At 54.7% G+C, this 193,704-nt stretch carries 129 protein-coding genes and 1 tRNA gene (1 of these 130 cut by a window edge); 42 read left to right on the top strand and 88 right to left on the bottom strand.

Annotated features, from left to right (window positions below):
* From G491_RS29860 to pseB, 17 genes are all read right to left on the bottom strand, one after another.
* The coding region (locus G491_RS29860; protein WP_487042735.1) for a flagellin N-terminal helical domain-containing protein at positions 1–684 on the bottom strand (684 nt) is incomplete at its 3' end.
* Between the two features lie 281 nt (positions 685–965).
* A complete protein-coding gene (locus G491_RS0107475; RefSeq protein WP_028314139.1) occupies positions 966–2,837 on the bottom strand; it encodes a motility associated factor glycosyltransferase family protein in 1,872 nt (623 codons plus the stop codon).
* Positions 2,834–5,230, bottom strand: a complete 2,397-nt coding sequence (locus tag G491_RS0107470) for a glycosyltransferase family 2 protein (protein ID WP_028314138.1) — start codon at positions 5,228–5,230, stop codon at positions 2,834–2,836. The genes G491_RS0107475 and G491_RS0107470 overlap by 4 nt, the downstream gene beginning before the upstream one ends.
* Positions 5,227–5,799, bottom strand: coding sequence for a GNAT family N-acetyltransferase (locus G491_RS0107465; protein WP_028314137.1), 573 nt, complete (start codon positions 5,797–5,799; stop codon positions 5,227–5,229). The genes G491_RS0107470 and G491_RS0107465 overlap by 4 nt, the downstream gene beginning before the upstream one ends.
* A complete protein-coding gene (locus tag G491_RS0107460) occupies positions 5,792–7,225 on the bottom strand; it encodes a DUF4910 domain-containing protein (protein WP_028314136.1) in 1,434 nt (477 codons plus the stop codon). Before G491_RS0107460 ends, G491_RS0107465 begins: the two co-directional genes overlap by 8 nt.
* Positions 7,218–7,799 (bottom strand): GNAT family N-acetyltransferase, encoded by a 582-nt coding sequence (locus tag G491_RS0107455; protein ID WP_028314135.1) that lies wholly within the window; start codon positions 7,797–7,799, stop codon positions 7,218–7,220. The genes G491_RS0107460 and G491_RS0107455 overlap by 8 nt, the downstream gene beginning before the upstream one ends.
* Positions 7,796–8,815 carry a hypothetical protein gene (locus G491_RS0107450; RefSeq protein WP_028314134.1) on the bottom strand — a complete coding sequence of 340 codons (1,020 nt, stop codon included), beginning with the start codon at positions 8,813–8,815 and terminating at the stop codon, positions 7,796–7,798. The genes G491_RS0107455 and G491_RS0107450 overlap by 4 nt, the downstream gene beginning before the upstream one ends.
* 7 nt (positions 8,816–8,822) lie before the next feature.
* Entirely contained in the window at positions 8,823–9,611 is a 789-nt protein-coding gene (hisF, locus tag G491_RS0107445) for an imidazole glycerol phosphate synthase subunit HisF (RefSeq protein ID WP_028314133.1), read from the bottom strand.
* A 44-nt stretch (positions 9,612–9,655) separates the two neighbouring features.
* On the bottom strand, positions 9,656–10,270 hold the full coding sequence (hisH, locus tag G491_RS0107440; protein WP_028314132.1) for an imidazole glycerol phosphate synthase subunit HisH: 615 nt from the start codon (positions 10,268–10,270) through the stop codon (positions 9,656–9,658).
* Positions 10,271–10,297: 27 nt separating this feature from the next.
* Positions 10,298–11,503, bottom strand: a complete 1,206-nt coding sequence (locus tag G491_RS0107435; RefSeq protein ID WP_028314131.1) for an N-acetyl sugar amidotransferase — start codon at positions 11,501–11,503, stop codon at positions 10,298–10,300.
* A gap of 25 nt (positions 11,504–11,528) precedes the next feature.
* Positions 11,529–12,584, bottom strand: a complete 1,056-nt coding sequence (gene pseI, locus G491_RS0107430) for a pseudaminic acid synthase (protein ID WP_028314130.1) — start codon at positions 12,582–12,584, stop codon at positions 11,529–11,531.
* Positions 12,571–13,344 (bottom strand): methionyl-tRNA formyltransferase, encoded by a 774-nt coding sequence (locus G491_RS29855; protein ID WP_051327102.1) that lies wholly within the window; start codon positions 13,342–13,344, stop codon positions 12,571–12,573. Before G491_RS29855 ends, pseI begins: the two co-directional genes overlap by 14 nt.
* A gap of 25 nt (positions 13,345–13,369) precedes the next feature.
* Positions 13,370–14,410 (bottom strand): UDP-2,4-diacetamido-2,4,6-trideoxy-beta-L-altropyranose hydrolase, encoded by a 1,041-nt coding sequence (gene pseG, locus G491_RS0107420; protein ID WP_028314129.1) that lies wholly within the window; start codon positions 14,408–14,410, stop codon positions 13,370–13,372.
* A gap of 21 nt (positions 14,411–14,431) precedes the next feature.
* Complete coding sequence (locus tag G491_RS34885; protein ID WP_035218049.1) at positions 14,432–16,477, bottom strand: aminotransferase class III-fold pyridoxal phosphate-dependent enzyme; 2,046 nt, start codon at positions 16,475–16,477, stop codon at positions 14,432–14,434.
* Complete coding sequence (locus G491_RS0107410) at positions 16,474–17,478, bottom strand: Gfo/Idh/MocA family protein (RefSeq protein WP_028314127.1); 1,005 nt, start codon at positions 17,476–17,478, stop codon at positions 16,474–16,476. Before G491_RS0107410 ends, G491_RS34885 begins: the two co-directional genes overlap by 4 nt.
* Positions 17,475–18,692, bottom strand: a complete 1,218-nt coding sequence (gene pseC / locus G491_RS0107405) for a UDP-4-amino-4,6-dideoxy-N-acetyl-beta-L-altrosamine transaminase (protein ID WP_035218125.1) — start codon at positions 18,690–18,692, stop codon at positions 17,475–17,477. The genes G491_RS0107410 and pseC overlap by 4 nt, the downstream gene beginning before the upstream one ends.
* Before the next feature lie 46 nt (positions 18,693–18,738).
* Positions 18,739–19,995 (bottom strand): UDP-N-acetylglucosamine 4,6-dehydratase (inverting), encoded by a 1,257-nt coding sequence (gene pseB, locus G491_RS29845; protein WP_084511392.1) that lies wholly within the window; start codon positions 19,993–19,995, stop codon positions 18,739–18,741.
* A 462-nt stretch (positions 19,996–20,457) separates the two neighbouring features.
* Between pseB and G491_RS0107395 the strand changes: the two genes are divergently transcribed.
* On the top strand, positions 20,458–20,877 hold the full coding sequence (locus G491_RS0107395) for a DVU0524 family FlgM-associated protein (protein ID WP_012609769.1): 420 nt from the start codon (positions 20,458–20,460) through the stop codon (positions 20,875–20,877).
* Between the two features lie 17 nt (positions 20,878–20,894).
* A complete protein-coding gene (gene flgM / locus G491_RS29840; protein WP_012609768.1) occupies positions 20,895–21,215 on the top strand; it encodes a flagellar biosynthesis anti-sigma factor FlgM in 321 nt (106 codons plus the stop codon).
* A 148-nt stretch (positions 21,216–21,363) separates the two neighbouring features.
* Here flgM and G491_RS0107385 read toward each other — a convergent pair whose 3' ends face one another.
* Both G491_RS0107385 and G491_RS33520 read right to left on the bottom strand, forming a co-directional pair.
* Positions 21,364–22,734 (bottom strand): RING finger protein, encoded by a 1,371-nt coding sequence (locus tag G491_RS0107385; protein ID WP_028314124.1) that lies wholly within the window; start codon positions 22,732–22,734, stop codon positions 21,364–21,366.
* Positions 22,735–22,812: 78 nt separating this feature from the next.
* Positions 22,813–23,646 carry a hypothetical protein gene (locus tag G491_RS33520; protein ID WP_051327100.1) on the bottom strand — a complete coding sequence of 278 codons (834 nt, stop codon included), beginning with the start codon at positions 23,644–23,646 and terminating at the stop codon, positions 22,813–22,815.
* Between the two features lie 168 nt (positions 23,647–23,814).
* Between G491_RS33520 and G491_RS33515 the strand changes: the two genes are divergently transcribed.
* Complete coding sequence (locus G491_RS33515; RefSeq protein ID WP_051327099.1) at positions 23,815–26,682, top strand: SUMF1/EgtB/PvdO family nonheme iron enzyme; 2,868 nt, start codon at positions 23,815–23,817, stop codon at positions 26,680–26,682.
* A gap of 6 nt (positions 26,683–26,688) precedes the next feature.
* Here the strand turns inward: G491_RS33515 and G491_RS0107370 are convergent, their stop codons facing one another.
* Both G491_RS0107370 and G491_RS0107365 read right to left on the bottom strand, forming a co-directional pair.
* Positions 26,689–27,201 (bottom strand): chemotaxis protein CheD, encoded by a 513-nt coding sequence (locus tag G491_RS0107370; protein ID WP_012609764.1) that lies wholly within the window; start codon positions 27,199–27,201, stop codon positions 26,689–26,691.
* A 73-nt stretch (positions 27,202–27,274) separates the two neighbouring features.
* Positions 27,275–28,099, bottom strand: coding sequence for an amidohydrolase family protein (locus G491_RS0107365; RefSeq protein ID WP_028314123.1), 825 nt, complete (start codon positions 28,097–28,099; stop codon positions 27,275–27,277).
* Positions 28,100–28,294: 195 nt separating this feature from the next.
* Here G491_RS0107365 and G491_RS0107360 point away from each other — a divergent pair, with 195 nt between their 5' ends.
* From G491_RS0107360 to G491_RS0107345, 4 genes are read left to right on the top strand one after another with little or no spacing between them, the layout of a single operon-like run.
* Positions 28,295–28,555 carry a hypothetical protein gene (locus G491_RS0107360; protein WP_012609762.1) on the top strand — a complete coding sequence of 87 codons (261 nt, stop codon included), beginning with the start codon at positions 28,295–28,297 and terminating at the stop codon, positions 28,553–28,555.
* A 27-nt stretch (positions 28,556–28,582) separates the two neighbouring features.
* On the top strand, positions 28,583–29,776 hold the full coding sequence (locus tag G491_RS0107355; RefSeq protein WP_012609761.1) for a phosphoglycerate kinase: 1,194 nt from the start codon (positions 28,583–28,585) through the stop codon (positions 29,774–29,776).
* A gap of 39 nt (positions 29,777–29,815) precedes the next feature.
* A complete protein-coding gene (locus G491_RS29825) occupies positions 29,816–30,520 on the top strand; it encodes a TVP38/TMEM64 family protein (RefSeq protein ID WP_084511390.1) in 705 nt (234 codons plus the stop codon).
* 45 nt (positions 30,521–30,565) lie between these two features.
* The gene (locus tag G491_RS0107345) at positions 30,566–31,594 is read left to right on the top strand and encodes a hypothetical protein (protein ID WP_226992332.1); all 1,029 of its coding nucleotides are present in this window, start codon (positions 30,566–30,568) and stop codon (positions 31,592–31,594) included.
* 9 nt (positions 31,595–31,603) lie between these two features.
* Here G491_RS0107345 and G491_RS0107340 read toward each other — a convergent pair whose 3' ends face one another.
* The 11 genes from G491_RS0107340 to G491_RS0107290 all read right to left on the bottom strand — a co-directional run bounded on the left by G491_RS0107340 (position 31,604) and on the right by G491_RS0107290 (position 44,349).
* Positions 31,604–32,053, bottom strand: a complete 450-nt coding sequence (locus G491_RS0107340) for an N-acetyltransferase (RefSeq protein WP_028314121.1) — start codon at positions 32,051–32,053, stop codon at positions 31,604–31,606.
* Position 32,054: 1 nt separating this feature from the next.
* Positions 32,055–34,034, bottom strand: a complete 1,980-nt coding sequence (locus G491_RS29820) for a penicillin-binding protein 1A (protein WP_051327097.1) — start codon at positions 34,032–34,034, stop codon at positions 32,055–32,057.
* Entirely contained in the window at positions 34,034–34,705 is a 672-nt protein-coding gene (locus G491_RS33510; protein WP_028314120.1) for a CPBP family intramembrane glutamic endopeptidase, read from the bottom strand. The genes G491_RS29820 and G491_RS33510 overlap by 1 nt, the downstream gene beginning before the upstream one ends.
* The gene (locus tag G491_RS0107325) at positions 34,687–36,213 is read right to left on the bottom strand and encodes a HEAT repeat domain-containing protein (protein ID WP_028314119.1); all 1,527 of its coding nucleotides are present in this window, start codon (positions 36,211–36,213) and stop codon (positions 34,687–34,689) included. Before G491_RS0107325 ends, G491_RS33510 begins: the two co-directional genes overlap by 19 nt.
* A 368-nt stretch (positions 36,214–36,581) precedes the next feature.
* Positions 36,582–38,411, bottom strand: a complete 1,830-nt coding sequence (locus G491_RS0107320; protein ID WP_028314118.1) for an NAD-dependent malic enzyme — start codon at positions 38,409–38,411, stop codon at positions 36,582–36,584.
* Between the two features lie 262 nt (positions 38,412–38,673).
* Entirely contained in the window at positions 38,674–39,840 is a 1,167-nt protein-coding gene (dsrP, locus tag G491_RS0107315) for a sulfate reduction electron transfer complex DsrMKJOP subunit DsrP (RefSeq protein WP_028314117.1), read from the bottom strand.
* Positions 39,841–39,847: 7 nt separating this feature from the next.
* On the bottom strand, positions 39,848–40,663 hold the full coding sequence (gene dsrO, locus G491_RS0107310; RefSeq protein ID WP_028314116.1) for a sulfate reduction electron transfer complex DsrMKJOP subunit DsrO: 816 nt from the start codon (positions 40,661–40,663) through the stop codon (positions 39,848–39,850).
* A gap of 5 nt (positions 40,664–40,668) precedes the next feature.
* Positions 40,669–41,061: a sulfate reduction electron transfer complex DsrMKJOP subunit DsrJ gene (dsrJ, locus tag G491_RS0107305; protein ID WP_028314115.1), complete on the bottom strand. Its 393-nt coding sequence runs from the start codon at positions 41,059–41,061 to the stop codon at positions 40,669–40,671.
* A gap of 1 nt (position 41,062) precedes the next feature.
* Positions 41,063–42,682, bottom strand: a complete 1,620-nt coding sequence (gene dsrK / locus G491_RS0107300) for a sulfate reduction electron transfer complex DsrMKJOP subunit DsrK (RefSeq protein WP_028314114.1) — start codon at positions 42,680–42,682, stop codon at positions 41,063–41,065.
* 1 nt (position 42,683) lies between these two features.
* Positions 42,684–43,769 (bottom strand): sulfate reduction electron transfer complex DsrMKJOP subunit DsrM, encoded by a 1,086-nt coding sequence (dsrM, locus tag G491_RS0107295; RefSeq protein WP_028314113.1) that lies wholly within the window; start codon positions 43,767–43,769, stop codon positions 42,684–42,686.
* Between the two features lie 31 nt (positions 43,770–43,800).
* Complete coding sequence (locus G491_RS0107290) at positions 43,801–44,349, bottom strand: RsbRD N-terminal domain-containing protein (protein ID WP_051327096.1); 549 nt, start codon at positions 44,347–44,349, stop codon at positions 43,801–43,803.
* Between the two features lie 1,293 nt (positions 44,350–45,642).
* Between G491_RS0107290 and G491_RS0107280 the strand changes: the two genes are divergently transcribed.
* Both G491_RS0107280 and G491_RS0107275 read left to right on the top strand, forming a co-directional pair.
* Positions 45,643–47,304, top strand: coding sequence for a long-chain-fatty-acid--CoA ligase (locus G491_RS0107280; protein ID WP_028314110.1), 1,662 nt, complete (start codon positions 45,643–45,645; stop codon positions 47,302–47,304).
* 113 nt (positions 47,305–47,417) lie between these two features.
* Positions 47,418–48,401, top strand: a complete 984-nt coding sequence (locus G491_RS0107275; protein ID WP_028314109.1) for a phosphotriesterase family protein — start codon at positions 47,418–47,420, stop codon at positions 48,399–48,401.
* A 214-nt stretch (positions 48,402–48,615) separates the two neighbouring features.
* On the opposite strand, the gene G491_RS0107270 is transcribed toward G491_RS0107275, so the two are convergent.
* Positions 48,616–48,936 carry a hypothetical protein gene (locus G491_RS0107270; RefSeq protein ID WP_028314108.1) on the bottom strand — a complete coding sequence of 107 codons (321 nt, stop codon included), beginning with the start codon at positions 48,934–48,936 and terminating at the stop codon, positions 48,616–48,618.
* A gap of 205 nt (positions 48,937–49,141) precedes the next feature.
* Here G491_RS0107270 and G491_RS0107265 point away from each other — a divergent pair, with 205 nt between their 5' ends.
* The 9 genes from G491_RS0107265 (at position 49,142) to G491_RS0107220 (ending at position 60,043) form a co-directional block, all read left to right on the top strand.
* Entirely contained in the window at positions 49,142–49,768 is a 627-nt protein-coding gene (locus tag G491_RS0107265) for a TetR/AcrR family transcriptional regulator (protein ID WP_028314107.1), read from the top strand.
* A 4-nt stretch (positions 49,769–49,772) separates the two neighbouring features.
* The gene (locus G491_RS0107260) at positions 49,773–50,531 is read left to right on the top strand and encodes an outer membrane lipoprotein-sorting protein (protein ID WP_028314106.1); all 759 of its coding nucleotides are present in this window, start codon (positions 49,773–49,775) and stop codon (positions 50,529–50,531) included.
* Between the two features lie 2 nt (positions 50,532–50,533).
* Positions 50,534–51,757 carry an ABC transporter permease gene (locus G491_RS0107255; RefSeq protein ID WP_012609740.1) on the top strand — a complete coding sequence of 408 codons (1,224 nt, stop codon included), beginning with the start codon at positions 50,534–50,536 and terminating at the stop codon, positions 51,755–51,757.
* Between the two features lie 13 nt (positions 51,758–51,770).
* Complete coding sequence (locus tag G491_RS0107250; protein ID WP_028314105.1) at positions 51,771–53,003, top strand: ABC transporter permease; 1,233 nt, start codon at positions 51,771–51,773, stop codon at positions 53,001–53,003.
* A gap of 342 nt (positions 53,004–53,345) precedes the next feature.
* Positions 53,346–54,029 (top strand): ABC transporter ATP-binding protein, encoded by a 684-nt coding sequence (locus tag G491_RS0107240; RefSeq protein ID WP_028314103.1) that lies wholly within the window; start codon positions 53,346–53,348, stop codon positions 54,027–54,029.
* Between the two features lie 80 nt (positions 54,030–54,109).
* The gene (locus G491_RS0107235; RefSeq protein WP_028314102.1) at positions 54,110–55,318 is read left to right on the top strand and encodes a hypothetical protein; all 1,209 of its coding nucleotides are present in this window, start codon (positions 54,110–54,112) and stop codon (positions 55,316–55,318) included.
* 390 nt (positions 55,319–55,708) lie between these two features.
* A complete protein-coding gene (locus G491_RS29810) occupies positions 55,709–57,169 on the top strand; it encodes an RCC1 domain-containing protein (protein ID WP_169829402.1) in 1,461 nt (486 codons plus the stop codon).
* Between the two features lie 73 nt (positions 57,170–57,242).
* A complete protein-coding gene (locus G491_RS0107225; protein ID WP_028314101.1) occupies positions 57,243–58,991 on the top strand; it encodes a YgiQ family radical SAM protein in 1,749 nt (582 codons plus the stop codon).
* A gap of 116 nt (positions 58,992–59,107) precedes the next feature.
* Positions 59,108–60,043, top strand: coding sequence for an HD-GYP domain-containing protein (locus G491_RS0107220; protein WP_028314100.1), 936 nt, complete (start codon positions 59,108–59,110; stop codon positions 60,041–60,043).
* Between the two features lie 1,165 nt (positions 60,044–61,208).
* On the opposite strand, the gene G491_RS0107215 is transcribed toward G491_RS0107220, so the two are convergent.
* The 13 genes from G491_RS0107215 to G491_RS0107155 all read right to left on the bottom strand — a co-directional run bounded on the left by G491_RS0107215 (position 61,209) and on the right by G491_RS0107155 (position 80,266).
* A complete protein-coding gene (locus G491_RS0107215) occupies positions 61,209–61,595 on the bottom strand; it encodes a hypothetical protein (RefSeq protein WP_028314099.1) in 387 nt (128 codons plus the stop codon).
* A gap of 4 nt (positions 61,596–61,599) precedes the next feature.
* Entirely contained in the window at positions 61,600–63,561 is a 1,962-nt protein-coding gene (locus G491_RS0107210) for a peptide transporter (RefSeq protein ID WP_028314098.1), read from the bottom strand.
* A gap of 12 nt (positions 63,562–63,573) precedes the next feature.
* Entirely contained in the window at positions 63,574–65,583 is a 2,010-nt protein-coding gene (locus G491_RS0107205; RefSeq protein WP_084511386.1) for a DUF6785 family protein, read from the bottom strand.
* Positions 65,583–70,331: a M28 family peptidase gene (locus G491_RS0107200; protein WP_248635336.1), complete on the bottom strand. Its 4,749-nt coding sequence runs from the start codon at positions 70,329–70,331 to the stop codon at positions 65,583–65,585. The genes G491_RS0107205 and G491_RS0107200 overlap by 1 nt, the downstream gene beginning before the upstream one ends.
* Positions 70,332–70,498: 167 nt before the next feature.
* Positions 70,499–71,251: an ABC transporter ATP-binding protein gene (locus tag G491_RS0107195; protein ID WP_028314095.1), complete on the bottom strand. Its 753-nt coding sequence runs from the start codon at positions 71,249–71,251 to the stop codon at positions 70,499–70,501.
* Complete coding sequence (locus G491_RS0107190) at positions 71,248–71,946, bottom strand: ABC transporter permease (protein ID WP_012609728.1); 699 nt, start codon at positions 71,944–71,946, stop codon at positions 71,248–71,250. The genes G491_RS0107195 and G491_RS0107190 overlap by 4 nt, the downstream gene beginning before the upstream one ends.
* A 192-nt stretch (positions 71,947–72,138) precedes the next feature.
* Positions 72,139–72,912, bottom strand: coding sequence for a polysaccharide deacetylase family protein (locus G491_RS29805; RefSeq protein ID WP_051327094.1), 774 nt, complete (start codon positions 72,910–72,912; stop codon positions 72,139–72,141).
* The gene (locus G491_RS0107180; RefSeq protein ID WP_028314094.1) at positions 72,906–74,078 is read right to left on the bottom strand and encodes a glycosyltransferase family protein; all 1,173 of its coding nucleotides are present in this window, start codon (positions 74,076–74,078) and stop codon (positions 72,906–72,908) included. The genes G491_RS29805 and G491_RS0107180 overlap by 7 nt, the downstream gene beginning before the upstream one ends.
* A 39-nt stretch (positions 74,079–74,117) precedes the next feature.
* Entirely contained in the window at positions 74,118–74,738 is a 621-nt protein-coding gene (locus tag G491_RS29800) for a histidine phosphatase family protein (RefSeq protein ID WP_035218041.1), read from the bottom strand.
* Positions 74,722–75,852 carry a glycosyltransferase family 4 protein gene (locus tag G491_RS0107170; protein ID WP_028314093.1) on the bottom strand — a complete coding sequence of 377 codons (1,131 nt, stop codon included), beginning with the start codon at positions 75,850–75,852 and terminating at the stop codon, positions 74,722–74,724. The genes G491_RS29800 and G491_RS0107170 overlap by 17 nt, the downstream gene beginning before the upstream one ends.
* 41 nt (positions 75,853–75,893) lie before the next feature.
* Entirely contained in the window at positions 75,894–77,138 is a 1,245-nt protein-coding gene (locus tag G491_RS0107165) for a glycosyltransferase family 4 protein (RefSeq protein WP_028314092.1), read from the bottom strand.
* A gap of 99 nt (positions 77,139–77,237) precedes the next feature.
* Positions 77,238–78,545, bottom strand: a complete 1,308-nt coding sequence (locus G491_RS0107160; protein WP_028314091.1) for a glycosyltransferase family protein — start codon at positions 78,543–78,545, stop codon at positions 77,238–77,240.
* A gap of 230 nt (positions 78,546–78,775) precedes the next feature.
* Positions 78,776–80,266, bottom strand: a complete 1,491-nt coding sequence (locus G491_RS0107155) for a 4-hydroxyphenylacetate 3-hydroxylase N-terminal domain-containing protein (protein WP_028314090.1) — start codon at positions 80,264–80,266, stop codon at positions 78,776–78,778.
* A gap of 241 nt (positions 80,267–80,507) precedes the next feature.
* Here G491_RS0107155 and G491_RS33505 point away from each other — a divergent pair, with 241 nt between their 5' ends.
* Positions 80,508–82,181 carry a LuxR C-terminal-related transcriptional regulator gene (locus G491_RS33505; protein WP_051327093.1) on the top strand — a complete coding sequence of 558 codons (1,674 nt, stop codon included), beginning with the start codon at positions 80,508–80,510 and terminating at the stop codon, positions 82,179–82,181.
* 76 nt (positions 82,182–82,257) lie between these two features.
* Here the strand turns inward: G491_RS33505 and G491_RS0107145 are convergent, their stop codons facing one another.
* From G491_RS0107145 to G491_RS36255, 4 genes are all read right to left on the bottom strand, one after another.
* Positions 82,258–84,615: a methyl-accepting chemotaxis protein gene (locus G491_RS0107145; RefSeq protein ID WP_028314088.1), complete on the bottom strand. Its 2,358-nt coding sequence runs from the start codon at positions 84,613–84,615 to the stop codon at positions 82,258–82,260.
* Between the two features lie 88 nt (positions 84,616–84,703).
* Positions 84,704–86,173, bottom strand: a complete 1,470-nt coding sequence (locus G491_RS0107140) for a cache domain-containing protein (RefSeq protein ID WP_157468072.1) — start codon at positions 86,171–86,173, stop codon at positions 84,704–84,706.
* Positions 86,174–86,526: 353 nt separating this feature from the next.
* Positions 86,527–90,324, bottom strand: a complete 3,798-nt coding sequence (locus G491_RS34880) for a hybrid sensor histidine kinase/response regulator (RefSeq protein WP_248635338.1) — start codon at positions 90,322–90,324, stop codon at positions 86,527–86,529.
* 406 nt (positions 90,325–90,730) lie between these two features.
* Positions 90,731–90,928, bottom strand: coding sequence for a hypothetical protein (locus G491_RS36255; protein ID WP_248635342.1), 198 nt, complete (start codon positions 90,926–90,928; stop codon positions 90,731–90,733).
* A gap of 259 nt (positions 90,929–91,187) precedes the next feature.
* Here G491_RS36255 and tgt point away from each other — a divergent pair, with 259 nt between their 5' ends.
* Positions 91,188–92,363, top strand: coding sequence for a tRNA guanosine(34) transglycosylase Tgt (tgt, locus tag G491_RS0107125; protein ID WP_012609716.1), 1,176 nt, complete (start codon positions 91,188–91,190; stop codon positions 92,361–92,363).
* Between the two features lie 108 nt (positions 92,364–92,471).
* Entirely contained in the window at positions 92,472–92,696 is a 225-nt protein-coding gene (locus G491_RS0107120; protein ID WP_012609715.1) for a NifU family protein, read from the top strand.
* A gap of 92 nt (positions 92,697–92,788) precedes the next feature.
* On the opposite strand, the gene G491_RS0107115 is transcribed toward G491_RS0107120, so the two are convergent.
* Positions 92,789–93,796 (bottom strand): beta-ketoacyl-ACP synthase III, encoded by a 1,008-nt coding sequence (locus G491_RS0107115; RefSeq protein WP_012609714.1) that lies wholly within the window; start codon positions 93,794–93,796, stop codon positions 92,789–92,791.
* 313 nt (positions 93,797–94,109) lie between these two features.
* Between G491_RS0107115 and G491_RS0107105 the strand changes: the two genes are divergently transcribed.
* Complete coding sequence (locus G491_RS0107105) at positions 94,110–95,291, top strand: pyridoxal phosphate-dependent aminotransferase (protein ID WP_012609713.1); 1,182 nt, start codon at positions 94,110–94,112, stop codon at positions 95,289–95,291.
* A gap of 254 nt (positions 95,292–95,545) precedes the next feature.
* On the opposite strand, the gene G491_RS33500 is transcribed toward G491_RS0107105, so the two are convergent.
* The 16 genes from G491_RS33500 to G491_RS0107010 all read right to left on the bottom strand — a co-directional run bounded on the left by G491_RS33500 (position 95,546) and on the right by G491_RS0107010 (position 114,336).
* Positions 95,546–96,301 (bottom strand): CPBP family intramembrane glutamic endopeptidase, encoded by a 756-nt coding sequence (locus tag G491_RS33500; RefSeq protein WP_012609712.1) that lies wholly within the window; start codon positions 96,299–96,301, stop codon positions 95,546–95,548.
* Positions 96,302–96,983: 682 nt separating this feature from the next.
* Positions 96,984–98,534, bottom strand: a complete 1,551-nt coding sequence (locus tag G491_RS0107090) for a 2-isopropylmalate synthase (RefSeq protein ID WP_028314083.1) — start codon at positions 98,532–98,534, stop codon at positions 96,984–96,986.
* A gap of 181 nt (positions 98,535–98,715) precedes the next feature.
* On the bottom strand, positions 98,716–100,329 hold the full coding sequence (cimA, locus tag G491_RS0107085; RefSeq protein WP_028314082.1) for a citramalate synthase: 1,614 nt from the start codon (positions 100,327–100,329) through the stop codon (positions 98,716–98,718).
* Between the two features lie 24 nt (positions 100,330–100,353).
* Positions 100,354–101,406, bottom strand: coding sequence for a ketol-acid reductoisomerase (gene ilvC, locus G491_RS0107080; RefSeq protein WP_028314081.1), 1,053 nt, complete (start codon positions 101,404–101,406; stop codon positions 100,354–100,356).
* Positions 101,407–101,997: 591 nt separating this feature from the next.
* Complete coding sequence (ilvN, locus tag G491_RS0107070) at positions 101,998–102,495, bottom strand: acetolactate synthase small subunit (protein ID WP_028314079.1); 498 nt, start codon at positions 102,493–102,495, stop codon at positions 101,998–102,000.
* Between the two features lie 37 nt (positions 102,496–102,532).
* Positions 102,533–104,221, bottom strand: coding sequence for a biosynthetic-type acetolactate synthase large subunit (gene ilvB, locus G491_RS0107065; protein ID WP_028314078.1), 1,689 nt, complete (start codon positions 104,219–104,221; stop codon positions 102,533–102,535).
* A gap of 35 nt (positions 104,222–104,256) precedes the next feature.
* A complete protein-coding gene (ilvD, locus tag G491_RS0107060; RefSeq protein WP_028314077.1) occupies positions 104,257–105,927 on the bottom strand; it encodes a dihydroxy-acid dehydratase in 1,671 nt (556 codons plus the stop codon).
* A gap of 322 nt (positions 105,928–106,249) precedes the next feature.
* Positions 106,250–106,825, bottom strand: a complete 576-nt coding sequence (locus G491_RS0107050; protein WP_028314076.1) for a hypothetical protein — start codon at positions 106,823–106,825, stop codon at positions 106,250–106,252.
* Between the two features lie 113 nt (positions 106,826–106,938).
* Positions 106,939–107,394: a type II 3-dehydroquinate dehydratase gene (gene aroQ / locus G491_RS0107045; RefSeq protein WP_028314075.1), complete on the bottom strand. Its 456-nt coding sequence runs from the start codon at positions 107,392–107,394 to the stop codon at positions 106,939–106,941.
* A 443-nt stretch (positions 107,395–107,837) separates the two neighbouring features.
* A complete protein-coding gene (gene rpe, locus G491_RS0107040) occupies positions 107,838–108,497 on the bottom strand; it encodes a ribulose-phosphate 3-epimerase (RefSeq protein ID WP_028314074.1) in 660 nt (219 codons plus the stop codon).
* On the bottom strand, positions 108,494–109,474 hold the full coding sequence (locus tag G491_RS0107035; protein WP_028314073.1) for a PASTA domain-containing protein: 981 nt from the start codon (positions 109,472–109,474) through the stop codon (positions 108,494–108,496). Before G491_RS0107035 ends, rpe begins: the two co-directional genes overlap by 4 nt.
* Entirely contained in the window at positions 109,471–110,838 is a 1,368-nt protein-coding gene (gene rsmB / locus G491_RS0107030) for a 16S rRNA (cytosine(967)-C(5))-methyltransferase RsmB (protein ID WP_028314072.1), read from the bottom strand. Before rsmB ends, G491_RS0107035 begins: the two co-directional genes overlap by 4 nt.
* Before the next feature lie 3 nt (positions 110,839–110,841).
* Complete coding sequence (fmt, locus tag G491_RS0107025) at positions 110,842–111,765, bottom strand: methionyl-tRNA formyltransferase (protein WP_028314071.1); 924 nt, start codon at positions 111,763–111,765, stop codon at positions 110,842–110,844.
* Between the two features lie 6 nt (positions 111,766–111,771).
* On the bottom strand, positions 111,772–112,290 hold the full coding sequence (def, locus tag G491_RS0107020; protein WP_028314070.1) for a peptide deformylase: 519 nt from the start codon (positions 112,288–112,290) through the stop codon (positions 111,772–111,774).
* 4 nt (positions 112,291–112,294) lie between these two features.
* Positions 112,295–113,404, bottom strand: a complete 1,110-nt coding sequence (locus G491_RS0107015; protein WP_028314069.1) for a lysylphosphatidylglycerol synthase transmembrane domain-containing protein — start codon at positions 113,402–113,404, stop codon at positions 112,295–112,297.
* Complete coding sequence (locus G491_RS0107010; RefSeq protein WP_028314068.1) at positions 113,401–114,336, bottom strand: bifunctional riboflavin kinase/FAD synthetase; 936 nt, start codon at positions 114,334–114,336, stop codon at positions 113,401–113,403. The genes G491_RS0107015 and G491_RS0107010 overlap by 4 nt, the downstream gene beginning before the upstream one ends.
* A gap of 169 nt (positions 114,337–114,505) precedes the next feature.
* On the opposite strand from G491_RS0107010, the gene G491_RS0107005 reads away from it, so the two are divergent.
* The 6 genes from G491_RS0107005 (at position 114,506) to G491_RS0106965 (ending at position 134,273) form a co-directional block, all read left to right on the top strand.
* Positions 114,506–114,592: transfer RNA gene (locus tag G491_RS0107005), tRNA-Leu, on the top strand.
* Positions 114,593–114,986: 394 nt separating this feature from the next.
* Positions 114,987–115,793: a type IV toxin-antitoxin system AbiEi family antitoxin domain-containing protein gene (locus G491_RS0106995; RefSeq protein ID WP_028314067.1), complete on the top strand. Its 807-nt coding sequence runs from the start codon at positions 114,987–114,989 to the stop codon at positions 115,791–115,793.
* Between the two features lie 141 nt (positions 115,794–115,934).
* Positions 115,935–116,651, top strand: a complete 717-nt coding sequence (locus G491_RS0106990; RefSeq protein WP_028314066.1) for a hypothetical protein — start codon at positions 115,935–115,937, stop codon at positions 116,649–116,651.
* A 768-nt stretch (positions 116,652–117,419) separates the two neighbouring features.
* Positions 117,420–118,334 carry a DUF1848 domain-containing protein gene (locus G491_RS0106980; RefSeq protein WP_028314064.1) on the top strand — a complete coding sequence of 305 codons (915 nt, stop codon included), beginning with the start codon at positions 117,420–117,422 and terminating at the stop codon, positions 118,332–118,334.
* 17 nt (positions 118,335–118,351) lie between these two features.
* Positions 118,352–118,828, top strand: a complete 477-nt coding sequence (locus G491_RS29780) for a 2-thiouracil desulfurase family protein (RefSeq protein WP_051327091.1) — start codon at positions 118,352–118,354, stop codon at positions 118,826–118,828.
* A gap of 1,072 nt (positions 118,829–119,900) precedes the next feature.
* On the top strand, positions 119,901–134,273 hold the full coding sequence (locus G491_RS0106965) for a cadherin domain-containing protein (RefSeq protein WP_028314062.1): 14,373 nt from the start codon (positions 119,901–119,903) through the stop codon (positions 134,271–134,273).
* Positions 134,274–134,290: 17 nt separating this feature from the next.
* On the opposite strand, the gene G491_RS0106960 is transcribed toward G491_RS0106965, so the two are convergent.
* From G491_RS0106960 to G491_RS0106905, 9 genes are all read right to left on the bottom strand, one after another.
* A complete protein-coding gene (locus tag G491_RS0106960) occupies positions 134,291–134,518 on the bottom strand; it encodes a hypothetical protein (RefSeq protein ID WP_028314061.1) in 228 nt (75 codons plus the stop codon).
* Positions 134,515–137,178 (bottom strand): hybrid sensor histidine kinase/response regulator, encoded by a 2,664-nt coding sequence (locus G491_RS33495; protein WP_169829401.1) that lies wholly within the window; start codon positions 137,176–137,178, stop codon positions 134,515–134,517. The genes G491_RS0106960 and G491_RS33495 overlap by 4 nt, the downstream gene beginning before the upstream one ends.
* Positions 137,179–137,240: 62 nt before the next feature.
* Positions 137,241–138,200: a diguanylate cyclase gene (locus tag G491_RS0106945; protein WP_028314060.1), complete on the bottom strand. Its 960-nt coding sequence runs from the start codon at positions 138,198–138,200 to the stop codon at positions 137,241–137,243.
* Entirely contained in the window at positions 138,193–141,597 is a 3,405-nt protein-coding gene (locus tag G491_RS29770; RefSeq protein WP_051327089.1) for a response regulator, read from the bottom strand. The genes G491_RS0106945 and G491_RS29770 overlap by 8 nt, the downstream gene beginning before the upstream one ends.
* A 91-nt stretch (positions 141,598–141,688) precedes the next feature.
* Positions 141,689–142,489, bottom strand: coding sequence for a substrate-binding periplasmic protein (locus G491_RS0106935; RefSeq protein WP_028314059.1), 801 nt, complete (start codon positions 142,487–142,489; stop codon positions 141,689–141,691).
* A 286-nt stretch (positions 142,490–142,775) separates the two neighbouring features.
* Positions 142,776–145,028 (bottom strand): PocR ligand-binding domain-containing protein, encoded by a 2,253-nt coding sequence (locus G491_RS33490; RefSeq protein WP_051327088.1) that lies wholly within the window; start codon positions 145,026–145,028, stop codon positions 142,776–142,778.
* 359 nt (positions 145,029–145,387) lie between these two features.
* Positions 145,388–146,053: a thermonuclease family protein gene (locus tag G491_RS0106915; protein ID WP_028314057.1), complete on the bottom strand. Its 666-nt coding sequence runs from the start codon at positions 146,051–146,053 to the stop codon at positions 145,388–145,390.
* Positions 146,054–146,398: 345 nt separating this feature from the next.
* On the bottom strand, positions 146,399–147,025 hold the full coding sequence (gene prfH / locus G491_RS29760; protein WP_051327087.1) for a peptide chain release factor H: 627 nt from the start codon (positions 147,023–147,025) through the stop codon (positions 146,399–146,401).
* Between the two features lie 29 nt (positions 147,026–147,054).
* Positions 147,055–148,200 carry an RNA ligase RtcB family protein gene (locus tag G491_RS0106905; protein ID WP_028314056.1) on the bottom strand — a complete coding sequence of 382 codons (1,146 nt, stop codon included), beginning with the start codon at positions 148,198–148,200 and terminating at the stop codon, positions 147,055–147,057.
* 508 nt (positions 148,201–148,708) lie between these two features.
* Here G491_RS0106905 and G491_RS0106895 point away from each other — a divergent pair.
* The gene (locus G491_RS0106895) at positions 148,709–152,032 is read left to right on the top strand and encodes a carboxyl transferase domain-containing protein (protein ID WP_028314054.1); all 3,324 of its coding nucleotides are present in this window, start codon (positions 148,709–148,711) and stop codon (positions 152,030–152,032) included.
* Positions 152,033–152,042: 10 nt separating this feature from the next.
* On the opposite strand, the gene G491_RS0106890 is transcribed toward G491_RS0106895, so the two are convergent.
* From G491_RS0106890 to G491_RS0106880, 3 genes are all read right to left on the bottom strand, one after another.
* Positions 152,043–152,690, bottom strand: a complete 648-nt coding sequence (locus G491_RS0106890; protein ID WP_028314053.1) for a DUF3786 domain-containing protein — start codon at positions 152,688–152,690, stop codon at positions 152,043–152,045.
* An 8-nt stretch (positions 152,691–152,698) separates the two neighbouring features.
* Positions 152,699–153,376, bottom strand: a complete 678-nt coding sequence (locus tag G491_RS0106885) for a flavodoxin family protein (protein WP_028314052.1) — start codon at positions 153,374–153,376, stop codon at positions 152,699–152,701.
* Positions 153,377–153,486: 110 nt separating this feature from the next.
* Positions 153,487–154,875, bottom strand: a complete 1,389-nt coding sequence (locus G491_RS0106880) for a DUF362 domain-containing protein (RefSeq protein WP_028314051.1) — start codon at positions 154,873–154,875, stop codon at positions 153,487–153,489.
* A gap of 477 nt (positions 154,876–155,352) precedes the next feature.
* On the opposite strand from G491_RS0106880, the gene G491_RS0106875 reads away from it, so the two are divergent.
* From G491_RS0106875 to G491_RS0106850, 6 genes are all read left to right on the top strand, one after another.
* Complete coding sequence (locus G491_RS0106875) at positions 155,353–156,669, top strand: aryl-sulfate sulfotransferase (RefSeq protein ID WP_028314050.1); 1,317 nt, start codon at positions 155,353–155,355, stop codon at positions 156,667–156,669.
* A gap of 307 nt (positions 156,670–156,976) precedes the next feature.
* Positions 156,977–158,290, top strand: a complete 1,314-nt coding sequence (locus G491_RS0106870) for an aryl-sulfate sulfotransferase (RefSeq protein ID WP_028314049.1) — start codon at positions 156,977–156,979, stop codon at positions 158,288–158,290.
* A gap of 17 nt (positions 158,291–158,307) precedes the next feature.
* Positions 158,308–158,517 (top strand): hypothetical protein, encoded by a 210-nt coding sequence (locus G491_RS0106865; protein WP_028314048.1) that lies wholly within the window; start codon positions 158,308–158,310, stop codon positions 158,515–158,517.
* Positions 158,514–159,944, top strand: a complete 1,431-nt coding sequence (locus tag G491_RS33485) for a sulfotransferase (RefSeq protein WP_051327086.1) — start codon at positions 158,514–158,516, stop codon at positions 159,942–159,944. Before G491_RS0106865 ends, G491_RS33485 begins: the two co-directional genes overlap by 4 nt.
* 297 nt (positions 159,945–160,241) lie before the next feature.
* Positions 160,242–162,581: a hybrid sensor histidine kinase/response regulator gene (locus tag G491_RS29750; protein WP_051327085.1), complete on the top strand. Its 2,340-nt coding sequence runs from the start codon at positions 160,242–160,244 to the stop codon at positions 162,579–162,581.
* 266 nt (positions 162,582–162,847) lie between these two features.
* Positions 162,848–169,579 carry an Ig-like domain-containing protein gene (locus G491_RS0106850; protein WP_028314047.1) on the top strand — a complete coding sequence of 2,244 codons (6,732 nt, stop codon included), beginning with the start codon at positions 162,848–162,850 and terminating at the stop codon, positions 169,577–169,579.
* 91 nt (positions 169,580–169,670) lie between these two features.
* Here G491_RS0106850 and G491_RS0106845 read toward each other — a convergent pair whose 3' ends face one another.
* From G491_RS0106845 to G491_RS0106810, 6 genes are all read right to left on the bottom strand, one after another.
* Complete coding sequence (locus G491_RS0106845) at positions 169,671–170,453, bottom strand: SDR family NAD(P)-dependent oxidoreductase (protein ID WP_028314046.1); 783 nt, start codon at positions 170,451–170,453, stop codon at positions 169,671–169,673.
* Positions 170,454–171,026: 573 nt separating this feature from the next.
* Positions 171,027–172,085, bottom strand: coding sequence for a prolipoprotein diacylglyceryl transferase family protein (locus G491_RS0106830; RefSeq protein ID WP_051327084.1), 1,059 nt, complete (start codon positions 172,083–172,085; stop codon positions 171,027–171,029).
* Positions 172,086–172,124: 39 nt separating this feature from the next.
* Positions 172,125–173,159 (bottom strand): phosphatidylserine decarboxylase, encoded by a 1,035-nt coding sequence (locus tag G491_RS0106825; RefSeq protein ID WP_051327083.1) that lies wholly within the window; start codon positions 173,157–173,159, stop codon positions 172,125–172,127.
* Positions 173,101–175,584, bottom strand: coding sequence for a hypothetical protein (locus G491_RS0106820; protein ID WP_028314043.1), 2,484 nt, complete (start codon positions 175,582–175,584; stop codon positions 173,101–173,103). The genes G491_RS0106825 and G491_RS0106820 overlap by 59 nt, the downstream gene beginning before the upstream one ends.
* A gap of 191 nt (positions 175,585–175,775) precedes the next feature.
* Positions 175,776–176,159, bottom strand: coding sequence for a hypothetical protein (locus G491_RS0106815; protein WP_028314042.1), 384 nt, complete (start codon positions 176,157–176,159; stop codon positions 175,776–175,778).
* Positions 176,160–176,186: 27 nt separating this feature from the next.
* Positions 176,187–176,903: a GAF domain-containing protein gene (locus G491_RS0106810; protein ID WP_028314041.1), complete on the bottom strand. Its 717-nt coding sequence runs from the start codon at positions 176,901–176,903 to the stop codon at positions 176,187–176,189.
* Positions 176,904–177,182: 279 nt separating this feature from the next.
* Here G491_RS0106810 and G491_RS0106805 point away from each other — a divergent pair, with 279 nt between their 5' ends.
* The 5 genes from G491_RS0106805 to G491_RS0106785 all read left to right on the top strand — a co-directional run bounded on the left by G491_RS0106805 (position 177,183) and on the right by G491_RS0106785 (position 184,825).
* Entirely contained in the window at positions 177,183–178,835 is a 1,653-nt protein-coding gene (locus G491_RS0106805) for a glutamate synthase-related protein (protein WP_012609668.1), read from the top strand.
* Positions 178,836–178,989: 154 nt separating this feature from the next.
* Positions 178,990–179,406, top strand: a complete 417-nt coding sequence (locus G491_RS0106800) for a hypothetical protein (protein WP_248635334.1) — start codon at positions 178,990–178,992, stop codon at positions 179,404–179,406.
* 315 nt (positions 179,407–179,721) lie between these two features.
* On the top strand, positions 179,722–180,858 hold the full coding sequence (locus G491_RS0106795; RefSeq protein ID WP_012609667.1) for a class II glutamine amidotransferase: 1,137 nt from the start codon (positions 179,722–179,724) through the stop codon (positions 180,856–180,858).
* Positions 180,816–182,450: a glutamate synthase-related protein gene (locus G491_RS0106790; RefSeq protein ID WP_028314039.1), complete on the top strand. Its 1,635-nt coding sequence runs from the start codon at positions 180,816–180,818 to the stop codon at positions 182,448–182,450. The genes G491_RS0106795 and G491_RS0106790 overlap by 43 nt, the downstream gene beginning before the upstream one ends.
* Before the next feature lie 50 nt (positions 182,451–182,500).
* On the top strand, positions 182,501–184,825 hold the full coding sequence (locus tag G491_RS0106785) for an FAD-dependent oxidoreductase (RefSeq protein ID WP_028314038.1): 2,325 nt from the start codon (positions 182,501–182,503) through the stop codon (positions 184,823–184,825).
* A 501-nt stretch (positions 184,826–185,326) separates the two neighbouring features.
* On the opposite strand, the gene G491_RS0106780 is transcribed toward G491_RS0106785, so the two are convergent.
* The 3 genes from G491_RS0106780 to G491_RS0106770 all read right to left on the bottom strand — a co-directional run bounded on the left by G491_RS0106780 (position 185,327) and on the right by G491_RS0106770 (position 188,545).
* The gene (locus G491_RS0106780; RefSeq protein ID WP_035218031.1) at positions 185,327–185,620 is read right to left on the bottom strand and encodes a type II toxin-antitoxin system RelB/DinJ family antitoxin; all 294 of its coding nucleotides are present in this window, start codon (positions 185,618–185,620) and stop codon (positions 185,327–185,329) included.
* Positions 185,621–185,877: 257 nt separating this feature from the next.
* Positions 185,878–186,858: a HEAT repeat domain-containing protein gene (locus G491_RS0106775; protein ID WP_028314036.1), complete on the bottom strand. Its 981-nt coding sequence runs from the start codon at positions 186,856–186,858 to the stop codon at positions 185,878–185,880.
* A 22-nt stretch (positions 186,859–186,880) separates the two neighbouring features.
* On the bottom strand, positions 186,881–188,545 hold the full coding sequence (locus tag G491_RS0106770; protein ID WP_028314035.1) for an adenosine deaminase family protein: 1,665 nt from the start codon (positions 188,543–188,545) through the stop codon (positions 186,881–186,883).
* 290 nt (positions 188,546–188,835) lie between these two features.
* Between G491_RS0106770 and G491_RS0106765 the strand changes: the two genes are divergently transcribed.
* Both G491_RS0106765 and G491_RS29745 read left to right on the top strand, forming a co-directional pair.
* The gene (locus G491_RS0106765) at positions 188,836–189,822 is read left to right on the top strand and encodes an NAD(P)H-dependent flavin oxidoreductase (RefSeq protein ID WP_028314034.1); all 987 of its coding nucleotides are present in this window, start codon (positions 188,836–188,838) and stop codon (positions 189,820–189,822) included.
* A gap of 957 nt (positions 189,823–190,779) precedes the next feature.
* Positions 190,780–193,704 carry the 5' portion of an MMPL family transporter gene (locus tag G491_RS29745; RefSeq protein ID WP_051327081.1) on the top strand. Its footprint extends 273 nt past the window's final position, so the window shows 2,925 of its 3,198 coding nt (coding positions 1–2,925); its start codon is at positions 190,780–190,782; the stop codon falls past the right edge of the window.

Below are 193,704 nucleotides of genomic sequence, written 5' to 3'. Positions count from 1 at the left end.
GGCGGCGGAATCGGCAGCCGTGGTGGTCTTGAAGGACACGCCGAAAGTGGTAAAATTGTATGTATCCCCGCCTGTTCCGACGGTCAGGGTCTGGGTTTCCACGGTGCCGCTGCCGGTGTACACCATGGTGATGACCGAAGCGCCCGCGGAAGTGAAATGAATGCTTTCCGCATCCTTCCCCTTGAAACCGCTGATGTCGAAATCATACATGTTGCTGACGGAACCCACGCTGGCGGCGTCCGCATTCACCAAACCCTTGGTGCCGTATCCGGTGAGCAGGGATGTCCCCTGGAAGGTGGTGGTGGTGGCGATGCGGTCCAATTCCTTAAGCAGTTGGCCAGCTTCCGCGTTGAGGTCGTTCAGATTTTTTTCGTTATTCTTGGATGAGGCCTGGGTGGCCAGTTCCTTCAAACGAACCAGAATGGCGTCGATCTGCTCTACGCCGCCTTCTGCGATCTGTAGCAGGGAATTTGCCTGCGTAGTGTTGTTGGCTGCAACAGCCTGGGAGCGAACCTGGGCGTCGAACTTACGGGCCATGGACAGGCCTGCAGCATCGTCTTTGGCGCGGTTGATCCGGAAGCCTGACGAAAGCCTTTCCAGTGATTTGGAAACTTTGCTGTCGGTGATGCCAAGTTGACGGTGAGCGTTTACTGCGGCGATGTTGTTAGCGACTCTGAGACCCATGATAAATCCTCCTTGATTTAAAGGGCCGGTATGTATCCGGCTTTTTCTTTTTGTATTCGGCTTCCGTGCCGAAGTTTTTTCTGAAAATTAAGTTTGGCGCTTGTTCAAGGTTAATCCGTTAGCCTTTGGAAGTATCACCTCCTTTATTTTCGTTTTCCCTATGTCTTAGTAACTGTATCGGTATTGGGTCCCAGAACTTTAAATAATTTTTTCACCCTAAAAGCAAAAACCTTCCCGAGCGGAAAGGTTTTTGCTAACACCTTATTATTAATAGACAAAAATCAATTCGCCTCCGTAAGAGCCTCTACGCCCATGTCCAGAGCCTCGTTTAAGGAAAGGCATAACTGCCCAAAAGCGCCCATAAAAAACTCGGCCAGCTTCAGGCGGTAGGCGTTGCCCCAGTCCTCGTCATCGAACCGGTCCTCAGCCACCTCCCACTCCATGACCAGGGGGACAATCTCCGTATGAAAAAGCTCCTGCAGGGAGAATATAAAAGGGGACATGGTCAACTGGGATATGATGGAATCCACGGACTCCATGGCGTGGCGTACGCTGGAGCGGAGGACAAAGTCCATGTCATCGTCCAGGGCTTCCAGGCGTCTAAGCAACGGGTTGACGATTTCAATGCCTTTTTTGCATTGGGCGATGGCCTCTTCGCTGTTTTGCTTCCAATCCTTGAGCACATGGATATTATCCTTGGCGGGGTTGGAGCCCTTTGCCTGGGATACAATGGACAGGGCTTTTTCCCTGGGGGCGAACTCCTCCTTGCAATAGGACTCTATGGCCTGGGAAAAAGGCATGATCTTGGTTCCCACAATCCGGGCGCCTCCCTCGGTGGCGTTGACCACGGTCCCGTCGTAGGTTGCAAAGCGGGTTTCGTAGTCCTTCATGCATTTGTACCAGATCTCGCAGGTGACCACATCCTCGCCCAGGTTGCCCGGAACCGTAAAGGTGTTGACGTTGAACGTGCTTTGCTTGACGCCGAATGCATTGCCCGCGGCGTGGGTGAGGCCTCCGGGAGCCTGGGCCAGGTCATTGCCTATCAATATAATAGGGTCGCATCCCATGAGGCGGGCCAATTCAAAGCCTGCGATGGCCGTGGAAAGCCCCATGTCGATCACGTCCTTTTCCATGCCAAGGTCCAGGAAGAACTTGTATCGCCTGGTCATGAAGAGCTTGGGCCCCTTGTGGGCGTGCACCGAACTGGGATGGGCGAAGGACGGAACCAGGTGGATGGTTTTCTCCATGTTGTTCAAGCCGACGAAAAACTTGTTGATGCCCGGCGTTCGCTCGATGGTCGTGGCGAAGTGGGGATAAATTCCCTGGTCCTGCAGAATCTTCAAGGAGGCGTCCACGCTGATGATGACCGCCTTGTTGTTAATCAGCTTAAGCTGGTGCACGTTTTTCTTGAGGGAGGGGCCGGTGGCGACGATAATCGCCGGCCTCTTTTCAAAGACGTTTTCCACGCACCGCAGATTGGGGGATTTGTCGTACAGATCCAGGTTGCGGAAAAAATTCTCATAGGAAGCCAGGGTGTCGTAAGGCTCGTTGCCTCTCAGGGAAATCCAGAGGTCTCCCATGTCGGCGATGGCCGTTCGGGCCGCGTCATAATAGTCCGGGTCGATTTCCAGGGAAGCGGGCCAGGGAACCCAGCGGAGGGCCTTGAAATACCTGTAGCACAGATTGTCCATGGCCGCCTTGACCTGGGTGAACAGGTCGTCCTCCGGGCTTTCGCACAGGATGCGAATGTCCGGGTTGGAAAAAGGTCCGGAAAGATCCGTAACCTCCATGGCCAGTTTCAGGCATTCCATGTCCTTTTCCACCACCAGGACCCTTTTCAAGCGGTCCGAATCCTTCATGAGCTGATCCAGAAACAAAAGCTGGTATCCAAGCCCCACGCCGAAAAGGACGACAAAGGGCGCCCTTTCCAGGGAGGCGCCTTTGAAAACCTCCTTAACATGAAGGAGCGGGTCCATGGAATCGTCGTAAAACATGACGTTTTTCTCCGGCGTGGACCAAGCCAAATTGGGAGGCCCGCTCCCTTTGGGAGAAATTAAATGATAGGCGCCCGAGCCGGCCCCTGCCAGGCGCTTGGCCATGTCGGGGTATCTTTCCCTGAGGATCTTCAGGTTTTTAACGAATGTAGGGTTCATGATTCCTCCTGACCGGAAACCAGGCAGACCGCGCCGTTCAGCAAAAGAAAGCGTTCCTCCAGTTGTCCCGTTTTTTCCATGGCTTGCGCCACGGTCTCCACCTTGGCCATAAAATCCATACCCGGTTCGAATGCGGCTTCCTTGTCGCCCTTGACCAGGTATCCCAGGTCCTCCAGGCACCCCAGGGCGCCGTGAACGACGCCCAAGGCCGATAAAATGAAAAACCGCGCCGCCTGGGCGAGCAAAAAGCTCATGTCCCGCTCCAGGACCTTTTGGAGCAGGTCCGCGGCTTCATCCACATCCTGGGCGCTCAAGCAAGCCAGGGCTTTGTGGACGAAGAACGCCTTTTCCTCCGCATCGTTTTCAAACCCTTCGTCCGAATCCAAATTCAATGCAGCCAGGGTTTCAAACTCATTGTTCCTTATTAAAAAGGATGCGTAGGCGTTCAACACCGCAGGAGCTTTGCAGCCGCGATCCAGCATTCCGGTATAATTTTTCCGGGCGAATTCCGGGTCCGTATCCTCCATCATCAAAGCCAGCCGCAGGACCAGCCGCCAGTTATCCGAATCGGTGGGATGCTGTTGATTAAGCATTTTAAGCCAATGCAGGCTTTTTTGTTCGTCTCCTATAGAGGAAAAATCCTGCACCGCCGTGGTGACCGTTGCCAGGGAGGGATTCTCTTCGGCCAGATAGGCGGCCTCTTTCCTCAGCACCCTGCGCTCCCGGCCGTATTCATCGTGGATGATGTCCAATTGCCCCGGCGGAACGCTTTTCACCTTAATCTGCAAGGCGTTCAATGAGTCGGCCACGGTCTCGGCCGCCCTGCCCCGGAACCGGATGTCCGGCGTGCGGGGAAAAATCCGGATGGCGGAGGTCTGGGGAATAAAGTTATCCGGCAGGCCGGAGATAATCAGCCAGTCGGTGGTCACATCGGTCCTGCCTATAGGCAGCTCGTAGGCCACGGGCGTCTTTTCGGACAAAAGGGCTTTCAGGAAAAGGAGATTGATCCTGTGAAACGGGGACAATTGCTCGTCGGCATCCAGAAAGAATACATAGTCCCCTGTCGCCTGATCCATGGCGAAATTCCGGGCCGCGGAAAAATCGTCCTTCCAGGCGAAATCGTAAACCCTGGCGCCCATGCCGGCGGCTGTTTCCTTGGTATTGTCCGTAGAGCCTGTGTCCACGACCACCACTTCATCAACAAGGCCGAAAACGGACTGCAAAGCCCTTGGCAGGGATTCCTCCTCGTCCCGGACGATCATGCACAGGCTGAGCGTGATGGGCTTCTCCTCCGTGGCTTCCATGCTCATGAGGAAAAAGTCGATGCCTGAGCGTACGTTGTCATCCAGATTTTTGGCCTTGAGGGCGTTGTCAAAGGATTCCCGGGCTCTTTCGCGCCGGCCGTTCACCAGATACATCTTGCCCAGGTTAAACAAAGCTTCGGCGTCGTCCTTATCCAGCTCCCTGGCCTTTTCATAGTACTCCATGGCCTCTTCCAGCCTGCCCCGCATGGTCAGAACGGCGCCGCACACCTGGGCCAGGCCCGGGCTTTGCACAAACCATTGCTCCGGCACAAGGGGAATCAGTTTTTCAGCCGTTTCGAAATCCCCCGTCAGAGTCAGGTAATTAAAGGCGTAGGAGAGGATTTCCGTATTGCCCAGGCCCTGTTTCATGCCTTCTATTATTCCGGGAATATGGGCCTTTCTGATTAACAGATACATGGAAGGCGGCCACACAAAACGGGGGCCAAAGCGGGTGTCGTCATAATACTTTTGATGCCCGTACTTGAACATGTCCAGGTACGAAGGCTTTTCCGGGGGATCGGGCCTTTCCTCAGGAGGAACGGAAAGCGCGACAGGCGCCAGTTTAAGTTTGATGGCCGGCGGCAAGCCCTGAATATGAAAAACATTTTCCATTGCGTCGGACGTCAAAAGGCTGAGTTTTTTCTTGGAGAACTCAGCCCTGGGAATCAGCCTGGGCTCTTGCGTGATAACCGTGGAAATGTGCTCGTCCGGATGATCGTATACATCCCGGGTTCCCGCCCATTCATATCGGCTTAAAATGCGGGCCGGCAGGCGTTTTTTTACGGTGGCCAGCAAGGGCGTCTTTTTGGCGGTCTTTAACAGGTCCACGGCCTTGTCCAGGCCTTGGAGATCCAGGATTTCCGACTTTCCGACGAATAAAATCCATTCCGCCCTGACATGCCTTAAATCAAACTTGATTCGATCCCCTTCCCGGATGGCGATAATCTTGCCAAGATTGACATCATGCCCGGGATCTCCCGGATGATGAAGCCTCAACTCCAGCACGGGCTCTCCCCATGAGGGAAAGTCGTACCTGTCCGGAACCGTGACCACGCTCAAAACCGTGGGATATTCGTGGGTGTTTTTCATGGCTGTCTCCAAAAATTCAGGGAGTCCCTATCGGATTTTAAAACCCCGAACCAGATTTCGTCCTGATACTCTCCATAAACCAGGGATTGCTCCCGCCAGCGGCCTTCCTCCTTCATCTGGAGGCGCCGGGCGCCCTCCAGGCATGCGATGTTGCCTTCCAAAACGCCCATGTACAAACGCCGAAGGCCCAAGACGTCAAAGGCGTAGGGCACAATAAGAGAAAGGACCGCGTGGGCGCAGGCGGGGCGGGCGTGCTTCTTGGAGCCGATCATCAGGCCGATGTCCGCCGTACCGCTGATCCAATTGATGGCGTTCAGGGTGACATTGCCGATGTGCTTGTTCCGATCTTCCTGATTAACAATGGCGAAGGCCGCGCCGGAAATGGAGCCATGGAAGCGGGAGACGTACTCGGACAAGTCCTCCAGAGTGCAGGGGAATTTACCCACCGTAAGAAAGGCGTTTACCTCGGGATCGGAAATCCATCCAAGATATCGTGCGTTGGCATCTTCCGGCATCAGTTTTCTCAGCCCATATCCGCCCAGGCGCATTATGACGGGTGCGTTATCCATTTTCCTCTCCTTGGGAGCCCTTGTCGCCGTTATGAAATATGCTTCCCCAATTTAATGCGGTTTTGGAAAGATCGCCGCAGCGACAGGCCTGTTCATCCCCATGGCCGTAATTTAGATCAACCAGCCCTTTTTCATGAAAACGGCGGGCGTGATCGGCCGTGCGGTCGAAACTCAGGCCCAGGTCCCGGCTGATCTCCAGGACTGTTTTATCGCCTTCGAAAGCCAGCAGAATCTGTTCGATGGTGTCGTCCTTGTTCAGGTCTTCGTACAAATCGTATTTTGATAAAAAGAGGTTGCCCGTGTACTTGCGCACGGGTCGCCAATTGGACTCCGTCATTTTGATGAAGCGTTTGCACACGTCCAGGGTTTCCTTGATCATCTCCATGCTGATGATGTCCGGCGAGTCGTCGCTGGTGTGATATTCCGGATACGGCCACCGGGTGAGGGAAATGCAGGGGATGTTTATGCCCGGACCGTTGATGTTTATTTCGTCATTGCAGATGACCTTGCGGAACGGCCCCACGCCGTAAGGCTTCCTGACCTCTACCACGGCCAGTTCCATGAGCTGGTCCACAAAGGAATCCCCCTGGCGGGAGCGCTGAATTTTAAAATGATTTTTGTTCCCCACCATTTCGAGAAAAACCGCCCCTTTGATGACGGGAATCAAAGCCGGGTTTTTGTAAAAATAGCACAGGGAGCCGATGTTCTCGGGATGGGCGATCAAACGGTACGTGTAATGGAGGTTGGGCTGTTGCGCCAGCCATTGCATGAGCACCAGGCCTAAGGCGACGCCCGCCAGCCCGTCGTTCACCTGACCGGGGTGGCATAGATGGGCTGAGAACAAAATGGAATCGGGGGAGTTTCCGGGAACAACCCATTCGCCAACCTTCATGGCGCCGAGCTCCAGAGCCGTATCCACAACCACTTCAAACGGACCCTCGCCCAGGTCCTTGACAACCTTATGAGGCAGGCAAAAGCTCCAGTCCGCCTTATAATAATGATACGCGTAAGGAATGGCTGCGGGACGATCCGGATTTGTCGTCACATGCTGAAGCAAATCCTCCTTGCTCAGGGTTCCTTTGAACGGCGCTGAATAGGAAGCCAGATGCAGGGGATGGCGGGAGAAGTCGGCGATTTTTTCGCCCGAAGCATCCTTTATATACGCCTCCCGCACCACCCATTTTTTGGGAATGGTCCAGGTGAAAACCTCGGTTCCGCTCTCTACGGCGTGGACCTTCATGGGCATGACATTCCCCAAGTAATCCAATGCCTTGTCGTAGTCGTCGGAAACAAGGGTTCGATCAAGCATATGGAGATCCCGGCAGATTTCCATGACCTTGCAAACCTCGGAGTCGTGGGACCAGTCCCCTCCCCTCATGGCCAAGTCAAAGGAAGGCTTAAAATCGAATTTATATTGATCAGACATGGCAGCAACCTGCATTGGGGTTTTGCATGGCTATCCAGTCCCGCACCCACAAGCCCAGAAGGATTTCGTCCTGAAACCCGCCTTCCATGCGCCATTGGCTTTTAAGAACGCCTTCGCGGGAGAACCCCGCCTTAATAAAGGCTTTTTCCGATCCTTTGTTGTCCGCGTAACAGCCTGCCTTGACCTTGTTCAGGTTCAGGACGTTGAAAGCGTAGGCGGAAACGAGTGAAATGGCTTCCGCGCCAATGCCTTTGCCCCAATAGCCTTTTTCGCCGATGACCAGGCTGATGTCGCCGAACCCGTGTATCCAGTTGATGGGCCCCAGCTTGATGTTGCCTATGTGACGGTCGTTCTCCTGGTCGCAAATGGCCAGGAAAATTTCATCCCGGTTGCCGTCCAGGGAGCGCACATAAGCCGCAATCTGCTCCAAGGAGTGAGGAACGTACCGAACCTCCAAAAACCGCGTGATCTCGTAGTCGTTCATCCACCTGTAATAGTTTTCGTTTACGTCCGACTCCCGGACTTCGCGCAGATAAATTTTGTTTCCTTTAACGAACTTGGGTATGCGGTTCATGCTTTTGCTCCCTTGGCGTCGTATTGGGCGTGAAAGGTCATGGCGGCTTCCAGCCTTGCCATGGGCGTAAAAAATCGTTGTCCGGTTTTTACGGCGGCGGTCATATCCTGGCCCGCTTCGTCCAGAACCCGGCCTACAATCAGGCTTCCCTGGGGCGTTGCAATGTACACCCCGGTGGAATTGATCCGATACACCAGCCCGGTCATAAACGGATGGAACGGGCCGTCCAGGGTTTCGACCCTGGCTTGTTTCAAGCGCACCAGTTGACCGTCCAGTTCGGTGGAGGCGCCGGCGTAGGGATCGTCAAAGGCGTTGATGAACAACTCCAGATCCTTTGTTCCCCAGGACCAGTCGACCCAGCCTTGTTTGATGGTGTTAAGCCTTGGGAAGTATATGGAATATTGTTCAGGAACCGGGGACAGAATAAAGTCCTCGCCCTGCTCCGCCCTGTCCATGAATTCTTTGAGAAAATCCACTTCTTGCTTATGGGCGGCGTCAAAATAATCCTGGGGAATGCGGGCGGAATCGGGAAACCGGTATTCCCGAGAAAAGACGATTTCGCCAGAGTCGAACTCCCCCTGGACCATGAATTCGTTGATCACCTGGATGTTGCACGCGCCCAGGCGGTTTTGCCGGAGTATCTGCCAGGTGTAATGGGCGCCGCCGCGATACCTTGGCAAGGGAATGCCCATGAAGTCGAACAATTTACCCTCAAAGCGGTCGATGGTTTTTCGGGCGAAGGTCCAAACCTCGCCAAAGCCTATGCCCATGGTCAGGCTGGTCGCGCCTTCCAGAAACACGGAGTCCGAATTGACGTCTTCGGGCATGCGCCAGGGGATTGCAGCGCCGTCCAGTTCCCTGGCCAGAGTAGCGCCGCCCGGCATGATTTCCGTGGAGTGCCGGGGGCTTGTAAAAACCACAACCTCATACTTTCGGGCTTGAAGCTCCTTGGCGAAGCCCAGCATGGTTCCGCCGCCGCCCATCAGGTAAACTGTTTTGATGTTATTCAGCTTCATGGCTTCCTCACGTATGCAGCCGGATGGGTATGCCGGCGTTGCTGATCCGGGAGCGGGTTTGCATGGGATTTTCGTCTTTAAAGCAAAAATACGTGCCTGCGGAAACCGCATGCGCCTTGCCCACAAGAAAGCCGTCCACAAAATGACTGGCAAGGCCGCAGCCGCCCGAGGTAATTACCGGAATGTCCACGGCCCCGGCGACTTTGGCCGTAAGTTCCAGGTCCAGGCCTTTGCGGGTTCCGTCCCTGTCGATGGACGTAAGCAAAATTTCGCCCGCTCCGCGGTGTTGAGCTTCAACCGCCCAGGCGACGGGATCCAGGCCCGTGGAAGACTTGCCGCCCCGGGTGAAAACCTCGTAAGCTCCGTTCGGATGCTTTTTATAATCAATGGAAACGACGGTGCACTGGGCGCCGAACATGTCCGAGCCCTGGTTGATAAGCTCGGGAATTTCCACGGCGCCGGTGTTGATGCTGACCTTGTCCGCGCCATGGTTGAGCAGCCTGCGGCAGTCTTCCACGGAGCGCACACCGCCGCCCACGGTGATGGGCATGAAGATTTCTTCGGCGGCCTTGGCGATGATGTCCGTAAGGGCGTCACGGTGTTCGATGGAAGCGTCAAGGTCCAGAAAGACGAGTTCGTCCGCCGCCTGAGCCTGATAGATCTTGGCCTGAGACACGGGATCGCCGATCTCCGTGCTGGGGCCGAACCCAACGGTCGTGACCAGCACCATACGCTTGGTCTTGCCAAAACTGGCCGCCCGCATTTGCAGCTTGGGTATGAGGCGTTTCTTGAGCATCCCTTCTCCTACCTCACAACGTGGGGGCTATCCCCCAATTTCCATCAATGCCAGGACAAAAAATTCTCGATGATTTTCAGCCCGAAATCCTGGCTTTTTTCCGGGTGAAACTGGGTTGCAAAAATATTGTCCCGCCGCACAGCGGCCGTCACCCTTCCGCCGTAATCGCACCACGCATCCACGTGGGCGGGATCGGTGCATTCCATATGAAAGCTGTGCACAAAGTAAAAATCGGGCGACTCGGGCAAACCTTTCAACAAGGGGCTATCGGCGGAATATTGGATGTTGTTCCATCCCACGTGCGGGACTTTCAGTCCGGGATCCTCCGGTTTAATCTTGACCACCCGGCCGGGGATCCAGCCCAAGCCTTGGTGTTCGCCGAACTCCTCCCCCCATTCCGCCATAACCTGCATGCCCAGGCAAATGCCCAAAACAGGCCTTTTTTCCTCCAAAACCAAGCGGTTAAGAACCTCCTGAAAACCCAGTTCCTTCAGGTTCTTCATGCAGTCGGGAAAAGCGCCCACGCCGGGCAGCACGATCTTGTCCGCGTCTTCCAGATCGCGAGGATCGCCGCACAACTCCACGTCCGCGCCCATGTATTCAAAGGCGTTATACACCGAGAGCAAATTGCCCATTCTATGGTCTACAATTCCGATCATTTAACGGCTGTTGCTTTCCCTTTTCATCTAAGGTTGATTCCTTCTCTTCCAACGATCCAACTGGCCCTGAGCCTCGTCCCGAGGCATGGCGCCGTCCCGACTCCAGACCTCATAATCATGGGACTTCCGGCCCTCGGGAGTCTCCGCCGGGTCAAACTCAAATGGCGACACCATGTGGCTCATGGCCACGTCCAGAAATTCTTCTTCTGTCAGGCCGATGTGCTCCAAAAACAGGTCCAGGCTGGGCGGCCGCTTGCCTTCGTATTCCTTGACGATTTCCATGGCTTTTTCCCGTTTCAGCCGATGGTTCCGAATATCGATGGAGCATAAATGGGAAGCCCTGGAATAGCCGCGCTTGATGTACTTGATGTAATCGCGCACGCCCTGAAGGTAACATTCGATCTTTTCGTATTCATAGCCAGGAGGAACGCCTTCCACCTGATCGCCTTTCCAGCCCAGTTCATTGGTGATGACGGCGGACTGGGTCTTGACGTCCCAGGGAACGAAAGAGCCCAGGCACACGGAGCGATAATTGATTTTCCGCAGCATTTTCAGGGGCGGATACTTGAAAGGGAGCAAGTCCCGTTCGTCCACGGCGCCTTCCAGGCGCACGAACATGTCTTCGGAGGTGACGCCCAGGTTAATGTATCGATTAAACCTTTTCTCATCCACTTCCTCAGGCTGATCATAGCTGTAATAGGCCGTATACTCCGCGGAAGGCTCGCCCCAAAAAACCAGAGGCACGTTGTGGCGGATGGCCACCCACATGGGATAGGCGAAAATGCCCGTGTGGCAGTGCCAGCAAAAATCGCCTTTTTCCAGAAAACTCTGGAGCATGAGCTTCTGCACCACCTTCCAATTGGGGGTGAAGACATGCATATCCACGCCCAGAATTCGGGAGATCCTCTGGCGGTTTTCCAGTAAATTGGGGCGGTAAAATCCGTGGTCAAAGCAGACCACCAGGGGCTTGAGGCCGTATTCCTTGACCAGGTAATACAAGGTCCAGGTGCTGTCCTTGCCGCCTGAGTACGGCACAATGCAGTCGTAATCGTATCGATCGCGATACTGATCCACCAGGGCGTCCAGTTCCTTTTTCTTTTCGTCCCAGTCTATGCTCTGCTGCTTGTACTCGTGGCCCCGGCACACGTTGCAGACCCCTTCGCCGTCAAAGACGATGGTCTCGTGGGTTTCGGGCAGTACGCATCTGCTGCATCGTTTTAAATTGTCTTTCACGATCAGTTCCTCTCTTGTCCGGAAATCATGCCGTCGCCAACTCCCACTGCATGGGCTCGCCCCGGGAGATATCCCTGGCCGCCTTTTTGCCTAAAATTTCGGGCAGATGCTTTGGCGGCAATCCGTAGCCCGGCCTGATGGAGCGTATATTTTTTTCGGTAAAAACCTCGCCGGCCTTTACATCCTCGACCACAAACAAAGAGCGCCTGAAAACCAGGCTGTTTTGCTCCTTGTCCGTTGGGCCGAAGCGGACTTGGCCTATCATTTTTTCCACGGCCCGAACCGCCTCCACCATGGCTTTGAATTCAGCAGGCTCCAGGGAGAAGCTGGAGTCCGGCCCGGGAACCGCCCGGCTCAGGGTGAAATGCTTTTCGATGATGCACGCGCCCAGGCTGACCGCCGCAACAGGGGCTGCAATGCCCAAAGTGTGATCGGACAATCCTACGGGCAGCCTAAAAACCCGCTCCATGGCCGGAATGGCCGCCAGGTTCATGTTTTCGGGCGGCGCCGGATAGGCGCTGGTGCATTTAAGCAGGGCGATTTCATCCGTCCCTCCCGCCCTGGCCGCGTTCACGGCCGCCTCGATCTCTCCCAAGGAGCTCATGCCCGTGGAAATGATCAAAGGCTTGCCTGTGGCGGCCATTTTTTGGATCAGGCCTATGTCTACAATTTCAAAGGACGCGGTCTTGTGTAGAATCACGCCCATGTCTTCCAGAAAATCCACCGCCGTGGAGTCAAAGGCTGTGGAAAAAAAATCCAGACCGAGCTCATCGCACAGCCTTTTGATTTTCGGCTGCCAATCCCATGGGGTGTATGCCTGGCCGTATAAGTCGTACAGGGTGGTTCCATCCCAGGGCGTTCCCTTGACCAAAAAATGCTCTTTGTCGCTTTGTATGGTCAGGGTGTCCGGGGTGTAGGTCTGGATCTTGAGGGCGTCGGCGCCGCATTCCTTGGCTGCGCGCACGATCCTTTCGGCCTCCTGGAAATCATGACCGTGATTGGCGGACATTTCGGCGATGATGTATACGGGACGCCCTTTGCCCACCAACCTGTCGCCTATTTGGATTTCAGTCCCCGCCATGATCCTCGTCCTCGTAATAAAGCTCCAGACGCATAAAGACCTTCTTCCCGTCCAACACCATGTAGGCGCCAGGATGGGGCTCGAAGGTGCGCGCCCGGATAACGTCCACCAGCTCCCTGGCCGTATAGAGTTTGTTGGGCTTGATTTCCTCAATGGTTTTCAGGTCCGCCGCTTTGTGAAAGGTTCCCGACCCGGCCACCACATGGTCGACTTCCACGTCACCGGCCAGGAATTTGGGCCACGTTTCCTCAAACAGGTCCAGACAGGCCTTTTCCAGTCTGCGGTACAGGGTTTTGCCGGTGTCTATGGGCCTGACTTCCACAAATCGCTGGGCGATGATGCGGCCTGTGTCCACGCCCTCGTCGATATAATGGACGGTGACGCCTGCGGGAGATCCCTCCACAATATTCCAGACATTGGGGTGAGCCCCGCGATTGAATGGCAGCAAGGCGGGGTGCACGTTGATGCAGCCCTCGGGAAAAATGTCCAGGAATTCTTTTTTGAGTATGGTTCCAAAATAGGCCGACACCCCCAGATCCGGACTTAAAGAGCGAATAGCGTCCAGGACCTCGGAATCGCGCAGCATGGAAGCGTCGAAAATCCGGCCTTGGTCCAGGCCGAGGGTTTCCAACAATTCCTTGCCGAACTTGCGCTCCTCGGGCTTATGAAGGACGGCGCCCACAATTTGAGCGCCGCTTTCCTTTAAAAACGCCGCTGTACGCCATCCCACCCAATTATTTCCTAAAAACAATATTTTCATATTCGGCTCCTGAACAGGCTCCCAATTATTTTTCCATCATGATGTTAACGGTTCTTTTGGCGCCAAGGCCGTCCGTAATGGCCGGTCCGGCTTTGCTCATTTTTTCCAGACGGTCCTTGGACTCCATAAGGTGCTTGATTGTGCCCCAAATGGTGAATTTGGTGACGCCGGCGCGCCAGCCCAGATTAACCCCCGCCCCTTTGTCGTGCAGTTCGGCGGCGATGTTTTTTTGGTTATCCGCCAGCACAATGTAAATTCCCGGGAGGCCGCTGGCGGCCATTTCCCAGCAGGTGCTTCCGGCGGCTGAAACGGCGAAATCCGCCCAGGCCATAAGCTCCGCCATGTTTTTTGCGTCCCGTATCAATTCCACGCCGGGGGCGTCTTTTACTTCCTCTTCAAGGCTTTGGATATGGGGATTGCTTTGTCCGACCAAAACCTTGGCGTGCAGGTTAAAGCCCGTGTTTAACTTTACGGCCCGAATCGCCTTTAACGTGGTGTTGTGCGGGTCGGCGCCTCCCAGGGTGATCAGCATATTGGCGGCCTTCTGCGGCGGCCTTCTTTGTATTTTCGAGCTTTCCCAAAACTCCTTGCGTAAAAAGGCGTATTTAGGGCCGAGCAACAGGCGCGTGTGCACCTCGCGGTCGCAAAACATCTTCTCCTTGGCGTGAAGATTGGGATTGACCACGATATTGGCATGGTAAAACCGGCAATCCCGGTTATCATCCACAACCAGCGTCTTGACGCCTTGATCCATCAAGAGCTTTTGAAACTCCGCCGTAAAATGATAACCGTCCAGAGCCGCCCAGACGGCTTGTTTGTTTTTTAGCAGCGCCGCAGTTTCGTGAGCGTCGTCCATGCTTCCCCTAAGGGAACGAATGGCGTTGACAGGCAAGCCTTCCTCTGCAAGACGCCCCAGAGGAGCTCCGGTGCAGGCAAATTCCGCCTTGCCGCCCATGGACTCCCACGCCTGGGCCAGTCCAATGCAACGCATGACGTGTCCTGTGCCCATGTTCGGGCCTGCATCGGCCCGGATAATGAGCAATGGTTGCATTTCGTTCAAGTTCACGTTTTTACAAATCCTTTGCGGCTACGCCTTACGAAAAACAGGCTCCACGGGTTTGCCTTCCAAACGCTCTTCCACATCGTTTTTGTCGATGGCTTTCGCCAGGATTTCCATGGCGGCTCTGTAAGCCCTCAAAGTGTGTTCTATATCCGCATGGGTGTGGGAGAAGCAGATGTTCTGCCCTCCGGAAAAGAGCACGCCCCGTTTGAGGCATTCCTGTTGGAAAAGGCTCTTTAACAACAGTGACTCCGCGCCGGTTTTTTCCTTGAAAGTCATAAGGCTTCGGGGCTCATAGCCAACGCAGTTTATATGATCCTCGAGGCCGAATTCCCGGGCGAGAACCGTGGCGCCGTCCATGAGAATTCCGCCCAGCTCCCACAAATGGGGAAAGATGTTCTTACTCCTGATAACCTCAATGGTTGCTTTGGCTGCGGCCAGAGAAACGGCCTCGCCCCCAAAGGTGAAGGAAAAGAATATCTCGTCAAAAAGCTCCATGACCGGCCTGCGGCCAACTACCGCGGAAATGGGAAAACCGTTGGCCATGGCCTTGCCCACGCACGCCATGTCGGGAGTCACCCCGAAGTATTCCTGGGCGCCGCCCAAAGCCAGGCGGAAACCGGTGATGACCTCGTCGAAGATCAACAAGGCTCCGTTTTCATGAGCCAGGTTTTTCACATCCTGCAAAAAACCCTCATAGGGGCGGACGACGCCCACAGGCTCCATGATGACGGCGGCTATCTTGCCGGGAAACTTCTCAAACAGGGATTTCAGGCTGTCCAAATCGTTGTATGCAAAGCCCTTGCTCAGAGCGGCCGTGGTTTCCGGCACGCCCCGATTGCGGGTGGTGGTCCCGATGTACCAGTCCTGCCAGCCGTGGTATCCGCAAAAGGCGATCATGTCGCGGTTGGTATAGGCCCTGGCCGCACGCACGGCGCCGGCCGTGACGTCCGAACCGTTTTTGCCGAACCGGACCATCTCCGCGCAAGGGATGATCTCGGTCAGCATTTGAGCGACTTCCACTTCCAGAGGATGAGGCAGGGAAAAGGCGATCCCCTGCCGGGCCTGGGCTGTTGCAGCTTCGGTGACTTCGGGATAGTTGTGCCCCAGGATAATCGGCCCCAACGCCATGGGAAAGTCGATGAACTCATTCCCGTCAACGTCCCAGACATGGCTGCCCTGCCCTTTTTGCAAAAACACGGGCGCCGCTCCCCTGACAAACTGGGTGGGGCATTTGGAAAAAGTCTGGCTGGCGGATGGTATGAGCTTTTTCGCCTGTTCCAGCATGGTTTCGGACTTATCCAGAACCAGCTTTTCGCCCGGCATGGGGTCTTCCTTGACCAGGGTTTTATAAAAACCCTCATTGCGTATTTTACCGGAGTTAATGTCTATCAATTGAGGCTCCTTTTGTAATAGATCCAAAACCTGTTCCAGGCCGAAGCCGGAGGCGCCCAACCTGGCGTACAGCTCCCGGACGAATTCCAGATCCTGGGGCTCGTCCACGGTCAGGCGCAAATCCTTAAAAACAAGCTCCGTCTCGTTCTCCACGTTAACGCGGGAGAAATCCGGAGAATTGCGGATGAAAGGCGTTACATGCTCTCTATCCCCCGGCAAGGTCGCGGTTTTCCAGGCCGTCTCCAGCGCTTCCATGGAGAAAACCTCCACGTCCAGGCCGTCGGGATAGGTGTAAACCAGAATGTTGGCCGCGTAATCGCATTTACTTTTTTGATAGGCGGCGACCACTTTGTCCACAACCGACGGGTCCAGGCAGGGGCAGTCGCCGGTCACCCTGACGACCACGGACGCCTGATGCTCCCTGGCGGTTTGATAAAACCTGTCCAGCACGTCGTTTTCGCTGCCCCGAAAGCACGGGACGTTTTCCCTGGCGCATAACTGGGCCACCGGGTCGTCCCCGGGCTTTGTTGATGTAGCGACAATGGTTTTGTCCACCAGCCGGGCGCTTTGCAGGCGGTTTACCACATGCAAAAGCATGGGCTTGCCGGCGATGTCTTCCAATACCTTGCCCGGCAGCCTTGTGGAGCCCATGCGGGCCTGTATTACGCCAAGAATCATGAGCCCGTTTCCTCCATGGGCCTGGCTATCCGCCCTTCCAGGGAGGAGCGTTTGGCAGCCAGGATGATTTGCAGGATGCGTCTCCCTTCCCTGAAATCCGTCGCGGCCGGGCTTCCGGTTTTAACGCTGGAAATGAAATGGCGCATTTGCTCCACATACATGAGGTTGATGTCGTAGTCCTTGGGCTGAGGGTACTCCCGCCATGAATTTTCAACGGCCAGAAACAACCGAATTTTTCCCTGGTTGAAATCCCAGGTCATGGTCCCTTTTTCTCCAAAGAACTCGTAAGTGCGCTGGTACGCCCTTTGGGTGTAGTCCAAATGAACTTCGGCCATGGCCCCGGAAGCAAACCGAATCAGCACCTCGGCCGTGTCCTCGGTCTGGATGTCCAGGCTGCTTATCTTGTCCGAAAAGCAAAACACATCAAGCGCCTCGCCTAAAAACCAGGCCATGTACCCCAGTTCGTGGGAGTCCAGAAGAACGCCGCCTCCCAAATCGGAGCGCGCGCTGTATCCGTTGCGAAAATCCTCGTAGGGATGCCAGTCAGGCAGATATTGGCCGAACTGGCAGCGGGCGGAGGTAATTTTCCCCAAAACCCCGGAGTTGAAAATTTCCTTCATCTTTATAAAGATGGGGTGGAACTTGAAATTGGATCCCACCATGTTCACCAGGCCGCGTTTTTCCGCCTCTTCGACCAGGACGTCCACTTGATCCATGGTGTGGGATAGGGGCTTTTCCACAAAACAATGACAGCCGGCGGCAATGCAATCCATGGCCTGTTGGGCGTGCATGCTGTTAGGCGAGCATACCAGCGCCGCGCCGGGCTTTTGCTCCAGGGCGTCCTCCAGGCTGGAAAAGCCTTTGGCTCCAAACTCCTCCCGCACCCTTTCCAGGCGTTCGGGAGTGGGGTCCATAGCCAAAAGATCTTCCTCGCCCAGGCGTTTCAGGTTGCCCAGGTGCCGCCTTCCTATGGAGCCGCAGCCGATGACCAGAATCTTCATTCTCCGACTCCCTGTTTGAGGATTTCCAGCAGCGTCCGGCTTACCCTTGCCACCTGCTCCCTGGTGAGGGAGGCGAACATGGGCAGGGACAAGGTTTGGTCGTAATACTCCCAGGCATTGGGGCATGTGGAGGAGTCGTATCCCAACATTTGATAATAGGGATGGGAATGCACGGGGATGTAATGAACCTGAGACCCTATGCCTTTATCATGCAACTGCTGCATGACCTGGGTGCGTTCCAGGCCCAGGCCTTTAAAGTCGATGCGCACGGGATATAAATGGTAGGACGACTGATAGCCTTTAGGCTCCTGGGGCGTCTTCACCAGAGGGCTGTCTCCCAGATCCTCTTCATACCATTTGGCGGCCTGTCTGCGGGCTTGGACGAATGTTTCGATTTTTTTCAATTGAGACAGGCCCAGGGCGCAATTCAAGTCCGGCAGGCGGAAGTTAAAGCCAAGCTCCAGCATTTCATAGTATCCGGGAACATTTTGCCCGGCATATTTTGCCCATACTTCCCGTTTTCTGTAGAGTTGAGGATCCTTTGTAATGCCGTGGGACCTGAAAAGTTTAAGGCGGTGATACAACTCCCTGTCGTTGGTGACGATCATGCCGCCTTCGCCGGTGGTGATGTGCTTGACCGGATGAAAGGAAAACACAGCCATGTGGCTGTGGCGACAAGAGCCGACCTTGACGGTCTCGCCGGTTTCCGGGTCTTCATAGGTCGCGCCCAGGGCGTGGCATGCGTCTTCAATGACCACCATCCCGAATTTCCGGGACAATTCGTGAATCTCCGGCATGTTGCAGGGAAGGCCCGCGTAATGGACCGGAATGACGCTCCGGAGAGGAGCGCTAAGTTCCAGATGCTCCCTGAGTTTTTTGGGATCCAGGTTGACGGTTTCCGGATCAATGTCCAGAAACACGGGGTCCGCCTTCAAATACATGGCGCTGTTGGAGCTGGCCGCAAAGGTGATGGGCGACACAGCCACCATGTCTCCGGGCCCCATGCCCGAAACCCGGGCGGCCATGGCCAAAGCGGCCGTGCCCGAGTTGACGGCTACGGCGAAGTCCGCCCCGGTATAGGCGGCAAAGGCTTCTTCGAACTCTTCCACCTTGGGGCCCTGGGTCAGCCAGTCGGATCTTAGGACGCGGACCACCTCCTGGATGTCTTCTTCATCCACCACTTGGCGTCCGTAAGGTATAAATGCGTCTTCCATGACCATGCTCTTTCCAATGCTTGCGCCCTTAAAGGCGCATAGGAGGTTAGCCGGCGCTCACCACGTCCTGCGGCGCGCACACGGGCACGGATAATTCATCCCGGATGATTTTTTTCAGGTCCTTTTCCGTCAGCCACTGGGCGTTGGTATTGCTGGAATACACAAAGCCTTCGGGAACCGCCTGACCGGAAGAGTAATCCCCCTTTTCCCACCAGGAAAGGGCCGGCATGATGACGTACATGCCTTTGTATGCGATGGTGTTGCGTCCGTCTTCCTCGGTGATCATGGACTCGTGGAGCTTTTCGCCCGGGCGGATTCCAATGAAGTCCACCTTGCAGCCGGGCGCCACCGCCTTGGCCAGGTCCATGACCTTCATGCTGGGGATGATTGGCACAAAAATCTCGCCGCCCTGCATGTGGGTGAGGCCGTTGACCACCAATTCCACAGCCCTGTCCAAAGTGATCCAAAAACGGGTCATGCGGCTGTCCGTGACGGTGACCTTGCCGGTCTTGGCTTGCTCCAGAAACAATGGGATGACGCTTCCGCGGCTGCCGATGACGTTTCCGTAGCGGACGCAGGAGAAACAGGTGCCTCGTTCGCCGGTGTAGGAATTGCCCTGGATAAAAATCTTTTCGGCGCAGAGTTTGGTGGCGCCGTAGAGGTTCACCGGGTTGACCGCCTTGTCCGTGGAAAGGGCCATGACTTTTTTGACGCCGGCGTCAATGGCGGCGTCGATGATGTTCTGCGCCCCTATAATATTGGTTTTGACCGCTTCCAGGGGATTGTATTCGCAGGCGGGGACCTGTTTAAGAGCCGCGGCGTGCACCACGATGTCCACCCCTTCCATGGCCCGGCGCATGCGTTCCTTGTCCCGAACGTCGCCGATGAAGTAGCGCAGCTTTTCCTCGCCGAACTCCCGGCGCATTTCATGTTGTTTAAGTTCATCCCGGGAATACACCCGGATTACCCGGGGATTGTACCTGGCCAGGATGGAACGGCAGAAATGCTTGCCAAAAGAGCCGGTGCCGCCGGTGACCAGGATGCACTGGTTATCCAGGTCCAGAGGCCCCTTGCCGCCCGAACCTTTGGACAACATTTGCTTGGTCTGACGGATGCTCTGGTTTTTTTTACGAATAAGATCCTTGATTTTAAGAAAATTTTTAAGGTCCCTGTCCGTATACCTTCTTTGCCCGCCGGGGGTGCGGACCGGCTTGATGAGGTCGGAAAATTCGGATTCCCAATACCTGACCGTGGATCTGGGAACATCCAATTTTTTACTCAACTCGTGAATTTTGTATTCCATTGCGTCACCATTCTTCTTTTGGCCCCGGCATGGAGCCAAGCCCCTTGCGGGCGGTTTTTAAGATGCCTTCGATGTCAAACCTTAGGTTCAACTTCGAGATTTACTTTGAAGTTTGGCTTTGCAATTGATGTGCCATGGTTGCGGGCTTTTTGAGGACCTGACGAAAAATTCCAGCCGCCGGCTTGGGTGTAAAAATTTCTTTATGGAAAATATATAACATGGTACAGTGTATGCAGATGGTTGGGACCCAAGTATTTGCGGTGGGAAAAAAAGGCACGTTCCGCCGGGGGGTATGCAAAGTCAATCCCTTAGTTTTGACAGGGCGACAAACTTTTGACGCCCAAACCCCAAGATACGGGATTTTTTAATCCTCGTCATTTTTTTCATGTTTCAGGAAAATTCTCATCTTTTTTCCTCAAGTTTTCTAAAGGGGTTCCGATGAGATGACTGAGGTGAAAGGAAATGACGATTAATACGTATCAAGTACATAACGTGTTGAGGGCATACGGCAGGCAGCTAAGCACAGGCAAGCGCCTGGCCCGCCAGACCGCCAAGGAGACTCCGGCGCCAGCGGATAAAATCACCATTTCCACAGAGGCCCGGAAGAAATCCGTTGTTGATAAAGTGACTTCGGATATCATCGACCGCATTTACCATGAGGGACCCAACGAAACCCTTGAAAAGGAAGTGTTCAAGGAGCTTGAGGATGAATTCGGGAATCCTCTCTCAATCGGACGCAAAGGCACGGAGATGGTCTTCAGGGCTATCGGAAAGCGGTTGGGAGAAGATATCCAGGATTTGTCGCAAGAGGATTCCGATCGGTTGAAAGCTCGACTGGAAGAGATCACTCGGGACAAGGTCCAGCAGAACATGCTTCAGTAGGTTATAGGGAGTCCGCCATGAAAGTAACAAGCAACAATTACGAGATAAGCAAGTATCTCAACGAAACAGCTACCAGGGAAAGCCAGAAAGCCGCAGAGACCGACGCCAAGTCCAATCAGACCCAGGCCGCTGGAGCGACGGGACAAGACGTGGTCGTCGAGTTGTCTCAAACATCCCAGGAGGTTCAGATGGCTCGCGAAGTGATCGAGCAACAGCCCGATATGCGGGAAGAAAAGGTAGCTGCGTTGAAAGCGCAGATGGAAAGCGGCTCTTACGAGGTAAATCCGGAGAAGATCGCCGAAAAAATGCTCCGTATGTTTATGGACGAAACCGGCTGATCAACCGCCTGGGAGTACGCTCCCGGAACATCGTCCATTAAAGATAAAACCACGGGCGACAAGCATGTTATTCCGCTTGCCGCCCGTGGTTTTTTTATTGACAGGCAAACTTCAGGCATACGCATATAAGTAATTGATTTAAATACATTTAGCTCTTTGATTTTCTGCGCCGCACCACCCGGCGCTTCTTTTTCTTGGGCGCCGCCTCCCCTGGACCGCCGGAAACCGGCTGCACATGGCTGCATGTGGCCCTTGGGCATTTGAGAATGGCGTGCCCTTCAATGGCCTGGGCCTCCACCAAAAAGGAGTTGCTGCATAACGGACAAGGTATATGATGGGGCTTTCCCCAACTGATGAACTGGCAGGACTTGGACGTGCAGGCAAAAAATATTTTACCCATGGAAGTTTGCTGTTCTTTGACTTTGCCCTCCCCGCACAGGGGGCAGGTCATGGCCAGGGCCTCCTCAAACTGGGCCACCCTTTCCATGATGTCCGCTTCATTCATCTCGGGCGGTTCGGACGGCTCCGGCTCCGGCTCCGGCTCCGGCTCCGTTTCAGGCTCCGGTTCGGGCTCCACATCTTCTATCGCCTCCGCCTCTTCAGGCTCAGCCGCTGCAGCTTCCAACTCCGCCGGAGGCTCGTCCTCCACGGGAGCTTCCTCGTCACGAGAAGCCTCCTTTTCAGCGGCGTCTTCCTCCGCAGGGAGTTGTTCTTCCTCAACTTCGGGTTGAACATCATCCTCTACATCCGGAGGGGTCTCCTCGGCTTCAACAACAGGAGTTGCGGCTTCTTCCTGAGCTTCCGGCGCAGGAACCTCTTGCGGCGGGGCATGGGGAGACTCTTCCATGGGAGGCGACGCCTCTTCCTGTTTTTGCACCGGCGTTGGAGCGCCGAAATTATCCAGGGAGTAAGAAGCAACTTCGTTCCGGCGTGCTGCGGCCGCCCGGGCGGCGCTGATCTTGCGAAGAGACGCCAGACGCTTTTTCGCCGCATCCTGTTCAGGAGGCTTGGCGGACGCCGCAGGCTTATCTTTTCTGGCGGACATCCCATGCATGGTCAAAGCCTGGTCAAACTGATCCACCGCGTGATCCAAACCTTTTCTGCCGGAGGTCACCTCCTGCACGGTCTGAATGAAATAGGCGACCAAAAGCATGCCGGGCATTTGAGGAAAAACCTTATTGAGGGCGCCGACCATAGTGAACACATCGCTGGAGGGCTCCAGGCCTCCGCCGTCAAGCGTCTGAAAATAACCCTTCTCCTCCAGGTGTCCCAGGCTTTCCCTTATGAAGTCCTGCGACTCCAGGCCGACTTCCGCCATTTCCTGGAAGAGGGTCGCTTTGGTGTGCAGTTTGGACGGATCGTCGTTGGAGTCTTCCTGCCGCTCTTCAAGCAAAGCCAGTGCAGTTATGGCTTCCAGCGTGAGAGGCAAACCCCTCAAACCTACCCGGGAGCCAATCAGGCGTTCACAATGGTTTTGCAAAACTTCATCGAATCTGGGCTTAACTTTTGTATAGTCCATTATCAATTTTCCGTTGAACCGTATGCAGCGCTCTGGTTTCGGGTAAAACCTCCAATAACATTCAATTATACTTTAGGATCAAATCATCCCCTGGCCCAACCCCTCCCCGCTATTGGCGCTTAATGCATCCATGGTCATTTCAGCCACATCAGGCAACCCGTCAAAGGGATCCTGAGACGAATCCGCAGCGCCCTCCAGCGCGTCCATGGTCATTTCAGAGACGTCGGGCAGGCCGTCCAGAGGATCGGAGTCGGCGGACGATGTATCCGTAAAATCCCCCAAGGCGTCGGCGGTCATTTCGGATACGTCAGGCAAACCGTCAAAGGGATCGGAGTCGGCGGACGATGTGTCCGTAACGTCCCCCAAGGCGTCGGCGGTCATTTCGGATACGTCAGGCAAACCGTCAAGGGGATCGGAGTCGGCGGAAGAGGCGTCAGAAACGTCCCCCAAGGCGTCGGCGGTCATTTCGGATACGTCAGGCAAACCGCCCAAAGGCCCCTGCTCGGATTCCTCCTCCGGCATTTCCTGAATCCGCTCTCCTTGGACGGGTAAGGCGTCTTGCTCGGCAACGGCTTCAGCTAAAGAAATTTCCTCCTCGGGAGTCTTTGGCGCGTCCTCCTTCCGGAGAACTTCGGCCGGAGTCCGGACGAAAATACATCGCCCGTCCCTGTCCAAAAGCACTGACAGGACAACTTTTACTTCAAAATTCAGCTGGTAGGCCACCTGGTTGTCGTGGACCACAAGGTCTCCGCCCGAGAATTCCAGATCGTCGGTGATTTCCAAGTGGTGCCGGCGGCGGATCATTTCCTGGAGAACGCTCCAATCCAGGTCGGCGGTGATGGAGTCCATAAGATCCTTTTCACCGGTTTTAATGGCCTGAATCCCAGCTACGGTTTCTCCTTTATTTGACACGATATGCACTCCAATGCTTTGCACGTGATCGCCCAGAGGGCCTGAAATTAATTTAAGATTAGCTTCTTACGGAGTTTTAAGCAAAAACTATTCCAAAACGCACGGAATTTGCATAGCCTTTTTCATAAGCATGCTGCAATTTCCAATAAAGGAGCTCAAAATAGGTTTATGGACGCCAATATTAGCCGTGAAATCATTGAAAAGGCCGTAGACGAACTGGCCTATCGCAATAAAAAGGCGCTCAAATACCTTTTGTTGGACTCAATTCTCCGCAGATACCCGGAAGATCCTTCCCTCTCCCTGGATGAGAAAATTTCCGCGGACGATCTTATTCGTGAAGTGTGGGATACAGGCGGAGACCCGCAAGCCATTGCCAACCGCCGGAAAAACTTCAACAGCATCAAGTCGGCCATCAATTCCGACTTAAAACGTTTATATAAGGAAGGGAAAAACCCCAGCGGCGTCATCATCGGCCCGGAAAACAACTTCATTATGTCCGATGAAGCCCGGGAAGCCCTCCTTGCCACTCTGGCCCAGACCGCCGGAAACGGCAGCCTGTCCGCCTTGGATCAACTGGCCCAAATGATGAACACGCTCAAGCAGATTCTTTCCGACGAAGACATCATAGATTCCAACAACCCGGACGACGCCCTTTCACAAATCCATCGTCTGCTTAAAGGCATTTCGGAAAAGCTGGGGATTGATCAGGAAGTCGAGGACGCGAGGGAAGGCGTTGCAGTCCGACAAGCGAAAGAAGGGGAAGATGCAGAACTCATAGCGTCCCCGGAGGCCGATGGCGCTGGAAAGGGAGGCCATGCGGAGGCTGAGGGAGAAGCCCTTTTGAGCGATGGCGGAGTATCGGACGAAGACGTGGAGATCGTGGAAGAGGAATGGGATGACGAAGAGGACGTGGAACTGATTGAAGATGATGAAGAGCTGGAAGATTTGGATGAGGAGAATGTAGAGGAATTAGAGGAATTAGAGGACGAAATCATCGAAGATGAACTTGTTGAGGATTCTGAAGAAATAGAAGAAGTTGATTCCAGAGAAGGAGAAGGCGCAAGCGAAGTTGAAGATGCGGCCGGAAAGGACGGTGCGGCCGAAGAGGACATAGATGGAGAGAGCCTGGAATTCGTCGAATTGGACGAGGACGTAGAACTGATTGACGAGGAAACTTTGGAGGAAGAGGAATCGGAGGACCTTGAAGACGAAGAGGATATTGCAAAAGACGTGGAGGAAATTGGGGATGACGGGGGTGACGGGGGTGACGAAGAGGGAGATGGCCTGGAAGAAGAGGATGGAGACGGTTTGGGAGAAGGGGAAACTGGCGACGAGGATCTTGAAATCGTCGAACTGGACCAGGATGAGGAACTGGTTGACGAGGAAACTTTGGGGGAAGACGAACCGGAGGATCTTGAAGACAAAGAGGATATTGTAAAAGACGTGGAGGAAATTGGGGATGACGGGGCCGGCGAAGAGGGAGATGGCCCGGAAGAGGAGGATGGAGACGGTTTGGGAGAAGAGGAGGCGGGCGACGAGGATCTTGAAATCGTCGAATTGGACGAGGATGAGGAGCTGGAAGTTGAAGATGTGGAAGAAGGGGAAGGGGAAGGGGACGAAGGGGAGGAAGTTGGCGAACCTGATGCAGATCTGAAACTTGAAAATTTGGATGACGACGTAGAAATCATCGATGCTGATGATTTGGAGTATGAAGACATTGAGGAAGTGTCGGAATCAATTGAAGATGATGATGTAACAATAGTGGAACTGGATGACGATGAGGAAGATTTGAAGGAGGAAGCCGCTCTTGATGATGATGTGGAGGTTGTGGACGCCCCGGAAGACGATTTTGAGGAAATTGATGAGCTGGAAGATGACGCGGATATCGTAGAAGATGAAATTGATGAAGATGTTGAGGAATTGGAAGATGATTTGGAAGACGTTGAGTTGATGGACGCTAATGAGGAGTTGGAGGAAGTGGAAGAGGCGTTGTCTGACGAGGAAGGCGAGCCTGCAGAAGAAGACGAATTCGGCGACGGCGATTTGGAGGAAGAGGACGAAGAGGAATATGAAGAAGTAGGCCTTTTGGACGATGACGAGGAACTGGAAATCCTGGACGACGACATGGAGCTGGAAGAGGTGGAGGAAGCGCCTAAGCAAGGGTCTGTGGAGCCTACCATGGGCGCTCTGGGCGCGGACGATTCCCTGGAAGTGGAGGAGGATAAGGCCCGCGTCCTCGCCGAACAGTTCGACGGCTTTTTAGGCAGTATGGAAAAGGCCTACAATCAATATTTGCTCATCCCTGAAGGCAGGTATGTTGTGGGTTGCAAATCGCCGGGCAAAGGGGATCGTCCCAGGCAAAAAATTGAAATGCCGCCTTTTTATATGGGCAAATTCCCCGTCACCAACGCCTTGTTTGAAATCTTTGTGGAAAAAACCGGGTACATCACTACGGCTGAAGAAAAAGGCTACAGCATGGTCTATAAAAGCCGGTTCGAAAGAATCACCGATCCGCGCACCGGCAAAACCCATGTCCGGTACAATCAGTCCCGCAGTTGCGAAAAGGTGGAAGGCGCCAACTGGTATCAACCCCTGGGACCGGGCAGCACTCTATATCGAAAAAGAAACCACCCCGTGGTTCAGGTCAGCCGCCGGGACGCCATAGCCTTCGCCGCCTGGACTGGGAAAAAACTGCCTGGCGAGGACGAATGGGAAGCCGCAGCCCGCACCCAAAAGGGTTTGATTTATCCTTGGGGAAGCGAGTGGGAGGAAGGCAGGGCCAACACGGAGGAGGCCAAAATCGGCGACACCTGCCCTGTGGAGCATTTGTCCAACACCAATGCATTAAACATTTCCGGCATGGCGGGAAATATATTGGAATGGACCGCCGACCTGGCGGATTCTGACAAGTCTGAATTCTTTGTGGTGAAAGGCTCGTCGTGGATTTCGTCGCCCCCCGCCCCTTTATACGCCCGGACTTTCTGCAAGGGGTCCGAAACCTCCAATATTTTAGGATTCAGATGCGTGGCGATTTGATGGGTTTCACCGCTCCCCTTCATAAGGATACCAGTCCGAAGGCCTGAGACGCTCCACCTTCATGACCGCGGTTTCGTTCTTCTCGGAATGAAAAACCAACTTCCGCCCTTTTTCCCCGCCCACGTCCTCGGACACCACCTTGACGCCCTTTTTCTTCAAAACCATCCGGGCCAGTTCCACGTTTTCCTCGCCCACGTCTTCCTGGCTGTATTCCGGATTAAAGGCCCCGCCGAAAATCTGGGCCTCCAGATGGCGTATTTTGGAGCCCGCGTCCACCATCATGTTGATAAGGGTGGGAATGGCCACATTGCCGTAATGGGCGGTGGCCTGGCCGGGGTCGGCGATCCTGGGGTATTTAAAGTGGCTCATGCCGCCCACGCGGCGTTTTTTATCAAAAAGGCTCACAGCCACACAGGTTCCCAGCACCGTGGAAATCAGGGTGGGTTTGCTGGGAACGAAAATATACGCAGGCTTGAGAAAATAATCAGCTTCGGCCGGTATGTTGTTTGCCCCGGTCACGGCGCACCTCTTTGTCCGTTTAACGTTGCTTTGTTAAATGCATCCGGCGTAGCCCTCCGCCGAAAAGGTTCATTTACTGGGGCAAAAGCCCCACGCCGTTTTCCCAGAACACCTTATCGTAAAACTCTTGGGAGAGTTTCATTTCCAGCATGGCGTCGATTTCCCCTTCCCTGGGAAGGATAAGGTTGGGAAAATCAGATCCGTATAGGATCCGGTTTTTATACTTTTCCAGTTTTTCGGGACCTTGGTCGTAACGGACGTTGTCCCATGGTAAAAAGGAGAACGCCGTGTCCAGCATCAAATTTTCATGCTTATCCAAAAGGTCCATGAAGCCTTTGAACTCCAGGCCGCCCATATGGGGAACCGTGACCGGCAGGTCCGGATATCTTTCCAGAACATTCAAAAAATATTCCAGTCCCACGCAATCGTTGGCTACTGGCCCCGTTCCTATGTGCATGAGCAGGCGTTTGCCTTTTTCCATGATGAGCTCGTACAGGTCAAAAAGCCGCGGATCATGGGGAAAAAAATCCGTCACCAAAAACTGGAGCTTTATCCCCAAAACCTTAGGATGGCTCAGTATGTCCCGGGCCGAGGCGATGCAGCCTTCGTCCCCAGGATGAAAGGCAGCCAGGCAATACAGGTCGTCGTACTCGTCCAGGACCTTGGCGTTCCACTCGTTCAGAGATTTAGCCACGCCCGGCTTGTGGGCGTAATTGCAGTACACGATTTTTTCTACGTTGCGCTCCCGCAGGTAATCAATGCACTCCCGGTAATAAAGCTGGTGAATCACCTTCCAGTCGTAATCATGCTCGAACTGCCGCCAAATCGCTTCAAACAATTTGTCGGGGAACAAATGGACATGAAAATCAATGATTTTTTCAGGAATTCTTGGGTTCATTCCGTTAATGCTATGATCCTTTTAAGATATTAAAATCCAGGGGGTGTTCCACCATGAAAGCCAGTATGAACGGGCTTGTTCATTTGGTCAAGGGCAAACAAAAATATTTCAAAAGTGCATTTCGGTAGTTGTTAAAAAATCACAAATATGTTAATAACTTGTAATTGTTCAAATGAACCAGGACGGATACGGCGTATGACATTTCCAAAGTGCTTCGGGGATTTGCAAAAAGTCTTCCCAATGGGGGAGGACGGACTTAGGTCGTCGCCGGATGAATGCCTTGCCTGCCAGTGCAAGACGGATTGCCTTCGATACGCCCTGGCCGGGACGGACGGGACGGCGGTGCATGAGGAGCAGGTGGACAAGGTTTATAATTCGGGGAATATGGGATTTTTAGAGCGGTGGTCCAAAAGAAAAACCCTGCACCGGGCGAAATCAAAAAGAAAAAACAAATAAAAAGATAAGAAAGTCGGAGCGGAAGCCATGCTGAACATGAGGGACGTGGATATTTCAGGGAAGCGCGTTTTAATTCGAGTTGACGTTAATGTGCCTTTGGACGCCAATTTAAACATTACGGACGACACCCGTATCCGCGCAGTATTGCCGTCAATCAATTACGCTTTGGACGAGGGCGCCAAAGTGATCATCGCCTCGCACATGGGGAGGCCCAAGGGACAAGTTGTTCCGGAGCTCAGCATGGCGCCGGTGGCCAAACGTTTTAAGCGTTTGCTGAAAAAAGAAGTGGAATTGGCGCCGGACAGCGTAGGCCCGGAAGTCAAGGCCATGGTGGAAAAAATGAAGGACGGCGACGTCATCATGCTGGAAAACCTGCGTTTCCACCAAGCGGAAATTGACAATGACGACGCATTCGCCAAGGAACTGGCGTCTTTGTGCGACGTTTATATAAATAATGCATTCGCCGTGGCTCATAGGAAAAACGCCTCCGTGGTGGCCATCACCCGGCATGCACCGGTTTGCGCGGCGGGCTTTTTGCTCCAAAGCGAGTTGAACTATTTCGCCAAGGCCATGAACGATCCGGCCAGGCCCCTGGTGGCCATTATCGGCGGCGCCAAGGTTTCCAGCAAATTGGGCGCCCTGCATCATATGCTCCAGCATGTGGACAAATTCGTGGTGGGCGGCGCCATGGCCTCCACCTTTCTGAAAAGCGTGGATTACAACGTGGGCAAGTCCAAGGTGGAAGACGACCTGTTGTGGGAAGCCCGCTCCCTGATGAAAAGAGCGACCATGCAGGGCACGGCCTTTTACATCCCGGTGGACGCCGTTGTGGCGGACCGTTTCTCCCCCGATGCGGAAAGCAAAATCGTGCCTATCCGTGAAATTCCGCCCGAATGGATGATCATGGACATCGGCCCGGCCACGGCCCTTTTGTATTCCGAGGTTCTCGCCAGCGCCAAAACCATCATATGGAACGGCCCCATGGGCGTGTTTGAAATGGATGCATTCAGCCGGGGCACCATGTCCATGGTGAATTACGTGGCCAATTCCTATGCATTGTCCATCATAGGCGGCGGCGATACGGACGTGGCCATTCACAAGGCCGGCGAAACGCACAGAATCACGTACATTTCCACGGGCGGCGGCGCCTTCCTTGCTCTTATGGAGGGCAAAACCCTGCCGGCTGTTGCGGCTTTGGAAAGGCATCAGGCAAAAATTTAAACGGAAGAGACATAGCGAAATAAAAGGCCTAAAAGGCTCATGGAGACACCGCCCCCAAAAATTAGAACCAGGATCGCCGTGGCAGCCCTGGTTCTATTGGGGATTGGAGCAGCGCTGGAACTATATTACGGCGGCTTAGGGGCGAGATTGGGAAGCCTGGCCGGGCTCATGCGGGAAAAGGAAAACATGAGCAGGTTTATGGAGTCCCTGGGACCGAGCGCTCCCTTTTACTTTATCGGCATACAAGCGGCCCAGGTTGTTTTGGCGCCTATCCCAGGAGAGGCCACGGGCTTTGCAGGCGGATATTTATTCGGAATATTTCCAGGATTCATTTTCGCCACCCTGGGCCTTACCATCGGCTCGGTTATCAATTTTTTTCTGGGAAGATTTTTCGGCCGTAAGTACTTAAAATTTTTTATATCCGAAAAAAGCCTGGAGAAGTTTCGAGACTTATTGAGACGCCAGGGAGTTGTGGTGGGCTTCCTCTTGTTTTTGATTCCCGGCTTCCCCAAAGACGTCCTGTGCCTGATCGTCGGGCTGGGTTCCATGCCGTTGACCGTCTTTCTGGTCATCAGCACCTTGGGGCGCATGCCTGGCACATTGCTCCTGGCCATCCAGGGCGCCAGCGTGTACGAAGCCCATTATACGCTTTTTGCAATAGTTGCAGGGGTTACGGTTTTGATCGGGGCGGCGGCCGCCCTTAACAAGAAACGGATTTATAAATTTTTGGAAAGGTTTAAATAGGAGGCCTGTCAATTGTCACACTGGATGAGCAGAGATGAGCTGAGCATGCAGAACAGGCTCCGGAGGTCTCATTACGAGGTCCTCCGGGATGAACTGGACCAGTACGTTTTGGATTACGCCCTTACAGGGTCTTACAAAGCGTTCAAGGCCGCGGGCGTCCCCTATCCTTTTGTTGAAAAGAGGGAGTTAAAGCCAAGGGCGCGCATTCCCCAAGAGGAATACGGGGAGCAAAAAGCCTTTTTAATCCTTTTTGTGGAGGACAGCGTTCCCTCCATCTATAAGAAATACATCCGTTTTTTTGACGTCAATAAGACGACCAAGGCCAACTTGTTTAAAAACAAGGCCATCCCCCTGTCCAGCCATTTTGACAGAAATTTGAAGTATTTTGAGTCCCGTAAGTTTTTCGACCTCATGGAGTGGCTGCTGCCCGTGGACTACGCCCTGCTTATCCAAAGGGAACCGGCATCCAAAACCCGTGACCGGTTCAGCCTTTCGCATTTTCATGTGCGCGTGGACTGGCCCATTGCGGACGCGGCCGAAGATCTTGCCAGGCGTTTACGTTATATTTCCAAGGAATTGTACGAAAAAGGGGAATCCTACGCCGAAGACCTGCAAAAGAAATTCTTCGAATATTACTCCATGCCGGTCATGGCAGGGGGCCGAAGGACTGCGGCCATTGTGGCGGCCCAATTTTTGAGAAAGCTCCCTTGCATCTCCACCATATACGCAGGAAGCAGCGAAACCCGGGCCACCATCCGCATTTCGGAAAAAGACATTTCCAAATGCATCCTCATGAAGTTGAACGCCGAGGAAATGGAGCGGATCGCCCAGGAAAACCTCCTGTCCCTGACCACCTTTAAAAAGAATTATCTGGTCGCCAGGGAAGGCAACTCAGGCGTGGCCATATTTCAGGCAACCTACGTCCACACCAGCCAGGCCAGCCCGCCGGAAGACGGCAAATTGCGTGAGCTTAAGCCGGACCTCCATTGGCTGCGGGTGGAAAGCCAGCATTTACTTCCCAGGCCCGGGGTGTTTAAATTCGCGCCCTTGCCTTACCCCATTATTTACAGCTAATGAGCCCGCCTATATATGGCGCAGCATGGCTATTTCGTCGCAATCCGGGAACTTGACGCAGTTGATGCAATCGGCCCAGATTTTTTGAGGAAGCTCGCTTTTATCGACCACTGCAAAACCGTGAAGTTCAAAAAACTGCGGCACGTAGGTAAGGGTGAACAACTTTTTAATCTTAAATTTCAGGGCCTCTTCCATGCTGAACTCCAGCAGATGAGACCCTATTTTTTTGTGCTGATGCTCCGGCTTAACCGCCAAAGACCGGATTTCCGCCATGTCCTCCCAGCAAATCTGCAGGCCGCAGCAGCCAATCACATCCTCGCCTTCCGCGTACACGCAAAAGTCGCGTACGTGGTCGTACAAGGCCATGAGAGAGCGGGGCAAGAGCGTTCCCTGAGCGGAAAAAATCTGTAAAATCCGATGTATCTGTTTCATATCAGCCACGGTGGCTTTACGTATCATGTTAGTTCTCCAGAAATTTTTCAGGCAGCCTGGGCTCAGGCGCCCCTTTCCGGGGCTCGGTTCCTTTTATAAACAAGGCCTGCACCCCATGCCCCGGCGAGGTCGGTTTGCCCGACACCGGGTCTATAAAAACCGAGATTACCCCATCCGGGCGCGGAAAGTAAACAACGGAGCGATCCTTCATTGCATTTTTCATGAAATCCACCCAGATGGGCAAGGCGGCCTGCGACCCGGTTTCGGTCCGGCCTATGGAAGCGCCGTCGTCCCGGCCCACCCAGACGCCTGTTGCAAACTCCGGGGTAAAGCCTATAAACAGGGCGTCCTTGCACTGGGATGAGGTGCCGGTCTTGCCGGCCACAGGACCGGGCACGACTTGGGCTGCTTTGCCGCTCCCTTCCTTGACCACCGCTTCCAGCATATCCACAATAACGGCCGCATCCTGTTCGGCGACGGCGATCTTTTGTTCGTGCCTGGGCCTGTATATGACCTGGCCTGACCGGTCTATGGCTTCCAGCACGGAATTGGGCTCGTTCCACTTTCCGCCGTTGGCGAAAGCGGCGTAAGCGGCCGTCAATTCCAGGAGCGTGACTTCCGAACTGCCCAGGGAAAGGGACAGATAAGGCTTTAATTCAGAATGAATTCCCAGACTTTTGGCCTTTTCGATCACCCGTGTGGGGGACAACGCGTAAATCAAACGCGCCGCCGGGATATTCCGGGAATAAGCCAAGGCCCTGCGGAAGCAGATCTCTCCCTGAAAATTGCCCGAGTAATTTTCCGGCTTCCACTCAGCGGTTTCCCTGCTTTTGGGAAAAACCACTTCTTCGTCCATGACCAGGGTGCTCTGGGTCAGGCCTTCTTCCAGACCGGCGGCGATCACAAAGGGCTTGAACGAAGACCCCGGCTGCCTTTTGGCCATGACGGCCCGGTCGTACTGGCTGTCGCCAAAGTCCACCCCACCCACATGGGCCAGGATTTCCCCGGTTTTGACGTTCAGGCAGATCAAGCCGGCGTTAACCTCCCCGGGCGCCAGCCCTTCCCTTTCCTGAACCACTTCCACGCCCTTTCTTACGGCCTGCTCCGCAAATTTCTGGAGGCGGTAATTTAATGAGGTGTGGATTTCCAGCCCCCCCTGGTACAAAAGACTCTCGCCAAGCTCCTCGCCAAGCTGCTTCCGCAGTTGGGCGGTGAAATACGGAGCCTTATCCTTTCCTGACCGGGATGCCGCGACCACAGGCTCGCTCACCGCCTGCTCATATTGCTCCTGCGTTATGTCGCCCACATCCAGCATTTGCTTTAAGACCACGTTCCGCCGCCACTTGGCTTTTTCCTTGTTGGCCAAAGGCGAGTAGGCGGAAGGCGCTTTGGGCATGCCGGCGATCAAGGCGCACTCGGCCAGGGTCAATTCGTCCAGTTCCTTGCCGAAAAACCTGCGCCCGGCCTCCTGCACCCCAAAGGCGCCGCTGCCGAAAGGAATCTTGTTCAGATAAAGCTCCAGGATTTCGTCCTTGGTGTAGCGGCGCTCCAACTGCAGGGCCAGAACGGCTTCCTTCAGCTTGCGGGTGAGGGTTTTCTCCGGGCTGAGAAAATGGTTCTTGGCCGTCTGCTGGGTGATGGTGCTGGCGCCCTCCCTGGCCCGGAGCGCCTTGATGTTCCGGAAAACCGCCCGCATGAGGCCTTTCACGTCCACGCCAAAGTGGTCGTAAAAATTCCGGTCCTCCGTTGCGATGATCGCCTGCCGGATAGCTATGGGAATTGTCTCCAAAGGGGCCGGGTCGCGCCGTTCCTGATACCATTGGTCCAGGACCACGCCGTCCGAGGAATATACGCGGGTAATGCTTAACGGCTTATTGCTTTGAAGATCTTGAATTTCCGGCAGGTCATGCATCAGGCCGAAGTACAACGCTATCCCCGAGCCTGCAATGGCCCCCAATAATATGGTCAGGGCCAAAGGCAGCCATTTTTTAATCCTGGATTTTGCCATCAGACTCCTAAAGTCTTGCCTAAAACCCCCAAGCCGGCCATGGCCAGGTTGCCGGACATATGGATCATGAGAGGAACCAGGAGGCTTTTCTCCCTTTCGTATGCATAGGCGAAAACAAGGCCTCCCACGGTTTGGGTGACGGGGAGGCCAGCCGATAGATTGTGGCTGATTACAAACAAAGCCGTGCTGCCGATTATTGCGGTCCACGCGCCCCACTGTCTTAGAAAGCCGAATAACAAGCCGCGATAGAAAACCTCTTCGGCAATGGGGCCAATTACGCCGGCGCCCAGAATATAGGCCAGGGCCGGCCAAAAAGTATGGGGAACCGGGTTGCCAAACAAGGACAAGGGATTCCTATCCATAAAAAAATAGACGGCGACCATGCCCGCCCCAGCCAAAGCGGCGAAGCCCAGACACCAGATGCAGCCTCTTATCAATCCCTTTTTCCAGGTGGAGGGCCCAAGGCCGAGACATGAGGCTCCTGCCCCCATTTTCACCACAATGAATATGATAAGCGCTGTTTGGACCATACGCAAGCCGAGCATGGCCCAAATCGCCGCCTGCCGAGACTCGGGCGCAACATAGGCAAACAAGACCTCGCACAGAATAACCGCGACTACAGCCGTAAAAACAGCCTTAACATCAATGGATTTTATATCCGTTGTCTCCATCCCAACCTTCTCAAAGCGTTATATGCGTATAGCTGCACATAATAATGATCCGAATTTTTCACGATATCCTCAAGATAGCCCGAGGGCCTGTCCCACGGCCTGCGGCCCAGAGCCCAGATCGCCTGACAGCGCACATTGGGCGAGGGATCTTTCAACAGAACCAGCAAGTCCTTTAGGCTTTCCTTGTCCTGATTATGGGCCAAAACCCTGGCCAACCAATAGCGCTCCGCCACCTTGGGGCTATGGAGCAAATCATCATAGACGGCGTGTTCGCGGATGTTTAAATCCTTACGCATATAATTCCGCAGACCGGCCAAACGCTCCCTGGAAGAAGACGATTCCAGCAATTCCTTAGGTGGCTTGCCTTCTTTCCCTTGATGCGCGAAATAGGCCAGTTGAGCATACAGGGTCAGGCCGATGACCATCCAGACGGCCGCGGTCAGCGCCGCGCCTTTTTTTCTGCCCAGCCATATGGAAGCTATTCCGGCCATGATGCTGAACAAAAAGGTGTAGATCCCCATGGGAAGCCCCAGCAAGAGGCTTGAATACACCGTGCTGCGGAAGTTCTTCTGCAGGTCGCATTGATCCGCCAGGGCTTCCAAATGCTTCCCTGGAGCGTGCAAGAACTCTTTGTATGCAAGATTTTCTATTTTCCGGCCGCGCCAGCCTTCAAGGGTTAACGAATCGTCCTTGTTCTTTCCGTAAGTTATGACGATGTCCGCCGCATTTTGATCTTCCACAACAAAATAGTAAGCGGCCAGCAGCTTGTTATATAAAACAGTCCTCTTTTTAGACTCGGGATTCCCGGACAAATAGACCGTACGCATGGCCCTTTTGTCCAGGGGTTTAAAGGTGCGTGCGGCGTACAATGTGTAGTCGTAGTAAAAATCGTTCACCGCCAGACCGGGCTTGTTATTCAGCAAAATGGCGTCCCGCAGATCCACGAAAGGATCTTTGGAAGATTGAAAAGCCCAGAGCAGGCCCAGGATCACCACCGGCAGGACGAAAAAGAATTGCGGCGCCCAGCCTCGGGAAGGCTGCCGCCTCAAAAGGAAGTTACGCCTCCACATGATCGCCGCCGGCGCCGGTGGGATCAGGATGAAAAAGGCGGTTTGCTGCCAGCAGCCCCAATTAGCGTTGAGAAAAAAGAAATACGCCCAAAACAAAAGGAAAATGCAAAGGCCGACCCAAATTCGCTGTATTTTGCCGCAAAGCATGCCCACGGCCATAAAAACCAGGGAAAGCCCGACGCCCAGGGTAAACGTATAAAACACGGCGGAAAGAAAAGCGGTTTTGAATTCCAGCAGCAAGGGCTGGACGATTTTGTTCGGGACGACCAAGTATCCCTGGGAATTTAGAACCTGGAGAATGGCGTGATACTCCTGGTTGGAAGCATAAATCCACAAGGCGGCGATAATATGGCATACGGCCATACCCGCAAGCAGAGCGACAGGCGGGCTTAGAAGCCAGGGAATCCTGTTTTCAAGAATTTCGGAATCAGACGTCAACGCCGCCCCCCTCTCAAGGCAGATTGGATGGAGTTAGAAGAATACAATTCATAGACAAAAGCCGCAAACCCGGTAATATCCCAAAAAGACGCTGGATCCCCGTTTCCGCCATTACGTCATGATGATTGCAAAACTACCGCAATCATCCCGCCTCCATGGCTGCACGGGGATGACGGCTGTTTTCAGGCTTGATTATGTTGGGTTTCGCAAGCTCAACCCAACCTACATTTTAGCCATAAAGACAGTAGGTTGGGTTAAGAAGGCCGGTTCAAAAGATTCGTCTTCCGTAAAAGATCATGGACTTCGAACCCAACAAAAAGTCGCCTGTAACCCAGCTTGTCGCCGCCCCTGCAGAAAATAACATCCTTCTATTTTGCAGGTTCACCCTTATCACAATCCTGGCTTCCCACATAGTCCATATATGTGGGGATGTACATGAGGGATGCAATGTGGGTTTCCAGGCTGCTTGGCCTGGGATGGGTGGCCAGGCCCTGGTCATAGGCCACTCCCGCCACGGCCGAAGCGATCTCCAGGGAAACCTCCCGGATGCGGGTGAGGGGCGGCAGCAGCATGCCCTGGTCCTGCTCTTCAGGGGTAACCAGACCGGACAACACCCTGGCGGCCGCCAGAAACATTTCGTCCGTTACCTTGCGGGACCAACAGGCCATGCACCCCATGCCCACGCCGGGAAAGATGTACACGTTGTTGCCCTGGGCGGGGAAGCGCTTTTCGCCCGCATAGGTGAAGGGCTTGAACGGGCTGCCGCTGGCGAACACGGCCCGGCCGTCGGTCCACTTGCAGGCGTCTTCAGCCGTGCACTCAGCTTTGGTAGTGGGGTTGGACAGGGGAAAGACAATGGGCTTTTCGTTATAATCCGCCATGCGCTCCAGGATTTCCTTGGTGAACATTTTGCCCTGGCCCGAAACCCCGATAATGGCCGTGGGCCTGACGGATTCCACAGCCTCCAGCAGGCTGGACGCGGGGGCGTGGTCATGGGCGAATTCCCTTTTGTGGGCGTTCAGATTATTGCGGCTTTTAACCACCAGACCTTTGGAATCCACAAACCAGCAGCATTGACGCGCTTTTTCCTCGCTGACGCCCTCGTCGACCAGAGCGGAAACGATCAGGTTGGCAGCGCCCATCCCGGCCTCTCCGGCGCCCAGAAAAAGGAATTTCTGGTCCGCCATGCTGCCGCCCGTATAGCGCAGGGCGGAGTAGATGCAGGCCAGGGCCACAGCGGCCGTGCCCTGGATGTCGTCGTTAAAGCACAGGACTTCGTCCCGGTACTTGTCCAAAAGCCGGAATGCGTTGGCGTTGGAAAAATCCTCAAACTGAATCAGGCACCGAGGGAACACCTGCTGCACGGCGACTATAAACTCCTCCAGAAGCTCGTCATATGCGTCGCCCCGCAGCCTGTTCTGGGTCAAACCAAAGTAAAGAGGATCTTCCAGCAATTCCTTGTTTTCCGTACCCACGTCAATGGTCACGGGCAGGCTCAGGGAAGGGTGAATCCCTGCGCAGGCCGAATACAAGGCCAGCTTGCCCACCGGGATGCCCATGCCGTCGGCGCCCAGGTCTCCCAGGCCCAGGATGCGTTCGCCGTCGGTCACCACGATGAGGCGCACGTCCTTTTGGGGCCAGTTGCGCAGGACGTCGGCCACCCTGCCCTTGTCCTCGGCGCTGATATAAATGCCCCGGGAGCGCCTGAATATGTGGGCGTACTCCTGACAGGCCAGGCCCACGGTAGGCGTGTACACCACGGGCATAAGCTCTTCGATGTTCTCCATCAAGACCCGGTAATACAGGGTCTTGTTCCGGTCCGACAGGCTGTTTAAATACACGTATTTATCCAGGTCGTTTTCGATTTTACGCAGGTTTTCCAAGATGCGCATGACCTGGGCCTCCATGGTGTGCACCCGGGGCGGCAAAAGCCCGTTCAGGCCCAAAAGCTCCCGCTCCTCTTTGGTAAAGGCCGTGCCCTTGTTTAAAAAAGGATCGCGAAGAATGGCGGCGCCATGGGGGATGTTTTCCAAACGCCTCATTTTTTCCAGGCAGTCGGCGGAATTGGAAAAGGCGCTTTTTCGTAAAATGGAACGCAGATTGATGTGGCCTAAAAACTGGGAGAGAGCGTCGTTATCCACCAGATCCTGGGGGAAGCGGATGACCATTTCCTGGCCTTCGAATTGGACCTTATACATGGTAAAAACCCCTTGTAAGGATTTAATTCCAGGCGGCTGCATCATACGGCCGACCTGAAAACCCGCGCCTCCCCCATTTGAACCTTCGGCGCAATTATTCATATTTCAAGGCCCTTGAACGAAACGGGGTTCATTCCAATCAAAAGAATGAACCCTGGATAATGTAACACAGTTGCATCAGCTTTGTTAAGCGTTCTTTAAATAAAACGGGGCTCATCCTCATGGATGAACCCCGTTTGTTTTTTCAATCAAGCGGAATAACTTAGTGGGCAGCGTCGCCTACTTCCGCTTTCACGCCGATGGCGATTTTGTACAGCACGGTGACGATCAGAGCGCCGACCGCGTACACGCCTACGGAGATCACCAGCTCGTTCAATGTGGGAGCGTACTCGTTCACATGCTCAAGCGGGTTGGGGATAAAGCCAGCCACGACCAGAGCCACGCCTTTTTCCAACCAAGTGGAAAGCACCAGCATGATCAGGGCGGGAATGAGCAGGTTGTAGTTGTTGCGGAACTTGGGCGGAATCAGCAGGATCAAAACAATCACCGCTAAAATCACCGAAGCCCACATGACAGGCACCAGGGCGTGTCCTCCGTGCAGTCCTGCAAACAGATAAATGAGTGCGTGCATATGGCCCGGAACCTGGCTGTAAAAAGCCGTAAAAAGTTCCAGAAGCAGGAAGAACACGTTCAGGATCATGGCGTAAGTAATGATGACCGCCAGGGATTTGATGGCCTTGTCGCCTGCGTCAAAAGAAGTGAACCTCCTGAGGAAGAACACGATCAACAGCAGGATGGCCGGTCCGGCGCAGAAAGCGCCGGCCAGGAATCGAGGCGCCATGATGGCGGTGAGCCAAAAATGGCGGCCCGGCAGGCCTGCATACAAGAAAGCTGTAACGGTATGGATGCTGACAGCAAAAGGAATGGACAGATAGATAAGAACCTTGACCCACTTTTGATAGTGGATGCCTTTCCTTTCGTTTTGGAGCACCGTCCAGCCGATGATAATGTTCAGGAACATGTAGGTGTTCAAGACCACCATGTCCCAAAAGAGGACGGAATTGGGAGTGGGGAAGATGATCATGTTCATCATGCGCATGGGCTGACCAAGGTCAACCAATACGAACAGGAGGCACATGGTAATCGCGCCCACAGCCATGAATTCGCCGAGGATGGTGATTTTGCCAAAGGCTTTGTGGTCGTGCAGGTAATAAGGCATGACCAGCATAACGCCAGAGGCCGCCACACCCACCAGATAGGTGAGCTGTGCGATGTAGAATCCCCAGGAAACGTCGCGGCTAAGGCCCGTCAGAGTCAGACCTTCGTTGAACTGACGGAGATAAGCCCCGAATCCCACGGCTATCAATAACAGAAGAAATCCGATCCATCCCCAGTATTTGCTGTCTCCGGTTAACGCCTTTTCAAGCATAATTACCTCACACTATATAGTAAACTTGGGGTTGAGTTCCAACTTCGGGTTTCCGCCTGATGGTGTAATTGTTGCGCAGCACCTTGCGGATTTCCGATTCCGGATCGTTCATGTCTCCGAAAACCAGTTCGCCGTTTTCACAGGCTTCCACGCAATGGGGCTGCAGGCCCTTGTCCAGCTGCTCCGCACAGAAGTTGCATTTTTCCACGACGCCCTTCATCCTGGTGGGGAATTCGGGATTGATTTCCAAACTGGCAATCCTGGGGTCCTTGAAGTTGAAGCTACGGGACCCGTAAGGGCACGCCGCCATGCAGAAACGGCAGCCGATGCAACGGTGGAAGTCCATGATGACGATGCCGTCGTCGCGCTGAAAGGTGGCCTTGGTGGGGCACACGCGCACGCAGGCGGGGTTTTCGCACTGGTTGCAAAGAACCAGGACTTCATTCTGGGTCACCTTGGGGGGCAGATGTTCGTTCATCTGTCCGGGGAAGGCGTTTTCGAATTCCTCTTCCCAGATCCACTTGATTTCGTCTTTGTTGTATTTGTCCCCTTTTTTCCTCAAAGGATGCAGGGGGATGTTATGAGCGTGGTTGCAGGCATGGATCATTTTTTCCATGGATTCCGCGGTCAGCTTGCGGGTGTCCACGACCATTGCCCATCTGGCGTTCTTTTTGGCTTCCGGATAAGGGGCCGCTCCCTTGGGGCCGAGCAACAGCTCCTTGGCGGAATCCAGCAAGTTCGCCTCCGCCGCCGTGGCCCCGGCCGCCACGCCTATGGTAGCGACGCCTGCAGCCTTCAGGAAGTGTCTTCTATCGCTTTTCATGACTCTTATCCCTCCTTCGGCGGTTCGATATGGCAGTCCCAGCAGAAGGGGTCGACTGCGGCGTAGGTATGACACCTGTCGCAGAACTCTGCCTTGTTAGAATGGCATTCCATGCACGTGTTGGACAGGCTCATTTCGTAGAGCTGGCCGTCGATGCCGGGGGCCGTGTGGTTGGAGTCCCTCACGACGGAGTCGCGCCACAGGTCCAGCACCTGCATATGATTCGATTGCATGTTTTCACGCACGCACACGGGATTTCCCATGCTCTTGATGGCCGGGGTGTCCAGGCTCGGCTGGGGAACAGCCGGAGCGCCGCCGCCCACGTTCAGAATGAACGGAGAGGCGAACAGGGCCACAAAGATGACAAGTCCGGTGATGATTTTACCTGAATCGTACATCCTATTCATCCTCCATTCCGGCAAGCGGCTCAAAACGAAGGTCTTCGGTGCGCTCTTTCTCGCCGTCTAGAATAAGAGCGTTTCCTACCAGTTCGTGGACGCCGGCGACCTGAACTCCAGGCACCCAGTAATCCATCAAGGGAGGCAGGGCGGCGCGGTCGATAGCGCAGACGCAGGCAACCGTGTTGACCCCATGTTTCTCATGGACGTGCTTCACTGCGTTGGCCCTGGGCATGCCGCCGCGGAACCTAAGCTCCAAATCCTCGCCGGCGTTGAGGCCGGACCCGCTGCCGCAGCAGAAGGTTTGCTCCCGGATGGTTCCTTCGGGCATTTCATAGAAATGGTTGCACATTTCCTTGATGATGTACCTGGGTTCTTCCAAAAGCCCCATGCCCCGGGAGGGGTTGCAGGAGTCGTGGAAAGTCAGATTGTAGTTGTCGTTCCTGGTTTTGTCGAATTTGAGCTTGTTGTGCCTCAGGAGGTCGGCCGTGAACTCAGTGATGTGGATCATCTTGGTGGACGCGGCGTTCTGGAACACCGTACCCGTGATGGGGCTCTTGGGAACTTCCAGATGGTCCGCGGGACCGTTCATGGTGTCCATGTACTGATGGATCACGCGCCACATGTGGCCGCACTCGCCGCCTATGATGTACTTGACGCCAAGGCGTTTGGCTTCCATGTACATTTTGGCGTTGAGGCGCTTCATCATCTCGTGGGAGGTGAAAAAGCCGAAGTTGCCGCCTTCGGAAGCGTAGGTGCTCCAGGTGATGTCCAGACCCATGCTTTCCAGGTAATGGAAAAGAATCAGGTATCCCATGGCGGTGTATGTGCCGGGGTCGGCGAATACGTCGCCGGAAGGCGTGATGAACAGAATTTCGGCGCCCTTCCTGTTGAAGGAAGGATTGCACCTGACGCCCGTGACGTCTTCGACTTCGTCTACGAAAAAGTCGATCATGTCTTTAAAGGCGTGAGGCTGGATGCCCAAGTGGTTTCCTGTGCGGTAGCAGTTGGAAACCGGAGTGGCGATCCAGTCGATATTCAGGCCCAGGAGGTTCAGCAGCTCCCGGCCGATGATGGTGATTTCCGCGGTGTCAATGCCGTAGGGGCAAAACACGCTGCAACGGCGGCATTCCGTGCATTGGAAGAAGTAGGTCCACCATTCTTTGAGGACCGTCTCCGTCAGCTTGCGGGCGCCGACCATTTTGCCGAGCAGCTTGCCGGCCAGGGTGTATTCCTTGCGGTATACGGACCGGAGCAGTTCAGCGCGGAGCACGGGCATATTTTTGGGATCGCCGGAGCCGATGAAAAAGTGGCATTTATCGGCGCAGGCGCCGCAGCGCACGCACACGTCCATAAAAAGCTGGAGAGAGCGGAACTTGTGAAGGCGTTCGTGCAGGCCTTCCAGGACGATTTCCATCCAGTTTTCAGGCAGATGCCAGTCTTCTTCAATGGGATCCCAATCCCTGCCATAGGGCATGCTTAAAATGTTAAGGGGCTTGGCCTTAGCAGAGTAGCAATACATGCCCGGTCTTATAACCGCCGGCGTATCCATCCACCCCGTTTTCGGCGGAGTGTGGTTGATCGCGGCCATTTCTTCTACCTTCGGGACTTCGTCAGCCATGTTACTCCTTCTCCTCTGGCGCAGCCGCCTCTTGGGTTTCTTCCAAAGTCTTCTCCACGGGCAGGCCCGCTTCGATCATCCTTTCCCTGAACTCATCTTCATAATGCTCGTAGGTATGAACCTTGACCGGGTAGTTCCAGGGGTTGACGTGCCTGAATTCCCGGGAATTGCACAGCAGGTTTCTGGTGGGGCTCAGGAAGATGCCGCCCATGTGCATGAGCTTGGACATGGGGAAGTACGCCAACAGCACGCTCACCAGAAAGATGTGGAGATAAAACATCCAGCCTATGGCCAATGCTTTTTCTCCGATCCCCACAAAATCGAAATTCAGCATGGACATGATCAGGGCCTTTACGGCCACAATGTCCACCTTGATCACGTGACGCATCAGGATGCCGCTGGCGGCGATGCTGATGATCAGCAGCAGGGGAAAGTAATCCTGGATCAGGGACACGTAACGAACCTGGGCGTTGGTCAGGCGCCTGAGCAGCAGCATGGTGGCCGCGCCAAGCAGAACAAAGCCGGAGATCAGCACATGGGGCAGACCCAGTTGCAGAAAGCCGTCCAGGTGTTCCAGGAACATCACGCCCTGAAATACCACGGAGCCGTCTTCAGTGAAAAAACGGAAGTGACGAATAAACACAGTCAGGAAGGCGTAATGAAAAGCCAGGGCGAAAACCCACAGCCACATCTGCCATCCGTAAGCCAGTTTGGGACCGTCGTGCAGTTCCATTTTTGTGTTGCGGAACAGGGACCTGAAAGTCAAAACTTCCAGTGCCATCCTTCCAACCACCCCCGCTTTGGTATAAGGCGCGTCAAAATAACTGGCCTTAATCCAGGGAAGGGATTTGCCCTGCCCTGCCACCGTGGCGATGGGAAACGGAACAGGACGGCGTCCCCACTTCACTACCTGAAGAATGACTCCTACGATGAACGCGATAAAAGCGAGCAACGGCACAACCACGCCCAAGAGCACTAAAAGCTCCGGAGTGTGGGAGTACTGGGCCAAACCGGCGACGCCGGCCGCGCCCACTACGAGCCCGCCAATCACGATCAGAGAAGCGATGAGGGAAATCCAAACGTTCATTTACCGTTACCTCTCTTCCACCTCTTTAACATTAGTTAACAGTTTCCCCGTCAGGATCGTCCGGAATTTCCGAAAGATCGCAAACAAGGTTCGCCCTTTTCATGGCCTTGTAGGACAGGTTGCGCACCTCGTTGACCCTTATTCGGTTCAACCTTTCCCGGCATTCCATAAACACGTCAAAACCCGCAAGGGCTATGGCGTCGATCTTGGAATCAAGGGCGGACCAATCGGGCCTCTCCTCCAGGTTGGACAGGTCCTTGCCAACCTGCTCCCGGATCACTCCCTTGAGCTCAAACAAAAAACCGACCGCGTTCGACGGCGAAAAATCCTGTACAGCCCGGACTTTCATGGAATCCTCCAGCAATTCCACCGCTTTTTCCCGTACGTCGCCCTCCCCCAGAAGCAAATCAAGCAGGCTTTCCAGCCCCTTTTTCAAAGTGCTGCCCACAGGATTTGCGAACGGGTCCTTTTTATGCTTGAACAACCGGTAGGCATCCGGCGAATAAGTGGACAGAACCCGGTCCTGCCACTTGTCAAGGATGCGTCCCTGCCTTTTTTCTATAATATCAAATAGATCCAACTGAATACCTGCTCTCGCCCGCTTTATACCTCCGGGCTTTTATTGAAAATTTGGTCGCCGAACCCAGGCCGTGCGCGGGAAAACCTGAAGTTCCTCCCCGTCTCCCCTTGTCAACGCGGTTCGGCGCCTTATCTTATCAAAAAGGGCGCGTAACTCCTTATTTTACGCCCGCTTCCGACAAGATGCGCCCCGGAATATCACTCGCAAAAGCGCGTCTTTTTCGAAAAGGAACAATGGCTTCAGGCGTCCCCGCCGCCCAAAACCAACCGGCTGATATGACAATGCATATTTGACCTGTACAGTCCGTCAACGGGCGACATTAGACGAACAGCCCTTGACTGTCAAGGAAAAAACCGGGTTTAGCGCCCTGAAACAAAGGTCTTTGTGCAGGAATTCACATGGGGATTGGGGGGTTAAATCCCCCTGAAAAAAAAAGAGGTTTTCACCTTCCTGCCGCCCCTTTGGCTCGCCTCTCCGTCCCAGGCCCTTCCCAGATTTTTCACAGGCCGAAAAAGGCCTATGCCAACTTATGCTTCTTTGACTTTTTGTTCAGGCTTTTTCCATGGGCAAGGCTCTGCCTGATGTGAGCATTAACTCTTTCTGACAGGTAAAATTCCCTTGCTTTAGCGGCCCCTTGAAAAAACAAACCAAGCCATGCTGTTTATCCATGAACCTTGGCTAGCGGATTCACTGTGTAGTTGTAGGGCTTGCCCTACTTAAAACGCGCTGAGCGCGTTTTTTAAGCACAGCAAGCTGTGCGTCTACATTACCTCAGGTATCCATTGTCAATGAATCCGCCCCTCATGGAAACGCCTACGGCCTTCCTCATTATTCCCAGACAAAATTTCCCCTTCCAAGTAACAGGGCCACAAGCCGCGTCATCCCCCCTTCACTGCGAACGTTCCCGGCGTGAGGCAATTCCGCCCAATGGAGATATTCCCCCTTATTGACGCCATTTATCCCAGGCCTGCACAGGCGGCGTTCTAATTACGGCACTTTTCCCATCAGGATTTTAAAAAATTGCTTCACCTCGGGCCGTTTTAGTGGTATCAAGAAAAAATACGAACGTTCGTTCGGTTGCGCAAAAATGGAGGATGCGCAAGGATTTTTCCAGGTTTTATTGAATTCGTCTTTCTTGTCCTGCAATCAGGATAAGAGCGTCAAATAGGGCGAAAAGAAGCGTAACTTCTTGATTTGCTTCTTTTAAGCGCTGCGGGAGGCGGCGCCCAGGCCCGAAAATTTGTCTTCCCCATCTAAACCCGTTTTAATCCCCCCCAGCAAAAGGAGGAAGCCGTGAACCAGAAGCATTTTCCCTTTTGGCCCAAACGAGTACCCAAGGAACTTGTTTACCCCCAAACCCCCTTGTTTGATTTTCTGGAAGTCTCCGCCCGCCGTTACCCGGATCAACCGGGCATTATTTATTACGGCAGGGAAATCACTTACACCGAATTCTGGGACTCCTGCCAGCGGCTGGCCGGCGTGCTGGCGGATATGGGCGTGAAAAAAGGCGACCGGGTGGCCGTGTACATGCAGAACTGCCCGCATTTTTCCATCAGCTATATGGGCGGCATGAGGGCCAACGGCGTGGTGGTTCCCCTGAACCCCATGCTGGTGGACAACGAATTGCGCATTCTGCTTACGGACTGCGAGCCCAAGGCGGTCATCACCACCACGGAGTTGTATCCCCGGCTGAAGGGCATATGCGACGAACTGGGCATCAAGAATATCATCGTGGGCGCGCTCTCGGACTACGTTCCGGAAGATCCGGACATCCCGGTTCCGGATTTTATCAGCCAGGTTCCCTCCTCCATCGACGGAACCGTCAAATGGCTGGACGCCCTTAAAGACGCTCCGGCGCCTCCCCCCGTGGAAGTGGGCCCCGAAGACCTGTGCCTGCTGCCTTACACCGCCGGCTCCACGGGCGTGCCCAAGGGCTGCATGCACACCCACAGATCGGTCACCTCCAACGTCATGGGATCCATATACTGGGCCAACGGCTCGCCCAGCATGGTGGCCCTGGCCGCCCTGCCCTTTTTCCATGTCACGGGCATGATTCACAGCTTTCTCGCGCCCATCGCCAACGGCGGCATCTCCGTCTACCTGACCCGCTGGGATCGGGCCGCAGCCCTGGACGCCATCGAAAAATACAAGGTAACCATGTGGGCCAACATCACCACCATGCTCGTGGACATGCTGGCGGCTCCGGACATCAACGAGCGCGATATATCCTCCCTGAGCTTTGTGGGCGGCGGCGGAGCCCCCCTGCCCGCGGCCCTGGGCGAAAAATTCAACAAGATGACAGGCCTGGAATTCGCCGAAGGCTACGGCATGACCGAGACCATTTCCCAGACCCACTGGAACCCGCCTGACAACCCCAAGCTGGGCAGCGTGGGCGTTCCGGTCTTTGGCGTGGATTCCCGGATCGTGGACGTGATCACCCTGAAAGAGCTTCCCATCGGGGAGCAGGGAGAAATCGTGGTCAACGGGCCCCAGGTCCTTAAAGGATACTGGAACAAGCCCGACGCCGACAAGGACGCTTTCATGGAAATCGACGGCAAACGCTTCTTAAGGACCGGCGATATCGGCCGCATGGACGAGGACGGCTACTTCTACATCATGGACCGGGTCAAACGCATGATCAACGCGGCCGGATTCAAAGTTTGGCCTGCGGACGTGGAATCCACCCTGTACCGCCACCCGGCCATCCTGGAAGCCTGCGTCATCGGCATCCCGGACGACGAACGGGTGGAGACGGTCAAGGCCATCATCGTCCTGAACGCCGACTCGGTGGGCAAGGTCACGGAAAAAGACATCATTGCATGGTCCAAGGAGCAAATGTCGGCTTATAAATACCCCCGCTTTGTGGAGTTTGTGGAATCCCTTCCCAAGAGCGGCGCAGGCAAAATCTTATGGCGCCAGCTTCAGGAGGAGGAGCGGGAGCGTTTGAAAAAATAAAGCATGCTAAAGGGCGTTTACTCTTTTTATAACAAACTTAACCCAGCGCCCGCCCGGGTTGGAAATACACCGCGCGGGCTCCCCAAAATACCTAAAAGATCAAGGAGGATCCCATGGCTACCGTGAATACCGTATTAGGCCCCATCTCTTCTGACGACCTTGGCGTCACCCTCATGCACGAACACATTCTGTACGGCTACCCAGGATGGGACGGCGACAGGACCATCGCGCCCCTGGACCGCCAGGCTATCGTGGCCGCAGGCGTGGAAACCCTCAAGCAGCTCAAGGACGAATACGGCCTGAACTCCTATGTGGACGCCACCGCCCTGGACGGCGGCCGCATGCCCGATATCCTTAAGGAAGTCTCGGAAAAATCCGGCGTAAACATCATTTGCTCCACCGGGTATTATTATGAAGGGGAAGGCTCCCCCACCTATTGGAAATTCCGGAGCAGCCTGGGCGACGTCTCCGGGGAGTTGTACGACCTGTTCATGACGGAAGTGACCGAGGGCATCATGGACACCGGCATCAAAGCCGGCGCTCTTAAGGTAGGGTCCAGCAAGGGCGAAATCACGGATTACGAAAAACTCATGTTCCAAACCGCCGCAAAGGTTTCCAAAGAAACCGGCGTGCCCATCATCACCCATACCCAGGAAGGCACCATGGGGCCGGAACAGGCCGAACTGCTGATAGCGGCGGGCGCCAATCCCAAGCAGATCCAGATAGGCCACATGAGCGACAACACGGACATCAACTACCAGGAAGAAACCTTCAAGCACGGCGTGTATGTATCCTGGGACCGCATGGGGCTCCAGGGGCTGGTGGGCTGCCCCATGGACGCCGAACGCATCCCCGTCATGATCGAGTTGATCAAAAAGGGATACGCCGACAAAATGATGATCTCCCACGACTTCATCATCACCTGGCTGGGCAGGCCCCTGAATCTGCCCGAGGAAGCCCTGCCCCTCATCGCCAACTGGCACCCCTCCCACCTGTTTAAGAATATCATTCCCGCTTTCAAGGAAGCCGGCGTGACCGACGAGCAGATCAACTCCATCATCAAGGAAAACCCCCGCCGCCTCTTTGCCGGCGAATAGAATCATCGTATTAGCTTCGCGGCGGGCCGAAACACCGGCCCGCCGTTTAGTTGTCCCAATCACCCATGCGCCGCCAGAACAATCCATAGACATGTCGCCGGATTCAAGACTTGTGGATGAATGATGCAGCGTAGGCGCATAGCTTGCTGGGTTTTTTAGGATGCGCGGAGCGCATTCCATGGCAGGCACGGGGGCCTGCAACTACACAGTGAATTCATCGTCTGAGACTATTTACAAAAAAGCCGAACGGCTTGCCGCGCCCATTTACGGGCGCCCCAGGCAGCGCTTTTTGCTGCCTGGGTTGCTTTAGCAACAAAAGGCGCGACCGGAAAAATAATTGGAGTTGAGAAAGGTCGGCGGGCGTACGGTCGTGTTCGAATCCTTGCTTATCTTTGACTTCGGATAGGACGTTCGGCCGCAGGAAAGTCTTGGTTTCTATTAACACAACGGCCGCTCCTTCTGCGCTCCGCGCCCAGGCAAGATACTGCTTTGCCTGGGCCACCCAGATATCGGCGACGGTTTCGATTTGCTCCATACTTGTTCGAAACATTTTTATTTTCAGATTCTTCCTATGCACTCCCACGTGAAGCCTGGGAATGAGCCAATAAAAATCATCAAATCATAAAAAAAATTCGACCCATGGGTCATTTTTTTCTTGACCCGGTCCTTGCAGAGGCGTACCCTGTAAAAAATCGACCAACGAGTCGAAAAAACCAAACGAGAAAATCAGTGGGAAATATATGAGAGAAGAACTTCGCATAGAGCGCAAAAACAAGCTGCTGCAGGCGGCGGCGGAAGTATTCGCGGAAAAAGGCTACGCCGGAGCGTCCATTTCGGACGTGGCGGCCCGGGCCGGCATGGGCAAGGGCACGGTCTACGGGTATTTTCCAAGCAAGGAAGATCTCTTTTTCGACGTGTTTTTTTGGTACGCCCTGCAACTGATGACGGACGTTCATCTTAATTTTTTTAACGGCCGTCTTTCCGTTCGGGAAGCCTGTCTGCGCTTTACCTCCGAATTGGTAGAGCGCATGATTGAGTCTATTGAAATGTATCCCCTGACCCTTGAGTTTTGGTCCGCTTCTGCGTCAGGCGGATTGCGGGACCGATTAAAGCAAGCCATGTCAAGGATGTACTGTGATTACCGCAAGCTTATTGGATCCATGATTCAGCAAGGGATTGAAACTGATGAATTCATGCCGGAAACCGATGTGGAAGGACTTTCCGCCGGGATCATGGGCGCCATCGACGCTTTGGGGCTGCAATTTTGGATGGACCCGGATTTTGACATCCGGGGGGCGGCCGATCAAACCATGGCTGCCATTTTAAATGGGATATCCATTCATCCCGAAACCGGCCATAAAGGATGATATCATGAAGCGACAAGCAACAGGCATTCTGGTTTTGCTGAGTTTAATCCTCGCGCCCTTCCCCGCCCTGGCGGACGAAGACGGCGCGGCCATTGTGAACAAGGCCTTTGAGTACATGCGGGGTGAAACCTCGAAATCGGTGGTGGAAATGACCATTCAGCGCCCTGACTTCACGCGCACCATGGTCATCAAAGGCTGGACCAAAGGCAAGAGCGACGCCTTGTTTTTCATCGAGTCCCCGCCCAAGGACGCAGGCAACGGCACTTTGAAGAAAGGCCGGGACATGTGGACCTACAACCCAAAAGTCAACCGCACCATCAAGCTGCCGCCGTCCATGATGAGCCAGGCCTGGATGGGCTCGGATTTTTCCAACGACGACCTTTCCAAGACCGACTCCCTGGTGGAGGACTATGACCACACAGTGACCGCGGAAAAGGAAGTTGACGGCATGAAGGTTTATGAACTGACCTCTATTCCCCATGAAGAAGCGGCCGTGGTCTGGGGCAAGCTGGAACTGACCATCCGGGAGGACGGCGTTTTGCTGCGGGAGGCCTTTTTTGACGAGGACGGCCTTTTGGTTAAGGAAATGACCAACAGCGAGGTCGCGGAACTGGGCGGCAGGCTTTTTCCCAAGGTGTGGACCATGAAGAAGGCGGGCGAGACGGACAGATTCACCCAGTTAACCTACAAGGAACTGGCATTTGACGTGAAGCTGCCTCCCAACCTGTTTTCCCTGTCCAGCCTCAAGACCAAACGGAGATAGTCATGGGCGATCTTAAACTGGCGTGGCGCAACATCTGGAGGCACACAAGGCGGTCGATCCTGACCATGATGGCCATCGGCTTCGCCTCGTTGCTCCTGGTGTTCATGCTCTCCTTTCAGTTCGGTTCTTACGAAGGCATGATCGATGCTTCGGTAAGGCTTTCCACCGGGCATTTGCAGGTCCAGGCCCAAGGATACCACGACAAACCGGAAATGCGGAAGGTGGTGACAAATCCCCGGGAGGTCATGGACGCCCTGACCCGCAATCCCGGCGTTGAAGCGTGCACGGCCCGATGCCAGACCTTTGTGCTGGCCTCCAGCGAGGATCGCACCCGGGGAGTCATGATCATGGGCGTGGATCCCGAGACGGAATCCAGAGTCCTGAAAACCTCCTCCCTGATTCGCCAGGGGGACTACCTTTCTTCGGACGATCCCAACACGGTCATCATAGGCGCCCTCATGGCCGAACGTTTGAAGATAGGCCTGGGGGAGGAACTGACCATTTTAGGCCAGGCAAGGGACGGCTCCATTGCAGCCACGGTCATGACGGTGCGGGGGATATTCAAGTCCGGCATCGACGAGGTGGACCGGTCCACGGTCCAGATGCTGCTGACGGATTTTGACCAATTATTCGGTATGGACGGCGCGGTGCATGCAGTAGTGGCCGTAGTCCACAAATTGACAGAGGTGGGGGAAGTCAAAAGAGCCCTGATGCAGGACAGCGCATTGAAAGGCCTGGCGGTCCTGGACTGGATGGAATTGTCGCCCGGGCTTAAACAGTCCATCCAGATGGATCTGGTGAGCGGAATCATCATGTACGTGATTCTGATCATTGTGGTGGCCTTCAGCATCATGAACACCTTTTTGATGGCCGTGTTTGAACGCACCCGGGAGTTTGGGGTCATGATGGCCATAGGAGTCAAGCCCTTGCGGCTGGTGAAAATCATCCTCATGGAATCCATGTTCATGACCGGGCTGGGATTGTTGTTCGGCATGGTCTTGGGTGCGCTTCTCACCCAGTATTTTGCAGGCGTGGGAATATCCATGGGAGGCGCGTCGGACCTCATGGCTCAATACGGAATTTCCGGCAGGATGTTTCCCCGGTTGTCCGTGATTTCCTTGTTCAGCGGCCCGATCCTCATCGGCGTGGTGACCTTTTTGACGGCCCTTTTGCCGGCCTTGCGCATTCCCAGGCTCAAGCCCGCAAACGCCATGAAGGCGGTGTAGTTTAGGAGGAAATATGTTTGCACAATTGGCATGGCGTAACTTATGGCGCAATCCAAGGCGCACGGCGATCATTTTGCTGGCCATTTTCATGGGTGTGTTTTCCATGATTTTCTTCGCCGCCTTTTCCCGGGGCATGGCAAACGGCATGGTGAACAACGCCATAGACAACTTGGTGGGCCACATTAAAATCCAGCATCCGGACTACCGGTCCGACCCGGACATATCCCATCGGATCGAAGATCCCCGGTCCGTCATGGATAAAATTCTGCCCGTGCTGCCCGAGGGATCAAAAATCGTCCAGCGCATCCGGGTGGAAGGCGTGGCCGCCAACGCCAGGGAAACTGCGGGTATAGAAATCGCAGGCATTGAGCCCTCCAAAGAGAAGGGCGTTTCGTTCATCGGGGATGCGCCCATTGAGGGGGAAATGCTGGAGGACGGGGATAAAAACGGAATCCTTCTGGGCGCGGCCCTGGCGGACCGGTTTGACACGGAAGTCGGCAAAAAGCTGGTCCTGACCACCCAACGGGCCGACGGCGAAACCCAGTCCAGGGCATTCAGGATCCGGGGCCTTTATCACGCGGAAATTGAGGCCACGGAAAAGGCGTATGTTTTCATTACCCTGGATGCGGCAAAAATTCTGGTCGGGGACAAAAATGGCGCCACCGAAATCGCAGCCACCCTGCCGGGAAAAAAGGTGGACCGCATGCTGCAGCAAACTGTTTCCAAGTGCAAAGAGGCGCTCAAACCGCTCAATCTGTCCGTTTTCGACTGGATGGAGCAGATTCCCGCCATGAAAGCCTATCTGGCCATGTTCGACATGTTTCTTTACATCTGGTTTGTGGTGGTTTTCATCGCCATGGGCTTCGGCATCGTCAACACCGTACTCATGGCCGTTTACGAACGCATGCGGGAGTTCGGCCTGCTAAAGGCCATCGGCATGAAGCCTTCGTGGATCATCCGCATGGTCCTTGGAGAAAGCAGCTTTTTGCTTATTGCAGGCTGCGCTGCAGGCACCTTGTGCAGCCTGGCTTTCACCTGGTACGTGGCCATGAAGGGCATTGACCTTGGGAGTTTCGCCCAGGGGGTGAAGATGTGGGGCATGTCCCGGATGATTTATCCGGCCATTGATAATGGAGACGTGATCGCAGCCAACGCCGTGGTGATTGTGCTGGGATTGATCGTCTCCATATATCCGGCGGTCAAGGCCGCCCGGTTTACGCCCGTGGAAACCATGCGGCATAATTGATATTTATTATCAAAACATCGCTTTGAAGATATCCAGTGCCAAGAGAGAATAATGCAGGCTGCCAATTCCAAAAGGGCGCAAAAAAAAGCTCCCTCCCCCTTGACGGGGGAGGGTTGGGGTGGGGGTGACGTTCCCGACCATTCCGACAGTCCCCCCCATCCTGTCCTTCCCCCGCCAGGGGGGAAGGGACAAAGATTTCGGGGCTTTGGTTTTAAAATCCCTACTGGAGCTGAAATTGCCTAAGGCTTCGAGTTTTAACGGCCATCCGGTTAAAAGGGCCCCGTTTGAACAAAAAACTCGCTCATATGAAAAGCACAAGGGCGAAATGAAAGGAATGAAACCATGAACGCGGTAAGTGTATCGGACGTTTCCAAAATTTACATGCAGGGCGACGTCAAGGTGACGGCGCTCAATAAGGTCAGCCTGAACGTGGACGCCGGGGAATTCGTGGCTCTGGCCGGGCCTTCCGGGTCTGGGAAGACCACCCTGCTGAACCTCATCGGCGGCCTGGACGAGCCGGACGGAGGGAAAATTTCCGTCAACGGAAAGGACTTTGCAAACATGTCTTCCGGGGATCTGGCCGAACTGCGGCTGTCCCAGATCGGCTTTGTGTTTCAGTCATATAACCTCATTCCCGTGTTTACGGCTGAGGAAAACGTGGAATACATCCTTCAGCTTCAAGGCGTGGGCAAGGCCGAACGCAAGGAAAAAGCCCGAGCCATGCTGGACGATGTGGGCCTGGAAGGAAAATACGACCGCAAGCCGGCCCAGCTTTCCGGCGGCCAGCAGCAGCGGGTGGCCGTGGCCAGGGCGCTGGTTTCCGATCCCACGTTGATCCTGGCGGACGAACCCACGGCCAACCTGGATTCGGTCACCGGCGAAAGCCTGCTCCGCACCATGCGTGAGATGAACCAAAAGCACGGGGTCACCTTTATCTTCTCCACCCACGATTCCATGGTCATGAACGCGGCCAAACGGCTGGTGTCCATGAAAGACGGCGCCATCGTGGACGACAAGGTTAAATAATGCGACTCACACGCACGCTTTGCATATTCTGTTGTTTGCTTTGGATTGGAGCCCTCCCCTGCCAATCCGCAAGCCCGGACGTGGAAGCCAAGTGGGGCGGCCATTTGCGCGCCCAGGGATCCTCCTCCTGGTACGGCAAGCCCCATGTGCTGGAATACGTGGGCGACACAGGCCCCCTTGCGGACGGAGGCTTTGACGGCCGTTTGAACGGATCTGTTTTCGTGGGCGAACATTTGACCCTGGAAGCCCAATATCAAGCCGCTTTTACAGGCGGGGAATCCCGCAGGCAAATCCGGCGCCTGGCCCAAGGATTTCCCACGGCTCAATCCCTCGCGGCCGGCGCCCCGTCGGACGAGCATAGGCTATTTTCCCTGACGGGCGTTTTGGAGGAAAACGAGGATTACCTTTTATATCATCGCCTGGATAGGCTTTCGGCAACCTACGCCGGGGACAAGCTGACGGTGCGGGCCGGGAGACAGGCCCTCACCTGGGGCAACGGGCTGATTTTCAACCCCATGGACTTGCTGAACCCCTTTTCCCCCTCTGACGTGGTTCGGGACTACAAAACCGGCGATGACATGCTGGTGCTTCAAGGGTGGGCCGGACCTTTTTCCGACCTGCAACTGGCTTACGTCCCCCGCAGAAACGTCTGCACGGGCGACGTTTCCGGCAGCGAGTCGTCCATTGCAGGCAAGGCCAAGTTTTCGGCTTTCGGCTCGGATTGGGACGTCATGGCGGCGCGGCATTACGAGGACGCGGTTGTGGGGTTTGGCATGGTCCGGTACGTGTTGAACGCGGCGTGGAGAACGGACTTCACCATCACGGCCCTGGACGGCGATTTTTCCGACAGCGATTTCAGCGCCGTGACCAACATGGATTATTCCTGGGTGTGGGGCGGGCATAATTTTTACGGCTTGTGCGAGTTGTATTACAACGGGTTCGGACACAGCGATCCGTGGGACTCCCTGATGGACCCGGACCTGCTAATCCGGCTGGATCGAGGAGAAATGTTCACCCTGGGCAGGTGGTACGCCTCTGGGCAACTGCAGTTTGAGGCCCATCCTTTAGTGAACCTGTTTCTTTCCACCATCGTCAACCTGGACGACGGTTCTTTATTGATTCAGCCGAGAATCTCGTGGGACGCCCTGTCCTCCCTGAATATCCTGGTCGGGACCGACATACCCGCCGGGTCCGGCAATACCGAGTTCGGCGGCCTGGACGAGCCTTTCAGCGGCAAGTCCATGGGCTCGCCGGTCAAGGCCTATCTGCTTTGCACCTGGTATTTCTAATCAGCAAACAAATCCAGGTACAATCCACATCTAAAAAACATTCTCCTGGCGCCATACAAAGTCCGTTGTTAGACGCTATTCCGCCCATCCTTGACAAATCCGCATGGTCCCGATTTATTGCACGAGGCAAATTTAGCATCACAGGATGTGGTTTATCCTGACGTAAAGCGCCAGTTCTTTGATGGAGATCGAGGGGATCTTCTGAGCCGGGGTCGCAGGATTCGCATTGTTCTAAATTGTCACGCCAATAAAAACCAGCTCAGGAGTTACTTCATGACCGCCTTAGTAGACCGGATCAGGCCAAGGCCTTTTTGCGCCATTTTTTTCAAACATTATTTTTCCTTTATTTTCATATTGTTATTTACAATTTTCACTCAAGCAAATATTTCTTTGGCAGAGGATCTATGCCCTTCCGACCCGTTTAAAACCACTCCCGGCCTAACAGGCTGCGGAAATCCCGAGCCCATGATCGCCTGCGGCGAGTATTTTTCTCTGGCTTTGGATCATGCAGGACGGGTCTGGTGCTGGGGTTTCGGCCATTACGGTCAGATAGGGAATGGAAGCAGTAACACTCAACAAACTGGCCCCTCCATGGCGGGCGACGGAGTCTTGTCCGATGTGCGAAAAATCGCAGCCGGAAAGAGCTTTGGCATGGCTCTGGACGGTAACGGCCAGGTGTGGACCTGGGGCTCTAACGATTATTACAAGCTGGGACGCGGCGCGGACCCGGAGCCAGATAAGAAAAATATTCCAGGCCGCGTGAACTCCGTCCTGTCAGGCTGTACGGCCATAGCGGCGGGATACAACCACGGCCTGGCCGTGGATGCCCAAGGCAGGGTGTGGTCCTGGGGCAAGAACGAGGGGGACGCTTTGGGAATTTCCGGCATTACACAGCGCAGCAAGCCGGGGTTGGTATCGGGAACGCTTCCCATAGTAAAGGGCGTCGCCGCAGGCTATGATTTTTCCATGGCTCTGGCTGAAAACGGTTCCATCTGGGCGTGGGGCGCCAATGGACGGGGGCAGCTTGGAGACGGAACCAATACCCCCAGGCCCTTCCCGGCGCAGGCCAGTTCCGTACTTTCTGATATCACGGCGATCTCCGCAGGCTATCAGCACGCCATGGCCCTGGATTCCCAAGGCCGTGTCTGGGTGTGGGGATACGGCGGCAATGGGGTTTTAGGCCAGGGGGATTACCAGGATCTTTCCACCCCCATAAAAATGGGCGGGCCTGTATCCAACATCGTCAGCATATCCGCCGGGCTATGGCATAGTTTCGCCGTCGCCGCCGATGGATCCGCCTGGGCTTGCGGTTACAATAGCACCGGGACCCTGGGGGACGGAAGCGCCTTGGAGCGAAAGACTCCCGTCCGGGTTTTGGCGCCGGGCAAGGTCTTGGCCGCCGCAGGCGGTCGAAATATGTCCCTGCTGCTCCTGGATGACGGTCAGGTGCGCTCCATGGGAAACAACATGTACGGCCAGCTTGGCATTGGAACTACGGATTATGACGCGCATCCCAATCCCCTGGCCGTGCTGGACGGGGCTTCGCCATTCAAGATTTTTTCGGACCAGGATGACGACGGCGTAGGCGACCTGTGCGACAATTGCCCCTTCACTCCCAATTTTAGCCAGCAGGACGCAGACAATGACGGGATCGGCGACGCCTGTCCGGGCAAAGGCGGCTGCGATTTGAACGGCGACGGATCAGCCAACCTTGCCGACGCCATCCGCATTCTACAGATAGCAACCAACAACGATCCGGGCGGGACGATCAACCGCGACAACGCCCTTGGCGCCGACGGCAGGTTTGACGTGGAGGAGGCGGTGTTTATATTGCAAAGGGCCTGCGAATAATATAGCCTGAATATCGTTGCGGGGTTTTGATCTGCCATGGATCCCGCTCTTTTATAGAAAAGGCTATTTGTTTATGTTTCTCCCCACAACCAAACAGGAGCTTAAAAGCTGGGGCTGGGACCGTTTGGACGTGATCCTGGTCTCGGGCGACGCCTATATTGACTCGTCCTACTCCGGCGCCGCGGTGATCGGGCGGGTGCTCCAAAACGCCGGATACCGGGTGGGGATTATCGCCCAGCCGGACATGGACTCCGGGGAGGACATTTCCCGTTTGGGCGCCCCAAGATTGTTTTGGGGAATAACGTCAGGCTGCGTGGATTCCATGGTGGCCAATTACACGGCCCTTGGCAAAAAGATCAAACAGGACGATTTCACGCCCGGCGGCGTCAACGATCGCAGGCCGGATCGGGCCGTCATCGCCTATACCAACCTGGTGCGGCGCTATTTCAAGGATACGGCGCCCATCGTCCTGGGCGGGGTGGAGGCCAGCCTCCGGCGCGTCTCCCATTACGACTTTAAGTCCAAATCCATTCGCCGATCCATCTTGTTCGACGCCAAGGCGGACGTTCTGGTCTACGGCATGGGCGAAAAAGCAGTGCTGGAGCTTGCCTCCGCCCTGGATAAGGGCGAGGATTGGCGCAATATCCGGGGGATCTGCTTTGCGGACAAGGAGAAGCCCGAGGGATTTTTGGAACCGCCCTCCCACGAAGAGGTAAGCAGGGATAAAGCGCGATTTACGGAAATGTTCTGGGCGTTTCAGGAAAACCAGGACCCGGAGACCGCCCGGGGATTTTGCCAGTTGCAGGACACGCGGTATCTGATCCACAATCCGCCCCAGCCCCTTCCCGGCGCCGAAGAACTGGACGGGTTTTACGAACTGGACTACCAGCGGGACGCCCATCCTTATTACGCGGAGCAAGGGCCTATCCGGGCCTTGGACACCATCCGGTTTTCCCTGACCACCCATCGGGGATGCTTTGGGCAATGCAATTTTTGCGCAATCACCGCCCACCAGGGCGCCCGGGTTCATTGCCGGACCGAAGCGTCCATCTTGCGGGAAGCCGAACGCATAACCGCCCTCCCCGGCTTTAAAGGCTACATCGCCGACGTGGGCGGCCCCACGGCCAATATGTTCGGCGCCGCGTGCAAGAAGCAGGGAGGCCCGGGCGCATGCGCCCACAAAAGATGCTTGTGGCCCAAACCCTGCCCCAACCTGGTTTTCGGCCATGACAAGCAAATGGCGCTTTTGAAAAAACTGGGCGCCCTGCCCGGCGTGAAAAAAGCCTTTGTGGCCTCGGGAATCCGGTACGACCTGATCCAGGCTGACGGGAAGCAAGGCGCCGCCTATCTGCGTCAAATATTGAAGGATCACACTTCAGGCCAAATGAAAATAGCGCCAGAACACGCCGTTGACCCGGTCCTGCACCTCATGGGCAAGCCCGGCGGCGAAGGCTTGGAGCGGTTTAAGGAGATGTTCGACGCCCTGGAATCCAAGCTGGGCAAGAAACAATTCCTGACCTATTACTTCATGGCCGCCCATCCAGGCTGCACGTTGAACCACATGCGGTCCCTGTCCAAATTCGTACAGGAGAAGCTAAAAACCCGCCCGCAGCAGGTGCAGATTTTCACCCCCACTCCGTCCACCTACTCCACCCTTATGTATTACACCGGCAAAAATCCCTTTGACGGCAAGCCTGTGTTCGTGGAAAAAAATCCGCCCGCCAAACAAGATCAAAAGGACGCCCTGACCGGGCCGGCGCCAAAACCAAAGTCCGGTTCGACTAACAGGCGCTTTACAAAAGGCCGGCGCAAGGGCAGATAAAACGCATTCTTCCAAAATGCATCCTGGTGCATTCGGCGGCGCAATTAAATTGCCATCAACACCCCCTCTTTGTTATAAAATTTGGGGGCTTAATTTTTGATGAGAGAATAATTTCATTGAGCGACTTCATCCAAATTCGAAAATCCCAAATATATTATTACGAAAAAACGCCGTTGTATACGAAGACGGACAAGGGCGATTTTGTGTTATATAAAGCCTCGCATCTGAAAGTCGACCCGAAACGTTTTGCGGCGGATGGCTCCCCTTTGCTGTTCACCCCCATTGAAGCCCAGGAACTGGCCTCCAAGGAGTTGCGCGCTCAGTTGACGAATGCGCTGTTAAAAAATGTGAGGGGCGGCGATTTAAAGGCTGTCAAGTCCGGCATGTGCAATATTGTGGACGAGGCGTTCCAGGATCCTTTGGACGACAACCTGCAAATCCTCCCGGATTCCCTGGACATCATGTTTGAAGGCTACCTCAACATCATACAATGGATCAGGGAAATTAACGAAATTCGCGTGGGCGGGTCCAGTTTGGTGGAGCACTCGGTCAATACCATGGTGTTGGTGATCAACTACTGCGTCTACGATTCTTTTTCCGTCAAGGACGCCAAGGATATGAGCCTGGCCGCCCTGCTCCATGATGTGGGTCTAACGAAACTTCCCAAAAGCCTGATTGAAACAAACACAAAACTGTCTGATAAGGAGTTTTTAGAGTATCAAAAGCACCCGAAAATCGGATATGACATGGTGCGGGAAAAGGTGGAAATGCCGGACGCCATGGCCACGGGAATCCTTGAGCACCATAAGCGTTTTGACGGGTCGGGCTACCCCAAAGGCGCGACCAAAATTTCATTTGCCGGCTCGTTAATAGGCATGCTGGATAGTTATGAAAGCCTGACCAACACGGAAAAGCAACACCGAAAAAGAAAAAAGCCTTTCAACGCCCTTAAAATCGTCCAGGACGAAATCCTGAAATTCGGCCGGCACGACAAAACCGTGTTCATGAAATTTTGCCTGAGCCTGAAAGGCAAAAGCAATTTTACCCTGTAGACGTCCTTCGGTGGGCTCCTTTTTTGGGTGGCCCAGGCAATGCAGTGTATTGCCTGGGTTGCGCAGCAACAAAAGGTGCGACCGAGAACGTGTGCTGAAATTAGGGGCGTTCGGCGGGCGTAAAGAGTGGATTGAAACCCTGCTTTTAATCGATTTTGAATAGCGGCGTCATTGCTTTTAATATCTGTAATTTCAAATAGTTCTATATGCATTCCCACGCAAAGCATGGGAACGAGGCCTGTTTTTGGGAGTGCCGCCGTTTGTTTGTCGCCACTGGTTTCAAACTAGGCAAGGGTCAAACTTCATGTGCTCGCGCACCCTGGCAGGATACTGCTCTGCCAGGGCTACCCACAGACATGCCGCCGGATTCCGTCTGCGTGGACTAATGACGCAATGCAGGCGCACAGCTTGCTGTGCTATTCAGGACGCGCCGACCGCGTCCTAGCAGGGCAAGCCCTGCAGCTACACAGCGTATTCATCATTAGAGGCCATTTATAAAAGAGCAGCGCGGCTTGCCGCTCTCATCATTTGGGTGGCCCAGGCAATGCAGTTTGTTGCCTGGGTTGCGCAGCAACAAAAGGTGCGACCGAGAACGTGTGCTGAAATTGGGGGCGTTCGGCGGGCGTAAAGAGTTGGTTGAAACCCTGCTTTTAATCGATTTTGAATAGCGGCGTCATTGCTTTTAATATCTGTAATTTCAAATAGTTCTATATGCATTCCCACGCAAAGCATGGGAACGAGGCCTGTTTTTGGGAGTGCCGCCGTTTGTTTGTCGCCACTGGTTTCAAACTAGGCAAGAGTCAAACTTCATGTGCTCGCGCACCCTGGCAGGATACTGCTCTGCCAGGGCTACCCACAGACATGCCGCCGGATTTATTCATTGTGGATAATTGACGCCATGCAGCGGCGTAATTTGCCAACCTTTCAAAACGCGCAAAGCGCATTTTGAGCAGGGCAAGCCCTGAAACCACATAGTGAGTTTAACGCCTGAGGCAATCAAAAGCAAAGCCGCGCGGCTCGCCGCGCTTACCTTTTGGGTAGCCCAGGCAATGTAGTGTATTGCCTGGGTTGCGCAGCAACACGAGGTGCAGCCTGGAAAGTATGTTGAAATTTGGGGAGGCCGGCGGGCGTAAAGAGTTGATTAAAACCCTTGTTCTCAAAGGAATTAAAACCTACCGAAAATGCGTTTACTCTTGTCTTTTTGCATGGGCTCGCCGGTGTCATTGCATAGGGGGCATTTTTCCGAATAGAAAAATTTTGTGAAGACCTCCTGATACGGAACGATCTCCGCCAAAGGGCGAAAAGGCTTCTTTCCGCATTTCGGGCACTGGATGGCGTAAAAAATTATTCCCATTCCAACGGCGGCGGTCAGCACGGCAATGACAATAAAAAGCTCTATAAAAGAAGATAGAGGCGCAACCCATGGATTGCCGGGGTAGCTATGAGCAACATAAGCCATCGCCAATAAAGCAAATGCTACTATCATGAAGGCCATGGCGGCATTTAGCTTCCAGGTTTGATTTGTTTTGTCGATCCAGGTTTTCTTTTGCATATCGTTAATACGCCAGCCTACCCAACGACTTGAGGATCAAGGCGAAGCCCATGGCGAACATGCCGGTGAGGCCCATGCCGCAGGAGAATCCGGCCAATAGGACCGGCGCGTATTGCCTCCAGGATTTTCCGTATTTCTTGAGGAAGAAAAATCGTCCCAGCAAGGCGCCGGCCACTTCCAACAGCATGCCGTGGGGCGTGCTCTGGCCCAGGCCGCGGACCACGCCGTAAATCAGCATGATGGGCAATCCGAACAGCATGAGCAAAAAGTAGGTCAGCACGCCGAATCCCATGCCGGCCGCCACGTATTCTCCTCGCAAGGCCTGGAAAAACAGGGAATTGCCTTCCAAAGTGGAGGTCTGCATCAGCAAGGAGTTCAGGGCCTGCAAGTGCCATAACTCCTGGGCGTAGGGATAGCTGGAGGACGGAATGGGCGCCAGTCTCCAGATAAACTGGGAAAACAACAGGCTGGCGATGATCACCACGGGGAAGACCACGATTTCCGCCTTGATGATGCCCCGCAGGCTGGTTCCTGTCAACTCAATCTGGCGGAAGTGCACGGTGGCCTCGCCGTAGTTGTGGATGGGGATGGGCGCGTACCAGATTTCAATACCCGAATATCCGAAGAACCGGGCGCCCGCGATAAAGCTGGCCTCCCGCACCAGGGGCAGGCTGACGAACTGGCCGGCAATGCCCTCCATCCGGGCTGAGACGTACGACACCACGGGGGTGTATATAAACCCGTAGGCCAGGAAGAAGATCCACGGAAAGGTCGGCACCAGCCACACGCACAAAAGCACGTAGGCCAGGGTGGAGAATACATAGATCCCCAGGGATATATAAATGCTGAAATCCCCCCTGCCCTCGGGCGGGTTGAAGAGGTTTTTCCACGAGCCCCGCTCGCCCGGCGCGCTTTTGCCGAAGGAGCGCACCACATGCCAGACGCCCACGGCGGCGATGGCCAGCCCCAGGCCGATGCCGAAGCTCATGTAAAAGTCGAAGTTATTGGCGAACACCGTGTCCACCGTGCCCATGCCCGGATGCCACCGGTGCAGGATGCCCACGGAATGCAAAATGGGATTCAGGATAATGGTGATGATCAGGCCCACAAGCCCGCCGATCACCGCCCAGAACGGCAGCACCATGCCGATGAAAATGAGCCCGATATCCAACTGGATGCCGGTTGCCACGGCGGGCAGGACTTGCTCGGTGTAGCCTGTCAGCTCCACCCAGGGTATGGGAATCAACCGGATTGGCTTGGCGAATAGCAGGCCCGAGACTATGGGCAAAAGCACGTAGATGGCGCCGAAGCCCAGGCCGATCATGCCGCCTATGGAGAAAACCCGCCATTTCCAGCTTCTCTTGCGGTCTTCGGTGGATTCGGCCAGGGCCATGGTTCCCAAAGCCCCGACGGGCGCCATGGGGAAAGGCAGCTTTTCCACGTCGGAGGTAATGCGGTACAGGGTGTAACCCAGGCCGAAATGGTCGATGCGCTGGATCAATTGCGCGCCTGCCAGCAGCAGAATGGGCGTCAGCCAGTCCCTATGGAAAAAGGTGCGCTCCACCAGGGAGGTGGAATCGGGTCCGGGCGCCACCCAGCTTGGAATGTATTCCACCAGCCCGAGCATGCGGGCCGCGTCGGACTGCACCAGATATTGGCTCCACAAAAGCCCCTGAAAGGGCGAGGCCAGGGCTGCTCCGGCCATATAATATAAGAGAAAAACCTCCTGCTGCTTCAGCTCTGTATAGGAGCGCTTGGCGATTTCCGCAAACAGGATGATGGTCACCCACCGGGCCGCCGGTCCTATGCCCGTGCCAATGACCAGTTGCAGGTACATGCTTCCGGGCATCATGAGGAAGCCAATGAAGATGGCGCCCACAATGGTTTTCCAGTCAAAGCCCTCTTCAAAGTGGGAGGGAGGCTTTAACAAATCCCGATATTCTTGTAGTTCTTTGTCCTCGTACATTACCCGCAGCCTTTAGTTGTATAGGACCATGTAGCTGGAATCTCCGAACAGCCCGACAATCGCCCAGATCCCGCCCATGACAAAATCCCCGATGATCAATCCCATAAAGAACAAACGCAACCTGTTGAACAACTTGACCCCGCCGTACCGCATGCACAGGGAATTGGCCAGCCAGCCCACGAAAAAGCTGAACCACAGGACTTTCATGGCCGAGCTGTAGGCGGTCAAATATCCGATGGGGTGGATGGGCCACCAATAAAAGCGATGGTAGCAGACCACCAGAATCAGCATGACCACAGCGCCCAGGATGGAAAAGAAATGCACCCAATGGCCCGGGTCCGGGGGCGACTCCACCAGAGTCTGCACATTCTGCAGAGCGGCTAAAGTGGTCCGGGTGGCCCAGTCCAGTTGTAATTCGCGAATGCCGAATTTATAGCACAGGGCCAGCATGGAGATAAAGGACACCGCCACGGCCAGGATGATGGTCACGGTCATGCCCAGTAGGAACATGTTAGGCCTGCCCGCCCTCTTGCTGATTTTGCTTGCATGAAACAGGGAAGGCATGAGCGATTCCCTGAGATCCAAAAACAGGACCTTTTGGCTGACTCCGGCGATTAACACGCCCATCTTGCTGAAAAACTGAGGCCCGAAAAAGGACATCATGCCGTCCAGCGGCGCCATGGTCAGGGAAAAATACGCCACGCCGCCCTGGCAGATAATCCGGCTGGCCACCAGCATGATCATAAAAAACGCGCCTATGACCAAAAAGCTCACAATCAGAGGCATGCCGAAATACCAGTTCCACAAGATGAGAGCCGCGTATCCGATTACAAAGCCCCAAAAGGCATGGCGGGTGGAAAACCACTGCGCCCCGGACCATTCCACGGGCTTGCGCCCGAATGCCTCCCGGACTACGTCGGCCAAATGCCTGCGCGCCAGCCACAGAATAAACAAGAAAAAGATGCCGTATGCTCCCAGCATCTGGGTTTCTTCCGGCCTGGTGATGTTGGGGCCGAAGGTCACGCCCAGGGCGGCGGCCGGGATGTTCAGGCCGAACAGGCTCAAGGCCCCGATGAACAATCCGCCCAGGATGAAGAAGAACCAGAAGGAGAATGATATCTGCCTGGAAGCCAAAAAGGCGAATCCGATATAGGCGGGAAACAAATGAATCTTCAGCTTATGAAACGCGGAAAACAGCCCGTATTTGGGAAAGTACGGCCCGGCCAGAATCAGCGTGGGAATATCGGGCACCGATGGATAATAAAAGTGCAGTCCGTTCAAAATATGCAGAAAAACCGGAATGCACAATCCCGCCAGCAAATACGGATTGCCGAAAAAACCGCCCAGGTTCTTGTTTTGCACGGCCTCTTCCATGGCCAGGGGAACCTGAAGCAGGGGCAAGTTCATGCGTTCGTTGTCCACCCATTGCCTGGCGAAAATGTTCACCATGCAAAGCATGACAAAATAGCTGAGCAGGATGAAAACGCTCCAGGTTATGAGGGGCGTGGTCCAGGCGGACCAGGGGATGTTTTTGATCAACTCCATCCACCCCATGTCCCTGCCGCCGTCCAGGCCGTTGTACAATAATTGGACGGCGTCCGGGTTTTGGGGATACCACGACTTGGGCAGCAAGGGGTGAAGTGTTTCGGCCCATCTGTTACCGGCCGTGGCGAAGTGGTACGGCGCGGTCATGTTGATGAAGAAGGTGCGCACCAACCCGGTGTAGGCGATGCCCGAAACCAGGGCCATTAAAATCCAGGAGACCAGCAATTCCATGCCGGTGAGGATTTCCCGGCCGATCAGTTTGGCCAGGGCGTACGCGACGAGAGTCAGAATCAAAAAGGCGCAAAAGGGCGCCAGGGGAAAATGCCCCCCGCCCAGGGGCGTGCCCTGCAGGTAGACGTTGTTGTAAGGCGTTACCGCGCAGATGACCAGAGCCAGTACGGAGCCCAGGATCACCGCTCTTTTTCTTACGCTCCGGCTTTGCGACCGGGGTTCTATTTCATTGCGTTCCAAGGTCACTATTCATCCGCCGATCGAGAGTTCATGGCATTATTCAGGATATCCTTATACCGGATTTTTTCCTCCGGAGTCAGGGACCTCCAAACCAAAAGCTGTTTGCGTAACTGGTTGACAAAAACCTTGTTGATGCGCTTCCACGCGTTGGTCTCACCCGCTTCCCTGGTGAGGACGGTGCGTATTTCCAGGAAATAGGGATCGTCCTCCGAAGGCGCTATATAAATGTCCACCCGCTGCATGATGCCGAAGTCAAATGGCGCCAGCCAGGCCTTGACTTTCAAATGCAGGCAGTGGCGCTTTTCGCACTGGTTGTCCGTACATAAAATAGGAACGGCGTCGGCGTTAAAATCCATGAATTGGCAATGGGGCTCCACTTCCATTTTGTTGGTGGAAAATATTCCATGGGACACGTCCTGGTAGGAGGCGAAATAATCGGCGATAAACCCGCCGATGCCTCGCACCTCATCGTACCGAATCAGCACGGGCATGGACACGTTGATGACGTTCTTTTCCGCGTCCGGCAAACTCCAGGAGCGATTGACGTCCGGGATGGCGATGCGCGCCGCCACTCTGGACGGGTAGATCACTGAAATCAGGACCACGGCGAAGACCAGAATCATGGCCGCCACGCCCGCCAGGGACGAATAATTGACCGTCAGCCCGGCCCATAGGGACGTGCCCGAGAACAAAGCCGCTGCGGTCTGGGCCACCACGTAGCCCAGGACCACCGATATGACGGCGAAAGCCATGGACTCCGCTACGAACAAAAAGGCAACATGGGAAGGCGCCAGGCCCACGGAGGTGTATATGCCGATCTCGCGCTTGCGTTCGTAAACCGTGCCGATCATGGTGTTCAGCACGATGAGCGCCGCAATGATGATGGGAATGGCGATGTTGGGCACTCCGCTGTAGCTCAATGTGTCGCTGGCGTGATACACGAACACGCCTTTGGGCTCGCCCAGAAAGATGGAGAGCTTGAACCGGTCCACCAGCTTGGCCGCGGTTTTCTTGACGTCCACCCCTTTGGCCGGTTTGAAGGCAATGCCTTTCAGTCCTCCGCCCATGGCCATGACCGTGGTGTGAGGCATGATGATGGTCAGGTTGGGCTCTACATGCTGATACCTGCTTTGGAAGGCTTTGACGTCCTCGCCGGACTCCAGGGCGGCGGCTTCCACCTCGCTCATCTGGGCGGAAATCTCCCCGGGAAAATACACGGGAGTCAGCATTTCATCGTCCAGGTCTCTTCTTTCCTCCAAGACCTTGCTTGAAAACACACCGGCCACGTCAAAAGGCTCGCCCCACAGGGTCACCACGCCGGTTGGATTTTTCGGATCAATGCCCAGGGCTTCGGCCATGCGCTCCGGCAGCAAAACCGCATGGGAATCGTTTTCATCCAGCCAACGGCCTCCAACAAGCTCCTTACCAATGCCCGTAACCTCGGGCTCCGTGCTTGCAAGGCCCACCAGCCCGGCGGCATCAAACACCTTTTCTCCGCGCCGCACCGTAATGTGCAACGGCCGGGTTTTATCCTCCACCTCCAGCCAGACGCGGGGGGCGGAGACGCCCTTTCCGGCCAGAGCGTCCCGAAGGGTTTCCCGGGCTTCCGGCGGCAGGTCCCGCCAGTTGATATTTTTCAGCAGCAGCCCGTTGTACGGCGCCGTATCCATGAACAAGCGCGAAAAGCTGTATCGCAGGCTTTGTATGGAGGTGAAGCTCATGATGGTGAAAGTCAGGATGATCAGGGTGATGCAGGTGAAAGTGGTCCTTAACCTGCGCCTTCTCAGGTTGCTGACTCCCAGGAAAAAAGCCGCGGAAAAAGCCTGCCAGCGCCCCATTTCAGCGGCGCGCACGTGGCTGGCCCGTTTTTGCAGCAAGGTCATTTCCTCTTCAAAACGGAAGAAGATAATAAGGCTGACCACCAGGGACAGGCCGATAATGAAAAAGGCCAAAACCACAACCATGGGACTGTAGGCAAGCTGGAAGGCCGGATGCACTTTGTATATGACGAAAATCAGGGCCGCCAGGATGCCCAAAAAGGCGATAATCCGGCGATGGATGCCGGCAAACGAGAACAAAAGCCGTTCCATGCAAAAGGCGAATGGCACAAACAGGGCGATGTAGAACAATACGCCGAAAAGCACGTCCTTCTGGGTCTTTTCCACGTCGTCGTAAACCCTGCTGGCAAGAGCCCAGGATTTTTTAGCCGATTCGTAGGCCCTGGCGTATTGCTTGGATTTCAGAAACTGCTTGGAACTATCCAGCGCTGCGGTTCCGTCGTCCATGAGCTCCCGCAGCTTGTCGTTGTATATGCCGTGGCTTTCCAAGCTGTCGATGCGCGGCCCTAAAAGCGCCCACATGTCCTTGGCCGCCTGCTGCTCGGTATTCAGGATGGCCGGCTGATCGTCCACGGAAAAGCCCACGCCTTCTGGCGCGCCTTCCGTGGCGTTGGTCAGAACCAGCTTTTTCTTGAGCACCGTGTCCGACAAGGTGAGCTTGAAACGGGACTGGGGCGGCATGAATATGGAGGCCAAAACCGAGGTGCGGGTGTCAATCCGGCTATACCAAAAACGCCGGGGCTCGGCTTCCTGCCTGGCGTCGATCAACTGAATTTTGGTCATGGGCCAGAAGCTGCGCGGCTCCAGCAGGTTGAACAAGGTGGTCTGGCGGCAGGAGAACATGATAAGGTCGGTTTCCGCGGATTTTCTGAGAACCTTGACCCGGTAGGCGTTTTTGCCGGTGGTCTCCTTGTCGATGGCCCAATAAGCCTGGCCGTTCTCGTCAAAACGGTATCCTTCCAGGATCGCCTTATCCGTGGAGTGTTTTTTGTCCGCCATGCCCTTTAGCTGAAAATCGCCTTGGGCGTCGGTCATAACATGGATGATGGAAGGGCCCTGAAAGCAAAGTATGATGGTCTTGGGGGCGGCCTGGTCGGCGAATAGTTCGCCATGACGCATAAATTTTGCGTGGCCCGTGACAGTGGAAAAGCCTAATTTAGGATCTTTTCCGGAATGCAATTCGTCGGCGAATGCCAGTTTTTCCAGGACCCCCAAGACCATTTCGGCCTGCTTGGAGACCGTATTCCAATCCATGTTGTCTATGGTGTCAAACGGCGTCCCCCACATGGGGCGGGAATCGTTGATCGTCACAAAACTGGCGCTGGGATATCCGGCCAGGGCTCCCACTTCGCCGCCCAAGGCGGGCTTATCTCCAAACCAGCTTTGCCAGGTGCGCAGCCCGCTGGGCCTGAGCGTATCGGCCAGGGGATATTCCACGCCTATTTTCTCCAGCTTGGCGGCCGCCTTTTGCATGGCTTTGTCCAGGCCTTTGTAGGCGGAAGTCCTGTTGACTCTGTCTCTAAGGGAATAATGCCACCCCAGGCTGAAGCCGCCGGCGCCGTCCCCGTGGCTGGAAAGATGCAGAGACAAGGCGGAGACCACCTTGTACTCGCCCACCTGTTTTCTGAAGGCCCTGGCCGTTTTGATGATCTTGCGCTGCTTATTGGCGTCCTTGACGACGTATTTCAGGTTTTTTTTGGCGGGAGCGATTAAAGAGTGCATCAACTCCCGATCCTGATCGGTCAAATCCTTGTACGGAACCCAAAGCAGGGAGCGCAAAGCCATGCGTTTTTCCGCCAGCTTGTTGATTTCCTTTTTCTTTTCGTCCTTATTGTCGGCCAAACGCAAACGCATCAGCTTGTTGGATATGGCGTCCACCTGGGTTTTAAGCTCTTCGGACGCTGCGTCCCGCAGGGCCATGAAATCCTCCCTGTTGGAAGGAAACTTGTCGGAAAATGCATTCAGGCTTTCCAAAGCATTTTCGCCGTCCTCAATGACCTTCTCCAGACGGGCTTTTTCTCCCTTGATGATCTTATTTTTGGTGCATAGGCTCCACCACAACTCCCGGGCGCCGGCAAGACCCTGGGCGTGCCCGGCGGTTGCTACAAAGAGAACCGACCGAGGCGGCGGGTTTTCCTTGAGAATGCGGACCAACTCCAGCAAAGCCACGATGCCGCCGGCCTCATCCGCTCCCGGGGACTTGCCGAAAACCAGGGCGGTGCTGTCGTAAAAGGCCTCCACCACCAGGAGTTCCTGCTTGAGGTTTTCGTCGGTTCCTTTTATGAAACCGTAAATATTCTGCGCCTTGACCTGCTCCCAGGCCATGGAGGTTTTCAATTCCGCGTTTTCAGCGGCCAAACCTTTGGGCGCGGATTCATAATCCCCAAAGACTTCCCGTGCCTCGGCTCTGGTCATCCAGAAGCGGGGAAAATGGTAGGGGGTCAGCTCGAATTTCTCCTGGAAAAAAATCTTGGACGTGTTGGGATCGCCCACGTAGATCAAGGCTTTGGCGCCCAAGGAGGCGGCGTTTTGCCAATTCTTGCCCGACTCCATATCCATGAGCATGATGCAGCCGGCGACCTTTTTTCCTTGAAGATCCTGCAGCCCGCCTTTTCCGGCGTAGACCACGGGTCCGGAAACTCCGTTTTCAAAGGATTGGGGAGCAATGGCGTTGGAATAAATGGGATTTAAAGCCACAGGCTGGGAATCCGCCCCCAAGGAAAGGGCGCTTCCCTTATGCTCCAAAATGGGTACGCGAAAGTCCAGGGATTCCATGTCTTCCAGGCCCAAAGCCTTAAAACGCTCCGCAATATAGGCCGAAGCCTGGACGCAGCCTTCCGAGCCCGTGCTGCGATCTCCCAGTGAGGACAGGTAAGCGGTGTCTTTCCGCATTCCGTCGTAATCAAGGGAGGCCAAGCCCGCGCCCGGTAAGCCGAGGCTGACAAGGAACGCCAGCAGAAGGAGGAGCAATCCCGCATAGAATTTATTTGTGTGCATTGGGGGCATATTTGGTTCAGCTCATCAAGAGAGTGTCATGGCCATCATAAAAATCGTTCCGGAGAGAAGCCGCAAATGCATAAAAGTTAATGCTTCTCCGCTGCTTCGCGCGTTCCGATCTGTCCCACGGAAATGTTCAGCTCGTCCCGGTTTTCCACTTTGTCCACCAAGCCGTCCCGAATCCAGACGACCTGATCCGATACATTGAGCATCTTAAAGTCGTGCGTGGCGGAAATGACCGTCACGTTGCGCTCCCGGCTGAGCTTTTTAAGCAGAGCAATGATTTCCTCGCCCGTGGACAAGTCCAGGTTGCCCGTGGGCTCATCAGCCAGGATGATGCTGGGATCGTTGGCCAGGGCTCTGGCCACGGCGACCCGCTGTTGCTGGCCGCCGGAGAGTTCGTTGGGCTTATGGCTGTATCTGTCGCCCAGGCCCACCAGCTTGAGGAGCTCCATGCCCTTTTCCATGGACGCGCTGCTGGTCTCGCCGGCGAATGTCATGGGCAGGGTCACGTTTTCCAGGGCGGTCATAACCTGGATCAGGTTGAAGGTCTGGAAGATGTAGCCGATTTTGCGGCAGCGCAGCCAGGCCAGTTCATAGGCGTCCAACTGGGCGATGTCCACTTCGTCGATGTAAACCCGGCCCGAAGTGGGTTTGTCCAGCCCGCCTATCATGTTAAACAGGGTGCTTTTTCCCGAGCCGGAAGGCCCCATGATGGAAATGTAGTTCCCCGTGGCGATCTCCAAGTTGATCCCCTTGAGGGCCTGTACCGTGATTTTGCCAAGGTTGAAGCTCTTGGTGACTTCCGATACCCTGACCACATTCTCGATATTACTCAAGTTTCAACCCTCATGGCTTCCACTGGTTGCATGCGTGAGGCGATCCAGGCGGGATACAGGACGCCAGCCAAACTTAGCAGGATTCCGGCCGCGATCGCCGTTCCCACGGACATAAACACATGGCTCCAGTTCATATTGGTTAACACCGGAGACCCGAAACGCAGTAAAAAACTAAGCAAGGCGAAAAAGGCGCCGCCCAGCGCCCCCGCAAGGGAGCCGACAAGGCCCTGCATGCCCGCCTCCAACACAAATAGCCGCAAGACAAACCGGTCCAGGGCGCCCAGGCATTTCATAGTGCCGATCTCCCGAAATCGCTCGGTGACGGCCATCAAGTGCGCGTTGACAATGCCTACAACGCACACCAAAAGCGACAATAAGGCTATCCATCGCTGCTTGGGGCTGCTCCCCGCCGTGTCCTGGTCCGGAGCCAAATCATAACCGGACTGAATCAATGCCTGCCGGTATCCCCGCTCTCCTGAGGACAACAATCCATTGGCGGCGTCCGTGCTAACCAGCACAAAGCTGAAAAAACTGATAGCCAACACCAGCGAGGTGGTCGTTATCAGAGAACGAAAAAACCGCGCCTTAATGCTCTTGAACGAAATTTCCAGGGATTTCCTGAACGGAAGAACCACAAGTCTGCTGACTTTGCCTTTCCCTGCATTCGATCCTTGGGCTGTTTCCGCGCTAACCATGAACTTACAAGCCCCCAAAAGAAGCGATAGATTTAAAAAAAACAGGCGTACTTCGCCGTGTTCTGATGGAAATGAGCGTCCAAAGGAAATGATTTATTGAAAGAAATTGGGCGTCCATACGCCCTGTTTTATGGTTCTGAAAAAACTATAATACAGTCTGGGCAAAAGTAAAATTAATAATCACTATTAATTTTACGCGAGAGAATTAAAAGCGCCCAATTCGAGTTTCTTCTCCGCGCGAAAGGCCTGCAGCAAAGCCTCCAGAGCTTTAAACGCTGCCTCGTTCATCAATTGATGGTGAATCATGACCCCGCAATATCCGCTGGACAGAGCCTTGGACAACTCCTGAAAAAAATCCGTTAAATCCTTTTTTCCGTTCTTTTCCCGGCGGGTGTGAAGATCCACGTTCACAAAGATGTCGGGAAGGCCTTGCGATTTTGGTTTGGCCCCTTTACTGCGCGAAACTCCATTATACCCCATGGATTGCAGCAGGGCAAGCGTATGCGCGCTGCAACGATTCCAAGGGGGCGTGAAAAACGGAAAGAAGCGTGAGCCCAGGATTTGTTCCAGCCGCTCCTTTCCCAATGCAAGGTCTCGGGCGATCGCCCCCTTGGTGCGGGACGGGCCGAATTCCTGCTTTTTACCTTCCGACTCATGGTTGATATGCCGCCATCCGTGCTGATGCCAGCACCACAGGGAAGGTTCGTCCCCGGCGACCTCCAAAAGAGCCTGCCATCTTGGGCGGGAAATCCAGGAGGGGGTTACAGCAAGGCACAAAGGGGCTTGATATTTTTTAAAAAGCTCCATCATACGGGAAAAGTTTTTGGACGGCGCGGCAATATCGTCAGCCCGAAAAAAGACCTTTCCCCGGCGAATTTTTTCCAGGGACTCATTCATGGTTCGGTCAAGCGAGCATTGAAAATCGTCCGGGTCGCATTTCCAAATGTCAGAAACAACTTTCAGCATCCGTCTCCGCTCCCATTTAGCGCCAGGCTCTCGGCCCATGCCGCCGTTTCCGCAGCGCCGTTCAGGTTGATCGGCGGAGTTTCCCCCCTGCCCTTTTCGATGATTCGTTGCATGCGAGGGATGAGCAGGTCCGGCTTTAAGCCCGCTTCCTCCAAAATTTCCAGGGCGCCCAGGGCTTCCAGCTTCCGGGCGCGCATAAGCTGCTCGCGATTTTGCTCGAAGGGCAAAACCAGAGCCGGGGCGTGTGCGGCCAAAGTGTTCATGCAGGTATTGTAACCCGCCATGCTGATGGACAAATCCGCGGCGTCCAGCCAGGTCAGAAAGTCGTCGGAAAATCGTTCAATGACAAGATGATCGTTGGAGCAGGCGGCCAGGCGCTCGAAATGGTCGTCATCCAGAAACGGGCCGGTAAAAACGTGCATATGCCAATTTGACGGGGCTTTTTCCAAAAAGGCCTTTTCCACGGGCTCCAACAAAGGCGCGCCCACCTTGCCGCCCCCGGCGCTGACCACGATCAATTTTTCCTCCGGTCCTATCCCCAGGGCTTTGCGCAATTTTTCTCCGGCGCCGGGCCTGGGCTTGGGCGTAACAAAACCGGTGTAATAGACCGGGACCGTGATTTTATCCATGGAGGCGAATGTGCCGCCCAAACTGACCAACGACGGGTCTGCATGCACGGCTAATCCATCAAAACAAGAATTCAAGATGCTCGTTACCCTGCTTTCATAGGCGGAGGGGTGCTTCTTTTCCACCAGGATATCCCGAAGGCTGCACACCACTTTGCAAGGAGGCAAGTCCCCCCTGCGGATTCCCGTCAGAATGGGATCCAGCTCAAACCGGAAGGCCTTACGGCCGAAGGGATACAGCTCTACAATGAAAAGATCGGGCTTTTCCTCTGAAAATATCTTTCCTAAAAGCTCCACGCGCTCTTTTTTGACCTCTTCAATGCCCTTGGCCGGGTCCAGGGAGTACATGCGGGAAAAGTCCTCGTCCATAGCCAGGCCGGGCAAACGGACTTCCCGAACATGAGGAGGAAGCGCTGCATCCACGGGAGGACCTCCGGACACAAGGATCACCTCATGGCTTGAGAAGGCCTTGATGATTTCCAGGCTGCGGAAAAAATGCCCCATCCCCAGCACGTGTTGGCAGTAAAAAAGTATTTTCATGGACTCTTTCTTTATTGAAAGCAGCAATAGCCTGGCAAATTATTGCAAAGCCACGCCGTTCAGGGCCTCGATTTTCAGCCCGGCGCCGTCACACGTCAAAATCTGGGCGTAGCCTTTTTTCAGCACCGAAGGTTCGGAGGGTAAAAAAGCCCGGCCCAAAAGATGGTACATGATGCAGGCTATGACGCCCCGATGGGCGACGATAATAAGGGTCTGGCCCGTCCATTTTTCGTGAAGCGTTTGTAAGGCTTTGGTGCAGCGTTTCATAACCGATATACGGGACTCGCCGCCCGGCGGAGAGAACTCCCAGCCCAAATCCACCATGCTTTGCAATATAACGGGCGATTCCTGCTTGATTTCAGCCAGGGTTTTGCCTTCCCAGCGCCCCCAAGACTGCTCCAGAAAGCCCACGTCCTGGCTCAGGGGCAAATCCAGGGTTTCGTTGATGTATACGGCCGTATCCACGGCGCGATTCAAGGGGCTGCATATCATCCGGTCCGGGGAATATTCTTTTAGGATCGCCCCCCAGGAACGAGCAGCCTGCACTCCCTCCGGGGTGAGCGGGCTGTCCGTCATCCCCTGGATGAGCTTCATTTGGTTCCATTTTGTCTGAGCGTGACGCACCAGAATAAACCGGGTTGTTTTAGCCTTGTCGTTCATAATGCTCCCTAATGCACCGGTTTAATATGTCTTCCATATTGGAATAATTGCAATCCAAGTCATGCCGGGATCTCACATACGAAGCCGCCCGGGCGCCCATTTCCGCCCTTTTGCCGGAATTCAAAAGCAAATCCTTCAAGGCGTTCACATAGGCCTCCAGATCGCCCAGAGGGGTGAGAAAACCGGTCCGGCCGTGAATCATGACCTCGGGGATGCCGCCGTTATTGCAGGCGACTATGGGCAAGCCGCAGGACTGTGCTTCCAGATAGACCATGCCTAATGTTTCGTTAAAACCGGGAAAGGCGAACACGTCCCCGGCGCTGTACACCCTGTTCATCCGGTCCCGCGGAATTTTTCCCAAGAGAATAAAATCTTCGCCCAAACACTCTTTGGCCGCCTGTTCGATGCGGCGGCGCTCCTTGCCGTCGCCGGCTATGGCCAGCTTAAACCGAAGGCCCTGGCTTTTCAAAACGCCGCAGGCCCTGATGACCCACAGCAGGCCCTGGGTTTTGACGTCAGCCCGGAACATGGCGGCGGAGAGAATCACAGGCTTGTCTTCCGCGCCCCACTGTTTTCTTAGTTCAACTCTTGCCTTTTCGTCAAAGGTGAAGGAGTGGGGCTTAATGCCCGGGCGGATGTAGCTTAGCCTGGAAGGAGCGATCAACCGCCTCAGATTTTTCATGTCTTCCTTGCGATTGGAGAATATATGGTCTGCGGCCTTCAAGGCATGCCGGTTCAAGTAAAACCCGGGCATGGTTTTTATGCGGCGTTTGTGCTTGGTGGAATAGACGCCCTGAAAAATCGCGTAAGGCAGGTTGAGCGCCTTGCAGACGCCAGGACCCAGCAAGTCCGGGGCTTTGTAATAGGAATGATAGGTCAGCCATAGGTCGGGTTTGGCGGATGCCGCAAGATCCAGCACGCGCTTTTTTTCCGCCCGGATTTGGGGAAACATTCCGGGCTCCCAATAAATCCAGCGGGTGCGCAGCCTGCTGGCGGCCGTAACCTCATGGCCGCGGCTTTGCAGGTATTCCACCAGCCCGCGGGCGGTCACAAGATCCCCGGAGGGATTGGGGTGATCCAGCGGCTTGAATGGAGGATAAAAGAATATCTTCATACACCGGTCCAGGCAATTGTCGGCTGACTAACTGGCTATTATTAAACTCCGGCGGCCCGATGAAGTTCGGCCAGATCCCCTATGAGCTTTTTGTTGGCGAATTCGGAATTCACAAGCGCCCGGGCGCTCTCGGCGACTTCCTTCCTGAGCTTTTCTTGCGTGAGAAGCTCCATGATGGCGTCAGCCATGGCTTCGGGCGATTTGGGATTGACTACCAAACCGGTTTTTTCATGGCGCAGCACCTCCGGAATGGCTGACACGTTGGTTCCCACAACAGGCACGCCCATGGCCATGGATTCCAGGAATACATTGGGAATTCCGTCCCTATCTCCGTTTTTGGCCACTTCGCAGCCAAGGACGAACAGATCGGACTTACGGAACTGATCAAGCACAACGCCGTGGGGCTGGGTTCCCAGGATTTTTGTTTTGGATTCCAGGCCGAGTTCCTTGATGAGCGCCAGGATGTCTTCCTTGTCATCTCCGTCGCCGATAAGGGTATGCTCAAACTCCACACCCCGTTCTTCCAGGATTTTCAGAGCCTTGTAAATGGTGGGCAGGCCTTTTTTGGCGGTCATCCTGGCAACGGTGAACAATTTATAGGGCGGTTTGGGCATGGCGCCGTTTTCGGACCCGGCAAACAACTCCACATCGATCCCGTGATAAATCCTGTATATGGGCGTCGACCCGTCCAGGGCGATTTTCTTTAAGTGCTGACGGTTGTATTCCGTGCACGTCACCACGTATTGGGCCAGCTTGATCTTTTCAGCAAGCTGCCTTTCGTCCGAGGTGTAGATGTCCTTGGCATGGGCGGTGAACGAAAAAGGCAGACCGGAAAGCATGCTGGTGAACATGGCCACTGACGTGGGCGAATGGGCGAAATGGGAGTGCAAATGCGCAACCCCGCTTTGAGGCAGTATTTTATGCACAACGTATCCAGCCTGGAGCAGGTGCTTGAAGGTGGCCGACTTTCTGGTGCGCAAAAACCGCTTAAAGGCCAGCCCCAGAGCCTTGAGGTAGACGTCCGGCTTTTTTATCAGCAAAGGGATGTTATGCCTTAAAAAAGTCCCCATGGGCTTCCAAAGGGTCTGGGGAAGATAGTCCACGGGCGCTTTAATCTGTTTGACGCTGTCGTGGCAAAAAGACTCTCTGGGATGCCGCATGGAAATCAGATGGATTTTAAAGCCCATTTTTTCGAGCAAGAGAATTTCGTTGGAAATAAATGTTTCGGAAATTCTAGGATAGCCTTTTAGAATAATACCCAACACGGGTTTTGCCTGATCACTCATTATGCATCTTCCTAAACGTAAAAAGCCGAAGGCGTTCGGCGGAAACAACAGCCCCGCAGCGCCGCAGCGGCTTTGAATTTAATATTTTGGGCTTCGACTTCACTCCGGCCCATGATATCGGGCCATTTGGGCGTGGGCTGGCAGGGGGTTGGAGGGCTCTGAAAGTCCGCCGTACGAAGTGGATGCGGCGGCTTTTTTACAGGAACATCCGGCGGGTTGGCGTTGGAATTGTTTAAGGCGCTGGCTGATGACATCCAGGCCTGTGAGTTGAAATTCCGAAATGGCCTTTAAGTAAGTTTTGGAATTGCCCAGAAGCTCCTTGATTTTGGAGTCCATGGCCTCCGGGCAAAGGGAATCTTCGGGGATATAGTCAACCAAACGCCTTTCCTTGAGAACCTGGGCGCGAATCAACTGCTCCTTGCGCGGCGTCTCCCTGGGGATGATCAGGGACATTCTTCCCAAAGTAAGGCTTTCGCAAACCGTGTTATACCCTCCCATGCTGACCACCAGGTCTGCAGCGGCCAGAACTTCCTCCATGCTCCGGTGAAACTGGATGGCCTGCACGCCCAGCTTTTTGGCCCGGGAAACCACGTTATCCCGCTCTTTTTCCGCCATAAAAGGTCCTGTGACCAACAGGCTTTTAAAGGAGGTTTTTCCCTTTTGGCGTTCCAGCATGGATAAAAAGCAGTTCAGCAGAGAGTAGCCGTCCCCTCCCCCGCCGGTGGTGGCCACTACCAGCTTTTCGCCGTTGGAGCACCCAAACCTTTTACGCATGGCTTTTACGGCGGCTGGCGCGGGCACATTTCGGGGGATATAGCCGGTAAAAAGCATCTTGTCGCTGATTGCCGAAGGGATGCGGTATTCGGTTATGGGATCGTAGAACTCCTTAATTCCATAAACCCAGATCTCGCTGTAGGTGTCTTCCAGCAGGTCGTAAATGCCTTTATCCCGCCAGTCTTTGCAGGTGGCCGACGATTCGTCCATGATGTCGCGCAGTCCCAGGACGGTCCTGGTTCCGGGCAAAGACCTGCGCAGCCACTGGAGGGTGGGCAGGATCTCTTTTTTAAGGCCCAGGGGCTCTTTGTCCACAATGAACAAATGGGGCTGAAAGGTTTTCGCCGTGGCTTTGATGATGCTCTTGCGTATGTCCAGCGCCTGGTTGGGATGAATCTTGATGGAAAGGGGCAGATATTCTTCGTTGGCCTTTTTGATCATGCCCGGAATCCGGACAAAGTCGATCTTGTCCGGCAAGGCGTACCGCCCCACAATGGGGGAGCCCGTCAGTATGAGTATATTGGTGTTACGCCCACGTAAATGCGATGCAATGGCCATGGTGCGGCGGATGTGCCCAAGGCCGTAAGTGTCGTGGGAGTACATCAAAATATTGTATGTCGATTTGCGTTTCATCCCTTGTTCCAACGTGGTGTGCGTGGAGTGTTTTCGTATTAACAATAATGGCTTTTCGGGTCAATAGGGAAATCAAATTCGACGGTTTGTGAACAATTTTTTGAATTCTGCAAGTCGCGGAAGGCGAGTGACAAATTCAACCGGCTTGAAGATGCCATGACAAAAGGATGGCAAAAAAAGGCCGAGCCCGATGGGGTCCGGCCTTGTGAGTGGGATCAAACAGGTTTTCTTTAATTGCCGGCCCAATCCTTGGCGCCCTTGTTGTGGCCGGGCCATTCGGATGATTCGCCGATGCCGGCCCATTCCTTGGCAATGCCGATTCGGTATTCCAAATCATAATGGGACCGCACCAGAATATGCCCGGTATGGGGCGAGCCTGAAGCGTTCACGCCCCACCCCATATAATAGCCCGTAAACTCGGTGGAGGAAAGCTCCCTGCACAAATACAGGGCGCGCATGCGTTCTTCGGTGGTGTATTTTTGGTTTCCCGCCAGGGTGACGTCCAGGAGCTTTTTGAGCTTGGGGTTCTGGTAATCCCTGGCCGTGGGCATGGTGACAATAATGCCGCCCCCAATATCATGGAGCATTTGGATATGCTCTCCGGTCAGCTCCTTGATGTAATTAAGCCCTGCATTGGCCTTGAGGGGATCGGGCATGAACACGCCGCTGGGGTGCATCTTGCCCGCCGCCGCAGCTCCAAAAGCGCACCCTTGGGCGATTTCCGCCATTTGCATGCAGTGCGTCAGCTTGTCCTGGATATGGGACTTGTTCAAGACTCCGTTTACATCGGCGACCAGGGCGGCGATGCCGGCCACCAGGTCCGAGTGCCCTGCCAGGCAACTGCATTTGGACTGACGCTGAATCGTTCCGAAATAGTAGGGAAACAAAGCCGCCATGTCCCATTCTCCGCACAGGAGGACCTGATCCCAGGGGATGAAAACGTCTTCGAAGAAAGTCGCGCCTTCCACAATTCCAAAAGCGGAGCTCATGGGGCATTGCATGGGCATGTCGATATGCTCCACGTTGGGAGAGGGTTTGGCGATCAAGGTGATGCCCGGGGTATCGGTCCGCGCCCAAAAGGCCACGGCAAAGTCCTTGTCCTCCTCGGTCATGGCCCTGCAAGGCAAAACGCTGATAATGGGCGTGCACGGGCCGTAGGATGTGTGCACCTTGCACCCGCTGACCGTAATGCCCTTGGCGTCCCTTTTGACGACCCGTACGCCAGGATAATTCTGTTGTTTGGAAGGCCTGACCGAACGATCCCCTTTGGCGTCCATCTTGCCCAAGGACGAATCCCAGTCGTTTTTCTGCATGAGCTCCGCGAAACGCTTCATGTTCTCATGATACTTGGTTCCGTGCTTCTGATCCGTCTCCCAGGTAACGGCCCATAATAGCGTTTGGATGTTGGAGCCGCACCAGGCGCAAAACCGGCGATTGGCAATGTCCCGGGTTAAATCCAGCTTAAGCAGGGAGTCTTCCATGGTGGTCTGAAGGTGGGTGCTCAGCCTGCGGATGGGTTCATTAACAAGGGGCGACTGCACGGCGGCCACATCCTTGTTGGCGGCCTCAAAGGCAAAGTCATGATTTTGGGAAACGATCTTCATGGTGGATTCAAAACGGGGATCGTCCCAGATGTTTTCCACCTTTTCCCCCAGCATGTACACATTGGGTTTGGTTTCCCGCAAAAAATCCAGGTATTCTTCTCCGGTTTTAATAGCCATGGCGTCTCCTTTCCATTTTTCGGTTTTTGTCGGATATGAAACAAAGCGTTGGTCCCTTGGCTGCAATTTGTTGGCGCCATTATAACGGGCTGTGTAAGCCTTGACTATCGGCCTGTGTCGGATAATTTTTACAGAATATGGGTAGGCTCTTGTCAGAATTTGGACTACATTGTATACTGGAATAATCGTAAACCGGCCTGGAAATGGAGGTTCGTTTTAACCTAAAAAACGAGAGCAACTTATGGATGTATTGCGCAGCGAAATCGCGGCGGAGCTTTTGGATGCGCTGGACGAGGCTTCTCAAAGCGTCTTTTACGTCATCCAGGACGGAAAATTCGTGTACGGCAATAAAAACGGATGCCGGATCACGGGACTGGACCATCAGCGGGACGTGTATGGAAAGCCCGCCTTAAAGTTCGTGCATCCGGACGACAAAAAGCTCATCACGGAAATGACCCGCAAGGTGATGAACGGCGACAGCATCCACCCCTTTGAATGGCGTTTACACACAGTTGACGGAAACATCGTGTGGGTCATGGGCTTTTTGGTCAGGATCAATTTTCGCGGCCGTCCTGCGGTTCTGGGGAGCTACATTGACATAAGCCGGACAAAGGAAACGTGGTCGGAGCTTCAGGAAACCAGCAAAAAGCTGGAGGAGGCCACTCTGAACCTGCAACTGGTGCGGGAGGAGGAGCGGGCGCAGATTGGCTGGGAAATCCAGGAGAACCTTGGATCCACCCTGGAGAGCCTGCGCACGGAAATCGAAGAGTTGTTTGAGGGTGGAGATTCGGACAAAGCCCCTATCCTGCACAAGATTGACTTGGCGCAAGACGCTTTGTCCAGGATTTGGGCTCACATGAACTGGCGGGAAAAGGAGACCCCGGACTTAAACAGCGCGGTCAGGAGGCATGCCAGGGAGATTGAAGAGCAAACCGGCATACAGGTGGAGCTCAGCCTTACGCGAAAGAAAATCAGCCTTGCTGCAAAGGACGCCGCCGCCATAGCCCAGTTATGCGGGGGAGTGCTGAAGACGCTTGCTGATATCGGCGATTGGCAAGCCATGGAGGTCCATCTCGAATACAATAATCAACGCATTGAATTAGAGTATATCTGCCATCCCTCCGATAAAGGAAGCCCGTCAATCCCGGGCATTGATGAAGCCCGTTTTCATCCCATATCAAAACGGCTGCAAGAGTGGGGCGGCGGCCTGGCTATTGACAAGTTAGAACGCAAGCTCGTGCTGAAGGCGTCTTTTGCCCCGCCCTTTGTCTCCGGGGAGCGTCAAACCCGCATTTTGTTGGGCAGCGGACAACCGATTTTGCGGGAGGGAATCGTCCGGATTTTATCCGGAATGGAAGATGCGGCCGTCGTGGAAGAAGCCTCCACCTTCCTGGAACTCATGGACAGACTGAAAGATGTGGATTTTGATTTGCTGCTTTTGGATACCAGCATTTTGGGCGCCCAGGCGGTCCATAATCTCATGAAAATCAAGGAGACCTCTCGGTACACTCCCGTCCTGACGCTAACGCCGGACAGCGATGACGATGATTTCAGCGTTCGGATGCTTCGCCATGGCGCAGCAGGCTGCCTGTCGCATTCCAGCAGCGTCAACGAATTGATAGCGGCCGTGCACAAGGTCGCCGCCGGCAGGAAGCATGTGAGCAATCGCATCGCCGAAAAACTGGCCTTTGAGGTGGATATCTACGCGCCCAAGCCTTTTCTATACAAACTCTCCGACAGGGAGCGCCAGGTCATGTTTATGATCGCCGAAGGCAAGACCATGAAGGAAATCGCCTCGGAGTTGCGCCTCAGCTACAAGACCATCGCCACGTACAGAACCAGGGTGTTTGAAAAAATGCATATGCGGACCGACGCGCAAATTGTCCGCTATGTGGTTTCGAAAGGGCTGTTATAAAAAGGGGCCTGCGCCGTCTATGCGCAAGCCCCCTGTTTTTAGTCCGGGCTTTTTAGCCCATGATCATTTTTGCTGGCTAAAAGTCCTTGAAATCATCATCGTCTTCAAAGGGGATTACCTGAGCGGGGCTGACCTCCTGGGATTGTTCCAGTTTTTTCGGTTTCGCGGCCGTCCTTGATGCCGGTTTGGCTCCTGCGCGCCCGGAGGCAATGGCGAGAGGCCTCACGCCGCTCTTCCTTTCCAATCTACCGCCTTTGCTCCCGGCGCCGCCCACCAAGGCGAGCAACTCCTCCACGGAGCTTTTCATTACCTCGGCCTGGGCGTTCAGTTCTTCGGAGGCAGAGGCCGATTCCTCGGCGTTGGCGGCGTTCTGCTGGGTGACCTTGTCCATTTCGGAGACGGCCTTGTTGACTTGCTCGATGCCTTGAGCCTGTTCGTTGGAGGCTGCTGAGATCTCGCCCACCAGTTCCCCGACCTTTCTGGAGCTTTCGGCAACCTGGCTGAAGGCTTCGTTTGTTCTGGTGACAATTTCTCCGCCGTCTCCCACCCTTTTCACGGTGGTTTCGATCAGGTCGGCGGTGTTTTTGGCGGCTTCCGCCGCGCGCATGGCCAGGTTGCGCACTTCGTCAGCCACAACGGCGAACCCGGCGCCGGCCTCCCCTGCCCGAGCCGCTTCCACGGCTGCGTTCAGGGCCAGCAAATTGGTCTGGAAGGCGATTTCATCGATGGTTTTGATAATTTTGGAGGTTTCTTCGCTGGCCTTGGAAATTTCCCCCATGGAAACGGTCAAATCCTCCATGGACTGATTGGCCACAGCCACCACCTGATTGGCGTCCCTCATGAGCTTATCGGCCTGATCCGCATTCTCGGCGTTCTGCTTGGTCATGGAGGACATTTCCTCCAGGGAGGAGGAAGTTTCCTCCAGGGAGGCCGCCTGCTCCGAAGCCCCTTCGGCCAGGGACTGGCTGGAGGAGGACACCTGGCCGGAGGCGGAGGCCACTTGCTCGGCGCCTTCATCCAGATCGGCGCTGATTTTCCCCAAAACCTGAATCAAGCCGCGGGTGATGAATAGCGCCGCGAATATGGCGACGCACAAGCCGATGGCAAGGCCCACGATCATGACCAAAGAAGCAGTGGACAGTGCCGAAGCGGCCTGTACCGCGATTTCATCCGTGCTCTTCAACCCAGCATCAGCCGAGTCCTCACAAGACTTGATCAGTATATTTGCCGCCTCCAAACGTTCGGAGGCTATTTCCTGGAGCTTATGCCAACTGATCAGAAAATCGTTCAATCCCGCGGCGTAATCTTTGCCCGCCTCCTCAGTATTGTTAATCTGATCAATATTGGCTTGGCTGCGCGTGATCTTTCGCAGCTGAGCGTATTTAGCATCAATTTCAGGAAAGTTTTCCAGCGCGCTTTTGATGAGCTCAGGGTCGCGTGTGGCTTGGGACTTAAAGGCTTTCACCCGGGCGTCGTTCCCCAAATCAATGATGTCGTTCACCAGAAAAATCTTCTGGTTGCGCTCCTGCATTTCAGCATTAAGCTGTTTTTGCTGGGACTCCAAAAAGGACTCGCAATTGGAAACGTACCTGGCGGCTTCGTCATCCATGGCGCCTCGATGCCTTAAAAGGATGCTTTGGTCCGCAAAATCCCCCTTCTTGAACTCCGCCAAAAATCCGGTCATTGCAGATCCGTACGCAACGGCCGCCGCTTCGGTTTCATCAATCTGCTTGATGTTCATTTGGTTGCGGGTAACAGCCCTAAGTTTGTTGGTGTATGTTTTTAAGTCACCAAGCTGGGAAATGGCCTTCTCCATCATGTTCGGGTCCGCGTTAGCCTGAGCTTTAAAATTGGCCACTCTAACCTGAGTGCCCAAATTCACTATATCGGTCACAATTTTGATTTTATTCTGCCTGTCTTCCAAATCCCTTTGAAAGGCGGCTTTCTGGTCTTCCAGGAATGAGTTGCAATTTTGCATGTAAACGGCGGCGTTTTCATCCAGTTTGGACCTTTGGGCGTCCATTTCTTCAATGGTTGCTTTCGTTTGCTCAATCAGGCCTGCGTAAACCTCAGCAGCTTTACGGGCATCGGCGACCTGAAGTTTCAACGCCTTCAAATGCTTGGAATTTTCCGCCAAATCCGAAGCTTCGTCCAAATGACGTTTGACCGCTTCAGATTCTTTGAGTGCAGCCTGTAAATAGTGCGTTTCCTCGGACATGCCGTACCCGCGCATCTGAAACATGAGCTGGTTGACCGCACCTCGTAAATCAGTGGTCACACGAACTTCCGGCACATATTCATAGGCAAGTTTTGTTGAATCGGCCTCCACTGTTTTCATGTTGTATACGGCCATGCCGCCCAATCCCATGGCGATCAGAATTACTATCGCGAATCCCAATATGATTCGCTGTCCAACGGTCATTTGCTTTCCCATAATGTCTCCTTTTTTCACACCTAGAGATTATTGAAAAAATACAGCTAAATTATTTTTCCGGTTTTCAGTATTTTCCCGGATAGTTGCCTTACCCGGTCTCCTCGGCCTGCATGATTTCCTTCACCATGGCCCCCACATTTTTGGCGTCGTCCAAGGTATGCACCGCGCTGCTTGTTTGGCCTCGGGACCGCCACAGGACATGCAGGCGCGAGGGGTCGTAGTCATATAATATGGCGGCGGACTCCGCCTGAGGATTATTCAAAACAAGGATTTGGGACAACAGGTAGCCCTCTTCAATGAGCTTGTCGATGATGGCGGGCAGCGTCTCAGAACGGGGCGCAATCACCATAAATATCAAGGACCTTTTTTCACTGGGTAAAATGTCGAAACTCTCGATGCGCTTGACCATGCGTCCAACAAGATTCACGCCGCCGCCGCCGTAAATTTTGTCATGGGGGCTTACGTGCGCCATGTACCCGAACCGTCTCGGGCATGCAGCAAGAAATCCGGTGCAGGTGGATACGCCGAATGTATGCAGCCGTTCTCCCTCCTTGGCCCATAAAAACTCGTCCATATCAATACGAAGGGTTCTTGATGCCTGCGGGATCTCCAGGCGGCGGGCGGGGGGCGCCGGCTGATTTTGGAGTTGATCCATCAACCTGTTTGCATAGTACTTCCGGTGCTCGGCGTAATGCTGCGTAATGATTTCGTCCTTATCCATTTTTGCGACGACAAGCCACTGGACGCCCATGAAGGAAACGACTTCAAAGGATGATAAGGCCTGACATCCCCGGTAATCCGTAACCATGCGCCGGCCCCGGCCTTCCTTGAACTTGGCCTGGATGTTCCTGTCGTCCAGCTTTTTGTTCAAGATGCTGGAATCACCCGTAAAATTAGATTCCGTCAACATTAGGCCATCTGCATTGACCAAAAAAGTCTCTCCGGTTTGCCCCAAACTTTCTATCCAGGCGAATATGGTGTTCACTTTGTTGACTGCCAGTTGAAGCACCAACCACCCCTGATGTTCATTTTTAATAAGCACCGGCTCCACAAAAAAGGCGGCGGATTCGGCGGACGGGGCGTACTGGAAAAAATCCACAAAGCATTCTTCTTGCGGCTTTGCCTCCAGGCATTGAGACAAGCGGCTTCCGCCAGCCTCCCCGGTAATAAGGTTTGCGCCGGGAATATAGTCCTTGCGCATGGAATGGATGACATCTCCATTAAGGGTCACAAACAGAACGTCGTAAAACGCGAAATAATTTTCGGCGAAGTAAACCGAAAGCGACCTTTCCAATTCGTCGATCGTTTTTTCCAGTTCACGGGAAGAAAGATTTTGGCTTTTGGCCTGGCTGTATTGCTGATGAATATCAAAACAGCCCGACATAAAAGGATCCTTGGCGACCTGACGCGCCAAGCCGTGAATCCGGTCGCAGAACCGGTGCAGGGCCGCTACTTTTTCTTCCCTGGCGTAATCCAGAGCTACATAGGCCCAATCGTACACTCCCTTGGCGGAGCAAGGGGCGGCCGCGGCAAGCAACGAAGAGGAGATGATAGTCATTATCAATAAGCGACTAAAGAATCGGACATGCCATTTGAGGGTAACTACTTTATAATAAAGAATTTTGATATGGGATGAATCCATTGTGCTAAGCATGTCTGTGAAATTTTACTCCCCTTGTATTATCGACAGTTTTTTTAAACAGATTCTAATTGGATTTCCGGCAAGAGAATTATTCAAAATTCGTGCCAGCAAGGAAAGGCCATGCAAAATAGCGGGGTCGCCCTAACCGCGGCGAAAAGTAAAAAGTGCGGAAAATTAAACACGGCATGTTTGAATTTCAACAAAAGGCGGTGTAATTTTCAAAATTTAGGACAATCATATGTGTGAGGTTTGAAAGGCCGGCGGGAAGTTCACGCCTGGTCCAGCGCGGTCCGGACGACCTGGGCCAACTCCCTTTTTACTACAGGCTTCGTGACGTATCCCTGAATGCCCATGGAAGCGGCCTTTTCTTCGTCAATAAAATTGCTGAAGCCCGTGCAAATTATGACAGGCAGTTCCGGCCTGATTTTACGCATCTCCATGGCCAGTTGGGCGCCCGTCATGTTCGGCATGGTCATGTCTGTCACCAATAGATCAAAGGCATGGGGGTCTTTTGTAAATGATTCCAGAGCTATGAGGCTTGAGGAGCAGGAGACGACATCATATCCGAGTCTTTCAAGAATTCTTGTTTCCAGTCTTTCCACGGGCGCCTCGTCGTCCACCAACAAAATTTTTTCCGATCCCCCAGGAACGGGCGTTTCGTCCGTTTTTTCCCTGGCCTCGAAGACGCGTTCCTTAACAGGCAGGTAGATGCTGAACTTCGTCCCTCGCCCGGGTTCGCTATAAGCCCGCACGGCGCCTTGGGCTGAGGTGACGATTCCATGCACCACGGAAAGCCCCAGGCCCGTCCCCTTGCCTCTTGGCTTGGTGGTGTAATAAGGATCGAAAATTCTTTCCAGGACCTTATCTTCAAGGCCTATGCCTGTGTCCGACACGGTGAGCACGGCATATTTCCCCCCCGACAATTCGGGAAAAGAGGGGTCGTTGGAGGAGACGGCGCTTTCCTTTAATGTCACAGTGAGGGCGCCGCCTGTCATTTCCATGGCATGATACGCATTTGTCGCCAAATTCATGACTATCTGGTGAATCTGCGTGGGATCGGCCATCACAATGCCGCATTTCGGATCAATGTCCAGTTGAAAGTCGATGGTGGTCGGAATGGCCCCGCGGAGCAGCTTCATGGCTTCCTTGATGATGGGCTGAAGCCGGAGGGGCCTCACTTCCTGATTGTCCTGGCGGCTGAATGTTAAAATCTGCTTGACCAGTTCCCTGGCTCTTAAAGCGGCTTGAAAAACCTCCTCCACATGGTTCTGCATGGGACTGTTGGGAGGGATGTCTTCCTTCAGCATCTCGGTAAACCCAAAAATGGGCGTTAAAATATTATTGAAATCATGGGCGATCCCACCAGCCAGGGTCCCGATGGCCTCCATCTTCTGGGACTGGGCCAGTCGCTCTTCCAGTTGGATTTCCTCGGTGATATCCCGTTTCACGCCAATATAATTGGTGATTTCGCCGTTTTTATCCATTACGGGAGAAATGGAGGCCTTTTCGATGAAAAAGCCGCCGTCCTGAGTTTTATTAACCATGCGGCCTTCCCAGGTGCGGCCGCTGCTTATGGTTTGCCACATGTGAGCGTAAAAGGCCTCATCCTGCTCTCCGCTTTTTAGTATATTGGGGTTGCGGCCGATCACTTCCTCCCTGGAGTACCCGGAAACCCTTTCAAATGAGGGATTGACGTATTGGATATTTCCATCCGTGTCGGTAATGACGATGGTTTCCCCGCTTTGCTCCACGGCCTGGATCAAACGCTCCCGGTCAGCCTCGGTTTTTTTATTCTCCGTAACATCCGCAAAAATGCAGGCAAACTGCCCGGGGGCGGGTCTGTAAGCGGTCACGTAAAAATGCCGTTCCAATGCCACGGAATAGTTTTCAAATGCAATGGGCTCGCCGGTTAAGGCAACCTTTCCATAGGCTTCAATCCAGCTTTTCTCCGTGAGCGGAAAGACCTCCAGCACCCGTTTGCCCAGGATGTCTTCTCCTTTTAATCCGGTCATTTTTTCAAAGGCGGGGTTGACCGCCAAAAAGCGATAATCCACGGGCTCTCCATCGTCATTGCAAATAATCTCATGGAGCGCAAACCCGTCCATCATCTCCTCAAACAAGGACTTGAAGTCCCTTTCCACCTTCCTGTGTTCGGTGATGTCCCGGCAAATACCCAAAACCGAGGTCAGTTGTTTTTTGGCGTCCCACACCGGAACGAAACGCACATTATATACTTTGACGGGATGCGTCCCTGTTACAACAAGTTCGGACTCGCAGCCGGCGTTTGTTCTGAAAACCTGGTTCAAACTCTTATCGAGAAATTCCGCCTGATACTCGGGATAGCCAAGCTCCCTATGGGTTTTTCCAATTCCTTGCCCGGGAGTCAGGCCCATGACCTCTCCGGCTTTATCGGAAATAAAGAGGTAGCGCCCCTTCCTGTCCATGCGGAACAGTAAATCCGGCAGGCCTTCCAACAGAGCTCTTTGCCTGGCCTGATTTTCTTGAATGGTTTCCTGCAGGCGGATTCTTGCAGCGACCCTGCCGAGCCTTTCCGCCAGTGCGTGCAGAAGGTCCGCCTCTTCTCTTAAAAACGCCTCGCCGTCATGAAGCAGAGGCGTCTCCAGGTATCCTGCTTCAATAACTCCGAGCCTTTCCCCTTCCACTTCAATGGGAGTGGAAATCTTGAGCGCCGTGTCCTTGTAGTTTTCCGTGGCGTAGGTTTGCCCCTCAAAGGAAATGCTCGCCCAGGCCATGGAAGAGTGCCGGAGTCCATGGGGGATAAGCTCCACGCACCCGCGAATGATTTCCTCCTGGGTAATCCCCGGCGTTTCCACCAGGCGTCCCAGCCCGAACAGGCACTGGAGTTCGCTGACCCTTTTGCGCAGGAATTCTTCTGAGCGCCTCATTTCCGTAATGTCTGACATTACCGCCTGCACCTGGTCGAGATGTTCTCCCCCATGGGAGAATCGCGGAACAATGCTGAGTTGAATCCAGCGATACTCCTTCAATTTGGGGTTATAGACTCCTCTCACGATGTCTCGAACAGGCTCGCCGGTTTCTAACACCTTTCTGGCGGGCGATTGGTCCGGCGGCATGGCTTCCCCGGACTCCAGAATGACGTTCCAGTCGAATTTATACAGGTTTTGTCCGAGCATCTCCTCCCGGGACAATCCCAATATTTCGCAAGCAGAGGGGTTCACCTCGGTCAAATTCCCAAAGGCGTCAATCACCAGCACCCCCTGAGACATGGTGTCAAACAGATGCCTGTAGCTTGTCTGGCTGATTTTCAGCGAATTGAACAGAGTCTCGAAGGGCCTCCGCAAACCGGAATAAATCAGGCTGCGATAAATCAGATAAAAGGAAATGATTTTAAAAAGGTGCCCGACGACGTTAGATATGCCGTAGACGCTGATATAGAAAGTAAATGACAGCTCCGAGGCGATGGTGGCGGCCATGGAGAGCGACATCATTCTGTATATGTAGGGATTTAAGAAACGGCGATTTTTTCGCAAAGCCGCCAATGAGGCCAGCAAGGTTGCGCAAATGACGTACTCGCTGATCACCTTGAAAGGCGCAAGCCCCTTTCCCTCCACAAAGCAGTCAGGAAATATTCTCCACCAGAATATGCTTACCAATGCAAAAAGGGTTACAGCCCCGTATGCGGCCATAACCGGCTCTGCTTTAACCTTTTTGCCTGCCATGATGGAAAAAAGAAAAAGAGCGGAGCTTTCCAGGTATCGGGCGAGAATCCAAAGCTGAGTCGGAAGATTGGGGCCCCATTCATTGGAAAACACCCCCATGCCTTTGTAGGACAGCGTGTGCAGCAAATCCACCCAACCCACAAACAAATAGGCCGCGCCCACCAGCAAAAGTGCGTTTTCCTCCATCATGCTTCGGGAGTTCCACACTAAGATGAAAAGCCCCCACGCAACGACAATGGAAATGAATTCGACCAGGACGTGAAATAATAGAAAATTTTGTTGGCTCAACCAATACAAAGAGATCAGGAGCAATAACAGAACTACAGCTAAAAAGCGCCGCCCCCACGTCCTGCCGGGCGCCTGCATGTTCCAAAAATCGGACAAAATATTGGGGGAAAAATCACCTGTTGGCTTCTTAAGGAACTCGGGCTCCGAGGCAATTTTTTGACGTTTTTTGTCAGATTCTCCACCCATTCAAACATCCCTGACATATCTGGAAATTACTATCCACTTAATATTATAATGATATTCTCAGCGCCAACAGTCCAAGCGGCGGTTCTGCAATTTTTCACGGTAAAAGCGTCTTTACAGGGTGCAAAATCAATGCCGGAAGATCAACCTTTGGTTAAAGCATCCATCCCTAACCGTTTTGAGCAATCACAGCCAGGTTGAACTTTTTATACAGCAGCCAGGGATGGAGGCAGAGGGGCCTTTTGCACAGAGGATCGGCGGGAGATAGGATAACGTAAAAATAATTATATTAAAAAATCAATTAGTTAATTAAATCAGATGCAAGCAATTTGCCGTCCGCCAGTTCCAGGCGGGAATCCGCAACCCTGGAAACCTGGTCCGGATAATGGGAAACCATAAGCACCGTGCAGCTTTCTTTCAGGGATGCCAGCAAATCCTCAATCATGCCTGCGGCTTGATAGTCCAGGGAAGACGTGGGCTCGTCAAAAAGCGGCACCATGGGCTCCAATATCAGGGCCCGGGCGATGCACAGCCGTTGCTGCTGTCCTCCTGACAACTCCAAAGCGCTGGAGTGAAGGGATCCTTGACCTCATCCCACGGAAAAGCCCGTTCCAGGGCTTCTTCATTCCCAGCTCCTTTTTTGTCCGTAATTATTGCCGTTATTCCCAACACCTTCCTAATGCATCTATAGATTTTGGTAATATATTGGCGAATTCTCCGTCCTCTCGATTTCCCCCCTTTTCCTGGCGGGCAAAAAAATGCTATGCCCTTTGCAGATAAAATTTGAGGAGGTTGAAGAAAGATACGTGGAGCCATTTCATTTTACATTGGACGCCGTGTGCGAAAAAACGGGCGCCAGGGCCGGAACCCTGACAACGCCTCACGGGGTAATCAAGACTCCGGTCTTCATGCCCGTGGGCACGCTGGGGACGGTCAAGTCTCTTGCGCCGGAGGATCTTACGGGCCTGAACGCCCAGATTATCCTCGGCAACACCTATCATTTATATCTGCGTCCCGGGTGCGACGTAATCGACGAATTCGGCGGCCTGCATCAGTTCATGAACTGGGACAGGCCCTTGCTGACGGACAGCGGCGGGTTCCAAATATTCTCCCTGGCCAAGCTGCAAAAAATGACGGAGGAAGGGGCGCATTTTCAATCCCACATTGACGGGTCGCGCCATCTGCTGACGCCGGAAAAGGCCATGGAAATCCAGGTGTGCCTGGGCTCCGACATCGCCATGGCCTTGGACGAGTGCATCCCCTACCCCGCCTCCCATGAACAGGCTTTGGAATCCCTTGGCCTGACCACCCGGTGGGGCAAACGAAGCAAGGAAGCCTGGGAGATGACCAAAAGGCCCGGCCACGCCCTTTTCGGAATCGTCCAGGGCGGCATGTACGGCGATTTGCGGAAGCAGTCGGCCGAGGAGTTGCGGAAAATCGGCTTTGACGGCTACGCCCTGGGCGGGCTTTCCGTGGGCGAGCCCCGGGATTTGATGCTGGAAATGGCCGGAACCTCCCTGCCCTATCTGCCCCAGGACAGGCCCCGGTACATCATGGGCGTGGGCAAGCCCCAGGACCTGGTGGACATGGTCAACCTGGGCGCCGACATGTTCGACTGCGTGCTTCCCACGCGAAACGCCCGGAACGGCCAGTTGTTCACCTCCAAGGGCCCGTTGAACATATGCAACGCCCAGCATCGGACCAGCACTCTGCCCGTGGACGAAGAATGCCAATGCTATACGTGCCGGAACTACTCCCGGGCTTATTTAAGGCATTTGTACATGTCGCGGGAGCTTCTGTCCTACCGGCTGAACACCATCCACAACATCGCCTTTTTCATATCCCTGATGGAAAAAGCCCGGGAAGCGGTGCTGGCCAACGATTATGCGGCTTTTTACAAGGATTTTTTCCAAAAGATTGAAACCGGAGCTTAAAAGGATTATATTTATCCTGCGAATGCACGTTATCGAAACGCAGTATGCTTTTGATCCCAAAAAAACCCTAACTAAGGGCCATGGCCCGCAGGTTTAAGGAGACATATTATGAAAGAACAAGTTAAAGCAGCGATTGATGAAATCCGCCCCACCCTGCAAAGGGACGGAGGAGACGTGGAACTGGTGGAAGTCGGGGACGACGGGGTCGTCAAGGTGCGTCTGGTAGGCGCTTGCAAGGGCTGCCCCATGAGCCAGCAGACCCTGAAAAACGGGATTGAAAAGTACATGAAAAAGAACATCCCCGGCGTGAAATCCGTGGAAGGCGTGGATTAACTGGTTTCGAAAAGCAACAGGACCTTCTGAATAGACGATTAGGGGCGGGACCTTCCTGCCCTTAAATCGCCCTTACCGCAATACTGTTTTATTTAAATTCCCCAGGAAACAACGGAAGCGCCCCAGGTGGGGCCGGCCCCGAAGGTCACCAAAAGCACGTGGTCTCCTTTTTGGATGATGCCTTTGCGGTGGGCTTCGTCCAGGGCGATGGGAATGGAGCCGGAGGATGTGTTCCCGAACCGGTCGATATTGGTGTACACCCGGTCCATGTCCACGTTCACCCTTTCGGCCAGAGCGGTGATGATGCGCATATTGGCCTGATGGGGGATGAGCAGGGCGATGTCCTCGCCGGTCAGGTTGTTGGCTTTCAGGGCCTCATGAGACAGGGAAGCCATGCTGGAAACCGCTTTTTTAAACACCCGATTTCCTTCCATAACCACATGAAAAGGCTTGGGCTGTATAGGCTCCAGGCTGGGATGCACATAGGGCGCGCCGTACTCGCCGTAAAGCATGTCCCAGCATGCGCCGTCCGAGCGGATATGGGTTGAGAGTATCTTCTCCGGCCCATCTCCGGCGGTGACCACCACGGCGCCGGCGCCGTCGCCGAACAGCACGCAGTTGGCCCGGTCCTTCCAATCCAGCATGACGGAAATCCGGTCCACGCCGATTACCAGTACGGTGTCGCACTGGCCTGCTTTGATGAGGTTCTCAGCCATGGACAGGGAGTAAATGAATCCCGAACATCCTGCGGAAATATCAAAGGCTGCGGCTTTTTTGGCTTTGATTTTCTCCTGAACCAGGCAGGCGCAGGCGGGAAAGGGCTTGTCTCCGGTGACGGTTCCCAGGATGATCATATCCAGGTCGGCCGGGGTTTTTCCCGCCATTTCCAAGGCGGCCAGGGAGGCGGAGGCGGCCAAATCCGAGGTTTCCTCGTTCTGGTCGGCTCTGGCGATAAAGCGCTGGCGAATTCCGGTCCTTCGGGTGATCCACTCGTCGGAAGTATCCACGATGTTTTGTAAATCCAGGTTGCTGACAGCCCTCTGGGGCCATGCGGAACCCGTCCCGATTATGACAGGCGCCCTCCCTGTTTTTGCGTCCATGTATGTATATGCTCCGGCCCGGAAAGTTGCCGGCCGCCTCAAGCGGGGAAGTAAAACCATTCCTTTTCTTGACGCGCCCGAAAAAAAGTGTAAGGACAGCCATAGCATATTGACTTAAAGGTGTCACTGAATTTTGTCCCGGGTTTTTCCGCCCGGGTTTCAGACGAAAAACAATTGAATTCCACTAAAGGAGAGCGTGCATTCCATCGCACTTTGCAGCATCGATCGTCAATATTTTCAGGCTGATTTCAACATGCTTGCATAAACGCTCCCAACCATAATTCGTCAACCCCAATTACCCGTGGAGGCTGTCATGTCCATATCCAAACTGATCCAGGAAAGCGTTGAAAAATCCTCATGGATTCGCAAAATGTTCGAAGAAGGCCCCAAGCTGAAAGCCCAATACGGAGCGGAAAACGTCTATGATTTTTCCCTGGGCAACCCCAACCTCCAGCCTCCCGAGGAATTTCACAAGGCCCTGGCCAAAGTCGCCGCCGACTCCGTGGAATTCGGCCACGGATACACCCCCAATTCAGGCTATCCTTTCGTCCGCAAGGCGGTGGCCGACTATATCAATGAAGAACAGGGCATCAACGCCACGGAAAATGAAGTGATCATGACCTGCGGCGCCGCGGGCGCCCTGAACATCACCCTCAAGGCCCTCCTGGATCCGGGCGACGAAGTCTTGTGCCCCGCGCCTTATTTTGTGGAGTATGGATTCTACGCCCAGAACCACGGCGGCGTGCTGAAAACCGCGCCGGTCAAGGACGACTTCACCCTGGATATTGACGCCATGGCCGAGGCCGTCACGGAAAAAACCAAGGCCGTGCTGGTCAACTCCCCCAACAACCCCACGGGCCAGGTGTATTCCGAAGAAAGCCTCGGCGCCCTGGGCAAACTCCTGGAAGACAAAAGCAAACAGTACGGCAAAGTCATCTACCTGCTTTCCGACGAGCCCTACCGGAAAATCGCCTTTGACGGCATCGAGGTTCCCAGCATCTTCAAATGCTACAAGGAAACCATTGTGGCCACCTCCTACTCCAAGGACCTGTCCATCCCCGGAGAGAGGATCGGATGGGCCTGCGTCAACCCGGAAGCCACGTACAAGGATCAATTGATCGGCGCCATGACCATGACCAACCGCATCCTGGGATTCGTCAACGCTCCCGGAATCATGCAACGGGCCGTGGCCGAATCCATCGGCGCCACCGTGGATGTATCCCAATACGCGGAAAAAAGGGAGCTTATCTGCAACGGCCTGAAAGAAGCGGGATACACCTTCACCAAGCCGGCCGGCGCATTTTACCTGTTCCCCAAAACCCCCACGGAAGACGACGTGGCCTTTGTCCGCGCCCTGCAAAAAGAGAGAATCCTGGTGGTTCCCGGACGCGGCTTCGGGACCCCCGGCCATTTCCGGATCGCCTTCTGCATGGACAACGCCACCATCAAAAACTCCCTGCCCGGCTTCGCCAAGGCGCTCAAGGAGTTTAAATAGACAGGTCAGGGACAAGCCGGACCACCGACTATTTCCAGCCGCCGACTTATAAACAATATCCTGATTTTGTTGGGTTTCGCAAGCTCTACCCAACCTACGCCGCAGCAAACGAGACGTAGGTTGGGTTAAGAAGTCCGGCTGTAATGATGGTCCGCGCTGACAACGCTGTTGGACTTCGAACCCAACAAAGTATAACCAAGACTTTTAATGATTAAGGTGTAAAAGGGGCTGCCTGATTTCAGACGCCCCTTTTCCTATTTCAAATGCTGCACATAACTGGTCACGGAAAGGGCCATAATGTCGTGCAAGGCATGGGCTACGGCCAGGGGCCAGATTCTTCTTCTAAACCAAAATATGGTTCCAAAAGCGGCGCCGATCAAGGCAGTCCCCAAAACCGCCCATAAGCCCTGATAAATATGCCCCACGCCGAAAATCAATGAACTGACGATAATGCAAAACCAGGCGTTATCCTTGATCATCTGCAGCTTGGTCATCAAATATCCTCGCATGACCAGTTCCTCGGAAAAGCCCACTCCCAAAGCAAGTACGACCATCAGGACGTATTCCGGCCAGCCGGAAGGCCCCGTTATCAGCTTCATGATGGGAGATCCCTCTGCGTTGGGCGGCTGAAAGCCCAAAGCCATCACAAACATCATGACGACAAACAGCACGATAAACAGTGAACCCCACATGGCGATGACGGACAATATCCCCTCCCCCACGTCGCGGGGAAAGCGAAACCTGTCCAGCCCAAAATCCCTAAATGAGTAAGGGCTGCGCCACATGATATAAAGCACCGGAATCGTAGCCCATATAAGCCCGATCAGGGTATTCCCGGCAAACCATACAAAGGGCTGGGTTGTAAACTTTTCCGGGAACAAAAAAACAAGCAAAGACCGTTGCACGGCGGGAAACAGCACAATGCACAAAACCACAAAGATTTCCAATACGCACAGCCAGGCGGGCTCCTGCGCCTTTGGCCTGTAAACCTGCAAGTTCAATTTTTTCATGGATTGCTAAGGCCTTCCGGTAAAATTGGGATAAAATTAACGAGAGGGCTACCATGGAAACTTGGCAAGAGTCAATGAGCGCATTTTCCATCACGATTTGCGGGACGTCTCTCAAAAACTCAACGATTTGCGGGACGTCTCTCAAAAACTCAAAACGATTTGCGGGACGTCTCTCAAAAACTCAATAACTCCTTGTGTTTTGCGGGATGTATCTCAATAACTCAATGTGCTGCCTGCGGAGCCTGAAAATCAAAATGACGCTGGATTCCCGCTTGCGGGCGATCCTGAAAAGCGGATCTCCCTTGCGGGAATGACGGTCTAATTTGGCTGCGGGATAATCCATGGATCGGGTTTCCGCAACTCCGGCCATTCCAAAACAGGCGCCCACAGGGGGGCGCGACTACAGTGCTTCGGCTACTCCATAACTGTGACGGCTGGCGCCTTTTCTAGTTCCCACGGTTCCCGTGGGAATTCATGCCGGAGCGAAATCCACCCCAACAGCAAGATATAATATAATTAATTTCAGTAAGTTACAACATAAATCCCCACGCAAAGCATGGGAACGAGGCGCCAAGGATCGCGTCCCCCTAACTCCGCATGCCCTAAACAAATCAGCCGCCTGCGTGTCGCGTGCAGGCGGCTGTTTTGATTTACTTTTTATAAAAGGCTGGCAAACGACCCTTTATTCTTTTTCCACGACGTCCTTATCGGAGATCACCGGGTTATCGCGCAGGTATTCCAGGCGATTGATGCCGTTCACGTAGGCCTTGGCGCTGGCCGTGATGATGTCCGGATCCACGCCGCGGCCGAGAGCAATGTTCTTGCCCTCTTGCAGCCGTACGGTGACCTCGCCCTGGGCGTCGGTGCCGCCGGTCAGAGCGCTGACCGTAAAGCGCAGCATCTCGGACGTTGTGCCGGTCATCTTGGCGATGGTGTTGAACGCCGCGTCAATGGGGCCGTTTCCGAACTCGGCGCCCATGAGCACGTCTCCATTGGTTTTCAGGCCCACGGTGGCGGTGGGCTTGACGCCGGTGCCCGCGGATACGTGCAGGTAGTCCAGGCTGTATTTATCCGAAGTTCTCAGAATGCCGATGGAGACCAGGGCTTCCAGGTCCTCGTCCACCACGTGTTTTTTCTTGTCCGCCAAATCCTTGAACTTGATGAACAGGTCCTGCAGTTCCTCGTCGGACAAGACATAGCCCATGTCCGCCAGATGGGACCGCAGGGCGTGACGCCCGGAATGCTTGCCCAGGACCATGTTGTTCTTGGACAGGCCCACGGTTTCGGGCCGCATGATCTCGTAGGTCATGGGATTTTTCAGCACGCCGTCCTGATGGATGCCGGCTTCGTGGGCGAAGGCGTTGGCGCCTACAATGGCCTTGTTTGGCTGGACCATAATTCCCGTGATCATGCGAACCAGCCTGGAGGCCGGGTGTATTTGCTCCGTCACGATATTGGTATGAAAGTCCAGGTAATTCGGCCGGGTGTGCATGGCCATGACGACTTCTTCCAGGGAGGTGTTCCCTGCCCGTTCGCCGATGCCGTTGACCGTCACCTCCGCCTGACGAGCTCCGGCCTGGATGGCGGCCAACGTGTTGGACGTGGCCAGACCCAGGTCGTTGTGGCAATGGACCGACAGTATCGCCTGGTGGATGTTGGGCGTATGATCCATGACGTACTTGACCAGCTCGGCGAACTCGTGGGGGATGGCGTATCCCACGGTGTCGGGCAGGTTGACCGTGGTGGCCCCGGCCGCAATGGCGGCCTCGAACACCCGGCACAAGTAATCCCGGTCGCTCCGGGATCCGTCTTCCGCCGAAAACTCCACGTCGTCCGTGAAGGATTTGGCGTATTTGACGGCGTTCACAGCCGCTTCCACCACCTGCTCCCGGTTCATTTTCAACTTATGTTCCAGGTGAATGTCCGAGGTGGCGATAAAAGTGTGGATCCTGGGATGCTTGGCGTGCTGCACCGCGCCCCAGGCTTTATCGATGTCACTCTTGGAGGTCCTGGCCAAGCCGGCCACGCTGGATTTCTGGCACACGGCGGCCACGTCCTGAACGGCGGCGAAATCGCCTTCGGATGCGGCGGGAAAGCCTGCTTCCATAATGTCCACGCCCAAGGCTTCCAGGCGGCTGGCTATGCGCACCTTTTCCTTGGCGTTCATGGTGGCGCCGGGGGATTGTTCTCCGTCACGCAGGGTGGTATCGAAAATATATACTCTATCGCTCATGGTTTTGCTCCTTTATGTTTCGTTTTGTTTTCTTTTTTCCGGCCATCTTGCCGGATTTTTCTTTTAGAAACCGTAAGCAAAACCGCCAAGGACCCGCCGCAGGGCGGTGTGTTTCATACACCCTGCGGCGCACCTCGCATGTACAACATTTACATCGGGGTCGTTATTCATATTGAATTCCTTATGAATGGTTCTGTTCTTCCCTGGCCTTGTTCAGCCTGTACTGAAAGCTGTCCGCCAGGGCTTGCCAACTGGCCTCAATAATATCTTCGGAGACGCCTATGGTTCTCCAAATCTCCTTTTTATCCCGGGATTCGATGAAGACTTTAACCCTTGCAGCAGTGCCTTCCCTTCCGTCAATAACCCGCACCTTGAAGTCCACCAGGCGCATGTTGTCGCACTCTTCGGGATAGAACTTGTGCAAAGCCCGGCGCAGGGCGTTATCCAGCGCGCCCACGGGACCGTCGCCTTCGGCTGCGGTGAACCGCTCCTGGCCGTCCACCAGCAGCTTGATGGTGGCTTCGGCGTAGCATTGGCGATCCTTTTCCTTGCGGATAGTCACCAGAAAGGACAGCAGCTCAAAGGCGGGCTCGTATTGCCCCAGCTTCTTTTTCAGCCAGATTTCAAAAGAGCCTTCGGCCGCGTCGAACTGGTATCCCTGGTTTTCCATTTTCTTGACTTCCGAAACCAGAGCCGCCGTGTCCGTGCCGTTGCCTTCGATCTCGATGCCCAATTCCTTGGCCTTGTAAGCCACGTTGCTCTTGCCCGCCAGGTCCGAAACCAGCACCCTGCGGCGATTGCCCACAAGCTCCGGGCTCATGTGCTCGTAAGCCACGGGGCACTTCATGATGGCGCTGACATGGATGCCGCCCTTATGGGCGAAGGCGCTCTCGCCCACAAAGGGGCGATTGCTCACCGGCGTCATGTTGGCGGCCTCGCTCACGTATCGGGAGAGTTCCCGCAGCCGGGCCAGGTTTTCGTCGGTCAGGCAGGGCCGGTTCATCTTCAACTGCAACACCGGGATGATGGAGGTCAGGTCCGCGTTGCCGCAACGCTCTCCGTACCCGTTGACGGTGCCCTGTACTAGGGTGGCGCCGCAATCCACGGCCGTGATGGTGTTGGCCACGGCCAGATTGCTGTCATTATGGGTATGGATGCCCAGGGTTACGGGCTGGCCTCCGTTCTTTTTCCTGTGCTTTTGGATGAACGCCCATATTTCCGTTACGATGGCCGTGATTTCCGTCGGCAAAGAGCCTCCGTTGGTGTCGCACAACACAATGGAGTCCGCGCCGCCGTCCAGGGCGGCCGCAATGGTCTTTTCCGCGTATTCCCGGTTGTTCTTATAGCCGTCGAAAAAATGCTCGGCGTCGTACAGGACTTCCCGGCCTTGGGACTTGACGTACTCCACGGACTCGCGAATCATGGCCAGATTTTCGGCCAAGGTGTTGTCCATGACTTGTTCCACATGCAGGTCCCAGGTTTTGCCAAACATGGCCACGGCCGGAGTGTTGGCCTTGACCAAAGCGTTCAGATTGGCGTCGGCCGAAGGCCTGACTCCCGCCCTACGGGTGGAGCCGAAGGCCACCAGCCTGGCTTTTTTAAACTTGACCCGGGAGGCCAGGTCGAAAAAAGCGTCGTCCCTTGGATTGGAACCCGGCCAACCGCCCTCAATATAATGGATCCCAATGTCGTCCAGCCTCATGGCAATTCGTATCTTCTCTTCCGCCGTGAAGTTGATGTCTTCGCCTTGGGTTCCATCTCTCAGGGTGGTGTCGTAAAGCCATACAGGTTCCATATCCAAATCTCCTCTAAAAATAAGTTATTTGCCCTGATTTTCAGGGCGAAGGCTGCGTACCGCAGCGCCTGCACGCCACATTTCGGAATTCTTGATGGCGTCCAGTTCCACTTGAAGTTTTTCCGCGTAATCAGGCTGGCTGTTGGACTCCAGGGAAATCCTGGTTTCTTCGCCGGAGGTTACGCTTTCGTACAATTGATCGAACACCGGGACTACCGCGTCGCGGAAACGGGGCGCCCAGTCCAAAGCGCCGCGCTGGGCCGTGGTGGAGCAGTTGCCGAACATCCAGTCCATGCCGTTTTCCGCAACCAGGCGGATCAGGGACTGGGTAAGCTCTTCCACGGTCTCGTTAAAGGCTTCGCTGGGGGAGTGGCCGTTTTTCCTCAAGAGGTTGTACTGGGCTTCCATCACGCCGGCCAGGCATCCCATCAAAACGCCGCGTTCGCCGGTGAGGTCGGAGTACACTTCGTTCTGAAAGGTGGTGGGGAAGAGATACCCGGAGCCGATGGCGATGCCCATGGCCATGCAGCGATCCATGGCGCGCCCCGTGGCGTCCTGGAAAACCGCAAAGCTGGAGTTGATGCCGCTGCCGTCCAGGAAGTTCCGGCGCACGTTGGTGCCGGAGCCCTTGGGGGCCACCAGGATTACGTCCACGTTTTCGGGCGGAACGATCTTGGTCTGCTCCTTGTAAACAATGGAGAAGCCGTGGGAAAAGTACAGGCAGTCGCCCTCGTTCAGGTTTTCTTTGATCACGGGCCACAGCATCATCTGGGCGGCGTCGGACAAGAGATACTTGATCATGGTGCCCTTGGCGGCCGCTTCGGCGATGGGGAACAGGGTTTCGCCGGGCACGAAGCCGTCTGCTATGGCCTTGTCCCAGGATTTGCCGCCTTCTCTCTGGCCGATGATGACCTTGAAGCCATTATCCCGCAGGTTCAACGCCTGGGCTGGCCCCTGAACGCCGTATCCGATCACGGCGATAACTTCGTCTTTCAAGACTTCACGGGCCTTGTCCAGGGTGAATTCCTGCCTGGTGACCACTTCCTCAATAATGCCTCCAAAATCAATCTTTGCCATCCGTTGTTCTCCTTGTTTGGTGTTTTGTTTTTTATGTAAAAGTTTCAATTCTTGGGATTCGTCTGTTTATTTCGCCTTGCATTTTCATTGCGTGAATCCGTGCGTTCCTGTTTTTTCGTGTACAATTTTTCAAGAACCCGGATAGCAAATATTTTTAACCTGCACAGATTCAGCGCAGGACCGTCCAGGGACTGGGTGTAAGGGCGGGCTTGATGGCCCGCCCTTACGGGCGCCATGGTTAGGCTTTATGGGTCGCTCTTGATTGCGCCATGGTTAGGCTGCGATAAGAGTTTATCCCTGTAAGCGCCTTGGTTAGGCATTGGATCGCCCCCGCGGAAGCCTTGGTTAGGTTGCGGGAGACTGTCCCTTTGGACGCCTTGGTTAGGCAATTGGATTTCGCCCCGGCAAGAGCCATGGTCAGGCTGTAAATTCTTGCCCCTGCAAAGCCGTGGTTAGGCTGCAGGATGGGTCGGGGGGTATGAAATCCAAGCAAAATCATTTGTTAATCCAGGTTGTTACCCAGAACGAACTTGCTCCCATGAATTGAGTAAAAATATTCTTGGTTTAAGCGACTGTCATCTCCGCCTGGCCTTAGTTTCCGTTTCTTTGCTCCCGGGACAAGGCGGTTACGCCGGTCCGGGCGATTTCCTTGACGCCCATGGGCTTCAAGAGATCCAGCAGCGCGGTGATCTTGCCCTGGTCGCCCGTGACTTCCACGGTGTAATGCTCGGCGCTTACGTCAATGACCTTGCACCGGAAAATATCCACAATGCGCAGGATCTCAGCCCGGAACTCGGGCTTGGCGCTCACCTTGACCAGAGCCATTTCGCGATAGACCGCCGGTCCCTCGGCCAGGTCGGTGACCTTGACCACATTGATGAGCTTGCGCAGTTGCTTGATGATCTGTTCAATGACCAGGGGGTCCGCCTGGGTAACCAATGTAATGCGGGACAACCCTTCGGACGCGGCGTTGGCCACGCACAAACTTGCGATATTAAAGCCCCGGCCGGAAAAGAGCCCGGCTATGCGAGAAAGCACCCCGGGACGGTCTTCGACCAGAATGGACAAGACATGTTGTTCTTCGGACATGGTTTATTCCTTTATCTGTTGCGGGATAAAACCCGGTTTAAACCAGCAGCATTTCGGTGATGGGCGCGCCTGCAGGCACCATGGGATACACGCATTCCTCCCGCTCCACCACAAAGTCCATGATCACGGGTCCCTCGGCGGCCAGCCCTTTTTTCAGGACTTCGTCCACCTCTTCGGGCTTGGTCGCCCGCAGGCCCGTTGCGCCGTAAGCCTCAGCCAGCTTGACAAAGTCAGGCTGTACATCCATTTGAGTGGCGCAATACCGCTTTCCGAAAAACAACTCCTGCCATTGCCGAACCATGCCCAGGTATCCGTTGTTCAGGATGACCACCTTGACCGGCAGTTTGTGCTGCATGGCCGTTCCCAATTCCTGGATGTTCATCTGGATGCTGCCGTCTCCTGCCACGTCCACCACCAGATCGTTGGGGGCCGCCACCTGGGCGCCGATAGCCGCGGGCAGGCCAAAGCCCATAACGCCCAGGCCGCCGGAGGTGACGAACCGATTGGGTTGATCAAAATCATAGAACTGAGCGGCCCACATCTGGTTTTGGCCCACTTCCGTGCTGATGATGGCCTTGCCTTCCGTGATTTTGCACAGCCTTTCCACCACGTATTGGGGCTTGATGACGTCGGTTTGATCGTAAGCCAGACGCTGAGCGGCCTTCCATTCGGCGATGCATTTGAGCCAGGGCGCCCGCTTTTCCGGGATTTCCGTCAGGTTTTCCCCGGTCAAGAGTTCGTTCAACTTGTCCAGGGTGGCCTTGCAGTCGCCCACCACGGGGATGGAAACCGGCACGTTCTTGCGGATGGACGTGGGGTCGATGTCCACGTGAATGATCTTGGCCTGAGACGCAAAGGTGTCGGTCTTGCCGGTCACCCGGTCGTCGAAACGGACTCCCACGCCCAGCAGCACGTCGCAGTCGCCGGTGCTCATGTTGGCCCGGTAGGTGCCGTGCATGCCGATCATGCCCAGGGACAGGTCGTCGGAGCCGGGAAAGGCGCCCAATCCCATGAGGGTAGTGGTGACCGGAATTTGCAGCTTGCGGGCGAAATCCGTCAGCGCCTGGGAGGCGTTGGAGGAAATGATGCCGCCGCCGGCCATGATCAAGGGCTTTTTGGCCTTCATCAGCTCTTTGATGACCTTGGTCAACTGCTTGGTGTTGGGCGTGACCGTGGGGTTGTAAGACCGCATGGTCACAGGCCCTTTGGGCTGCTTGAAATTAGCCGTCCCGGCCAAAACGTCCTTGGGCAGGTCGATCAGCACGGGGCCGGGCCTGCCGCTCCGGGCGATATGGAAAGCCTCCCGGATGGTGTCGGCCAGTTCGTTCACGTCCTTGACCAGGTAGTTGTGCTTGGTGCAGGGCCGGGTGATGCCCACGATGTCCACTTCCTGAAAGGCGTCGTTGCCGATGAGATTTGTGGGAACCTGACCGGTCAGAACCACCATGGGGATGGAGTCGCAGTATGCCGAGGCGATTCCCGTGACCGTATTGGTTGCGCCGGGGCCGCTGGTAACCAGGCACACGCCCACTTTGCCGGAAATTCTGGCGTACCCGTCGGCGGCATGGACTGCGCCCTGCTCGTGCCTTACCAGGTAATGGCGGATGTTTGACTTTGCCATCTCATCGTACAAACCGATTAGCACGCCTCCGGGATAGCCGAATATGCTGTCCACCCCTTCGGATTCCAACATTTTCAATAATATTTCAGCGCCTGAGAGTTTAATGGTGCACCTCCTTGCTTGGTAACAGAATAACCCTACTATAGAACCACCGCGCCTTTGCTGGCTGACTCCACGTTCCTTGCGTAACGAGCCATGTAGCCCTTGGTGATCTTGGGCTCCGGCGGGGTCCAGTCAGCCATGCGCGCCTTGATTTCCTCTTCGGGAACGTCCAGGGCGATGGTTTTTTCCGGGATGTTTATTTTAATGATGTCCCCTTCCCTGACCGCGGCGATAGGTCCGCCGCTCATGGCCTCGGGGGATACATGCCCGATGGCGGCGCCCCGGGTGCCGCCGGAAAAGCGGCCGTCCGTAATCAGGGCGACGTCGGCGTCCAGGCCCATGCCCGCGATTACAGACGTGGGGGTGAGCATCTCACGCATGCCCGGACCGCCTTTGGGTCCTTCGTAGCGCACCACCACAACATCTCCTTTCTTGATCAAACCGTCCATGATGGCCTTGGATGCCTCGTCTTCCGAGTCAAACACCCTGGCAGGGCCTTCATGAACCAGCATTTTATCCACCACGGCGGATTGCTTGACCACGCAACCCTCGGGCGCCACATTGCCGAACAACACGGCCAGGCCGCCTTCCTTATGGTAGGGGGTTTCCACCGAGCGGATTACTTCGGGATCCAGAATCCGGGCCTTGGAGGCGTTTTCGCCCACGCTTTTGCCCGTGACCGTGATGCAATCCGTATTAATCAGGTTATGCTTGATCAGCTCACTCAGGACGGCCTGAATGCCGCCGGCCCTGTTCAGGTCTTCAATGCGGTGATATCCGCCGGGGCTCAACTGGCACAGATGGGGAATCCTGGCGCTGATTTCGTTAATTTGCTTGAGATCGAATTCGACGCCCGCTTCATGGGCGATGGCGGGCAGGTGCAGGGCCGTGTTGGTGGAGCAGCCCAAAGCCATGTCCACGGCCAGGGCGTTTGCAAAAGCCTCAGGCGTCATGATCTGGCTGGGGGTGATGTTCTTTTCCACCATATCCATGATCGCCATGCCCGCCTGTTTGGCCAGACGAATACGGGAGGCCATGACCGCCGGGATGGTTCCATTGCCGGGCAGGCCCATGCCGATGACTTCGGTGAGGCAGTTCATGGAATTTGCGGTGAACATGCCCGCGCAGGAGCCGCAGGTGGGGCATGCCTCGTCTTCCATCAGGCTCAGCTCCTCCTCGGTCATCTTGCCGGACTTCACCGCGCCCACGCCCTCGAACACCGTGATCAGATCGATCTTCTCGCCGTTCTTCACATTGGGATGACTGCCAGCCAACATGGGGCCGCCGCTTATGATAACCGTCGGGATGTCGATCCTGGCCGCTGCCATGAGCATGCCGGGGACGATCTTGTCGCAATTGCAGATTAAAACCAGACCGTCGAAAGCATGGGCCGTAGCCATGATTTCCACGGAGTCAGCGATAATTTCGCGGCTGGCCAGGGAGTACTTCATGCCTGCGTGATTCATGGCGATGCCGTCGCAAACGCCGATGCCGCCGAATATAGCGGGGGTGCCGCCGGCCAGATAAATGCCCTTTTGCACGGCCTCGGCAATATTGTTCAAATGAACATGCCCGGGGATTACCGCGTTCATGGGATTGGCCACCCCGATCAGGGGCCGGTTCAGTTCTTCGTCCGTATAGCCCATCGCCTTAAAAAGGCTGCGGTGGGGGGCTCTTTCCAGTCCGATTCGAACATTATCGCTTTTCATTAGGTTTCCTTTTTTATGCTTTTTGCCAAAATTTTGTTTTTTTCGCCGTTAAGGCAAAAAAAAATCCGTTGCCAGCGGGCTGGCAACGGATTTTTTTAAAAACTTATGTAAATTTAACCGTTATCCAGCCCGTCCGTAGCAGGGAAGTACCCCTACTACGATAATAAGACCGAGGCTAATAATGATAACGGAAATAATGCTTTTCATGTTCGTTCTGCAAATCCTTTGGGTAAAAGTTCCTGCTTCAAAAACTGCGACCTTGTAACAAGCCTGTCAAGCGGCTGTCAAGGATTTTTATTCAGTATTTTTACACTAACGAAAATTAAACCTCAATGCCCGCCACCCGGGCCAGGGTGGTTTCATAGTCCCCGCCAAAGCAAACCCGGGTCACGTCGCTGTAGCGATACACCTTGTCGTCGTCCACCCATTCCGCGGTGGGGGACAAGGCTTTCAGGGTGTAAAACTCGTCTGCTGCCATCTTGATGCGCCCGACCTCGCACTCTCCGTCCGAATCCCATTCCCTGTGAATAACCAACAAGGGAAATAACTTTTCAACGGACCGGAACATGGAGCGGGTATCTTTGAGGTCAATGCCCTCCAGAGGGATCGGCCGCATACCCCGTATGCCCAGAGCCCGTTCCAAAAATCGCCTGTGTTCGAACTCAGAATCCAGCAAGGTGATGTTTTCCGTCCGCAGCACCTCGTATCCGTCCAGGTCGAACCGGTCGCTTATCAACTGGATGAGCACGTGCTCCCGGGAAAAATCCAATATAAACCCGTGGAAGAGAAAATCCTCTCCGTCCAGGTCCTGGCGACCTATCTGGACCAGGATTCGTCGTTTTTTCGCCTGGGTAAGAGCGTTAATAAGCTCCGTCAAATGTTCATCATCCTCAATCATAACAGCCTCACAAATATGGATCCATGGAAAAAAAAGTCGAGGACCGCAGCCTCGCTTCAAATAATAGGCCTCTTTAACGATTGAGCAAGGGTCAAGCAGCGACGATCGGCATTTTAACCGCCTTTCACCATGTCAGCCATAGCCTGCAGGGCCATGTTGTAACCCATGGCGCCGAAGCCCGCCATCTGGGCCGTTGCCACACCCGAAACAAAAGACTTGTGGCGAAACTCTTCCCGCTTGTACACATTGGACAGGTGAAGCTCGATAATGGGAACGTCATGCAGCAGCAAGGCGTCCCGGATGGCCACGCTGGTATGGGTGTAGGCCGCCGGGTTGATGATGATGCCGTCCACGTTTTGAAAGGCCTCCTGGATTTTGGTCACCAGGGCGCCCTCGGAATTGGATTGAAAGCATTGAACCTCCAGGCCCAATTCCTCCGCCTGCGTTATCAGGCCCTCATTGATTTCATCCAGGGTGGTGGAGCCGTAGACTTCGGGCTCCCGTTTGCCCAGCATGTTCAGGTTCGGACCGTTCAGGACCAGTATGACGGGTTTGTTCGTATTTGCCATAGCCCCCTCCCCCAAATTGGGGTCAAATCTACGTTTGACGTTTAAGATCGTGAGTTTTCTCGTTCCCATGCTTTGCGTGGGAATGCATATCGGTGTTATTTTAAGGCGTTAGGTTCATTCTTGTTGGGTGAACCTGCATAACGCCTTGGCGTTCACTGGCGTATAATCAAATCATAACCTGCTGATTTCAATTACCATCATCGCAGCAGAACCACCCAACCTACGTCTCTTTGGCTGCAGCGCAGGTTGAATAGAGTTCGTAAAGTCCATTAAAATCAACCAAATATTGGCAGGGCAAGCCCTGAAGCTACATAGATAGTTGCATCCGCATCGCTATGTAGCGGCGCCCCCCTGTGGGCGCCTGATTTTGGACGGATACGCCCTGCGATCCACTTGGGCAGGGAACCCCGCCCCCACGCCGCGGCGCCCATATAACGAACCGGCTAAGCCTCACCCAAAAGGGTTCTGAACTCCTTGATGGTCGCCGCGTAATCTTCGCTGCCGAAAATAGCCGAACCGGCCACAAAGGCGTCGCACCCGGCGTCGGAAGCGGACTTGATGGTCTTGGAATTAATGCCCCCGTCCAGCTCGATGAGCGCGTTCAGGCCTTTGGATTGGATCATATTAGCCAATTCCTCGGTTTTCCGCAGGCTGTTATCAATGAACTTCTGGCCGCCGAAACCCGGGTTGACGCTCATGAGCATAACCAAGTCCACGTATTCCAGCACCCATTCCAGGGAGGACAAAGGCGTTGTGGGATTTAATACCACGCCCGGCTTGGCGCCCAGTTCCCGGATAAGGTTGACGGTCCGGTTGAGATGGGTGGTGGACTCCACCTGGATGGTGATGTAATCCGCCCCGGCCTTGACGAAATCCTCCACGTACAGTTCCGGCTGTTTGATCATCAAATGCACGTCAAGGGGAAGGTCCGTCACCCTGTTGACCGCCTTGCAGACCACGGGGCCAATGGTGATGTTGGGCACAAACCGGCCGTCCATGACGTCCACGTGAATCCAGTCGGCTCCAGCTTTTTCAACAGCCTGTACTTCCTCGCCCAGGCGGGCGAAGTCCGCGGACAAAATCGAGGGTGCTATAATTTTCACTTTTTCAGTCTCCCATAAAAAAATATTTCACGGCTTTGCTTGATTATTCGGCCGTCCCGGTACAGGAAAAACTCCCCGTCCTTGTCCGGCAGCAGGAACCACAACCGGGTTCCCGGACTAACATATTCGTCGTAAAGGACCTGCAGGCCGCCTCCCACGCTGACCTTAAGCTCCATATGGCTCTTCAAGAATCCCGGAGGCACGCGGAAGGATACAAACCCAGGCCCCTGGCTTCGGCCTATACTCTGGTTGTCATTAGGTTTGGGCCGATTGACCGTAAGCTCTATGCCCTGGCCTTCCAGAATGCGATACCCCATCGCCGGATACTGGTCAACCACTACTCCGGGCGGCTGGTCCACCTTGTTCACCGCCCGGACGTCGTTCACCTTGAAGCCCCAGCGTTCGGCCAGTAACATGGCGTCTTCCGGGTTCAAACCGGAGAAATCCGGCATGATCATGGCCTTGGGGCGTTTGCCCTGACTCACCAGCAAACGGACTTCCGCACCGCGCGCCACGGAGTCGGGCGGCAAAGGCTCTTGGGCTAGAATCGTGTCTGGCAAAGCGTCGTCGTACACCCTGGTGATCCAGGCCAGGTTCAGACCGTTATCCTCGATCCAAATTCTCGCCCTGCGAAGATCCGACCCCACCAGGCTGGGCATGGACAGGGTTTCCGGCCCGGAAGACAGAATGATGCGCACATCCCGGTCTTTCTTGATTTCCCTGCCCGGCTCCGGGTCCTGGGAAACCACGCTGTTTTCCGGAATCGTGGGATGATAGCGCATGCCCGCCACTTTGGTGTTCAGGCCCATGGCGGAAAGGGTTTGCAGGACGTACACCACGTCTTTGCCAACAAGATCCGGGGCCGTCACCGTGTCGGCGGAGCCGAACAGAAAGCGCAGGGAAAGATAGGCGCTTCCGCCCATGACGACAAAAAAAATCACAATGTATATCAGAAGCCTGGGCAGTTTTTTGATCATGCTCGACGCCTCATGCGTGCTGCAAAAAAGCCGTCCATACCCTGCCTGTGGGGAAAGGTTCGCATGCAGCCATGCTCGTCCAGCATGGTTTGATCCCCATCCTTGGGCAAAGGACTCGGCTCCAGGGTGAAGTCCTCATTGTTCCTTAAAAAAGCCTTAATAACGCCGTCCGTTTCCTCCGGTTCCATACTGCAAACCGAGTATAGGATCAAGCCCCCGGGCCTGACAAGCTCCGCGGCGCGGGATAGGATCATCCCCTGGAGTTTGGCGTGCTTGTGGATGGAATTCAGGGTCTTGGACCATTTGGAATCCGGGTTGCGGCGAATTACGCCCAATCCCGTGCAGGGCGCGTCCACCAAAACCTTGTCAAAGCCTTGGGGCTCCAATGAACGCTCCCCAGTAAAATCCACAGCACGCGTTGTGACAATGGAAACCTTTAGCCGCGCCATTTCCTCCTCAAGTTTTTTGAGCTTACCCGGCTCCAGGTCGGCGGCCAGGATTTCCCCTTTGTTGTCCATAAGTTGGGCCATGTGGCTGGTTTTGGAGCCCAGCCCGGCGCAGGCGTCCAACACCTTTTCTCCGGGTTGAGGATCCAGGCAAAGGGCCGTCATTTGGGAGGCGGCGTCCTGCACGGAAAACTTTCCCTCAGTAAAACCCGGCAGCTCAAATACAGGGACCAGAGGCGCTGAAAACGACATGGCCATGGGCGGCCAATCGTGCAATTCCAAATTTTTGACTTGGTCCCGAATTTGGTCCGCAACTTCGTCCCGGGATGCAGCCAGGGAATTCACCCGGATGGTTATGGGCGCGATTTTGTTGCCCGCCTTGCATAGTTCCAGGGTTTCTTCGGCTCCAAAGCGTTTGATCCAGCGTTTGACCATCCATTCAGGATAGGATTCGGCCACGCAAATAGCCTTAAGCGGGTCTTTGGCGAAGTCGGGAAGCTGAAGCCCCCTGCCCTTTCGCTCCACATTGCGCAGGACGCCGTTGACAAACTTGGACACAAAAACAGGAGCGGCCTTTTTAGCCATTTCCACGGAGGAATCCACGGCCAGGGCCGGAGGCACCCTGTCCAGGAACAAAAGCTGAAACACGCCCATCCGTAGAATATTCAGAATTTCGGGCTGAATTTTCTTTAACTTGGTCTTGGAAAACGAACTGATAACCCAGTCGATACGGCCGCGATTGCGCAAAACGCCGTATACCAGGGCCATGACCAGCGCCCGATCCTTGCGGGTGAGCCCCGGCTCTTCGTCCAGGGCGCGGTCCAGGACTACGTCCAGAACCTGATCGCCGGATTCCAGACGATCCAGGATTCTTGCTGCAGTAATTCGTGATTTGTCCTTGCCGGCAGGAGGTTTCACGGCTTATCCCAGTTTGGCGCCCGGATCGATCCTGGCGCCGCGAAGATAATCTTCCGCTTTCAAGGGCTTGCCCGAAGCGCCCTGGACCCGCGTGATGTTCAGCACGCCGTCGCCCGTAGCAACCAAAAACACGCCGCCCGTGCTGGAAATCACCGTTCCGGGAGCGGCCTGGGTGGGCTCGTCCCATAAACGGGCTTCCAGGAAGCGCATGCGTTTGCCGTCCAAAAAGGTGAAAGCGCCGGGCCAGGGAGTCACGCCGCGAATCAGCCTTTCTATGGCAAAGGCGGGCTCTTCCCAACGAATCTCCCCGTCCGCCTTGGAAAGGGCCCGTGCGTAGGTTGCTTTGTCGTGCTCCTGGGGCGTGGGCGTGATGGAGTCCAGATTGTCCAGGATATTGATTAACAAGTCCGCTCCGGCCTGGGACAACTTGTCATGCAAAGTCTCGGAGGTGTCCGTATCCGTAATCCCCACCTCGGCGACGGACAGAACGTCGCCCGTATCCATGCCCGCGTCCATGCGCATGGCTGTCACGCCGGTCTTGGCGTCTCCGTTGATGATGGCCCACTGGATGGGCGCAGGACCGCGATACGCCGGCAAAATAGAGGCGTGGATGTTTATGGGCATGATTTTGGGCAGAGCCAGGACCTCTTTGGTCAGGATATGCCCGTATGCAATGACCACAAACACGTCCGCATCATAGCCCGCAAGCTCGCTGACAAACTCCCGGGTCTTGGGGTTTTCCGGCTGTAAAACCGGAGCCCCCAGGCGCAACGCCTCTTCCTTGACCGGAGGAGGCGCCAGCTTTCTGCCGCGGCCCTTGGGCCGGTCCGGCTGGGTGACCACCGCGGCCACGTCATGGCCCTGCTCGGATAATTTTTTCAATGGAAGGACGGCAAAGTCCGGGGCGCCCATGAACACGATTCTCACAGACGCCTACCTTTCCGCCTTCAAGGCCTTTGCCACGCGGCGCTTGTACATGCTGCGCTTTAAAGAGCTGATTCTGTCGATGAACAGCTTGCCCTCCAGGTGGTCGATTTCGTGCTGAAGCACAATGGAAAGCAGCCCTTCCGCATCGATCTTCACCGGCTTGCCCTCATGATCCACGCCTTCCACGGTCACACAGGCGAACCTGGGAACGTCGGCGCGAAATTCAGGCACGCTCAGGCAGCCTTCATTTTCCGAGGTCACCTTGCCTTCCGCATGGACGATCTTGGGGTTGATCAGCACCTTAAGGCCAGTGCTTTCCGAGTTTTCGTCCTCGGCCACGTCGTAAACCAGCATGGCTTTGTCCACGCCCACCTGCACGGCGGCCAGGCCCAGGCCCGGAGCGTCGTACAAAGTTTCGGTCATATCCTCCACGAGGCAAACAAGGTCTTCGTCGATATCTTCAATAAGTTTACACGGCTTTCCCAAAATGGGCGCCGGATAGGTCACTATGTCTAAAAGAGCCACAAGCCTATCCCCTCTCTGTAGTTTGAATATTATTTTCAGCCAGCTCTTCGCCGGCGCTCGAAATTTGCCTGATGCTGACTCCGGTCATGACCACGCTTATCAGGCCCAAAATAATGGGCACTATCAACTGGATTACGTGGTTGACCAGGGTAAATCCGGCGGCCTCGTCCCGAGGCACGCCAAAGAGCACCATGGCGAATATCCCCCCGGCCTCCCACAGGCCCCAAAAGCCCGGCGCGGAAGGAAGGGAGATTGCAAAGCATATTATAACCATCATGGCGGTTAATTCCAGGGCCGACATGGAAATACCCGGACATCCCTGGACCATGACAAAATACGTTCCGGCCAGCAGGCTCCAGAGCGCCAGGGAAATTCCAAGGCATAACAAGACCTTGCCGAAATCCTTGATGGCGCCGAAGCCCTGGGCGATCCCGTTCATAATTCCCACGATGGGAAGGCAAATTTTTTGCCGCACCTTTTCCTGGGCGTCAAGGCTCAGGAAAAACAGGATCGATGGAGACGCCAGGATAATCCGCTCCATGAGTCCGCGGGAAAACTCAAAGCTCACCAGGATGATTCCGGCAATCAGCACGATGGAAAGCCGGGTCATGGCCGTTGCAGCGTTCTGCAGCACCTTGCTGGAAATGGTGTATTGATCCACCGCCACTTCCAGGTTGGGATCGATCTGCACATAGGCCGTCACCACCGCAAACAGGCTTAAGAGTATGATGAGGTCAAAGGCCCGCTCCGCCGCCACTGTCGCCAGGGTTTGAAAAAACGGAACGTTTTTCCGTCGTTTCAAGATGGCGGGCCGGGCAAGCTCCCCCACCCTGCCGGGAAGGATGCAGTTCATCATAAACCCGATCATCATGGGGTGGTAGGCTTCCCAGAAGCCAAGCCGCTCCACCGAGCCCATGATCACCCGCCAACGCCACGCCCGCAGAAAAAAGCTGATCATGGCCATGCCCAGGGCGGGCAGAGTCCACCAGTAATTGATGGAGACGATGTAGTTCATCAAAGGCTCGAACTGAACCTTTCGGAACGAAAAATACAGGCCCAGCCCGGAAATGACCAGGCCCACAATCAGGGAAAGGACTAATTTTTTTCCCTTCATACGGGGATTATCTCCCTGGCGATTATGATGTCCTCCCGGATTTGCTCGATCAGGGCGTCCAGATTGGGAAACTTGATCTCGCCCCGGAGCCTGGCAATGAAATTCACCTTAATTTTTTTGTCGTACAGATCCCCGGAGAAATCCAGGGCGTGGACTTCCACGGTGAAGATGTAATCGTCGAAAGTGGGGCTGTAGCCGATATTGGCCACCGCCGGATACACGGCGTCCTCCACCTGCATAGTGACAGCGTATACGCCGGCCTTGGGGCACAACTCGTCGGTCAGGTGGATATTGGCCGTAGGAAAGCCCAAGAGCTTGCCGCCCCGGTTGCGGCCTTTGACCACCATGCCGCGGACCTGATAGTCCCGGCCGAGAAGGCGTTTGGCCTCCTCGATTTTTCCCTCCTGGACAAGCTCCCGGATGCGGGTGCTGCTGATGCGCTCTCCGTTGGGTCCGGCCTGGCCGATCCAGGGGACCACCATAAGCTCGAAGTCCAGGGGTTCTGCAATTTGCTGCAAATATTCCACGTTGCCCTCCCGGCCCTTGCCGAAGCAATAGTCGGGTCCGACAATCAGCACTTTTACGCCCAATCGTTTGATGAGGATGTCCTCCACAAACTCCTGAGGGCTCAGGGAAGCGAAGGCCTCATTAAAGGGAACGACCACCAGGGCGTCCAGTCCGGTGCGGCTGATAAGCTCTACTTTTTGTTCATACAGAGTGATAAGAGGCGGAAAATTCTCCTTTTTCAGAAAACGGGCCGGATGCGGTTCAAAGGTCATGGCCATGGAACTGCCTCCGATGGAGTCCGCCTTTTGGATGACTTCGGAAAAAAGGGCCTGATGTCCGATGTGGACCCCGTCAAAATTTCCAATGGTAATAACAGCCTTTGAAAACGGCTGTTTAATGGCTTCCAGGTTCTCGATTAATTGCATTTGTTAAAAAAGCTCCCATATTTCGCTTGACATACAATCCGAATCCGTCTAATTAGTTCATCCGTTCAGGGAAATCAACCATTTTCCCGGGCAGGCCGAACCGAAAAACAGAAGCTTCAGCCGAAGGGCCATTTAAGCAAAATTTTCGAATTAAGGCCAGGACATAAATGCCGAAGTGGCGGAATTGGTAGACGCGCTAGGTTCAGGGTCTAGTTGGAGTATTCCAGTGGGAGTTCGAGTCTCCCCTTCGGCACCATATGAAAACAATGGCTTGCAACTTTAAATAGTTGCAAGCCTTTTGTTTTTCCAGGGCCGCCTGGGCGCAGTCTGGGCGCCGCCTGTTACGCCGGAAACAGGATTGACCGCATGCCTATGTCAATGCCCTCAATTCTTCAGATCAATACGCCCATCTTCCTTTTTGCCGTCAAAAATCCCCATGAATCAAGACTTATGGGCAGGGCAATGCAAGATAATATTTTGGGTATTCCAGACCAAACCGAAATTTGACAAAAATATGAGATATGCTATATTTTTTTGTCTATATCTCAACTATTTGTCAAATAGCCTAAAAATGCATACTTGACAAAAATATTAGTTATATATAATATTTTATGTAATATATTATATTTTTGTCATGTGGGGGCGCCGCCATGAAATACAATAACTTTTTTGCCAGACATCCTGTTTTCACCTTAGAGGAATTTGACGCCTACCTTGCCTCCTCCGGCTCTTTCAGCCCCAAAAATCGCAACGCAATCCTGGCGTATTATCGGAAGCAGGGGCGGCTGATCGCAGTACGTCGGGGGTTGCACGCCGTCGTCCCCCTTGGGATGACTCCGGAATCGACTCCCGTTGATCCCTTCCTTCTTGCAGGTAAGATGACCAATGATGCGGTTTTGGCATATCACACCGCCCTTGAATTTCATGGAAGCGCCTATTCCGCAACAAACCGGTTTATGTATCTATCGCAAAAACAATCCGTCCCGCTGCATTTTCGCGGTTGCGAGTTTAAGTGCACTCCTGGGCCAAAGGTTTTAGTCGACAAGGATATGGAGTCGTTCGGGGTGGAAACCGCAGAACGAATGGGAGTCTCCTTGCGTGTTACAAGCCTGGAGCGCACCTTGGTGGATATCCTCGATCGCCCCAACCTCGGGGGGGCCTGGGAGGAAATCTGGCGGTCTTTGGAACTGGTTGAATATTTCAACTTGGATATGATAGTCGAGTATGCTCTTCTGTTGGAAAATGCAACCACCGCCGCCAAGGTTGGCTTCTTTCTGGAGCAACATCGCGACGCCCTGATGGTTGAAGAAAATCACCTCCAGTCTTTAAAAAAGGAACAACCTGCTCAGCCCCATTATCTTGACCGGAGAAACAGAAAAAACGGCGTCCTCGTTAAGAATTGGAACATCATGGTTCCCAAGGAAATCATCCACCAAGTATGGGATGAAATAATATGAAAATATCTAATGTGCTTTAACCTTTTCGTCAGAATATTCTATTGTTCTTTCCGCTTAAATAAGTTACTCACACCCTTTATCACTATTATCTGAACATTCATAGGGGTCTGCCGCCCCAATCAAGTGCTTACGGAGGTTCAATTGGGGTCTTTTGATTGCGTGACCTACCTGGAATGCTGCGATAGCCAACAATTGCTGAAAACCTTCTCAAGTGTATTCGGGGATTACGGCTACTTACCCGTAAATGCGCCGTCTTATGAAAAAAGTTTATCTCTGTTGGATGAAAATCCCTTTGATGAAGTCCTTAAGCCCAAAGAACTGTTGGTCGCCGTTATGCAGATGAACCAATCTTGGGTCAAGATCAACTGTCATCCATGCTATCTGCTATGCGCGGATGTGGCCGGAAGGATGCTGATTCAACCGTTGTGCGATCTGACGGGCTCTTCGGCTTTGGTTGCAAACATCTATGACGGCTGCGATATAGCGAGCGTTTATGTTGAACCGGGAACGGACCCTGTGTGTACAGGGGCGACGTATGACGCCTATGACTATCTCTACGAAACCTACCCCGATGTTTCCTCTGAATCACTATTTGGCATCGGGATAGATGGTAAAAGCTCCAAAAGCGTAGAAATCCCGTTCCATGGAGGTATGAGGAATTTTGTTTCCCTGGAAGCAAGTTTTGACAAGCCGGAGATCTTTAAAGGCGTGAACACGGACATTTTTGCGGAAGACCTATACGACGCCCTGGACTCAGGAGCTTTTCCCGAGGAAACGAAAAAATGCGGTATTTTTTATTGGCGGGAAGATGAATTGGAAAAACTGGACCACCTATTTCGGTTCCGAAAGTTTGTTTAGGCGGCGAAGCAAAAATGCTCTGAATGGTTTCCGATGTTGCGGGGTCAACCCGGAGCCGCAGCGAATAATGGCTATGGTCTAAAAAGCAGGGAAGAAATTTGGGTTCCGGCAAACGCATAAAAAGGACGAGAAAGAGTGAAGCGCAACCTGACAAGGAGTTTTTGCCGGCTTGCTCTTTTACCCTGGAGGAGTTGAAGGAAATTCCTGTAGCCGAACGCTCAAGAATGCTCGGTCCCACCTATAAGATCAAATACTTCAAACAAGTTGCATTGCTTAGTTTTTGGACGCCGATAGCCCTTATATTTACAAATGTCATCCTGATTGGACTTAATTCTGAAAATGCAATAGATGGATGGATGATAGGTCTCATTTTGGGAGCAGTGACAAGCGTCCCTGTCCTGCTTGCCCACCTTGCCATTCAAAACGGATGCGCTTCTTCTAACCAGGGTACATACACCCGAGAAAAGGAGCCTATCCGATTCTGGGTAAGTATAATATTTCTATATGCAGTGACATTGCTTTTTAACATTGCGTGTTTCGTGGAATGCGGCCCATTGACTTGGTAGCAGCAATTATTGCCCGATCTCTAGCCTCCTCGCCGGACGCATCCTTGAATCCGTTAGCCTATTCTGAGAAAAACTGATTATCCTGGAGTTATGAGGGGGTGGATAAAAAATCATACCAATCGAGACAAAATATAAATTTTGTGATATTTATTTCTCTGGATTTTCAATAAAAATGCAATATGGCGCAAACGAGGCGGTTGGCATGATCATCTCGGCAAGCTCCAGGACGGACATTCCCGCATTTTACGGCGACTGGTTTCGAAATCGCCTGGACGCCGGATATTGCCTATCGATCAACGCTTTTAACGGCCGGGTTTACCGGGTCGGGCTTAGCCCCCGGGAGGTGGACGGGTTCTTTTTCTGGACCAAAAATCCCGGCCCGTTCATGGGCAACCTCTCTGACGTGCATTCACGCGGCTTTCCCTTTATTGTGCATTACACCATCAACGGCTTTCCCCGCTTGCTTGAGCCCGCCATCCCCTCCGTGGAAGCGTCCGTCTCCCATTTGCGTGTGATCTCAAAAACGTACGGAAAAAAGGCCGTCATCTGGCGATACGACCCAATCCTCATAACTTGTGAAACCGGCTTCGATTTTCACCGCGAGAATTTCGCAGCCATCGCCCGGCGCCTGAAAGGAGCAGTGAAGGATGTGGTTGTGGCCTATGCATCCTTTGCCTTCAGAAAAACCCGAACGAACCTGACCCGCGCGGCCCGGGAAATGGGCTTTAGGTTCGAGGATCCGCATATTTCCTCCAAACAGGCGTTTTTGCGGGAATTGGCGGCGATCGCTTCGGACAACGGCATGGCCCTGCGCCTGTGCGGACAATCGGAATGCCTGAGCCCCGGGATACTCCCGGCAGTATGCATCGACGCCATGCGCCTGAGCGAAGTCGCCGGCCGATTGATTCCCAGCAAAAGACCGGGGCATCGCGGGAAGGAGTGCGCCTGCGATTACTCCCGGGACGTCGGCGCTTACGTCACCTGCGGCCACGGCTGCCTTTATTGCTACGCCACGGCGAGCCACAGGACCTCCCGGTTGTATCACGAGCAACACGACCCCAAGGCGGAATGGCTGCGAGGTCCGCGCAGGTTAAGGAAGTCTTCGGCTGCATCCTGATATGAGGAGAATCGTCCATGAAGCCCAAGCAATTTCCAGTTCCGGCCCAAACGCCTTTGTTCCCGGAGGAATCCCTGCCCGGAGGCAAGGCGCCCGTGCTTATCAGCGCCTGTTTTCTGGGGTTCCCTTGCCGGTGGCACGGCAGGCCGGCAAAGCGGCGGGACAAGCTGATCAAGGACCTCAAAAAGAAATACGTCCTCGTTCCGGTCTGCCCCGAGCAATTAGGCGGCATGCCCACGCCCCGCACCAGCGAAACCCTGTGCGGCCATACGGGCGCGGAAGTGCTGGACGGCTTATACCGGATCATCGCCCCGGAAACCGGAGAGGACGTGACGCGATTTCACGTCAACGGCTCGCGGTACGTTCTCAACATCGCCCGGACGGTGGGCGCGGAACGCGCTTACCTCGAGGGCGGCTCCCCCACCTGCGACAAGGAAGGCGTTACAGGCGAACTCCTGCGCCGTAACGGCGTCCGCGTGATTCGCGTCGGCTGATTACCACAGGCAGTTGCATCGCCCGCGGCTTGCCGACAGGCCGACCTTGTTCATCAAAAGAATGCACTTCCGTAGCAGAAGAGCAGAAGAACAGCCCACTGTCATCGATTATTGGAAATGTCTCTTCACAAAACGCCTGGCGTACTCAACTATTCTTTGGACCCAGGCGAACGAATCGTCAGGAGCATTCTCTTTCGGCTGAATTGCTGAATGTCGTATTATTTGTCTTAACCGGCAGTCCTGAGTATCTTCAAGTTGGTGTTCATCTATCTTGACTGACTTGCTCAGGAGAACCTCGCCTGTCGCACTATCAAGGGCCTCCAGCTCGGCCTCTCGGGTTTCCTATACAGTCGCCCTTGCTGCAACAGTTTCATTAATGAGGTCAACATACCTGACCCTTTTGTCAACTCCAAGAACAGGGAACTCCCCAATTTCAAAATGATTTTGCGAAAAAATATTTTTTCTTTGATCCATTCGGGAGGACGGTTTATCATCCCTTTATAGCCTTTTAAAGATATACTATCAAAATTCGATAGTTGCCGCCCAAGCCGACGCTGCGGCAACTTTGTTAAAAGCAGGATCAACGGTCAAAGAACACGATACACAATATGGCCATTGAAACCAAGACTAATATGGTTTTTAGGGATTTTGCAACGAGGCCGATAAGAAGACAAAACTGAGGCGTTTTGAAGCGAAGCGGCTAACCATCATTGATAGAGACAACTAAACCACAGACGGGGCAAGGAACCCATCCCCATAGAGATTATTTATATTTTACAGCCTTCAATTTATCACAGGTATTGACTGTTTTTCCACCATCGGTTAGAAAATCAAAACAGAATTTCTACAAGCATACAATAGATATATTTAACAGCATTTTTACTTATGCATTATCATGAAAATGCTGTTTTTGTGCATAACTACAGACTATCGCGAACAAGACCTGTTATTACAAAAGCCTCTGCCCCTCCAGTGGAAAAAAAGGGACCTCTTCCGGTTTTGCAATAACAGGAATATCTCCTGCTGTACGGGGAGGTATTCAAGCTCCAAAACAGCCTCTGGAGGAAACGTCATGCCTCAGTCATCCGCCGCTGCCGCGCGCTCTTATTATAAAAATTCTTTCTACACAGATACCCAGCGTCCCAAACATAACATGGGCAGCCGCCCCTTTCTTGTGGGCGGAATATTCTTCCTTGTGTTGATTTTGTCATCCGGGCTGTTTTTTCAGGCCAACGCCTCGTCGGTCATCACCCTGACCGTTGGAATGAGCCAGGATGATGCATACTCCAGCACGCCGACGCCTCAGGTGGATGACTATACCTCATCAACTCTGCGTGTAGGGACTTTCTCAGACGATTCCCGCACTTATACCACCGGGCTGCGTTTCACGGATGTCCGGATCCCCCCAAAATCGGAAATTCAAGCCGCCAACCTTACCACGACTTTGGTCAATGCAAACGACTCGGGCGGCCAAATGCTCGTAAGACCGAAAATACTCCTGGATCCCAACGCCCAGGATTTTGCAACAGACCCGTCCGTAATTGACCGTTCCCCCCTGGAGATATGCAGTTTATGGGTCATCGACTCCGGCGCCGCAGCAGGCAGCCGGCAGACTTCGCCTTCACTGGCGGATCAAATAGCTGATTTGACGGAATTGGAAGACTGGGAATCTGGAAGTTCCGTGACCATTATCCTCCTCCCCTATGACGACATTGACACTCCCGTGGAGTTTTATTCTTTTGACGCCAACAATGCCGCTGCGCTGCCCACGTTGACCATTCAATTCGAGCCCTTCCCCCCTGTGGTGGAATCCATTGTTCTGAATGACGAAAACCCCATCACAGACACCACCGTAGTAACCTACACCGTGACCTTCAGCCAGCAAGTCGCCGGGGTGGACGCTTCGGATTTCCACGTGCAATCTTTGTCCGGGGACTGCTCCGAGGTTCAGATTGCCTCCATTAGCCCGAATTCCTCCGCCCTCGCGGATGTTTATACCGTCGCTCTAAATGTGGGCTCCAGCGACAAGATCTTTCGCCTGGAGCTTTTGGATGACGACTCCATCCAGTCCGAGTGGGGAGTTACGCTTCACGGCTACCAATATCCAGGAAGCTACTACCCCTCTACGAACGGCGATTTTACGGATGGGGACGTCTGTCTGATAGATAATGGGTCCACTGGCTCTCCGCCTTCGGTTACTGACATTCCTTCCGACGGTTTGAGCCTCTGGTTAAAAGGAGATTACGGCGTCCACATCGTGGATAGCACAGGACAGGTTTATAAATGGGAGGACGCCAGCGGGAACGGCGCCCACGCCGTGCAGTACGACCTGGATCAGGCCCCCTCCGGCGATATATTAAAAGAAAGCGGATATGAATTTTTTCTCTGGTGCGACGATGATGACGGCTACTGCTGCGACAACGGATCCGGAGGATATCAAGTCATCGTAAACGGCGAGACGGTTATCTCAGGAACGGCGTTCGAGGATTTCACAAGCATGTATTTCAGCGCGCCTGCAGGCGGAGAAGGGTGCGATCCGAGCGAAAGCAGCGTGCAAGTCGTCTTTACAACGGACGACAATCCCACGGATATGGGTTGGGAAATCTACAACGTAGAAACCTGGGATTTCATAGCCGACGGATATTATGAAGACGCCAATACAGTGTTCACCACCACGTTATGCCTGGAGCCGAGCCAGGTCATGCATATTTACAGCGTCTATTTTCAAGGAGATGATGACCAGGATTTGCACCAGGGCCTGGACGGAATTACGGACATAGCGGTCGACGATACGGCCGATGTGTTTGTCGTCATGAAGAATTTTGAGAACGGCTACAACTATTTTGGCTACCCCGCCTTTGTGGCGGGTCAATATCCTGCATCAACCCCCAGCGTGTTCATAGGCGCGAGCGACGGCAATTTCCTGTCATACTTCATGAACGGCCCGTCTTATCCGGGGCATGGGGACGACGCCTACATGGCCCCCCATCAACAAAAAATTGGAAACGCCGTGAAAAACGGGGAGACCGCCCTGGCCTTCCTGGACGCCATTCCGGTGGACGAACGCACTTATCCTTCCCCGGCTTCCACAGAGGCATACAGCCTGGGATACCTGAAATACATGGCGGAAGGCTCCATTTACACCAATCAATTTAATGGAATGGTCTCGGAAGTCATCTTGTACTCACGGGTGCTCAGCGATGAGGAAAGGGAGCAGGTAAACCAATATCTGGCCGCCAAGTATGACATTGACTTAAATGAATCCCCCACGGACATCAACCTTTCCTCCGCAACCGTGGAGGAGGGAGCGCCTACCGGTACGGTAATCGGAACTTTTGCCGCCGAGGACCCGGATGAAGGCGATACATTCACCTACGAGTTGGTGGATGACGCCGGCGGCCGATTCGCTTTGTCGGACGATCAACTGGTTGTAGCGGACGAACTCCTGCTGGATTACGAAGCCGCCTCCCAGCATACCATCACGGTCAGAACCAGGGATTTGGGCGGCGTGGGATATACGCTTGACAAGGATTTTGTCATTCAGGTTCTGGACGCCGCCAACGACAGGCCCACGGGAATCAGCCTTTCGCCCAACACGGTGGAGGAAAACTCTCCGGCCGGAACCCTGGTTGGAACCCTGGCCACCCAGGATCCCAACAATGACGCGGATTTCACCTACACTTTGGTGGATGACGACGGCGGCTGTTTTTATCTGGACGATGACAAAATTTATGCTGCGGACGCCGCTCTGCTGAACTACGAAACCCAGATCACCCATACAATTACCCTGCAAACCCAGGACCCCGGCGGACTGGCCTGGGAGGAGACGCTGGAAATTTACGTCCAGGACGTCAACGAGCAGCCCACGGAACTCACATGCACCCCGGACGTTCCGGAAATCAATGAAAACGTCAATGCAGGCAAGTTCGTCACCACTCTTTCCACTGTGGATGAAGACGCAGGACAGACCTTCACCTACTCTGTAATAACGGACAGCGTGGGAGGAGGCGCCTTCGCCGTATCGGGCGAAAACCTGGTCGTCGGCGATAACTCCTATTGGAACTACGAAGTCAACTCCGTGATTACCGTAACCATCCGCACCACGGATTCCGGGTCCCCCGCCCTGTATCTGGACCGCACCCTTACGGTCAACCTGGTCAATAAAAACGACGCGCCAACGGATATTGTACCCTCTTACGACGGTACTCCCATCCCGGAAGACAGTTCCAACAACACCTTAATATTCAGGCTAAAAGCCGTGGATGAGGACGAGGGCCAGACCTACACCTACACCAAAATCGCGGACAGCCCTTCGGGAGCTTTTTCCGTCGGCCCCTACGACCAATATAAAGGATACGTCTCCGTTAGTGACGGCTCCCTGCTGGATTACGACACCCAGCCGGAATGCTGGGTCAGGGTTCGGTGTACGGACAGCGGAATCCCCAGCGGAACAAACACGAAGTACGTAGAGAAGACCCTCTATATTGATCTGTCCGACGTCGTTGACTCAGCGCCCACAGGCATTTTCATGACCCCGGAAGGGGTGGATGAAAACACGCCCAATGGAACCATTGTCGGACAATTGACGGCCGTGGACACGGACGAGAACGACACTCATATTTTTTCACTCATGGCGGACGACTCGGGCGGCGCCTTTTTGATTCATAACGACGGCCGGGTTGAGGTGAACGACAGCAGCAAGCTGAATTACGAAGCCTTGGACGGATACCCCAGGTATTACACCCTGACCATAAGGGTTTTGGACTCCATGGCCTTGGAGTACACGGGCGACTTGCAGATCATCATCAACGACGTCAACGAAGCGCCTACGGACATTGAGTTCACCGGCGGCCATACCGTCAACGAAAGGACCGGCTTCGGCGAGGGCCAGGGAGGCTACATCGCTTTTATCAGCTCCACAGACCCGGATCTGGATAAGGCGGTAAATTACTCCATCGCTTCCGATCCCTTGGACGGGGCCTTTAAAATCGAAGGCGCCTTTCTGTGGACGGATGACGCCTCCAAAATCAATTACGAGGAAAACCAAACCGTCACCCTGCGCATCCGGGCCACGGACGAAGGTACTCCGCCCCTGTATTACGAGGAGGATTTCGTCGTCAACGTCATCAACGCCAACGATCCTCCCACGGACATTACCATCAGCAACTCCAGCGTGGTGGAATTCGCGGACGCGGGCAGCCTCGTGGGCTCTTTGTCCACGGTGGACGAAGACGGGCTTGAGGACACGCACCAATACCTAATCGTGGGCGATACCTCTCTGGGCGGTTTCGCCCTGGTGGATAACATCCTGGTGGTGGGCAATCCCAACGTGCTCATTTATGAAGGACGGCCCACAACCCATACCGTGACCATCCGCAGCGTGGATTCCGGCTATATGGAAGATGGCTGGACCGCCGACGGAGACTTTGGGACGCCCAGATACCAAATCGAAAAGGGCCTGGTCATCACCGTCACTCCCGGAGTCAATTACGCGCCGGAACGGCTGTATTTGAACGGCGAGTTGACCGGGTTTACGGTCACGGAGAACGAGGTGGTAAACGGGCAGGTAATCGGCGTGATTACCGTGGACGACTACAACCCGGCCCAGACCCATGTTTATGAAATCGCCTCCGATGATTCGGGCGGCGGCTACGCCATAATCGGCGATAAACTCGTCATCAGCGACAGCGCAAAAATCGATTTTGAGACGGCCACGTCCAACGTGGTGCGCATTCGCGTTACGGACAACGGCGTGCCTCCCAAGTCTTATGAGCAGGATTTCGGCATTCTGGTGGAAGACTCCAACGACACGCCCGATATTAAATTTACAGGCGCCAATTATCCCATCCCGGAAAATGTGCCCACCGGCGAAATCGTGGGCTGGTTTACGGCGGACGACCAGGACGAGGGCCAATCCCATATCATGTCCATCGCCTCGGGCGGCGAAAACCATTTTGTCCTGGAACAGTCGGGCGCCCAGTGGCGGCTGATTGTCAACGCAGCCTTAAATTACGAAGTCTGGCCCAGCTACGACATGGAAATCTATTGCGTGGACGACGGAACTCCGCCTCGGGGAGTAGTCAAAGCCTTTACCATCGAGGTGGAAGACACGAATGATCCGCCTTACGGGCTTCATCTTTCCTCCACCGACGTGGATGAAGGAACGCCCGCAGGAACCGTTGTGGCAACGCTTACAACGGACGATCCGGACGTCAACGATGATTACCACAGCTACACTCTTTTAAGCGACTCCACGGGCGGGGGCTTCCAAATCGCCTCGGACAAGCTCCTGGCAGCGGACGCTTCCAAGCTCGTATACACTCCCGGGCATGCGGAGCAGCTAACGATTCAAACCAGGGATCTGGGCGGCCTGACATACGAAAGAACCTTTGTCGTTACCATCAACGATGTGCAGTTCCCCATGGAGAGCTTTTCCCTGGACTCCAAAACGGTCACGGAAAACTCGGAAGCGGGAACCCTGATAGGTACATTTACGGGCGAAGACCCGGACCACAATGCGTCCATCCAGTACACCCTGACAGACAACCCGGGAGACGCCTTCAGGATCGTCATTGACGAGCTTCAGGTGAATCTCCAGTCGGCTTTCGACTTTGAAGCCTCCCCTACCCTGTCCATCACGGTGGAAGCCGAAGACCTTTCCGATCAAGGCGCTTTTGCGCCCTTGACCAAATCGTTCACTATTGAACTTCAAAACGCCAACGACCCGCCCACGGACATTTCCCTGGACGGCAACCAGGCCGGGGAAAACTGGGCCGACGGAACGGTTATTGGCGCATTTACAACGGCGGATGAAGACGGAAGCCTGGACCGGCACGAATACACCCTCATTACAGACCCCACCAACGGCGGTTTCGCCATAGACGGGGAAAACCTGGTTGTGGGAGACTCCAGCCTGCTGACTTACGACTCGGAAAATCCCACCAGGACCATACGCGTGTCGTCCGCGGATTCCGGTTTTATGGAAGAAGGCTGGACCGAGGAAGGAAAAAACGGAACGCCTCGCTACTCCACGGTCAAGAACCTGGCTGTCTGGGTGGTTCCAGAAATCAATACGGCGCCCTATTCCATCGCCCTGTCCTCCAACACGGTTCCTGAAAACACCCTGGAATACGAGGTGGGAACCCTAAGCGTACAGGACGATAACGCAACCCAAAGCCACACTTTTGAAATCGTATCCTACTCCTCGGGAGGCGCCTTTGTCATCGAGGGCGACCGCCTGATTGCCCGTTACATCGGCTGGATCGATTACGAAACGGCCCAATCCCATGTAGTGCGCATTAAAGCTACGGATGACGGCGTCCCTGCCATGTCTTGCGAAAAAGACATAACCATCAACGTCGAAGATAAAAACGAGCCGGCGTACCTGGAATTTGACGGGGACGATAATATTGACGAAAACGCCGCTGTTCCCGCCTACCTGGGAATGCTGACTGTGCTGGAGCCGGACGCAGGCCAATCGGCGACCCTTACCATCCAGCCGCCTTGGGATTCCTATTTCCGAACGGAAAAATGGGGCGAAAACGAAGACGGCGACGAGATGTTCTCCTTGTTCCTGGATCAAAGCATTTCCAGCGCCGAACATCCGCAGATAAACCTGTATATCACCACGCTGGATGACGGCGCGCCGCCAATTTCCAGCACGACGGGATTCCTGTTCCTCATGGATCCGGGCGAAAACACGGCGCCGCTGTACATCCAAATCAACGGAAGCGTGGCGACGACCATTCCGGAAGACGCCTGGGCAAACGATTTGGTGGGAACCCTCACCGCCGTGGACGCCAACCCGGCCCAGACCCACACCTTTACCTTGCTGGACGACGCGGACGGCAGGTTCTATCTGGACGGCGATGAGGTCAGGGTGGCTGAAGGCGCCGACCTGGACTACGAAACCTACGGAGGATTCACCATTCAGGTTCGGGCTACGGACAACGGCGAGCCGCCGTTGTACCTGGATCAACCCATCATCATCAACCTGGAAGACGCTACCGACCCGCCCACGGATGTCAACGTATTCACCTTGTTGAATCCGGTCCGGGAGGACAGACCGATCGGCACTATAATCGCCCGTATCGACATTACCGACCCGGATGCGGTCAACGCCTATACGTATGAGATCCAGGGCGCGGGTTATGATGATTTTACGATTCAAGAAACCAACAGGGTTCCTTATCTGGTCACGGCAAAGGCTCTGGATCACGCCGTCATGCCGACTTACACCCTGGGAATCATTATCCATGACGGAAACTATGACGCCTCCGCCCAATACACCGTAGAGGTGACTCGGGTGGACTTTCCGACCACAAGCCTGGAATTTACTCTACTTGACGGAGGATCGGCCATTGATGTTGAAGAATGCCGCAAGTACACGGGCAATGTCCATGTTGGCGAACTCTCCGCCCAGGACGGAAACGGAGACGCCATCCTGAATTACGAGTTGACTGAAGACGCCAACGGCCGTTTTGCCGTGTACGGTCACTCCTTGTGGATTACGGAAGGGGCTGAGTTTGATTTTGAAGCGCGGCAAGTGTACGTGCTCGAGGCAAAGGCCTGGGACCTGTACGATGAAGAAGAAATGTACACCCTGGCCAACGTTACGGTCCGGGTGGGGGATGTGGTTTCCGAAACCATGACCGTGGGGAATGTGCAATTCCTGACGGATTCCATCCAAACCCTGGACGGAGACGGCGACGCCCTGGATGAACCGGTAATGACGTCCTCTCCCGTGTGGATGCGCCACACGGACGATGCGGTCAAATACGATCTGAAAACCATCAATACAAATAACAAGCCCATCGTCATCACCGGAACCCAGGTGCTTTTCTCCGGCCCGGTGACTTATATGAACATCGCGGATCTGTGGTACGGTTCGGCGTATTGGGATGGGGAGGAGTACGTCTATGACCTTCTTCCCGGGGACGTGGACCTGTTCACAGGGCCATGCCGGCTGGATGCGGATCAAATGGTCTTCACCCCGGTCAATCCTGACGACGGGCCTGTGCTGTGCGGATTCTCCACCATCGTGGACGCCATTCAATACAAAGAAAGCTATATTTTTGGCGAATACAATCCGCCCAGGTTCTCCATGGTCTTTGACGGAACCCTGCTGGCCGACGGCGGGGATTACCCCATGCCGTTCACCGGCCTGGGAATATGCCCGGACGCCGGCATCCGGTTTATAACCGAGGAAAACGCCAGCCTGAGCTTTTCCGGTCTGACCATTTCGGGCATAAGCTGGAGCGATTTTATATTCAACCCGGCCTGGGAACGGCTTGAAACGCCCGAGACCTTCTATCTTGGGAACTTTACGGATTATAAGGCGCTTACCCTGGATAATCTGGAGTTCTATGCGGACTATCCGCCGACCATGGACGGCGCCAGCTTCATGGCGGGTATAGACGTCATCGAGTTGGAAGGCGTCAGCATGAAGGATAACAGCATCAAGGGCAACGGTCAGGGGAGCGACTTTTTCCTGAAAAACGTGCTTCTGGATTGGGATTACGGAGGCGTGGCCGTCTTCGATAACGGATATTTTCAAACCGACTATTGGAACGGCATTTTTCCAGCGGGCCTAACCAATGACAAGGGGCTTTATTTTGACAGCCTGGATATCGCCACGTACGACGGCCATGAGGTCTTCCACATGGATGATGTCAACTATTGCATTCCCAAGGTGGGATACGGCCGCACCATCAGCTTTACCCAGGCAACCAGCGAATTCTCCACCCTGGACTGGGAGTTCGGCGCTGGCCATACATACATGGATGACATTTATTTTGACTCCGCAACCGACACGCAGCATGGGGGGGATGTTTATTCCGACTTTAGCTTGAACACGGCCAACATGGATTTCAGCGGCGCCATGAATTCCGGAAACGGAAAACTGGACCCGGCGGAAGACGCATTGGAAATCACCCTTTACGGCGGGCCTATATATCCCACCCCCACGTTAATGCGTTTTCCTGACGCCGGGGTGGACTGGAATCTGCTTGGGCTCCCTTATTACCTGTATTTCGAAAACCTGGAGTTATACAAGGGCTATGACTCCTCCACGGGGCAGGAGGAGTTGTTCGTCAAACTTCCCGCCGGGGTGCTGGACATCGCAGGCGTGGAATACGATCAACAGGGATCCTATTTTACAAACCGGGGCTTGGAAATTCCCTCGCCCGACATGCATGCGGCATCCCAATGGGACATGAAAAACGGCTCCGTGCTCATTGACAATGTGTTGATACACAAAGATGGAATCACATGGGAAAATCCGTCAGTCACCATCAGCGGCTTTGATATGCCCATCCTTTCCATTGAACCCATGCCAAGCAGAGACGGCATGCAAATCAATTGCGCCCCAGGCTTTAACTTTTTAGGAGAAACCCTAACCCTTGACGACATGGAAATGCAATATCCCAAGCCTGATTTGGAGGACATTATCCTGGGCTTGGACGGCGGTTTTTCAATACCTAGAATAAAGGCCAAGGGAGTCGGCGTGGCCGGAATCATCGTCCAGATTGATTTTGATCCGCAAACCTATTTTAAGTTCGGCGGCGGAATAGTACTGCCTTTCTGGACGCCGGCGGCGGGCACTGTCGAGGAGTCCGGGCAGGGCATCTCCGGTTGGGTGGCATTCAGGGACGGCAAATTCGACGGAATCTTCATTAAAGTCATAGGGATGAACATTCCTCTGGGGGATTCCGGCGTGTACATGCAGGACATTGGAATCGGCCTGGAAGGAACGGCCGGAAAATATCAGCCGCCGAATGATATGCATTGCGAGGAAGTGAGCGAATACCTGGTTTCCGACGGAGAAATCTGTTGGCCAAGATCCCTGGTATTTGTGGGAGAAATACGATTTACAGGCGGCCCCGCACAGAAAGTAGGACCGGTTAGCGTCGCCATGCTGGCGGGGTTGGTGGAGTTTACCACGGACATAGGAGGCGCCATCAAACTGGAGGGCACAATCCAGCTTATGGGCATTGCCGACATCGCCGGCGCCAAGGTTCTGGTTATTTTCTCCGGGGCGCAACAGGGTGTGATGTTCAGCGCCTACATGCCTATTTACCAATACTTTACAGGCGCGGGCGGCATATACATCACCTTTGACGGCTGGGTCTCGGGTTACGCCCGGATCTCATTAAAAATTCCCGACAACATTCCGCTCGCCGGAGGTTTTGAATTCGCCGGCGTAGGCTGCAATTTTGACAACGAAGGAATCGGCGGCAACGCCAGCGTCCTTGGCATATTCTCCATCGGCTTCCGGGTGGACGCGGAAGGCTTCCACGCTCCGGTCAAGGGCGTCACCGAAACCCTGGAATGGGAAAATCCCTATAACCAGCCCCAGTACTGGACCCAGGAAGACAGGAAGGGTGACTCGGGAGACTATCCCGCGCAAGCCAGGTTCCAAATGGGGACCAACCTGATCCAGCTGTCCAAGCATTACAGCCTGGATAACGCCGAGGATGGTTTTAGAAAATCGGACAAGGATTTCACCGGCGATACGGTGGAGCTTGAGCTTCCCGCCGGAGATCCTATTATCATCAGGCTGAATTACGAACTGGAAGGCGGCGATCCCCATTATACGCTGACCTCGCCCTCGGGAACGGTTTACACGCCCGAGGCCAATCCCTTTGACACGGACAATCCGGCTGACGTCATGTACAGGGGAAACGCGGCGGCTATGGAAGCCTGCTACTTCCTGTCCAACCCGGAAGGCGGAACCTATACAGCCAGTATAACTTCGCCCGCAACCCTGGGCCAGTATATCGTGGAAGTTATCGCCATCAACAAGGCGCCTTCCATCGACATCACCGACGCCTACAGCGACGGGCAGACCATCTATGTGGAATGGGACCAGATCGACGAAGACGATCCGGTGACCACCACCCTGTACCTGGCCAACGAGCGGGACATAAACAAGCACATCGGCTCTCAATACGCCCAAGTGCCTGTGGATACGGCCGGGGCGCACTCCTTAAACCACACCTACGACCTGATCGAAAATCCGGTGGCCTCACGCTATTACTGGATCATGGCGAAAATCGACGACGGCAAAAACGCCGCCAGGTTCGCGTACAGCGACGAGCCGATTTACGTCCCGGACCTGGATGCGCCGCCCAGCATAGAAAACATCCGGGTGGAGGTGCAGGATGAATCCACGGCCCTGGTAACCTGGGACCTGCTGGAGGACGAGTCCATCATCGGCTACCGGATCGTATGGACGGACGACCTGGAAGACCCCAATTATAAATACGACCAGACGGAAACGGAGCAAAACCTTGATAACTCCCTTTTAGGAGCGTCTCTGGTGACGGACCTGACGCCGGGCAAGCGGTATCGTTTTTCCGTGGCCGCCATCAAGGAGATTGAAACCTCCGAGACCACCAGGGCGAACAAATACGAAATCGTCAGCGAGGCCGCCCAAATCTTGATGGGCGCCAAGGCGCTTGACGAAGACCTGACCTACGGCATGGAGGATGAGGATACGGAATTCAGGAAAGAAGACCTGGAAAGCCAGGTTGTTCTCGCCGAACCCAACTCCGTCGACGCGAAACTGGCCTTAAACAGGGCCGAAAGTATCGTGCGCATCAAGGAAGGCGGGCGCCTGGACCTGGATAACGATCAGGTGAAAGCCCTGGCCGAGCATGCGGTGCATCTTGCGGCTAACACCGAGGTGCAAAGACGCGGCTTCTCCAATAGAAAAACCAAAGAAGAAACCGACGATACGGTCAAAACCAGGGCCGTGGAAAGCCCGTTCGAAAACTCCGTGACGGTTTTGATGATAAACCACGACGCCGTCAACAACGTCCCGGTCATCACCTCCACGCCCAAGCGCGACGTGGTGCAGGCTGGTTCAACCTTCACCTATCAGGTGCAGGCCTACGATCCCGACGGGGATGCTTTGAGCTACCTCGTGAGCGACGACGGAGGAGCGACGGGCATTGAAGTTTCCGACGCCGGGCTCGTCTCCTGGACTCCCACGGAAGAGCAAACCGGAACCTGGACCGTAACCATCGCAGTCCAGGACGACCAACTGGCGGAATCCTCTCAGACGTTCTATATTTATGTGGCGGGCATGCCGCCCGAGGCTTCCGCTTCCATCATTTCCGATCCCCGGGTCTTTGTCAGCGCCGGAGCTTTGTTCTCCTACCAGTTGGTGGTGGAATCGGACAATAAGCAGACAGCGGTCGAATTCAGCCTATTGAAGGCGCCGGCAGGCATGACCATCGACGCAAACACCGGGCTTGTCACGTGGCAAACCGCTGCGCCGGGCGACATTGGAACTTACGAAATCAGCGTAATGGCCAGACAGGGAGACCTGGAGGACGTGCAGACCTTCACCCTGCAGGTGCAGAATATTCCGCCGGTCATCACAGGGCAGGCCAACGCCCTGACCACGCCCGAGGAAACCCCGCTGACAGTCGCCTTCGGCGATATTCTGGTTCAGGACGACCAGAGCTATCCGGATGATTTCCGGATGCTGGTGGGCGCTGGGAATAACTACTCCTACGCCGATACCACCATAACGCCAAACACGGACTTTAACGGCGTATTGTCCGTCCCGGTCCAGGTGTACGACGGCCTGGACGCAAGCGACTGGTTCAACCTGGTGGTGACCGTCACCGCGGTCAACGACATTCCGTTGATCATCGGCCAGGAGGATCTTTCCATCGCGGCCGGGCAGTCCCGGGAAATCACCCTGAACGACCTGACCGTGGAAGACCCGGATAATACTTACCCGGACGATTTCACCCTGCAGGTGCTTTCGGGCGATCATTACACGGTGAACGGCACGACCGTCGTCAAGGACGCGGATTACAGCGGGCCTCTGACCATCGGCGTCAGGGTGAACGACTCGCAGGCGGACAGCCCGGTTTTTGAGTTGTACGCGCCGGATTCCGACGACCTGGACGCAGACAATATGAACGATGCGTGGGAAGATCAGTATGGTTTGGATTCCAGCATCGACGACTCAGACGGAGACCTGGATTCGGACGGCGTGGACAACCTGACCGAATACAATTGTCAGACGGCTCCCAATGATCCGGCCTCCAGGCCTTACGCTCCCATGGCCTGGGCCTACTGCCCGGCAACAGCCGATCCGGGCGCCGAGGTTGTCCTGGACGGCATGGGCTCCTCGGATTTCAACGGCGACGCCCTGACTTACCAGTGGACCCAGTTGTCGGGAGAAAGCGTGGAAATCATGGACGCCCAGTCACCCAAGGCATGGTTCACGGCGCCGGCGCAGACCGGCGGGGCTTTGGAATTCGCCCTGACGGTTCGGGATTACTGCCAGGAATCCACCCGCACATGCATTGTAAACGTGACAGCCGCGGACGATCCTCCCACGGCGAGCGCCGGAGCGGACCAGACCGTTAGCGCAAATGCAACCGTGACCCTGGACGGTTCCGCCTCTTCGGACGCCCGGAAAGGCATTGCAAGCTACTTATGGGAACAGGTTGGAGGCCCGGAGGTTGTACTGGCCGGAGAAGACACGGCGACGACGGCCTTTACCGCCCCCACTGTGCTGGAAGCGGGGGCCGCTCTGGAGTTCCGCCTGACAGTCGCCAACGAACAAGGGTTTAAGGCTCAGGACTTCTGCATCGTAAACGTCACAGGCGCAAACGCCCCGCCAACGGCGAACGCCGGAGCAGACCTGGACGTTGCGGAAGGCGCAAACGTCATCCTGAACGGCTCCGCGTCAAGCGATCCGGAAGGCGGCGTGCTGTACTTCTGGCGGCAGGTCAGCGGCCCCTCGGTGTGCCTGTCCGATCCCACGGCCCAAACCCCGGCCTTTGTGGCGCCTTCCGTGGCTGCTTCAGGCGCTGCTGTGGAGATGGAGCTTATCGTGCTGGATGATCAGGGACTGATGGCTTCCGGCGGTCTGATAATCCAAATAGCGGACAACGGCCTGGAAGGCTTTGATGAAAACGTCACCCCGTTTGAATCCTTTGACGGCAAGGCGATAGGCGTGTGCGCCCTGGAAGGTGGAGTGACTTATCTGGACTCCATCGATCCGGCCTCCATTACCGACGAGACGAACAGGCCGGATCACCTCATGTGCGGCCTCATAGACGTGGAAATGCGCGCTTATCAGCCGGGGGACAGGGTTTCCTTCAAGGTGACTCTGCCCGAGCCCGCGTCAGCCAGTTGCAGGTGGTACAAGTACAGCGCCGCTTTGGGCTGGTACGACTTTTCCAGAGACCTGATAAGCGGAGGCGCGGGGGACGGCGCCGAGTTCTCGCAGGACAGAACCCAGGTGACCGTTTACATAACGGACAACGGGCCTTATGACGACGATCCCACGCAAGCGATTGTGCGGGACCCGTCAGGAGCGGGAACAAAAACCGCCGCATCCCAGGATAAAGGCAAGGTTGCCGCGGACTTTGGCAAAGAGGACGGGGGCTGCTTTATTCAATCCCTCATACATTGAATGATGTCAACTTGTGTTCAAGTAAATGCTTGCATTTTAAGCATATCCATAATGACGCTGGGTCCCGGCTTGCGGGCGATCCTGAAAAACGGATCGCCCTTGCCGGGATGACGATCCATATAGGTTAGCGAAAGTGCGGAGAGCGTTTGGTATTTCCTGGGGCATGACCTTATCTCCAGCATTCCTTTCAAACCAGTTTTGGAACTCATGAGATAAAAAACGTCACCTTCACCCGTTTGAATCATTCTTCCGGAAAAATGCCTGTCAATGGGCCGTGATCCATAATTTTTCTCACGGTCTTGAGCAAGGTGTTGGCGGAATAGGGCTTTTGCAAATACCAAAGCCCTTTTTGGGCGACAAAATCCGTTTTATCCGTCCCTTCATCATAAGCGCTGCAGACGAGGACGGGCGTCCCCGGCTTAATCCTGCGAATCTCTTCAAATGCCGCCTTCCCTGTTAGATTGGGCATTGTGATGTCCAGAATCACCAGGGAAAGACGGTCGCTCTGCAGCTTGAAAAGAGTAACGGCTTCCTGGCCGTCCCCGGCTTCCAGCACTGTGTAGCCGGCCTTCTCTAAAATAGCGGCGGCCATCTGTCTGACCATGGTATCGTCTTCGGCAATCAAAATGGTCTCATCTCCGCCCGCAGCCTTTTCAACAACGCCCTTATTGATTACCCGCACCTCTCTATTGACAAGGGGCAGAAAAATGGTGAATTCGGAGCCTTTTCCCGGCTCGCTGGAAACCAGAATCATTCCCCCATGCTGCTGGACAACGCCGTATGCCGTAGCCAGGCCGAGACCGGTCCCCCGCCCCTCTTCCTTGGTTGTAAAAAAGGGCTCGAAAATGCGATCCAGGGTTTCTTCATCCATGCCCATGCCAGTATCCCTGACTTTCAGGACTGCGTATCTTCCCTGTTTGGCCCAGGAATGGTTGGCGCAGAAGGGAGCATCCGCTTCCATAATGCTGGCGGCTATGGTTAAAACGCCTCCGTCGGGCATGGCGTCCCTGGCGTTGACGCACAGGTTCATCAAGACCTGATCCATCATTCCGGGGTCGGCGTGAATGGTAAGCGAGGAGTTCCAAGGCCTCCATTGCACCTGGATATCCGTTCCAATGATCCGGCCCACCATCTTCAGCAGATCGTCCACCGCAGTGTTCAGGTCCATATACTTGAACTGCATGTCCTTGCTTCGGCTGAAAAGCAAAAGCTGTTGAACCAGATTGGCGGCCCTCCGTCCGGCGGTCAGGGTTTGCTCCAAAAAGGGACGGCTGCGGTGATCCTGGGGAAGGTCCATGCCGGCCAGTTCCACAAAGCCGTTCATGGCCTGCAGCAGATTATTGAAATCATGGGCCACCCCGCCTGTCAGGCGGCCGAGCGCCTCCATTTTCTGCATCTGACGGTTTTGCTCCCGCAACGCCAGTTCATCCGTAATATCCCTTTTGGAGGCCACAAAATTAGTGATTTCCCCGTGATCGTCAACCATGGGGGATATGGTGGCCTTTTCCGTAAAAAGAGAGCCGTCCTTCCTTTTGTTGATAATGTTGCCCTTCCAGGTTTCCCCCACCAGGATAGTCTGCCACAGGTCCTCATAAAAGGCTTGGTCGTGCTTGCCGCTTTTCAATACCCTGGGCGTTTGCCCCAGGGCCTCCGCCCTGGAGTAGCCCGTTATCTTTTCAAAGGCCGGGTTAACATACTGAATGACTCCTTTGGGATCCGTAATGACAATAATGTCGCTGGACTGCTCCACAGCCGCCGCCAGTTTGCGGGTTTCCATGGCGGCTTGTTTAAGCCCCGTAACGTCCTCTATGGCGCCGTCCAGCCAGGCGGGATTTCCTTTTTTATCAAAGGATAATTTAGCATTCACAATGCCGTACACGGGCTTTCCGTCCAGACGTTTATACTCGGCCTCCATTCGAATGCCTTCCGGTGACTCCAGCAAGGCATCCAAAATTCGCTGACGCTCCATTTCATTGGGGTAAATTTCTTTTCCCAGCGACTCCACCTGGCTAAGTATTTGCTCCCTGTTTTCATAGCCCAAAAACCTGGCAAGAGTATCATTGGCCTCGATCAAGCGGCCGTCAAAGGTGCTTCGGAATATTCCGACGGGCGCGCTGTTGAATATATTGCGGAATTTTTCTTCGCTAAGGGCTAAGGCTTCCTGGGCCTGTTTTTGTTTGGTGACGTTCAGGGCCATGCTTAATCCCTGGAGTTCGCCGTCCACCTCCAATAATACCGTGGAATAAAAAATATGCCCATGGGAGCCGTCCGGTTCGTATATTTTGACAGGTTCGTTATGTACGGCGCCTTCCCTCCGTATTCGATCAAGATACTGCTGCTTTTCCTTTTCGGACCCAACCACCAAATCCATGATTGACATTTTGTGCAGGTCTTTTTTCCTGACGCCTCTTCTTTCCAGGAAGGCTTTATTGGCGTCCAGGATTGTTCCGTCATCCAGCCTGAATATGACGATGGCATAAGGGGCGTTTTCAAAAATCAGCCTGAATTTGTGTTCGCTGCGACGGATGTCCTCCTGGGATCGGACAAGCTGTTCATTTTTCTTTTCAAGCTCTTTGACGGTTTTGTTCACCCTGTTTTGAAGGTAAAAATTCCAAAGAATAACCGCCAGGGTAACGGCAATGACGCCTCCAAGAAAAAAAACGATTAAAAGCCATGGATGCTCCTTGACCGAGTCGAGCGCGTCCTCAGCGGCAATGGCGGGGCTTAATGCGAGCAGATAGAAAGACGCCGTTAACAGGCTGTCTCGAATGTTCTTAAAGCCCATGCCCCTGCTTGAAGCGCTGAAAAAAAACGGTGCAAACAAACGCCGTGCATTGCACACATGGGTCGTTTTCATCCATAAGGAGGTTGCTTTTCGCCCTTTTTCAATTGTCAGTTCAGTCATTTTTTCCATCGTCCTGCACAGCAAGGTTGTATTTTAGTTAAAAAATGATCAATAATAAAACCTTATCCCTTTTGGGTCCATTGCCTGCCCGTGTCTCCACAGTCTTTTGAAAGCTGTTTTCCGCCTCCACAGACCTTGTTTCGGCCAGAATCCTTGGCCTGATACAAAGCGGCATCCGCCGCGTTTATCAGGTCCAAAGGGGCTGTCTTGACATCCGGTTGCAGGGAGGCCGCGCCCAGGCTGACGCTAACCATATCGGCAACGCTGGAAGCGGCGTGCTCGATGTTAAGTGAGGCAACGGCTTCCCGAATGGTCTCCGCCACGTGCAGGGCGCCTTCCAGGTCCGTGTCCGGCAGGATTACGCCGAACTCCTCGCCTCCGTATCTGGCGGCAATGTCCGAAGCCCGGTTCAAAATCCGATCTATGCTTTTGGCGACGCGGCGCAGGCAAGTGTCGCCTGCCGCATGGCCGTAATAGTCATTGTACTTCTTGAACAAGTCTATATCCAACAGGATTAAGGAGATGCTCGAGCCGCTTCTGTAGGCCCTGCGGATTTCCCGCTCCAGGACGGCGTTAAAGCTGCGCCGATTGGGTATCTCCGTCAATCCGTCTATGGAAGCCAAACGATCCAGCAAGTCCGACTTGCGTTTTAATTGAATATGAGTCTTTATTCGCGCTTTGACAATAACCGGCCTGAAAGGTTTGGTTATATAGTCAACGGCGCCCAGTTCAAATCCTTTGGCTTCGTCATTCGTGGATCCTAATCCCGTTACAAAAATAATGGGGATGTGCATGGTTTTTTCATCTTCTTTTAGGATCCTGCATAGATCATAGCCGTCCATCTCAGGCATTACGATGTCCAGTAATATCAGGTCCGGGGGATGTTCACTGCGCGCCGCCTCCAAAGCCTGTTCGCCCGTTTTCGCCGCCATGATCTTGTAGTCGTCCCGCAAGAAATCCTTCAATACCTTGATGTTCTGGCGTTCGTCGTCCACAATAAGGATTCGGGAGAAGTCATCCATTGCCGCCAATCTCCCCGTCAGCCTGGACGGCCGCCATGGCAGCCCGCTTGCCGCTTTTTGTCATTAACACGGCGTCCCGCACATCGCCCAGAGTGTCCAGGGCGTCCTTGAAATCCAAATTTGAGGCATGGGCGATTAGCTGCTCACCCATTTCTTTGAAGGGGCTGCCCATACAATTGAGCAATGCTCCCGCTTCTTCCGCTTTGTCCTCCACGTCGGGATCCATTTGCTTAGCCAGGTCTTCGACTTTATTTAAGATCGTGATAATTTTTTGGGAGTCGGAAACAGGATTGCACTCCACTTCTTTAACCTTATAAGGCAGGGCGGCGCCGATTCCTTGCAATTCTCCCATGACATTTTCAAAGTCGTCGGAAAAGCGGGTCATGGCCTGATCCAGGCCCTGCCCATCGTCCTCTCTTAATTTCCGTTCCAAACTTTCACTGCTTGCAAACAGGGCTTGTGCGCCCAATCCGCCGGCAATGCTTTTCAGGCCGTGAACTTTGTCAGCCGCTTTCACATACTCCTTTGCAGCCACCGCTTCCAAAACGCAGGAAAGATCCTTGCCGTGGTCCGTTAAAAATTCCCGCAACAACTTGACGTATAAATTCCCGTTGCCTCGCAAAAGCGCCAACCCAAGGTCCGGATCTATGTATTTCATCGAGGCGGGCAAAGCAAAAGGCGGCGAAACGCTTTCTTTGGGTCCGGATTGGGCGGCATGCTTCGCCCTTCCGCCCGGAGGAATCCACTTAACCAACGTCTGAAACATGCCTTTTTGATCAATGGGTTTGGGGACAAAATCGTCCATGCCGGAGGCCAGACACTTGTCGCGCTCCGAAGGCATGGCATGGGCCGTCATGGCGATGATGGGAATCAGGCACAAGGGGGCGGGCATTTTTCGGATTTCCTGCGTGGCGGTATATCCGTCCATTTCGGACATCTGCACGTCCATTAAAATGGCGTCAATTTTTTCATTGGGCTCCAAAGCATGGATAATATCAAGGGCCGCTTTTCCATGCTCCGCCACCGAGACGGAAAAACCTTCCAACTCCAACAGCTCAACGACGATCTGCTGATTGATTTCATTGTCTTCCACAACCAAAATATGAGCGCCTCGAATGCCGTCCAGGCCGTAAATCTCAAGAGGTTCTCTTTCTTGTGTTTCCGGCCCCGGGCTGTGTGCACCTTGCATGACGGTGAGGATGGAATTGTATAGAACGGAAGGCGTGACCGGCTTGACTAAAAACCCGTCGTTCCCCGCTTGGTTGGATTGCTGAATCAGCTCCTCATTGCCGTAGGCGGTTACAATCATAACGGCGGGGGGATGGGCGATTTGTCTGCGGGACTTTATCATGCGGGCCGCTTCCAGGCCGTCCATTCCAGGCATATTCCAATCCATAAGAACAAGATGAAAAGGTTCCATGGCATCCGCCTTTTCCACCTTGGAAACAGCCTCCGCGCCGGCGGCCGCCGTACGAACAGTGCACCCGAAACCCTCCAGGTTCTCCTTCATAACCTCCCTGGCGGCCCGGTTATCGTCCACCACCAGCACGTTAAGAGCAGACAGAAAGGGTATTGGGGCGGTTTTCTTTTTGGCTTGGCTATGCAGGCCAAAGTGCGCCGTAAAGGTAAACGTGCTGCCCACCCCAAATTCGCTGCTAACGGAAATTTCGCCCCCCATCAAATCCACAATATGTTTGCTGATGGTCAATCCAAGGCCTGTGCCTCCATGCTTTCTTGTTATGGATGCGTCCGCCTGGGTAAAGGATTGAAAAAGGTACGGCGCCTGTTGAGCTCTCATGCCGATGCCCGTGTCAATGACGGAAAACCGGAGGGTTGATCCTTGGACGTCGGCGGCTTCCCGCTCCCGCCTGACCTTGATGATCACCTGGCCCTGCTCCGTAAACTTGACGGCGTTGTCGGTCAGGTTAAGCAACACCTGGTTCAAACGGGTGGGATCCCCAATCAACCCGGTGGGAACGTCCTTCCCAATATCAAAGATAACGTCCAATCCCTTTTCATCGGCCTTTACGGAGACCATTTTCGCCAGGTTGTTGAGTGCGTCCTCCAAATCAAACTCAATAGCCTCCATGGTCAGCCGCCCCGCCTCAATCTTGCTGAGATCCAAAATGTCATTAATAATCCTAAGCAGAGACTGAGCCGAATATTCAATTTTTGTGAGGTAATCCCGTTGCCTTGAGGTGAGGTCTGTGCGCAAAGCCAGGGACGACAAACCGATTATGGCGTTCATGGGCGTTCTGATTTCATGACTCATATTGGCGACGAACAAGCTTTTGGTTTCGTTGGCCATGACCGCCGCCTGCTTTTCGCGTTCGGCGATCTCCCGGAATTTACGCTCCGTGGTGTCAACCAAAATGCATTCATAAGAACGGGAAGATTCGGCTTCGCCCTCCACCCGCAGGACCGTAAACTCTCCCCAAAAAAAAGAGCCGTCCCTGCGAACGCCCCGGACTTCCACGCCCACGGCCTCCCCGGCTTCCTCCAGTTCGCGGTATAGTTGGATGCGCTTTTCTTTTTCCGGGATCAAATGCTGCTTAAGCATGGTTGCACCGTCGGGCAAATCACGGGGGGACTGATATCCCAAGATGCGGGCCAGGGCGGGGTTGGCGCTTTCAAGGCCGCCGTCCTGATCGGTTTTGAACAGCCCCTCCCGGGAATTCTCAAACATGCTTCTATATTTTGCTTCCGCCTTTCTAAGGGCGGCGTTGGAATCATTTAGCGTCCTTATCTGGTTCCGGATGGTGGTCCCCATGGTCTTCAAAACATCGACAAAGGGGAGGAATTCCTTATGGGGATTGGAAAGATGGAAGTCATAGTCGCCTTGCTCGAATTTCATAGCCAGGCTGCTCAGAGAAGCCAGCGGCTTTTTTAAAAACTTTCGGAGCAATATGCTTGTGAGGCTTAAAATGCAGGCTATGGCAATGCACTGTATGATAAATCCCGCAATCACCAACTGGCGCCATTGCTCCCGCATAAACACGTCCGTGAAAGCAAAACTGAGGGAGCCCACTTTTTCCCTGTTGTAATAAACGTCCCGAGTCAGTTCCTCAATGGGCGGGTGCTTCCAAGTCCTGTCATACCGGAACAACAACTCGCCTGAGGAACTATAAACCAATAATTTTACGATCGCCTCGTTTTCCAGGTAGGCATGGGACGTCAGCTCGACGTTTTCTGTGTCCAAATTCCATAGGGGAAATTTTATGGATTCGGAAATGAGGCTGAGATACCGAAGGGTCTGGTCTTCCAGATGTCTCTTCCCCTGCTGGACTTCAATCCTGTAAAATATATAAAAACCCAAGCTGCTGAACACGATGAACGCCAGGCTCAACCAAATAGTCAGGTTTCCGGATATGGAAGGATGTCGTTCTTTATTGAGCAATTCACATACCTCCGAGGCGCTGCGGCCATAGTGCATAAAACTCAACCCCGGCCGCATTGCAGGCGCTCACTCGCTGTTCAGAATAAAGGGGCTATTTCACATATTTTTGGACGACGTCTTCGAACTCGGCTGTTTGCTGAATTTCATAAATGGCGTCCCATATTTCCTGTGCAAGCTCCGGGCGTTCCCGGACGAATTGATGGGAGAGCATCAGATAATAAGGCTTTTCCCAAACTGGTTTGGATTCTTTGACTATGTCTGCGTACTTGGATGCGTTTCGCTTCAAATAGGCGTCGAAAACCGTTTCCAGGCATATAAAGCCTTCCACTCGTCCCAACAGCAATAGATCCGGGGAATTGCGATGAACTGGAAGTTCTTTGACATCCAAGCCCATTTTGCGGATGTCGCTCACAATCGCCCAGCCGGAAGGAACGCCAATCAAGCCCCTTGCATCATGAAGTTTTTTGCCGTCCCAGAAAACCGGCGATCCCTTCATCTTATACAAGTAGTAGGCGTTCTTACGGGACCTGCGGGACATATCCACCGCCTCACCCCTCATGGGATACACCCCGATTTTCTTACGGTCAGGCTTATAACTGGCGGGAAAAATCCCGTCCACTTGATTGGATTCCAACTGTTCCAGGCATTGCTTCCAGGGCATGCGTTTCAGTTGAAGCTCAAAGTTCAGTTTTTTCGCGGTCATTTGGTACAGTTCGATTTCAATGCCCGGATTTTTCTCCTGAAAACGGCTCCCCTCCCCCACGATATAGTCTCCGCCCGGCGTATTGTCCGTAACCCATGTAAGGACCAAAGGTCCGGCCCAGGCAGTGGAAAAGGCCCATAGAATGGCCAGCCACGTCAATAGGTTGACAAAAACAGTCCTGGTTTTCATGGCCGCCCTCTCTCTACCTCATCATTTTTTATTTAATTACAAATATTTATATAGATTCAGACGTTGCGATATTTCTTAACGCCGCTGTATTCTTCCATAGAGATTGGATGCAGAACCCATGCCAAAATCAGGGCGTGAAAATGACCAAGCATCAGGCTTTTCAAGGCGGCCGCCCCGGCGCGCCTTTTTATCTGAAAAGAGGGTTTGAGTCGGGAGTTACAAAAAGTACTTTAAGGGTGATGGGAAACTTTGAGGGAAAAGCGTTAAGCGGCCGCGCGGCGGCCAGCTAACTATCCAGGGCCTCCCGCACTTTTTCGGCCAGCCCGCTGACGCTGAACGGCTTGGGAAGATAAAAAACGCCTTCGTCCAGTATGCCGTGATGGACGATTACGTCGCCGGTGTAGCCGGACATGTACAAGACTTTTATCTTGGGGTGGATTTCGGCGATTCTGGTAAAAAGCTCCTTGCCGTTCATTTTCGGCATGATGACATCCGTTAAAAGCAGGTCGATGGGCGTTTTGTCCTCTTTAAGAATCTCCAAAGCATGGCCGCCGCTTTCGGCGGAGATGACTGTGTAGCCCAAGCGTGTGAGAATATTGCCTGCCAATATGCGCACTTTGGGATTGTCCTCCACGATGAGGATGCGCTGGGCTCCTTTGGGGGCGTCGGTTTTGAGATGAGCGGCCTTTTCCAGCGTGCAGGCGTCATCCTTGACGGGCAGGTATACTTTAAAGGTGGTTCCCTCGCCTTCCTCGCTGTACACCCATACGTTGCCGCCGTGCTGCTTTACAATGCCGTACACCGTGGCCAGCCCCAACCCCGTGCCCTGCTGTCCCTTGGTGGAAAAAAACGGCTCGAATATGTGCTGCAGGATTTCCTGGTTCATGCCGTCGCCGTTGTCGCTCACCGCCATCATGATGTAATCGCCGGCCTTGGCGTCTTCATGGAGCTTGGCGTAATTTTCATCCAGATAAACGCGCGCAGTCTCAATGGTCAGGATGCCGCCGCGGGGCATGGCGTCCGAGGCGTTGACGGCCAGATTCATAAGAACCTGTTCAATCTGTCCTGCGTCGGCCATGATGTTGCAGATATCGGGGGACGGTCTGATCATGAGCTCGATGTCCTCCCTGATGGTGCGCCTGAGCAGGCTTTTAAAGCCGTTTACCATGGTGTTCAAATTAACGGCCTTGTATTCCAGGGTTTGCTTGCGGCTAAACGCCAGGAGCTGGCACACCAAGTCCCGGGCTCGAATTCCGGCCTGTAGAATTTCGTTAACCGATTGCCGGTTCGGGCCCTCCAGGTCAAGGTCTTCCAGCAGCAACTCACTGTAGCCCAGGATGGGAGTAAGCAGGTTGTTCAGGTCATGGGCCACTCCCCCGGCAAGACGCCCGATGGACTCCACTTTTTGAGACTGATGGTATTTTTCCTCCAAACGGGCCTTTTCCAACTCAGCGCGCCGGCGTTCGGTGATATCCCTGCCTATGCCCAAAACCCCCACCAGGCGGCCTTCTTTGTTGTACATGGGAGTTTTGATGGTTTCCAGCAACTCCTTATGCCCGTCGGCAAACACCACTTCCTCCTCGTTCATGGACGGCTCGCCTTTGGCAACGGCTTTTTGATCATGCTCTCTGAAAATATCGGCCGTTTCAGCGTCCACGAAGTCGTAATCCGTCTTGCCGACGATATCTTTTTGGCTGACCCCAAACAGGCTCTCAAACTTCGAGTTGCACAACAAAAATACGCCGTCTGGATCTTTCAACCAAACAAGATCAGGAATAGTCCGAACCACGGAATTCAGCATGGCCTGGCTTTCATGCAATGCTTTTTGAACTTTTTGCCGTTCCTGAATCTCGCTTTCCAGGCGCAGGTTGGCAAGGCTGATTTTTGAAATATAGGTAGTGAACTTGACTAAAAAACTTATGAGGTGGCTCACTTCCTCACGGCTGTATTTTGGGATGCTGTGAAAGGCTTTCAAGTATTCGTCTTTATCAAATCCATACTTTTCAGCCTGTTTGATGAAATAGTCTTCGTCAACCTGTTCATCATCATAAAAGAACTGGCCGGTGAAAATATTGCCCAAATGCCTGGAGCCCACGTAAAGCGGCGTCACAACGTCCCAAAGCCCGTTCTTGCACTTATATTCCGCGTAATCCCCCGGTCTCAGCTTCTTCGCCAAAAACAGGTCGCTTTCCGTGCAGTTGCGAGCCGTTTCAGGATGAACCCGATGGAACTTGGTGCAGATATCCTGCCAGCCGGTGGCTTCTATCACCTTTCCATCCAGGTCCAATATGGCCGTCACCATGTTGGTTAAACGCCAAAAATCGTCCAGGATGGACTGGATTTCCGCAACATTGATAAGGGCGCCCAGGTCCACGTGCGCAATGGAGCTTCCACTAAAATTCTCCAAGCCGGGAAGGTCTGTAACATGGTGGATCCAGGCCGGCTGGGGCTCGCCCTCCCAATAGGAAGCCCGGGTTTTTTCCTTTTCCAACTCCTCCACTCTTTGAAGCAGTTCTTCGTAGGTGGGTTTTTCTGACATGGAATTGGTCTCCTGACGATTCAGAACAAAAATTCAAATTCATCGCTTGGCTGCTTGCTTTTTTCGCGAGCTTTTTGTACCCATGGCAATAGGCAAGCCAACCAGTCAGACATAGAATGAGTCTATCTAATTGAACATGATAACTCATTGTTAACATGCCCCTTTCCATCATGACAACTTTTTGTTTGAAAAACCGTGCCATGGATTACAGGCGGGAGTGTTGTGCAAGACGGGGAAGCCGTCAGGTTCAGCAATGGAGAGGTATCCATCCTGATTCCCGCCGCCCTGCCCCCAAAGCCGTGCGACTAGGGCAAGCGCAACGGCCCGCCTTCAAATTTATTCCGCAATAAGCAATCGTATCAGGGATTGCAGAGCCCGCAAGGGCGGTATCCGGCCTGAATGGCTGCGTTCCGGTTGGGGAAGGATACCGTGCAATTCTTGCAATCGTGGTATTTGCATCCCGGAGCGTGGAACACGCCGGACTTCACGTTGCCCGAATAGGCCCCGGCAGGCGCCGTTTTGGAGGCGACCAGTTTTTTGCCGCTGCGGCGATAGTCCCAGGGCGCCATGGGTTCGGGGTCAGCCCACAATCCCATGCGCCCGGCCTTGGCCGAAGCCTGAAAGCTCCGCCAATCCGGGCAGAAATCCTGCTTGCAATATTGGTTGTACACCCAGGCGAAGCCCGCCTTGACGATTTCCTCGTTCAGACACCGGCCGTCAAGCGTGTAGACCATGCCTACGATCCGGCCGTATCGGTCCGTATCCTGGGGCTCCACCCGAACGATTTTTCCCGCGACCAGGGATTGGGTGAATTCCCTGGCCTTCACTCCGAAAGCCTGCTTTTTTTCCGGGGCGTCCACCCCATAAATCCTGATCTTGACCATTTTGCCGTGATCGAGAACCTTGATGGTGTCTCCGTCCGAGACGCCCACCACCTTTCCCTCGAATCCCCACGCAACGCTTGCTGACAGACAAAAAACAACACACGCCCAAACCAGTACAGCCGAACATCTTTTTTGGAACATCTAATGCTACTCCCGCGCAGAAAGAACAATCAGCGACTTCATTCAACATGAATAGGAACTGAAACCAGAAAATACCCGATCTTATGAGGTTGCAGGCAGGAGCAACAACTTGACGCTGCAGGAAAGGGCTTGCTTGGAGGCTTGCGATACATCCCGGGTTGATCAAGAAAACGTTTTCAACTGCTTTTGCCGCCTATCAAAATCGTGCGTTTCAAACAAGGTGCAGCAATGCTTATATCAGGGTTCGGGCTGTTTGTTCAAAACCTTTTCCAAAGGATTCTTAGCCGGTGCTGGAAGTTTGCCCTTCCCCCGAAATGGAGGAAGGACAAAGTCAGGCGATGGGAGCTATTTCCGCTCCCGAAACTTCCTGCCTTCAAAGGTGCGGACCGGATTGCCCCGCTCCAATTGGTTATGGTTGGTCCATCTGGCGGTTTCGTCCTGCTTTTCCGCCTGGATTTGCTGGTCGGACAATCGCCGCTCCAGCATTTTTTCCGCTTCTCTGCGGTTTCTGGCCTGGCTCCGGCGATTGCCCGCCATGGCGGAAATCCCCGTGGGCTCGTGGACCATGCGTACGGCGCTGGAAGTCTTGTTCACGTGCTGACCGCCCGGGCCTTTGGCGCGCATGACGTCCACCCGCACGTCCTCCATGCTTACGTCCCGGCCGGGAGGAGCGTCGCCGACGGTCACCCCCACGTACCAGTTTTTCCGTTTATGATACGGCCTGTAGGGGCTTTGCCCGATCCACAGGATGGTTCCCTCCCAGGATTTTAAAAAATCCCGGGCCTTTTCCCTGTCCAGAATCAGCAGGCAGGAACGGATGTCTCCGGGGTTGTCGCCGGGGATGCTTTCCCGAATTTTCACGGGAATTTTGCGCTCCTCCGCCTCCTTGACGAACCGGTCCCTGACCCGTGCCGCTGCCCACTGGCATTCCGCCGGGCCGCGGCCGGATGTGATGGTCGCGTATTTCTTCAAAATAGTATCTTCCTTAAAAAGCCTGGGGCTTAACGCCCCTGCCTGTTTTTGCTTCTCGTCTTGTAGGTGATGAGGGGCCGCAGCCGGGCGATGGGCCTGGCCATGTCGTGCGTTTCAAGCTCCTGCATCACCTTTTCGATGTCCTTGTACGCCTGGGGCGCCTCGTCCCACAACAGGGCGGAGTCCTCGCAGATGACACGGCCTCCCAGCTTGGTGTGAGTCATGTCGCTCTTTCCGTATTTGGAGGAAAGCCGAGCCTTGCAATGGCCCCGGGGCCATTTTCGGCCCGCCCCGTGAGGCAGAGAGAAGGCGTTTTCCTTTTGATCGCCCACAGGCTCAACCAGGTAGCTGAATGCGTCCCGCGATCCCGGAATGACAAAAGGCCCCTGGGTTGCGTCGGCCGCGCCTTTCCAGTGCAGAAAGAATTCTCTATCATCCACGTTGATTTTCTCTACTGAGTTGTGGCGAACGTCCGCGATAAGGCTTTCCTTGGCGCTCAGACAGGATAAAAAACGCCGCGCGACCAAAGCCCGGTTGGCCCGGCCCCAGTCCAAGGCCCTTGCGTGTTTTTTCATAAACTGTCCGGCCTGCTCGGAGTCTCCCGGAAGGCCCTGTGCGCCGCCTTCGTTGGCATACTCCCAAAACAAGGCGCTGCCCAGGCCTCTTGATCCCGTATGGACCAGCAGGACCACGTCCCGCTTTTTCAGGCCCAGGTCCTTCAGCCTGTCAGCGTCCAAAACCTGGTCTATTTGCTGCAACTCCGCAAAATGGTTGCCGCCGCCGATAGTTCCCAGACCGGGATCGGGTTCGTCAGCTTCCACGCCGAATTCAGCCAGCCATTCCAGCGTATCCCCGTCCCAGGGATCGTCCAGGCCGTTCAGCTTTTTGCTCCAGCGATCCAGGTTGATCTTGCCGGGCTTGAGGCTGGTTTTCCACAGGCCCACGCCGCAACCGGCATCCGTGCCTGGAATATGCGGATACACCATGTTTTCCATGAGATAGGCCGCGCCCACAGGCAGGCCCATGCCTGGATGGATGTCAGCCAGCCCCGCAGCGTGCACCACGCCCGGCAGATTGGCGCCGGACATAAGCTGAGCCAGGGCCTCGCCTTCCACCTGATCCTTGCTGCTGACGCATAAAACCACCCTGGGCGATGCTTCGTTTAATATAATCATGCAGTTTTCCTGTACATTTTGTTTATTAGCTCCGCAGGCGTCCCATTCCACCAATAGCGCCAAAGGCGAATGGCTCAGATCTGCTTGGACGCAGTTACTCGTTCCCATGCTTTGCGTGGGAATGCATACAGAACTATCTAATATAAATGAGATATTTGTAAAGGCCGGGCCAACCGAATTGGGAAAACTTATGCGGCTGGACGGAGGCCTGCCATGGTCTTGGAAGAATTATGTGCAATCATGGTCGCCTCCTTGTGTTGAAGAAAAAAGTTAAAGGTAAGCCCGAATCGACTCCAGGCGCGGAAGGCTCTCATAAACCGCACGGAATTCTCTGTCAAGCTGAAATTTCCGGGGGCTTGATCCACGCCGAAGCCAAGAAAAAGGTTTTCCCCAGTCGTGTAAACCTGTAGAATACAGGTTGCATCATGCCTGAAAAGTCCTACAAAAGACATCAATCAATCATAAAGCCGAAGTTGATCTCCCTGTCAGGAAAGGAAGCGAAATTCAGATGCCCCTAAAAATCCTTGCGGCGAACAGAGGCGAAATCGCCGTTCGCATTTTTCGCGCAGCCAACGAATTGAATATCCCCACGGTTGCGGTTTACTCCCAGGACGACGGCGCCTCCCTGCATATCCGCATGGCGGACGAAGCCATTGCTTTGAACGGCAGAGGAGCGGCCGCCTATCTGAACATGGACGCCATATTGACCGCCGCCCAAAAAACGGGGTGCACGGCCATTCATCCCGGCTACGGGTTTTTAAGTGAAAATCCGGAATTTGCTGCAAAATGCGCTGAAGCTGGTCTTGTATTCATCGGGCCGTCGCCGGAGAATCTGCGCCTGTTTGGAGACAAAACCCAGGCCCGGCTGTTGGCCAAGGAATGCGGCGTTCCCCTGCTGCCCGGGACCATGGGCGGGACCTCTTTGGATGAGGTCCGGTCCTTCATGAACGGCCTGGGAAAAGACGGGGCGGTGATGATCAAGGCGGTTTCCGGCGGGGGCGGCAGGGGCATGCGTCCGGTTTACGATTCCGCCGGGCTGGAGGAGGCGTACAGCATTTGCCGATCCGAAGCCCAGGCGGCCTTTGGCGCCGGCGATCTATACGTGGAGCGCCTGATCCCCCGGGCCCGGCATATTGAAATCCAGGTCATAGGCGACGGAACCGGCGCGGTGAGCCATTTTTGGGAGCGTGAATGCAGCCTGCAGCGGCGCAACCAGAAAGTAGTGGAATTCGCCCCCAGCCCGGCTTTAACCCAGGAGCTGCGCGGCCTGCTGGTGAATGCCGCGCTGAAAATGGCGGAAAAGGTCAAATTGAAAAGCCTGGCCACCTTTGAATTTCTGGTGGACGCGGACGCCGAAACTCAGGAAGGCTCCTTTTTCTTCATGGAAGTGAATCCCCGCTTGCAGGTGGAGCATACGGTCACCGAGGAAGTCACGGGTGTGGATCTGGTCCAGGCTCAAATCCGTATTGCGGCCGGCCAAACCCTTGCGGATCTGGGGCTGGAGCAAAAGGACGTTCCCGCGCCGTTGGGATACGCCCTGCAATGCCGCATCAATGCGGAAACCATTTTGGAAAACGGCGAAGTGCGCCCTTCCGGCGGGCGCCTGGAGAGTTTCTGCCCCCCGACGGGGCCCGGTGTGCGCGTGGATGCAGCGGGATATCCGGGATATGAAATCAATCCCAATTTCGACTCCTTGCTGGCCAAGTTGACCGTGCATTCCCGGTCGCGGAGTTTTTCCGACGCAACGGCCAAGGCGTACCGGGCCTTGTGCGAGTTCCGTATTGACGGCGTCGCCGCCAACGTCCCCCTGCTGCAAAATCTGCTGATTCACCCGGACGTGACGAGCAACCAAATCAGCACCCGGTTTATCGAAGGCAACTTGGCAACCCTGGCCAATATGGAAAATGCCGGGCATCCGCAATTGTATTTTAAGTCCCCAAAGGAACACTCCTTCATGGCCGGAAGCGTGGTTCGCTTTAAGGAGGTTCAGGGGCCGGAAAACACGGAGCCTGTGGAAGCGCCCATGCAGGGGACTGTGGTGCAGTTTGAGGCCGCGGAAGGCGACATGGTTTGTGAGGGTCAGGCCGTGGCCATTTTGGAAGCCATGAAAATGCAGCATCTGATCAAGGCGCCGGTGAGCGGTCTGGTGCGCTGGATTTGCTCGGAGCCGGGCGAAACCCTGGCCGAATGCCAGCCCTTGATGTTTGTGGAGCCCATGGACGTGGACGCCGCCGGCCGGGAAAGCGAGCAGGACGCGGACCTGGACGCCATCCGCCCGGATCTGGCCGAGGTTCTGGAGCGTCACAAGGCGCTTATGGACGAAGCCCGGCCCCTGGCGGTGGAGCGCCGCAGAAAGACCGGGCAGCGCACCGCCCGGGAAAACATCGACCATCTGACCGATCCTGGCAGCTTTATTGAATACGGGGCGCTGGCCCTCGCGGCACAGCGCACGCGATTTACGCCGGATCAACTTAGGGAGCGCACTCCGGCCGACGGCATGATTACAGGCATTGGCGCTATCAACGGCGATTTGTTCGGCCCGGATCAGGCCCGGTGCGCGGTGCTGGCCTACGACTTTACGGTCCTGGCCGGAACCCAGGGACTATTCAACCATAAAAAGACGGACCGCATGCTGAGCCTGGCCAGAGACTGGAAGCTGCCCCTGGTGCTTTTTGCCGAAGGCGGCGGAGGCCGGCCCGGCGACGTGGACGCCATGACCCTGACCGTGGCGGGGCTGGACTTGCACACCTTTACCGAGTTCGCCGGGCTGAGCGGCCTGGCGCCGGTGGTGGGCGTGGTTTCCGGCCGCTGCTTTGCCGGCAATGCGGCTCTTTTGGGCTGCTGCGACGTGATCATCGCCGCAAAATACTCCAATATCGGCATGGGCGGCCCGGCCATGATCGAAGGCGGCGGCCTGGGCGTTTGCCATCCCGACGAAATCGGCCCCATCGAAATCCAATCCCCCAACGGAGTGGTGGACATCGTGGCGGAGGACGAATTTCACGCGGTGGAAGCGGCCAAGCAATATCTTTCCTACTTCCAGGGCGCGGTGGATGAATGGAATTGTGCGGATCAAAGGCTTTTGCGCAGATGCATCCCGGAAAACCGGCTTCGGTCCTACGACATTCGCAAAGTGGTTCACACCCTGGCCGATGAAGGGTCGGTGCTGGAACTCAGGCGTGATTTCGGCGTGGGTATCCTCACCGCTCTGGTGCGCATGGAAGGCCAGCCCTTCGGCCTGACCGCAAACAACTCCATGCATTTGGGCGGGGCCATCGACGCGGACGCCGCGGACAAGGCTGCCAGGTTCATGCAGCTTTGCGACGCCTTTGACATCCCCATGATCGCCCTTTCCGACACGCCCGGCTTTATGGTGGGGCCGGAGGCGGAAAAGACCGCCCAGGTGCGCCACTTCTGCCGGATGTTCAACACGGGCGCCAGCGTGACCATCCCCCTGTTTTCCGTGGTGCTGCGCAAAGGCTACGGCCTGGGCGCCATGGCCATGGTGGGCGGGGGGTATCACAGCCCGGTGTTCAACATTGCCTGGCCCACAGGCGAGTTCGGCGGCATGGGCCTGGAGGGCGCCGTGCGCCTGGGATTCAAAAAGGAACTGGACGCCGTGGACGATCCCAAGGAGAAGCAGGCCTTGTTCGAAACCATGGTCGCCGCCGCCTACGAGCACGGCAAGGCCACCAACATGGCTTCATTTCTGGAAATCGACGGGGTGATCGATCCGGCGGAAACCAGGGCCTGGATCATGCGGGGCTTTCATTCCATGCCCAAGCCGGAAAAGCGCCAGGGCAAAAAGCGGCCCAACATCGACGTCTGGTAGCGAACTATTGCTAACGGTTGACCAGATCCCGGATGAAAATAGTGGCCAGAACGGCCAGGGATTCAAAGTCCATGAGCTTTGTTGCGTTTGCGTCGAACAGGAGGGTCGCCTTGGCCGGAAACTCCTTGTCTTGGTCGTAAAAAACAATTTGCATGAGTATATGGGGGAGCGTTTCAAAAACCAGGCTGATTCCGCCCAGGCCAGCCTCCCCTTCCCTGCGGCCGCCCAGGGATTCCGCGACGGAAAGCAGTTCATCAGATTTTCCTGCGAATCTCCGTGCAATGGGCCGCTCCAGGGCGCTGCCGGAATAGGAGGATTGCTTGAACAAGGGGCCGGCCAACTCGGAAAGCGTGACGAACCTTCCGGCGGGCCGGGCTGCGCTTCCACACATGATGTAGTGGAACAGAACGCTGGCCATAATTTCACGGACCATCTCGCCGTCCTTGGAAGCGGCGCCGCGGTTGGAAATCAGGAAGGTTCTCCCCAGAAAAGGGACTTCCACGCCTTCTTCCTCCGTGTACGGAAGGCCGAGGTTTTGGGCGGCGGCGCGGACGTTCACGGTCTTCATTTCCTCCAGGAGGTCCTGGTAGATCCTTTGAAAGCCGCCGAACGAAGCTGTTTCGCCCGCAGGGCCTGAATTCTTGGATTTTTCAGTCATGGCAGGCGCTACTCCAGGCCCCGGTTTTGGCGCCAATACTCGTACTCATGCGGCCATTCCGCCTTGCGCCATTGCATGAGGTTTTTCATGCGATCCTTGAAGGCTTCCATTTGTGTGAGGATGGCGGGGTCGGGCTCAGGCTTGGTTTGAATAGCGTCAACCAGGGACTTACCCAGGTCATGCGCCTGCTGCTTCAAATCAGGCGGAAACTCGCCGTCAGGCAGGGTTCCCATAGTGGCCCACACTCTGCCGATGGGCGTTGCGCCGGTGGTGATCAGGAAGTGGTTCATGTATTCGGCGATGGGCTCTTCATCGCCCCCGCCCGATGTGACGATGGACGCGCCGTATTTTCCCTCGAACTCCAGCTTGTGGACCACGCTGCAGCACCGGTCCATAAAGGCTTTAAACTGGGCGCTGACCGAAAAGATGTAGTTGGGGCTGGCCAGAAGCAGGCCGTCGGCGGTGAGTATTTTGCCTTTGATTTCCTCGAATTCGTCCTTTTGCGCGCACGCGCCTTTTTTATGGCAGACGTCGCAACCAAGGCAGGGTTTGACGTTGTCGCCCTTTAAGACGATGGTTTCGTGCTCTGCGCCGCATTTTTCCGCGCCTACCAGAACCAGGTTGAGGAGCCTGGCCGTGCTGCCTTTCAAGCCGTGGGGAGTGCCGAGTAAAGCTATGATTTTCATATCGCCGCCTTGCCGGTAGAGGTTTTCTTTGCTTCGTTACCCTCTATCATAACAAGCCCGGCATGTTTCGGCGAATATTTTTTCCGTTTGAATGGAGGACACGGCGTTACTTACACTCTCCGCTCCAGGTGTTTGGTCAAAAAGTGCCCCATGTCCTGAAAATAGCGCCCATGGATCAGCTTCATGAACGAGGCGGCGGCCATGCCTCCCACTATGGGCAGCATGGTGGACATGCTGGTGGTGACGTTGGGCATGCCCAGTTTACGGGCCATGCCCAAATTCAGGTCGCTGGCCGTGGTGAAGCATTTGTCAAAATGCTTTATCTTGCGGGCGTTGACGATTTTCGCTTTGGCGCAGGAGCCGATCAGAAAAACGTCCGCGCCTTTGGCGTCGATGGTTTCGTCTATGCGGCCCACCACCATGACCACGGGGTTTGCCTTGGCGAAAGCCTCGGCGCCCGCGAATTTCTCCATGGATCCCAAAAACATCTTCACGCCCATGACGCAGCCCGTGTCGCATTTTTTGGGGGGCTGATGGCGATAGGGGCCGAAATAAAATCGCATGGGCGATTTCAGCCGGTCCAGTTCCTTGTTCACGTCCTGCCAACGGTGGAATTCGTCGTCGTAAGGATGAATCCGCTCCGCGTGCTTGTCCAAGTCCTCAATGGTGGTGATGTCCCCCACAAGGTCCACGTCCTCGATGGCGCCGGGCGTGTAGCCCCTTTCGATGGCCAGCTTGAGGTAAGGCACGTTATGCGGTCCGCAGCCCAGCAGGCGGGCGCCGATGAGGTCCACGGCCACGGGATTGTCGCCCATGAGGATGAGGCCCAGCTTTCTTGGGGAGGGAAAGGCTTCGTTGCCCACGCCCACGTCAATGGCGTCCATGGCGATAAAGTCCGGGTAGCCGGGGGTGAGCAAATCCACAATCTTTTCGTTCAACAAAAAATCGTGGCGGATGGCCCGTTCGTCGTCCGAGCAGATTCCTATATTCAGCTTGACCGCGCCGGTCATATTGCTGACGCAATGGCCTTTGAGCTTGGGCAAATACACCTTGGAGTCCGCCCTGGCCATTTTTCGGGAAATGCGTAAGTTGTCGTGCACGTTTCCGCCCACAAAAACGGAGTCCCGCAACACTTCGTCCATGCAGAAGATTCCCACGGGGCGAGACGCCCGGGACCGCACGTTTTTCACTTCCTGATAGTATCCCGCATGCTTATAATTCAGTCGGGTGGGCATGCCTACGGCGCAGTTTTCGCCCATGTCCACCCGGTCAACGCCCGGAGCGCCGGCCAGGGTGGAAAGGCTGGCCCCCACAAAGGGCGGCGCCGTAAACGCGTTGCCTCCGAATATTTCAGACCGAAACGCGAACACCACATTGGGCTTGACGAAAACCTTGCCGCTGGGCCTGTACTGCAGCATTTCCATGCCCTGCTTAAGGATCGCGCCGATAGCTTCACGGTCATATTCCTCGCAGCGCCTGACAATAACGGTATTGCTCATGCAAAGGGTCTCCTGAAAACCATGCCAAGCTATTACGGGCGTAACCAGACTCCCGTGACAGCGCGGCAATAGGCGAATTATAAAAATTTGAACGAGTTTCTGAAGATAATGAAAAACGGTGCGGCCCCTCCCTCCGTGTCAACGAGGCCTGTTTTTCAATGGGCGCAGAATACCTTTCATCGAGGCCGGATGCAAGCGGCAATATGGGCTTTTTCTCAAAATTTTATAGAACCTATTGTTTTTCAAAAGGAATATTTTGATCGATCGGTGCAAGTTTGCAATTTAAACAAGGGTGTGTTAATGCAATCCATAAATAGACCCTTGCCGCTATCAGCCTGAAAAAGCAAGAAGGCCGCCAAGCCTTTTGCTTTCAGGCCTCATAATATTGCCCATTATCTTCTGTTGCGCCGCTTAGTAATCTTTGGTTCCTAAAACAATGCAGAGGGATCGTACATTGTTTGAATTGAAAGCTGGTATATGAAATTTAAAATCGCCCTGTTTTATTTGATTGCCGTCCTCTTTTTTTCCTGGGGCTTTTTAGTAGCCCGGTATCAGTTTTTCCCTTGGGAATTAATAGGAAAGAAGATTATAAAAATAGAAAAATTCGTTGAAAGCGATCCTTTCGACGACACGCCTATGACGGAAAGAATAATTTCAGAATTTGTGGAGCGAACCTCCCAGTTCGAAGCGGAATTCTGCGCCGAATTTCCTGAGGGGGCTGCTCTGAGCCCGGATTTTTTCGATCCCGATCAAACGGGCCTCCCGTTATTTTATACAAAAAAGACAGAAGGCTATTATCTGATTTATGGAGTTTTCGACCCTGCTAAAGGCAAGCTCGGCCCATACGCGATTCTCATTGACGTTAACGGCAATGTGAAACGCTCTTTAAGCGTTCCTTTCCTGGACGACAGCAAGGGGGTCAGAAGGCTGCTGATTACAAAAAACGGGAACCTGCTCACAAACTGTTCGGAAGCTCTGAGGTGCTACTCCTGGCAAGGCGTTTTAAAATGGGAGCTCCCCATAAATAATTTTCACCATGAGATGGAGGAATATGACGGCAAAATTTATCTCTGGAGGGGGGATGCCGTGGTCTCCGTGGACCTGGAGGATCAATCAATAACCACCCTCCTCACCATGGGCGAGTTGGTTGTGAGCAATCCGGACGTTGTATCGTTGCGGATCCCGTTGAACGAAAAATTCCAGTACATGGAAAAGCATAAAAGAACCATTGCCTTTGACGGAAAGGACCCGGATCTGGCCAATAAAAAGGTCGCTTTTCGCTATGAAGATCCATACCACCAAAACCATGCAGCCGTTAACGGGGACGCCTGTTCTCTCTTTCCAAAGGATGCGCTGCTGATTAGCATGCGGCATATCGACACGGTTTTTGTGGTGGACCAGAACACGGCGAAAGTCTTGTGGGAGGCGCATTTTGATCGTCAGCATTGTCCCCGTTGGGAGGCTGATGGGATTACCGTCTATAATAATCGCCCCCATTTTCAATACTCCACCATCGAGTATTTAAGTTTTGACAAGAAGCGGAAAAAAATTTTGGTGGACGGCAAGGATTACGCCTTCGACCGCTACGCCACGGGAAACCACGCGATTCTTGATGATGGATCGATCCTCTTTGTATGCAACGAACCGGAATTCTATCACCTTAGCAAGGACGGAGAGGTCATTTCCCGGTTCGTCAACCGGCATAACTCGAAATTGCTGCATGTGGCCAATGTTTTTTATATTGACGAAGCGACTTACCAACGCTTGGAATCCGGGGGCCCCCTGGTGGAATAACCCCCCTGCCGGCCTGGATTCACAGCCAGTTGGCATGGCAAGCGTCTTGGGGGGACGACGGCCGTTGGAATGAGTGAGCAAGGCCGGTTCACAAGCCCGAAAAACCAGGCCGGGCGTTTGCTTTTTCAGGCGCCCTGTGGTAACCCGTTCAGTGTTTGAATCGCTCCTAAACAGGCTTCCCCACGCCTTCCGGGACCCAAATAGGCGGCAAAGGCGATTGGTTTGAACATAAACGCCTGGACCGGCGGCATTATACCCTCAATGATGTGAAAGGACCAATCCGCTGTTTTCAGATGGTTTTCCAAGTATGAAATCAAAAATCGCATTATGGTATTTAATTGTCGTCTTTCTGTTTTCCTGGGGCTTCCTGTCCGCCAGATACCACATTTTTCCCTGGAGCCTGATAGACGGCTTCATTATTACTGTGGAAAACTTCGTAAAAGGCGACCCTTTTGACGACACGCCGCTGGCACGCAGGGTTGTGGCTGAATTCAAGGATGACACCGCCCAGTTCGAAGCAGACAACCACCCGGGCTTTGCAAACGGAAAGCCCTTGTCTCCGGATTTTTTCGATCCGGGGCAAAAAGGATTGCCGCTGTTTTTTACAGAAAAAACAAGCGGATACTATATGGTGTACGGGATTTTTAAAGCAGCCTCGAACGGCCTGGCGCCTTACGCCATTCTTATAGACCACAAGGGTAATGTGGTCCGGTCCTGGCATTTGCCCTTTTTAGGCCAGAGCAAGGAGTCCAGGCGCATTTTCATATCCCGGGAAGGGGACCTGATCACCAATAACTCGGACGCGCTCAGATGCTATTCATGGTGCGGGGATCTTAAATGGGAGATTCCGCCCAGCGGCTTCCACCATGAGATGGACGAATGGGGCGACAAGCTCTATCTTTGGAGATGGGACACCGTGGTGTCTGTGGATAAAAAGGATCAATCCGTGACCACGATCCTCAGGCTGATCGATCTGGTCATGAACAATCCTGACGTGGTGGAATTGCGTATGCCCCTTACGGACGAGTTCCGGTACTTTGAGGAAGCCCGGGAGACGTCGGCCGTTGACGACAAAGACCCGAATCTCGCCCAGAAGACGGGATATTTCCGGGGAAGGGACCCGTACCATCCCAACACGGTTTCCGTAAACAAAGGGGTGTGCCCGTTGTTTCCGCCGGATGCTCTGCTGCTGAGCTTCAGGCATATTGATACGGTTATGGTTGTGGACCCCAAAACAGCCAAGGTCCTGTGGATCGACCATTTCAATCGCCAGCATTATCCCCTTTGGAGGCCGGACGGCATAACCGTTTACAACAACCGGACCAACTTCCGGCACAGCACCATCGAATATGTCACTTTCGACAAGAAACGCACGATCCTGGCGGATGGAAAAGACTTCCGCTGGCACAGAACCTGGACCGGCAATTACAGCTTTTTGGATGACGGATCCTTGCTGTTTTTAGCCAACCACTCGGAGTTCTATCACCTGGACGAAAGCGGACATGTTATGTCGCGGTTTGTGAATCGTTTCAACGCCCTTGATTTGACGATAGTAAACGCCTATTTTGTGGATGAAGAGAGTTTCAAGCGCTTTGAATCCGCATGTACGAAAAGCCGGTAATCAGGCAAGGAGCTATTATGAAGAAACTTCCACTCTTTTTTTTGTTTCTGTTCTTTCTGCTGGCGGCTACCAACGCCTACGCCTACGTAGGGCCCGGCCTGGGGCTTGGGGCCATTGGCACCATTTTGGGCGTTTTAGCCTCTATTTTGCTGGCTTTGTTTGCTGTGCTTTGGTATCCCATCAAAAGACTTGTTAGAAAAATCAAAAGGAAAAAGGAAGAACAGTGATTCCCTACCTCGCCGTAAGCCTGTGTATTGCAATTTGCATAGAAATCGCCCTGATTGTGCACATAGAAAAAACGGCGGGGCGAGTGCAGGAATGCATGACGGCTTCGTTGGGGACCGTAACCCGAAAAGGGGTTTCGGACCATTGGAAGGAAAAACTCCTGCTGTACTACTCCGGCAGAATGTTCGCCGCCTCCCTCAAGCTGGGAGGATTGATTTTTCTGATCTTCACCCCCGCTCTTTTATTGTACTATCTGGGCGGCCGCCTTGATCCGGCGATCCCTCCCTTTTTCATCAGCCCCAAGGGTCTGATATTCTCCACGGGCCTTTCCATCGTATATCTGCCCGTGCGCCTGTCATTCCGGTCCTCGGGCAAGGAAAATCAGGACTATTCCGCCTCGTCCAGGCTGCTGCACCACCTTGCTTTAGGGCCCCGGATCATACGCGAGGCTTCGTTCGACGTGGAGCAGGCGTCATTAAAAGCCAAGCCGGGCGGCCAGGGAGAGCACGTATTCGTCTCAGGCCTGGCCAGGGCCGGCACCACTCTGCTCATGCGGCTTTTGTACGAAAGCGGAGATTTTTGCTCCCTCACCTATCGGGACATGCCCTTTGTTCTTGCGCCTAATTTATGGAAAAAACTGAGCGCCGGCTCCAGAAAAGACATGGAGAAAAAAGAGCGCGCCCACCAGGACGGGGTTCTGGTGGATTTTGACAGCCCGGAAGCCCTGGAGGAAGTCTTTTGGAAAACCTTTTGCGCTGAAAAATACCTCCATTCCGACCACCTTTCCCCCATGCAGGCGGATAAGGAAACCGTGGAGAAATTCCGGGCTTACGTCGCCTCCATTCTCTGCGCCCACGAAAACGCCGAAGGCAGATACCTATCCAAAAATAATAATAATATCTTGCGACTGGACGCTGTTCGGGAGTCCTTTCCCAACGCGGTCATCCTGATTCCATTTCGCCATCCTTTAACTCATGCAGCCTCTTTGATGAACCAGCATCGCCTGTTCCTCAAAAGCCAGGAACAGGACGCTTTCGCCCTAAAGTACATGACCTGGCTGGCCCACCATGAGTTCGGCGGCGGTCATCGCCCGTTCCGGTTTTCTGATGAGGCTCAAGCCAAAGGCGCCCCCCTTACCCTGGACTATTGGCTGCGGTTGTGGATCGACGCCTATGGATTTCTTTATCCTAAAACCAACGATGTGAATGGGCGCCTGGTCTGTTACGAAGACCTGTGCGAAAACCCCGCGACGGCCTTGGATAATTTGGGGAAACTGGCCGAAATTAAGCGACCAATGGGAAGGCAAAACCCCATCCGCAGCGGAGGCAGGGAGGTTATCGACCCATACGACCCGGCCCTGCTTGGCAAAGCGGAATCCCTATATTGGCAACTGCGTGAAAAAGGAAGCTGGTTGACGCAAGCGCCGTAGGCAAGTCCAAAACGCTTATAATTTTGGGAAAAGCGGCTTTACTTCCCTATAAGCATTGCAAAGGCTTCTAATTTAGATGCAGCAAATAGGTATCACAGCCCCTGAAATCACAACAAATTCCTTTGACCCCCAGTTTTGAATCCGCTATTATTTAATATTTGGGTCAATTTTCAAAAAAATGGGGATGTCTTTTGGCCGAAAGACGATCCTGCTTTTTGCGGAAAGACGACCCTGCTTCATCTTTCCCATTACAGATTGCGCCGAAATGCGGCGTTTTGACAGGAGTCTGCAAACAGCATGTCCTGCAAGCCCACATATGAAGAGCTGGAGGCGCGCATCAAGGAATTGGAACGGTTTTCCGATGATTCCTGCAAGGAAAACGAGGAGAAATACCGCCTGATTTTTCAAAATGCGCCCCTTGGCTTTCTGCACTTTAACCAGGACGGCGTGATCACTGCCTGTAACGACATGTTCGTTAAAATTATCGGCTCCAGTAAAAAGGCTTTAATCGGCCTCAATATGCTGCACTTGCGGGACGAAAAATTCGTCCACGCCGTCAGAGAGGCGTTAAACAACCGGCAGGGGTATTATGAAGGGGATTACCGGTCCGTGACCGCCGAAAAAGTGACTCCCATTCGGGTTCACTTTTCGCCGTATCGATTTCGGGATAATGGTGTGTGCGGCGGCGTGGGAATTGTGGAGGATTTCACGGAAAGGAAAAAAACGGAGCAAGTCCTCTTGGAAAGCGAGGAAAAGTACAGGAGCTTGTTTGAAAACGCTCCTGTGGGCATTTTCCGCACGGATTCCAAGGGAGGGGTGGCATTGTGCAATACCGCCATGGCCCGCATCCTGGGATTTGAAGCCGTGGAAGACGCCCTGGCCTATTACTCCAACCTGGGCGAACAGCTTTACGCCAATCCCGAAAGGCGCCGGGAATTTATCCGGCAGTTGAAGGAAAACGGTTTCGTAAAAAACTTTGAGTACGAAGCCAAACTGCCCGGCGGCGATAACAAATGGCTGAATATGGACGCCAGAATTATGGCTTCCAAAAAGGACGGCGCGTTCCTTATTGAAGGGTTTGCAACGGACATCACCGAACGCAAACAGGCTGATCAGGCCCTCCAAAAAAGCGAAGCCCGGTTCAGGGAGCTTTCGGAAATGCTTCCGGAAACCGTTTTTGAAACCGACGCGGACATCAATCTGACCTTTGTCAACCGCCAAGCCTACAAAATGTTCGGCTACACCGAAGAGGATTTTAATAATGGATTGAACGGCCTGGATATGATCAGCCCGGAAGACAGGCCCAAGGCCATTGAAAACATCTCGGCGAAATTCGCCGGAAAAAGCATTGGCGTCAACGAATACACAGCTATCCACAAGGACGGCTCCACCTTTCCCGTTTTATACCACATCAGCCCCATTTTCGCCAACGGCCAGCCCGCCGGCCTTCGGGGCGTCATCGTGGATATGACCGAAAGAAGGCGGATTGAAAGGCGGCTGCAGAAAACCCAGAAGATCGAATCCATCGGAACTTTGGCCGGCGGCATAGCCCACGATTTCAACAATCTTCTGTTTCCCATTTTAGGCATGTCTGAACTGTTATTGGAGGATTTGCCCAAAGACAGTTCGGAATGGCAGTGCGTGCGCGAAATCTTCAAAGCCTCCAAACGGGGCAGCGAACTGGTCAAGCAAATCCTGGCTTTCAGCAGAAAAGCGGAGCCGAAAAAACAGCCTTCGGTGCTGCAGCAGGTTTTGAAGGAAGCCGTGAAACTGAGCCGGTCAACTATTCCCGCCGATATTGCAATCACAAGCGATATAATGCCCGACTGCGGCGTGGTCATGGCCGATCCCACCCAGATGCATCAGGTGGTCATGAACCTCATCACCAATGCTTACCATGCAGTGCAGGACCAGGGCGGCGCCATTTTTGTCAGCCTCAGGGAATGCCAGTTGGAAAAAGAAGATCTGACCGATAAAAACCTGCCCCCCGGCCGCTTTGCCCTAATGAGCATTGCAGATAACGGCGTCGGCGTGGACCCGGAAATCATGGATAGAATATTTGAGCCCTATTTCACTACAAAAAGTACGGGAAAAGGCACCGGCCTGGGGCTTGCTGTGGTTCATGGCATTATTAAGGATCATCGGGGAGAGATAAAAATCAGAAGCAACCCCGGCAGAGGAACCGTGGTCGATGTTTTTCTTCCCTTGATGAAAAAATCAAAGGAACAGGCCCAGGCCGCTCCCGGCGTGCACATACCTTCCGGCCATGAAAGAATTATGCTGGTCGATGACGAAGAGCCTGTGGTCAATACCGTGGGAAAAATGCTGAGTCGCCTGGGCTATGAAGTATGCTCCTTTACCAACAGCCTGGAGGCTTTGGAATATTTTCGCAGTAATTCCTCAGGAATCGATTTGCTCATGACGGATATGACCATGCCGCATATGACCGGAGACGCCCTCATAAAAGAAGTCTCGGCCATCTCCCCGGACACGCCTACTGTCATCTGCACCGGCTTCAACGAAAAAATCGACGAAAAAATAGCTAAACAGATTGGAATCAAAGGATATCTGCTAAAACCAGTTTTAAGAAAGGACTTGGCCGAGATGCTCCGCAGCGTTTTGGACTCGAAAGAATAACGAGTCCGAAGGCAAAATTTTTTCATTGAAAATATTTGTTCATAGCCTGAAAAGTTCATATTTTTTTCAATAATCCCCTGCCTTCCCGTTGTAGTCTGCCGCCATAGAATCACTATTTTTTCTTCCCTCCGTTTTAGCCGCTGACATATCAACCCAGACCCGGAGAGAGTTGTATTTATTGGCATTTTGAGGTACATACTGTCCTCGCACTCATCTATGCTTTCGATACTTTTCTAAAATTTTATTTGTGTTAAGGCGACTGAACCATGCAGATCCGTTTGTTTCTGGCTGTCACGGCGATTGTCTCGTCATTTCTTTTAGTTTCCCCTCAAAATTCCCTGGCCGATGCTGCTTCAGCGCGCACCCAAATCAATGCGGTTTGCGCGGAGATAGACGCCCGCGCCGAAGAAATCAAAAGCCTTACCCATGCCAAAAACCTGGAGCAGGCCTTTGACAAACTCGAAGAATTAAATGACTACATTGAAAATAACCTCCAAACGACTTTCTACGATAAAGTGCAGGAAGTGCGGCGGGAGGATCCTTCGTACACGCCTCCTCAAATCAACATTGATTTAGGCGTCAAGTTCACCTCGGAGTATTGGGACGACTTGATCCAAACGGCCGCGAACTCGCTCCAAAACGCCGAGGACGGCCTCAAGGGAATCCCCGCCATGCGTACATTGGACTTTCAAGACAAGTCCTTTGCGGTTTTAAAAGGGGTAAAAAACACCTTTCAGAACGTGGGTTCGGTTATCAAAGACGCGCTGGCAGTGGATGTGCCGGGACTTATCAAGGATACCTGGGACGGCATGAACCAGTTCATTGAGGATTACACGGCGGTGGAAAACGCCAACCTGCAATCCATGAACACGGATTTGTTCAAATCCGAGGTGGAACTGCTTATTAAAAAGGCGAAAAAGAACGTCGAGCTGATGAAGGACGCCAAAAGCAGATTCATCGTATTCAGGTCCGAGATAGAGCAATTCAATCTGCATATGAAAAATATCGCCCACTACTCCCACAGGGCGACCTCCGACCCGGTCTGGCCCCTGGATTTCAGCAACACAGATTACATTTTCGACGCGACGCCATATCAAAACGCACTGGACGCTCTTTCCTCCGATTTCGCCGACGAGGAGTTATGCTGGAGCGAGTTCAACAAGATCTACAACGGAATTATGGCCGAGGCTTTGGCGGAAAAAAATCAGGTGTTGGAAAACATCAACAATTCCGGCGAGCCCCAGGAAAACAAGAACGTATATCTTAACGACGTCTCGACCAACTGGACGTGGTTGAGCAATTACGCCCAGACCATGTGGGACGGCTACGATGCAGCCCGGGCCCAGGCGGTCGCCGACCACGACGCCCTGCAGGCCGTATTGGACGGTCTGGAAGCGCAGATCAACGCCTCGGCGGAGTCCTATTGGGATAAATCCGGGTTCACCCGCGAGGATCTGGACGTTTTTGACGAGCAGGCCCTGGGGATCGTGCAGACCAACCTGCCCGATTTTTCGGGCCTAAGCCCCTATTATCTGACCAGGGAATATGATCCCTCTTTTCCGCTTTCCGAAGCCGTCTATTCCTATGAAATGCCGTCTCAAACGCCGGACATCAACGACTTTACGTTCAGAACCTATCCGGAAAGCCTGGAAAAGCTGGCCAAGGCTTATCTGGTTATGGCGGAGGCGGGCCTGGAAACCAATTCCGAACGCATCTATTCCGGCTCCGGCAGCCCCGTGGCCCATTTCGCCCTGAGCCCCCTGACCCAGGATCTCATGGACATGGTCTGGGACAACGTGGAAACCCTGGAAACCCAGGCGGCGAACTACACAACCTTCATGGAAGGCAAGCACGCACTCCTGACCGATATAGAAGATAAAAAGACCGCCTGGGACGCCGCCGTGCAAGCCCTGGCCGATCATGCGGACGCCAACTGGATGTACCTCTGCACCTCGGGCGATGACGAATGGGGCGGCGCCCAGCAAACCTGGGATGCGACTCATTTTGACGTGTACATGGCGGACCTGGATTACGACTTCGGCGCAACCATGGCCCAACGGGCCATTGAATCGGCCGACGACTACCTCCAGGGCCAGAGCGATTTCAACCAGGACCTGGCTGCAGCCGACGAACTTTTGAACCGCATGAAAAACGATGCGACCCTGCGGATTATGGTTCAGTTTATAGTCAGCGACTATACCTCATTGCCGGCTTTGCCCTCGGAGCAGGGATACCTGGATTTCCTCAAGGAACTGGAATACGTCGCCGCTTTTTACAACCTGAGCGACATGGAGCGGGTCATGGACATTCGCTCGGACGCCAAGGAATTGTTTCAGCAGATATTCGCCAACCCATCCTCGCTGAACGGGTGGATGCAGCAACGAAACCCCTATTGCGTCATGCCTGAAAACGAAGAAGTGCTGCAGGATCTCATAGACCAGGCGGGCCTCTATAATGACCTGTACATGGCCAACGTCCGGGAAGGCTTTGCAGGCTGGGCGGCCTGGGCAAGACAGCAGCTTCAGTTGTATTGGCCCGAAACCTCGGGCGACGATATCCGTCCCAACCTGGTGCATCACACGCCGGGCCTGAACAGCGAGGGCGTGTCCGTATACCAGACCATTCGCGCCGTGTTCAACGAAGCCATGGACGCCTCGACCCTGGTTTCCCCCAACGCGGTTATCCAGGCCAACGGCGTTTCCAAGCCTTTTACGGGCCGGTATGACGAGGCGACGAAAACCTTTTACATGTATCCCGGTTCTCTGCTGCCGGGAACGGTCTATACCGTAACCTTCAGCGAAGGATGCACGGATCAGGCAGGCAATCCCCTGGTGGAAAAATCCTGGTCTTTCACCACCGAATCCTTTGAAGCCGGAACCCTGCCTCCGACCATAGAAATCACCGGCGTGGAAGACGGCGCAGCCTATGCAAATCCCGTGACCATCGGCATTCAGGTTTCTGCGGGTGGATATTCTGCGGCCTTATGGCGTAATGGAGAAGCTCCCCAGTCGATCATTGACGGCGCCGAGGTTTCGGCCCGCGGCCGTTACGACCTTTTGGTGAAGGCGGACCAGGGCGGATCCCGCAGCCTTTGGTTTACCATTGGCGCTCCCGTGGAGGACGCGGCCATGGATATTGGCCAGGAATACGCCGCCCCCGCCCTGCCCCGCACCATGAGCAGCAGCGAATACATAGCCGTAGGCATGCGGTATAAGGTCGTGGGCATGCACTACTATTACATCAGCAACAGCAAGATATGGCTTTTCGATCTGCTTACGGGCGAGGATACCCTGCTTTTCGACGCCAGCTATTACTACATCACGGAAGGCGGCATAAACGGCGATCCCACCACCTACTGCTCGTTCCTCGACATCTCCGAACCCTGGGTGCTTTACCCTAAAAACAAGGGCGACGAAGGATCGGGCATAGACCCGGCGGACAAGACCTTCTCCCTGTTCCTGTACAATACGGAAGATGGAACCACCACGCCCGTCCCCACCGGCGCCGCCAGCGTGACCAACGGCTTTGTGCACGGCAATACGGTCGTTTGGATTGATTTTTCCGGCGCCGACCCGGTGATTCGCCTTTGGGAAATCGGATCGCCCCAGCCCGTGGACCTGCGCACCATTACCGGCCTGGAAACCTGGCAGGATCCCATTCTCAGCGGATTTGACGGGGATCATCTTGTTTTTCAAATAAGCGACGGCAAAGACTACGTCGCCTCGGATACGGACGGGCAAGACGGCGTGGATTACAGGGTTCCCAAGGGCGACAGCCTCCATTCCCTGGACGTGCGCACCCTTGCCATGACGGACCTGGTGTCCTGGGATCCGGACAACCCGGTGCGCGTGGACAAGGCGGCCGTGGTATACGGAAGGGCCGTGGCCCTGGTGTACACCATGCACGGGGATTTTACCGGCGGCTTGTGGTATGACACATGCGACGACAGCAAGCTCTTCGTGTACCATCTGGACGCCGGAGCGACCTTTACGGTCAGCATGCAGCCCCAGGTCTGGCCTTTCCAGATTTCCGAAAGCCTGGTTTACTTCCAGGAAAGAATTAACCCGCCTCCGTATTCCCTGTCGGCGGCGCAACAGTCGGCGGACATGATTCCCACGGCTTACGACCTCCTGACCCACCGGACCTATCCCGTGGATCTTGGTTCGACGTCGGGCCATTTTCAACTTTTCGGCGATTATCTCATAAGCTATGGCGATACCCCCCGGATCGTTGCCCTGGGCGCCGGAACCAGCTCCGTGACCGTCACGGACAAAACGCCCGCAGAGGATGCCGTCAACGCCTCGACGGATACGGCGATTACGGTCAGCTTTTCCGGCCCCATGGACCCGACCAGCCTGACCAGCGAATGGATCGCCCTGACCCGCGTGGACGCTGACGGCAATTTCATCGCCCGAGATCCCGTGACCATATCCTACGACGCGGACACGGACGTCCTGACCCTGGACCCGGGCGAGCTTGTTTCCGCCGCCAATTACCGGGTTCACATTGCAGGCCAGGTTTTGGACGCAACCGGTGCGGCCTTGGGCGTTCCCGTGTATTGGGGATTCTCCACGGAAGACGTGGACGGCCCGGATTTTACGGGCTCCATCCCGGCTTCGGGCTCCAAGGCGCTTCCCCCGGGCGGCGCAATCAAACTCCTGTTTAACGAGGCGATTGACGAAAATTCGGCCCAGGCTGGCGTGGCCCTGTTGCAAGGCTCCACTTCCGTTCCCTTTTCCTCCTATGCTGATAATGCAGGCATGCTGACAATCACCCCCAGCAGCGCCTTAACCGCCTCCACGACCTACACCGTGGAGATGGACGGCGATCTGACCGATAAGGCGGGAAACGGCTTGTCCGCAAACAGCGTCATCACCTTCACCACCATGGCTGTGACGCCTTTGGACGTGAGCGGAACCCTGGATTATGCGAATACAATGATGGGCGGGGTTTACGAGATATCCTTGCCCGGCGGCGCGAGCGCTCAACTGGACGCATCATTCGCCCAGGACGTGGTGAGCAGCCCGGACGGCGCCTACTTGTATTTCATGTCCGGAAATCTGCAGGCGTGGGACCGCCAGACCCAGGCGCTGACCACGGTGGAAAATTCATTTCCATCCCGTTTTACGCCGGATTTCACTTCGGACGGCGCCCGGATTATCTACGCCCGGGACCGCGACGGCCTCGTCGGCCAGGAAATCATCAGCAACTCCCTGGCGGGCGACGATCCCCAGGTATTGGCGACCGTGCTTGACGGCGACGTGACCTCCCTGGAGCTTTCGCCGGACGGCGCCAAAATCGCCTACGCGCTTAACATCAGCTTTTCCGATCCCACGCAAGTGCGGGTGTTCACCTTGGCAACCCAGCAGGAAGAGGTTTATGTGGGCGGAGCCGCGCCCGGCTGGTCGCCGGACGGAAGCGTGATATACGCCTTCGCCAAATCCTCGGATACAAACAACCAATGGTCCATCGTCAGCCTGACGCCGGACATGGCCTTTGTGGAAAAAATTTGCGACGTGGATTCCTATGCGTCCCCGGCCCTGTCTCCTTCCGGGAACTTTTTAGCCTATTTTTCGGACAACGGCCTGGCCCTGGCCAGCCTGACCACCGGAAACCAGGAGCTTGTCATGGCATGCTCCCAGCCCAGCATGGGGACCATGCGCTTGTTCTGGACCGCGGACGAGTCGCGCATTGTCATGCCCGCCTGGGGTGTGGAAAGTTCAAACCATGTGGGCGCTTATGTGTTGAATCCGGGCGCCCGGTCCGTTTCGGTCATCACCTCGGTAAACGGCGGCATGCCGGCCATGCCCATGGATTTTCGGGAGATCGGAGGCCAAAGCGCTCCCGCGCCCGTAGAAATCCAGGTTTCCAATACATCCACGGGCGGCGCGCCCTCGGCGGCCCTGGATTGGTCCTCCTACAGCGACGGCCTTGCAGCCAGCTATAAGGTCTATTCCGCGGCTCAGCCCTTTTTCACGGTGGACGGCATGACTCCCCTGGCCAGCCAGCAGGCAAAGACCTACACAGACTCACAAGCCAAGTTCGGCGAGCCCATTTATTACGCCGTCGCCCCGGTTACGGCCGGCGGTCTGGAACGCAAGCTGGTGGCGCCTTTCGGCCCGGTCATCCTGGACGATCAGGACGGATTGAACGACGCCTGGGAACGCTTGTATTTCAACTCCCTGGCTCAGGCCGGGGCCGACGATCCGGATAACGACGGCCTCACCAACGCCGAAGAAGCCGTGCTGGGGACCAACCCCACGCTGAACGATACGGACGGCGACCTGGCCCCGGACGGCGAGGAAATCGCCAGAGGCATGAATCCCCTGGTCAAGGACGTCGCCCCCATCGCGCTTTCAGCCCCATCGGCGGACCTGGCGGTGGGCCAGGCCATGGATCTGACGGTCTCGGGCGGCTCCGGCTCCTATACTTTCTCGTCGGATAACGGCGCCGCGGCCTCAGTAAACGCCCAGGGAACCGTTTCCGGCCTCACCGCCGGGACGGTGAATCTCAAGGCTGTGGATGCGGTGTTTATCGGCCTGGAGTCCAACTCCGTGGGAGTCAATGTGGTTTCCAACCTTTTCGGCATTTATCCGCCAGGGCCGTACGTAATGCAGAAAAACGGACATCTGGACCTGAAGGTGGAAGGCGGCAGCGGTTTTTATTCCTGGACCCTTTCCAACGAAACCCTGGCCAGCCTATCCGAATCGGGAAGCCAGTGCCGGGCGACGTCCCTGGGGGACCAGGGAACGTTCACCGTGACGGTGACTGACGACCTGGAAACGGAAAGAGAGCCGGATACTGCCGACGTAACCGTGGAGGAAATCCCGGGAGACCTGAACGGAGACTCCCTGGTGACCCTGGAAGACGCCATCCTGGCCGTGCAGGTCGTCTCCGGCTATGATCCGGCCTCGGGCATCAACCTGTCCGGCGACGCCAACAACGACGGCGCCGCCGACATGCGCGACGCCCTGTTCGTTCTTCAGCAGTTGCAGTAATAACAACGGGCCGTCATAGGCCTTTCCGCATGCCAAATATGAGAGCCGTATCGCACAAGCGATACGGCTCTCTGTGTTTTTTAGGAAATTCCTAAATAGCTGTCCACCCGCCGTCCACCACAATGGTCTGGCCGGTGATGTAGCTGCCCGCCTCGGAGGCCAGCAGCAGCAAGGCGCCGATCAATTCCTCGGTGCGGCCTCCGCGCCTGAGCAGGGAGCGTTTTTCCATGAAGGCCTCGGATCTTTCGTCGCCGAACATGTCGGTGGTCATTTCGCTGGGGAACCAACCCGGAGCAATGGCGTTTACGCGCACGCCCCGTTTGGACCACTGGGCGGCCAGTTCCCGGGTCATGTTGATCATAGCGGCCTTGGATGCGTTGTAGGACGCCTGGGGGATGGACCCAAGCCCTACCAGGCCCAGCATGGAGGCTATATTGATAATGCTTCCGCTGCGGGCTTCGAGCATGATTCTGCCGCACCTCTGGGAGCAAAGAAACTGGGCGTTCACGTTGATGTCCATGACCATCTTAAAGCTCTCGTAAGGCTCGGTTTCCGCAGGGTGCGGAATTGCTACGCCCGCGTTGTTCACCAGGATGTCCAGACGGCCGAAGCGGTCCGTGGTCGCCTTTACCATGTTGTCCACGTCATTTTCCAAGGTGACGTCGCAGGTGACGGGTTCGGCGCCCACACCGGTTTTCTCCAGGTTAGCGGCCAGATCCTTTAAGCGGTCGGTTCTGCGAGCTGCCAAAACCACGTTGGCGCCGGCGGCGGCTAGGCCCTGGGCGAAGGCCACGCCAAGCCCGGAGGAGGCGCCGGTGATTACGGCGGTTTTTCCAGTCAGGTCAAATAATTCAGCGGGGGATTTCATGGTCATTTTCTTCTCCAAGGAATCTATAATGGAACAAAAGGGCTTAAAAAAGGGGGTGGATAAACAATGGCATTATTATCACCCGTTCCGCGAAAAAGTCCAGCCCATTTACAACAGTGTGTCAACGCGCCGGACCAGGCCCTGGCCGGCTGCCCTGCGCTCTGATGCCAGTCAGCCACGACAAGCGCTTTTTGGACGCTCTGGCCGCCCGCCGGTGGAAGATCCAAAAAGCCGGGAAAAATGGCTTTATCCTGGAGGAGTAATACCAAGTTGCGGTCATTCGAGTAATTTGCTCATTCACTTTCATGACTTTATATCCATACCCAGCCTCCTTTCCACAAGGACTGGGTCCCCGTTTCCGGGAGTGCGTCCGGATGAATGAAAAAAGCAATCATCCCGCCGCCTCCCTCCATGGGGATGACGGAAAGCGGAGGCTTTAACCGCCAAAAGGTCTTGGATGCTCACTTGCCCTGACGGAAGGGCGGCAAGCGTCCTCGGGACTTTCGGCAGGCGCAAAAGGCCGTCATCCCGGCAAGGGCGATCCGCGTTTCAGGATCGTCGCCAAGCCGGGACCCAGCGTTATATGCGACCCTTCACTACATGAAAGGATATGGCGCCGCCGGTCACGGTGCTTTTGCCGTAGTAAACAAACAGGGCCGCCCATAAGGCCTGGACGGATAATATTACGACGGGAGACCAGACAGCCTTCCAGCCCAGGGCCAGGGCGGGCTTCAAGGCCTCTCCCATGGGGAATACCATGGGCAGCAGCGCCGTATACAATATGGCGACGATCATCATAATCTGGTAGGCGGATATTTTTCCCTCCCCCCGGTAATCGTCCCGAAGCATTTCTGAAAAAAACCGCCATACCTGGGTGACCATCAAAACCTGCAGCAAGGCCAGCCCGAAATGCCCGCTCAGGAAAAGCAGGGTGCTCAGCAGGGCGCTGGCGCAATATATGACGGCGGTCAGGGCTTGAATCGGAAAGACCTTTTGGCCGTCCAGGCCCGAGGCGTAGGAGATTTTCTTGGTTTCGCCCGTGAACACAAAGCCCTTGCCGTTCAGGAGCTTTTGCAGCACGGGATGCACCTGGGAAAACGGCTTGCCGTAGCAGCAGCCGAAGCTGATGCAGGCCAGCCTGCCCAAGCCCTCGCCGAATCCGTAGGCTATTGCCATGGCCGCGCAAACGGGCAGGACCTGAATGCCGGAGCCTTCTCCGGCGGCCAGCTTTAATCCCCAGACGATCCAGGGCATGGTCAGCACACCGATGAACAGGGCCCCGCCCACGGTGAAGGTATGCTTTTTCTTTTCCACGATGCGGGCCAGAATTTTGGACGAAGGGATGCAGATAATCATCAAAGCCAGGGTGACGGCCAAAGAGGACCAGACGGGCACGGAAGCCGCCCCAAGCAGGAATACGGCCAGGGTCACGCTGAATGCGCTGGAGCATGCGATGATCAAGCCGTAATAGGTGAAGTTCACAGCCTCCCAGCTTTTGCCGTCGGCGCTGCGTTTTTTGGGCGCCGAGGCCACGAACTGCCAGGAAGCGTCAGGCAGGGTTTTGAATCCCCAGGCCAGGACCGCGCCAAGCACGGCCGCCAGACAGGCCACGAAAATGTAATCGGCGTATTGCGCCATTATATTTATCCTTTCCGATTCAGTGTGACATTTTTTCTATCAGGAGGCTGCGCAGCCAATCTGCTCGCGGACCAAAACCTCGGTCTCCACCATGGCTCTTCCAAAGCCCTGGGAAAACCGGCTTTGCACATCCGTCCTCAAGGTGTTTTGCAGCAAATCCCCACAAAACTGCATGCGGCCCTTTTGAAACAGAATCACGTCCGTGGAGCTTCCCGGCCGGTACAGGCTTTTGGGTTGTCCCCTTTCCAGGAACAAGCCTTGCTCAACCTCCTGGGGAGAATCGTACTCCCCGCTGCTGTAGCACTGAACAATGTCGCCTATCATCATGGCGGCCACCTCGATCATGGCGACCAGGCCGACCTGAGTTCCGCCGGGGACGTCCGTGTCGATGATCGTCACCGCCCGTTTGTTCTTGGAATACGGCGTGGCTTCCATGATCACCGCGCCGGGATTGCAGGAATGATAGGCGCCGTGAATTTCGTATATGTCCACCACCTCGCCCGCCGCAGGGGAATGGTTGTAATGGTATTTGTCCGGGGTCAGGCGAAATACGGCGAAATCCCCGCCCTGAAAGGCCTTGAGCCATTCCGGCTTGTCCAATCCCAGCAAGTCTTCAAACCCGAACAGGGACTCTTTAAGGTACAGGTGGGAGTGCTCCTCCAGGGAGCCCACGATCACCCGGGCGTCCGCCGGAGAGACGATTGCCCGGGGATCTTCCGGCATGGGCCGGGTTTGCCAATACTTGATCTTGCGCTCGAAAAATCGGCGGGCGTTGGTGAAATATTCAGGAGGATCCACGCACTCGTCCAGGTCGGCGCCCATTTTTTCGGCCAAAACGCGCACGTTGCGGCCGGGATTCAAAATGGGCAGGTCGTAATTGCAAAATCCCAAAACCCGGGACGCCCGGGCGCTGGTGAGTGCGTTGAAAAGCCAGCCAGCCTTTTCCCGGGCCGTGCTGTACAACCCAAGCACTGCGAGATCGCCCACCAGGGCTTCGTCCTTGATTCCGCCGGTCTTACGCTGAATGTATTGGTGCGGGAAAGACCCGCTCCAGGCTTTTTTCATCAGGTTCATTTAATATTCTCTCGTATTCGGGCAATTGGGCGCCCACCGCTAACATGCATAAGGCCAAAAAACGCTCCAAAACGCTCGCCGGCGCATCGCCCCGCAGGATGTCCAGTTTCACCCGGGACAAAAACTGCAAGGCCCCCTCCCCTTCCAATATGGAGTTGAGCATCTCCCGGTAGCGGCCTCGCCCCAACAAGGCCTTGCCGTCCAGGCGCTCCAGTTCCTCAGCCAGAAAATCGCAGGCTTCGCACATGTGCTTCATACGCAAGTCGTTCCGGTAATAATATTCCGCGGCCTGGGCGAACTCCCCACCGGAAAGCTCCATGGGCTTTTTGGCGTTGGCTTTTTCCAGGATGGACTCGGTCAGTTTGCCCGCAGCGGAAAACTTTTCGGGAAAACGCACCCGCTCCTCCAGGTCCTGGACGGTTTCCTCCATGCCCATGAGTTCGATCAGGTCCTGGGCCTCCGTCCGGATCATGCTAATGAGGGCAAGCCTGTATTCCAGGTTGTAAACCCGCAAGTAACCGGGATAGCGGCGGCTGAAGCGCATTTTCTTGGCGTCGCGCAGCACCCGGAGCATGAATCGGTTCCTGGTTTTTTTGTTCACGAAAAAGGTGGGAATGCCGATGGCCGCCCCAAAAAAAATCTGCCTGCGTTCGCTTTCGGTAAAGGGGTCGCTGGGCAGTTCTTCGTGGGATATTTTGCCGTTCAATATGCACTTGAAGGCGTATGCCGTAATCAAGGTTTGCAGGTTGGCCGCGTGCACCATGTCCGTTGACAGGCTTTCGAACAAACTGTAATGGCGGCCTTCAAACCCGGAAAATCCCATGAAAGCGAACTGCCTTTGCTTGTATAACAGGTAAAGGCTCATGCTTTCGTCGAAGACTCCCAGGGCGTCCAGATCCCGCTTCAAACGCAGGTCATTGCCCAGAGTTCCGTCCAGGGCGTGGCTTTCCTCCGTGCTCTTCAGGGTGACCAGATAGTCGATCAAACGGAAGTCCGGGACAAAATCCCCGCACAGGCCGAAAACCTTTCTCAGGGGCCGATCCAACCACAAGGGACCGAAAGGCGTGCAAGGCTGGCCCAGGATTTTCAGCTTGGCTTTTTTCTTCCACCGCCGCCAGATCATGCGTAAATGGGTGAAGTCCAACTCGTGGGGGAGGTATCCCAAAGCCTTTTCCGGGTGAAAATCCGTAAAATCCAGACGATAGGGCGCGGCGCTGTAGGTCCCCACAAACAGGGGGAGAAAGTGCTCGCAAAATTTGATGACCAAATCGCCCAGATATTTTTCGTCATGGGCGCCGAAGCCCGAATGGGGGTCGGCCAGCAGCTTGCCCAGCTTAAGGCTGCCCAGGCTCAGGTGCGTGCCGTTATTGGCCAGGCTTACGTTGGAGGTGTTGGGCAGCACCACCAGATTGTTGTTGATGATATGGGCCTCCCGGAGCTTGGCAACGGCGTTCAACTGGCTGCGGGATAGCACCTGATGGCACAAGGCCATGTACTTGTGCTTGTCCTCGCCCCGATCCCAGCCCGAAAGGCAGGGGCTCATAAAAAGATCCCGGTAAAACGCATCGGAGATCAGGTCATTCAAGGTTTTTTGCCGCGTAGGCGGGTTGGGCGCCATGTACAGCACGGCTTCCTGGCCGTGGGAAAGCAGTTTAAAGGACCGGTTGGCGTATTGGATCAAAGCCTGGCAGACCAGAAAACGCAACGCGGTCTCGCCTGCGATCCCCCGGCCCATGCGGTTTTTCCTGCGCAGCTTGACCGTATAGAAGGAAAAGGTTTCGGGCGAGGTGTTGTCGTTGGAAAAATGCGACATCATCCGATGCCCCAATTCCCGCACAAGGTTCAGGTTGGGAGACATCTCCCCCAAAGCCTGGGCCAGGGAAATCTTCAATATATAACTGATGGGCAGGCGCATAAACTCCTGGCCCTCCCGCTTGAACGAAAACTTATGGGCGTCCCCGCGCATGGGCCCCTGGGGCGCACGTTTGTCCTCCAGCAGGTCGTGGTTCAAAACCCGCATGGCCGTCTCGTTCAACGCGCCTTTGGGAAAGCGCACCCAGCTGTTCTCCCAGATCTTGCCTGGGTTATCGGCCAGAAACTGCTCCAGGTCCGTGACAAGCTGGGCGGGCGCTTCTCCGGAAAGGCTCCGCTTGCGGATGTTCTTCAAATAGTTGGAAGCCGCAATAATGGAAGGCAGGTCCACGTCCTCCGGCGCCCCTTTGACGGCGGACTGCAATTCGTTTTCCGTACCGGCCGTGGCGTCGCCCGGGGCGAAAGGCAGATTTTGGATGAATGACTCGGGACGCCGGGGATCGGCGTTAAGCAGCTTGCAGTATGCGCCTCTGTCTTTGGCGATGAATGAATTGGAATGATCAAAGGCGGGCGAGATCGCTTCGGCAGGCAGAGCAGGCATGGAACGGCTCATATTCCACTCCGATTAAGGTTATTAGTTGCGCCCATGACAGGCGAGCGCAATATAGAGTGGATTTGTTACGAATTCAGTATGAAAGGATTAATTTTAGGTTAAGTTCGTGAGGGATTTTTGTTTGTGTTTTAGAATGTCGTTCTTTCACCAAGGGGATGGGACTATTGGGACGATATCTCGCTAAATTCTCATTACATACTATCAAGCAATTTTCGCCCTGCGTCCCTGCCTGCATAGCGAAAAGCAATCATGCTCGAATTGACAGGATCAAACTCAACATCCAGTATTTCCAGCTTAAGGTTTCTTAGCGGGCTTAGACCTGCACACATTACGACATCAAGAAAACCAAAAATTGCTGAGCGAAGCATATCCATTTGATGATGATCTAATTTTAACTCAAGAGAAGAAAGATCCACCTGAAAACTCGCTGCAGGCTCTACATTCATTATAACTTTTGCATATTGCACCATAGGCCCCAAATGCTTATCCCAAATCCCTTCAACCTTGACAGGATTCTTCAATACCTGGGGCGTTCTCGAAACTAAATCATCTTGCCAAAATCTGATATAATTCATTGATTACACGACGAAAAAAGAAAAAAATTACATATCTTCCGATAGAATTATGGCTTCGGCGATTTCCTTCATGGTCTTGCGGTTGTCCATGGATTTTTTCTGGATCCATCGAAAAGCCTTGTCGCCGGTAAGCCCCTTGCGGGCCATGACGATTTCTTTGGCTCTTTCGATGACCTTGCGGGTGGCGAGCTCCTGTTCAATGACCTTGGTGCGGACCATGAGCCTTGCGTTGTGGATGGCCAGGGAGGCCTGGTTGGCCACCGTGCGGATGAGGTTGATTTCGGTTTCCGGGAAATTGTGGGGATTGCAGGTAAAGCAATTCAGGACGCCGATGACCTCTTCCCCGCCAATGGTCATGGGCACGCTGGCCATGGAGACCAATTCCAGCTTTCTGGCCATTTCCTTTTCCTTGAACCGGGGGTCGTCCAGGACCTTTTCCAGAATCAGGGCGGTGTTGGTCTGGGCCACGTGCCCCACCACGCCCTCGCCCATGCACAAGGTCCGGTCAATCACGTAATCCGGGTCCATGGCCTGGGTGGCGGCCAGCCTGATAACCTTTTTATTAGGATTCTTGCCTTCCTCCACCAACCACAGGGAGCAGATGTCCACGCCCGTGACCTTGGCGGTCACCAGGACAATGAGTTTAAGGATGTCTTCCAAAAACAACTCCGAGGTGATGGCTCGGCTGATATCCATGAGACCTTTTATATAGGCGTCGTATTCTTTAGGGGCTGCTTTTTCCATGGGTGGGAGAATATCCTGAAAAAGGGAAAAAGTCAATCTTGGGGCTATGCGCCAAAAAAAGTTATTGACAAAAACCTAACAAATAATTAAGTATAGCTAAATTTCGGGCGGGCGGCACAACGGGGTGCACGCTAAACCCGCGATTACAAGGGACAAAGACGTCCGCCTGTAATAGGTGAGACGTCTTTTTTTTTGGCATTTTGAAGGCCCGGTCCAAGGGAGGGCGGCCAGAAAAGCCGATTTATTGATGAGGTCTTCATAGAAGAGGGAGAGAAGAACATGCGTTTTTCAAAAAGCAACGACGCCATCGGAACCACCAATCGCGGCAATCCCACGGAATCCAGCTTGTGCACCCTGTGCCGGGCGGACTGCCAGGGCAAGTGCGAAACCTGGATGTCCGGCCTGGTTGGCCGTAAACTGTTGTATCCCCGGGATTTTGGACTGGTCACCGCCGGCGCCAACAACACCACCCACGTGGGGGTTTCGTACAACTCCCTGCGCATTCAGGGCTATGCCTACGGCGCTCACGGCTTAAGCCAGGGGCTTTCCAACGACCCTGACGACTGCATCTTCCCCAACGTCAGCCTGGAGACGGAATTCGGCCAGGAAATCAAGACCAAGGCCCGCATCCCCATGATGACAGGCGCATTGGGATCCACCTTCATCGCGGCAAAATACTGGGACTCCTTCTCCATCGGCGGCGCCCTGTGCGGCATCCCTGTGGTAATCGGCGAAAACGTGGTGGGTGTTGACAGACAGTCCCAGATTCAGCCCGGCCTGGAGAAAAAAGGCAAGATCAAAAGTGCGCCCGAACTGGAAAGGCGCATCAACGGATATTTGCGCTACTATGATGGATACGGCGCGATTATAGTTCAGCTTAACGTGGAAGACACCCGCAACGGCGTGGCCGAATTTGTGGTGGATAAATACGGCGATAAATGCATCATCGAACTTAAGTGGGGCCAAGGCGCCAAAGACATCGGCGGCGAAATTCAGGTGACCAGCCTGGACTACGCCCTGTTCCTGAAAGAACGCGGATACGTTGTGGACCCCGACCCCGCCAAGCCCGAGGTCCAGACCGCTTTCAAGGAAGGCGCCATCAAGTCTTTTGCACGTCACAGCCGTTTGGGCGGAACCAACCTGAGCTCCGTGGACAAGGTGCAGGAAGACTTTATGTCCAGCGTGGACTATCTGCGCAGCATCGGCTTCAAACGCATCACCCTGAAGACCGGCTCCTACGGCATGGAAGAACTGGCCATGGCCATCAAGTTCGCCACGGTCGCCAAACTGGACCTGCTGACCATCGACGGCTCCGGCGGCGGCACCGGCATGAGCCCCTGGAACATGATGCAGTCCTGGGGCGTGCCCTCCATCAACCTGCACTCCAAAGCCTATGAATACGCCTCCATTTTGGCGGCCAAGGGCGAAAGAGTTGTGGACATGTCCTTCGCCGGCGGCTTCGCCCTGGAAGACCATATATTCAAGGCCATCGCCCTGGGCTCCCCCTACACCAAACTGGTGTGCATGGGCCGGGCCATCATGATCCCGGGCTTTTTGGGCTCCAACATCGAAGGCGCCCTCCATCCGGAACGCCGGGAAGCGGTTTGCGGCAACTGGGACTCCCTGCCCAAGACCGTCTCCTCCATCGGAAACTGCCCCGAGGAAATCTTCGCTTCGTACTTTGACGTGGAAAAGAAGGTGGGCAAGGACGAAATGAAGCACATTCCCTACGGCGCCATTGCATTCTACACCATGGCCGACAAGCTCTCCTGCGGACTGCAGCAACTTATGGCCGGCGCCAGGAAATTCCGGATCGACCAAATCACCCGAAACGACATTTTCGCCGGCAACCGGGAAACCGCAGCAGAGACGGGCATCACGCACATCACGGACGCCAACGACGAAAGCGCCAGAAAAATCCTCAACTCCTAAAGTTAATTGAGTTTGTGTCATGGAGCCTTGCGCTCCGTTCCTTCAAAGCCCCGGCCGGACCGTATTCCCCGGCCGGGGCTGCTTTTTTTAGCTATTCTTAAACCCTGTCATTCATAATATTCAAGGTCCTCGCCCTGGGCGCCCCCATACAAAAATGGCGTGCATGGGCCGGGCCATCATGATCCCGGGCTTTTTGGGCTCCAACATCGAAGGCGCCCTCCATCCGGACCGCAGGGAGGCCGTCTCCGGCAACTGGGATTCCCTGCCCAAAACCGTTTCCAACATTGGCGCCAGCCCCGAGGAAATCTTCGCTTCCTATTTTGACGTGGAAAAGAAAGTCGGCAAGGACGAAATGAAGCACATTCCGTACGGCGCCATCGCCTTCTGCACCCTCATGGACAAACTCTCCTGCGGACTGCAGCAGTTCATGGCCGGCGCCCGGAAATTCAGCCTCAAGGCCATTTCCAGGGACGACATTTTCGCCGCCAACCGGGAGACGGCCAGGGAGACCGGAATCGCTTTTATCACCGAAGCCAACGACGAGCGCGCCAAGAAGATTCTCAACTCCTGAGGCTCGGTTTTAAAACCCAAAAAAAGGCTTTTTTCATCCCGGCCCCCTTCGATTTTTTGGCGCTCCGAAAGGGGCTGTTTTTTACATTTTTTGCAAGGGAGACGAATTATCGGCCATTGATTTTTAAAGGGGAATTAGCCTGCTTTTTCCGGCCGAATCAATGAATTCAAGGCCTGGAAAAAGACGTTGGTAAAAACGATTCCTAAAAAGTCTTGCCAATTAAGCGGGAATGAGATAAAAAGGCTGTTTACGAGAAAGCAGTTTATTCTCTAAAAAACAACAAGATTGTAGTTTCATAAAGGAGTTAATTCAAAAATGTGCCGTTTATTTGCCATGACTAGCGACGAGCCTTTCTCCCCGTTGGTGGCGGCCAAGGCTTTGGACGTGATGCGGGAAGGTCATGACGGCTCGGGCGTGGGGCTCTTTCTCTCCGACCTGAGCGGTCCTTTTGAAGACCTTAAAGATGCTCCGGTGCTCTCCGGGATTTTTACATCCAAAGGTTTGAAAAAGCTGGATGTCCACATGATGGAATTGGGCTTCACCACCAAGTACAAGGTGACCATCAAGGCGCCCAAGCCCGCGCCTCCGGGCGTTCCTCAGCGGGATGTATACCTTATCAGAGCCTATGAGTACCCCGACGAATGGCATGCATACAGCGCAGAAAGACGGGCGTTTGAATTAATGAAAGTGCGCCTGGACCTCCGCGGGATGGGCGAGGCCGACGGAGACATGATCGTCTTCAGCTTCTGGCCGGACGCCATCATGATCAAGGAAATCGGCGACCCCCTGACCGTTGTCCAGCATCTTGGCCTGGACCGGAAGGAGCTCATGGCAAGGGTCATTATGGCCCAAGGCAGGCAGAACACCAACTACGCCATCAACCTGTACGCCTGCCACCCCTTTTTCATCCAGGGGATCTGCACCATGACCAACGGGGAAAACACGGCGTTCGTGCCCATCAAGGAATACCTCTCTTCCAGAGGATTCCCCGGATACATGGGCTACAACTCCGACTCCGAGGTGTTCGCGCACATTCTCCATTATTCGACATATCAGTTGGGGCTTCCCTTGGAAGCATACAAACATGTCATCACCCCCTTGTCCGACGACGAGATGGGCGATCACCCCAACAAGGCCTTCCTGAAACAGCTCAGGCAGACCTGCCGGAGGCTGATTATCGACGGCCCCAACTGCGTCATCGGGTGCCTGCCCAACAAGTCCCTGTTCATGGTTCAGGACCGGAAAAAGCTCCGTCCCGGCATCGTGGGCGGCAGGCCGGGCTGCTACGCGTTCTCTTCCGAGGAATGCGGGCTGGACGCGGTGATTCCCGATCGCGACAAGAGTTTGGATTTTCAACCAATGCATTTGGATACGGCAATAGTTTCATCGGATCGTCAGGAGGTTCACATATGCAGGCAGACACAATCATTACCCCAAGCACTCTGTGCGTAAAAGACTTACCATGGCAGATTGCATGGGATAAGGATAAGTGCACCCTCTGCGGCCGGTGCGCCGCCGCCTGCCCCATGCTGGCCCTGGAACTGGCCGTTTACCGGAAACGGGTCATCCAGCCCCCCATCGGTCTGGAAAAAACCCCGGAAAACACCTTTGAATCCTTTTACGGCGTACGCCAAAAGACCAATCCCGACAACGCATGCGTGGGATGCGGCATGTGCAACCTGGTTTGCCCCAACGACGCCATCATGCCCATGCATTCGGACGAAGCGGACAAGCTGCGCTTCCATAATAACAAGGGCGGAGTTCCCCGCCGCAGGGGCGGCCGCAGGAACGATCCGGAAGGGGTTCTGGACAGAATCAAGTTCACCAGAATTTCCATGCTCACGGACCCGGCCCTGGACGCAGGCCGCCACGACTTCCAGTTGAGCACCCTTTTGGGCAGGGTTCTGCCCCCCGAGGAAAACCTCAAGCTCCAAAGGGAGAATGGCTGGATTCCTCCGGTTCGGGAAATCTACCCGCTGATCATCGGCGGAATGAGCTTCGGCGCCCTTTCCCCCACCATGTGGGAAGGGCTCCAGATGGGCGTCACCTATCTGAACGAAGAAGTGGGCATGCCCGTGGTCATCAGCACAGGTGAAGGCGGATGCCCTCCCCGGCTGCTCAGGTCCCGCTTTCTCAAATACGTGATTCTGCAGATCGCCTCCGGGTATTTCGGATGGGACGAAATCATTCACGCCCTGCCTGAAATGAAGGTGGACCCCTGCGCCGTGGAAATCAAGTACGGCCAGGGCGCCAAGCCCGGCGACGGCGGCCTGTTGATGTGGCACAAGGTCAACAAGCTCATCGCGGCTATCCGCGGCGTACCCCAGGGCGTCAGCCTTCCCAGCCCGCCCACGCACCAGACCAAGTATTCCATTGAAGAGGCGGTGGCCAAGATGATCCAGTCCATGTCCATGGCCTGGGGATTCCGCGTGCCTGTCTATCCCAAGATTTCGGCCACCTCCACCTCCGGCGCCGTGTTGAACAACCTGGCCCGCAACTCCATTGCGGCGGGCCTGGCCATCGACGGCGAGGACGGCGGAACCGGCGCAGCCTACAACGTGTCCATGGACCACATGGGCCACCCCATCGCCAGCAACATCAGGGACTGCTACCTGAATCTGGTCAAAATCGGCAAGCAGAACGAACTGCCCCTGTTCGCAGGCGGCGGCGTGGGCAAGCGCGGCAACCTGGCCGCCAACGCCGCGGCCCTCATCATGCTGGGCGCCAGCGGCGTGCAGACCGGCAAGTACGTCATGCAGGCGGCCGCCGGCTGCCTGGGCAGCGAAACGGACCGTTGCAACATCTGCAACATCGGCCGTTGCCCCAAGGGCATCACCTCCCAGGATCCCAGGCTTTACAGAAGACTGGATCCCGAACAGGTCGCCCAGCGTTTGGTGGACATGTACCTGTCCTTTGATACGGAGTTGAAAAAGATCGTGGCGCCCTTGGGAAGATCCACCTCCCTGCCCATCGGCATGTCCGACGCTTTGGGGATCAACGACTACAATATCGCGCAGAGGCTGAGCATCGACTACGTGGTTTAAGAACCGACAAAGAACCTGAAGCCGGCTCTTTGCCGGATGGAGTTGGATAAATGAAAAACGTATACAAACTTTCGGGAATCGACAAGGGGCATCGCATCGAGTCCCGAGTCCTGGAAGAGCAGATACAACAAGCCGTGGCTTCCGGTGAAAGGAACCTGGAAATCGACGCCGCAGGCCAACACGGCCTGGGCGGCAGACTGTGGAGCGCCGGCGATGAACCCGTTAACATCACCATAACCGGGTCCCCGGGACAACGCCTGGGCTCCATGGGATTCCCCAATACCCGCATCACCGTCAAAGGCCCGGCCTCAGACGATACGGGCTGGCTGAACGCCGGCGCCGAAATCGCCGTTCTTGGACACGCCACCAACGGAACCGCCAACGCCATGGCCCAGGGCAAGGTGTTTATCGGCGGCAACATCGGCTCCCGCGGCATGACCATGACCAAGGCCAATCCCCGCTTTGCCCCGCCCGAATTGTGGGTGCTTGGCTCCGTGGGCGACTATTTTGCGGAATTCATGGCCGGCGGCGTAGCCGTGGTTTGCGGTTACGACCCCCAAAATCCCGAAAACGTGCTGGGATACCGCCCCTGCGTGGGCATGGTGCGCGGCCAGGTTTTCGTGCGCGGGCCTTTCAAGGGATTCTCCCAGGCCGACGCCAGCCTCGTCCCTATTGACGAGGAAACCCAGGACTGGCTCTTCACCAACCTCAAAAACTTCCTGGAAAGAATCGAAAAACCCGAGCTTTACGACAAACTGGCCAGGATCGAAGACTGGCAGCTTATCGTGGCCAAAACGCCCATGCAAAAATCCGCGACTCCCCGCATGTCCATGAAGGATTTCGCGAAAAACGTATGGGAAAGCGAACTGGGCGCAGGCGGCCTGGTGGGCGACCTGGTCAAGGTGGAGCGGGACCCCATTCCCGTGGTCGCAACCGGCGAATTCCGCCGTTTCGTGCCTGTGTGGGAAGATCAGGTGTACGCATCTCCCTGCCAATCCTCCTGTCCTTCGGGCATTCCGGTTCAGCAGCGCTGGGCCATGATCCGTGAGGGCAGAGTGGACGAAGCCGTGGATATGGCGCTCAACTTCACGCCCTTCCCGGCCACGGTTTGCGGCTATTTGTGCCCCAACCTGTGCATGCAGGCTTGTACGCGCAACCTGTCCGGCATGGCGCCCATTGACGTCAAGGTCCTGGGCAAAGCCAGCATCAACGCCAGCCTGCCCGAGCTTCCGCCCCTTTCCGGCAAGAAAGTGGCCGTTATCGGCGGCGGCGTGGCCGGCATCTCCGCGGCATGGCAGCTTCGCATGGCCGGACACGAAGCCGTCATCTACGACATGGAAAAGAAACTGGGCGGCAAAATGTCCTCGGTCATTCCCAACACCAGAATTCCCAAGGAAGTGATCGACAAGGAACTGGAGCGCATGGCCGAAGCCCTGCCCCACGTCCAGCTTGAAAAGAAACTGGATCAGGCCGACGTGGCCAAACTCCGGGAAGAGCACGAGTTTGTGGTCGTGGCCGCGGGCGCGGGCAAGCCCAAAATGCCGCCTCTGCCCGGCATCGAAAACGCCGCAACCGCCATGGACTTCCTGGGCAAGGCCAAGGCCGGCGACGTCAAGCCCGGCAAGAGCGTGGTGATTATCGGCGCCGGCAACGTGGGCTGCGACGTGGCTACCGAAGCCCATCGCCTGGGCGCAACGGAAATCACGCTTATCGACGTGCAAAAGCCCGCCTCTTTCGGCGAGGAAAGAAAAGCCGCCGAAGAAGCAGGCGCAACCTTCCTGTGGCCGGTATTCACCAAGGAAATCACCGGCAAGGGCGTGGCCCTGACCAACGGCGACTTCCTGGACGCCGACACCGTCGTGGTCGCCATCGGCGACGCCCCGGACACGGCATTTCTGCCCGAAACCGTCAAGACCGTGCGCGGCTTCGTGGAAGTGGACGAAAACTTCCAGACCACGGATTCCAAATTCTTCGCCATCGGCGATATTGTCATGCCCGGACTCCTCACCGACGCCATCGGCGCCGGACGCAGGGCCGCCATGGCCATCACCGCCATCCTGGAAGGCAAAAGGCCCGAGGCCCTGGAAAAGCCCCAGATCGACAAAACCCGCGTGAGCATGGGCTACTTCAATCCCCGCGTCAGGGAATTCGAGGAAGTCAACACCTGCGCCATGGATTGCTCCTCCTGCGGAACATGCCGCGACTGCGGCATCTGCGAGGCCATCTGTCCCCAGGCCGCCATCACCCGCGTGGAAGAGCCCGGCAAGCGCTTTGAGATGGTGGTGGACCCGGAAAAATGCATCGGCTGCGGATTCTGCGCCGGCGCCTGCCCCTGCGGCATCTGGACCCTGGTGGAAAACGATCCCATGGGCTAAATCATTGAATAGCCTGAACGGCTGAACATAGCCGTTTATCAGAACATAAAAACCCCCGACGGAAATTCCTCCCGCCGGGGGTTATTTATTTGTCGGCATTAGATCATCCACCAATGTTATCAGGAATCCTACCTCCTGTTCTTAACATGCGTTTTTACCACGGAAAAATCGGAGTGCACGGAACTCAAGATTCAGCAAAAAATGTCGGGTCGCTACGCTTTGACCTCCCAGTTTTTAAACTCAGATGAGGCAAGACAGCGAATTAATAAAACAAATGCATTTGCACAGCTCCGCGTGACCCGACCTACATAACATCTTGAAATATTGTTAATTTGTAGGTCGGGTCACGCGGAGCTATCCTGAAAAAATTGTAAATCCGGAGGCGCCTGATCCATCAAAGACGATATCGAGTCCTGAGGCTTAGTGCGCAGCGACCCGACAAAAAATTTGGGGGAAACCATTTCTTCCCGTTTAAAATCGCGTTTAAAACGGGTAGTATAGTTAATCGTCCTCATTCAATGACCCCAGGAGATCTTCAACGGAGTCAACCTTCGTCAGATCGCCGCGCCGGGCGGCTTCCATGGCCTCAATGGTTTCTTGATTGGGGATGAGGGGCTCAAAAGGCAATGCCTTTTCATAGGCGATGCGGTTCATCAGCATGCGTATGACGGCGGAGGGAGTCAGGCCGATAGCAGCCAGGACGGCGGCGGCGGCCTCCTTCACATCCTTGTCCACCCTTGCCTGAACCAGGGCGTCCTTGGTCTGTTTTCCAGGGGCTTGAACTATTTTTTCCATGCAGCGCCTCCTTTCCTGTATGACAATGTAATACAAAATCATACACAAATCAAGGTTCTGGCATCAAGCACAGACCAGTCCTCCTTTCTTTGAAGGACGTTGTTCCTCCCGGACGACCAAACTAAGCAGGGCAAGCCCTGAAACTACGCTGCGTTGAGAAGGTCTATGATCAGGAATGGCGCCTCGCCCTCCCCCGGTCTCCCTGGCGGATTTCCTGACTCTTAAAATTCGAACGTCGATTTGATCCCATTTCTTATTCATTGCCAGAGTTGAACGAAGCGGGAGGTCAATTCCTCGTCGTCGAATTGGGCGAGGGCGGATTGAATTTTGGCGGCGAGCTGCTCGTTGGCGCTGTAAATCGAAAGCTCCTCAATGATGAATAGCGCAATATTCCTGTCGCCTTCGGAAATGACGTCAATCAGCCAGTCAAAGGCTTTTTCGCTGCGATGCAATACGGCGCCTCGCAGCAAAACCAAATCCTGCTCCCTTTTGTAAGGCTCATTCTCCCAAAGCTCCTGCAATATTTCCAGAGCTTCGTCGGTCTTGGATTCTCCCAAAGACAAGGCCAGGGATTCTCGCAACACAAGGTCCATGTCGTCCTGAAAAAAGCCGTGGACGAATTCCTTGGAATCCTGGGGAGCAAGCTGCAGCAGCCCGGCCAGGGCTTCGCTGGCGACGTCGGGGTTGGGGTCCCCCAACAGGGCCTTGAATCGCAGCAGGGCTTCGGCTCCTAAAGGCTGGGTGATTGCTATGGCGCGCACCGCGCCTATTCTGGCCTGATCCTCGGGATCGTTCAAAAGCGCCGCCAACTCCACAAGAGCCCTGGGATAGGAGGCGCTGGCCAATCCCATGGCGCAACTCACGCGGACGTCCACGGCGGTATCCGTAAAATCATTCCATATAGGCTCAAGCTGGCGGTATTTCAGTCCTTCAATGAAAAAAACGACATCCTGACAGTTGATCGCCGCCAAGGCCCGTACAATGGCTTCCTTGGCCCGGCAATTGGGGTCCTTCTTGACGGGATTAGCCAAAAATCTATTATAGGCCTTGATGAGATCGGGTTCCAGGTCCTCAAACAGGTATTCTTCGCAGAACTTTGCCGCCAGGGCGACGACTAATTGATGCTTGTCTTTAAGCGCCTCCCGCACCTTCTTGCGGATTTCGTCGGGATCGCCCTCCCGGCGCTCCTCCCTCAAAATTTTCAATCGGATTTCAACCGGATCCTGCTTGCGCGCCATAACAATCGTTTCCCTCGCTTAACTATTGCGCCGCCTGAAAACCCGCTTCATTCATTGCATTCACCTCATAGGCCATGGCGGCGGCGTTTAATGGAGCGTCCTGATCGTCCAAAAAGCCGCCTTTGGCCGGCGCGGCGATGCTGGCCCAATCCGCCTCAAAGTCCAGAAAGTCGTCCTCAAGCTCCTCAATCAGCGCTTGTTTGACATCCTCCTTGGCAAAGGCGGTTTCCAGGGCGTTGAAGGACATTCGCCTCATTTCTTCATGGGTGATGTCCGAGTTTTGGACGGCCACCATGCATTCGTTGCATATGTCGGTGATGAACATGCCTTCGTCGTCCGTGGACAGGGAGATGGGCAGGCCCAGGCGCAGATAGTCCAGGAAGGGATGCTCCGCCCAATCGGTAATGACCCGAAGGCGGTAGTTGCTGTAGAGGTTTATCTCCACCGGAAGGCGGCGCACCAGCCTTGCATATTCCAGGGTCAGGGGATCCTGATCCATGAGCACGCCGTGCCCCACCCGTTCCGCGCCCAGGATCATGGCGTCCCGTACATTATGCACCAGGCCCAGTTCTCCAGCGTGCATGGTGCGGTGCATGCTGATGCGCCCTTTCAGGACGGCTTCCAGAACGGGTATGTAGATGTTCTGGCCTGTGTCCAGAGCCGGCGTGTTGGTTTCGTTGGCCAACAGGTCGATGCCCACAAGAACGTCGCACGGATGGACTTCCACAAGGTCGATAAAAGCCTGGGCCCAGGCGGTGTTGGTGTTATAGGGCAAGGTGCGCACAAAGGCGGAGTTCCAACGCACGGTAACGCCTGTCCGGGCCAGCCAGTCATCCGCCCAGACTTCCAACTGGTCGAAAGTATCCGCGTCAGGCCACATGACGCTGGTGAACTCCACATAAGAGACGTTCTGGGCTGCGGCCCGCTCCAGGAAATCCAGGTAGGTTTTTTCCTCCACCCAATCCACCTTATCGGGGTCGGAATCCAAAATATCGCTGATGGAAAAGAGCGCTTCAAAACGCATGAAGTCATGGGTGGGGGGATCTTCCGGCAAAAGGAACAGGGCCTGGATGGCTTCCTTTTCAGCCTCGGAAAAATCCAGATAGGCTTTGACCGGAAGGTTTTCCAAAAAGGCTATTTCATCATCATAGAGCATGGTCAGAACGCCGTCATTGGCTGTCAGTAAAAGCGTCGGGCCGTCGATGACCGGGTTCACCTCTTCCAATATTTCCTTGATCGTTTGGGCGTTTCGCGTTCCTCCGGGATGAATGTGGAGCATGCCGCCCTTGGGCAATTGATAGCAATATTGCTCCACAAGGTCCTTGTCGCCGCGAATCAGGTCAAGATCCAGGCTTGTTTTCGCCAGGGCCTCCAGCCGGCTTTGCGCGATGACGGCCTCCTGACGCTGGATAAGCGCCTCCATGTCGGCATCCGTCAGGGCGAGGCCCTCTTCCGGAGTCAGCCAGGCCTCCCATTCCTCCCTGGAAACCTTCACGCTTTTCCGCGCCGTCATCCTGTCAAGGATTTTCTCCTGCGCCTCATCATAGAGCGCAAATTGATGCTGCAGCTTGTCGGACAGGGTGAGGGCGCCGGGATACGTGATTTTATCATCGTCGGTGCATCCGTAAAAAAGGGTTAAACAGGCAATAAATACAGAAAGAACGATGGACCTGCGGATCGATTTCATGGGCGCTTCATCCACGGGGGCCGATTCAATAAGGAACGCCCCCTGATAGGAGATTATGAATTTGCTTGAATGCGTTTTCGGGTGCGGCAAAGCCAATGATGAATACTATTTTATGCGGATATAATCAAGACGCCATCGTCCAAGCCTATTAAGACGGCCTATAGGAGCCTCGCTGAGAGCCAAAAGTTGAAGAAAGGGTTGACGCCAGGGTTTAGGGAGAGGGATGATGTTTGACGGCAGATCCCCCCATGGCAACCCCATTAAGCAAAAAAAGCAAGAAAGGCGACCCCATGAAAACAAAATTGACCGAAATGCTGGGAATCAAATATCCGATCGTCTGCGGCGGCATGATGCGCCTGGCCTACCCGCCACTGTGCGCGGCCATATCCAACGCCGGAGGCCTGGGCAACCTCACGGCCGCCATGTACAAAGACAAAAAGGACTTCACGGCGGCCATCCGCCAAGTGCGGGAGTTGACGGACAAGCCCTTTATGGTGAACGTCACCCTGCTGCCGAGCATCGGCATAGACAACAAACAGTATCACGCCTATTTTGAGGCCTGCGCGGAAGAAAAAGTCACGGTCATGGAGATCGCCGGCGCCCCGTTGAATCGCTTTGAGGACGGCGTGTGGTTCAAGCTGCTGAAAGACGCCGGAGTCAAGATCTTCCACAAGGTCGGCTCGGTGCGGCACGGCAAGCACGCTGCCAAAGCAGGATATGACGGAGTCATCGCCGCCGGCGTGGAGGAAGGCGGCCACCCCCTGAACGAGAATGTGGCGACCACGGTCCTGACCCCGCGCATGGCCGAGGAGGTGGACGTCCCCGTGATTACGGCCGGTGGCATGGTGAACGGCCGAAGCCTGGCCGCCGCCCTCTGCCTGGGCGCTGACGGCATTCTCATGGCCACGCGTTTTGTCGCCACCAAAGAATGCCAGGTGCATGAGAAAGTCTATCAGGAATTGATCAACCGCCAGGAAAACGACACTGTCCTGTACGGGAACTCCATCGGGCTCCAGGGGCGGGCGCTCATGAACGAATCCATCGCCAAGGTCCTGGAAATCGAAGCCAGGGGCGGAGGGCTTGAGGAAATTCTGCCCCATATCTCGGGCATCTATGGGGACGACATCTGGCGGGAAGGCAAAATGGACACAGGCCTCATCCCGGTCGGCCAGTCCATCGGCCTGATTCACGAAGTGCTTACCTGCAAGGAGCTGCTGGACGGCATGGTTTCCGAGGCCAAGGAAATCATGACAAAAAACCTGAACGCGTTTGATTAGGCGGGGCTTTAAAACATAGGCGCAAGCGAAAGCATTAGGTTCCAAGGTATCCCTTAACGGGAATGAACGAAAAACAGAGCCAACGCCGCCAGTCCGAATTGCTGGATTTCGTTACGAATTTTTGGTTTTTCAACTCGTTTGACAAGACGCGCATTCTTATATCGAGCTGTGTCAAACAGGCATTCATATTCCAAGGTAATTCCACAATAGCACTGGGTCCCGGCTTGCGGGACGGTCTTGAAAAGACAGACCGCCCCTGGCCGGGATGACGATCTATGCCGCCGCCGATGATAATGGACGCGCCAGCGCAGTAGGAGCGGCCTTTGAGGGGATAGAAACCATCAATCTCCTGCGGACGAAAGCCCTACCCACAAACAAAAGCATGGATTCAACCAAATCCATACGTCCGCCAACCATACCCTCTTTCCATATTTTTTCCCGGCCGCACCTTTTGTTCTTACGAACCCAGGCAAAAAAAGCCTTACCTGGGCCACCCTACGCAGGCCGCGGCCGCTCTCCGTCATCCCCGTGGAGGGAAGGCGCCAGGATAACTGCTTTTTTTGCAATCATCATGACGCATTCCCGGAAACGGTGACCCAGCCTCGTCCTGTCATTTTAACGAAGTGAATCTTGAATTTGCATCGCACCCTCGAAATCCTGCTTACCTTCAACATGCCTGATCAAGGCTTGGCGCCAACCATTTTTCATCGCCCCCGTAAAAAGCGCTTGATCCCACTATATGGAATAGGTAATAATTAAATATTGTTCATATAGGCTCCTGTTTGAGGAGCCGTTTGCCTGCAATCGGACCATGGCGGACGCCTTCTTTGGCGGCCCGCAAGACGGCGTAAAACCAGGCGACGCGTTTTTTCCATTCTCCCCCCTGTTTCCACGCCTTCATTCTGCACGCGCCTGCTTGATAATTGGAATCCACCCATAGCCCAAGAGGCCTCGGCCATGAAATTGCTCCGATTCATCGCCTATGACCCCATTTTGGAACACATCCTCAAGGCGCCCAAGCTGACCTTGACAGCGGTGATGGTGTTGACCGTTATTCTGGGCCTGGGCTTGTTTCGCCTCCAATTGAAGACATCCCTCCACGACCTTGTGATTCGCGACCTGCCCGAAACCGCATATTACGAGGAGACAACCAAACTATTCGGCGAGCAGCAGGTCATCCAGGTGGTCGCCAAAGGGGAAAACGTCCTGGCGCCCGAGACATTCGCCCATTTGGAACGGCTGGACAAACGATTGTCCCGGATTCCGGGCGTAGAAAGAACCATCTCCCTGCCTTCGGCCCTGCGGGAAATGGCGGCGACCGGCATGACCCTGGATAAATTCAAGGACATCATAGGACCAATCAAGCTGTTCGATTCCCAATTGATAAGCCGGGATCAAAAGGTTGCGGGCCTGACCCTGGTGTTGGACGATTCCCGAAATCCGGAGGAACTGGTGGACCGGGTTACGGCCATTTTAAAAGACGAGGAAAACGGCCTGTCCCTGTACTCCGTGGGTATGCCCAACGTATCCCTGGCTTTGGGCAGGTACACCCAGCAGGATTTTTTCCGGCTGCCGCCCATCACTTACGGGGTGATCGCCGTCCTGCTGCTGATTTTGTTTAGAAGCGTGCAAGGCGTGCTCTTCCCCCTTTCCAGCATTACCCTGGCTCTGGTCTGGACCATCGGACTCATGGGCTGGACCGGCACGGCCCTGTCCATGCTCACCATGATCACGCCGGTTTTCCTGATCGCCGTGGGCACGGCTTATTGCCTGCATTTTGTCACGGCCTACGCCCGTGCCGTTGAGGAGGGTTGTACAGCCGAGGAAGCCGCCCGAAGGGTTTGCGGCGATCTGCGCCTGCCCACGTCCCTTGCCGTGGGAACCACCATCGTAGGCCTGGGGTCCCTTGTGGTGAACCGAATTGACGCCATTCGGGATTTCGCCTTGTTCTCCTGCGTGGGCATGTTTTTTCTGCTGATCATCCTGTTAACCTGGCTGCCGGCCCTGATTGCAGCCTATCCGTCCCCCGAGGCCTCCCAACGGGAGCGGAAAAAGGATTTGGTCGACCGTTTTTTACAGGGCGTCATCCACCTGAACCTGCATCATCAAAAAAAGCTGTTCGCCTTTTTCATCATCATGGCCGTGGCGGGTCTGATCGGCGTTTTCAAAATCCGGGTGGAAACCAATCCCTGCCGGTATTTCCGGGCCGATGCGCCGGTGCTGCAAAATTTTCACGCCGTATACAAAGACTTGTGCGGCAGCTTTCCGGTCAACGTGGTGGTGCGGACCGACGTCCCGGATTTTTTTGAAGATCCCGAAAACCTGGCCAAACTGGCCGGTTTGTCAGACGCTTTAGTCGGCCTGGACAAGGTGGATAAAGCCGTTTCCGTGGCCGACTACCTGCGTCTGGCCCATTACGCCTCCAACCAATACGAGGACGACGCCTACGTGCTGCCGGAGCAAGGCTACATGGTGCGTATGGACATAAACACCATGAAAACCATGATCGGCGGCGAGACCCTGGCCCGGTTCGTCACCCAGGATTTTTCGTCAGCCAATATTTTGCTTCTGACTCATATTTCCGGGTCCAGCGACTTCTTGAACGGCAAACGCGACATGGAGGCAATCTGCCGCCAATTCTTCGGGCCGGAGGCGGTCTGCCGCGCCACCGGATTCGGGATCGTCATTTCCGCAACCAGTAATCTGGTCACCCAAGGCCAGGTGAAAAGCCTGTCCATCACCATGGTTCTGATTTTCGGCATGATGTTCCTGCTGTTTCTGTCCTTCAAAGCAGGAGCGACGGCCATCCTGCCCAACATGTTTCCCATCATCATGAACTTCGGAATCATGGGCTGGATGGGCGTGGAATTGTCCCTGGTCACCAGCCTCATCGCCAGCATCGCCATCGGTCTGGCCGTGGACGACACCATCCATTATCTGTTTCATTATAACGACGAATTCAAAAAAGACCTGGACGAAAAACGCGCCCTGGCCGAGACCCTGGCGACCATCGGCCGGCCCATCGTGTTCACCACGTTGACCATCGGCCTGGGCTTTTCCGTGCTGGTGTTCTCGGGATTCCGGCCCACGGCCCTGTTCGGCGTCATGATGGTCCTGACCATGATGGCAGCTCTCGTGGGAGACCTGATCCTGCTGCCGACCCTCATGCTCCATGTGCCCATCGTCACCCTGTGGGACGTCATAAGGCTGCGCATGGGCCGCACTCCAGACCAGGGCATGCCCATCTTCAAAGGGCTCAGCCGGCACCAGATCCATTATGTGCTCCTGGCCGGAAGCCTGCGCAATATGGCGCCCGGCGAGATTCTTTTCCGCAAGGGAGACCCCAGCGCGTCCATGTACGCCATCCTGTCCGGCAATATGGAGGTGCTGGACAGCGGACAGGCCGGGGAAACCACGTCCTTCCGAAAACGCATGCACGTGGCCCTGCTTCCCGCCGGTGAAATCGTGGGGGAAATGGGGCTGGTGCGCAAGGCGCCCCGGTCCGCCACGGTGGTTGCCGGCGACGGCGTGGAAGTCCTGGAAATCAGCCGCAAGATGATCCGGCGCCTCCAATGGCTGTATCCTCCCGCCGCCTACAGGCTATGCTTCAACCTCATGGGAATCCTGGCAGACCGCCTGGAGGCCACCACCCACAGCCTGGCAAAAGCCGGCCTGTTGGACGACGCCACCGGCCTGCCCGGGCAGGACGCGTTCCTTATGGAGCTTTCCAAGGAAGGGGAGCGGTCCAAGCGATTCGGGTATCAGGTGGGCGTGGGAATTTTGGAACTGCAGGAGCCGGAGCAGGCGCCCGCTTCCGTGGATCTGGCGGATCAAATGCTGGAAAAAACCGGCAGGCTTCTCACCAAAATGCTGCCCAAACAC

Origin of the sequence: Desulfatibacillum aliphaticivorans DSM 15576 (assembly GCF_000429905.1) — a bacterium.
Lineage (GTDB): Bacteria > Desulfobacterota > Desulfobacteria > Desulfobacterales > Desulfatibacillaceae > Desulfatibacillum > Desulfatibacillum aliphaticivorans.
Note: the sequence above shows the minus strand (reverse complement) of the source record. Positions and strands in the feature narration are given on the sequence as shown.

What these genes read in the sequence shown, in the direction of transcription:
- G491_RS0107475 (WP_028314139.1), bottom strand. Translation starts at nt 2,837, where the DNA reads ATGAACCCTACATTCGTTAAAAACCTGAAGATCCTCAGGGAAAGATAC.
- G491_RS0107470 (WP_028314138.1), bottom strand. Translation starts at nt 5,230, where the DNA reads ATGAAAAACACCCACGAATATCCCACGGTTTTGAGCGTGGTCACGGTT.
- G491_RS0107465 (WP_028314137.1), bottom strand. Translation starts at nt 5,799, where the DNA reads ATGGATAACGCACCCGTCATAATGCGCCTGGGCGGATATGGGCTGAGA.
- G491_RS0107460 (WP_028314136.1), bottom strand. Translation starts at nt 7,225, where the DNA reads ATGTCTGATCAATATAAATTCGATTTTAAGCCTTCCTTTGACTTGGCC.
- G491_RS0107455 (WP_028314135.1), bottom strand. Translation starts at nt 7,799, where the DNA reads ATGAACCGCATACCCAAGTTCGTTAAAGGAAACAAAATTTATCTGCGC.
- G491_RS0107450 (WP_028314134.1), bottom strand. Translation starts at nt 8,815, where the DNA reads ATGAAGCTGAATAACATCAAAACAGTTTACCTGATGGGCGGCGGCGGA.
- hisF (WP_028314133.1), bottom strand. Translation starts at nt 9,611, where the DNA reads ATGCTCAAGAAACGCCTCATACCCAAGCTGCAAATGCGGGCGGCCAGT.
- hisH (WP_028314132.1), bottom strand. Translation starts at nt 10,270, where the DNA reads ATGATCGGAATTGTAGACCATAGAATGGGCAATTTGCTCTCGGTGTAT.
- pseI (WP_028314130.1), bottom strand. Translation starts at nt 12,584, where the DNA reads ATGGCGGGGACTGAAATCCAAATAGGCGACAGGTTGGTGGGCAAAGGG.
- G491_RS29855 (WP_051327102.1), bottom strand. Translation starts at nt 13,344, where the DNA reads ATGAAAATATTGTTTTTAGGAAATAATTGGGTGGGATGGCGTACAGCG.
- G491_RS34885 (WP_035218049.1), bottom strand. Translation starts at nt 16,477, where the DNA reads ATGATTCTTGGCGTAATACAGGCCCGCATGGGCTCCACAAGGCTGCCG.
- G491_RS0107410 (WP_028314127.1), bottom strand. Translation starts at nt 17,478, where the DNA reads ATGAAGATTCTGGTCATCGGCTGCGGCTCCATAGGAAGGCGGCACCTG.
- pseC (WP_035218125.1), bottom strand. Translation starts at nt 18,692, where the DNA reads ATGGAAGACGCATTTATACCTTACGGACGCCAAGTGGTGGATGAAGAA.
- pseB (WP_084511392.1), bottom strand. Translation starts at nt 19,995, where the DNA reads ATGGAATACAAAATTCACGAGTTGAGTAAAAAATTGGATGTTCCCAGA.
- G491_RS0107395 (WP_012609769.1), top strand. Translation starts at nt 20,458, where the DNA reads ATGACGATTAATACGTATCAAGTACATAACGTGTTGAGGGCATACGGC.
- flgM (WP_012609768.1), top strand. Translation starts at nt 20,895, where the DNA reads ATGAAAGTAACAAGCAACAATTACGAGATAAGCAAGTATCTCAACGAA.
- G491_RS0107385 (WP_028314124.1), bottom strand. Translation starts at nt 22,734, where the DNA reads ATGGACTATACAAAAGTTAAGCCCAGATTCGATGAAGTTTTGCAAAAC.
- G491_RS33515 (WP_051327099.1), top strand. Translation starts at nt 23,815, where the DNA reads ATGGACGCCAATATTAGCCGTGAAATCATTGAAAAGGCCGTAGACGAA.
- G491_RS0107365 (WP_028314123.1), bottom strand. Translation starts at nt 28,099, where the DNA reads ATGAACCCAAGAATTCCTGAAAAAATCATTGATTTTCATGTCCATTTG.
- G491_RS0107360 (WP_012609762.1), top strand. Translation starts at nt 28,295, where the DNA reads ATGACATTTCCAAAGTGCTTCGGGGATTTGCAAAAAGTCTTCCCAATG.
- G491_RS0107355 (WP_012609761.1), top strand. Translation starts at nt 28,583, where the DNA reads ATGCTGAACATGAGGGACGTGGATATTTCAGGGAAGCGCGTTTTAATT.
- G491_RS29825 (WP_084511390.1), top strand. Translation starts at nt 29,816, where the DNA reads ATGGAGACACCGCCCCCAAAAATTAGAACCAGGATCGCCGTGGCAGCC.
- G491_RS0107345 (WP_226992332.1), top strand. Translation starts at nt 30,566, where the DNA reads ATGCAGAACAGGCTCCGGAGGTCTCATTACGAGGTCCTCCGGGATGAA.
- G491_RS0107340 (WP_028314121.1), bottom strand. Translation starts at nt 32,053, where the DNA reads ATGATACGTAAAGCCACCGTGGCTGATATGAAACAGATACATCGGATT.
- G491_RS29820 (WP_051327097.1), bottom strand. Translation starts at nt 34,034, where the DNA reads ATGGCAAAATCCAGGATTAAAAAATGGCTGCCTTTGGCCCTGACCATA.
- G491_RS33510 (WP_028314120.1), bottom strand. Translation starts at nt 34,705, where the DNA reads ATGGAGACAACGGATATAAAATCCATTGATGTTAAGGCTGTTTTTACG.
- G491_RS0107320 (WP_028314118.1), bottom strand. Translation starts at nt 38,411, where the DNA reads ATGTATAAGGTCCAATTCGAAGGCCAGGAAATGGTCATCCGCTTCCCC.
- dsrP (WP_028314117.1), bottom strand. Translation starts at nt 39,840, where the DNA reads ATGCTTGAAAAGGCGTTAACCGGAGACAGCAAATACTGGGGATGGATC.
- dsrO (WP_028314116.1), bottom strand. Translation starts at nt 40,663, where the DNA reads ATGAAAAGCGATAGAAGACACTTCCTGAAGGCTGCAGGCGTCGCTACC.
- dsrJ (WP_028314115.1), bottom strand. Translation starts at nt 41,061, where the DNA reads ATGTACGATTCAGGTAAAATCATCACCGGACTTGTCATCTTTGTGGCC.
- dsrK (WP_028314114.1), bottom strand. Translation starts at nt 42,682, where the DNA reads ATGGCTGACGAAGTCCCGAAGGTAGAAGAAATGGCCGCGATCAACCAC.
- dsrM (WP_028314113.1), bottom strand. Translation starts at nt 43,769, where the DNA reads ATGAACGTTTGGATTTCCCTCATCGCTTCTCTGATCGTGATTGGCGGG.
- G491_RS0107275 (WP_028314109.1), top strand. Translation starts at nt 47,418, where the DNA reads ATGGCTACCGTGAATACCGTATTAGGCCCCATCTCTTCTGACGACCTT.
- G491_RS0107270 (WP_028314108.1), bottom strand. Translation starts at nt 48,936, where the DNA reads ATGGAGCAAATCGAAACCGTCGCCGATATCTGGGTGGCCCAGGCAAAG.
- G491_RS0107265 (WP_028314107.1), top strand. Translation starts at nt 49,142, where the DNA reads ATGAGAGAAGAACTTCGCATAGAGCGCAAAAACAAGCTGCTGCAGGCG.
- G491_RS0107260 (WP_028314106.1), top strand. Translation starts at nt 49,773, where the DNA reads ATGAAGCGACAAGCAACAGGCATTCTGGTTTTGCTGAGTTTAATCCTC.
- G491_RS0107255 (WP_012609740.1), top strand. Translation starts at nt 50,534, where the DNA reads ATGGGCGATCTTAAACTGGCGTGGCGCAACATCTGGAGGCACACAAGG.
- G491_RS0107250 (WP_028314105.1), top strand. Translation starts at nt 51,771, where the DNA reads ATGTTTGCACAATTGGCATGGCGTAACTTATGGCGCAATCCAAGGCGC.
- G491_RS0107240 (WP_028314103.1), top strand. Translation starts at nt 53,346, where the DNA reads ATGAACGCGGTAAGTGTATCGGACGTTTCCAAAATTTACATGCAGGGC.
- G491_RS0107225 (WP_028314101.1), top strand. Translation starts at nt 57,243, where the DNA reads ATGTTTCTCCCCACAACCAAACAGGAGCTTAAAAGCTGGGGCTGGGAC.
- G491_RS0107215 (WP_028314099.1), bottom strand. Translation starts at nt 61,595, where the DNA reads ATGCAAAAGAAAACCTGGATCGACAAAACAAATCAAACCTGGAAGCTA.
- G491_RS0107210 (WP_028314098.1), bottom strand. Translation starts at nt 63,561, where the DNA reads ATGTACGAGGACAAAGAACTACAAGAATATCGGGATTTGTTAAAGCCT.
- G491_RS0107190 (WP_012609728.1), bottom strand. Translation starts at nt 71,946, where the DNA reads ATGGTTAGCGCGGAAACAGCCCAAGGATCGAATGCAGGGAAAGGCAAA.
- G491_RS29805 (WP_051327094.1), bottom strand. Translation starts at nt 72,912, where the DNA reads ATGCTGAAAGTTGTTTCTGACATTTGGAAATGCGACCCGGACGATTTT.
- G491_RS0107180 (WP_028314094.1), bottom strand. Translation starts at nt 74,078, where the DNA reads ATGAAAATACTTTTTTACTGCCAACACGTGCTGGGGATGGGGCATTTT.
- G491_RS29800 (WP_035218041.1), bottom strand. Translation starts at nt 74,738, where the DNA reads ATGAACGACAAGGCTAAAACAACCCGGTTTATTCTGGTGCGTCACGCT.
- G491_RS0107170 (WP_028314093.1), bottom strand. Translation starts at nt 75,852, where the DNA reads ATGAAGATATTCTTTTATCCTCCATTCAAGCCGCTGGATCACCCCAAT.
- G491_RS0107165 (WP_028314092.1), bottom strand. Translation starts at nt 77,138, where the DNA reads ATGAGTGATCAGGCAAAACCCGTGTTGGGTATTATTCTAAAAGGCTAT.
- G491_RS0107160 (WP_028314091.1), bottom strand. Translation starts at nt 78,545, where the DNA reads ATGAAACGCAAATCGACATACAATATTTTGATGTACTCCCACGACACT.
- G491_RS0107155 (WP_028314090.1), bottom strand. Translation starts at nt 80,266, where the DNA reads ATGGCTATTAAAACCGGAGAAGAATACCTGGATTTTTTGCGGGAAACC.
- G491_RS33505 (WP_051327093.1), top strand. Translation starts at nt 80,508, where the DNA reads ATGGATGTATTGCGCAGCGAAATCGCGGCGGAGCTTTTGGATGCGCTG.
- G491_RS0107145 (WP_028314088.1), bottom strand. Translation starts at nt 84,615, where the DNA reads ATGGGAAAGCAAATGACCGTTGGACAGCGAATCATATTGGGATTCGCG.
- G491_RS0107140 (WP_157468072.1), bottom strand. Translation starts at nt 86,173, where the DNA reads ATGACTATCATCTCCTCTTCGTTGCTTGCCGCGGCCGCCCCTTGCTCC.
- G491_RS34880 (WP_248635338.1), bottom strand. Translation starts at nt 90,324, where the DNA reads ATGCAGGCGCCCGGCAGGACGTGGGGGCGGCGCTTTTTAGCTGTAGTT.
- G491_RS36255 (WP_248635342.1), bottom strand. Translation starts at nt 90,928, where the DNA reads ATGGTGCCGCTTTTTGACGAGCCCACGTCTTCCCTGGACTATCAAGCC.
- tgt (WP_012609716.1), top strand. Translation starts at nt 91,188, where the DNA reads ATGCTATGCCCTTTGCAGATAAAATTTGAGGAGGTTGAAGAAAGATAC.
- G491_RS0107120 (WP_012609715.1), top strand. Translation starts at nt 92,472, where the DNA reads ATGAAAGAACAAGTTAAAGCAGCGATTGATGAAATCCGCCCCACCCTG.
- G491_RS0107115 (WP_012609714.1), bottom strand. Translation starts at nt 93,796, where the DNA reads ATGGACGCAAAAACAGGGAGGGCGCCTGTCATAATCGGGACGGGTTCC.
- G491_RS0107105 (WP_012609713.1), top strand. Translation starts at nt 94,110, where the DNA reads ATGTCCATATCCAAACTGATCCAGGAAAGCGTTGAAAAATCCTCATGG.
- G491_RS33500 (WP_012609712.1), bottom strand. Translation starts at nt 96,301, where the DNA reads ATGAAAAAATTGAACTTGCAGGTTTACAGGCCAAAGGCGCAGGAGCCC.
- G491_RS0107090 (WP_028314083.1), bottom strand. Translation starts at nt 98,534, where the DNA reads ATGAGCGATAGAGTATATATTTTCGATACCACCCTGCGTGACGGAGAA.
- cimA (WP_028314082.1), bottom strand. Translation starts at nt 100,329, where the DNA reads ATGGAACCTGTATGGCTTTACGACACCACCCTGAGAGATGGAACCCAA.
- ilvC (WP_028314081.1), bottom strand. Translation starts at nt 101,406, where the DNA reads ATGGCAAAGATTGATTTTGGAGGCATTATTGAGGAAGTGGTCACCAGG.
- ilvN (WP_028314079.1), bottom strand. Translation starts at nt 102,495, where the DNA reads ATGTCCGAAGAACAACATGTCTTGTCCATTCTGGTCGAAGACCGTCCC.
- ilvD (WP_028314077.1), bottom strand. Translation starts at nt 105,927, where the DNA reads ATGAAAAGCGATAATGTTCGAATCGGACTGGAAAGAGCCCCCCACCGC.
- G491_RS0107050 (WP_028314076.1), bottom strand. Translation starts at nt 106,825, where the DNA reads ATGATTGAGGATGATGAACATTTGACGGAGCTTATTAACGCTCTTACC.
- aroQ (WP_028314075.1), bottom strand. Translation starts at nt 107,394, where the DNA reads ATGGCAAATACGAACAAACCCGTCATACTGGTCCTGAACGGTCCGAAC.
- G491_RS0107035 (WP_028314073.1), bottom strand. Translation starts at nt 109,474, where the DNA reads ATGATCAAAAAACTGCCCAGGCTTCTGATATACATTGTGATTTTTTTT.
- G491_RS0107015 (WP_028314069.1), bottom strand. Translation starts at nt 113,404, where the DNA reads ATGAAGGGAAAAAAATTAGTCCTTTCCCTGATTGTGGGCCTGGTCATT.
- G491_RS0107010 (WP_028314068.1), bottom strand. Translation starts at nt 114,336, where the DNA reads ATGCAATTAATCGAGAACCTGGAAGCCATTAAACAGCCGTTTTCAAAG.
- G491_RS0106995 (WP_028314067.1), top strand. Translation starts at nt 114,987, where the DNA reads ATGAAATACAATAACTTTTTTGCCAGACATCCTGTTTTCACCTTAGAG.
- G491_RS0106980 (WP_028314064.1), top strand. Translation starts at nt 117,420, where the DNA reads ATGATCATCTCGGCAAGCTCCAGGACGGACATTCCCGCATTTTACGGC.
- G491_RS29780 (WP_051327091.1), top strand. Translation starts at nt 118,352, where the DNA reads ATGAAGCCCAAGCAATTTCCAGTTCCGGCCCAAACGCCTTTGTTCCCG.
- G491_RS0106965 (WP_028314062.1), top strand. Translation starts at nt 119,901, where the DNA reads ATGCCTCAGTCATCCGCCGCTGCCGCGCGCTCTTATTATAAAAATTCT.
- G491_RS0106960 (WP_028314061.1), bottom strand. Translation starts at nt 134,518, where the DNA reads ATGATTCAAACGGGTGAAGGTGACGTTTTTTATCTCATGAGTTCCAAA.
- G491_RS33495 (WP_169829401.1), bottom strand. Translation starts at nt 137,178, where the DNA reads ATGACTGAACTGACAATTGAAAAAGGGCGAAAAGCAACCTCCTTATGG.
- G491_RS0106945 (WP_028314060.1), bottom strand. Translation starts at nt 138,200, where the DNA reads ATGGATGACTTCTCCCGAATCCTTATTGTGGACGACGAACGCCAGAAC.
- G491_RS0106935 (WP_028314059.1), bottom strand. Translation starts at nt 142,489, where the DNA reads ATGAAAACCAGGACTGTTTTTGTCAACCTATTGACGTGGCTGGCCATT.
- G491_RS33490 (WP_051327088.1), bottom strand. Translation starts at nt 145,028, where the DNA reads ATGTCAGAAAAACCCACCTACGAAGAACTGCTTCAAAGAGTGGAGGAG.
- G491_RS0106915 (WP_028314057.1), bottom strand. Translation starts at nt 146,053, where the DNA reads ATGTTCCAAAAAAGATGTTCGGCTGTACTGGTTTGGGCGTGTGTTGTT.
- G491_RS0106905 (WP_028314056.1), bottom strand. Translation starts at nt 148,200, where the DNA reads ATGATTATATTAAACGAAGCATCGCCCAGGGTGGTTTTATGCGTCAGC.
- G491_RS0106895 (WP_028314054.1), top strand. Translation starts at nt 148,709, where the DNA reads ATGCCCCTAAAAATCCTTGCGGCGAACAGAGGCGAAATCGCCGTTCGC.
- G491_RS0106890 (WP_028314053.1), bottom strand. Translation starts at nt 152,690, where the DNA reads ATGACTGAAAAATCCAAGAATTCAGGCCCTGCGGGCGAAACAGCTTCG.
- G491_RS0106885 (WP_028314052.1), bottom strand. Translation starts at nt 153,376, where the DNA reads ATGAAAATCATAGCTTTACTCGGCACTCCCCACGGCTTGAAAGGCAGC.
- G491_RS0106880 (WP_028314051.1), bottom strand. Translation starts at nt 154,875, where the DNA reads ATGAGCAATACCGTTATTGTCAGGCGCTGCGAGGAATATGACCGTGAA.
- G491_RS0106875 (WP_028314050.1), top strand. Translation starts at nt 155,353, where the DNA reads ATGAAATTTAAAATCGCCCTGTTTTATTTGATTGCCGTCCTCTTTTTT.
- G491_RS0106870 (WP_028314049.1), top strand. Translation starts at nt 156,977, where the DNA reads ATGAAATCAAAAATCGCATTATGGTATTTAATTGTCGTCTTTCTGTTT.
- G491_RS0106865 (WP_028314048.1), top strand. Translation starts at nt 158,308, where the DNA reads ATGAAGAAACTTCCACTCTTTTTTTTGTTTCTGTTCTTTCTGCTGGCG.
- G491_RS29750 (WP_051327085.1), top strand. Translation starts at nt 160,242, where the DNA reads ATGTCCTGCAAGCCCACATATGAAGAGCTGGAGGCGCGCATCAAGGAA.
- G491_RS0106850 (WP_028314047.1), top strand. Translation starts at nt 162,848, where the DNA reads ATGCAGATCCGTTTGTTTCTGGCTGTCACGGCGATTGTCTCGTCATTT.
- G491_RS0106845 (WP_028314046.1), bottom strand. Translation starts at nt 170,453, where the DNA reads ATGACCATGAAATCCCCCGCTGAATTATTTGACCTGACTGGAAAAACC.
- G491_RS0106830 (WP_051327084.1), bottom strand. Translation starts at nt 172,085, where the DNA reads ATGGCGCAATACGCCGATTACATTTTCGTGGCCTGTCTGGCGGCCGTG.
- G491_RS0106825 (WP_051327083.1), bottom strand. Translation starts at nt 173,159, where the DNA reads ATGAACCTGATGAAAAAAGCCTGGAGCGGGTCTTTCCCGCACCAATAC.
- G491_RS0106820 (WP_028314043.1), bottom strand. Translation starts at nt 175,584, where the DNA reads ATGAGCCGTTCCATGCCTGCTCTGCCTGCCGAAGCGATCTCGCCCGCC.
- G491_RS0106815 (WP_028314042.1), bottom strand. Translation starts at nt 176,159, where the DNA reads ATGAATTATATCAGATTTTGGCAAGATGATTTAGTTTCGAGAACGCCC.
- G491_RS0106810 (WP_028314041.1), bottom strand. Translation starts at nt 176,903, where the DNA reads ATGGAAAAAGCAGCCCCTAAAGAATACGACGCCTATATAAAAGGTCTC.
- G491_RS0106805 (WP_012609668.1), top strand. Translation starts at nt 177,183, where the DNA reads ATGCGTTTTTCAAAAAGCAACGACGCCATCGGAACCACCAATCGCGGC.
- G491_RS0106800 (WP_248635334.1), top strand. Translation starts at nt 178,990, where the DNA reads ATGGCGTGCATGGGCCGGGCCATCATGATCCCGGGCTTTTTGGGCTCC.
- G491_RS0106795 (WP_012609667.1), top strand. Translation starts at nt 179,722, where the DNA reads ATGTGCCGTTTATTTGCCATGACTAGCGACGAGCCTTTCTCCCCGTTG.
- G491_RS0106790 (WP_028314039.1), top strand. Translation starts at nt 180,816, where the DNA reads ATGCAGGCAGACACAATCATTACCCCAAGCACTCTGTGCGTAAAAGAC.
- G491_RS0106785 (WP_028314038.1), top strand. Translation starts at nt 182,501, where the DNA reads ATGAAAAACGTATACAAACTTTCGGGAATCGACAAGGGGCATCGCATC.
- G491_RS0106780 (WP_035218031.1), bottom strand. Translation starts at nt 185,620, where the DNA reads ATGGAAAAAATAGTTCAAGCCCCTGGAAAACAGACCAAGGACGCCCTG.
- G491_RS0106775 (WP_028314036.1), bottom strand. Translation starts at nt 186,858, where the DNA reads ATGGCGCGCAAGCAGGATCCGGTTGAAATCCGATTGAAAATTTTGAGG.
- G491_RS0106770 (WP_028314035.1), bottom strand. Translation starts at nt 188,545, where the DNA reads ATGAAATCGATCCGCAGGTCCATCGTTCTTTCTGTATTTATTGCCTGT.
- G491_RS0106765 (WP_028314034.1), top strand. Translation starts at nt 188,836, where the DNA reads ATGAAAACAAAATTGACCGAAATGCTGGGAATCAAATATCCGATCGTC.